Raw genomic sequence first — 225,806 nt, forward strand, 5'->3', positions numbered from 1 at the left:
GCGGAAGCAGCGCGCCCAGCAGGTCACCGGATCGCGCACGGAGTACCTGCGCTACCTCAGCAACCTCCGCAACTTCGCCCGCTCTCCCCCCCCCCACCAACCCCCTCCCCCCCCCCCCCCCCCCCCCCCCCAGGACGGGAGCACGGAGAAGTGGAGGTTGATCCACCCGTGCGGCACCAGGTCGAGCGCCGACTGCGGCAGCAGGGCACCGTAGGCCACCACGGGGCACGCGTCGGGGCGCAGCGCGGCGAGCGCCTCCTGGAACTCGGGGTCGCGCGGGTGCTCGGGCTTGAGCACGGGGACGCCGAGCTCCTCGGCACGCTGGGCGACCGGGCTGGCGACCAGCCTGCGACCGCGGCCGCTGGGGGCGTCGGGGCGGGTGACGACGCCGACGAGCTCGTGGCGGCTGTCGGCGATCGCGTCGAGCGCGGGCAGGGCGACCTCGGGGGTGCCGGCGAAGACGACGCGCATCAGAGGCCCAGTCCGTGGGTGGCGTGCGGGCTGACCCGGACGGTCGGTCGCTCGAGGCCGAACCAGTCGGACTCGCGGATCTCCTTCATCGCCGCCTTGCGGGCTGCGGTGTCGAGCTTGTCGATGAACAGGATCCCGTCGAGGTGGTCGGTCTCGTGCTGCATCGCGCGGGCGAGCAGGTCGGAGGCCACGATGCGCTGCGGCTCGCCGTACATGTCGAACCCCGTCGCGACCACCGACAGGGCGCGGATGCAGTCGTAGGTCAGCTCGGGCAGCGACAGGCACCCCTCGGCGCCGTCCTGGGTCTCCTCGGAGAGCTCCAGGGTGGGGTTGACCAGGTGGCCGACCTCGCCGTCGACGTTCCAGGTGAAGACGCGCAGGCCCACGCCGATCTGCGGTGCCGCGAGGCCGGCACCGGGCGCGGCGAGCATGGTGTCGGTGAGGTCGGTGACGAGCTGGCGGACCTCGCGGTCGAAGTCGTCGACCTCGATCGCTTGCTGGCGGAGCACGGGGTCACCGAAGAGGCGGATGGGCTGGACGGCCACGGAGCTCCCTTGGACGAGGTGGACGAGGTTGACGGTGGGGCCTGGGCAGGCGGCGTCAAGTCTAGGGACGCGTCCGTGGCCCCGTCATGGCGGCCGGGTCTGCGCCGCCTCAGACCGTGAGCGGATCGACCTGCACCCGGACGGGGTCGAGCTTGCGGGCCGAGCGGATCCGCTGGAGGTCGCCCAGCGAGCGCGAGAGCGCCTCGCCGCTCCCCCGAGGGACCCGGAGCAGCACGCGGTGCTCGTGGTCCACCGGGACGGGGCCCAGCACCTCGGCGCCGTCGGGGAGGTCGAGCAGGTGGAGGACGTCGTCGAGGGCGCCGAGGTCGCCGGTCACGGTCGCCAGGCGCGCGGCCGGGGGCAGGTGGGCCTGGGAGCGCTCCTCGGCCTCGCGCCGCGCGAAGCCGGCCGGGTCCCACCGGACCAGCGCCTGGAGCGCGGGATGGGCCGGGTCACCCACGGCGACGACGTGGCCGCCGACCCGGGCCAGCGCGGCGGCGTTGAGCCAGCGGCGCAGCGCCTCCTCCGCGGCGCGCATGTCGTCGCGGGCCAGGCTCAGCCACGTGTCGAGGACGACGACGGCCGCGTAGCCCCCCTCGGCGACCGGCTCTGCCCCGACCGTCGCGACGACGAGGTCGGCGGCCGCGTCGACCCGGTCGACCACGCGCTCGCCACTGGAGGTGCGGACCGTGGTGCCGGGGAACATCCGCCCCAGCTCCTCGGCGGTGCGGGCCCCGCCCCGCACGGGGGCGCGCAGGCCGTGGCCGCCGCACGTCGGGCACGACCACGGCGCCTCGACGTGCCCGCACCAGCGGCACCGCGGCGGCACCACGGGGCCGTCGACCACCAGCGGGCCGGTGCACGCGGTGCACCGGGCCGGCGTACGACACGTGTCGCAGGCCAGCGAGGCGGCATAGCCGGCGCGCGGCGTCTGCACCAGCACCGGCCCGGCGGTCAGTCCCTGCCGGATCGCGTCGTAGGCGGCCCGCGGGATGCGCGTGCCGACGGAGCGGTCCTCGGCCGGCACCGCCTCGACCCGCACCCGGCGGCGCAGCACCTCGCGGGGCACCGCCAGCTCGTGGGCCCAGCCGCTCGCGACCAGCTGCTGCGCCTCGGGCGTACGGGCGACGCCGCCGAGCAGCGCGGCCGTGCCCTGCTGCTCGGCGCGCAGCAGGAGCACCTCGCGGGTGTGGGGGTAGGGCGCGCGGGGCTCGGCGTGCAGGTCGTCGCCGTCGTCCCACAGCGCCACCAGCCCGAGGTCGTGCACCGGGGCGAACGCGGCGGAGCGGGTGCCGACGACGACGCGCCGAGCGCCGCGGGAGACGGCGAGGAAGTCGCGGTAGCGGGCGGCCGGACCGCCGTCGGCGCTCAGGCAGACGTGGTGGCCCTCCCCCAGCAGCTCGGTGAGCGCCGCGTCGACGCGCGCGACGTCACGGCGGTCGGGCACGCAGACCAGCGCGCCCCGGCCTGCGGCGTAGGTCGCGGCGACGGCCTCGGCGATCATCGCCGGCCAGTCGTCGCCCGGGGCGGCCGACCAGACCGCGCGGGGGGCGCCGCCGGTGGCGACGTGGCTCAGGAACGCGTCGGCGTGGGGCACCTCGGCCCAGGCCGCGGGGACCGGCGGGGACGGCGCGGGCGGCGCGGGCGGGGAGGGCAGCTTCTCGGTGGCGGCGTGGCGGGGCGGCACCGCCAGGCGCAGCACGTCGGAGCGCGCGCCGGCGTACCGGTGGGCGATCGTGGCGCTGAGCTCGGCGATCTCCGGCGCCAGCACCGGCTCGGGGCTCACCACCCGGCTCAGCGGCTGGAGGATGCCCGTGTGGTCGGTGCGGCTCGCCCGCTCGACGACGTAGCCGTCGACGTCCTGGCCGGCGAAGCGGACCTTCACCCGCGCTCCGGGCACGGCCGTCTCGGCCATGGCGATCGGGACGGCGTAGTCGAAGGGGCGGTCGAGGTGGGCCAGGGCGATGTCGACGAGCACCCGCGCGACGGGATCGACGGCGGCCGGCTCCCACGCGGCGGCCTTCCGGCGCCGCGTCGCGGCCGCCTTGGCGCGAGCGTCGTCCACGGCAGCACGAAGCCCCGGGAGCATGTCTGCTTCCGGGGCTTCGCGTGAGGTCATGCGGGCGATTGTGTCAGCGGCCACCGACCGTCGTACCTGGTGGGGAAGTCTGACACCTGGAGGGGGTTGCAACGGCCTCCAGGTGTCGGAGTCCCCGCTCGAGCGGGGACTCCGACAGCGACGGCGAGCGAACGACGAACGACGCCCGCCGCGGCGTCAGACGCCCGCGGCGGCCTTCAGCTTGTCGGCGCGGTCGGTGTTCTCCCAGGTGAACTCCGGCAGCTCGCGGCCGAAGTGGCCGTAGGCGGAGGTCTCGGCGTAGATCGGGCGGAGCAGGTCGAGGTCGCGGATGATCGCGGCCGGACGCAGGTCGAAGACCTCGAGGACGGCGTCCTGGATCAACTCGTCGGACACGACGCCGGTGCCGAAGGTCTCGATGAACACGCCGACCGGGGCGGCCTTGCCGATCGCGTAGGCGACCTGGGCCTCGCACCGGCGGGCCAGCCCGGCCGCGACGACGTTCTTCGCGACCCAGCGCATGGCGTAGGCGGCGGAGCGGTCGACCTTCGAGGGGTCCTTGCCGGAGAACGCGCCGCCACCGTGGCGGGCCATCCCGCCGTAGGTGTCGACGATGATCTTGCGACCGGTCAGGCCGGCGTCACCCATCGGGCCGCCGATGACGAAGGTGCCGGTCGGGTTGACCAGCATGCGGTAGCCCTCGGAGGGCAGGTCGACGTCGGCGAGCACGGGGTCGATGACGTGCTGCTTGATCTCGGCCTCGAGCTGGGCGTGCTCGACGCCGGGGTCGTGCTGGGTGGACAGCACGACGGTGTCGACGCGCACCGGGCGGTCGTCCTCGTCGTACTCGATCGTCACCTGGGTCTTGCCGTCGGGACGCAGGTAGCCGAGCGTCCCGCTCTTGCGGACCTGCGTCAGGCGCTGGGCGAGCCGCTGCGCGATGGTGATCGGGAGCGGCATCAGCTGCGGGGTGTCGTCGCAGGCGTAGCCGAACATCAGGCCCTGGTCGCCCGCGCCGCGCTTGTCGAGCTCGTCCTCCGACGAGCCGACGCGCGACTCGTGGCCGGCGTCGACGCCGGCGGCGATGTCGGTCGACTGGGCGCCGATGGCGACCTGGACGCCGCACGTGTGGCCGTCGAAGCCCTTCTCCGAGGAGTCGTAGCCGATCTCGAGGATCGCCCTGCGGACGATGTCGGCGACCGGTGCGTAGGCACCCGTGCGCACCTCGCCGGCGACGACCACGAGTCCGGTGGTCAGCAGCGTCTCGACGGCCACCCGCAGGTTGGCCTTGTCGGGGTCGGTGGCCATGAGGTGGTCGAGCACCGAGTCGCTGATGCGGTCGGCGATCTTGTCGGGGTGCCCCTCGGTCACGGACTCGGAGGTGAACAGGCGTCCAGCCACGTTGCTCTCGATTCTTCTCTGGGTCGGTCGGATGAAACGTACCTGCTGGCCGGCAGCTGGGACGCAGGTCTCAGTCGGCGAATCGCCGGACGACCTCGTCCCAGATCACGTGGGCCAGGGCGGTCTTGGTGCCGCGGGGCACCTCGACGGCCGCGCCGTCGGAGCCGAGCACCACGGCCTCGTTGTCGGCGCTGCCGAAGACCGCGCCGCCGCTGACGTCGTTGACGACGAGCAGGTCGCAGGCCTTGCGCGCGAGCTTGGCCCGACCGAGGTCGAGCACGGAGCCGGTGGCGTCGCCGGTCTCGGCGGCGAAGCCGACGATGACGGCGTCCTCGCGGGCCCGGTCGTGGGAGATCTCGGCCAGGATGTCGGGATTCTGCTCGAGCGCGATGGCGGGCGCCGAGCCGTCGTCGGCCTTCTTGATCTTCGCCTCGCTCGTCGAGGTGGGCCGGAAGTCGGCGGGAGCCGCCGCCATCACGACCGCGTCGGCCGTGGCGGTCGCGGCGACGACCGCCTCGCGCAGCTGCGCGGTGGTCTCGACGCGTACGACGCTGGCGCCGGCCGGGTCGGCGAGGCTGACGTTGGCGCTGACCAGGGTGACGTGCGCGCCCCGCGCGGCGGCGGCCCGGGCGAGGGCGTAGCCCTGCAGGCCCGAGGACCGGTTGCCGAGGAAGCGGACCGGGTCGAGGTACTCGCGGGTGCCCCCGGCGGACACGACGACCTTGCGCCCGGCGAGGTCCTGCGGGGCGTCGGCGCCGCGGTCGAGGACCTCGCGCACGAGCTCGAAGATCGCACCGGGCTCGGGAAGGCGGCCCTTGCCGGTGTCGGCGCCGGTGAGGCGCCCCACGGCGGGCTCGATGACGACCGCTCCCCGCTGGCGCAGCGTCGCGACGTTGGCCTGGGTCGCGGGGTGCTCCCACATCTCGGTGTGCATCGCCGGGGCGAACACCACCGGGCAGCGGGCCGTGAGCAGGGTGTTGGTGAGGAGGTCGTCCGCAAGGCCGTGCGCCGCTCGCGCGAGCAGGTCGGCGGTCGCCGGAGCGACCACGACCACGTCGGCCTGCTGGCCGATGTGGACGTGGGGCACGGCGTGGACGCCGGTCCACACGTCGGTCGCGACCGGCTTGCCCGAGAGCGCGGCCCACGTGGGCGCGCCGACGAACTCCAGCGCGGAGGCCGTGGGCACGACGGTGACGTCGTGCCCCGACTCGGTGAACCGGCGCAGCAGCTCGCAGGACTTGTAGGCCGCGATCCCGCCGGAGACGCCCAGGACGACCCGTGCGGTCATCGGGAGGCTCGCGTCACTCCGTGGCGTCGCCGGCAGCGGCCTCGGCGGCAGCGGCCTCGGCGGCGGGGTCGATGTCCTCGCAGGTCAGGAGGTCGTCGTTGATCTCGCGGAGCGCGATCGACAGCGGCTTCTCCTGCACGTGGGTGTCGACGAGCGGGCCGACGTACTCCAGCAGGCCCTCGCCGAGCTGGGAGTAGTAGGCGTTGATCTGGCGGGCACGCTGGGCGCTGTAGAGCACCAGCTTGTACTTGCTGTCGGTCTTGGTGAGCAGGTCGTCGATCGAGGGGTTGGTGACGCCCTCGGCGGCGATGGTGGGAGAAGCCACGGTGTGAGTGCCTCGCTAGTCGGTGGTGGAGGGGGTGGACGGAGCGGGTCCAACCATCAAGGCTACCAACTCGTCGGCTGCGGCGTGAACTTCGTGGTTGACGATGGTGACGTCGAACTCACTCTCCGCGGCCAGCTCGGCCCGGGCGGTCTCCAGCCGGCGCTCGCGCTGGGCCTCGGTCTCGGTGCCGCGGCCGACCAGGCGGCGGACGAGCTCCTCCCACGACGGCGGCTTGAGGAACACGAACAGCGCCTCGGGCATCGTCTCGCGCACCTGGCGCGCGCCCTGCAGGTCGATCTCCAGCATCGCCGGGCGACCCGCTGCCAGCGCGGCGTCGACGGGCCCGCGGGGGGTGCCGTAGCGGGCGGCGCCGTGGACGACGGCCCACTCGAGCAGCTCGCCCCTGGCGATCATCGCGTCGAACTCCTCGTCGGAGACGAACCAGTAGTGGACGCCGTGCTCCTCACCCGGGCGCGGGGCGCGGGTGGTGGCGGAGACCGAGATCCACACCTCGGGGTGCGTGTCGCGCACCGCGGCGGCGACCGTCCCCTTGCCGACGGCCGTCGGACCGGCGAGGACGATCAGGCGCGAACGGGACGCCCGGGGGCCGGGCTGGTCGTCGGCGGGCGTCGGAGCGGGGTCGGTCACGACGCGTCGGGGCCGAACTCACGCTCGAGCGCGGCGACCTGCTTGACGCCGAGGCCCCGCACGCGTCGGCTCTCGGCGATGCCGAGGCGCTCCATCACCTGGCGGGCGCGCACCCGCCCCAGGCCGGGCACCGACTGGAGCAGCTCCACGACCCGCATCTTGCCGATGACCTCGTTGGTCTGGCCCTCGTGGAGGACGTCGACGACGGAGCCGCCGGAGTTCTTCAGCCGGTTCTTCACCTCGGCCCGCTCACGTCGGGAGGCCGCAGCCTTGTCGAGGGCTGCCTGGCGCTGCTCGGGCGTCAGAGGGGGCAAGGCCACGGAGGAGATCCTTCGGGGGTCGGGCAGGGGTCGGAAGGGGAGTTCCGGCTGGTGCGGATCAATCTAGTCACGTCGCGTCGGGTCGGGCAATCGGGCCCACGGCCCCGCCCGCTCGACGTGATGTTCCCCATGGGCGGCGCTGCGGGACACCGCGACGCTCACCCCGAGAGCGGCGTCCCGCAGACGTCGAGCGTGTGCTGCTCGACCTCGGCCATCGCCTCGACCGTCCGTGCGGAGCCGACGGCGCGGGCGGCAGCCTCGATCTCCGCCCGCGCGTCACCCGACAGTCCGGGCGGCGGGTCCTGGGCGGCGTAGGTCGAGGGGTCGACGTCGTGCTCGGCCAGGGCCCGGTCGAGCCGGTGGAGCGGCCGCAGGACCGTCGACCAGTCGTCGGCGATGCCGCGCGGCGCTCGGTCGGCGAGGTCGTCGTAGGCGTCCAGCGCCTCGAGGACGGCGCCGGGGTCGTCGGAGGACGCCACCTCGGAGAGCTCGGCCTGGTGCTCCACCACGGCCTCGCAGTAGTCCTGCTCGCGGTCGCCCGAACACCCGCCGGCGGCGAGGCACGCCACCAGCAGCGCCGGGACGAGGAGTCTCACGCCCCGAGGCCCCGCACGGCGTCGTTGCCCCGCCGGGCGGCGTCGCGCAGCGCGGCCACGTCGGGCCCGGCCCGCAGCACCTCGCGCGAGGAGCTCGGCAGCGCCCAGCGCGCCGCGGCGCCGAGGATGCGGGTCAGGTCGTCCACCGTGCCGCCCTGGGCGCCGTAGCCCGGCACCAGCAGCGGCCCGTTGATGTCGAGGTCCTCGTCGGTGTCGCCGATCGTCGCCCCGACCACGGCGCCGAAGGAGCCGACCGGCTCCGCCCCGGCGTTGGCCTCCCGCAGGTGGGCCAGCACCGTGCCCGCGACCGTCGCGTCGCCGCTGCGGGCGTGCTGCACCTCCGGGCCCTCCTTGTTGGAGGTCAGCGCGAGGACGAACACCCCGCCGCCGTGGCGCCGCCCGGCCTCGATCATGGGCGCGAGCGACCCGAACCCGAGGTAGGGGCTCGCCGTGACGGCGTCCGAGCCGAGCGGCGAGGTGGGATCGAGGTAGGCGTCGGCGTAGGCCTGGCTGGTCGAGCCGATGTCACCGCGCTTGGCGTCCATCAGCACGAGCGCCCCCGCAGCCCGCGACTCGGCCACCACCCGCTCGAGCACGGCGATGCCGCGGCTGCCGAAGCGCTCGTAGAACGCGCTCTGCGGCTTGACGACACCGACCACCGGGGCGACCGCCTCGACGACGGTGAGCGCGAAGCGCTCCAACGAGGCGACGTCGTCGTCGAGCCCCCACTGGCGCAGCAGCCCGGAGTGCGGGTCGATGCCCACGCAGAACCTCCCCCGGTCCTCGATGGCGTGGGCCAGGCGGGTGCCGAACGGGGTCATCGGGTCTCCTCGGGTCGGGCATTCGGTCGGGGCGCGGGTCGGGCTGCGAGGTCGGCGCGCAGACGGGTGACGGTCGTGGGGTCGTGGAGCAGAGCGGTGCCGACCTGCACGGCGCTCGCGCCGGCGTCGAGGTAGGCCTCGGCCGAGCGCAGGTCGTGCACGCCACCACACCCGACGACGGGCACCTCGGGCACGGCGCGGCGCACCTCCGCGACGCAGCGCAGGACGATCGGCGCGATCGCGGGCCCGCTGAGCCCGCCCGCCCGCCCGTCGAGCAGGGCGGCGGGGACGGCGTTGCCGATCACGACGGCCGTCGCGCCCGCCTCGTGGCAGGCGCGGGCGCCCTCGACGACGCGGGACACGTCGGGACGCACCTTGGCCAGGACCGGCCGGTCGGCGGGGAACTCGCGCCGCACCGCCGCGATCACGCTGGCCGCGTGGTAGGGCTCACGCACCGCGAACAGCCCGGCGCCCGCCTCGTCCGGCGCGCCGACGTTGATCTCGAGGCCGGCGACCCCGGGGGCGCGGCTGAGCCGGCGGGCGAGGTCGGCGTACTCCCCCATCGTCGCGCCGGCGATCGAGACGAGGACGGTGGCCCCGGCGCGCACCAGCCACGGCAGCTCGGTGGCGAGGAAGTGCTCGAGGCCGGGGTTGGGCAGGCCCACGGAGTTGACCAGCCCGCCCGGCACCTCGCAGACGCGCGGACCGGGGCCGCCGCTGCGGGGGTCGAGGGTGATCGAGCGGGTGACGAACGCGAGCCCGGCCAGACCGTCGGGACCGGCGTAGGCCTCGAGCTCGCGCCCGGTGCCGCCGCAGCCGGCGGCGACCATGACCGGGCCGGGGATCCCGACGACGGGGGCGGCACTCACAGGGCGTCCCACTGGACGCGGTCGCCGCGCACGACGGGACCCTCGGTGCAGGCACGGACGACGCGCTCGACGCCGTCCTCGCCGACGACGGGGAGCGGGCACCCGTGGCACAGCCCGGTGCCGCAGGGCGTCGGCGCCTCCACGGCGACCTGGCTCCAGGCGCCCGCACGCTCGGCGGCTGCCGCGGCGCTGCGGAGGACGTCGTGGGGGCCGGCGGCGTAGACGACGTCGGCGTCGCTGCGGCGGACGAGGTCGTCGACGTGGTCGGCGACCGGCCCGCGCAGGCCGACCGAGCCGTCGGCGGTGAGCACGGTGACGGACCGGGCGGACCGGCGGGCCTCGAGGGCCGACAGCAGGCGCGACTCGTCGGGGGCGGAGACCACCAGCGACACCGCGCAGCCGCGCTCGCGCAGGCGTTCGGCGAGCGGGAAGAGGGGCGCGGCGGCGTAGCCCTCCCCGACGAGCAGGCACGACACCGCGTCCTTGGGCAGCGCGAAGGGCCGCCCCAGTGGTCCGGTGATCGCGATCCGCGCGCCGACGGGCTGGGCGGCGAGCCACCGGGTGCCGCTCCCCCGGGGCTCCACGACGACGTCGAGGGTGGGGCCGAACGCGCTCGACGCGCGCACCCGGTGGATCCACAGCGCCCGCCGCGCGACGTGCCCGGCGACGCTGACGGCCACGAAGTTGCCGGCCCGGAAGCGCTCGGGCACGCCCGGCGCGGTCAGGGTCAGGTGGCGGTAGCGCCCGGCGCGCTTGGTGCCGACGACCGCGCCGTCGACATGGACGCTGGGGGGGACGCTGGGGTGGACGCGGTCCCGGTCCCTGGTCCGGTCGCTCGCCTGCCCGCCGCCCGGCACCGGCCGCGGCTCAGCCATCCGTGGCGAGACCCCGCACGATCCGGCGCGGCCACAGCGGACCCTCGTAGACGAACGCCGTGTAGGCCTGCAGCAGGTCGGCGCCGGCCGCGAGCCGACGCCGCGCGTCGTCGACGGTGGTGATGCCGCCGACCCCGATGAGGGTGAGGCCGGGGCCCACGCGCTCGCGGAGCATCCGCACGACGTCCTCGGAGCGCTGGGTCAGCGGACGCCCGCTCAGCCCGCCGGCGCCGACCTCCTGCACGCGGGCGGCGGGAGTGGCGAGGCCGTCACGGCTGATCGTGGTGTTGGTGGCGATGATGCCGTCGAGCCCGGTGGCGAGGGCGAGGTCGGCCACGGCCAGCACGTCGTCGTCGCTGAGGTCGGGCGCGATCTTCACCAGCAGCGGCACCCGGTCGTCGGGGCGCACCTCGTCGGCGCGACGGCGTACGGCGCCCAGCAGCGGCTCGAGCTTCTCCACCGCCTGGAGGTCGCGCAGGCCGGGCGTGTTGGGCGAGGACACGTTGACGACGAGGTAGTCGGCGTAGGGGGCGAGCAGGCCGGCCGACTTCTCGTAGTCGCGGGCGGCCTCCTCCTCGGGGACGACCTTGGTCTTGCCGATGTTGACGCCGAGGACGGTCGAGCCGCCCTCCGCGCGCCAGGCCGCCAGCCGCCGGGCCACGACCTCCGCGCCGTCGTTGTTGAACCCCATCCGGTTGACGATCGCCCGGTCGTCGGTGAGCCGGAGGAGCCGTGGCGCGGGGTTGCCGGGCTGTGCCTCACCGGTGACGGTGCCGATCTCGACGTGGCCGAAGCCGAGCGCGGCGAGCCCGTCGATCCCGACGGCGTTCTTGTCGAAGCCGGCGGCCAGGCCGAGGGGATGGGGGAAGCTCAGGCCGAGGGCCTGCACGGGCGCGGACGGGACGCGGAGGGCCCGGGCCGTCACGGGCGTCGCCGCCCGGATCGCCCGGAACGCGGCGTGGTGCGCCCGCTCGGGGTCGATCCGGGTCAGGCCCCGCTCGAAGACGATGTCGTAGGCCCCCACGGTCAGGCGTTCCGCTCGGCGCTCAGCGCCGCCCAGTCCTGCAGCGACCGCACCCCGATGTCGCCGCGCCGCATCGCCTCCAGGCCCTGCACCGCGGCGCCGAGGCCCTGGATGGTGGTGATGCACGGGATGTCGGTGATGACGGCGGCCGTGCGGATGTCGTAGCCGTCGGCGCGCGGCGAGCCGCCGCTGGTGGCGCCGTGGGGCGTGTTGATCACCAGGTCGACCTCACGGTCGCGGATCAGTCCCACGATCGTGCGCTCCCCGCCGGGGCCCTCGCCCTCGGACTGCTTGCGGACCACGGTGGCCTGGACGCCGTTGCGCCGCAGCACCTCGGCCGTGCCGGCGGTGGCGAGGATCTCGAAGCCCATGTCGGCGATCTGCTTGACCGGGAAGATCATGTGCCGCTTGTCGCGGTTGGCGACCGACACGAAGACCTTCCCCGACAGCGGCAGCGACCCGTAGGCGGCGGCCTGCGCCTTGGCGAAGGCAGTGCCGAAGAAGGCGTCGAAGCCCATCACCTCGCCGGTCGAGCGCATCTCGGGGCCGAGGAGCGCGTCGACCGTGCGGCCGTCGGCGGTCTTGAAGCGGTCGAAGGGCATGACCGCCTCCTTGACCGCGATCGGCGACCCGTCGGGCAGGTGGCCGCCGTCGCCCTCGGCCGGCAGCACCCCGGCCGCGCGGAGGTCGGCGATCGACTCCCCCAGCATCACCCGGGCGGCGGCCTTCGCCAGCGGCGTGGCGGTGGCCTTGGAGACGAACGGCACGGTGCGCGAGGCACGGGGGTTGGCCTCCAGGACGTAGAGCACGTCGGAGGCCAGGGCGAACTGGATGTTGAGCAGCCCGCGCACCCCCAGCCCGCGCGCGATGGCGTCCGTGGAGCGGCGGATGCGCTCGACCTCCTCGCGTCCGAGCGTGATCGGCGGCAGCGCGCACGACGAGTCGCCGGAGTGGATGCCGGCCTCCTCGATGTGCTCCATGACCCCGCCCAGGAAGAGCTCGTCGCCGTCGAAGATCGCGTCGACGTCGATCTCCACCGCGTCGTCGAGGAACCGGTCGACCAGCACCGGCTGGCGCTCGTTGATCAGCCCGTTGGCGACGTACTTCGCCAGGTAGGCCTCCAGCGCGGCGTCGTCGTAGACGATCTCCATGCCGCGCCCGCCGAGGACGTACGACGGCCGCACCAGGACGGGGTAGCCGATCTCGTGGGCGATGCGGTGGGCCTGGGGGTAGGACGTCGCGGTGCCGTGCTTGGGCGCCGGCAGGCCGGCGTCGGCGAGCACCCGGCCGAACGCGCCGCGCTCCTCGGCGAGGTGGATCGCCTCCGGCGTGGTGCCGACGATCGGCACGCCGGCGTCGGCGAGGCCCTGCGCCAGGCCGAGCGGAGTCTGGCCGCCCAGCTGGCACACCACGCCGGCGACCGGGCCCGCCAGCTGCTCGGCGTGGACGATCTCGAGGACGTCCTCCAGCGTGAGCGGCTCGAAGTAGAGCCGGTCGGAGGTGTCGTAGTCGGTGCTCACCGTCTCGGGGTTGCAGTTGACCATGATCGTCTCGTAGCCGGCCTCTGCCAGCGCGAGGGAGGCGTGGACGCAGCTGTAGTCGAACTCGATGCCCTGGCCGATCCGGTTGGGACCCGAGCCGAGGATGATCACCGCCTCCTTGCCCTCCGTGCGGGGCCGCACCTCGGTCTCCTCGTCGTAGGACGAGTAGTGGTAGGGCGTGCGCGCGGCGAACTCGGCGGCGCAGGTGTCCACGGTCTTGAACACGGGCCGGATGCCGAGCGCATGGCGTACGCCGCGCACGACGTCGGCGCTGAGGCCGCGGATCTTGCCGACCTGCTCGTCGGAGAAGCCGTGGCGCTTGGCGAGGCGGAGCAGGCCGGGGGTCAGCTCGGTGGCCTCGATGAGCTCCACCGCGACCTCGTTGATCAGCGCGAGCTGGTCGACGAACCACGGGTCGATGGCGGTGGCCTCGAAGATCTCCTCGGCCGTCGCGCCGGCGCGGATCGCGTCCATCACCTTCTTGAGCCGACCGTCGTGCGGGACCCTGATCTCCTCGAGCAGCGCCGCCTTGTCGAGCTCGACGAACTCCTTGTGCCAGTCGAACGGCGCGTGGCTGCTCTCCAGCGACCGCAGCGCCTTCTGCAGCGCCTCGGTGAAGTTGCGCCCGATGGCCATCGCCTCGCCGACCGACTTCATGTGGGTGGTCAGCGTCGGGTCGGCCTCGGGGAACTTCTCGAAGGCGAAGCGCGGCACCTTGACCACGACGTAGTCGAGCGTGGGCTCGAAGGACGCGGGGGTCTCCTGGGTGATGTCGTTGCGGATCTCGTCGAGGGTGTAGCCGATGGCGACCTTGGCCGCGATCTTGGCGATGGGGAAGCCGGTGGCCTTGGACGCCAGCGCGGAGGACCGCGAGACCCGGGGGTTCATCTCGATGACGATCAGCCGGCCGTCCGCCGGATTGACGGCGTACTGGATGTTGCAGCCGCCGGTGTCGACGCCGACGGCGCGGATGATGCCGATCGCGAGGTCGCGCATCGCCTGGTACTCACGGTCGGTGAGCGTCATCGCCGGCGCGACGGTGATCGAGTCGCCGGTGTGGACCCCCATCGGGTCGAGGTTCTCGATGGAGCAGACGATGACGCTGTTGTCGGCGCCGTCGCGCATCACCTCGAGCTCGTACTCCTTCCAGCCGAGGATCGACTCCTCGAGGAGCACCTCGGTGGTCGGGCTGGCCGCCAGTCCGGCCCCGCCGATGCGGCGCAGGTCGGCCTCGTCGTACGCCATGCCGGAGCCGGTGCCGCCCATGGTGAACGACGGGCGGACCACCATGGGGTAGCCCAGGTCGTCGGCGGCGGCGAGCAGGTCGTCGATCGAGTGGCAGATGACGCTGCGCGCCGACTCGCCGCCGAGCTGCTCGACGATCTTCTTGAACTGCTGGCGGTTCTCCCCGCGCTCGATCGCCTCGATCGAGGCGCCGATCAGCTCCACGCCGTACTTCTCCAGCACGCCGGCCTTGTCGAGGGCCATCGCGCAGTTGAGCGCGGTCTGCCCGCCGAGGGTGGCCAGCAGGGCGTCGGGACGCTCCTTGGCGATCACCTTCTCGACGTAGTCGGGGGTGATCGGCTCGACGTAGGTCGCGTCGGCGAACTCCGGGTCGGTCATGATCGTGGCCGGGTTGGAGTTGACCAGGATGACCCGCAGGCCCTCCTCGCGCAGCACGCGGCAGGCCTGGGTGCCGGAGTAGTCGAACTCCGCCGCCTGGCCGATGATGATCGGCCCGGAGCCGATGACCAGGACGCTCTCGATGTCCGTGCGCTTGGGCATGTCAGGCGTCCTTCCGCTGGGGCCGCTGGGAGCTGACGTCGGCCATCAGGTCGCAGAACCGGTCGAAGAGGTAGGCGGCGTCGTGCGGGCCCGCGGCCGCCTCGGGGTGGTACTGCACGGAGAAGCTGACGAGCCGGCCGTCGGCGTCGCGCAGCTCGAGCCCCTCGACGACGTCGTCGTTGAGGCACACGTGGCTGACCGACGCCTCGCCGAACTCGGTCGTCGTCGAGCCCTCGAGCGGTGCGTCGACCGCGAAGCCGTGGTTGTGGGCGGTGACCTCCACCTTGCCGGTGGTGCGGTCCATCACCGGCTGGTTGATGCCGCGGTGGCCGTACTTCAGCTTGTAGGTGCCGAAGCCGAGCGCGCGGCCGAAGAGCTGGTTGCCGAAGCAGATGCCGAAGTAGGGCACGCCGGCGCGCAGCGCGTCCTGCAGCAGCCGGACCTGGCCGGTGGTGGCGGCCGGGTCACCGGGACCGTTGGAGAAGAAGAGCCCGTCGGGGGCGACGGCGAGGACGTCGTCGATGCCGGCGGTGGCCGGCAGCACGTGCACCTCGATGCCGCGCTCGCTCATCATCCGCGGGGTGTTGGCCTTGATCCCGAGGTCGACGGCGGCGACCGTGAAGCGCTTCTCGCCCACCGCGGGGACGACGTAGGGCTCCGCGGTGGTGACGGCCTCACTGAGGTTGGCGCCGCTCATCTGCGCCGACTCCCGCACCCGGTCGAGCAGGCGCTGCGGGTCGGTCTCTGTCGTCGAGATGCCCACGCGCATCGCGCCCCGCTCGCGCAGGTGGCGGGTCAGCGCGCGGGTGTCGACGCCGCTGATGCCCACCACGCCCTGTGCGCGCAGGTCGTCGTCCAGGGTGCGCACGCTGCGCCAGCTGCTCGGCACCCGGGCGGGGTCGCGCACGACGTAGCCGGCGACCCAGATGCGCGAGGACTCGACGTCCTCGTCGTTCATGCCGGTGTTGCCGACGTGCGGGGCCGTCATCACGACGACCTGGCGGTGGTAGCTGGGGTCGGTCAGCGTCTCCTGGTAGCCGGACATGCCGGTGGAGAAGACCGCCTCGCCGAAGGTCTCGCCCTCGGCTCCGAACGACTCACCGCGAAAGGTGCGCCCGTCCTCGAGGACCAAGAGCGCTGGGGCAGGCAGAGCCATGCCGTACCTCCTTCTCCGCCTCACGGGACGGATCGTTAAAGGATGTTCGAGCCGTCGCCGACCCTACCAGCGAGATCACGTGCCTGCGGCATCGTGCCGGCCTGTCGAGACACCGTGTGCGGGCCAGTCCGACGGCGGGTCGGGAGGCCGGTCGGGAGGCGGGCCGGACCCACCTGATGACCAAGGTCTCACCACGACGGGCCGGTCGGCCCCACGAGCAGGGGCGCCGGGCTGCCACGCTGTGGCCATGCGCATCGTCGAGATCGACCAGGCCGTCCGCGAGGTGCGGGAGCACTGTGCCCCGCTCGGGAGTCCGCGGGTGGTGACCAGCGGCAACCACGCCACTCCGGTCACCCTCCTCGGCCCGCTGCTGGCGGAGCTGCCGCAGGCCCGCCTCCACGCCCTCAACGCCCAGCCCGACGTCCCGATCCACGACGGCGTGGTGCCCGAGACGACGTTCGTGGGGCCCGGTTTCCGCCGGCACCCTCGGCTGGCCTACGTGCCGTGCCGGCTCTCGATGGTCCCGCGACTCTTCCACGGCCCGCTCGCGCCCGACGTGGTCGTGGTGCACACGACCACGCCCCGCGACGGCCAGGTCTCGCTGGGGCTGGAGGTCAACGTGCTCCCGGCCGCGATCGAGGCGGCCCGCGAGCGCGGCGCCCTGGTCGTCGCCCAGCTCAACCCCCGGATGCCGTGGACCTTCGGCGACGCCGTCGTGTCGGTGGGCGACCTCGACCTCGGCGTCGAGGTCGACGTCGCCCTGACGACCCACGTGGCCCGCCCACCGAGCGAGGACGCCCGCCTGATCGGGTCGCTGGTGGCCGCCGAGATCGGCGACGGCGCGACCCTGCAGGCCGGCATCGGCGAGGTGCCGGACGCCACGATCGCCGGAGTGCTCGAGCGCCGCGGCCTCAAGGTGTGGACCGAGATGTTCAGCGACGGCGTCCTGGTGCTGGAGGAGGCAGGAGCGCTCGACACCGCCACCCCCGTGCGCACGTCGTTCGTGTTCGGCAGCAGCGAGCTGTACGCGTGGGTGGACGACAACCCGCGGGTGCTGATGCTGCGCACCGAGACGACCAACTCCCCCGCCGTCATCGCCCAGCAGCCGGCGATGACGTCGATCAACACCGCTCTGCAGGTCGACCTGTTCGACCAGGCCAACGCCTCGCGGATCGGGGCGCGGATCCACAGCGGGTTCGGCGGCCAGACCGACTTCACGGTGGGGGCCAGCCACTCGCCGGGCGGGCGGGCGTTCATGGCGCTGCGCAGCTGGCACCCGCGCGCGGACGTGTCGACGATCGTGCCGCTCGTCGACGAGCCGGTCACCTCGCTCCAGCACGGGGCGGTGGTCACCGAGCAGGGCGTGGCGTGGATGTGGGGGCGCAGCGAGCGCGAGCAGGCGCGCAACCTCATCGAGCACGCCGCCCACCCGAGCGTGCGCGACGACCTCTGGGAGGAAGCGAGGGCGCTCGGCCTGGCCTGACGGGCGGCGCGCCCTCCCACCTCCAAACGTCATGGGAGTCCCCGGTCCCGACCGGGCGTCCTCATGACGTCGGCCGGCGGATCAGGCGTACGTCAGGAGACGAGCACGCAAAACACGTGCCCCGCGGGGCTGGCGTAGGCCCGCAGCGGCTCCTCCTCGTCGTCGGTGCGGTCCAGGCGCGGCTCACCTCCGAGCTCGAGCACCAGGTCGTGCACGGCGTCCAGGGCCGACACCGACGGCACGGTCGTGTCGAGGTGCGACACCGCCGGATGTCCCGGCTCGGGCCAGCGGCTCGGCGGGAGGGCGTCGACCTGCTGGATCGCCAGGGCGCGGTGTCCGTCGGGGTGGGTGAGCACCACCCAGTCGGCGTCGTCGTCCGACCCGTCGTCCGGGGGCTCGTCGCCGGCTCGGTAGGCCAGGCCGAGCAGGCCGCGCCAGAACTCCGACTCCTGGCGAACGTCGACCGCGTCGAGGACGGTGTGCAGCAGGTGCGGCACGACGGGTGGGAAGTCGCTCATCAGTAGAGCCCCTTGTCGTAGTTGGCCGGGCGGTAGTAGTCCTCGAGCTCGGCGAGCCCCTGGCCGGCGACCGGCTCGAGCTCGTGGGCGATGACCGCGCGCGGCGGCACCTGCTCGGGGTCCCACGTGCCGGGCTCCCACAGCTGCGCACGCCGGAACGCCTTGGAGCAGTGGAAGAAGACAGTCTCGATCTCCACGACCATCGCCAGCACCGGGCGGCGACCCCGCACCGCGAGGGCGTCGAAGAACGGCGCGTCGGACACCAGGCGCGCGCGACCGTTGATGCGCAGCGTGTCGCCGCGCCCGGGCACGACGAACACCAGGCCGACGTGGGGGTTGGCCAGCACGTTGCGGTAGCCGTCGACGCGTCGGTTGCCCGGACGCTCGGCGATCGCGATGGTCGCGTCGTCCACGACGTGCACGAGCGTGCCGGCCGGGTCGCCCTTCGGGCTGGCGTCGCAGCGTCCGTCGGCGTCGGCGGTGGCGAGCACGCAGAACGGCGACGCCGCGAGCCAGGCGCGGTCGATGTCGCTCAGCCGTGCGCGCTCCTTGGTGCGCGCGCGCTCCCCCGGTCGTCCCACCAGGTCTTCGAGCTGATCGGGCGTGGTCACGGCGGGCCAGGCGGCCTCGTCCTCGGTCGTCGACGTGCGCATGACGCCGACGCTACTCGCCCGCGGTGGCAGGATGACCGACATGACGGCGTGGATCCAGGTCTTCCTCGACACGCCCGCGAGCGCGTTCGACGAGACCGTGCGGTTCTGGTCCGCCGTGACCGGGTGGACGCCGTCCGAGCGGCGCGGGGAGGACGGCCAGTTCCTCACCCTGGTGCCTGCGTCGGGTGCGGCGTACGTCAGGGTGCAGGCCGTCGACGCCCCGGCGGGCGTGCACCTCGACCTCGACTCGTCCGACCGGTCGGCGGCCGTGGCCCGCGCGACCTCGCTGGGCGCGACGCCGGCCTGGACCTACCACGACGTGGAGGTGATGCGCTCCCCCGGCGGCCTCGCGTTCTGCCACACGCTCGTGGACGGCGAGCCGCGACTGGTGCGCGACGGCGCCACGATCCTCGACCAGGTGTGCCTCGACGTGCCCTCCCGCCAGTGGGACGCCGAGATCGCCTTCTGGGCCGACCTCACCGGGCGCGGTCCGCAGCAGGGGCCGTCGCCCGCGTTCGTCCGACTGGTCGAGTACGGCATGCTCCGCCTGCTGCTGCAGCGCCTCGACGAGCCCGACGGGACGGTGCGCGCCCACGTCGACCTCGCGACCGCCGACCGCACGGCTGACGTGGCGCAGCACGTGCGGCTCGGCGCCCGGCTCGAGGCCGTCCGCGACCACTGGACCGTGCTCACCGCGCCGGGCGGGCAGGTCTACTGCCTCACCGACCGCGACCCGGCCACCGGCCGCGCCGGCTGAGGGCGCGGCTCAGACCAGGGCCCCGTCACGCACGGTGACCCGGCCGCCGTAGACCGTATGCACGACCCGCGAGGTGAGGCTGCGGCCGTGCCACGGGTTGTTGCGCGAGAGCGACGCCGAGCTGTCGCGGTCGACGGTGACCTGCGCGTCGGGGTCGACGAGCACGACGTGCGCCGGCGATCCCGCGGCGAGCGGCCTGCCCTGGTCGGCGAGCCCCGCGATCCGCGCCGGCGTCGCCGACATGACCCGCGCGATGTCGCTCCACGACAGCTCGGGCAGCGCGGTGCGTACGACGGCGAGCGCGGTCTCGATGCCGGTCATGCCGAAGGCGGCGTCGACGAACGCGTGCTCCTTGTCGTGGCGGGCGTGCGGCGCGTGGTCGGTGGCGACGGCGTCGATCGTGCCGTCGGCCAGCGCCTCGCGGAGCGCGTCGACGTCCTCCTGCGGGCGCAGGGGCGGGTTGACCTTGAACGTCGGGTCGTAGCCGGTGAGCAGGTCGGTGGTCAGCAGCAGGTGGTGGGGCGTGACCTCGGCGGTGACGTCGATGCCCTGGGCCTTGGCCCACCGGAGCACCTCGACCGAACCGGCGGTCGAGACGTGTGCGACGTGCACGCGCGAGCCGGTGTGGCGGGCGAGCATCACGTCGCGGGCGACGATGACCTCCTCGGCGATCCCCGGCCAGCCGGGCAGCCCGAGGCGACCGGAGAGCTCGCCCTCGTGGCAGCAGGCGGCCGGCCCGGCGAGGGTCGGGTCCTGGGAGTGCTGCGACACCACGCCGCCGAACGCCTTGACGTACTCCAGCGCCCGGCGCATCACCCGCGCGTCGTGGACGCACTTCCCGTCGTCGGAGAAGACCGCCACCGCCGCCCTCGACCGGTGCATCAGCCCGAGCTCGGCCAGCTCCTCGCCGCCCAGTCCGCGGGTCACCGCCCCGACGGGCTGCACGTGCACGAGCCCGGCCTCGCGGCCCAGCTCCCACACCCGGGTGGCCGCCTCGGCGGTGTCGGTCACGGGCGAGGTGTTGGCCATCGCCAGCACGGCCGTGTAGCCGCCCAGCGCCGCGGCCCGGGAGCCGGTCAGGATCGTCTCGGCGTCCTCGCGCCCGGGCTCGCGCAGGTGCGTGTGCAGGTCGACGAGCCCGGGCAGGGCGACCAGGCCGTCGGCGTCGATGGTCTCGGCGCCCGCCGGCGGCTCGTCGACCAGCCGCCCCGCGTCGTCGACGTACAGGTCCGCGGCCGCCTCGCCGAGCAGCGAGGCCCCCTTGATCACCAGCGACATCAGGCGTTCCCTCCCCGGGTCGCCCCGGCCAGCAGGTGGTAGAGCACGGCCATCCGGATCGCGAGCCCGCTGGAGACCTGCTCCAGCACCACCGACTGGGCCGCGTCGGCGGCGTCGGCGGCGATCTCGAGGCCGCGGTTCATCGGGCCCGGGTGGCAGATCGGCACGTCGGGCTTGAGCAGCGCGAGCCGGTCGCGGGTGAGCCCGTAGCCGACGGTGTACTCGCGCGGGCTCGGGAAGAACGCGCCCGACATCCGCTCGCGCTGGACCCGCAGCATCATCACGGCGTCGGCGTCGGGAAGCACCGCGTCGAGGTCGTACGACGTCTCGAAGCCCGCCGCGGCCGACCACGCGGCGATCCCGCTCGGCATCAGCGTGGGCGGCGCCACGACCGTGACGCGCGCCCCGAGCCTGGTCAGGCACTGGACGTTGGAGCGGAAGACGCGGCTGTGGGTCAGGTCGCCGACGATCGCGACGTGCCGGCCCTCGAGCGAGCCGAGGTGGCGCCGCAGCGTGTAGGCGTCGAGCAGCGCCTGGGTGGGGTGCTCGTGCATGCCGTCGCCGGCGTTGACGACGGCCGCGTCGACCCACTGGCTGACCTGGAGCGCGGCGCCGCTGGCGGGGTGGCGGATCACCAGGCCGTCCACGCCCATCGCGCAGACGGTCAGCACGGTGTCGCGCAGGCTCTCGCCCTTCGACGTGCTCGAGCCCTTGGCGCTGACGTTGATGACGTCGGCGGAGAGCCACTTGCCGGCGATCTCGAACGACGACCGGGTGCGGGTCGAGTCCTCGAAGAACATGTTGACGACGGTGCGACCGCGCAGGGCGGGCAGCTTCTTGACGTCGCGGGTCTGCACGTCGTGCATGTCGGCGGCCGTCTCGAACAGCTGGAGGATCTCGTCGGTCGTCAGGTCGTCGATGGAGAGCAGGTGCTTCACGAGATCGTCACCTCGTCGGCGCCGTCGACCTCGGCCAGCCGCACGCTGACGCGCTCGGCGAGGGCGCTGGGCAGGTTCTTGCCGACGTGGTCGGCGCGGATCGGCAGCTCGCGGTGGCCGCGGTCGACCAGCACGGCGAGGCGTACGGCGCCGGGCCGGCCGAGGTCGGCGAGCGCGTCGAGCGCCGCCCGGATGGTGCGCCCGGAGAACAGCACGTCGTCGACCAGGACGACGACCTTCCCGTCGATGCCACCGGGGGGCAGGGCCGTCTTGTGGGCCCGCCGGGTGGGCTGGGAGCGCAGGTCGTCGCGATACATCGTCACGTCGAGCTCGCCCACCGCGACCGGTGCGCCCTCGACCGCGGCGATCCTCTCGGCGATGCGTCGCGCGAGGGGCACGCCGCGGGTGTGCAGGCCGAGCAGCACCAGGTCGGTGGCGCCCTTGTTGCGCTCGAGCAGCTCGTGCGAGATCCGCGTCAGCGCCCGGGAGATGTCGTGGGCGTCGAGGACGGTGCGCTCGGTGCGGTCCGCGCTCCCGGTCGGTGCGGTCGCGTCGGGGACGGCGTCTGTCGCGGTCTCGTCGGTGGCAGGCATCTGCGCGCCGGACCTCCTTCTCCGCCTCACGGGACGGCTCGTTAAAGGATGTCGATCGGGAGCGACCCTAGCAGTCGGGCCCGCCAGGAGCGCCGGAGTAGTACGCTCGCATGGCAGCGGTACTCTCCGCGCACGCAGGTCAGGAACTTCATATGGGCATCGGCTACGCCACCGCATATCGCGCCGGGATCACTCCCTGGGAGAAGGCGAGCCGCGAGGACCAGCCCACCCTCCTGCACCTCCTCGATCACGAGGAGACCCTTCGCCCCGACCGGCTCCGTCGCGCGATCGACCTCGGCTGCGGCCGCGGCGCCAACACCAAGCTCCTCGTCGACCGCGGCTGGGACGCCATGGGGATCGACTTCGTCCGCCAGGCCGTCGACGTCGCCGTGCGCCGCAACGGCCTCGACGACGCCCGGTTCGTCATCGGCGACGTGCGCCACCTGGTGCACTCCGGCGTGGGCAACCGGTTCGACCTGTTCCTCGACGTCGGGTGCTTCCAGAGCCTCGACGACGCCGGCCGCACCCTCATGGCCGGCGGTGTCACCGAGCTCGCCGAGCCCGACGCCACCATCCTGATGCGTACGGGCGGCCCGCGGGCGTGGCCCATCCGCGCGCGCAACGCCGTGCGTCACGACATCGAGCGCGCCTACCGCGGCTGGGACGTGACGGCCGTGTCGGGCATCGGCTCGACCGACGCCGCAGCTCCCGCCCGCGCGCCCGGCGGGCGTCGCGGCGAGTGGTTCCGCCTCACCCGCGCCTGATCCTGTCCGGGGCCCAACTGGCTGCTGTCGGAGTCCCCGCTCGAGCGGGGAGTCTGACACTTGGAGGCCTTTGCAACCGCCTCCAGGTGTCGAAGTCCCCGCTCGAGCGGGGACTTCGACGACGACACGGGACGGCCAGGGACGGGGCCCGCGGGAGCTCAGCGCTCCAGGATGGCGACGACCCCCTGGCCGCCGGCGGCGCAGATCGAGATCAGCGCCCGGCCCGAGCCCTTCTGGGCGAGCAGCTTCGCGGCGACGGGGAGGATCCGGCCGCCGGTGGCGGCGAAGGGGTGGGCCGCGGCGAGCGAGGAGCCGTTGACGTTGAGCCGGTCGTGGTCGATGGCGCCGAGCGGGGCGTCGAGGCCGAGCCGCTCGGTGCAGAACACCGGGTCCTCCCAGGCCGCGAGCGTCGCCAGGACCTGCGAGGCGAACGCCTCGTGGATCTCGTAGTAGTCGAAGTCCTGCAGCGTGAGCCCGTTGCGCGCGAGCATCCGCGGCACGGCGTACGCCGGAGCCATCAGCAGGCCCTCGTGCCCGTTGACGTAGTCGACGGCCGCGGTCTCGGCGTCGACGAGGTGCGCGAGCACCGGCAGGCCGCGCTCCTGCGCCCACTCGTCGCTGGAGAGCAGCACCGCGGACGCACCGTCGGACAGCGGGGTGCTGTTGCCGGCGGTCATCGTGGCCGCTGCGCCCTTGCCGAAGACAGGCGTGAGCGCCGCGAGCCGCTCCACCGACGTGTCGGGGCGCAGGTTGTTGTCGCGCTCGACCCCGCGGAACGGCGTCACGAGGTCGTCGTGGAAGCCCTCGTCGTACGAGCGGGCGAGGTGGTGGTGCGAGCGCGCGGCGAGCTCGTCCTGGGCCTCGCGGGTGATGCGCCACTCGAGGGCGGTCAGCGCCGCGTGCTCGCCCATCGAGAGGCCGGTGCGGGTCTCGCCGTTCTGCGGGATGTCGAGTCCGATGTCACCGGGGCGGATCGCGGCGAGGGCCGTGAGCCGGCTGGCGGCGTCCTTGGCCGCGCTGACCCGCAGCAGCTTGCGGCGGAGCCTGTCGCTGATCGCGACCGGGGCGTCCGAGGTGGTGTCGGTGCCGCCCGCGACCCCGGCGTCGACGACGCCGAGGGCGATCTTGGTGGCCACCTGGATCGCGGCCTGCAGCCCGGTGCCGCAGGCCTGCTGGATGTCGATGGCCGGGGTCTCGGGCGCGAGGCGGGAGCCGAGGACGCACTCGCGGGTCAGGTTGAAGTCGCGCGAGTGCTTGAGCACGGCGCCGGCGACGACCTCGCCGAGCCGCTCGCCCCGCAGGTCGAACCGGTCGACCAGGCCGTCGATCGCCGCGGTGAGCATCTCCTGGTTGGAGACCCCGGCGTAGACGGTGTGGGAGCGCGCGAACGGGATGCGGTTGCCGCCGACGACGGCGACGGGGCGGGTGGTGGGCTGCATGTTCCTATCCTTGCCGCAGCGCCGGCTCCCGCCAACGGCGGGAGGGCCACGCCACCCGAAGCGGACTCCGAGCCGCGCCCGTCCCGTCCCCCACCCCGCGAAGAGGCAGGCTCCCACCATGCGTGACCGCTACCAGGGCTTCGTGTCCTCCCCGATCGGCAAGCAGCTGGTCAAGGTCCTCGGCCTGCCCGACCCGACCCCGCTCCAGCGCTGGTCCGAGGGTGCGCCCCTGGTCGACGGGCTCGTGATCCTCGGCGGTGCGGGCCGCCTGGCCGAGACCCTCCCCACCACGCTCGACGGGCTCGGCATCGCCTCGGCGACGACCCTCGAGGACGACGCCCGCGCCAAGGCGCTCGTGTTCGACGCCACCGGCATCACCGACACCACCGCCCTGGTCGCGCTGCAGGAGTTCTTCACCCCGCTCATGCGGCGCCTCGAGCCGTGCCCGCGGGTCGTGGTCCTCGGGACGCCGCCCGAGCAGCGCACCGGCTCCGAGCGCGTGGCCCAGCGCGCGCTCGAGGGGTTCACCCGCTCGCTCGGCAAGGAGATCGGGCGCGGTGGCACCGTGCAGCTCGTCTACGTCGCCCCGGCCGCCGACGGCGCGATCGCCTCGACCCTGGCGTTCCTGCTCTCCCCCAGGTCGGCCTACGTCTCCGGCCAGGTGGTGCGCGTCGGCAGCCACGGCGCCGCGACCACCACCGTGCCGGCCACCGACCCGGAGCGCCCGCTGGCCGGCAAGGTCGCCCTCGTGACCGGGGCCAGCCGCGGCATCGGTGAGGAGATCGCGCGCGTCCTGCACCGCGACGGTGCGCGGGTCGTCGGCGTCGACGTGCCGCAGGCGGCCAGCGAGCTGCAGACCCTGATGGCCGAGCTCGACGGCGACCACCTGGTGCTCGACATCACCGTCAAGGACGCGCCGCAGCGCATCGCCCACCACCTGCGCGAGCACCACGGCGGCGTCGACGTGGTCGTGCACAACGCGGGCATCACCCGCGACCGGAGGCTCGCCAACATGGACGCCGAGCGCTGGAGCAGCGTCATCGCCGTCAACCTCACCGCGCCCGAGCGGATCACCCGCGAGCTGCTCGACTCGGGGGTCCTCCACGCCGGGGGCCGGATCGTCGGCGTCGCGTCGACGTCGGGCATCGCCGGCAACGTCGGGCAGACCAACTACGCCACGTCGAAGGCGGGCGTGATCGGCCTCGTCGACAGCCTGCGCGACGAGCTCGAGGACGGCACCACCGTCAACGCCGTCGCCCCCGGCTTCATCGTCACGCAGATGACCGCGGCGGTGCCGTTGCTGACCCGCGAGGTCGGCCAGCGCCTCAACGCCATGGCGCAGGGCGGCCTGCCGGTCGACGTCGCCGAGACGGTCGCGTGGCTCGCCGGCCCCGCGTCGGCGGCGGTCAACGGCAACGTCGTGCGGGTGTGCGGCCAGATGATGCTGGGGGCGTGATGGCGGGCGACTCGGTCGCCGCGCTGGTGCGCGCCGCGCTCCCGGCGGTGCCGCTCGTCAACCAGCTGCCCGGCATCCGCAAGGGCGACCCCGCGGACTTCACCGGGCTGGCTCGCAGCCGCGGGCGGGTCGTCGTCGTGCGTGCCAGCGTCGACGCGTACGCCGCCGTGTGCGGCTTCCCCCGCCGCGACGTCGTACCCGTCACCTACCCGCACCTCCTGGCGTTCCCGCTGCACGTGGCGATCATGACCGACCGGGCGTTCCCCTACCCCGCGATCGGGATGGTGCACGTGGCGAACAGCATCACCGCGCGCCGTGAGGTCGCGGCGGGCGAGCGCCTCGACGTCACCACGGCGGTGGGCCGGCCGCGACCGCACGCGAGGGGCGTGCTGCTCGACTTCACCACCACGGTCTCCGGCGACGACGGCACCGCGTGGGAGTCCACCTCCACCTACCTCCGCCGCGGGGCGTCCGTCCCCGGCGAGCCCGCACCCGGCCTGCAGGTCCCGGACCCGCCCAGCGGAGGCGTCGAGTGGCGGCTGCCCGCCGGCCTCGGGCGCACGTACGCCGGGGTGTCAGGCGACGCCAACCCGATCCACCTGCACGCCCTGCCGGCGCGGGCACTGGGGTTCCCGCGCCAGATCGCCCACGGCATGTGGACGCTGGCCCGGTCGGTGGCCGCGATCGAGAACCGGCTCCCGGCGGCCGTGACGGTCGAGGCTGCGTTCAAGAAGCCGGTGCTGCTGCCGGGCACCGTGGCCTACGCCGCGCGCCACGACGACGACAGGTGGACGTTCGCGATAACCGACCCGACCGACGGGTCCCCGCACCTGCTCGGCCGGACCTCCCCCGCCTGACGGTTCATCAAGGTATGCAGGGCAACCCGCACTTCCCGGCCTCAATTGATCGAGGGAAGTGCCGGTTCAGCGACATACCTTGATGAACCATCAGCGACGGCGCGCCGCACCGCGGCCCGCTACGCCCGGTCGTCGCGCAGCCGGATCAGGCCCTCCTGGGCGACGGTCGCGACGAGCTCACCCGTCCGCGAGAACACCCGCGCCAGGGCGAGCCCGCGCGCTCCCCCGGCGAACGGCGCGAACTGGTCGTAGAGCCACCAGTCGTCGGCGCGGAAGGGACGGTGGAACCAGATCGTGTGGTCGAGCGAGGCGGGCTGGAGGCGGGGCGAGCCGATGTGGATGCCGTGCGGGACCAGGGTCGCGCCGAGCAGCGTCAGGTCGCTGGCGTAGGTGAACGCCGCCTGCTGCGTCGTGACGTCGTCGCCGAGGTCGCCGTCGACCTTGATCCAGAGCCGGGCGCGGGCCGGCTGGTCCGGGTCCTCGGGGATCCCCATCCCCGTCATGCCGACGTGGCGGATGTCGAGCGCCGCCCACTCGCGCTCCCACTGCCCGACGGCGCCGGGCGACAGGCCGCGTGCGAGCTCCGACAGCGGCATCCCCTGCTCCGGGGTCGGCACCTCGGGCATCCGGTCCTGGTGCTCGAGGCCGGGCTCGACCACCTGGAAGTCGGCGGTCATGTAGTAGATCGCCCGCCCGTGCTGGCGCGCCGAGACGCGCCGGGTGACGAACGAGCGGCCGTCGCGGATGCGCTCGACGTCGTAGACGATCGGCACCGTGGTGTCGCCGGGGCGCAGGAAGTAGGAGTGCATCGAGTGCATCACGAAGGTGCTCTCGACGCTGCGGGTGGCGGCCACGACGGCCTGGGCCGCGACCTGGCCGCCGAACACCCGCTGCCGCTCGGTGTCGGCCTGGGCACCCCGGTAGAGGTCCACCTCGAGCTGCTCGAGGTCGAGGAGCGCGGTGAGCTCCGCGGCGCTGCCGGCCATCAGCGGCCGTCCCAGCCGGGGTCGTCGTCGCGCGAGCCGGAGTCGTCCTTGGGGTCGCCGTCGAGGTTGGCCAGGAACGCCTCGAACGCGCTGCCGATCTCCTCGCCGGTGGGCAGCGGGCCGTCGCCGGCCAGCAGGGACGACCCGCTCGCCTCGGCCTCGCGGAAGGAGTCGTACTGCTGCTCCAGGCCACGCACCACCTCGCCGACCTCGTCGTGGCTGGCGAGGTAGCGGTCGACCTCGGTCATGGTGATCTCGGCGGCCTCGCGGAGCTCGGTGAGGTCGATGGTGAGGTGGCCGCCGATCTCGAGGTGCTCGAGCAGCACGAGCGCCGCCTGGGGGTACTCCATCTGGGCGAGGTAGTGCGGGATGTGCGCGACGAAGCCGAGCGCGTCGACGCCCCACTCCCCCAGCCGGATCTCCAGCAGCGCCTGCGCGCTGGCCGGGACCCGCAGCTCGCCCTGCCACGGGCTCTCGCCCGGGACGAGGTCGGGGCGGTTGGCGTGCGGCGTGATGGCGATCGGCCGGGTGTGCGGCACCGCCATCGGCACGGCGCCCATGCTGACCACCCGCGAGACGCCGAAGCGCTCCACGACCTCCCGCACGGCGCGCGCGAAGCCCTCCCACCGGATGTCGGGCTCGGGGCCGGCGAGCAGCAGGAACGGCGTGCCGCCGGTGTCGCGCATCGCGCGGACCACCAGCCGGGGCGCCTCGTAGTCGGTGTAGTGGTCGCGGATGAACGTCACGGGCGGGCGGCGCGCGCGGTAGTCGTGCAGCGAGTCGACGTCGAAGGTCGCCACGACCTTGCCCTCCGTCAGCCCGGCGAGGTGGCGCGCGGCGAGCTCGGCGGACTTGCCGGCGTCGAGGAATCCGGTGAGGACGACGACGAGCGTGAGGTCGCCGGCGTCGGCCGGCATCGACAGCTCGGCGTCGTCGACGATGTGCACGAGTCGTTCGGCCATGAGCAGGAGCCTAGTGAGTGCGACCTCGTGACCCGACACACACCCGCCGATGATGGGCAGGCGTTGTTACCCAAGGGTAACGTGGTCTCACCCTGTCCACTGAGAGCCTGGGAGTAGCCAGTGTCCCGACCACAGCGTGAGGTCGTCTTCATCGACGGCGTACGCACCCCGTTCGGCAAGGCCAAGGGCCAGTACGCCGAGACGCGGGCCGACGACCTCGTCATCAAGTGCATCCGCGAGCTGATGCGCCGCAACCCGTCGCTGCCGCCCGAGCGCGTCGACGAGGTGGCCGTCGCCGCCACCACCCAGATCGGCGACCAGGGCCTGACCATCGGGCGCACCGCCGCCCTCCTCGCCGGACTGCCGCAGAGCGTGCCCGGCTACTCCATCGACCGCATGTGCGCGGGCGCGATGACCGCCGTCACCAACACCGCGTCCGGCATCGCGTTCGGTGCCTACGACGTCGCGATCGCCGGCGGCGTGGAGCACATGGGCCGCCACCCCATGGGCGAGGGCGTCGACCCCAACCCGCGCATCCTCTCGGAGCGGATCGTCGACCCCGACGCGCTCGTGATGGGCAAGACCGCCGAGAACCTGCACGACCGCTACCCCACGATCACCAGGCAGCGCGTCGACGAGTACGCCGTGCGCAGCCAGCAGAAGACCAAGGCCGCCTACGACGCCGGCAAGATCCAGCCCGACCTGGTGCCGGTCGCGACCCGCTCCGCCGAGGCGGGCTGGGGCCTGGCCACGCTCGACGAGCCGATGCGGCCCGAGACGACCATGGAGTCGCTCGCCGGGCTCAAGACCCCCTTCCGCTCCCACGGCAACGTGACCGCGGGCAACGCCGCCGGCATCAACGACGGCGCCACCGCCGCGCTGCTCGCCGACGAGGAGACCGCGCGCGAGCTCGGCCTCCCGGTGAAGATGCGCCTGGTCACCTACGCCTTCGTCGGCGTCGAGCCCGAGGTGATGGGCGCCGGCCCGATCCCGGCGACCGAGAAGGCGCTCAGGCTCGCCGGTCTCACCATCGACGACATCGACGCGTTCGAGGTCAACGAGGCGTTCGCCGTGCAGGTGCTCGCGTTCCTCGAGCACTACGGCATCGCCGACGACGACCCGCGGGTCAACCCCTACGGCGGCGCGATCGCGATGGGCCACCCGCTGGCCTCCTCCGGCGTACGCCTGATGAACCAGCTGGCGCGCCAGTTCGAGGAGCGTCCCGAGGTCCGCTACGGCCTCACGACCATGTGCATCGGCATCGGCATGGGCGGCACCGTGATCTGGGAGAACCCGCACTGGACCGGCGCCGGCTCCAGCAGCTCCGACTCGACGGGAGAGACCAAGTGAGCGCGCACGACACCAGCATCTACGAGCGCGCGCAGGCGATCGTCTCCGACGCCGAGCGCGTGACCCGCGCCCACCTGCGCACGGTGGCGCTGCCGGGCGTGACCTTCGGGCTGATCACCCTCGACAACGGCGAGGACCACACCAAGCCCAACACGTTCGGCCCGGCCTCGCTGCTCGCCCTCAACGAGGCGATCGACGCGGCACTCGCCGACGAGGCGATCGACGCGATCGCGGTGACGGGCAAGCCGTTCATCCTGGCGGCCGGCGCCGACCTCACCGCCATCCAGGGCGGCGGCCCCGACGCCGTGCGAACCGTCGGCGAGCTCGGCCACGCGGTGTTCCGCAAGCTGCAGGACGGCGGCAAGCCGTCGTTCGGCCTCGTCAACGGCCTCGCCCTCGGCGGCGGCCTCGAGGTGGCCCTGCACTGCACCTACCGCACCGTCATGGACTCCGCGCCGGCCCTCGGCCTGCCCGAGGTCATGCTCGGCCTGGTCCCCGGCTGGGGCGGCGCCTGGCTGGTGCCCAACCTGGTCGGCGCCGACAAGGCAGTGACGCTGATCATCGAGAACCCGCTCAACCAGGGCAAGACGCTGGGCGGCAAGGCGGCCTACGACTTCGGGCTGGCCGACGCGGTCTTCGGTGGTGCCGACTTCCTGGAGCAGTCGCTGCTGTGGGCCGCGTCCGTCGTACGTGGCGAGACCGTCGTCGAGCGCCCGGAGATCGACCGGGGCGAGGCCTGGGACGCCGCGATCGAGCGCGCCCGGGGCATCGTCGCGGCCAAGACCGGCGGCGCGTCCCCTGCCGCCGCGAAGGCCGTCGAGCTCATCGCCGCGGCGCGCGACAGCGACCGCGACACCGGCTTCGCGGCCGAGGACGACGCCCTCGAGGAGCTGTCGAGGACCGCCGAGCTGCTCGCCTCGCTCTACTCGTTCGACCTCGTGCAGAAGCGCGCCAAGCGGCCTGCCGGGGCGCCCGACCGGTCGCTCGCCCGTCCGGTGACGAAGGTCGGCATCGTCGGCGCCGGCCTGATGGCCAGCCAGCTCGCGCTGCTGTTCGTCCGTCGCCTGCAGGTGCCGGTCGTGCTGACCGACCTCGACCAGGAGCGTGCCGACAAGGGCGTGGCCTACGTCCACGCCGAGATCGACAAGCTCCTCGCCAAGGGCCGGATCAACCAGGACAAGGCCAACCGCCACAAGGCGCTGGTCACGGGTGAGACCGACAAGCAGGTCGCCTTCGGGGACGCCGACTTCGTCATCGAGGCCGTCTTCGAGGAGATGGCGATCAAGAAGACGGTCTTCGCCGACGTCGAGAAGGTCGTCTCGCCCGAGTGCGTGCTGGCGACCAACACCTCCTCGCTGTCGATCACCGAGATGGCGGCCGACCTCCAGCACCCCGAGCGGGTCGTGGGCTTCCACTTCTTCAACCCGGTCGCGGTCATGCCGCTGCTGGAGATCGTCAAGGGCGACGCCACCGACGACGCGACGCTGGGGACTGCGTTCGCGACCGGCAAGGCGCTGAAGAAGACCTCGATCCTGGTCAAGGACAGCCCGTCGTTCATCGTCAACCGCCTCCTCGGCCGCTTCCTGGGCGAGGTCGCCAAGGCGGTCGACGCCGGCACCCCGATCGAGACCGCGGACGCCGCGTTCGCCGGCATCGCCCCGATGCCGCCGTTCATGCTGCTCGGCCTCGTCGGCCCGGCGATCGCGCTGCACAACAACGAGACCCTGGCCGGAGCGTTCCCCGACCGCTTCTACGTCTCGCCGCTCCTGGAGCGGGTCGTGGCGGAGAAGAAGACCTCGTTCTACCTGCCCGACCTCTCCATCGACCCGGAGATCAAGGCCCTGCAGGAGCAGCCGGCGTCCCCGGTCGAGCTGACCAAGGAGGAGCTGCGCGTGGCGGCCCTCTCCGGGCTCGCCGAGGAGGCGCGCCTGATGCTCGACGAGGGCGTCGTCGCGGCCCCGCAGGACATCGACCTGGCGATGATCACCGGCGCCGGGTTCTCCTTCTGGAACGGCGGGCTCACCTTCATGCTCGACGTCCAGGGCATCTCGGAGAAGGTGACCGGCAAGCGGTTCCACTGAGCGGCACACGCCGAGCACGCCGAGCACGCCGAGTCGGCGCGTCCTGACGCCCCTGACACGTCGAGTCGGCGCGTCCCGACGCCCCTGACATGTCGAGTCGGCGCGTCCTGACCATTGCGAGGTCAGGATGCGCCGACTCGACGTCATTTCGGGGCCATGTTGCGCCGACTCGGCGCCATTTCGGGGTCAGGACGAGCCGACTCGGCGCCATTTCGGGGCCATGTTGCGCCGACTCGTGCCTGGGTGGGTCAGCCGCCGGAGGGTGTGTCGGACGGCCGGGCGTGCTTGTCGTACTCCCCGCGGCCGAGCCGGGAGTGGGTGCGGCCGTACGCGAAGTAGACGACGAGGCCGATCGCCATCCACACCACGAACCGGACCCAGGTGTCGCCCTTGAGGTTGAGCATCAGGTAGCCGCACAGCAGCACCGAGACGCTCGCGACCAGCGGGGCGGCGGGCGTCCGGAAGCCGCGCGGGAGGTCGGGACGCTGGCGGCGCAGCACCACGACCCCCGCGCTGACCAGCACGAACGCGAACAGCGTGCCGATGTTGACCATCTCGACGAGGGTGGCGAGGTCGACGAACCCGCCCAGGCAGGCCACGGCGACGCCGGTGATGGCGGTGAAGATGTAGGGCGTCCCGAACCTCGGGTGGACCCGCGCCAGGCGTCGGGGTAGGAGACCGTCGCGCGCCATGGCGAACCCCACGCGCGTCTGGCCGAGCATCAGGATCATCACGACCACGATCAGGCCGATGCAGGCGCCGATCGCGATGAGCCGCCCCATCCATTCCATGCCGACCGCGTCGAACGCCGTCGCCAGCGGGGCGGCGTCGTTCTCGTCGATGTCGCGGTAGTTCTGCATGCCGGTGACGACCAGGCTGACGGCCATGTAGAGCACCGTGACGATCGCCAGCGACCCGAGGATGCCGCGCGGGATGTCGCGCTGGGGGTTGCGCGTCTCCTCGGCGGTCGTCGCGACGATGTCGAAGCCGATGAACGCGAAGAAGACCGTGGCCGCGGCGGCGATGACGCCGGCCACGCCGTACACCGCCGGGTCGATGCCGAGGACGGTGCTGATGAGGGAGGAGTCCATGAAGCCGGCGTCGCCCGCGGGTGCCGGCTCCGAGGGCGGGATGAACGGCGAGTAGTTGGCGGTGTCGATGTGGCTGATGCCGAAGACGATGACGGCCGCGACGACCAGCAGCTTGATGGCGACGACGACCTGGTTGAGCACGCTGGAGAACTTGATGCCGGCGATCAGCACGACCGTCACGAGCAGCGAGATGATGATCGCCGGGAGGTCCATGGTGCCGCCGGCGGCCGAGCCCAGCGAGGCCGGCACCTCCAGGAACGTGCCGTCGAACACCTCCTGGAAGTAGCCGGAGAAGCTGGTCGCGAGCGCCGCCGACCCGATGGTGAACTCCAGCACGAGGTCCCAGCCGATGATCCAGGCGATCAGCTCGCCGAACGTGGCGTAGGAGAACGTGTACGCGCTCCCCGCGACGGGCACCGTCGAGGCGAACTCGGCGTAGCAGAGGGCGGCGAGCGCGCAGGCCAGGCCCGCGATCGCGAAGGCCAGGGTGATCGCCGGGCCGGCGTTGGTCTTGGCCACGGTGCCGGTGATGACGAAGATGCCGGCGCCGATGATGACCCCGACACCGAACACCATCAGGTCGAGGACGCCGAGGTTCTTCTTCAGCCGGTGCTCGGGCTCGTCGGTCTCGGCGATCGACTGCTCGACTGACTTCGTCCGGAAGACGCTCATCACAGCAACCTAGGACCGCCCGGCCCCGACCGTCGACCCCTCCGCCGAGCCTCCCGTCGGCAGGGACACCCGGGTGCTGTTCAGGCGGTGTGGTCGACCTCGACGACGGTGAGCCCCCGGTCGAGGGCAGTGACGTCCTCGACGATCGAGCGGGCGAGGGTCTGAGCGTCGAGCCCGATGCGGGCGAGGATGGCGTCGCGCTTGGCGTGGTCGAGGAACTCCTGCGGGATGCCGTGGAGGCGGAACGGCGTACGCACGCCCGCGTCGGTGAGCGCCTGGAGCAGCGCGGTGCCACACCCGCCGACGCGGCCGTTGTCCTCGACGCTCACCACGAGGCGGTGCTCGCGGGCGAGTTCGATCAGAGCGGGGTCGACCGGCTTCACCCAGCGGGGGTCCACCACCGTGACCCCGATCCCCTGGGCGGTCAGTCGCGACGCCACGTCGACGGCGGTCGTGGCCATCGACCCGACGGCCACGATCAGCACGTCGCGCTCACCCGAGCGCACGAGCACGTCGGCGCCGCCGGCGCGGCCGATGGCGGGGACGTCCTCCGGCGGCGGGCCCTTGGGGAAGCGCACCACCGTCGGGGCGTCGTCGACCTGGACCGCCTCGTCGAGCAGCTCGCCCAGCCGCGTGACGTCGCGCGGTGCCGCCAGCCGCAGGCCCGGGACGACCTGGAGGATCGACATGTCCCACATGCCGTTGTGGCTGGCCCCGTCGTCGCCGGTGACGCCCGAGCGGTCGAGCACGAACGTGACGCCGCAGCGGTGCAGGGCGACGTCCATCAGCACCTGGTCGAAGGCGCGGTTGAGGAAGGTCGCGTAGACGGCGAAGACGGGGTGCAGGCCACCCATCGCCAGGCCGGCGGCCGACGTGACGGCGTGCTGCTCGGCGATGCCGACGTCGAACGTGCGCTCGGGGTACTTCTCGGCGAACACGTCGAGGCCGACGGGGTGCATCATGGCCGCGGTGATCGCCACCACGTCCTCGCGGCGGGCGCCGAGGTCGACGATGGCCTCGGAGAAGTGGTCGGTCCAGATCTTGCCCTTGGGCTTCTCCGCACCGGTCTGCACGTCGAACGGGCCGGGCGCGTGGAACTGGTCGGCCTCGTGGCGCAGCGCCGGGTCGTAGCCCTGGCCCTTGCGGGTCAGGGCGTGGACGATCACGGGGCCGTCGAAGCGCTTGGCGCTGGCCAGCGCCTGCTCCATCGCGGTCCGGTCGTGTCCGTCGACGGGGCCGACGTACTTCAGGCCGAGGTCCTCGAAGAGGCCCTGCGGGGCGATCGCGTCCTTCATCCCCTTCTTGACGGCGTGGAGGGCGTCGTAGGCCGCGTGGCCGACGCCGGGCACGGCGTTGAGCCGCTTCTTCACCAGGTCGAGGACCTGCTCGTAGCGGGGGTTGGTGCGCAGCGAGGTCAGCGCGGTGGCGAGCCCGCCGATGGTCGGCGTGTAGGAGCGCTCGTTGTCGTTGACGACGATCACCAGGCGGCTCTTCTTCGCGATGGCGATGTTGTTGAGGGCCTCCCACGCCATGCCGCCGGTCAGCGCGCCGTCGCCGATGACGGCGACGACGTGGCGCTCGTCACCGCGGATCGCGTAGGCCTTGGCGAGCCCGTCGGCGTAGGACAGGGCGGTCGAGGCGTGCGAGTTCTCGACGATGTCGTGCTCGGACTCGGCCTGGCTCGGGTAGCCGCTGAGGCCGCCCTCCTTGCGCAGGGTGTCGAAGTCGGTGTGGCGCCCGGTGACGAGCTTGTGCACGTACGACTGGTGGCCGGTGTCGAAGACGACGCGGTCGTGGGGAGAGTCGAAGACGCGGTGGATCGCGAGCGTCAGCTCGACCACACCGAGGTTGGGGCCCAGGTGACCCGAGTTGGTCGCGACCGTGCGGATCATCACGTCGCGGATCTCGGCCGCGAGCTCGTCGAGCTGCTCCGCGGTGAGGCCGCGGAGGTCGCGCGGGGAGGCGATCGAGTCGAGGAGAGCCATGGGGCAGGAGTCTATTTCATGGACGGTCGATGACTGCTACCGACGGCTCGTGCAGGCTGCCCAGCCAGACGCGTCCGTCGTGCTCCCGCACCCCGGTCACCATGTGGAAGCCGGGGCCGTCGCCGGGCCGCTCGAGGTAGAGGTCGTGCACCAGCCGCCCGGTGTCGTCGTAGGCCTGCACCCGGATCGTCTGCGCCGGCCTGGGCTGGAGCCTCTCGGGGATCCGCGTGATCGCCCGACGCAGTAGGAGCGGCGCGGACCCCAGGCGCTCGACAAGGCCGTCGACCGGGCTCGCGACGGCCACCCAGATGAGCCCGTCGCTCCCCCGGCTGATGTTGTCGGGGTAGCCCGGGAGGTCGGTGACGAGGTGGTCGCGCTCCCCCGCCCTCGGCCCGGCCAGCCACAGGCGTACGACGGTGCGCCCGCGGCACTCGGCGACCGCGACGTAGGACTCGTCGGCTGCCAGCGCCACGCCGTTGGAGAACGCCAACCCGGTGAGCACCACCTCGACGGAGCCGTCGGGGTCGCGGCGCACCAGCCGGCCGGTGCGGGTGTCCTGGACGAAGTCGTCCTTCCACCGCTCGACGCCGAAGTGCAGCGAGGAGTCGCTGAACCAGATGGTGCCGTCGGCCGCGACGGCCGCGTTGTTGCAGAACATCATCGCCCGGCCCTCGACCCGGTCGACCAGCACCTCCACGGCGCCGGTCCCGAGTGACACCCGCAGCACACCGCGGCGCGCGTCGCACACCACGAGGTCGCCGTCGGGCAGCAGCTCGAGCCCGAGCGGGCGGCCACCTGTGTCGGCGACCCGCCGGGTGCTGCCGGTGGCCGGGTCGAGCGCCCAGATCACGCCGTCCTCGGTGCCGGTGAGGACGGTGCCGTCCATGGTGACGACCACGTCCTCGGCACCCATCGACGGGACGGGGTGCACGGTCAGGCTGGGGCGGCTCATGGGGTCATCGTGGCGTAGACGTCGCTGCCGAGGAAGGCCGGAACGATGTCGATCGCGGCCGAGGTCAGGTCGAGCCCGCGCGCGACCTCGGGGGCGACGAAGATGATCCGGCGGCCCTCGCGGCAGTCGATGTCGGCGTCGGTCAGGTCGGTGGCGGCGACGAACACCTGCATCACGTCCCAGGTGCCGTAGGCCTCCCGGTGGTCGACGACGAACTCGCGGAAGAGCCGCAGCCCGCCGGGCGGAAGGCGTACGCCGGTCTCCTCCTCCAGCTCGCGGTGGGCAGCGGGCTCGAAGTCCTCCCCGGGCTCGACGTGGCCTCCGGCGAGTCCCCACTTCTCGGGGTCGATGCGCGGGTGCTCGTCGCGCTCCTGCAGCAGGATCCAACCCCTGCGGTCGACCAGGATGACGCCGGCGAAGCGGCGCGGGTCGGGGCCGGGGTCGAAGGGGTGGTCGTCGATCCACCGACCGAGGGACGGCTCGACGAGCCGGGTGGACGGGACGAGGTCGAGGTCGGCCAACCGAGCCGGCGCGACGAACACCATCTGCCGGCCCTCGTGGCACTCCAGGTCGCGGTCGCCGAGCGTCGTACGGGCCACGAAGGCGTGGAACCGGAAGGTCCCGCGGTCGGTGGCGAGCTCGAACCGGCCGAGGTCGGTGAGCTCATCGGGCGCCGCCGCGACGCCCGTCTCCTCGGCGAGCTCGCGCGCGGCTCCGACCACGGGCTCCTCACCCTCCTCGAGACCGCCACCGGGAAAGCACCACATGTCGGGCCAGACCGGGGCGTGCTCGTCGCGCTCCTGCATCAGCACGCGCCCGCGCGGATCGACCAGCGTCACCTGCACGAAGTCGGTCCGGATCGCGCTCGCGCGCCACTGGCGCACCAGATCGAGGGTCAGCTCCGTCGCGCGGTGGAGCGGCCGGCCGGCGAGGTCGTCGAGGTCGACGAAGTCCATCTGCCGGCCCTCGCCGCACGCGACGTGCTCGTCGGCGGCCCTCGTCCGCACCGCGAAGAGCTCGAACTCGTCGTCGCCGCCGCACCCGTCGCCGTGGAAGCGTCGTACCCCCAACGACTCGAGGTCGTCGGCCGCGACGACCAGTCCGGTCTCCTCCGCGAGCTCGCGGACGGCCGCCGCCGCGAAGTCCTCGCCGTCCTCGAGGTCGCCGCCGGGATAGCCCCAACGCCCCGGCTCGTGGACGGCGTCGTGCCCGCGCTCCTGCACCAGGACCCGCCCGTGTGGGTCGACGACGGCCACCGCGGCGAATCGATGCATCCGCCGACCCTAGCCAGCCCTCACATCCGCACCCGGTAGCGACGCCCGCGGAGCGCGTCCTCGACGAGGCCCACCTCGCGGCGTACGCCGAGGAGGCGGGCGTCCTCGAGCTGGAAGGTCTGCACGGCCGCGAGGACGACCGCCTCGTCGGCCACGTCCTTGAGGTCGCCGCGGATCTCGCTCAGCCCCCGGCGCGTGGCGAGCTGCTGGGCCTCGACGTGCAGCACGGCGAAGCGGGCGAGCACGACGACGTGGCGGCGCAGGCCGGAGAAGCGGCGGTAGTCGGGTGGACAGATGTCGAGCAACCAGCTGGCGGCGGTCGCCTCCCAGTCGGGGGCGTCGGGAGGACGGACCTGCCGGGGCCAGCCGGGCGGGGCCACGCCGGGGTGGCCCGACGGCGGCGTGGGCCGTTGGCGGGGCTGCGGCGCAGGGAACACACCGGCATCCTATCGAACAGGTGTTCGATCCTACCGACCACCGCCGAGCGCCCGCTCCACCTCCCCGAGCTCCGGGTCGCGCAGGCCGACCAGGTCGAGGCGCCACCACGCGTCCGGGTAGACCAGCCGCCCCGTCATCCACGGTTCGTGGCCCGCGAGCAGCAGGACCTGGCAGGCCGGCTCGGGGATGCGGAACGAGGGCCGCTCGAGGCCGTGTGTCGAGGCCGGGCTCCAGCCGCGGTTGCCGTAGTAGCCGGGCGCACCCTCGAGGAACACCAGTGGCGCGCCGAGACGCTCGGCCACCGGGGGGACCTCGGCGAGCAGCCGGCTCCCAATGCCCCTGCCCTGGCGCTCGGGAGCGACCGCCAGCGGGCTGAGCACCAGCACGTCCACCAGCCGCTCGCGGGCGTCGAGCCAGGCCCGGGACAGCGCGACGCACCCGACGATCTCGTCGTCGGCGACGGCGACCAGCTCGACCGCCATGTCCTCCTCGACACCGCGCAGCCGCGCCATCACGTCGTTGATGGCCACCCCGTGCTCACCGAACGCGGCCTCCACGATCCTCTCGACCGCGGGGGTGTCCACGTCGCCGGCCTCGCGCACCTCGACCGTGCCGCCGAGCGCCCTGCCGTCGCTCACGGCGTCACGCCGCGAGGAACGACCAGCGCACCTGGCGCTCGGCATTGTCGACGTTGAGGTCCACCAGGCAGATGCTCTGCCAGGTGCCGAGGGCGAGCGTCCCGCCGAGCACCGGCACGGTGCAGTGGGGCGGGACGATCGCGGGCATGACGTGGGAGCGCCCGTGGCCGGCAGAGCCGTGGCGGTGCCGCCACCGGTCGTCGGCGGGGAGCAGGTCGCCGAGCGCGGCCAGCAGGTCGTCGTCGGAGCCGGCGCCGGTCTCGATGACCGCGACCCCCGCGGTCGCGTGCGGGACGAAGACCTGGAGGAGCCCGTCGCCGCGCCCCGACACGAAGTCGGCCGCGTCCCGGGTCAGGTCGAGCACGACCTCGTCGCCACCGGTGCGATAGCTGCGCACCTCACTGTCCATCGCGCAACGCCTCCTCGATCCGCTCGACCTTGGCCGTCAGCTGGCCGTCGTAGCCGGGGCGGATGTCGGCCTTCAGCACGAGCCCGACCCGCGGGGACACCTCGGCGACGACGTCGACGGCTCGCTTGACCACCGCCATCACCTCGTCCCACTCCCCCTCGATGTTGGTGAACATGGCGTTGGTCTCGTGCGGCAGGCCGGACTCGCGTACGACGCGCACTGCGGCGGCGACCGCGTCCGTGACCGAGCCGGTCGGGTCGCTGGTCATGGGTGACAGTGAGAAGGCGACGATCATGTCGCCCACGCTAGGCCACTCCCGGCCTCCCCCGGCCCGCTGACCACCGCATCGTGACATCGTGGCGGATCCGAGCCACCTGGTGACTCGGATCCGCCACGGTGTGCGGCCGGAGCCGCGGTCAGGCGTTGGTGCCGGCGCCCGGCAGCCCACCCTGCGGGTCGGGCGTGCCGCCGCGACAGCTCACCCCGAACTCCGGGGCGGTGTGCCCGTCGCCGTACTCCTCGAGGAACAGCCCCAGCCGGCGGTCGTCGGCGCCGTCCAGGTGCAGCTGGGCGCCCCAGACCGTCACCACGACGGGCGAGGGGAGGTCCTCGCGCGGCGACATGATCCCGTTGGCGGGCAGCTGCTCGGCGAGCAGCGCACGGTCGGAGTCGGACAGGTCCGGGTCGTGGGTGATCCACACGGTGCCGTGCTCGAGGTCGTGCACCGCGTTCTCCTCGCGCACCGGCTCGTCGTAGACGCCGCAGTCCAGCCAGATCGGCGCGTGTGGCCCGCCCGCGGGCGGGTCCTGCGGATAGTCGACGTCGCCCTCCGTGTGGGTCCCGTCGGTGATCTCCCACGTCTCGACCAGGGTGAGGTCGAGGGCGCGCTGCGCGCGCTCGTCGCCCCGGATCGCCCGATCGACGAGGGGTGCCACGAGCGCGGCGCCCAGCACCAGGGCCGACGCGACGCTCGCCAGCACGAGCGGCAGGTTGCGGTGCGGCTGCTGGGCGGCGGGCGGGTACGCCGCCGCAGGCGCGGGCCGTGCGTCCGGCGCGTCGGTCCCCTGGACGGACCCGGGCGCACCCGTGGGACCGGACAGGTGAGGGTCGTCCACGTCGTCGGGCCGGTCGGTCACGACAGGGCCGCGCGCACGGCCTCGGCGCGCTCGTCGTACGCGTCCTGCGGGATGTCGGGCAGCATGTCGGCCCAGACCGGCAGGTTGGAGCCGCGGAGCTCGAGGACGCCGAGGGGCCGGGCCATCACGTTGACCGCGAGGTGCCCGCTGCCGTTCTCCCACTTGGTGAGGTGCACGTTGCCGACGCCGTCGAGCGCGGACACCGCGGCGTAGGTGCGGCCGATGAGCCGGCCGAGCTCGGCGTGGCCGTCGTCGTCCAAGTCGTCGATGAGCACGTGCTGGCGGGCGACGATGTTGGCCACGAAGGGCAGGCTGGTGCCGCCCGGGCGGATCACGGCGAGCCGATCACCGGTGTGCAGGACCTGGGCGGGCACGGTGAGGGCCCGGCAGGTGCGGCAGTCCGCGGCGTCGCGGGACCGATCGGGCTCGGGGACGACCCGCTCCCCCATCGCCTTCGGGGTCAGGCCGTCGCGCTCGAAGGGGAAGACCTCCCAGTCGGCCATGCCGCCGAGCGGCGGCCGGCCGGCCGCGTCCAGGTGGTCCTGGACGCGGCCGCGCCACACGTCTGCCGGGTCGGCAGCGCGGTCGTTCATCCGCGCAGCAGGTTGCGCAGGACGTACTGCATGATCCCGCCGTTGCGGTAGTAGTTGGCCTCGCCCGGGGTGTCGATGCGGACGACGGCCTCGAACTCGCTGGCCTCACCGTGCGCCTGGTCGGTGCCGGGGGCCGGCTCGACCTTGACGGTGACCGTCCTGGGCGTGGTGCCGTCGTTGAGCTCGGTGATGCCGGAGATCGAGATGATCTCGGCACCGGTGAGGCCGAGGTCGTCGGCGGTCTTGCCCTCGGGGAACTGCAGCGGGATGACGCCCATGCCGATGAGGTTGGAGCGGTGGATGCGCTCGTAGGACTCGGCGATGACGGCCTTCACCCCCAGCAGCGCAGTGCCCTTGGCGGCCCAGTCGCGCGAGGAGCCCGAGCCGTACTCCTTGCCGGCCAGGACGACCAGCGGGACGCCGGCCTCCTGGTAGCTCTGGCTGGCCTCGTAGACGCTGGTGACCTCGCCGTCCTTGGTGAAGTCCTTGGTGACGCCACCCTCGGTGCCGGGCGCGATCTGGTTGCGCAGCCGGATGTTGGCGAAGGTGCCGCGGATCATCACCTCGTGGTTGCCCCGCCGCGAGCCGTAGGAGTTGAAGTCGCGCTGCTCCACGCCGTGCTCGGCGAGGTAGGCGCCCGCCGGGCTGTCCTTCTTGATGGCGCCGGCCGGGCTGATGTGGTCGGTCGTGACCGAGTCGCCCAGCTTGAGCAGCACCCGCGCGCCGACGATGTCCTGCACCGGCTCGGGCTCCCGCGGCATGCCGTCGAAGTAGGGAGGACGGCGCACGTAGGTGGAGTCCTCGTCCCACTCGAAGGTGTTGCCCTCCGGGGTGGACAGCGACTGCCAGCGCTCGTCGCCCTTGAACACGTCGGCGTAGGACGAGCCGAACATGTCGGAGGTGATCGCCTGGGCGATCGTCTCCTCGACCTCCTGCGGGCTCGGCCAGATGTCCTTGAGGAACACGTCGTTGCCGTCGGTGTCCTGGCCCAGCGGGTCGTCGAACAGGTCGACGTCCATCGAGCCGGCGAGGGCGTACGCCACCACGAGCGGCGGCGACGCGAGGTAGTTCATCTTCACGTCCGGGTTGATCCGGCCCTCGAAGTTGCGGTTGCCCGAGAGCACCGAGACGACCGCGAGGTCGGCCTCGTTGACCGCGGCGGAGACCTCGGGGATCAGCGGCCCGGAGTTGCCGATGCAGGTGGTGCAGCCGTAGCCGACGAGGTTGAACCCGAGCTTGTCGAGGTAGGGCGTGAGGCCGGCGCGCTCGTAGTAGTCGGAGACGACCTTGGAGCCCGGCGCGAGCGTGGTCTTGACCCACGGCTTGCGCGAGAGGCCCTTCTCGACGGCCTTCTTGGCGAGCAGCGCGGCGCCGATCATCACGCTCGGGTTGGAGGTGTTGGTGCACGAGGTGATCGCGGCGATCACGACGGCGCCGTGGTCGATCTCGAACTCCTGGCCGTCGAGCGAGACACGCGTCGGGCTGCTCGCGCGGCCCTCGGCCTTGCTGGGGTGGACGGGCGCGCCGTTGCCGCCGCTGTGGCTCGGGGCGTCGGAGGCCGGGAACGACTCCTCCACGGCCTCGTCGTAGCCGCTCGCCTCGGCCGCGTCGTCGGGGTCGTTGTCACCCTCGTCGACGTAGTCCTTCAGCGCGCCGCGGAACGACTCCTTGGCGGCGGTGACCTCGACGCGGTCCTGGGGACGCTTCGGACCGGCGAGCGAGGGCACCACGGTCGAGACGTCGAGCTCGAGGCGCTCGCTGAAGCGCGGCTCCGCGCTCGGGTCGTGCCACAGGCCCTGCTCCTTGGCGTACGCCTCGACGAGCGCGAGCTGCTCCTCGGAGCGGCCGGTCATCCGCAGGTAGTCGACGGTCTGGTCGTCGATCGGGAAGACGGCGATGGTCGAGCCGAACTCGGGGCTCATGTTGCCGATCGTGGCGCGGTTGGCCAGCGGCAGCGCGGAGACGCCCTCGCCGTAGAACTCGACGAACTTGCCGACGACGCCGTGCTCGCGCAGCATCTCGGTGATCGTCAGCACGAGGTCGGTGGCGGTCGAGCCCTCGGGGAGCTCGCCGGAGAGCTTGAAGCCCACGACGCGCGGGATCAGCATGGAGACCGGCTGGCCGAGCATCGCGGCCTCGGCCTCGATGCCGCCGACGCCCCAGCCCACCACGCCGATGCCGTTGACCATCGTGGTGTGCGAGTCGGTGCCGACGCAGGTGTCGGGGTAGGCCACGCCGTCGCGCACCATGACCACGCGGGCGAGGTGCTCGATGTTGACCTGGTGGACGATGCCGGTGCCGGGCGGGACGACCTTGAAGTCGTCGAAGGCCCCCTGGCCCCAGCGCAGGAACTGGTAGCGCTCGCGGTTGCGCTCGTACTCGATCTCGACGTTGCGCTGGAAGGCGTCGGCCGAGCCGAAGACGTCGGCGATCACCGAGTGGTCGATGACCATCTCTGCGGGGGCGAGCGGGTTGATCCTGGTGGCGTCGCCGCCGAGCTCGGCCATCGCCTCGCGCATCGTGGCGAGGTCGACGACGCAGGGCACGCCGGTGAAGTCCTGCATGATCACGCGAGCGGGCGTGAACTGGATCTCCTGGTCGGGCGCCGCGCTGGCATCCCAGCCGGCGATCGCCTTGATGTGGTCGGCCGTGATGTCGGCGCCGTCCTCGGTGCGGAGCAGGTTCTCCAGCAGCACCTTGAGCGAGAAGGGCAGGCTCTCGACGTCGAGGCCCTCGCCCTTGACCGCATCGAGGCGGTAGATCTCGTAGGACTGTCCGTCCACGTCCAGGGTGCCCTTGGCACCGAAGCTGTCCTGACTGGCCATCAGCCGTCTCCTCGGGAGTTCGCGGGTTCGCGTCCATCTTGCCGTCGCACCCTGGGGCGCGGGAAGTCAGGCGACCCTTAGTACCGGTCAAACTATCTCGATATCAAGATACACGAGGTCGAGGAGAGTGCCAACCGGGTACGCCCGCGTGTCGCGGCGCTCGGGCTACAGTCCGCCGGTGCCCACCCTCGTCCACCTCAACGGCCCCTCCGGCGTCGGCAAGACGACCCTGGCGCACGACCTCGCCGCCGCGCGACCCGGCACCCTCGTGTGCGACATCGACGAGCTCCGGTCGTGGGTCTCGGGCTGGGGGGACGACTTCGTCGGCACCGGGGAGGCGGTGCGCTCCTCCGCGCTGGCGCTGCTGACGGCCTACCTGCGCACGGGCCGCGACGTCGTGCTCCCCCAGCTCATCGTCACCCCCGCCCAGGCCGAGCGCTTCGAGGCGGCCGCGGCCGAGGCGGGAGCGGCGTACGTCGGCGTGGTGCTCGACGTGGCACCGGACGTCCTGCTGGCGCGGCTCCGCGGGCGTCCGCGGACCGCGGTCAACGTGGTGGTCTCGCGGATCATCGAGGAGGGCGGCGGCGACGAGCTCGTGCTGGAGGGTCGGCGCCAGCTGCTCGCCCTGGCCCAGGAGCACGGATGGGCGGTCGTGGACGCGACCGAGCGCGAGCCGGCGCTGGCGGAGCTCGCCGCGCTCCTGCAAGGTTGACCGCTCAGTCGATGCCGGCCATCTGGTCGAGGCGCTGGAGCAGGTCGTGGGCGGCGAGCTCGACCGCCTTGTGCCGCCACTCGGCCGCGCGGTAGACGCAGGCGATCAGCCCGGACCGGTGCACGCGCCGCAGGTCGCCGTAGACGAAGGCGTAGCGCGCCTTCGTCCCGTCGTTCGCACCATCCGTGAGGCCGAGGTGCCAGGCGCTGTAGTCATCCCACGAGTGCCGCTCGAGGTAGGCGTTCTCCGCCTCCGCGTCGGGCTGCACCTGCCCCCAGTCGCTGTCGAGGACGTACTGCCGGCCGTCGATGAGGCGGCGCGCGTGGGTGACGGCGGCCGGGTTGACGTCGTAGCTGGCCATGCGACCAGCCTCGCGCCGCACCGCGGACGTGGCAAGCACGCTCAGCGGCGCCGCGGCTCCAGCAGCGCCACGCATTCGACGTGGTGCGTCATCGGGAAGAGGTCGAAGGCCCGGATCGCGGTGAGCTCGTAGTCGTGCTCGGCGAAGATGGCGACGTCGCGGCCGAGCGCGGCCGGGTCGCAGGCGATGTACGCCACCGCACGGGGGTGCCGGTCGACGACCTGCTCGACGACCGCCCGCTTGGCACCCTCGCGGGGCGGGTCGAGCACGACGAGGTCGAACGGCTCGTCGAGCCCGTCGCGCAGCACGCGGTCGGTCGGGCCGCACTCGACGGCGGTAGCAGTGAGGGCCGACAGGTTGGCCTTGGCGTGGCGGCAGGCGGTGCGGTCGGCCTCCACGGCCACCACGCGGGCGCCGGTGGCCTCGCCGACGAACCGGGCGAACAGCCCGACCCCGGCGTAGAGGTCGAGCGCGCGCTCCCCCGGCGCCGGCTGCAACAGGTCGAGCACCGTCTCGACCAGGACGCCGGGGGCCGCGGGGTGGACCTGCCAGAAGCCGTCGGCGGCGACGGAGAACGGGTGGGTGGTGCTCCCCACGGTCACGTCGTGCGACGCCACGTCGGCCTCGGGCTCACCCGGCGACCACTCGCCGTGCGGCCCCGGCTCGGCGCCGGGACGCGGACGCGCGTCCTCGGCAGCGATCAGGCAGTCGTCGACGGCGACCAGGCGGTGCGACCGGTGTGCGCGCATCGCCGGGCGGCCGTCCGGGAGCACGGCGTAGCGCTGCCGGGTGCGCCAGCGCAGCCCGTCGTCGGCGCGACCGGGTACGGGGACCGCCTCGACGGTCAGTCCGGCGACCAGCCCGGAGTCGGGGTCGAGCCGGCCGAGCCGTACGAGCTGCTCGCGGACGACGGCGGTCTTGAGGTCGCGCTGGGCGGGCAGCGCGACGTGCTGGAAGTCGCAGCCGCCGCAGAGGCCCGGCCCGGCGTAGGGGCACGGCGGCTCGACACGGTCCGGGGACGGCTGGTCGACGCGCACCGCGTCGCCGCGCCAGAAGCGGTCGCCGTCGGTGCCCTCGGTGATCTCGACGAGCACCCGCTCGCCGGGAAGCGCGTGGCGTACGAACACCACCCGCGACTCGGGCTCGGGGAGGCGGGCGACGCAGTGGCCGCCGTGGGCGACCGGCCCGACCTCGACCTCGAAGCGCTCCCCCACCCGCGAGCGGCCCCGGGCGCGGCGGGGGCGGTTGGTGCGGCTCACGACTCGTCCTCCTGCCGACCGGGATCGCGCCGGCCCACGCGGCCCCGGCGCAGGTCACCGGCGTGCACGCGTACCTCGTCGCGGCGCCGCTCCTCGGCCACCTGCGACGAGCGCAGCTGGTAGGGCACGGAGATGACCATGACGCCCGGCGTGAACAGCAGGCGGCCCTTGAGCCGCAGCGCGGTCTGGTTGTGGAGCAGCTGCTCCCACCAGCGGCCGACGACGTACTCGGGGATGTAGACCGCGACCACGCCGCGCGGGCTCGCCCGGCGGATCTCCTGGGTGTACTCCACGATCGGGCGCACGACCTCGCGGTAGGGCGAGTACAGCACCTTGAGCGGGATGTCGAGGTTGCGGTCGTCCCACTCCTCCAGCAGCTTGCTGGTGGCGCGGGGGTCGACGCCGACGTAGATCGCCTCGAGGACGTTGGGCCGGGTGGCGCGCGCGAAGGCGAGGGCCCGCAGCGTCGGCTTGTGCAGCTTGGACGCGAGCACGATGGCGTGGACCCGGGTCGGCATCACCTTGTCCTGCTCGTCGGCCGCCAGCTCCAGCTCCACCCGTGCGTAGTGGCGCCCGATCGCCTTCATGAGCAGGAAGAAGAAGCCCATCGCGAGGATCGTGATCCACGCGCCTGCCAGGAACTTGGTCACCAGCACGATCACCAGGACCACCGCGGTCATGCCGAGCCCGAACGTGTTGATCGCGCGCGAGCGGATCATCCGGCGCCGCTCGGCCGGGTCGCGCTCGGTGCGCAGGTGCCGCGACCAGTGCCGGATCATCCCGAGCTGGCTGAGGTTGAAGGAGACGAACACCCCGACGATGTAGAGCTGGATGAGCTTGGTGGTCTCGGCGTCGAAGATCCAGATCAGCAGGATCGACATCGCCGCGAGGAACACGATGCCGTTGCTGTAGGCGAGTCGGTCACCGCGCGAGCCCAGCGAGCGCGGCGCGAGTCCGTCCTGGGCGAGGATCGAGCCGAGCACGGGGAAGCCGTTGAAGGCGGTGTTGGCGGCCAGCACCAGGATGATGCCGGTGACCGTGAGCACGAAGTAGAAGCCCGGCGAGAAGTGGTCGAAGACGCCCGCGGCGATCTGGGCGATCACGGGGTGCTGGTCGTAGCCTGCGGGCAGGGCGTCGCCCGACGCCGTACGCAGCCGGTCGAGCTCGTGCGGGTCGACGTAGCGGATCGCCATCTGCTTGGCGAGCACGATGACGCTCATCATCATCGTGATCGCGATCAGCGCGAGCAGCAGCAGCGTGGTGGCCGCGTTGCTGCTCTTGGGCTTGCGGAACGCCGGCACACCGTTGCTGATCGCCTCGACCCCCGTCAGGGCCGCACAGCCCGACGAGAACGCCCGGGCCAGCAGGAACATCAGCCCGATCTGGGTCAACGGCTCCTCCCAGCCCGGCTGGGGCTGGATGACGAGGTCGGCGCTCTCCGCCTGCGGCAGGTCGCCGGCCACCAGGCGGAGCAGCCCGTAGGCGCACATGCCCAGGATCGCGACCATGAACAGGTAGGTGGGCACGGCGAAGAACGCGCCGGACTCGCGCACGCCACGCAGGTTCATCGCCGTCAGCAGCACGACGGCCACCACACCCACGGTCGCCTCGTGTCCGATGAAGACCGGGATCGCGCCGGCGGCGTACTGCGAGGCCGACGAGATCGACACCGCGACGGTGAGCACGTAGTCCACCAGCAGCGCGCTCGCCACGGTGACGCCGGCGTTGCGGCCGAGGTTGACGGTGGCGACCTCGTAGTCGCCGCCGCCGGACGGGTAGGCGTGCACCGTCTGCCGGTAGCTCGCCACCACCGTGAGCATCACCAGCGCGACGGCGAGGCCGATCTTCCACGACCAGACGTACGTCGACGCGCCGGCCACGGCCAGCATGATGAACACCTCGTCGGGCGCGTAGGCGACCGAGGACAGGGCGTCGCTGGCGAACACCGGCAACGCGATCCGCTTGGGGAGCAGGGTCTCGCCCAGCTGGCTGCTGCGCAGCTTGCGGCCCAGCAGGATCCGCTTGGACACATCCCCGACACTCACGGCGGCAGCCTAGACCCGCAGCGGACCGGGCCCCGGCTGGGATACGGTTCCGGCGTGCACGTCGTGATCATGGGTTGTGGCCGCGTCGGGTCGACGCTCGCCCGCAGCCTCGAGGACCGCAACCACACCGTGTCCATCATCGACAGCGAGCCCGACGCGTTCCGGCGACTCGGCCCCGAGTTCAACGGCGACAAGATCACCGGCTACGGCTTCGACCAGCAGGTGCTGGAGAAGGCGGGCATCCGCCGCGCCGACGCGTTCGCAGCGGTCTCCAGCGGCGACAACTCCAACATCATCGCCGCGCGGGTCGCCCGCGAGACGTTCGGCCTGCAGCAGGTCGTCGCCCGCATCTACGACCCTGGTCGCGCCGAGGTCTACCAGCGCCTCGGCATCACGACGGTGGCCACGGTGAAGTGGACGGCCGACCAGGTCCTGCGGCGCATCCTGCCCGCCGGTGCCGAGCCAGACTTCCGCGACCCGTCCGGCACGATCCGCGTCGACCACGTGCCGGTCCCCGACCCCTGGGTCGGCAACCGGACCGTCGAGTTCCAGATGCAGTCGCTCAGCCGGATCGCCTGGATCGACCGCCTCGGCGAGGGCATGCTGCCGACGCGCGAGACGGTGCTGCAGGAGGGCGACATGCTCCACCTGGTCATCCGCGAGGAGAACGCCGCCCACGCCTACGCCGTGCTCGAGTCCGGCCCCGAAGACGACTGACCCACCCCACGACACCCCGAGCCAGGAGCACTGCACATGCGCGTCGCCATCGCCGGAGCCGGAGCCGTGGGGCGATCGATCGCCCGGGAGCTGATCGAGAACGGCCACCAGATCCTCCTCATCGACAAGAGCCCGTCAGCGATCCGGCCCGAGCGCGTGCCGGACGCCGAGTGGCTGCTCGCCGACTCGTGCGAGCTGTCCTCGCTGACCGAGGCCCAGCTCGGCAAGTGCGACGTGGTCATCGCGGCCACCGGCGACGACAAGGCCAACCTGGTCACCTCGCTCCTGGCCAAGACCGAGTTCGGGGTGCCCCGCACGGTGGGTCGGGTCAACCACCCCAACAACGAGTGGCTCTTCACCGAGGCGTGGGGTGTCGACGTCAACGTCTCGACGCCGCGCATCATGTCCGCGCTGGTCGAGGAGGCCGTCTCCATCGGCGACTTGGTGCGGCTCTTCACCTTCCGCCAGGGCAACGCCAACCTCGTCGAGCTCACCCTGTCGGCCGACTCGCCCTACGTCGGCACGCCTGCCGGCCTGGTGCCGTTCCCCGACAACTGCGCGCTCGTCACGATCCTGCGCGACGGCCAGGTCTACCCGCCCGAGGCCGAGCAGCCGCTGGAGTCCGGCGACGAGCTCCTCTTCGTGGTGCCGGCCGAGGTCGAGGCCGAGCTCGAGCAGCTGCTCTCCCCCAGCCACCACCGCTGATCCGAGCTCGTGCGTCGGCTCAGGTGGGCTCAGGTGGGCTCAGGTGGGCGAGGCCTCCGGCGCGACGGGCGTGCGGTTGCGCGAGAGCAGCCAGATCATCGACCCGAGCGCGGCGAGCTGCAGCGGCCAGCCGAGCGCGATCTTGAGCACGCCGAGGGCCGCCACGGCGGCGTCGGCGTCGATCGAGCCGGAGCTGCCAGCGAGCCAGATGGGTGCCTGGATCGCGACCCGGAGGATGCACGGCGCGACCAGCAGCCACGTCAAGCGGCTGCACAGCTTCACGATCTGCTTGTCGGAGTGCCAGGCCGTCGGGTCGCCGGTGATGCTGCCGACCATGAAGCCGACCAGCGGCCAGCCGATCAGGCACGTGAAGGCGAGCACCACGGCGTACCCGCCGTTGTAGAGCAGGCCCGGCAGGAAGTAGGCGAGCGCCTGCTCCTGCTCCGAGCCTCCCGACTGCGCGGCGCGGTGGACGAAGAACCACCCGATGCCGATGCCGACGAGCGCGTTGACGACGAACTGCACCGTCGAGCGCTGCACCAGCCGCACGACCAGCAGCACGAGAGCCGCCCCGACGCTGACCGACAGCGCGAGCCGCAGGTCCTTCATGGTGAGCCAGGTGACGGTGAACAGGATCGTCGGCAGCGCGGCCTCGACCATCCCGCGCCGGCCGCCGAGCGCCTTGGCGAGCTGGCTGCGGACCACCGCCTCGACCGTGTCGGTGGCGACGGTGCTGCCGGTGCTCGCGGTGCTCCCCGTGCTCGCGGGGTGGCTGGGCTCGGTCACGGGCGCAGCTCGTAGCGCGGGTTGAACATGATCGGTACGCCGCCCTGCCGGCCGATGCAGCCGGCGACGCTCAGCGAGCGTCCCGGGTCGACGCCGGTGATGCGGCGACGGCCGAGCCACACGACGGTGATCACGCCGGAGCCGTCGTCGAGCTCGGCCTCGAGGGCCGGGACGCCGCCTCGCGGGCGCAGGGTCACGGTGCGGAGCACGCCGTTGACCACGACGGGCTCACGCTCGGGCGCGTCCGCGATGGCCAGCGCCTCGTCGTTGGTGTGCGACTCCCGCAGCTCGCGCTGGCGGGCCTCCGAGCTGTCGGCCCACCGTGACAGCGCGTGGCGCAGCCGGCCCTTCTCGCCCACCGCTCACCTGACCCGGCGGGCGTCGTCGGGCAGCTTCACGGGCAGCGGCTCACCCACGGGCATCGCCTGCTCCCCTCGGCGTACGACGACCTGCGCGAGGGCGTCCTCCCACTCGGGCGCCGCGTCGGGGTCGACGGCCGGTCGGCCGAGGAACGAGGCGCGCAGCATCCAGCGGTCGCCGTTGATCCCGACGATGCGCGACGGCTGGGTCGCGGTCGTCCCGTCGGGGCGCTTGACGGGCATCTGGCACACCAGCTCGGTGCCCCAGCGGCCCTCACGCTCGGTGGCCTGGCCGCCTCGGCGGACCATGTCCGCGGCGATCTGCGGGCGCACCTCCGACCACAGGTCGCCGTTGCGGGGGGCGGCGAACGGCTGGAACTCGCACGCGCCGTCCGAGCCGGCGAGCATCACCGCACGCACCTGGCCGCTCTTCTCGTCGACCTGCAGCCGCAGCTCTAGCTCGGCGATGGCCGGCACGAGTACGGAGCCGAGGTCGGCGCGCTCGATGCCGTCGCCCTCGACCTGCGAGGCGTCGAAGGGGCCTCCGGTCGGCGCCTCCCGGGCACCGGTGGCAGCGGTGTCGTCGGTCGCGTCTGCGGTCTCCGAGGACGGGTCGGCCTTACGGCGGAACTTCACGTCAGCACTCCTTCGATCAGCGCTCCTTCGAACGGGCCTCGGCTCATCGACGTGAACCGGTACCTGTAGAACCGTAGCCCCCGGCGCCCCGGACCGACTCCGGCAGCACCCCCACCTCGACGAACCGCGCTCGCTCGAAGCGCTGGATGACGAGCTGGGCGATCCGGTCGCCGCGGGCCAGGCTCACCGGCTCACCGGGGTCGTGGTTGACGAGGAGCACCTTGATCTCGCCGCGGTATCCGGCGTCGATCGTGCCGGGCGTGTTGACGATGGACAGTCCGTGCCGGTGCGCCAGGCCCGAGCGGGGGTGCACCAGGGCGACGAAGCCGTCCGGCAGCGCGATCGAGATCCCGGTCGGCACGAGTGCCCGCTCGCCGGGCGCGAGGGTGAGGTCGACGGTCGTGTGCAGGTCGGCCCCGGCGTCCCCCGGGTGGGCGTACGACGGCAGCGGGAGGTCGGGGTCGAGGCGGACGACCGCGACGTCCAGGTCGGGCTCCAGGTCGGGCGCGGGACGAGGGGTCGGGTCGTGGTCGGGCACGAGAAGTGAATCTATAGGCTCTGCGCCGTGGACTACGCCGAACGCCTCACCGTTCCGCTGCGCTGGTGGGTGCAGGGCACGATGCTCGTGGCCTCGCTGTGGCTGGCCGTCCTCGCCGCCACCCCCGAGGCCATCGCCTGGACGATCACGGCCGTCGCGATGCTGCTGCTGGTCGCCCTGCTGGGGGCCTACGGCCGGCCCCGGGTCTCGGTCGACAGCACGACCTTCCGGGCGGGCCGGGCACACATCCCGCTCGAGCTCATCGGCGACGTCACGCCGCTCGACGCCGAGGGCGTACGCCGTCAGGCGGGCGTCGACGCGGACGCGCGGGCCTACCTGTTGCTGCGTCCCTACATCAAGCGCGGCGTGCGCGTGGACATCGCGGATCCCTCCGACCCGACCCCCTACTGGCTGGTCAGCACTCGTCGCCCCGAAGAGCTCGTCTCAGCCCTCGAGGCGGGGCGGGTGCGCCGATCTGCTGGGTAGGGTGACCACATGGCCTCCTCTTCCTCCTCGGACAACAGCAAGCTCTACTCCGCGTTCTCCCTCGTCGCCGCCATCGCCGCGGCGGCGGTGGCCAAGAAGGCCCTCAACACCTCGTGGCGCGCGGCCACCGGCAAGAACCCGCCCGCCAACCCCGCCGACCCCGACGTCAGCGTCGGCGAGGCCGTCCTGTGGGCGGCCGTCAGCGGCACGCTGATCGGCGTCGCGCGCATGTTCGCGGCCCGCCGCACCGCGCAGTACTACGCCAAGTCGACCGGCCACCTCCCCCCGCAGCTCAAGAAGGACGGCCAGGACGCCGACAGGGCCCCCGTCCCCGAGTCCTGAGCCACCACCGGGCCGCCCCGCGCCCGTAGGTAGGCATCCCGAGGTCGTCGCGCCCCGCCCGCCCGCAGGGCACCCCACGCCCGCCCTGGGCCGACCGGGCCCTCTCCGCCCGGGCACACCCACGGTCTACGCGTGCTGCACCCACCGTCGCCACTGGCCAGTGAGTCGCTCAGCGACTCAATGTCTCTGCCACCCCCGCCGACCCCGGCCTTTGGCCAGTGAGTCTCCCAGCGACTCACTGGCCAGTGGCCAGCACCGAGGGCGGGGGTCGGCCGGCAGCGCGCCCGGCTGGCCGCTGGGCGTCCACAGAGCGGCCTGGGACGGTGTGAGGGGCTCGCTTGTGGACGGATGGCGCCGGGTGTCGGCGGTGCGCGGTTCGCTCCTCGTACGACGACACGCGATCGCAGAGGAGGACGGCGGATGGGCCACACCGCGACGGCACCCGGGCCACCCGGGGCCCCGATCGAGCTGACTGAGGACGGGCAGGACTGGCTGCTGCTGATGGGGCCGGTCGAGGGGGACGTGCCGGGGCTGGTGCGACGCATCAGGCGGATCCTCGACGTGTCCCAGCGCGGGCTGGCCGAGGTGCTGGGGGTGTCCCAGTCGATGGTCGCCCGCTGGGAGACCGCGCGTACGAGCCCGCGCGCGAACGTCCTGCAGCAGCTGCTGCGGCTCGCCGGCATCGGGGTCGCGCTCCGCGACGAGTGGACCGGCGAACCCGTGGAGCCGATGCGTGAGGACGGCGCGCGCACCCGCGGTGGGAGCCGCTATCCCGCACACGTGGACCTCCGGGTCACCGGGTGGTGGGTGCCACGCGCGCTGAGGACGATGACGAGCGTCGAGTACGCCCGGAGCCGCGACCTGTCGCGCCGGTTCGGCGTGCCCTCGGTCCGCTACCGCGTCGCTCGGTGGATGAGGGCGATCGAGCGCAGGCACCACGGGACGCCCGCGGACCATCCGTCCTTCCGGCAGCTCGTGGCCGAGGCCGAGCACCTCGAGGAGGAGCGTCAGGCGCGCCGCGAGCGCGCCCTGCGAGCCCGGCGCCTCGCAGCCTGAGCAGCCGTCGGGCCGCCGTACGTGCCGCCGGACCGCCGTCACCCGCCGCGCACGACACAGCGCCCGGCCCCCTCGCGAGGACCAGGCGCTGTCGAGTCAGGTGGTGCCGGTCAGATGCAGTCGCGGCAGATGAGCTTCTTCTCATCAGCGAGCTGGGACCGGTGGTGCACCAGGAAGCAGCTCATGCACGTGAACTCGTCGTCCTGTCGAGGCATGACCTCGACCGCGAGCTCCTCGTGCGAGAGATCGGCTCCCGGCAGCTCGAAGGACTCGGCCGCCTCGGTCTCGTCCTCATCGACCTTGCCCGAGTTCTTGTCGTGGCGTCGGGCCTTGAGCTCCTCGATGCTCTCCTCGCTCTGGTCCTCCTCGGACTTGCGCGGTGCGTCGTAGTCGGTGGCCATCGAAATCTCTCCCCAATGCTGTGGACTCGTACCCGACCGGATTGCGGCGGGTCGTCCGAAGGTTTTGTGCGCGTCGTCGGCGCCAGATTGTGCACCATGGACAGGCCCCGTGGTGAGCCGGTCCGGAACGTGTCGCCTGAACAGTGGGCAAGGTCTGGGTATTCCCGCGCTCGCCCCACCTCGTCAGGTGTACCTCGGACCCCCTCAGGGTCCCCGTGGACGGGCCAGGAAGCGGCTCGCGGACGGGCCTGGACGCGCCCGGACGCCCGTCCCGCGCCGCCGTCAGGCGAGGAAGCCGGCCTCGGTGATCGCCGCCACGAAGTCGTCCCACCCGTCGGCGGGCGCGCCCACGACGACGCGGCGCGCGGCGTGCTCCTCGACGTCGAAGGTCCCTTCGAGGAGCGCGAAGCGACCGCCCGCCTCACGCAGCACGAGCCCGCCGGCCGACCAGTCCCACGGCTGGGGCCCCGCCTCGACGTACCCGTCGCCGCTGCCGTCCGCCACGTGGCACAGGTCGAGCGCGCACGAGCCCATCCGGCGGATGTCGCGCACCTCCGGCAGCAGCGCGGCGACACAGCGGGCCTGGTGCTCGCGCACCCGGCGCTCGTAGCCGAAGCCGGTCAGCACCAGCCGCTCGGCCAGCGGCGGCGAGGGGCGTACGCCGATGGGGCGGCCGTCGCGCGTGGCGCCCTGGCCGACGGCGGCGGCGTACTCGACGTCGGTCGGGATGGTCACCACGGCTCCGGCGACGACCTCGCCGTCGACCTCCGCGGCCACCGAGACGGCGCAGTCGGGCAGGCCGTAGAGGTAGTTGACGGTGCCGTCGATCGGGTCGAGGACCCACCGCACGCCGGAGGATCCGGACCGGTCGTCCCCCTCCTCGCCCAGGACGGCGTCGTCGGGCCGCTGGGCGGCGAGGCGCGAGCGCAGCAGCGTCTCGACCGCACGGTCGGCCTCGGTGACCACGTCGACGGCGCTGGTCTTGGTGTCGGCGACGTCGATCCCGCCCAGCCGCATCTCACGGGCCAGGGCGGCCCCCTCGTGGGCGAGCGTGCGGGCCAGGTCGCGCAGCTCCACGGGCGTGACGGTCACGAGTCGGCACCGCAGAGGGCCGGGCGGGGTCCGCGCGCGTTGGGGCAGCAGCCCGCCCCGCAGATGTCGGGACCGGCGGGCATCGAGCCGATGGCGGGCCGCTCGGGACGCTCCCCGCGCTCGGTCGCCGCCCGCTCCAGCAGGAGGTCGCGGACCATCGCCACGAACCGCGGGTCGGTGCCGGCCGTCGCGGCGCGGACCGCCCGCATGCCCAGGCGCTCGGCCGTCGCCATCGCCTCGGTGTCGAGGTCGTAGATGACCTCCATGTGGTCGGACACGAAGCCGATCGGCACCATCACGACCTGGCTCACGCCGTCGCTGGCCAGCCCCTCGAGGTGGTCGTTGACGTCCGGCTCGAGCCACGGCGTCGCAGGCGACCCCGAGCGCGAGCAGTAGACGAGGTCGTGGCGGTGGGAGCGGCCCGTGGCCGCCTTCACCCGGTCGGCCACCTCGTCGACGACGCTGCGGTGCTGCTTGACGTAGGCGCCGCGCGGCTGGGCGTGGGCCTCCGGCGGGGCTCCGCTCGTCTCGGCCATCTCCGTGGGGATGGAGTGGGTGACGAAGACCAGGTGTGCCTCCTCGCCGTTGGTGGGCAGGTCGGCCAGGGCCGCCAGGCACGCGTCGACGACCGGCTCCACGAAGCCGGGGTGGTTGTAGTACTGCCGCAGCTTGTCGAGCCGGGGCGCGCCCTCGGTCTGCTCGACCGCGTCCCACAGGTTCTCGCGGTACTGCCGGCACGACGACCACGACGAGTACGCCGAGGTGGCGAAGACCGCGGCGCGCTGCACGCCGTCGGCGGCCATCCGGGCGAGGGTGTCGGCCAGGTAGGGCTCCCAGTTGCGGTTGCCGAAGTAGACCGGCAGGTCGATCCCCTGGTCGGCGAAGTCCTTCTCCAGCGCCGCGATGAGCGCGCGGTTCTGGTCGTTGATGGGGCTCTTGCCGCCGAACAGGAAGTAGTGCTCCCCCACCTGCTCGAGACGCTCGCGGGGGATGCCCCGGCCACGGGTGACGTTCTCCAGGAACGGCACCACGTCCTCCGGCCTCTCCGGGCCCCCGAAGGAGAGGACCAGCAGGGCGTCGTACGGCTTCACGTCGGGGCGACCCGCAGGATTCATGGTGCCAGCGTAGAGCGGCCTACCATGCGCGTGATGCTCGACTCCTACGGCCGGGTGCTGGCGCGCCCGGGTGCGCTGGCGTTCAGCAGCGCCGCCCTCGTCGCCCGGCTGCCGATCGCCATGGTCGGACTGGGCATCGTGCTCCTCGTCGAGCAGCGCACCGGCTCCTACGGCCTGGCCGGCACGGTGTCGGCCGTCTTCGTGCTCGCCGAGGCGGCGTTCGCGGTGCTGCACGGCCGGTGGGTCGACCACTACGGCCAGTCCCGCGTGCTGCCGCTGGCCATCTCGGTGTTCGCCGCCGGACTCGCCCTGATGATGCTCGCGGTCGAGCAGGACTGGCCCCGGATCTGGACCTACGTCTTCGCCGCAGTCGCCGGGGCCGCGCTCCCCCAGGTCGGCGCGAGCGTGCGCACGCGCTGGTCGCACCTGCTCGACGACCCCCGCGAGAAGCAGACCGCCTTCGCCCTCGAGGCGGTGCTCGACGAGGTGGTCTTCGTCGTGGGCCCCGTGCTGGTCACCCTGCTCGCCACGAACTGGCACCCGGTCGCCGGACTCACGGCGGCGATCGTCAGCGGGCTCGTCGGCACGTACGCCTTCGCGGCCCAGCGACGCACCGAGCCGCCCCCCGGCCGCACGACGCCGACAGAGGTCCGGGCGCCGATGCCGTGGCGCCTGGTGCTGCCGCTCGCGCTCGTCTGCCTGACGCTCGGCGCGCTGTTCGGGGCCGCCGAGGTCACCACCGTCGCCTTCGCCGAGGAGCACGGCAAGCGCTGGGTGGCCGGCTGGCTCCTGGCGGTGTGGTCCCTCGGCAGCCTGGTCGCCGGGCTGGTCACCGGCGCGGTCGCCTGGCGCAGCGGTCCCGAGGTGCGGTTGCGCTGGGGCTCGGCCGCCATGGCCCTGGCGATGGCACCGCTGATGTTCGTCGACTCGATCCCGCTCATGGCGGTCGTGCTGCTCGTCGGGGGGCTGGCGATCGCCCCGACCATGATCAGCGCGATGACGATGGTCGAGCAGGGCGTCCCGTCCGGACGTCTCACCGAGGGGATGGCGATCCTGCACACCGGGATCGTCGCGGGGGTGGCCCCGGGCGCGAGCATCGCCGGGTTCGTCGTGGACCACAGCGGCGCCTCGGCGGCGTACGCCGTCGCCCTGGCCGGCGGCCTGCTGGGGGCGCTCGCGGCGCAGACCGCACGTGGCGGACGCCAGGCGGACCGGGCCCCTAGTCTGCGGGCATGAGCCCCGCCCTGCACGGCCACCTCTGGCGCAACTGGTCCGGTCTCGAGGAGGCGGTCCCCCGCCACGTCGAGACGCCGCGCTCGGTCGACGACGTGGTCGACGTCGTGTGCCGTGCCCGCGAGGCCGGGACGACGGTCAAGATGACCGGCACCGGGCACAGCTTCACCGCGATCGCCGCCCCGGAGCACACCCTGCTGCGACCGGACGGGCTCCGTGGGATCGTCGCGGTCGACCGCCAGGCGATGACGGTCACCGCCCTGGCGGGCACGCCGCTGAAGGACCTCAACCTCGCACTCGAGCGCCTCGGGCTGTCCCTGCACAACATGGGGGACATCGCCGAGCAGACGCTCGCCGGCGCCACCTCGACCGGCACGCACGGCACGGGCGGCACCGCTGCCGGGCTGGCTGCCCAGGTCGCCGGCCTGGAGCTCGTCACCGGCACCGGCGAGGTGGTCCGCGCCACCGCCACCGAGAACGCCGACGTGCTCGACCTGGCCCGGGTCGGCCTCGGCGCGCTCGGCATCCTCACCACCCTGACCTTCCACGTCGAGCCGCTCTTCGTCGTGGAGGCCCACGAGCAGCCGATGGACTGGGACGGGGCGCTGTCGTCGTACGACGAGATGGTGGCCGCCGCGCACCACGTCGACATGTACTGGTTCCCCCACACCGACCGGATGCTGGTCAAGCAGAACGTGCGCACCGACCTCGACCCCGGCGAGCATCAGCCGCCGTCCGCGCTCGCCGCGTGGTGGGAGGACGAGCTCGTCTCCAACACGGCGTTCGGCGCGCTGTGCCGGGTGGGCTCGCGGGCCCCGGCCGTGGTCCCCCGGATCAACCGCTTCGCCGGCCGCGCCCTGTCCGAGCGCCGCTACACCGACGTCGCCCACCGCGTCTTCGTGAGCCCGCGACGGGTGCGCTTCCGGGAGATGGAGTACGCCGTGCCGCGCGAGGTCGGGCTCGACGTGCTGCGCGAGTGCCGGCGGATCGTCGAGGCGAGCGACTGGCGGATCGCCTTCCCCGTCGAGGTCCGGACGGCGCCCGCCGACGATGTCGCGCTGTCGACCGCGCACGGTCGCGACACCCTCTACCTCGCCTTCCACGTGCCGGCCGACACCGACCACACGGCCTACTTCGGCGGGCTCGAGCCGGTGCTGCGCGAGGCCGGCGGGCGGCCGCACTGGGGCAAGGTGCACACCCGCACCGACGCCGACCTGGCGCCGGCCTACGACCGGTTCGACGACTTCCTGGCGCTGCGCGACCGGCTCGACCCCGACCGGGTCTTCGCCAACGCCCACCTGCGCCGGGTGCTCGGCGACTGACCCGGCGACTGACCCGCGGGACGGGTCACACGCTGGCGGGTCCCTTCGGCAGCGGCGCCTGCCAGCCCCGCACGAGGGCGAGCAGCCGCCAGACCAGGCACGTGGCGAACCCCGCGGCCGCCACCACCAGCAGGGGCAGGTCGGTGCGGTCGAGCAGGACCGCCACGACCGCCCCGGCGAGGGCCGGGGTGGCGTAGAGGACGCCCTCGAAGATGACCGGGACGGTGCCCGCGAGGACGTCGCGGATCATCCCGCCGCCGATGCCGGTCACCATGCCCATCAGCGCGGCGGCGACCGGGTCGAGCCCGTAGTCGACCGCCTTGAGCGCGCCGGTGACGCAGAACATCGACAGGCCGACGGCGTCGAAGACCGTGACCACCCGCTCGAGCCGCCCCACCGTGGGGTGGAACGTGAAGGTGAGGAACCCCGCGACGACCGGGACGACCAGGTAGCGCCAGTCGGCCAGCGCTGCCGGCGGGGTGTCCCCGATCATCACGTCGCGGATGATGCCCCCGCCCAGCCCGGTGACCCCGCCCAGGACGAGCGCCGCGAACAGGTCGAGGTTGCGGCGCACGGCGACCAGCGCGCCCGCGACGGCGAAGAAGAAGATCCCGATGAGGTCGAGCGCGACGATCGTCGTCGCGAAGTCCGTAACGGGCACCACTCCAGCCTAGGGCGCGCCGCGGAGGTGCCCGCTCCGGCGCGCTGCGCTGGCGTAGGCTCGAGCGCACGGATGCCACCCGCACCCGCGACCATCCCCCGACCACCAGCCAGGCAGGAGCCCGCCGTCGATGGCCAAGCTGACGTTCACCGGACGCAGCAGGGACCGCAAGCGCCTGCTGCTGGTGGACGAGTCGGGCCAGGAGCACACCCTGGCGATCGACGCCCGGCTCCGCCGCGCGCTCGCCGGCGCCCACGACAGCAACGGCCAGTTGGAGATCCCGATGGAATCAAGCCTCCGTCCACGCGACATCCAGACGCGCATCCGAGCCGGTGAGTCACCGGAGGCGGTCGCCCACGCGGCGGGCACCTCGGTGGAGAAGATCATGCCGTTCGCCGCGCCGGTGATGGCCGAGCGCGCCCACGTCGCCGAGCGCGCCCAGCTCGCGTCCGTACGCCGCCGCGCCAGCGAGTCGGGTGCCCGGACGCTGGGCGAGGCGGTGAGCGCGCACCTGCGCTCGCACAACGTCGACCCGGCCACCATCGAGTGGGACGCCTGGCGCCGCGAGGACGGCCGGTGGACCCTCACGGCCCTCTACGAGGTGGCCGGCCGCGTCGGCACCGCCACCTTCTCCCACGACCCGCGCGGCAGCTTCGTCACCATCGACGACGACGACGCCCGCTGGCTCGTCGGCGACGCCGCCCCCGCCGCCACCAGCTCGCCGGCCGCCGACGACCTCACCGCCGCGCGCCAGCGTCGCCTCAGCGCGGTGGACGGCGACGTGCCCCTGGGCGACGACGCGATCGAGATGGTCACCGGCGAGGAGGCCTCCCCCGAGGAGACCACCATGGAGCTCGCCGACCCCGGCCTGGGCGCCGACCGGCCCGTCACGGCCCACCGCGACGAGCACGAGACCCCGAGCGGTGGCGCCGCTCGCACGCCGGACGCGACCGAGCAGCAGTCCGACCGGCAAGACCCGCAGTCCGACCCGCAGTCGGACGTGGCCACGGGCGAGCCCCGGTCCAAGCCGACCCGCAAGCGCGGTCGGGCGTCGGTGCCGAGCTGGGACGAGATCATGTTCGGCGGCGGCAAGGGCGACTGAGGGTCGCGCCCGGTCCACGCGCCGGTCAGCGACCGTCAGCCGGTCGCGACGGGCCGGTCGGGGTCGGTGATCCAGCCGCTCCAGCTCCCCGGGTAGAGCGCCGCGCGGATGCCCACCAGTTCCATCGCGAGCAGGTCGTGCGCCGCGGTGACGCCGGAGCCGCAGTAGGCCGCGACGGACGCGGCCGTGTCGGCGCCGACACGGGCGTACGCCTCGCGCAGCAGCGGCGGTGGCAGGAACCGGCCGCGGTCGTCGAGGTTGGCGGTGGTCGGCACGTTGACGGCGCCGGGGATGTGACCGGCGACGGGGTCGACGGGCTCGGTGTCGCCGCGGAAGCGCTCCGGCGCCCGCGCGTCGACGAGCACCTCGACGTCGAGCACCTGATCGGGCCCCACGACGGGCGTCTGTGGCACCGCCGCGACCGTGAAGTCGCCCGGCGCGACGTCCACCGGCCCCGTCTCGGCGGGATGGCCGTCCTCGAGCCAGGCGGTCCACCCGCCGTCGAGCACCCGCACGTCGCGGTGCCCGTGGTGGCGCAGCAGCCACCACGCCCGCGCGGCCGCCCGCCCCTGCCAGTCGTCGTACACGACGACCGGGCGGTCCCCGCGCACGCCCGCGCGCCGCATGGCCGCCTCGAACCGTGCCGGGTCGGGCAGCGGGTGGCGGCCCCCGGCGCCCGGCGGATCGGCGAGGTCGACGTCGAGGTCGACGTAGACCGCTCCCAGGACGTGCCCGGCCTCGTGCAGCCCGCGTCCCGGTGGCCCGCCCTGGAGGTAGCGCACGTCGAGGACGGTGACCTGCTCGGGGTCGGAGGCGCGCTCGGCGGCGAGCTCGTCGGGGCTGACCAGCGGCCCGCGGGAGAAGTCGTCCATGCGCGGCACGGTAGCCGCCCTTCCGGGTCGGCACTGTGACAGGATTCCCCGGACATGGCTGAACTGCACTTCTTCACGGGCACGATGGACTCCGGCAAGTCGACGCTGGCGCTCCAGACCAACCACAACCACGCCGCCCGCGGACGCGTCGGCCGGATCTTCACGACCCACGACCGGTCCGGGCAGGCGGTGGTCTCCAGCCGGCTCGGGCTCACCCACGACGCGCTCGAGGTCGACGCCGGCTTCGACTTCTGGGCCTACGTCGTCGACACCCTGACCCGCGGGGGCCGCATCGACTACCTCGTGTGCGACGAGGCGCAGTTCTACTCCGCCGCGCAGATCGACCAGCTCGCGAAGGTCGTCGACGAGCTGCAGATCGACGTGTTCGCCTTCGGGATCCTCACCGACTTCCGCTCCCAGCTCTTCCCGGGCAGCGCGCGCCTGGTCGAGCTCGCCGACCGGATGAACGTCCTCCAGGTCGAGGCGCTGTGCTGGTGCGGCAAGCGCGCCACCCACAACGCCCGCACCGAGAACGGCGCGATGGTCGTCGAGGGCGACGTCGTCGTCGTGGGCGACGTGGACAGCGTCGACGAGCCGCCCGCCGACGTGGCCTACGAGGTGCTGTGCCGCCAGCACCACCGCCGACGGCTCACGGCGGCGCGCGCCAAGGCGGTCTCGCTGGCGCCGGAGCCGCTGCCGTTCGGCTGACCCGCGCCGCGGACCGGTCCTACCGGCGTCAGTCGACGAGGATCGGGATCAGCATCTCGGCCGAGGTGAGCGACCCGTGCAACCCGACCAGGGTGTCCTCGTAGGCGAAGTCGCGCGACGACATCACCGCGGTGCCGCCGTGGCAGGCGACCATCACGTCGCCCAGCCGTGGCAGCACGCCCGGGGCGACCGGGCCGAACCACCCCAGTCGGACGGCCTCGTCGCGGGTCACGACGCTCGCCCGCTCCCCCAGCACCTCGCGCCAGGTCGCGACCACGTCGGGGACGGCGCCGGCCGCGCAGTAGAGGTGGCGGAACCTGGCCTCGCCGCCGAGCAGCGCCACCCCGTCGCGCATGCCGGCGACCTCGTCGACGTCGACCCGCGCGTCGCGCGGGCTGTCGACCATGCCGTGGTCGGCGACCACCACGAGCCGGGTCGCGGGCGGCAGCGCCTCGCGCAGCTGCTCGGCCTCGGCGTCGACCATCGCGAGCTGCTGCAGCCACTGGGTCGAGGCGACGCCGAACTTGTGGCCCGTCCAGTCGAGGTCGGAGTCGTAGACGTAGGTCAGCGACGGCTGGTCGGCGGAGGCGGCCACGGCCGCGGCGATCCGCTCGCCGACGCGGTCTGCCCCGACGTACGCCGTCCCTCGCTGCGAGGCCACGGTGAGGCCGGAGCCCTCGAAGTCGCGCTTGTTGACCGAGGTGACGCTCACCCCGGCGTGCGCGAGGCGGCCGAGCGCGGTGGGGTGCGGCTGCCACTCGACCGGGTCGACGCCCTTGTCCCACCACAGGTGGTTGAGCAGCCGGTCGGTGCCCGGGATGCGCGCGGTGAACCCGACCAGCCCGTGCGCGCCCGGCACCAGCCCGGTGCCCAGCGAGGTGAGGGACGTCGCGGTGGTCGAGGGCACGCCGGCCGTGCCGGTGGCCGCACCGTCGAGGAGCGACGACAGGTAGGGGGCTGAGTGGGCGTAGCGGGCGAGCAGCTCGGCGCCCATCCCGTCGACGAGGAAGACGACGTAGGACGGTGCCAGCGGGAGCTCGAACCCGACGGGGTGACCGTCGAGCTCGACCCCGAGGGCGCGGGCCACCGAGGGCACCACGTCGGCGAGCGAGCGGTCACCGTAGGCCGGCGCCGTGAATCCGGCCGGCGCCTGGTCGGCCGTCACCGGTGGGTGCTCATCCGCGGGTGCGGGACGACAGCGCCTCGGCGAACGCCAGCAGGCCGGCCACGGCGTCGGCGCCCTCGGCGGCCGCCGACACCCGCAGGGTGTAGTCGTCGCCGGCGAGCGTGCCGGTGTAGCCGTGGTCGGCGTCGCAGCTCGGGTCGGAGCAGGCGGCCGGCTCGAGGTCGAGGCGACCCACGCCGCCCCAGCCGATGGTCAGCACGGCCTCGGCGGGCGGTGCGACGCCCTTGGTCGGGTTGGCGACCATCCGCGTCACGACGACGGTGCGGATCGAGGTGAGGGTGACCGCCTCGGTGGTCGTCGACGTGTAGGGCTCGGGCAGCAGGTCGTCGCCCGGGTGCTCGTCGGTGTGCGCGATCACCAGGCGGGTGGGCGTGAGCAGGAGCGCCGTCAGGTGGCGACGCACCTCCTCGTGGTCGAACGTCGTCTCGTGGTGGACGAAGTAGGAAAGGACCTCCTCGCCGCCGGCCGCGGAGAAGACGCCGTCGGCGACGACCTCGGGGTAGTAGCCGGTGCGGTGGATCGCCTTGCGGAGGTCGTGGGAGACGTCCGCGTCACGGGTCGAGCGGGGCATGGTGGCAGTCTGTCACGCCTGGCTCAGTCGGTCAGGGTGTCCCCAGCCATCGTGCTCAGCCGTCGGACGAACCAGTCGGAGCGCGGGTCCTTGACCGGCTCGACCCGGACCGTGGCGCCGAGCACGGTCGCGCCCTTGGCGCCTGCCAGCACGAGGGGCAGCTGCAGCGCCCGGACCTGCGGCAGGTCGTGCTGGAGCTGGGCCACCTGCCGCACCAGGCGCTCGATCTCGGCCACGTCGACGCTCTCGCCGCCGCGGTAGCCGAAGAGGAGCGGGGAGGCCTTGATGTCGCGCACCATGTCCTGGGCGTCGTGGTCGGCGAGCGGCGGGATCCGGTAGGCCCGATCCCCCAGCAGCTCCGTGAGCGCGCCGCCGATGCCGAAGGACAGCACCGGGCCGAAGAGCGGGTCCTCCATCGTCGCGATGGTGACCGGCACCCCGGGCGGGGCGTTGCGCTGCACCACGAAGCCGGCCCGGTCGGGGTCGGTGATGACGTGGCTCAGCGAGCGCCACGCCTGCGCCATCTCCGCGGGCGTGTCGATGTTGCGCCACACGTGTGCCAGGTCGGGCCGGTCGCGCAGGTGGTCGGCGGTCGCCTTCAGCACCACGTCCCACCCCAGCGCCTCCCCCGCCGTGGTCGCCTCGTCGAGCGACGCGACGGCATAGGTGTCCCAGAGGTCGATGCCGTAGGCGGCCAGGAGCCGCTTCTGCTCCTGGTAGTCGAGGTCGCGGCCCTCGGGGTGGCGCATCAGGACCTCGTTGACGAGGTGGCGGGCCGCGTCCGCGTCGTGGGCGACCGGCGCGAGGGCCGGCGCCTGCGGCACCCGCAGCCACACGGCGTACTCGACGACGTGCGCGAGCGCGCGCACGGCGGCCTCGACCGCGGGGTACGACGGCACCGACCCGCGACCCGCGCTGGAGCCGGCCACGTCGGGCACCCGCAGCAGCTCCGGGACGCCCTCGGTGCCGAGGAAGGTCGACACGATCGGCTTGTCGGACTGCTCGCCGACGGCGGCGAGCACGTTGGCGACGTCCTCGCGGGCGCCCGCGACGTTGAGCGGCGGGATGAAGATCGCGACGACGGCGTCGACGTCGGGGTCGTCGATGGCGGCGTCGAGGGCGTCCTCGAAGTCCTCGGCGGTCGCGTCGGCACCGAGCGCCTCCTGGCGGTTGACGACCAGCCCGACGGAGTTGGCGGCGTCGGCGGCGAGCAGGCCGAGCGCGTCGGAGTTGCCCACGACGGCGACCCGGCGACCGCGCGGCAAGGGCTGGTGGGCGAGCAGCTGGGCGACGTCGAACATCTCCTCGAGCGACTCGACCTGGATGATCCCGGCCTGGCGGAACATCGCGTCGACCGCCTGGCCCGGGGCGCCGATCCGGCGCACGGCGTGGCCCATGGGCACGCCCTGGGAGCTGCGCCCCGAGCGGACCGCGACGATCGGCTTGCGGCGACTCACCCGCCGGGCGATGCGGGAGAACTTGCGCGGGTTGCCGATCGACTCGAGGTAGAGCAGCACCACCTCGGTGGCGTCGTCCTCCTCCCAGTACTGCAGGAGGTCGTTGCCCGACACGTCGGCGCGGTTGCCGGCGCTGACGAAGGTGGTGAGTCCCAGACCACGGTTCTGCACCTTCTCCAGGATCGCGGTGCCGAGCGCGCCCGACTGGCAGAAGAACCCGGCACGGCCGCGGGGCGGCATCACCGACGACAGCGAGGCGTTGAGCTGGACGTCGGGGTGGGTGTTGATGATGCCGAGGGCGTTGGGCCCGATCAGGCGCAGGCCGTAGGAGCGGGACAGCCCGACCAGGCGGCGCTGCCGCATGCGGCCCTCCTCGCCGGTCTCGGCGAAGCCCGAGGAGATGACCACCAGCCCGTGGACGCCCTTGGCGGCGCAGTCGAGCACGACGTCCTGGACCGCCTCGGCGGGCACCGCGACGATCGCCACGTCGACGTCGCCGGGGATGTCGCCCACCGACTTCCACGCCGGCATCCCCGACACCGAGTCGGCGCTGGGGTTGACCACGTGGATCCGGCCGGTGAAGTTGCCAAGCACGAGGTGGCGCACCAGGGCCCGGCCGATGGTGTCCTGGCGTCGGCTGGCGCCGATGATGGCGACCGACCGCGGCGAGAAGAAGCGCTCGATCGAGGCGTACTCGGCCCGGTGCTCGCGCTGCTCCATCACGCCGAGCGCGGTGTCGGTCGGGTCGATCCGGAACACCATCTCCATCACGCCCTCCTCGAAGGCGCTCTTCACCTGGTAGCCGGCGTCGCGGAACGTGTGGATCATCGCCTGGTTGTCGGGCAGGACCTCGGCGACGAACTCCTCGACGCCGCGCTCTCGGCCGGCCTGGGCGAGGTGCTCGAGGAGGAGCTGGCCGATGCCGCGACCCTGGTGGGCGTCCTCGACGAGGAAGGCCACCTCGGCGTAGCCGGGGCGGATCGTGTCGTAGCGGCCGACCGCGATCATCTGGCCGGCCACGAGCAGGATCAGCGCGACCCGGTCGCGGTGGTCGACGCGGGTGAACCGGTCGAGGTCGCGCTCGGACAGCTCGGGCATCGGCGAGAAGAAGCGGTAGTACTTCGACTGGTCCGAGACTCGGCTGTAGAACTCGACGAGCAGCTCGCGGTCCTCGGGCTGGATCGGCCGGATGTGGGCCGTGCGCCCGTCGCGGAGCAGGACGTCGGCCTCCCAGTGCCGGGGCGCGGGCGTCGTACGCGGCTCGGGTGCTGCGGCGTCCGTGTCGGTCACGGTGGCAATCTATCGGGACTCCGCCCCCGCCCCACGGCGAGTGGGCGCGTCCTGGCCGCAATTTCCCGTCGAGGCGGCGCATCCTGACCGCAAAGCACCGCCGAGTCGGCGCATCCTGACCCCAAACCACCGCCGAGTCGGCGCATCCTGACCGGCGGTCGGCGAGGACGCGCCGACTCGACCCCGTATGCGCGCGAGGACACGCCGACTCGACCCGTATGCGCGCCAGGACGCGCCGACTCGACCCCGTGCGTGAACCGGCGCGCCGCCGTCGGCGTGCCCTCGGTCGTCGGCGGCAGGGCAGCGGGGACAATGACCGCCATGGCACGACGCACGAAGCAGCAGCCCCTGCCGGACGACTTCGAGGAGCACATCCTCGACACCGACATCCGCGACGAGATGCAGACGTCGTTCCTGGAGTACGCCTACTCGGTCATCTACTCCCGGGCGCTGCCCGACGCGCGCGACGGCCTCAAGCCGGTGCAGCGGCGCATTCTCTACACGATGGACGAGATGTCGTTGCGCCCCGACCGCGGGCACGTCAAGAGCGCCCGCGTCGTCGGCGAGGTCATGGGCCGTCTCCACCCCCACGGCGACGGGGCGATCTACGACGCGCTGGTGCGGATGGCGCAGCCCTGGTCGATGCGCCTGCGCACCGTCGACGGCCACGGCAACTTCGGCTCCCCCGACGACTCCCCCGCCGCGATGCGCTACACCGAGTGCCGGATGGCGCCGGCCGCGGTGGCGATGACGGCCTCGATCGACGAGGACACGGTCGACTTCAAGCCCAACTACGACTCACGCGAGATGGAGCCGGTCGTGCTGCCGGCGGCCATCCCCCACCTGCTGGTCAACGGCTCGGCCGGCATCGCGGTCGGCATGGCCACCAACATCGCCCCGCACAACCTGATCGAGGTGGTGCAGGCGCTCAAGCACCTCGTCACCCACCCGAAGGCCCCCCTCGACGACCTCATGCGGTTCATCCCCGGTCCCGACCTGCCGACCGGCGGCAAGATCGTCGGCCTCGACGGCATCCGCGACGCGTACGAGTCGGGCCGCGGCACCTTCAAGATGCGGGCCACCGCGCGCATCGAGTCGGTGACGCCGCGTCGCAAGGGCATCGTCGTCACCGAGCTCCCCTACGGCGTGGGCACCGAGCGCGTGATGGAGCAGATCAAGAAGCTCGTGATGGCCAAGAAGCTGCAGGGCATCGCCGACATCAAGGACCTCAGCGACCGCGAGCACGGCCTGCGGCTGGTGATCGAGATCAAGAACGGCTTCGTGCCCGAGGCGATCCTCGAGCAGCTCTACCGACAGACCGCGCTGGAGGACTCCTTCGGCATCAACGCCGTGGCGCTCGTCGACGGCCAGCCCCGCACCCTCGGGCTCAAGGAGATGCTCGACGTCTTCCTCGGCCACCGCTTCGACGTCGTCCGCCGCCGCTCGACCTTCCGCCGCGCCAAGGCCGCCGACCGGCTCCACCTCGTCGACGGCCTCCTCATCGCGATCCTCGACATCGACGAGGTCATCCAGGTGATCCGCGGCTCCGACAACGCGGCCGCCGCCAAGGAGCGGCTCATCGAGATCTTCGAGCTCTCCGAGGTCCAGGCCGACTACATCCTCGACATGCCGCTGCGCCGCCTGACCAGGTTCAGCAGGCTGGAGCTGGAGAAGGAGAAGAGCGAGCTCGAGCGCACGATCGAGTACCTCGACGCGATCCTGGCCGACGAGAAGCTGCTGCGGAAGGTGGTCTCCGACGAGCTCACCGAGGTGGCCAAGGAGCACGGCACCCCCCGGCGTACGGTGCTGCTCGGCGCGGCCCCCGCCGTCACGGCGGCCACCGACGTCGAGGTCAGCGACGACCCGTGCTTCGTGCTGCTCTCCTCCACCGGCCTGCTGGCGCGCACCAAGGACGCCGCCCTGCCGGGGCGCGGCGGTGGCCGCACCAACCACGACGTCACCGTCTCTGCGGTGCGCACCACCAAGCGCGGCGAGGTGGGGGTGCTCACCAACAAGGGCCGCCTGGTCCGGCTCTCGGTGCTCGACCTGGGCAACGCCGAGCTCCCGTCGACCGCCAACGACCCCAACCTCCAGGGCACCCTGTCGCTGAGCGAGCTCGTGGCCCTCGAGCCCGGCGAGCGGCCGCTGGCCCTCACCTCGCTCGCCACCGACGGCCCGGGCCTGGCGCTCGGCACCCGCGACGGCGTGGTCAAGCGGGTCAACCCCGAGGTCCTCAACCGCGACGAGTGGGAGGTCATCGGGCTCAAGGACGGCGACGAGGTGGTCGGCGCGGTCGAGCTCACCACCGGCGAGGAGGAGCTCTGCTTCATCTCCACCGACGCCCAGCTGCTCCACTTCCCGGCGTCCGTGGTCCGGCCCCAGGGCCGGTCCGGCGGCGGCATGGCAGGCATCAAGCTGGGCGCCGGCCAGCACGTCGCGTTCTTCGGCGCCTTCGACCCCGCCGACGCGGTCGTCGTGACCGCGTCCGGGTCGTCCACGGCCCTGCCCGGCACCGAGGCGGGCTCGGTGAAGGTCACGCCGTTCACCGAGTATCCCGGCAAGGGGCGCGCCACCGGCGGCGTGCGCAGCCACCGCTTCCTCAAGGGCGAGGACACGCTGGTCACGGCGTGGGCCGGCCCCGGCCCGGCCCGTGCGGCGGCGTCGAGCGGCGCGCCGGTCGAGCTGCCCGACGCCGACGGCCGGCGCGACGGCTCGGGCGTTCCCGCGTCCCAGCCGATCGCCGCGGTGGCCTCCCCCGTGGCCGCCCAGGTGGCGTCCCGCGCCTCGGCGCACCCAGCGGCAGACGCGGACGCCGGTGACGCGCCCGCCCCTGTGGAAGGCTGAGCCGCATGTCCGCCCGTGCCCGCACCTCAGGACGACTCGTCACGACGGTCGCCGCCCTCGTCCTCGCCCTCCCCGCCCTGGCCGCCTGCTCCGGCGACGACGGAGGCGGCGGCGGTGCCGACGACGGTCCCACCCCCGAGGAGGCCCTCGCCGGGGCCGCGACCACCCTCGCCGAGACCAGCGGTGTCGACCTGACCCTGTCGACGCCGACCCTGCCCGACGGCGTCTCGGGCATCACCCGCGCGGTCGGCACCATCACCGACGCGCCCGCCTTCGACGGCTCGATCACCGTCGTGTTCGCCGGCCAGACCGTCGACGTTCCGGTCATCGCGGTCGGCAAGACCGTCCACGCCCAGCTGCCGTTCACCCCGGGCTGGAACGTGGTCAACCCCAAGGAGTACGGCGCGCCCAACCCGGCCAACCTGATCGGCGAGAAGGGCTTCGCCGGGCTGCTCGGGCTCACCGAGTCGCTCGAGGCCGGAGACAGCGTGCGCGGCGGCGCCGACAACTCCGAGATCCTCACCACCTACACCGGCACCGTGCCCGGCACGGCGATGAAGGCGATCATCCCGTCCTCCTCCGGCGACACCTTCGACGTCGAGTGGCAGGTCACCGACGAGGGCGAGCTGCGCAAGGCCACCCTCACCGGTGTCTTCTACCCGCGCGCCGAGCCGATGACCTACACCGTCGACTTCGCCGACTACGGGATCGACAAGGACATCACCGCCCCGTGAGCCGGACCGCGGGCGCGGCCGGACGGCAGCCCGGCGACGGGGCCCCGCGCGGCTCCCGGCTGCTGCTCGCCCTGGCGGCCGTCGCCGTGGCGTTCGCCGCCGCCGACACCTACGTCGTCGTCCTCGCGCTGCCCGACATGATGACCGGCGTCGGCGTGCCGATCGACCAGCTCCAGCGCGCCGCACCGATCGTCAGCGGGTTCCTCCTGGGCTACGTCGCGATGCTCCCGCTGATCGGCCGCATCGCCGACCTGCGCGGACGCGTACCTGTGCTGGTGATGGCCCTCGTGCTCTTCGCGCTCGGGTCGCTCATCACCACGGCCGCCTACGACATGCCCAGCATCGTGGCCGGCCGGTTCCTGCAGGGCGTCGGCGGCGGCGGGCTCGTGCCGGCGACGCTTGCCCTGGTCGCCGACCTCTACCCCGTCGAGCGCCGCGGCGTCCCCCTCGGCGTGGTCTCGGCCGTGCAGGAGATCGGCTCGGTCCTCGGCCCGCTCTTCGGCGCCGCGGTGCTCGCGTTCGCCGACTGGCGCGCGATCTTCGCGATCAACCTCGCCGTCGGCCTGGTGCTCGCCGTCGCGATCCGCTCGCTGGCGCCGCGTGCGACCACCACGGGCGGCACCGGCGACACGGACGGCTCGGCCGGTACGACCGGTACGCCCGGCCGGCGCCGGCTGCCGGACCTCGTCGGTCTGCTGCTCGTGGCGGCCGCCCTCGCCGGCGCCGCCGTGGTGTTCGTGCGGCCCGCGTCGTTGATGCGCGACCTCACCTGGGGCCGGCTCTTCGTGCCGTTCGCCGGTGACGGCCGGTGGCTCACCCCGATCGGCGCCGTCACCGTCGTCGCGCTCGTGCTGCTGGTGGCGTGGTGCTGGCTCGCGCGACGACCGCTGCTCGACCTGCGCGGCTGGGTCCGGGTGCTGGTGGACGCCGACCTCGTCGGCGCCCTGCTGCTCGCGGGCGCGCTGGGCGGCGTCATCCTCGCCTTCGCCACCGCCGACCCCAAGGTCGAGGTGTTCTCGCCGCAGGGGCGCTGGTACCTCCTCGGCGCCGCCCTGGCCGCCGTCGCCCTCGCGTGGCACCTGCGCCGCGCCGCGCAGCCGCTCGTGCCCCGCGGCGCGCTGCGGCGTACGCCGGCGTGGGGGGCGCTGCTCGTCAGCTTCTTCGTCGGCGCCGCGCTGATCGCCGCCCTCATCGACATCCCGCTCTTCGCGCGCACCACCGTCTACCCCGACGACCAGCTGCCGGCCGCGCTGGTGCTGGTGCGCTTCCTGCTGGCGCTCCCCGTCGGGGCGGTCGTCGGCGGCTACCTGATCCGCGTCGTCTCCCCCGGCCCGGTCACCGCGGCCGGGATGGTGCTCGCCGCGACGGGCTTCGTGCTGATGACCCGGTGGGGACTCACCACGATCGAGGAGCCGATCGCCAACCTGGCCCTGGTGACGGGCGGGCTCGGCTTCGGCCTGGCCCTCGCCCCGATCAACGCCGCGCTGCTCGCGTCGACCGACGACGACGCCCACGGCGTCGCCAGCGCCTTCGTGGTGGTCGCCCGGATGGTGGGGATGCTCGTGGGCATCTCCGCGCTGACCACCATCGGACTGCGCCGCTACTACTCCGAGCAGCTCGCCGTGCCCCCGGTGCAGGAGGTCTGCGACGGCAAGAGCCGGTGCCCCGAGTTCTCCGACCTGCTCCGCGTGGCCGGCATCGCCCAGGAGCACGCGGTCTTCTGGGGAGCGGCCGGCTGCGCGGTCGTCGCCGCGGTGCTCGCGCTGGTGGTGTTCCGCGACGTGCGCCCCGGCCGGCTCGCGACGCGGGACGTGCTCCCGACCGGCGGCTGAGGCGCGCTAACCTGCCGGGCGTGAGCGACTTCGACGACCTCCTGCAGGCCAACCGTGCCTTCGCGGACACCTTCGACCTCGGCGGCTTCGACGGCAAGGCCCATGCCGGCATCGCGCTGGTGACGTGCATGGACTCGCGCATCGACCCGCTGGGCATGCTCGGGCTGCGGCACGGCGACGCCAAGATCTTCCGCAACCCGGGCGCCCGGGTGACCCCCCAGGCCCTCGAGGCGCTCGTCCTCGGCGTGCACCTGCTCAACGTGCAGCGGATCCTCGTCGTCCCGCACACCCGCTGCGCCATGGCGTCGGCCACCGAGCAGGAGCTGCGCGCCACGATCGGCGAGTCCGCCGGCGTCGACGCCAGCTGGGCGTCGTTCGACGTCGTCACCGACCAGCTCGACCAGCTGCGCCAGGACGTCGCCAAGGTGCGTACGCACCCGCTGATCGGCGAGCGCGCCAAGGTCGGCGGCTTCCTCTACGACGTCGACACCGGCCTGCTGGACGAGCAGGTCTGAGCGCCCGGCCCTCCGGGACGCCGGTTCGTACGCGGTCCGCTCAGTCTCCCGCGGACGACGGCCGGCCCGGCCGGAGGTCGGCCTGCATCGCCGCGATGCGCTGGTCCGTGCGGTCGATGCGGTAGGCGTCGAGTGTGCCGTGCCGCACCCCGAGCCGGATGATCCAGTAGAGCACCGCGGCCGGGAACGTCCACAGGATCACCAGGACGATCACTTCGGAGATGCTCGCGTCAGGCACGCGCGCAGCCTAGTCCCATCCGGCGTGCTGCGTGTCGGACAGGACAAACCCGCGCCCCGGTGGTCGGGCCAGCCGCGCACGCGGCCGCCGGCCGCACGTCGTCCTGTCCGACACGCCGGGGTACGCCCCGGGGGCCGGCAGGGCGTGGGCGGGCGCGGGGCGGGCCGTCAGGCGTCCAGGGACTCCATGTCGACCTCGTAGGCGCCCTGCACGATGAACTCCTTGCGCGGGGCGACGTCGGAGCCCATGAGCAGGTCGAAGACCTTGCTGGCCTCGTCGACGTCGTCGATGGTCAGCTTGCGCAGCGTGCGGTGGCGGGGGTCCATGGTGGTCTCGGCCAGCTGGTCGGCGTCCATCTCGCCGAGGCCCTTGTAGCGCTGGATGGGGTCCTTCCAGCGCACGTTCTTCTTCTTCAGCTCCGCGAGCCTGCGCTGGAGCTCGTCGTCGGAGTAGGTGTAGATGTACTTCTCCATCCCCTTCTTGGGGTTGGACAGCTCGATGCGGTGCAGCGGTGGCACGGCCGAGAACAGCCGCCCGTCGCGCACCAGGTCGGGCATGTACTTGAAGAACAGCGTCGCGAGCAGGCAGCGGATGTGGGCGCCGTCGGAGTCGGCGTCGGCCATCAGGATGATCCGGCCGTAGCGCGCCGCCTCGAGGTCGAACGTACGGCCCGAGCCGGCGCCGACGACCTGGATGATCGAGGCGCACTCGGCGTTCTTGAGCATGTCGCCGACGCTGGCCTTCTGCACGTTGAGGATCTTGCCGCGGATCGGCAGCAGCGCCTGGAACTCGCTGCTCCGCGCGGCCTTGGCCGTGCCCATCGCCGAGTCGCCCTCGACGATGAAGAGCTCGGTGCGCTCGGTGTCGGAGCTGCGGCAGTCGAAGAGCTTGGCAGGGAGCGCCGAGGACTCCAGGGCGTTCTTGCGGCGCTGGTTCTCCTTGTGCTGCCGCGCGGCCAGGCGGGTCTTCGAGGCGCCGGCGACCTTCTCCATCAGGAGCTTGGCCTGGGCCCTCTCGGCCCGCTTGGTGGAGGTCAGGAACGCCTTGAGCTCGCCGGCCACCACCTTGCGGACGACGCCGCGAGCCGCCGGGGTGCCGAGGATCTCCTTGGTCTGGCCCTCGAACTGCGGCTCGGCGAGGCGCACGGTGACGACGGCCGTCAGCCCCTCGAGGACGTCGTCCTTGATCACGTCCGCGTCCGCGGCCTTGAGGACCTTCGCGGCGCGCATCGCGTCGTTGAACGTCTTGGTCAGCGCCGACTCGAAGCCGCTGACGTGGGTGCCGCCCTTGGGCGTGGCGATGACGTTGACGAAGGAGCGGACCTCGGTGTCGTAGGCGGTGTCCCAGCGCACCGCGACGTCGACGAACAGCTCGCGCTCGATCTCCTGGGGCGTCATGTGCCCCTTGTCGTCGAGCAGCGGCACCGTCTCGGTGAAGGTGTCCGTGCCCTGCAGGCGCAGGATGTCGGTGACCGGCTCGCCGTGGGAGAGGAAGTCCACGAACTCGGCGATGCCGCCGTCGTGGCGGAACTTCTCCTCGACCATCTCCGAGGAGCGCTGGTCGCGGATGACGAGCTCGAGGCCCGGCACGATGTACGACGTCTGGCGCGCGCGGCCGACCAGGCCCTCCATCTCGAAGCGGGCGTCCTTGGTGAAGATCTGCCGGTCGGGCCAGAAGCGGATGCGGGTGCCGGTGCGGCCCTTGGCGACCCGCTTGCCCTTGCGGGTCAGCCCGGACTGCGGGGTGAACGGCGCGTCGGGGCCCTCGCCGTCGAAGACGCCCGGCACACCGCGCTGGAACGACAGTCCCTGCTGGGAGGGCGAGCGGTCGACGTCGATGTCCATCCGCGAGGACAGCGCGTTGGCCACCGACAGCCCGACGCCGTGCAGGCCGCCGGTCGCGACGTAGGACCCGCCGCCGAACTTGCCGCCGGCGTGCAGCTTGGTCGCCACGACCTCGACGCCCGACAGGCCCGTCTTGGGCTCCTTGTCGGTCGGGATGCCGCGCCCGTCGTCGTAGACCTCGACCGACCCGTCGTCGTGCAGGGTCACCTCGACGTGGTGGGCGACGCCGGCCAGCGCCTCGTCCACGCCGTTGTCGATGATCTCCCAGAGGCAGTGCATCAGCCCGCGCGTGTCGGTCGAGCCGATGTACATGCCCGGTCGCTTGCGGACCGCGTCGAGTCCCTCGAGGACGAGGAGGTGCGCGGCGTTGTAGGTGTTGTCTGCCGGTGCTGCCACAAGGGAAGAACCTACCCGCGACACGCCGGACGCCGACGGAGGCACGCCTGCCCCGCCACGCGCATGCTCGGGTCTAGCGTGGGGCACCTCACAGGCGTCGCCTCGGCGACGAACGGTCCACTGTCGGGGACATCACCACCGGGAAGGGGCACGGCGTGGTTGACTTGAAGCGTCCAGGGCCCGGGGGGCCGGCGGGGAATCTTTGCCCCACTGGTTACGTTGGGCCTGACACCGATGAACAGAAACGAGGCTGACGTGACCACTGCCACCGCACCCACCCAAGCCGTCCTCACGGCCGGTGACCGCTGCGACCGCTGCGGTGCCCAGGCCTACCTCCGTGTGGAGCTCCAGACCGGCGGCGAGCTGCTCTTCTGCGCCCACCACGCCCGCGAGCACGGCGAGAAGCTCCGCGAGATCGCGGCCAACGTGCACGACGAGACGCACAGGCTCGACTCCCCCGCCGCGGGCAGCGAGGCCTGAGCTCGACCCACCCCCGACCACCGACTCCCAGCACGGCCCCGGACACGCTCTCCGGGGCCGTTCTGCGTGTCGGGACGGTTCCGCCCACCAGGGCGGGCGGGTGTCTGGGAGTCTGTGCCGCGTGAGCTCCACCGAGATCCTCGTCGCCCTCGTGATCGCCGTCGGCATCGCCGGCATCATCGTGCCCGTCCTGCCCGGGTCGATCCTCGTGCTGGGCGCCGTCCTCGTCTGGACGCTCGACATCGGTACGACGACGGCATGGGCCGTCTTCGCCGTGTGCGCGGTGGTCCTGGCCGTCGGGGCGGTGGTGAAGTACCTCGTGCCGGGTCGCAGCCTCAAGGCCTCGGGTGTGCCCAACCGCACGCTCCTGGTCGGCGCCCTGCTCGCCTTCATCGGGTTCTTCGTCGTCCCCGTGGTCGGCGTCTTCCTCGGCTTCGTCCTGGGCATCTACGTCGCCGAGCGCGCCCGCGTCGGGGCCGCCGCGGCCGGGCCGTCGACCCGGTCGGCGCTCCGCGCCGTCGGCGTCTCGATCCTCATCGAGCTCGCGGCGGCAGCCGTCGCGGCGCTCGCATGGGTCGTCGGCGTCGCGGTCACCTGAGCGGCGGGGACCGGCCTCAGGCCGCCAGGCCCGGCGCGAGCGGCAGGCTCCAGCGACGCTGCCTGGGCGCCCAGTCACGCACGGGGCGCGCCCCGGCCTGGTCGATCATCTTGACCGAGACCCGCACCGACGGCGACCGGTCGAGGCAGTCGCGGCTCACGACCGCGCGGAACACGTCCTGGCCCCACTTGGGACGCGCTCGGTAGTCGCACCGGACCTGGCCGTCGCTGCCTCGCCAGCCCTCGGCCGCGGTGAGGATGTAGTCGGTGCCGTCGCCCAGTCCGCTGCTGAGGACGTACTCGGGCCCCTTGCGGTCCCGGTCGGTGTCGAAGTAGACCGAGACCCCGGCCATGCTCGAGCGCATCAGCTCGGCGAACCGCACCTTGACGACCACGGCCTTGTCCCCGTGGCGGGCCTCGAGCCCGTAGATGTCGGTGAGTGAGCCCTTGGCGTCCGCAGGGTCGTCGACGGCGTAGAACTCCGCGTGCGCGGGCGCGGCGACGAGGACGGTCAGCGCCAGGACGTGGACGGCCAGGAGAGCGATCCGAGTTCTCATGCGTCGAGTGTGACACCGCGCACCCGTGCCGCGTCGACCGACTTCCGAGGGCTGGACTCCCCCGCGGTGGCACGATGGCCGCATGACCGGAGCGGGCGGCGCCGACACACGTCGTGGCGCCACGGTCCGCGCGCTCGTCGTCTGGCTCCTGGTCGGCCCGGCCCTCGCGGCGTGCGCCGCGGGCGCCCCGCCAGCGGACCCGAGCGAGCGGCCCGCGCGGACGTCGGCGGCGACGCCCGCCGCCCCGGAGCCGGACCGCACCGACGACGGGGCCGACGACGGGGCAGAGGAGGGGGGAGAGGAGGGGGGAGAGGAGGGGGCCGGACGCGGGCGCCCCGCCCCCGTGCGGATCGCCGTGGCGGGCGACATCCACTTCGAGGGCGCCCTCGCCGAGCGCCTGCGCCGCCCGGCGGAGGCCCTGGCGCCGGCCGCCCGCGTCCTGGCCGAGGCCGACGTCGCCATCGTCAACCTGGAGACGTCCGTGGGGGACGGCGGCAGGCCTGAGCCCGGCAAGCGGTTCACCTTCTCCGCCGGCCCGCGGGCCCTCGCCGCGCTGGCGGCCGCCGGGATCGACGTCGCCAGCATGGCCAACAACCACGCGCTGGACTTCGGGCGGGACCGGCTCCCCTCGACGCTGCGCGCGGCCCGACGCGCGGCAGCCGCCGACCCGCCGCTCCGGGTGGTCGGCATCGGGGCCGACGCCGACGAGGCGCACCGCGCCGCTCGCACCGTGGTGGGCGGCACGGTGGTCGCCACCCTCGCGGCGTCCGCCGCCGACCAGGACCCGACCGCCGACCCCACCGGCCACTGGGCCGCCCGCCCGGGCCGCTCCGGCGTCGCCGACGCCACCGACCCTCGGCGACTGCTGCGCGAGGTCCGGCGCGCCGACCGGGCCGCCGACGTGGTCGTGGCCTACCTCCACTGGGGCGTGCAGGGCGAGCGTTGCCCGTCTCCCGACCAGCGGCGCCTGGCCCGCGCCGTGGTCGCGGCGGGCGCGGACGTGGTGGTCGGCAGCCACGCCCACGAGGTGCAGGGCGACGGCCGCCTCGGGGCGGGCTACGTCGCCTACGGGCTCGGCAACTTCGCGTGGTACTCCCCCGGCCCGACGGGCGTCCTCACCCTCACCGTCCGGCCCCCGCGCGAGCGTACCGGCCGGGCCCGGGTCACGGCGTCACGGTGGTGGCCCGCGACGATCGGTCCTGACGGGCTGGCCGCAGCCGACGCCGGCCCCGCGGCGGCCGCGTCACACGCCAGACGCGCGGCGCTGCGTTCGTGCGCCGGCCTGGCACCGCCCCGGGCCCGCTAGCGCGGCGCCAGCCACGCGAGCACCACCCGACCGACCCGCTCGAGCTGCGCGGGCGACACGACGCCGGGCACGTCGCCGGCGGAGTGGTAGCCGGCGTAGGGGGTCGATCCCAGCCGGGCGGCCGGGAGCCCGTCGCGCACGAACGACCAGTGGTCGCTGCTGCGCTGCTCGGCGTCGGCGAGCGTCGGCACGCCGGCGCGCCGGGCCGCGGCCAGCAGCGACCGCTGCACCGGGTCCGTGGCGCCGGCCGACCCGATCGGCACCCGGTCGCCCACGCCGACCCGGTCCAGCGAGACCATCGCCCGCAGTGCGCGCCGCTCGGCGGGCGTCATCGCGGCGACGTAGCGTCGTGACCCGTAGTGGTGGTCGTCGTCGGAGGGGCCGCGGGGCTCCTCGGCACCGAACGCGACCAGCACCACCGGCAGCCGCGTACGCCGGCCAGCCACGGCCTCCGCCACGGCGAGCAGGACACCCACGCCGGAGGCGTTGTCCTCGGCGCCGGGCGCCTGCGGCACCGTGTCGAGGTGGGCGCCCACCACGAGGTGCGGGGCGGCGGGGTCCATCCCCGGTGGCCGGGCGACGACGTTGACCGAGGAGCCGCCCGCCACCGGGACGCCCCACGAGACGCCGGCCGGCACCTCGATGCGCTGGCGGGTGACGTCGTAGCCCAGCCGGCGCATCTCGCCGCCCACCCAGCGGGCGGCGCGGGCGTACGACGCACCGGTCGCCTCCCGCGGTCCGATCCGTCCGGCCAGCCGACGCACCGCACCGACGGCCGTCGCCCGGTCGAGGTCGTCCGGGGAGACGGCGACGGGCTCGGGTCGGGCGTCGATCGTGGTCTCGGCAGATGTCGGCGGGTCGACGGGCCGGTCGGTGGCGGCCGCCCCGCTGCCCTCGCCGGGGCCGGGCTCCGGGGAGCCGACCTCGTCGCCGGCCGAGCAGCCCGCGGCCAGCACGAGGGCCGCGAGGACGGCGGCCAGCGCCCCTCGCCCACGACCCGTGCCCGGCTCCATGGGTCCACCCTGCCAGCACCCGCCCACCCCGGCCTGCCGTGCGCTCAACGCAGGCGGGCCGCGAGGTAGGCCGCGATCATCAGCTGGAGCTCGGCGAGGAGCGGGTCGCGGGCCGGGTCGCCGGCGGGGTGGCGGGCGAGGGCGTGCCGCACGGTCTCGATGCAGAGCCCCAGCACCTCGCGCAGCTCCGGGTCGGGCGTGGTGACCCCTGCACCGCGGAGGGCGCGGGCGAACTCGTCGACCAGCTGCTCGCGCACGACGTGGGCGGGCGAGTCGACGCGCTCGGGACTGACCTCCTCGGTGAGGCGGTAGTAGCCGGGATGCTTCAGCTGGAGGGCGGCCGCGCGTCGGAGCAGCTCGCCGAGCACGGGTCCGAGGTCGTCGAGGGACGCCATCTGGGCCACCGCGTCGGCGTACGCCCGGGTGGCCGACTCGAGGTAGCGCGCGGCGAGGGCGCCCACGATCGCGTCGAGGTCGGGGAAGAACCGGTAGAGCGCGCCCACCGACAGGCCGGCGCGCGCCGCGATCCGGGTGGTGCTGGACAGGGCCACCCCGCGCTCGCCGACCTCCTCGTCGGCCGCCCGCAGGATGCGGTCGACGGTCTCCCGGGAGCGGTGCTGCTGGGGGTCGCGCCGGGCGCGGGTCACTGCGTGGTGATGACGCCCGACGAGGCGCGCGTGCAGGTCACCGACGCGCGGGCGGCCAACCACGCCCCGCGCAGGCACTGGCCGAGCGCGCGGTGCCCGGCCGCGTTGGGGTGCCACGACTCCTGGCAGGTCTGGTAGTAGTCGGAGCAGGTGTCGGTGACCCGCTTGATGTCGAGCTTGTCGTAGGGCCCGAAGCTCTGCACGTGCACCCCGCTCGGGCCGTCCATCACCCGCAGGGGCGTCGCGAGGGAGTTGCCGGGGCTGCCCGGTGCCTCGCACAGCCGCGCCCCGTCGAAGGCGCGCTGCACGTTGAGGTAGGTGATCTTCGCGGCGGGTCGCTCGGCCCGCAACGTGGCGGCGACGCCGCCGACGAGGCTGCCGAGGTTCTGGCTGAACCGGTGGGCGGGAGCCAGCGAGTCGATGTCCGCGGGGCATCCCGCGGCGTAGCGCTCGTCCACCAGGGCGCGGTACTTGTCGCGGGTGTCGCTGCGCCCGTCCTCGGTGCGGTACTGCTCGGCGTACGCCGGCGGGAGCGGGTTGGTGTAGTCCTGCAGCACGACCCGGTGGTCGCCGTCGGCGTCCACCTCGTCGAGCACGTCGAGCACCTGGCGCACGGCCGCGGTGGTCTCGGCGCGCGCCGCGGCGAGCTGGGCCGCGGTCGCGAAGTCGGCGTCGCTGCACGCGCGCTCGTTGAGCTCCTCCCCGGTCACCCAGTTGATGAAGTGGATCCACACCTCCCACCAGCCGGTGTAGCCGTCGGCGACGAAGCGGCCCGCGCACTCCGCGGCGACGCCGCCGAAGGTGAACTGGCTGTTGTTGGACCCCAGTCCCAGGAGCACGAGGTCGATGTCGCCGGTCTGCGCGACCGTCCGCAGCTGCGCGATCTGGGCGGCGACCGTACGTCCCGCTGGGCGCGCGCTCGACGCCGCGGCCATGTCGGCGGGCTGCGCCCCCGAGCACGCGAGGTTGACCCGGCGCGAGATGCCCGGCAGGTCGGCGACCTGGATGGACGCGTTGGCCGAGCGGTGGCAGAAGTAGGGGTTGCTGTTCGGCGACGCCCACCCGGGGAAGCCCTGCGCCACGCCGTTCTGGTCGGTCACCGCGACGTAGCCGCCCGCCCCCTCACCGCTGATGAAGCTGTCGCCCATCGCCACCGCGGTCGGCGGCAGCGGGTCGGCCGAGGCCGACGGCGCGAGCGCCAGCGTGCCGGCGGCGGTCGCCGCGGCCAGGAGCAGCGCCCCGGCGAGCGAGGTCAGCGTACGAGCACCACGTCCGAGCATGGGGGCCTCCCGAGAGGAACGCGAAAGGGGATTCGCGTTCTCGATCGTGCGCCCGTCCACGGCTCCCGTCAAGGGTGGCCGCGGGTGGGTCCTCAGCCGATGCCGAGGACGTTGGCCATCGTGGTGACGCCGGCGACGATGATCACGATGCCGATGATGTCGAAGACGATGCCCGAGCGCACCATCCGGGTGATCGGGACCAGCCCGGTGCCGTAGACGATCGCGTTGGGCGGCGTCGACACGGGCAGCATGAACCCGTAGGACGCGCCGAAGACCGCGGCGAGCGCCGGGATCGACGGGTTGACGTCGGCGGCGAGCGCGAGCTGGATCGCGATCGGCGCCACCACGCCCACGCTGGCGGTGTTGCTCGTCGTCTCGCTGATGACGACCGCGATGACGGTCGACAGGAGCGTGATCGACAGCAACGAGCTGACCCCGAGCAGGTCGCTCAGCCCGGTGCCCATCGACTCCGCCAGGCCCGTCGATCCCAGCAGGCCGCCGAGTGCGATGCCGGAGCCGAAGAGCACGATGGTGCCCCAGTCGATGCGCGACGCGTCGTTCCAGGTGATGGTGAACTGCCGCCGCGGCCAGTCGACGGGCAGCAGGAAGAGCAGGCTGGCGCCGAGGATGGCGACCGCCCCCTCCTGCAGGTGCGCCGACACGGACTCGTAGAACGAGCCCTCGCCGCCGGTCAGGAGCGCCACGAAGCCGGGCAGGATCCAGAGCGTCACCGTGACCGCGAACGCGATGAGCGTGTTGCGCCCGCCCCGGCCCATGCGGCCGAGGTTGGCGCGCTGCTCGCGAATGAACTGCTCGGCACCCTCGATCCGCTTGGTCTCGGGCTTGTTGAGCCGCAGCAGCACGATGCAGAGCGCGACGAACATCAGCGCCACGATGGGGAAGGCGAGCAGCATCCAGGTGAAGAACGGGATCTCCTCGCCGGTCTCCTGGGTGATCAGCTCGCGACCGATGAGGTTGGGCGGGCTGCCGACCGGCGTCAGCAGGCCGCCGACGCTGGCGCCGTAGGCCACCATCAGCAGCAGCGCGGTCGAGAACCGCAGCCGGCGTACGTCGTCGGGGTCGGCGTCCTCGTCGGACTGCGCCGACACGCGCCCGGCCAGGAAGCCGATGATCCCCATCGCGATCGGCATCAGCATCGCGGCGCTGGCGGTGTTGGACACGAACGCGCTCAGGCCCGCGCTGATCAGGCCGAAGGCGACCACGACCCGCACCGTGGAGGAGGCGACACCGGGGATGCTCAGCACCCCGTAGGCGAACCGCTGGTCCAGGCCGTGCTTGCGCATCGCCTCGGCCAGCACGAAGCCACCGATGAAGACGAAGATCGTGGAGTTGCCGAAGAGGGCGAAGACGTCCTCGGCCGGGGCGACGCCCAGCAGGACGCACGCCGCCATCGCGAGCATCGCGGTGACCGGGATCGGGATCGCCTCGGTCATCCACCACACGATCACCAGGCTGAGGATCCCGGCGAGCTTCTGGGCCGGCTCGTCGAGGCCGGAGCAGATCAGGTAGACCACGACGGCGACGACCGGGCCGATGGCCAGGCCCGACGTGCGCCGCAGCCGCTCGAAGCGCTGCTCGGCCGGGCTGAGCGTCTCCTCGACCTCGTCGAGGGTGCGGTACGTCGCGGGGCGGGCGTGGTCGGACACGGCGGGCTCCTCAGGTCGGAAGGCCCAGACGCTAGCCATCGCCGACGGGCCCGTCCACACCCCAACCGGTCGCCCCCGCGGACGCGACGACGGCCCGGATCCGCGGGGATCCGGGCCGTCGTCGTCAGGTCGTCCAGACGACCGGTGGTCGATCAGTCCAGGTAGTCGCGCAGCACCTGCGAGCGGCTGGGGTGACGCAGCTTGGACATCGTCTTCGACTCGATCTGGCGGATCCGCTCGCGGGTCACGCCGTAGACCTTGCCGATCTCGTCGAGCGTCTTGGGCTGGCCGTCGGTGAGGCCGAACCGCATCGACACGACACCCGCCTCGCGCTCGGAGAGCGTGTCGAGGACGGCGTGCAGCTGCTCCTGCAGGAGCGTGAACGACACCGCGTCGGCCGGGACGATCGCCTCGGAGTCCTCGATCAGGTCACCGAACTCCGAGTCGCCGTCCTCGCCGAGCGGCGTGTGCAGCGAGATCGGCTCGCGGCCGTACTTCTGGACCTCGATGACCTTCTCGGGGGTCATGTCGAGCTCCTTGGCCAGCTCCTCCGGAGTGGGCTCGCGGCCCAGGTCCTGGAGCATCTGGCGCTGGACGCGGGCGAGCTTGTTGATGACCTCGACCATGTGCACCGGGATGCGGATGGTGCGGGCCTGGTCGGCCATCGCGCGGGTGATCGCCTGGCGGATCCACCACGTCGCGTAGGTCGAGAACTTGTAGCCCTTGGTGTAGTCGAACTTCTCGACCGCACGGATCAGGCCGAGGTTGCCCTCCTGGATGAGGTCGAGGAAGAGCATGCCGCGACCGGTGTAGCGCTTGGCGAGCGAGACGACCAGGCGGAGGTTGGCCTCGAGCAGGTGGTTCTTCGCCCGGCGACCGTCCTCGGCGATCCACTCGTACTCCTCGAGCATCTTCGGGCTGATCCGGCCGCCCTTGGCGAGCTTCTCCTCCGAGAACAGCCCGGCCTCGATGCGCTTGGCGAGCTCGACCTCCATCTCGGCGTTGAGCAGCGGGACCTTGCCGATCTGCTTGAGGTAGTCCTTGACCGGGTCGGCGGTGGCGCCGGCCACCATGACCTGCTGCTCCGGCTCGTCGGTCTCGTCCGCCGCGGAGACCGTGAAGGCCTGCTTCTCGTCCTCCTTGATGGTCGGGTCGGCGACGACGTCCTTCTCGAACTGGTCGTCGGGGATGTCCGGGAGCACCTTCTTGCCGTCCGGTCCGACCACGACGGGCTCGACGGCACCGAGGTCGACGACCTCGTCGGCCGGGGCCGCGGCGGCCTTCTTGGCCGCACCCTTCTTGGCCGGGGCGGCGCTCTTGGCGGCGCTCTTCGGCGCGGCCTTCTTCGCCGCCGCGCTCTTGGCGGGCGCCTTCTTGGCCGCCGACGAGGTGGCGGCACGCTTGCTGGTCGCGGCGACCGCGCGAGTGCCCTCCGCGTCGATCTGGACCGAGATCCCGAGACCGCTGAGATGCACCAGCAGCGCCTTCAGGTGCCGAGGCTCGACCCCGGCCTCCTCACTGGCTCGCCGGACGTCCTCGGGGGACACGGTGCCCGCTGGGGTGGCACCGGCCAGGAGTGCGGCGATGGAGGGGTGCGTGAGCACCTCGGCGGGGAGCAACTTGCGTGCGTGTGAGGACACGAACACCTCTCGTCAAACAGCTTCGGGGCGCGGCGAGGCCCGGTGACGTCAAGAGCCGCGCCGTAATTGTGCCACGGCCCTCCTGAGGACCAACCACCGGTCGCACCACCGCGCGTGTCGGCGCCCGGCTGCGCTCAGCCGGAGACCTTCGGGGCGGACTTCGCGGCCGCCTTCGCGGCCTTCTTGTGGTCGCGCACCTTCTGCAGCGACTCGGCGTCGACGACGTCCGCGACCGAGCGGTGGCCGTCGAGCGCGTAGTCGCCGACGGCGGCCTCCCAGCCCTCGGGGCGCACTCCCAGCTGCTTGGCCAGCAGTGCGACGAAGATCTGCGCCTTCTGCTTGCCGAAGCCCGGCAGCGCCATCACGCGCTTGAGCAGGTCCTTGCCGTCCGCGGCCTCGGTCCACAGTCGCGAGGCGTCCCCGCCGTAGGTCTCCTCCACGATGCGGGCCAGCTCCTGGAGCCGGGCCGCCATCGAGCCCGGGAAGCGGTGGATGGCCGGCGGCGTCGCGGCCATCGCCGCGAACTCCTCCGGGTCGGCGGCCGCGATCGCCTCGGGGTCCACGCTGCCGAAGCGGTCGAGCACCTTCGCCGGGCCGCGGAACGCGTGCTCCATGGGGTACTGCTGATCGAGCATCATGCCCACGAGCAGCGCGAACGCGGAGTCGTCGAGAACCTTGTCGGCGGCGGGGTCGCCGGTGATCTGGAAGCCCATGGGGCGATTGTGCCCGACGTCGTGACCGCCTCGCGCGGGCTACGTGGCCTTGACCGCCAGGACGGGGCACGGGGCGTCGAGCAGGACGCGCTGGGCGTTGCTGCCGAGGATGAGCTTGCCCACGGGCGAGCGGCGGCGCAGGCCGATGACGAGCAGCTCGGCGCCGTTGGCCTCGGCGATGCTGATCAGGTCCTCGGCCGGCTCGAAGCCGCGCACCAGCTGGCGGACCTCGTGCTCGACGCCGCTGTCCTGGAGCTGCTTCTCGATCCCGGTGAGCTCGTCCTCGGCGGCGCGGGCGGCCGACCCGTCGAAGTCCTGGCCACCCCGGTGGGAGTTCACCACCACGAGCTTGCTGCCGCGCAGCTTCGCCTCGTTGATCCCGGCGGCGAGGGCGGCCTCGCCCTCCGGCTTGGGGACGTATCCGACGACGACGGTGCCCATGGTGTCTCTCCTCTTCTCGTGGCCACAGCGCCTCGCCGTTGGCCTGGTGGCACCGTAACGGAAACCACAGGTCTTACGCAGCCTGTGGAGGGGTGGGTCGCGAACCGCTCACTGGGGCACGCTGGGCGCGTGCCCCCGCCCCCTCCCGCGACAGGCCCCGCGACCCCTCCGGCGAGCCCGGTACGCATGCCGGTCGGTCCCCGGGTCGGCACACCGCCCGCGGCCCAGCCGCCCGTGCTGGCGGCGGTGCACGCCCCGGTCGAGCGGTGGACCCACGACGTCCTGCGCGCCGCCACCCTCGAGCTCGTCGAGGGTGAGACCCGACGCCGGTTCCCGCCCGCGATCCACGCCGGCGTCCCGGGGCGCTCGGCCCGCCACGTCGAGGACCCTCCGGTCGCCGACGCCGGGGCGCGCGCCGACGTCGTCCTCGCCCTGCTGCGCACCGCGACGTCGCTGGCCCCCCGGCCGCTGCTGTGGCTGACCCGTCCCGGCGAGCTCTCGCCGCACGACGACGACCTGCGCTGGCTCGGTCCCGCCGCGTGGGCCGCGCGGGCCCTGGGCCTGCCGGTGGGCCTGGTGGTGGTGACCCGGCGCGGGTGGTTCGACCCGGTGAGCGACGTGCGCCGCGAGTGGCGTCGCCTGCGCCCGCGCCCCGGCGCCCGCTGAGCACCCACTCCCCCGTGCTGCGCGCGAGGTCGGTCCCGGGTCAGTCCCAGGTGTGCACGGGCTCGTTGCTGTGCATTCGGTCGCGGTAGTCGAGCAGGGTCGCCCGCAGCGCGTCGAAGCGGTCGGGGCCCCCGCGGGCGCGCACCCGGTCGACGAACCAGCCCGCGCCGCTCGCCTCGGTCTGGCAGCGCTGCTCGATGATGCCGAGGTAGCGGTCGCTCTCCTCGGTGGGCACGCCCCACGACTCGAGGCCCGCGCGCGCCATCGGCAGCAGCCGGCGCAGCATGAGCTCCGTGGCGCGGACCTGTCCCAGGCCCGGCCAGTAGACCTGCGCGTCGACGCCCATCTGGGCCGCGACGTGGAAGTTCTCCTCGGCCGCGGAGAAGGACATCTGCGACCACAGCGGGCGCTCGCTCTCGACGAGGTAGCGCACCAGGCCGAACCACAGCGCCGCGTTGGCGATGGTGTCGGCGACCGTCGGCCCGGCGGCGAGCAGCCGGTTCTCGACGCGGAGGTGCGGCATGCCCAGCGAGATGTCGTAGACGGGACGGTTCCAGCGGTAGACGGTGCCGTTGTGGAGCTTGAGCTCGTGGAGGGCGGGCGTGCCGCCCGACTCGAGCACCTCGAGCGGGTCCTCCTCGTCGGTGACGGGCAGCAGCGCCGGGAAGTAGCGGACGTTCTCCTCGAAGAGGTCGAACACCGAGGTGATCCACCGCTCGCCGAACCACACCCGCGGCCGCACCCCCTGCGCCTTGAGCTCCTCGCTGCGGGTGTCGGTCGCCTGCTCGAACAGCGGGATGCGCGTCTCGCGCCACAGCTCCTTGCCGAGGAGGTAGGGAGAGTTGGCCGACACCGCGAGCTGCACGCCGGCGATCGCCTGGGCGGCGTTCCAGTAGGCGGCGAACTGGTCGGGTGAGGTCTGCACGTGGAACTGGGTGCTGGTGCACGCCGCCTCGGGCACGATCGAGTCGGCCGTCGTGGTGAGCCGCTCCCTGCCGGAGATGCTGATCGTGATGTCCTCGCCACGCGCGGCGAGGATCTGCTCGGACAGGAGCTTGTAGCGCGGGTTGGAGCTGAGTGACGAGACGGTCATGTGGCCCTCGGCGAGCGTCGGGAGGATGCCGATCATCACCTGCTGGGCGCCCACCTCGGCGCCCTTCTCCTCGGCGTCGTTGAGGGAGCGGCGCAGGCTCGCCTCGAACTCCGAGAGCCCGCCCTCGCGCAGCTTGGCCGGTGCCACGTTGATCTCGATGTTGAACTGGCCGAGCTCGGTCTGGAAGTCGGGGTCGGCGATGGCCTCGAGGACCTCGGCGTTCTTCAGCGCCGGGTCGCCCACCTCGTCGATGAGGTTGAGCTCCATCTCGAGACCCGTCATCGGGTCGTCGGTGTCGAACGCCGACTCGCGGAGCATCCGCGCGAACACGTCGAGGTTGCGACGCACCTTCTCGCGGTGCCGCGTCCGGTCGGCCCGGCTGAACTCCTGCTGCGCGACCTCTTCACCCATGGCGGCACCCTAACCACGCGGCTGCCCGGTGGACACCGTCCCGAGGGCTGGGCTCACGCCGCCGGGTCGCCGCTCGCGCCGAGCGACGGGCGCAGGGCCGCCCAGGCGTCGGGCGGCGTGGCCGCCTCGAGGAGCTGGGCCACCAGCCCGGCGAGGGAGTGCGCCTCCTCGACCTCGCGGCACCGGTCGACCGCGCACCACGCGAGGGCGCCGTCGCCGGAGAGCCACGCGGCGAACGCCAGCACCGCGGCGGGGCCCGCGACGTGCGACGTCGGCAGCCGTCGCACCGCGTCGGACCACAGCTCCACCGCCGGGCGGGCCGTCGACCGGTCGAGCCACACCCACGCCTCATCGCGGCGGGCACCGACGCGGACGCTCGCCGCCACAGAGGCGAGCTCCGCGGCCGACAGCGTGGTGTCGGCACGGACGTGACGACGCACCAGGCCGCCGAGGGCGCCCTCGGGCAGCGGCACCGCCCCCCGGAGGTGCGTGTCGGTGCGGCGAGCCGCGGCGGGGTCGGGGGCGAGCGTGGCGCGGAGGGCGTCGCGGCTGGCGTGGGTGACCCGGCCCTCGAAGACCGACCGGGCCGTGAACGGGTGCTCGGAGCGGGCGAACGGCACGCCCTGGTAGGCGGCGAGCGGGGCGCCCGGCAGCACGGCGTACCAGTGGTCGTCGTGGACGCGCAGCACCTCGCGCACGCCGATGCCGGCGGCGGTGAACTCGTCGTGGAGCGACCAGGCAGCCTCGTCGGCGACGGTCGTGTCGTCGTCGTAGACCACGGCGACGACCTCGCGGACGTCGTTGAGCCGGGCGGCACGCAGGAGCGCCTCCACGACGTCGTCGACGTCGTCGGGGTCGTGCGGCAGGTCGACGCGGGCGTGCATCCCGCCCGGGCCGACGCTCACCACCACCGCGGAGCGCTGGGGCACGAAGCCGAGCGCGAGGGGCACGAAGGCGACGATGTCCTCGGGGGTGCGCGCGCGCATGGGGGCGGCGCCCGGGGCGAGGGCTGACGGAGGGACGGGCTCGAGGGGTTCCATGCCGAGGACGCTTCCCGCCGGCACCGACCGTCCACGCCCTCCGGCGCGCGGCGCTGTGGACGACGGCGGATCCGGCGGACCTGTGGACGACTGGCGGCCAGCCCTCGTGCCGTTCGGGAGGAGGGGGCGGCGGTGACGGGGACGCCGACCGGGATGCGGGAGGATGGCGGCGTGACGCAGTCCTCCGCCTCGGGCCGCACCGGCTGATGCGCGGCACCGCGTCGATCCTGCACCTCGACCTGGACGCGTTCTTCGCCGCGGTCGAGCAGCGCGACAAGCCCTCGCTGCGCGGCAAGCCCGTCGTCGTCGGCGGCACCGGCGGGCGGGGCGTGGTGTCCACCGCGTCCTACGAGGCTCGCAGGTACGGCGTGGGGTCGGCGATGTCCACGCGCGAGGCCAGGGCCCGGTGCCCCCACGCCGCGTTCCTCAGCGGGCGCTTCCACGCCTACCGCGACACCAGCCGACGGGTGATGCAGGTGCTGCGGGAGCTGTCCCCGCTGGTCGAGCCGCTGTCGCTGGACGAGGCCTTCGTCGACCTCGCGGCCGCCGACCTCCCCGACCTCGAGGTCGCCACCGTCACCGAGGCCGGCGCCGAGCTGCGGCGGCGCGTGCAGGAGGTGACGGGCGGGCTGACGGCGACGGTGGGCATCGCATCGTCGAAGTTCCTCGCCAAGGTGGCCAGCGAGCTCGACAAGCCCGACGGCATGACCGTGGTCCCGCCCGGCACCGAGCTCGACCTGCTCCGCCCGATGCGGGTCAAGGTCATCCCGGGCGTCGGGCCGGCCACGGCCGAGCGGCTGCGCCGCGCGGGCATCCACACCGTCGCAGAGCTCGAGGCGGTGACCGAGGACGAGCTCGTCCGGCTGCTCGGGCAGGCCCAGGGCCACGGCCTGTGGCAGCTCGCCCGGGCCCAGGACTCGCGGCCGGTGGTCGCCGAGCGGGAGGCCAAGTCGATCAGCGTGGAGAGCACCTACGACTCCGACCTCACCGACCGCCGGCTGATGGAGGGACTGCTGACCCGGCAGGCCCGCGAGGTGGGCGCTCGCATGCGCAAGAGCGGCTACAGCGGGCGCACCGTGACGATCAAGGCACGGCTGCACGACTTCACCACGCTCAGCCGGTCGAGCACCCTCCCCAGCCCGACCGACGACGCCGGCACCATCGCCCGGGTGGCCCGCGCGCTGCTGGCCGACCTCGACACGACCGGCGGCGTGCGCCTGCTCGGCGTCGGCGTGTCCGGTCTCGCCGACTGGGTGCAGGAGGACCTCTTCGGGGAGGCCGAGGAGGAGGACGAGGCCGAGGTCGTGCTGCCCGAGCCGCCGCGGCGCACGTGGCCCCCCGGCGCGGACGTGGTGCACGACGAGATGGGCGCCGGGTGGGTGTGGGGCTCCGGCGCCGGGGTGGTGACCGTCCGCTTCGAGACCGCCGACACTCCCCCGGGGCCGGTGCGCAGCTTCCGGGTCGACGACCCGGCGCTGCGTCGCCTCGAGCCGCCGCCCGAGGACTGAGTCCGCCGGCCGAGCGGCTCGCCGTCCTGACACGCCCAGCCCGTCGAGTCGGCCCGTCCTGACATACCCAGCGCGTCGAGTCGAGGGTCAGGACGCGCCGACTCGACCCTGTTCGGCGGTCAGGACGCGCCCACTCGACCCTGTTCGGCGGTCAGGACGCGCGGTCCTCGCCTACGACACCGCGACTCCGGCCGTCGCCAGCGCCCCCGCCGCCGAGCTCCACCTGGTGCTCGACGGCCGCATCACCCAGCTGCGGATCATCTTCGACCGGCTTCCGTTCGCCCTGGCGCGCGGCGACGTCGTCCGGCCGCCGGCCCCGTGAGCCCCCTCACACGACGCGGACCAGCACCTCGTCGCCGGGGCGCAGCTGGGCGCACCCGTCGAGGTCGTCGTCGTCGACCGTCGCGACGACCGGGTAGCCCCCGGTCGTGGGGTGGTCGGCCAGGAACACCACGGGCTGGCCCGACGGCGGCAGCTGCACCGACCCGAGCACGATGCCCTCGCTCGCGACCTCGCCCGCCCGCCGGGCCAGCCGCGGCCCCGTGAGCCGGAGGCCGACGCGGTCGCTGTCGGCGGCGACCGCGTACGTCGCCCCGTCGAGGTGGGCCCATCCGCGCGCGTCGAGCCAGTCGGCCCGCGGCCCGCGCCGCAGGCGCAGCACCGGCTCGCGCGGGCGTACGACGACCGCGGGCGGCGGCAGCGGCAGCCGCCCGGGGGTCCCCAGTGCGAGCACGTCGCCGGCGGCGAGCCGGGGCGGACCGATCCAGGCGAGGGTGTCGGTGGACCGCGACCCGAGCACCGCGTCGACCACGAGACCGCCGGAGAAGGCGACGTAGGACCGGACGCCCGTCGTGGCCGGTCCCACGGTGACCAGCGCACCCTCCGGCGCCGTGACCGCCGCGCCGTGCTCTACCGCCCTGCCCCCGACCCGCACGGCGCACGTCGCGCCGGTGACCGCCAGGGTCACCGCGCGCAGCGGCCGCAGCACCACCCCGCCCACCGTCGTCTCGACGACCGCGTCATCGGGAAGCCCGCCGACCAGGCGCCGGGCCAGCGCCGCGGCGCCGCGGTCCAGCGCGCCCGCTCGGGGGACGCCGAGGTGGGCCCACCCACACCTCCCCCGGTCCTGCAGCGTGGACAGCGGGCCGGGATCGACGACCTCGACGCCGCTCACCCGACGGCCTCGAACCGCACGCGGGTGCCCGGGGCCAGGAGCGCCGGCGGATCGCGTCGGACGTCCCACAGCGCGGCGTCGGTCGTGCCGATGAGCAGCCAGCCGCCGGGCGATGCCGCGGGATAGACCCCGCACCAGGCGTCGGCGAGGCCGACCGCGCCGGCGGGCACTCGGGCCCGCGGCGACTCCAGCCGCGGCACGGCGCGCTCGGCGGGCAGCCCGGCGAGGTAGGCGAAGCCCGGCGCGAAGCCGCAGAAGGCCGCCGTCAGCTCGAGCGAGGTGTGGAGGTCCACCACCTCGGCGCTCGTGCAGCCCCAGTGCTCCGCCACGCGGGCGAGGTCGGGACCGTCGTAGCGCACCGGCACCCGCACGAGCGGGCCCTCGTCCGCGGACCCGTCGCTCGACCACGCGGGCAGCACCTCGCGCACCGCCTGCGGGTCGACACCGTCGAGCAGCACGGTCGCGGCGGCCGGGACGACCTCGTCGACCCGCAGCCCCGAGCGCCGCACCCAGGTGGCGAGAGCGGCGGCGGCCACCGCGTCCCGCACCTCGACCAGGCAGGCGCGGGCGCCGACGTCGATGACCCTCACGGCGGCCATTGTGCACCGGGGCGCCGCGCTCCCGGGCCTGTTCCCGCCGCCGGCCGACGGGCCGGAACGCGGCTGGAACGCGGCTGGAACGCGGCTGGAACGCTGGGGCATCATGGAGACGGATCCCGGTGCGCTGGGCGCACACAGGTGAGGGGCTCCCGGTGGTATGAGCACCAGGAGCCCCTCAATGTGATCGGGGTGGTGACGTCCGATCCACCGAACCGGCCTCCCGGCCCCCACAGTCCCCGCCACCGGGCCTGCGCGGCGAGCAAGTCGCCGTCTGGAGCTGTTCGTCCGATCCGATCCCCGACCCCGCCGGAGCGGTGTCGGTAGGCAGAGTTCTACGTGGTGCGGCGGGCGTCCCGCAAGGCTTTCGAGCGACAAACCCGCGGTCCCACAGGGTTGCCCACAGAAGTCATCCCGTGATCCACATCACAGCCCCTCTCCTCCACAGGGACGGGCTCAGCCTGTGGACGGCCAACAGGTGGCGACGGACAGGCCCGCCAGCTCGAGCGAACGCCGGACGGCCGCCGCGGTCCGCACCGCCCCCGGCGAGTCGCCGTGGACGCAGACCGAGTGCACCGTGGCGGCGAGCTCGACGGCGCGCATCGCCACCTGGTCGGGATCGCTCACCAGCGCGCCCGGCCGGTCGCGCGCGAGCAGCCCGCCGTCGGCGGTGTAGCCGCGGTCGGGGAAGCCCTCGTGCCGCACCCCGCGGCCGCGGCGCTGCGCCATCGCCAGCAGGAGCGAGCCGGGCATCCCGAGCACCGGCAGCCCGCCCGAGCCGTCCAGCACGGCGGCCGCCTGCTCCGCGTCGCGGGCGACCCGGTGGTAGAGCGCGCCGTGCGGCTTGAGGTAGGACACGGCTGTCCCCTCGGCCGCCGCGAGCTCGGTCAGGACGCCCACCTGCTCGGCCACCTGCTCGCGCAGCACGTCGCCGGCCACGTCCAGCTCCACGCGGCCGAAGCCCGCGCGGTCGGCGTACGACACCTGGGCGCCGACCGCCACGCCCCGCCGGACCGCACCCGCGCACACCGCCCGCATCGTGGCGCGGGTGCCGGCGTGGAAGCCGCACGCGACGTTGGCGCTGGTGACCAGGGCGAGCAGCCCTTCGTCGTCGGTGACCTCCTCGCCGAGGTCGGCGTTGAGGTCCACCGCGAAGGGGTCGACGGCGTGAGGGTCGACCGCGTGGGAGTCGTCGGGGGCCGGCATGGGCCCCAGTCTCCCCGGACGACCCCTGAGAAGTCCCTGAGAGTTGGTGGATCGTGCAACTCGAGTGGGTACTGACTCGTCAAGCCAGATGAAGGCACCGGATCCGGTGGGGAATCCCGCGACGGACACAGGCGTTGGATCAGATGTGCGACACGGGGTGGTCGCACGGGAGCAGGAGGACGAGATGAGCACCGCACAGGCCAACCGCACGACCACCACTCGTGAGATCGAGGGCCGCGACAGCGTGGGCCTCTACCTCGACGAGATCGCTCGCACCCCGCTCCTCGACGCCGAGACCGAGGTCGAGCTGTCCAAGACCATCGAGGCCGGCCTGCTGGCCCAGCACCTCCTCGACACCGGCCGGGTCGGTCGCCGCAAGGGCGGCGCCCCGATGAGCGCCAACGAGGCCGAGCTCGAGTGGCTCGCCGAGCAGGGTCGGCTCGCCGTCGACCGGTTCATCGAGGCCAACCTGCGCCTGGTGGTGTCCATCGCGCGCAAGTACGGCCGCTCGCAGATGCCGATGCTCGACCTGATCCAGGAGGGCAACACCGGCCTGATCCGCGCGGTCGAGAAGTTCGACTACACCAAGGGCTACAAGTTCTCGACCTACGCCACGTGGTGGGTGCGCCAGGCGATCACCCGCGGCATCGCCCAGCAGGCGCGCGTCGTACGCCTGCCCGTGCACGTCGTCGAGGAGCTCAACCAGGTCGGCAGCGCCCGCCGCACCCTCGAGCGCCAGCTGGGCCGCGACCCGGAGCCCCACGAGATCGCCACCGAGCTCGGCATGGACCTCGACCGGGTCCTCGACCTGATGAGCTGGGGACGCGACCACGTGTCGCTCGACACGCCGGTCGACGAGGACGGCGACACGTCGCTGGGTGACCTGATGGCTCAGGAGACCGCGCCCGGTCCCGACCTCAACGTCCTCGACGCGGAGGCCCGCCAGCGGCTCGACGACCTCGTCGGGATCCTCGACGAGCGTTCCGCCGACATCGTCCGCGCGCGCTACGGGCTCGCCGACGGGCGCCAGCACAAGCTGGCCGACATCGGTGCCCGCCACGGCATCTCCGCCGAGCGGGTCCGCCAGCTCGAGCGCGAGGCGCTGCAGAAGCTGCGCCGCGCCGGCGACCCGGACCTCGCTGCCTGACCCGGACCGGCAGCCTCAGTACGCCGCGGACTCCAGGTCCGCGCTCGCGGCCCGTGCCCGCTCGACCACGTCGGCGGGGACGGGCCGTCGTGCTGCCACCCGCGCCTGCCACAGCTGCACCGCCACGACCCGGGCCGCGGCCTCCTCCACGCGGCTGCGCGAGACCAGCCCGGAGTCGATGGCGTCGGCGACGATGCCGTGGGTGGTGGCGGTGTCGACCGGCATCAGGAGCAGGTCGGCGCCCGCCTGGAGGGCCTGCAGGGCCGGGGTCGGCCTGCCACCGACGGCGCCCATGCCGAGCGAGTCGGTGATGGCGACGCCCTCGAAGCCGAGGTCCTCGCGCAGCAGGTCGTAGACCTCCGGCGCCATGCTGGCCGGCACCCCGGGAGCGATGGCGGTCAGGTCGAGGTGGCTGAGCATGACCGCCGGCGCCTGCTGCCGGAACGCCGACTCGAACGGCGGCAGGTCCTGCGCCGCCAGCTCGGCGCGGGTCGAGTCGAGCACGGGGAGCGTGTCGTGGCTGTCGCTCGTGGCGCCGCCGTGGCCCGGGAAGTGCTTGACGGTCGACACGACGCCCGCGTCGTCGTAGCCCTTGATCGCCGCGCCCACCGCCTGGGACGCCAGCCGGGGGTCGGTCGAGGGAGACCGGGCGCCGATCGTGGGGTCGGCGGCTCCGATCGTGACATCGGCGACGGGGGCGAAGACCCAGGTGAAGCCGAGGTCGCGCAGCTCGAGGCCGGTGGCGAAGGCCGCGGCCCGGGTGACCCGGCGCCCGAGGCGGGCGTCGGCGGCGATGGCGAGGCCGGCGGTCTGGAAGTGCGGGAACTCGGTCGCGATGCCGCGCAGGTGCGACACGTAGCCGCCCTCCTGGTCGACGCCGATGACGGGCGGGTGGTCGCGGCCGTCGGCCGCGACGGCGTCGACGATCGCCGACGTCATCGCCAGCACCTGGTCACGGTCGCTCACGTTGGCGCCGGTCACGGAGACGCCCGCGAGGTGCAGCTCGCGCACCATCCGGGCCGGCTCCTGGGGGTCGGTGCCGTGGAAGCGGCCCACGATCACCCCGCCGGCGAGCTGCTCGGAGCTCCACGAGCCGACCAGCTCGCGGGCCTGCTCGAGCTCACCCGTCGTCGGGCCCCAGCTCGTGGGGGCGTCGGGGTCCTCGGACTCCTCCGCCTCGGGGGCGGCCTGCCCGGAGTCGTCGGTCGTGGAGGGCGACGACGAGGACGTCGACGGATCCGCGTCGTCACTCGTCGAGGTGAGACCGGCGCACCCGCCCAGGAGCAGGACGCTCGTCGCGATCACGGCCAGGCGGGGTCGGAGCGGGGACACCCCGCGGAGGTTACCGGCCGGACCCGCGTCAGCCGGAAACGCGGGCGCGCTCCGCCAGCTCGGTGTGGATCGCCTCGACCTGTCGGCGCAGGTCGTCCAGCGAGCCGGTGTTGTCGACCACGTGGGTGGCGATCGCGAGCCGCTGCTCCCGCGTCGCCTGCGCGGCGATGCGGGCCTCGGCGTCCTCCCGCGTCCAGCCCCGGTCGCCCGTCATCCGCTCGACCTGCAGCTCGGCGGGCGCGTCGACGACCACGACCGCGTCGAACGATCCGGCCCGCCCCACCTCGGCGAGCAGGGGGATGTCGTGCACGACGACCGAGTCCGCGGGTGCGGCGGCCTCGAGCTCCGCGCTGCGCCGGTGCACCAGCGGGTGGATGATCGCCTCGAGTCGCCGGCGCGCGTCGGGGTCGGCGAAGACGAGCGCGCCCATGGCGGGCCGGTCGAGCTCGCCCTCCGGGGTCAGCAGCTCGGGCCCGAACTCCTCGACCACCGCCTCCAGCCCGGGCGTGCCCCGAGCCACCACCTCGCGGGCGATCAGGTCGGCGTCGACGACGACCGCCCCCAGCTCGGCGAGGATCGCCGACACGGTGCTCTTGCCCGAGGCGATGCCTCCCGTCAGGCCGACACGCACGGTCACAGGTCCTCCCCCACGACGACGGATCAGGAGGCCGTGGCGCGCTCGACGGCCTGCTCCGCCGCGGCCAGCAGCACGCAGGTCGCCACCGCCTCCATCGCGGCGGTGACCTCCTCGAGCGGCGGCATCGTGGGCGCCAGCCGGATGTTGGTGTCGTCCGGGTCCTGCTTGTAGGGGAACGACGACCCGGCCGGGGTCAGCGCGATGCCGGCGTCCTTGGCGAGCGCCACCACCCGGCTCGCGGTGCCGGGCACCACGTCGAGGTTGACGAAGTAGCCGCCGGCCGGGGCGTTCCAGGTCGCCACTCCGCGACCGCCGAGGCGCTCGGAGAGCACCCGGTCGACCTCGGCGAACTTGGGCGCGATGATCGCGCGGTGCCTGGCCATGTGGTCGCGCACGCCCTGCGGCGAGCCGAAGAACTCGGCGTGGCGAAGGTGGTTGACCTTGTCGGGGCCGATCGACCCGGTGCCGAGGTGCTGGAGGTACCAGCGGACGTTGTCGGTCGACGCGGCGAGGAACGCCACCCCCGCACCGGCGAAGGTGATCTTCGACGTGGAGGCGAACATGACCGGCCGGTCGGGGTGGTCGGCGGCCGCGGCGAGGCTCAGGATGTCGGCAGTCTCGGTCTCGTCGTCGCCGAGGTGGTGCAGCGCGTAGGCGTTGTCCCAGAAGATCTTGAAGTCGGGGGCCGCGGTCGGCATGGCCGCCAGCCGCTCGGCGACCTCGACGCTGCAGACGGCGCCCGTCGGGTTGGCGTACGTCGGCACGACCCACATGCCCTTGACGCTCGGGTCGTCGGCGACCAGCGCCGCGATGGCGTCGACGTCGGGACCGTCGTCGTTCATCGGCACCGTCAGCATCTCGATGCCGAGGCTCTCCAGCAGCGTGAAGTGGCGGTCGTAGCCCGGCACCGGGCACACGAACCTGACCTGGTCCTCCTTGCTCCACGGGCGCTTGGAGTCGACGGCGCCGAAGAGCATCATCCAGACCAGGCAGTCGCGCATCATCGACAGGCTGGAGTTGCCGCCCGCGACGACCTGGTCGACCTCGACGCCCAGCAGCTCGGCGAACATCTCGCGCAGCTCGCGCAGGCCCTCGAGGCCGCCGTAGTTGCGCACGTCGACCCCGTTGGCGTCGCGGGCCTCGCTCGGGAGCCGCAGCAGGTCGTCGGCGAGGTCGAGCTGCTCGGCCGACGGCTTGCCGCGCGTGAGGTCCAGCTTGAGGCCCCGCGCCTTCAGGTCCTCGTAGGCCGCCCGCTGCTCCTCGAGCAGGCTGGCGAGGTCGGCGGCGGACATGTCGGCCAGCGGAGTCGCGTTCACCCCCCAAGGTTACCGAGCCGCGACGCGCGCCGGGCCGGTCCTACCCACGGAGCGGGATGCCCCGGCGACCGTTCGTGCGGACCCCACGGCGGGATCTCGCCGGGCACGCGCGGGATCGAGCCACGGGCTCGCCCGTTGGGTCCGGCCGACCGGCCCCGGATGCGGGCCGCGCGATCAGGCGGGCGTGCGGAACGTACGCCGGTACTCCTGGGGGCTGACGCCGCGGGCGCGGCCGAAGTGGTGACGCAGGGTGGCGGCGTTGCCGAAGCCCACCTCGGCGGCCACCCAGTCGACCGAGTGGTCGGTCTGCTCGAGCAGCTCCTGGGCGGCCCGCACCCGCTCGCCGAGGATCCAGCTGTAGGGCGTGGTGCCGGTCTCGTCCTTGAAGCGCCTGGCGAAGGTGCGCCCCGACATGTGCATCTGCCGCGCCAGCGTCTCGACGTCCAGGTCGTCGGCGAGGTGGGCGCTGATCCACGCCAGCAGGGGCGCCAGTGCCTCCGACTCGCACACCGGCACCGGGCGGGCGATGAACTGCGCCTGCCCGCCGTCGCGGTGCGGGGGCACCACCATGCGCCGGGCGGTGGTGGCCGCCACCCTCGCGCCGAAGTGCTGGCGCATCACGTGGAGCGCGGCGTCGAGACCGGCCGCCGAGCCGGCACCGGTCACGATCGGCCCGTCCTGCACGTAGAGGACATTGCCGTCGATGCTTGCCTCGGGGTGGCGGGCGGCGAGCTCGTCGACATAGCGCCAGTGCGTGGTCGCGCGCCGCCCGTCGAGCAGGCCGGCCTCGCCGAGGATGAACGCGGCGGCGCAGTGGGCGAACACCTGCGCGCCCCGGTCGTACGCGCCCCGCACCAGCTCGACGACCTCCGGCGACGGCTCGAGGTAGCCGCGCTTGGGGATCAGGCACACCAGGTCGGCATCGGCGGCGTCGTCGAGGGAGTGCTCGACGTGCAGGTCGTATCCCGTCGCGCCCCGCACCCGCCCGGGCCGTGGCGTGGTGACGACGAAGTCGAAGACGGGGTTGTCGTCCTGGGGGTGGTAGGGCTCGCCCCACACCTCGCACATCGAGCCGAGGCCGAACGGCTCGGCGCCGTCCTGCACCACGGCTGCGACCTTCCTCATGCCGCCAGCCTGCTCCCCCGGTGGCAGGAAATCAACCAGCATCGCGATTCCTGCCACGGCGACAGGCTCGCGCGAGCGGGGCTCGTTCCGGCGAGACGAAATCACCTTTTGCTTGACGTCACGCAAAAGTCGGCTCTAGCGTGACACAGGTCACAGGGCGCGACGCCCTGCGGCGCCCCGAACTCGGTTGTGGGAAGGCCCGCCATGCACCAGCGGTCTCGTCAGCTCGTCGTCTCGTTGCTCGCCCTGGTGACCGGCCTGGCGCTGGCCCTCGGCCTCACCGCCCCGGTCATGGCCGCGGTGCCCGACCCGGTCGCGCCAGCGGCCGCCGTCGAGCGCCAGAAGGACTCCCCCGGCCCCGGCACGGGGGCGAAGGAGCCGGGCGCCCGCACGCCGGCGGCGGCGAAGGCGACGAGGGCGGCGGGCGCTGCCGCTCCCGACCTGACGAAGTTCCAGAAGGTCGTCCTCGGCCAGGGCACCGGCCTCGGCGAGGTCATGGAGCTGACCGTCGCGCCGGACGGTCGGGTCTTCTTCATCACCCGCGCCGGCGACATCTCGATGTACGACCCGGCCGACGGCAGCATCGAGATCATCATGAACAATCCCAGCCTCGGGGTGTGGAGCGGCCTCGAGGACGGCGGGCTGGGCATCACGCTCGACCCCGCCTTCGCCGACAACGGCTGGGTCTACGTCTACTACGCCCCGCTGCCCGCCTCGCTCACCGCCAACCGGCTCTCCCGGCTGACGGTCGAGACCGACGACGACGGCGAGACGTTCATCGACAAGTCGTCGGAGAAGGTCATCCTCGAGGTCGGCACCCAGCGCAACGTGTGCTGCCACTCGGCCGGCTCGCTGCAGTTCGGCGACGGCGGCGTGCTCCACCTCGCGACCGGTGACAACACCTCCTCCTCCGACAACGACGGCTACTCCCCCCACGACGAACGTCCCGGGCGCTCCGACTACGACGCGCAGAAGTCCTCGGCCAACACCAACGACCTGCGCGGCAAGATCCTGCGGGTCGTCCCCCGCGACGACGACGCGGGCGACGTCGACCCGACCCCCGGTGACGGCGTCTCCTACGACATCCCCGACGGCAACCTGTTCGGCGAGGGCGGCACCTACCCGTCCGCGCTCTACCCCGACGCCGACCCGGCCCGCACCCGCCCCGAGATCTACGTGATGGGCCTGCGCAACCCCTACCGCCTCGGCGTCGACCCCGACACCGACGCGCTCTACTGGGGCGAGGTCGGTCCGGACTCGCGGGTCAACAGCCCCAACCGCGGCCCGCGCCACTTCGAGGAGTTCAACCGCACCGAGGTCGCGATGAACGGCGGCTGGCCCTACTGTGGCGGCGAGGTCGGTCCCGACCTGACCAAGATGGACTTCGGCGGCGCGTACGTCGACTGGGACTTCGTGTCCAACCGCTACCGCACCAACCCCGACGGCAGCCCCAAGCGCTTCCCCTGCGACGACCCCGACGCGATGACGGGCGTCAACGACTCGCCCAACAGCACCGGCCTGCAGACCCTGCCCCCGATGACCGACGCGTGGATCCCCTACTCCGACGTGGGTCCCTACAAGTACGCCGCCGTCCAGGGCGCCACCCCGACGGGCGGCCAGGTCTACCGGCAGTCGCAGAACACCGCGGCCAAGGACACCGCCTTCCCTGCCGACTACGAGGGCTCCTACTTCATGTCGGAGATGAGCCGCGGCTGGATCAAGGAGGTCCGGATGGACGCCGCGGGCAACATCACCGCCATCAACGACTTCATGGACGGGTTTGTCGCCCCCGGTGACCTCGAGTTCGGCCCCGACGGCTCGATGTACGTCCTCGAGTACGGCACCGGCTTCTTCTCCGGCTCCCCCCAGACCAAGCTCGTCCGCATCGACTACGCCATCAACGGCTCCGCCCCGGTGGCGCGCGCCGGCGCCGACGTGACCGAGGGGCCGGCGCCGCTGGCCGTCCAGTTCACCAGCGCGGGCACGAGCGACCCCGACGGCGACGCCGTCACCTACGCCTGGGACCTCGACGGGGACGGCGACACCGACTCCACCGACGCCTCCCCCTCCCGCACCTACGACACCCCCGGCGACTACACGGTGCTGCTCACCGTGACCGACTCGACCGGCAAGTCCGCCACGTCGCAGGTCGTGATCAACGTCGGCAACACCGCGCCGAAGGTGACGATCGAGCTGCCCGCCGACGGCGGGTTCTACGCCTCCGGCGACGACATCCCGTTCGTCGTCGACGTGCAGGACGCCGAGGAGACGGTCGACTGCAGCGAGGTCGTGGTGCAGGAGGGCCTCGGCCACGACATCCACGTCCACCCCAACCTGTCGGTCACCGGCTGCGAGGGCACGATCCGCACGGCCGCCTCGGGCGACCACGGCCCGGACGCCAACACCTACGGCGTCCTCATCGCCACCTACCGCGACGGCGGCGCCAACGACGGCGCCAACGCGCCGCTGCAGGGCAGCGACACGGTCATCCTCCAGCCCAAGCTGCGCCAGGCCGAGCACGCGACCAACCGTCAGGGCGTCGGCTACACCGGCTACGACGACAAGTCCGGCACCCGACCCGGCGGCGGCGGCCTGATCACGGGCATGGGCAACGGCGACTGGGTGATGTTCGACCCGATGAGCCTGGTCAACATGACCGACGTGTCGATCCGCTACTCCGGCGGACCGCAGGCCGGCGCCACCATCGCGGTGCGTGCGGGCGCGGCCAACGGTCCCGTCGTGGCCACCGTGCCGCTCGCCGGGGGCACCGAGGGCCAGTACTTCTACAAGACCGTCAGCGCGCGCATCACCGCCCGAGACGCCGACCCCGGCGGGCGTCCGCTCTACTTCGTCTACTCCGGCAACGGCGAGATGAACTTCGACGAGTTCTCCGTCGCCGGCAAGGGCGTCGCGGGCAACACCTCCCCCGTCATCGCCTCCGCCACCGCGACGCCCGCCGACGGACTCGCGCCGCTTGAGGTGGAGTTCGCGGCCGAGGCCAGCGACCCCGACGGCGACGCCATCACCTACGCATGGGACTTCGGCGTCGAGGGCACCGACGACGACACCGCCGCCACGCCCACCGCGTCGTGGACCTACCCCGAGACCGGCACCTACACCGCGACCCTGACCGTCGAGGACGCGACCGGCAAGTCCACCAGCCGTGCCGTCGAGGTCATCGTGCGGCAGCCCTGCGCCAGTGCGCCCACCGCGGACGACGGCTACGAGCTGCTCTTCGACGGCACCGACGCGTCGGCATGGAAGCAGGCCGGTCCCGGCGGCTTCACCGTGGAGGACTGCGCGCTCACCAGCCGCGGCGGCCTCGGCCTGTTCTGGTACTCCGAGCGCACCTTCGACGACTACGTGCTCAAGGTGCAGTTCAAGCTGTCCGACGACGGTGACAACTCCGGCGTCTTCACCCGCTTCCCCGACCCGGGCACCGACCCGTGGGTGGCCGTCGACGAGGGGCACGAGATCCAGATCAAGGAGGGCCAGCCGGGCGACGAGCCGCAGAAGACCGGCTCGGTCTACAACTTCGACCGCGAGGACGCGCGCAACGCCAAGCCGGTCGGCGAGTGGAACGACTACGAGATCCGGGTCGAGGGCCAGACCTACACGATGACGCTCAATGGCCAGGTGGTGAACGAGTACACCTCCGACGGCTCGCGCGGCACCGAGGGCTACGTCGGCCTGCAGAACCACGGCGACGCCGACGAGGTGAGCTTCCGCAACATCCAGATCCGGGAGCTCGACGTCGACGAGCCGTTCGTCAACACGCTCACCGCGGAGCCCGTGCGCGGCGGCGCCCCGCTCGAGGTCGACTTCACCGCCGAGGCCGTCGACCGCCAGGGCGACGCGATCACCTACGAGTGGGACTTCGGCGACGGCTCCGACCCGGTCACCGGCGCGGGCGAGGTCTCGCACACCTACACCGAGGGCGGCACCTTCACCGCCGAGGTGACCCCCGTCGACGCCGACGGCACCCGCGGCCTGACCCGCACCACCGAGGAGATCACCGTCCTGGTCGACCCGGTCGCCACGGCGACCGCGACCCCGCGCTGCGGCGTGCTCCCCCTCGAGGTCGACTTCGACGCCTCCGCCACCGACCCGCAGGACCAGTCCGTCACCTGGCGCTGGGACTTCGGCGTCGCCGGCACCGACGACGACACCTCCACGGAGCAGTCGCCCACCTACACCTACACCGAAGCCGGGGAGTACACCGCGACGGTCACCGCCACCGACCCCGACGGCAACACCGGCACGAGCTCGGTGCGCATCGAGGTGCTCGCCGACGGCGAGTGCCGCCCGGTGGCCGACCTGTCCGAGCTGTTCAACAACGACGGCATCTCCACCGACGCCAACCCCGGCGACGGCAACTTCGACGGTGGCGGCTGGACCTTCGCCGCCGAGCTCCTCCCGCCGGCCGTGCAGGAGAACGGCGGACCGGTGCGGCTCAACGGCGTCGACTACGACTTCGGCAGCCCCGCCGACGGGAGGCTCAACAACGTCGAGGCCGACGGCCAGGTCATTCCCCTGCCCACCGGCACCTACGACCAGCTCAGCGTCCTGGCCACCGCCCACAACGGCGACGTGCAGAAGGACGCCACCCTCGCCTACAACGACGGCACGACCGTCCAGGTGCCGCTGCGGTTCACCGACTGGGCGGTGGCGCCCAAGTTCGGCGAGGAGATCGCCATCGACATGCCCTACCGCCACAACGGGGGCGGCGACACCTCGCCGCGGGTCATGATCTTCACCCAGCCGATCCCGCTCGCGGCCGGCAAGCAGCCCGACACCCTGACCCTGCCGGTCGACCCGAAGCTCCACGTCTTCGCGGTCTCCGGCATGCGGTCGGAGGAGCCGGCGCCGCCGTGCGAGCAGCCCGAGCGCTCCGACGAGTTCAACGACACCGAGCTGCTCGACAACTGCCACTGGACGGTGCGCCGGCCCGACGAGACGGCGTACGACGTCTCCGACGGCGCGCTGCACCTGACGGCGCGACCGGGCGAGTACAACGACACCCCCAACATCATCACCCAGGCCGCACCCGAGGGCCCGTGGACCGCGACGACCAAGCTCACCTGGGACCCGCTCGACGCCGGCCAGCAGGCCGGGCTGGTGGTCGCCGGCAGCGGCGGCTCCGGCTTCGCGAAGCTGACCTTCGTCGACAAGGGCAGCGACCGGGAGTGGATCGAGTTCCTGCGCTCGTCGAGCCCGAGCAACAGCGACTTCGACTTCAGCGGCAACTGGAACACCGGCGGCGGCAGCTTCGACGGGCCGTTCCTGCCCACGAGCTTCCCCACCACGTTCTGGCTGCGCTTCACCTCCGACGGCGCCCAGCTGCGCGGGTGGTACTCCACCGACGGCGAGCAGTTCACCGAGGTCGGCGACCCGCGCGCCCTGGCCGGGATCAGCAACCCCCGCGTCGGCGTGATGGCACTCACCGGAGGCGCGGCGGGCGGCCCCGTCGCGGACTTCGACTTCTTCCGCTGGTCGGGCGTCCAGGAGGGCGAGGACCCGACCGTGACCGCCACGGCCGAGCCGACCTCCGGCACCGCGCCGCTCGACGTCGACTTCCGCGCCGAGGGCACCGACCCGGAGGGTGGGGACCTCACCTACACCTGGGACTTCGGCGTGGCCGGCACCCAGGACGACACGGCCACGGGCGCGGACGCGAGCTGGACCTACACCGATCCCGGCACCTACACGGCGACCGTGACGGTCACCGACCCCGACGGCCAGACGGGTGAGGACACCGTCGAGGTGGTGGTCGAGGAGCCGGCCGGCGGCGACGTCTTCGTCGTCGACGCGGTCGACACGGCCACCGACAACCAGTGGGTCGCCGAGCAGACCGGCACGTCGACGGTCACCGTCGAGGTGGGCGACACCGTCGAGTGGCAGTTCGACCGGGCCACGATGGGCCACGACCTGACCTCGCGTGACACCGCCGACACGTGGTCCCCGCCCCTCCAGGAGTACCGCGACGCCAACGGCGCGCCGGTGCGCTACACCTTCACCCGCCCGGGCACCTACGAGTACTGGTGCAGCATCCACGGCGCCACCATGCGCGGCACGGTGGTCGTGGAGGAGCCCGCCGAGGACAACGAACCTCCGACGGCCGAGCCGTTCGTCTCGCCGCGCACCGGGCCCGCCCCGCTCTACGTCCACTTCGAGGCCCGCGCCAGCGACGCCGACGGCGACGCCCTGACCTACCTGTGGGACTTCGGCCAGAGCGACCAGCCGTCCGACCAGTCGACGCAGTCGCACGCCCACGTGACGTACGCCGACCCCGGCAGGTACGTCGCGACCCTGACCGTCAGCGACGGCAAGGGCGGGACCTACGAGGAGGAGTTCGAGATCTCGGTCACCGGGGAGGCGCCGCGCGTCAGCGTCTCGGCCACTCCCACGAGCGGCCGTGCTCCGCTGCCCGTCGCGTTCACCATCAACGCGATCGACGACCAGGGAGGTCCGCTGACCTACACATGGGACTGGGGGGACGGGACGACGTACACCGGCCCCAAGCCGCCGCTCAACCACGTCTACACGGCTTCCGGCATCTACACCGCCACGTTGACCGTGACCGACCCCGACGGCAACGAGGGCAGCGACAGCGTCGAGATCAGCGTCGACGCGCTGCCGGACGTCGAGGCGAGCGCCACACCCGCGAGGGGCAGCGCCCCGCTGGAGGTCGACTTCTCCACGGCGGTCACCACGGGCGGTGAGCTCACCGCCTTCGCCGACGGCACCACGACCTACCCCGAGCTGTCCGGCACCGCCTCGATGGTCCGCTCGCGGGACACCACGGTGACCACGCTGGACGTCACCGGGCTCAAGCCCTCGGCCGCCCACATGGTGCACGTGCACGAGCAGTCGTGCGCGGACGGCAACGGCGGGGCGCACTTCCGCTTCGACACCGATCTCCCCTTCAGCGAGGACAACGAGATCTGGCTGCCGTTCACCAGCGATGCGGAGGGAGCCAGCGGCGAGGTGGTGGTGACCAGCGACCAGCGTGCCGACTCCGACGCCGTCGCCATCGTGATCCACGACCCGGACAACCCGGCCAAGCGGATCGGCTGCGTCGACCTCGACCCGAGCACCGCCGGGCTCACCTACGCGTGGGACTTCGGTGACGGCGCGAAGGCCGAGGGGCCCGACCCGACGCACACCTATGCCACGCCGGGCACCTACCGGGCCGCGGTGACGGTGGGCAGCGCGGCCGGGACCGACACGGTCACCGACACGGTCGAGATCGTCGTCACCGGCGATGGCCCGCCCCCTCCGGGCGACACCACTCCGCCGGACACCACCATCACCAGCGGTCCGAAGGGCCACGGCCGCCGGCGCGCGGCGACGTTCACCTTCGTCTCCTCCGAGCCCGGCAGCAGGTTCGAGTGCAGCCTGGACGGCGGGGCCTGGGCGGCGTGCTCCTCACCAAGGACGTTCGCCAAGCTCGCCCAGGGCGAGCACGAGCTGAGGGTGCGCGCCGTCGACGCGGCGGGCAACACCGACGCCACCCCGGCGGTCCGCACCTGGACGGTCGACCGCGGCAAGCCCAAGGTCACGGTGGTCTCGGGGAACACCCCGACCCGTGACCGGACGCCGACCGTCCGCGTGCGGATCAGCGACCGCCACGACCGGATCCGGGCGAGCGACGTGACGGTGCGCTTCGGCGGCCGGACCGCGGCGGACGTGCGGGTGACCCGCAAGGGCCTCCTCGTCGCCACGTCCAAGACCCTCGCCCCCGGACGCCATCGGGTCGTGCTGGTGGTCAGTGACGAGGCGGGCAACAAGCGCGTGCTCCGCTGGTGGCTGCGGGTGCTCCGCTGACCCAGTGCCTGACCAGCATCACCTCGCAGCGGCACCCGCCGGTCCCCCGACGGGTGCGGCTCCCCGTCGTACGTCGACCTGGTGCTGGCGCTGCTCGCCGACTCTGGGGCTTCGTCCCCGACGACGTCCACCTCGTGGTGAGCCCGACCACCATGTTCTGCGTGCCCACCCACCTGCAGCGCCTCTTCGCCCACTGGGACCGCGTCGGCGTGCCGGACCTCTCGTCGTTCCGGCTCGTCGCCCACGCCGGCGCGCCGTGCCCCGCGCCGATCAAGCGCCGCCTGGTCGAGCTCTTCCCCGACGGCGCGACGTGGGAGTTCGACGGGTCGACGGAGGGCCAGGCCAGCGCGTGCCCCTCGGAGGAGTGGCCCGAGGGCCCGCCTTCACCGTCGGCGACGTCGGGCGCCTCGACGCCGACGGCTACCTCCACCTCGACGGCCGGCGCCGAGCCCGAACTGTTTCTGCGACCTCACTACGTGCCCACTTCGATGCGCAATAGCTGCGGGGCCGTCGAGCGTGGCTAGGCGAGGAACGGCGCCACCAGTCGGCGGAACCGCTCGGCGCCGTTGCGCCATGGGAAGTGGCCTGCACCTGGTTGGACGACGAAGTCGGCGTTCGCGAACAGTCTGGCGACCTGCTCGGCCAGCGCGGGTGGAACTCCGACGTCTAGGCCTCCGGCAAGCACAAGCACGGGCGCGTCGAGCCGTGACAGGGCGTCGCGCGTCGATGTTGCGTCGAAGGCACCGTCCGCACCGAAGGCCTGGATGAGCCGCGGATCGCGTCGCGCGTCCATCCGAGCGACGTACGCGCGGGTCGCGTCGTCCCAGCATCCGTGGCTGAACGGCTCTAGCAGTCCAAGTTGCTCAGCCGTTGCGGTGCCGACCCACGCCGCCTCGAGCGCCCCCATCGCGTCGGCGAACCACGGCTCTTCCGAGCGGAGGCGCGCTACCGTGCGCCGCGCATCATTCGGCACCTCGAGGTCCAGGCCGCGTACGGATGGCGCCACCAAGACGAGTCGGCACACTCGACCGGGGTTTCTTTCGGCATAGCGATACACGACATTGGCGCCGGCGGAGTGCCCGAGCAGCTCGATGCGCCCTTCACCGAGGTGCTCTCGGAGCGCCTCGAGATCGTCGGCAAGCCGGTCGCAGCGACACGCTGACGGGTCGTCGGCCCCGCCCGATGAGCCGGTGCCCCGTGGATCAAGCAGGGCAAGTGCGCGGTCGGCGTGCAGTCCGCCGAGGTCGCCGAGGTAGTCGGAGTCGAGCATCGGCCCGCCGGGCACGCAGATCAAGGGCGGACGGGACGGCGAGGTGGAGCCGAGCAGGCGGAATGTCAGGCGTGCGCCGTCGCGAGCGAAGAAGGAGTGCAAGGTGAGGTCCATAAGGACTGCCTTTCGAAGTACTGGACAGTGGTAATCGGACTCACCTCCTCTGGTCGTTCGCGGGCCTGAGACCCTACATCTGCTGAGCCCCCGATGGAACAGTTGTTGCATCAACGGGTCGCGCGAGCCCGAAGACTTGGATCTGCCGAGATGAGTGCGCCTACCGCGCGGACAGGTTGTGCTACGCCAACACACGCTGGGCGAAAGTGCGGACGTCGATTCCACGAAGGTCTAGTTCGTCGAAGACCATGCCCGTCGTCACCATCTGGTTCTCAAGACCTGCCCACACGACGTCAACATGGTATTCGCCCCACACGACGGCGACTCCGACCTGGCCGACCTGCAGTTCCTCGATGCCGTGGCCCACGCGAGGTGCGTACTCGACGTAGACGCTGCGGCGCATTGCCTGAGTGTAGACCGCCAAGACATCCGGATCTGCCGCGATCAGCTCGTCCGCTCATGCCGAGATCCGGATGGCACGGGCGAGGCTGTCAGCCCTGGCTGAGTTCCCGCTCAAGAGCCGCCACGTGCTCCCTGAGTTCGAGGTGACGCTGCTCAATCTTCTGCCGGTCTGCCGAAGTCAGACGTCGGAACTGGACATCCATCACCGCCCAGGCTTGCACTTCCGAGAACGCGTACTGGCCTACCAGCGCTTGGTTGGCGGCCTCAGGGTCCGAGGCGTTCAGCACGGTGTCGAGCACCGCGTGCGCATCGCTTGCAGCGGTGGCGATCGCCTCGTAGATGTGCAAGTGCCGAAGCGCGTCCTGGAGTTCGACCTCTGGGTTGCGATCCGGATCCTGACTCGTCATGGGATCAACCTGCCACGGACTGAGTTGATCTACCGCTACGTTCTGAACGTCCGCATCTGCCGCGACCAGTGCACTCATCTGCCGATGATCGGACGTTGGAGGGCAGCGAACTGTTTGCTACCTGGTTGGCTCAGACGATGTCCGTAACCGGCTCGCGCCGACGCGATTCGACAATTCTCCCTACGGGAAATCACTCCAAGTAGGTGAGCGTCCGCACGCGGTGGTACCCCGGCTGCACAGCACGGCTCAGGTCTTCGGCGGTGACCACGACACCGGTATGTGTGGCCGCCATCGCGTATCCGACGAACCCTCTCGCTCCCTCGTCGTCGTCACCCGCGGCATCGAGGTTGACCCAAGCCGAGTCGAACATCGGACGCAACTCCGAGGGCACGGACTCCTTCTCGTGCTCTTCCACGTACATGAACTCGTCAGCGTCGAAGAGAACCACGCCGTCGCGAGCGCAACCAAACCGCTCATGTGCCTGGATGTTCGAGCGCGTGACCGCCGCAGCGCCTCCGAGCGACGAGAGCGCGGCCAGCACTCGTGGGCTGGGATCGGCGTATCCAGTGTGCTCGAACGCGACAACACCACCCTCAACCTCGGCCAACGCATACCCGGAGTAGTCCACATCCTCCAGGTCCGGATAGGGCTCTCCGTTTGGTTCGGCTTCCGCGCCGAGAAGTCGAAGCACGTCCGCACGCGTGCCACCGCGGACGAGCAGCACGGTCAGCGACTCGCCGTCGATGCCCGCTTCCTCGAACATCGCCTCATAGTGGGAGGGGTCGTGATCCATGCAGGGAGGCTAGCGCCGCCACGCCAGGCGGCGGTGGTTCAGCGATGCCGTGAGCCGTGCCAAACGTCCGGATCTGCCGCGACCAGGGCACTCATCTGCCGATGAGCGGACGTATGGAACCGACTCGGGCAACATGGCGTCCGATGTCCGTGCGCGCTCTGTTGACCGTTCCGATAGGCGTTGCTCTCGCGTCGGGACTGTTGAGCGCCTGCGAGAGCGTCGGCAGCAGTGGTGATGACGGCGACTGCCTGAGCCACTACGACACTGTCGCCAATGCCTCGACCTGGCAAGGCTTGAAGGACGCGATGCTGGTTTACGACGAACGAGGTCGCGTCGCATCGGTCAGGACTCAAGCCAAAGGGGACGACGTGGGTGCAGGTGACGAAGATGCTGTGCGTGTCGTAGACCTGCTCAACCACAACGGCCGACGACTAGTTCAAGTCGACGTTTGGCGTACCGACGATGGTGCTTGGCGTGCTGGCGTCTGGAATCAGTGCATCGACTGACCGCGACTCCCGTCCGTAGTCAACGCACCCATCTGCCGCGTTGAGGGAAGACCGCAGGTGCCGATGAGCGGGAACCCCGACACCTCCAGTCGAGGCGTGAGTCCCGGGACCCGGCCCGGCTCGAACGGGCTGCCACCCCCACCATGCGACGGGCAGGACGCACCCTTACCGGGTAGATGCGCCTTGGGCGGGCTCCAGGTGAGCGTAGGGGTAACGGGCGTGGTCCCGCGAGGCAGTTCTGACCATCCGGATCTGCCGCGATCAGGTCGTCTTCTGCGCGCCGTCGGCGGCCGGCGCTGCCGGGGCGAAGCCTTCGGCGGCGAGCCAGGCTCGGGCGCGTCCCCGCCGCCGTTCCGCGGAGTACACATACCAGCGATCTTGAAGGTCGGGCCAGCGTGTCAGCTCGTCCTTGAAACGGCGGAACACGCCCCGACCCTCCAACGTCCGCGCCAAGCGGTCGACGAGGTCTGGTTCGGCGACCCCGGCGACGAACAGTTCCATGTCGCGGTACCCGGCGCGCGAGCCCTCGCTGACGACCCACAGCCAGCGTTCGCCGTCGTCGAGATCCTCATCCTTCCCCTCCTCCTCGCTCTCGATCCCGTACTCGAACACCGCCTCGGGCCACACCTCACCGGTGTGAAGATCGATGCGGCCGCCCGCGACCGCGTCACCCTCGAGCACATCGACGAGTTGGTCGAGATCGACCGGCAAGCTCCTCAACAACGGGGCCGGCCCAGCGCCCAGTCTCGCCAACAACGCAGCAACCAGATCCTCGTCGCCCTCCCAGTCCCTCTCGCGCAGATCGGTCACGCACCGCTCAGCCAGCTCGCGCGCTGCCTCGATGTTCTGAGCTAGCGCCGCGAGCAGCCCATCACCGATCAACTGGAGCGCGTGACTTGGCCACGGACCCGCGCGGAGGAGCGACACCAGCGCCTCTCCATCCGCTGTGAACACGGCAACGCGAAACTCTCGTAGCCGCTTTCGCTGGGACATGTCGGCATTCTTCCCATCGCTGCCATCCCGCGCACTACTCGCGGCATGTACGGACGTTCATGGGCAACGGTGAAGCGTGCTCAAACGTCCCATGCCCGTGATGCAATTGCGAATGGCCGCTGCGAGTCTCTTGATCCTCGCGCTCGGTGCCGCCTGTGGCGGCGATGAAAGCGCCGTTGTCGCCTCAACTTCCAACGGGAACGGTCCAGTCGTTGCGCACCCTGCCGAGGAAGACGGTTCCGGCGCCAGTGCCCAGATCGAAGGCCCACTATCTATGTCGAGCGGGTGCCTACTGGTCGGCGGGTATCCGGTGGTCTGGCCTTACGGCACGACGTGGGATGCGGACGCCCAAGCAGTCCGCTTGTCCGATGGTCAAGTAGTCGCCTTGGGCGATCGGGTTAGCGGAGGCGGCGGATACCCGCACTTGCCCGACCTTGGAACCGAGTTTGCCGAGCCACTGACGGACTGCCCGACGAACGAGTACGAGGAAGTCGCGATGTTCAATGCCGGGGATCAGATCACCGTCACCAAGTGATCTATGTTCTCACCAGCCAGCTGCAGACCCTTCGACGACCGGGGCGCATGCCACGCTCGCTCATCGGCAGATCCGCGCTCTGAACGCGGCACACCTGGCCGTCACTCGGCGCAAGGCGGACACTCGGATCGAGATGTTGCGGACGTGCGGCTCATGCGAACACGGACTACGGTGCTGAGGATGAGACTGCGTCACGTGACGATCGATTGCGCGGACCCCTACGAGCTGGCAACGTTCTGGAGCCGATTGATCGACTGGCCGATCTCCGACATCGATGAAGCCGGCGACGACGAGGTGCTAGTCGAAGCGCCGGGCCAAGTGCCGGGTCTCCTGTTCGTCCGTGTACCCGAGCCGCGATCGGCCAAGAACCGGGTTCACCTCGACTGGGCGCCCGACCGGCGCTCCCGCGACGAGGAGGTCGAGCGGGCGGTCAGCCTCGGCGCCACGATCCACGAGGATCACAGGGGTCCAGAGGATCGCGGCTGGGTGACCCTGCGTGACCCCGAGGGCAACGAGTTCTGTATCGAACCACAATGAACTCAGGCGGCGCCCCAGACCGTGGGCACGGACATCGGCGTGTGCGGTCGTCAGCTCGCTGAGGCCATGAACGCGGCCAGGATGTAGTTGGGGTGGCGGTCGAGGTTGTTGCGAGCTCGGTCGTAGCGCATGGTCGTGCGCGGGTCGGCATGGCGAGCAGCGATCTGGACGTCGCGTAGGTCGACGCCGGCGTCGAGCATCGTGGTCACGAACGTGTGGCGCAGCATGTGTGGGTGCATGCGGGCGGTCGTGACGTTGGCCGACCTGGCGAGTGCTCGCAGGCGGCGGGTGGCTGCATGCCGGTCCATCCGTCGGCCGTAGCGGTTGAGCAGGATCGGGCCGACCGTTCGTTCGGCGATCGCCTGGTCGACGGCACGGCCGACAGCGGGAGGAAGCGGCACCAGGGCGGTCTTGTCGCCCTTTCCGTGCACGGTGACCGCGAGCTTCGCCAAGCGCTTGGACGTTCGAGCCGGTCGCCTCGAACACGCGTAGGCCGAGCAGTCCGAGCATCGCGACGAGTGCAAAGTCGTTGGGGTTGGCGGAGTCGCGGCCGGCGGTGAGGATGGCTTCGAACTGCAGGTGGCTGAGCCCGAGTGTCGGCGACTCGAGTGGGACGTGTGGGCGTCGGACGTACTCGGCGGGTGAGTGCTCAAGGATCTGGTCGATGACACAGGTTCGGTAGAACGTGGCCAGCACGGATAGACGCCGCGACACCGTCGATGGTCGCACGTGGCGGACTTCTTGCAGCCAGCGCAGGTAGAGCTCGACATGTGCTCGCTGCGCTTGCAGCCTGAGGTCCTTCTCCAGGCACCAGCGCAGGTAGGTGTTGAGGTCGGATGCGATGTGGGCGCGGCTCTGCCCCTTGTAGCGGGCCAGGTGTGCGGCGACAGCAAGGCGCAGCATCGGGTCGTCGGCGTCGGTCAGGGCGGGGAGAGTGTTGGTGTCCATCGGTCCACGACGCCTCGCCTCGGAAGGTTCGTCAACGCGCGCATGGTTCCCTCGCTCAGCTTCCTCGAGCCAGTCGGGATCCGCACATGCCGAGATGAGTGCCAGATCCGGACGTCGGGACACGCGGCACTGGTGGCTTCTGCCGGTCTGCCGCGATGAGGGCGCAGGACTACCAGCGTCCTGGCCGCCTCGATCGCGGTCCGCGGGCGCCGATCACCCGGCGCGGCACGCTCGAAGAGCTCGAGCACACGTTCAGCGCCTCACGCGGCGAAGCTCACCACCTCGCGCAGCTCGTCCCCAGTGAGGTCGATGCGCCCGTCCGGATCCAGACCCATCGTCTCGTTCCTGTCGTCGTTCGCCGTCAGCCGGCATCCTCCAGCACGAGCCCGGAGCCCGTCACCTGTCGGCGTCGGTGCCGAAGCCGGGCGTCCTCGCCCTGGTGGCCTGGTCCTCGAGCTCCTGGAAGAAGGTGATCTCGAGTCCTGCGGGCGCGTTGAGCCGCGAGTTGAGGGAACGCCACGGCGTCTCGCGAGGGCTGGCGAGGAGCTCGGCGCCGGCAGCGGTGGCGGCGTCGGTCGTGGCGGCCGCGTCGTCGACCTCGAAGGCCACCCGCAGGGACGCCCCGGGGCGCCCTTCGTTCTCCACCTCGTCGATCACGCGCTTGTGGGTCGGGTTGGCGATCTCGAGGGTGGCGCGTCCGGCGTCGAGGATGGCGACGAGGTCGTCGCCCCCGTTGGCGAACGCGGCGACCTCCTCCATCCCGAGGACGTCACGGTAGAAGTGGAGTGCCTGCTCGTAGTCAGCGGCCTCGACGACCAGCCGCAGCTGCCTGACGTTCCTGTCGGTGTCGGTGTCCATGCTCCACAGGATCGGCCCTGACACCGGTGTCAGGTGCAAGCCGGGTCGCGCCGGGTCGCGTCGGGTCGCACGACCGACAGCTCGGCCCGCAGCCCGTCCAGCACGCGCTGGGCACGGTCGAGCTCGCGACGCTCGTCCTCGATGCGCTGCTGCTCCTCGCGCAGCCTCTCCTCGAGGAAGCCCGTGCGCTGCGAGACAGGTACGTCGAGGCACGGGAGGATCTCGGCGATGATGCGGGTGCCGAGACCGGCCGCGAGCATCTCCTGGATGCGGATGACGCGGTCGACGTCCTCGGGGGCGAACAGGCGCTGGCCCGAGCGGTCGCGGGTCGGGCGCACCAGCCCGCGGGCCTCGTAGTAGCGGATGGACCGCACGCTGACCCCGGTCAGGTGGGAGAGTCGGCCGATCTTCACCGGCACAGGATCCCACGGCCCGGAGGGCCCCGGCTGCGTGCCGCCGGCGAGCGGACCGACCGGCCCGATCAGGCGGCCCAGACCGCGCCGACCCGGTCGACCAGGTCGCGCGACTGGCGCAGCCCCGCCTCCGCGGCGACGGCGCGCTTGGCCGGGTCGAGCAGGTTGCGGCCGAAGGCCGCCAGCGCCTCGGCGTCGGGGGTCACGACCGACCACGCCCGGGGCGCGACGCGCTCGACTTGCGCCCGGATCGACATCTTCCGGCTGACCGAGCGCGGCAGCGGCGCGAGCACGACGAGCCGCTCGGCGCCCGCGGCCACGTCGACGTTGGCGGTCGAGCGCATGCCGCCGTCCATGTAGGTGCGCCCGTCGATCTCGACCGGCGGCCACACCGTCGGCACGGCGCAGCTCGCCGCGACCGCCGCGACGAGGTCGGCCCCGGAGTCGGCCGTGAAGACGGTGAACTCCCCGCTGGTGGTGTCGACGGCGGTGATCCGCAGGTCGCGCTCGGGCCACGCCCGGACGGGCAGGCGCGAGCGGATCACGGCCTCGCGATCGACGCTGCCCGGCGCGTGCGAGGCCAGGGCCACCCGGCCGACGCGCGCCAGCTTGTCGCGTCCGCTGCCGGGCAGGACGTAGGGCGGGACGAGCTTGAGCGCCGCGATGCGCGACAGCCGTCCGCCGAGCTCGGCGTCGGCGGGCTCGAGCTGGGTGGCGTAGAGCTCCTCGAGGGACGGCCCGCCGGTCACCTGGGCACCGACCACGGAGCCGGCCGAGGTGCCCACCACGACGTCCGCGCCGGTGAGGTCGACGCCCTCGCGGGCGAGTCCGGTGAGGATGCCGAGCTCCCACGCGATGCCGGTGATCCCCCCACCGCCGAGCACCAGCGCCGACGTGCCACGACCAGTCATGTCGCCAGTTCTATCGGACCGACCCTGACGGGCGGCCCGACGACACGGGCACCACGGCCGCCGCGGCACCACGAACGACGACGGCCCGCCGGGAGTCCCGGCGGGCCGTCGTGGTGCTGCGTGGTGGTGCGTGTCGATCAGCGGATCAGTTGGAACCGCCGGTCAGCTTCTCGCGGAGCGCCTGCAGCGCCTCGTCCGAGGCGAGCGACCCGCCGGTCTCCTCACCGGGCTCGGCCGCGGTGTCGCCACCGGAGGAGTACGAGGTGGCCTCGCCGGCCTCGGCCTCGGCGACCTTGGCGTCGGCCTGCTGCTTGACGTGCTGCTCCCAGCGGGCGTGCGCCTTGGCGTACTGGTCCTCCCAGATCGCACGCTGCTCGTCGAAGCCCTCGAGCCACTCGCCCGTCTCGGGGTCGAAGCCCTCGGGGTAGACGTAGTTGCCCTGCTCGTCGTAGGTGGCGGTCATGCCGTAGAGCGTGGGGTCGAACTCCTCCACGTCGGAGGCGGCAGCGGTCTCGTTGGCCTGCTTGAGCGACAGCGAGATCCGGCGACGCTCGAGGTCGATGTCGATGATCTTGACCATGACGTCGTCGTTGACCTGCACGACCTGCTCGGGGATCTCCACGTGGCGCTCGGCCAGCTCGGAGATGTGCACCAGGCCCTCGATGCCCTCCTCGACGCGGACGAACGAGCCGAAGGGCACCAGCTTGGTGACCTTGCCCGGCACGATCTGGCCGATCTGGTGGGTGCGGGCAAAGTGCTGCCACGGGTCCTCCTGCGTCGCCTTCAGCGACAGGGAGACACGCTCGCGGTCCATGTCGACGTCGAGGACCTCGACGGTGACCTCGTCGCCCACGGCGACGACCTCGGACGGGTGGTCGATGTGCTTCCACGACAGCTCGGAGACGTGGACGAGGCCGTCGACGCCGCCGAGGTCCACGAATGCACCGAAGTTGACGATCGAGGAGACGACACCCTTGCGGATCTGACCCTTCTGGAGCTGGGTCAGGAAGCCGTGGCGGACCTCGGACTGGGTCTGCTCGAGCCAGGCGCGACGCGACAGGACCACGTTGTTGCGGTTCTTGTCGAGCTCGATGATCTTCGCCTCGAGCGTCTGGCCGACGTAGGGCTGCAGGTCGCGCACGCGACGCATCTCCACCAGCGACGCCGGGAGGAAGCCGCGCAGGCCGATGTCGAGGATGAGGCCACCCTTGACGACCTCGATGACGGTGCCCTCGACGACGCCGTCCTCCTCCTTGACCTGCTCGATGGTGCCCCAGGCACGCTCGTACTGAGCACGCTTCTTGGACAGGATCAGGCGGCCTTCCTTGTCCTCCTTCTGGAGGACCAGGGCCTCGACCTTGTCACCGACGCTGACGACCTCGTTGGGGTCGACGTCGTGCTTGATCGACAGCTCGCGCGAGGGGATGACGCCCTCGGTCTTGTAGCCGATGTCAAGGAGGACCTCGTCGCGGTCCACCTTGACGATGGTGCCGTCGACGATGTCACCGTCGTTGAAGTACTTGATGGTCGCGTCGATCGCCGCGAGGAAGTCCTCTTCGGACCCGATGTCGTTGATCGCCACCTGGGGGGCGTCGTAGTCCGGAAGAGTGGAGAGGGTGCTCGTCATGTGGAAGGAGGTTCCCTTGGATGGATGGAGTCGTGCGGACGCGTGCAGCGGTCCGTTTCACTGGTCTCCGACGGTGACAGATCACACGCGGTGACACGGCGAGCCCGAGTTCGCTCGGTATGGAAGCCGGGCAGACGACTGACGCAACACCCAAGCCTACGCGTGCGCGCACCATCGCGTCCAACCGGCGCCGCACGCTCAGCCCACGCTCAGCGACCGCTGCCGCCCGCGGGCGCCGCAGCCCCGCCCGACGCTCAGGTGCCGAAGGGCCAGGCGTGCAGGTCGCCGGTCGCCGCGACGGCCCGGAGCAGGGTCGCCGACCGGGCCGCCACGGGGTTCTCCTCCTCCCGCGCGGCGAGGTCGACCAGGGCCCACAGGTCCGCGGCGCGGGCGCCCTCGAGGGCGGCCTCGCGCTCGCCCCCGCGCAGTGACGTCCACGCGGTGAGGACCCCGTCGACGTAGTCCGGGTGCCGGTCGAACCGCAGCAGGTTGCCCAGGTCGGTCCACGGGTGTCCGGCGTGGGCGTGCTCCCAGTCCAGCACACCGGTCACCTCCAGCGTGTGCGGGTCGACCAGCAGGTTCTTGGGGTTGAGGTCGCTGTGGACCAGACACGAGCGCCGCACCGTGTCGAGCAGCTCCTGGGCGGGCCACGCCACGTCCCCCAGCGCCGCGCGCTCCTCCTCGGGCCAGTGCGCCAGCCGCGACTCGACCCACTCGAGCAGGCCGATGTCGGGGAAGCGGCCCAGGCCGAGGTCGGGGTCGGCGAAGGGCCCCGGCCGCAGCATCGGCATCCCGGCCAGCGCTCCCGCGACCGCGCCCGTGCGGGTGCCCAGCCGGCGCAGCGCCTCGGCGTCACCGGCGGCGGTGAGTCGCTCGACGACGAGGTCGCCGCGCTCCCCCGGCAGCCACGAGGTCACCAGCAGCCCGGGACGGCCCGCGGCCGGGTCGGCCCGCCGCACCTCGAGCACCTCGGGCACCGGCAGCAGGCCGCGCACCAGCTGCAGGGCCGCCTGGTCCACCTCCGGCGCGGCCGCGCCGCGCGGGTCGTCCGGAGGATAGAGGCGTACGACGGCGCGCTCCCCGCCGGCCTCGCCGAGGAAGGTCCGCCCCGAGTGACCGCCGGCCAGGGGTGCGAGGGACGCGTCGAAGGCACTCATCGCCCCGCATCGTGCCACGCGCCGTCCGGGCCACCGGCGGGCGGGAAGTACGCTCCGGGACGTGGAGGATCACCTGCCCCAGTCCGTGCGTGTCGAGCGGCGGTCGGTCTCCGAGCAGGAGTCGCGTCGCGCCAACGGTCCCGACTGGGACCGCTATGCCGACGAGTACCAGGCCACCCACGGCGCGTTCCTCGGCGACGCGGGCTTCGTCTGGGGGCCCGAGGGCCACACCGAGGACGAGCTGCGGGTCCTGGGCGACGTCGAGGGCCTCGACGTCCTCGAGGTCGGCAGCGGCGCCGGACAGTGCTCGCGCTGGGTGCGCCTGCACGGCGGCCGCGGCTTCGGCCTCGACCTGTCGCACCGCCAGCTGCAGCACTCGCTGCGCCTCGACGAGGAGACCGGCGTCGCGGTCCCGTCCGTGCGCGGCACCGCCACGGCCCTCCCCTTCACCGACCACAGCTTCGACGTCGTCTTCTGCTCCTTCGGCGCCCTGCAGTTCGTCAGCGAGATCGACGTCGCGGTCGCCGAGGTGGCGCGGGTGCTGCGCCCGGGCGGGCGCTTCGCGTACTCCGTCACCCACCCCACGCGCTGGATGTTCCCCGACGACCCGGGCGAGGCGGGCCTCACCGCGACCCAGTCCTACTGGGACCGCACCCCCTACGTCGAGGTCGACGACGCCACCGGGGTGGTGTCCTACGTCGAGCACCACCGCACGATCGGCGACTGGGTGCGGCTGCTGGCGGCCCACGACTTCAGGCTGGTCGACCTCGTCGAGCCCGAGTGGCCCGAGGACCACGACCGCGTCTGGGGCGGCTGGTCACGCGTCCGCGGGCTGCTGACGCCGGGCACGGCGATCTACGTGGCGCACCTGCCGGGCTGAGCGGCTCCCCCGAGCCCTGGCCCGGCTCGCCAGGAGCGACGCCGGGTTGACGTGCGACCACCACCGGCGGCGCCTGCCCGCCTCCGCCACGAGGCGGCGCCGCACCACCTGGCAGGCGTCCCAGAACTCCCTGCCGTCCTCGGCGGGCGGGGCCGCCGGGGCGAAGACGGCCGCGTCGGCCCGCCGCGCGAGGTCGGGAGCGACGTCGAGCTGCCGGGCCTGCGCCAGGCGGCTCCACACCTCCGGCACCGGGGTGCCGCGGTCGCGGGCCGCGTCGAGCACCTCCTGCCATCCTCCGACGTAGAGCGCCGACCACGACGGCGTACGCCGACGGCGCGCGCGGCGCAGCACCTTGACCAGCGGCACCAGCAGCAGACCGAGGAGGCCCGCACCCAGCACCACCGCGGCACCGGCCGCGGCGACCTGCCAGCCGGGCGTCCGCTCGACGGGGACCGGCGGCGGGTCGATCTCGCCGTCCGTCCCCCGCGCCGCCTGGTCGAGCTGGCGCTCGACGAACTGCGCGGGGTCGATGGCCGGCGGCGGCGCCACGGTCGGGTCCTGGACCACCCGCGTGGACAGGTAGCGCTCGAGGTCGAGGGGGCGCCAGGTGCCGTCCGCGAACTGCAGCTCCACCCACGTCGTCAGGTCGCCGTAGTCGACCAGGCCCCGCCGGTCAGGCTCGGCCCCCGTCACCACCCGGGCGGCCACGCCGAGGCGGGAGGCACCGAGGGCCATGAGCGCGCTGTACTGGAACGGCGTGCCGCTCATCCGCTGCGAGCCCAGCATCCGCCGCCCGAGCATGTCGGGCGACTGGTCGAACTCCTCCGCCACCCGCACCGTGCCCTGGGTCCGCAGGTAGCGGGCCAGCAGCAGCACCCGCTCCAGCGGCAGCAGGTCGTCGCGGGCGAACGGGCGCAGGTAGGGGTCGAGGAACGCGCCCGCGCGCTGCCGCTGCTCGTCGGTGGGCTCACGCGTCGCGTCGCGGCGGGTGAAGTCGACCTCGCCGAGCACCGACTCGAAGCGGTACTCGTCGCGCACGTCGACCCCGCCGAGCACGAGCGCGCTGGCCGTGGCCTGGTTGTAGCGCACGTCGCCGACGTCGGTCCGGCCCGGGTTGAAGGCGAAGTCGATGCTGGTCAGCTCGCCGAGCATCGGCAGCCAGTCGCTGGAGTAGCCCGGCCGGAACCGCACCCGCACGACCTCCGTCGCGCCGGGGTGCAGGGCGGAGACGTCGGACCCGATCCGCTTGAACGTGCCGTAGCCGTCCGAGCCCGGGGAGCTGTCGGCGGGCACCCAGGCCGTCCCGGTGTAGAGGTCGAGCGCGGCCAGCCGAAGGCGGCGGCCCTCGGGCACGCCCCTGGCCCGGAACAGGCGGATGTCCTGGGTCCGGGCGGCGGGGAGCACCCGGGTGTCGGCGACGAAGGGGGTGTCGTTGCGGCCCCGGAGCAGCACGCGATCGGGGTCGTCGGCGTCCGGCACGACGAGCGCGGCCAGGCCCGACACCAGCACCACCGTCAGCACCGCTGACACCGCGGACGCGCCGGACCCGCGGGCGCCGTGCGCCGACGACTCGCTCCGCCGCGCGCGCACGGCCGCCCAGCCGAGCAGCACCACCCCGATGAGGACGGCCCGCGGCACCAGCAGGGTCGGTGCCAGCACGCCGAGCGGGATGGTCGCGGCGAGCGCGGCCAGCAGCGGGACCACCGGTGCCAGCGGGCGCGTCGAGGCGACGGCGAGCCAGGCCGCCGGGAGTGCGGCGAGGAAGCCGACGAGGAACGGCACCAGCATCACCTGGCCGGTCGCCTCCACGGGCGGGACCGTGCTGACGAGCGTCGTGGGGGCGTGGACGGAGTCGACGATCACCCGGCTGGCCGTGCGCAGCGTCGGCACCAGCCACGGCCCGGGCTCGCGCAGCGCCGCCCACGCCGCGACCGGGACGGCTGCCGCGAGCGCGACGAGGGAGTACCACCACCCGCCCTCGTGCACCCGGCGGGTCACCAGGGCGAGCCCGGCGAGCAGCACCACCGGCACCAGCCCGGCCACCAGGTAGCTGCGGTCGGCGAAGGTGTCGTCGAGGATCGAGAGGATCGTCGCGCAGACGACCACGACGACGAGCGCGTCGGCGACGCCACCTTGCCGGGTCCTCACCGGATCCCCCGGGCCAGGAGCGCGCGGAGGCCGGCGAGGTCGGGCACCACGAGCTCACGCAGGGCACCGCTGTCGCGCGCGGACGCCTCGGTGGCACTGTCGGCGCGTACGACGAGCCAGTCCGCGCCGCGGCCGAAGCGGGCGGCCGCGGCGTCGACGTCGACGAGGCCGCGGGCGGCACCGGTGACCTGGACAACGAGGCCACTGCCGACTCCTGCCTCCGCCGCCTCCGCGGCGCAGGCCACGTGGTCGTCGCCGTCGTGGAGCGCGAAGCGGCACGCGACGTCGGTCATGGCGACCGGGTGGCGGCTGCGGGCCAGGTGCGGCCCGCACCGCAGGTAGGTGTCGAGGTCGTCACGCACCGCGCGCAGTGCGATCGAGGTCGCCGCCGACACCGCCAGCTCGAAGTCGTGCTCGCGCGGGTAGGAGGCGCGTGAGGCATCGACGAGCACCGTCACGTGACCGCGCCGCGTCTCGTGGAACTGCCGCACGAGCAGCTGCCCGGCCTTGGCCGAGGAGCGCCAGTGCACGTGGCGCAGGTCGTCGCCCACGGCGTACTCGCGCAGCGCGTGGAAGGCCAGGTCGCTCATCGACAGCTGCCGGCTGGTCGCCCCGTCGAGGTCGCTGGTCATGCCGCCGGCGAAGACGGCGAGGTCGCACACCTGCGGGGACACGAGCAGGTCGAGCTCGGCGCCGAGCCGGTGGCTGCGGGTCATCAGGCCCACGGGGTCGGTCTTCTGGTAGGTCACCGGGCCGACGGTGTGCACGCCGCGGGGCAGGGCGGGGACCTCGACCACCTCCTGGTGTCGCGCGAAGGGCCGCAGGAACGGCAGCCGCAGCCGCACGGCGGCCGGTCCCAGTGGCACCACCACGCGCGGGAAGAGCATCGGGGCCGCTCCCGCCTCGACCTCGAGGACGGCGACGGGGGGCGGCGCCCCGACGACGGTGCGGTGCTGCCTGAGCGAGAGGGTGCCCGACAGCGCGCCGGGCAGCACCTGCCACACCAGCGCCACCAGGAGCAGGCCGAACGCGGCGACGGCGAGCTGGGTGAACTCGTGCCAGCTGAGCCACACGGCGAGGCCCGTCGCGACCACGGCGGTCGCCAGCACGCCGCGACCGAGCGGCGTCAGCAGGCGGGGCGGGCGAGCGAGCCGCGGCATCCGCCGCGCGGGCGCCCGGCGGGCGCCGGCCCGCTTGCTCACGCGCGGTCGCGCGGGGCGGGCACCTGCGCGAGCAGGTCGTCGATGACCGCGGCGGAGGTGGTGCCGCCGTAGACCGCCCCCGGCGCCATCAGGAGCCGGTGCCCGAGCACCGGGTGCGCCAGCGTGGCGACGTCCTCCGGGACCACGTGGCCCCGCCGCTCGGCCAGCGCCCAGGCCTTGGCGGCACGGATCCAGGCCAGGCAGCCGCGCGTGGACAGCCCCACGCGTACCTCGGGCACCTCGCGGGAGGCCTCGGCGAGGCGGCGTACGTAGCTGATGATCGCCGGGTCGACGTGGACGAGGTCGGCGAGTCGGCCCATCCGCTCGATGTCGCCGACCGTGACGACCGGGACGAGGTCGGCGGCCCGGTCACGGATGCGTGACTCGGCCAGCAGCGCCTCGGTGGACGCCGCGTCGGGGTGTCCGATGCTGGTGCGCATCAGGAAGCGGTCGAGCTGGGCCTCGGGGAGCTCGTAGGTGCCCGCCTGCTCGATCGGGTTCTGGGTGGCGATCACCATGAACGGGCGCCCGACCTGGTGGGTCGTGCCGTCGACGGTGACCTGTCCCTCCTCCATCACCTCGAGGAGCGCCGACTGCGTCTTGGGCGACGCCCGGTTGATCTCGTCGGCCAGGACCAGGCTGTGGAAGAGGGGGCCGGGGTGGAAGGAGAACTCGCCGTGCGCCTGGTCGTAGACCGTCACGCCGGTGACGTCGGAGGGCAGCAGGTCGGGGGTGAACTGGATCCGCGCGAACGAACAGTCCAGCGACCTCGCCAGCGCGCGGGCGAGCATCGTCTTGCCGGTGCCGGGGAGGTCCTCCAGCAGCAGGTGCCCTCCCGAGACCAGGCAGGCCAGCGAGAGGCGTACGACATGCGGCTTGCCGAGCACGGCCGTCTCGACGTTGCGCTGGACCCGCTCGAACGTGTCGGCGTACCACCCGACGTCGTCGGGTCCGACCGTGGTGAGCTCGGACATTGCCTCGGGGCGTCCCGGCCCCGGCTCAGGCGGTCTTGTCGCGGCGTCCGCGCAGCATCAGGAACCCGCCGGCCAGGAGCGCGATCGCCCCGCCGATGAACCCGACCAGCGGCAGCGTGGTGGTCAGCAGGCCGAGCAGCTGGCCGTTGTCCTTCGCCTCGGCGACGTTCTTCTCGACCTGCTCGTCGGTGAAGGCGAGCTGCATGTCGAGCAGCGTCGAGCCGTCCTCGAGCTCGCGCACCTCGTGCTGGGTCTGGTTGATGATCGAGCCGGTCGTCGGATCGATCCACAGGTACTTGTCCTGGGAGTAGACGCCCTCGATGCCGTCGACGACCTCCGCGGGCTGGTCCTCGATCAGCACGTGGTACTTGTACGTCTCGAGGCCCTCGATCGTCTCCGTGCCGTCGTAGGTGGCGTCGACCGCCTCGCCCAACATGCCGTCCCAGTAGGTGTAGTCCTTCTTCTGGGCGTCGAAGGGCCACTTGTTGACGAGGCCCGACTTCTCCTCGGAGCTCGGCGGCACGTACTTCGGGTCGTTGACCGCCTGGGCGGTGTTGCGGTTGGTGGCGAACACGTCGCTGCTGGCACTGACGAGCCGGTCGTCGGACTCGTCGACGCACTGGGGCGTGTCGCCGTCGTCGATCACCAGGCAGGTGGTGCTGACGAAGACCACGACGTCGTCGCTCGAGAGCTCGGCGTCGGCCTTCGTCACGCTGGCTGCCTTGACCTGGAGCGACTCGACCTCGCTCGTGGCGGGGTTGAGCTTGTCGGCCGTGCCGGACAGGTTGGTCAACGTGTCCGTGTCGAGCGGCGTCTTCTGGACGGCCGTGCCGCCCCAGAGCACCACGGTCAGCGCAGCGACGAGCAGGAACGAACCAAGACCGAGCAAGACGCCGGCAATGACCTTGCGCACGGGTACCCCCATAGATCAGTGAAGTCGCCGAAGGCTACCAGCAAGTAGATCCCTCGGGTAGGGAATCGTGACCACCCCTGCCGAGCGTGTTCCGGGGGGCCTCGAGGGGGCCGTGACTGGCATAGTCACGCCCGTGTCCCACGACGACGTCGCCCGCGAGAGCGAGCACCTCCGCCGGCTCTACGCGCACCGCTTCGACCAGGACGCGGCCCAGCGCACGGCGCTCTGGCGCACCCTGTGCCGCTCCTACTTCCAGCGCTGGGTGCCGTCCGACGCGGTGGTGCTCGACCTGGCCGCCGGGCACTGCGAGTTCGCCAACAACATCGTGGCCGCGCGCCGGATCGCGGTCGACCTCAACCCGGCGGTGCACGAGCACGCCGACGAGGGCGTCGAGGCCCACGTCGCCAGCTCCACCGACCTGCACATGCTCGCCGACGCCACCGTCGACCGCGTGTTCGTGAGCAACTTCTTCGAGCACATCACCCGCGACGACATCCTCGCCACGCTCGCGGAGGTGCGACGCGTGCTGCGGCCGACCGGCAAGCTGCTGGTCCTGCAGCCCAACATCCGCTACTGCGCCCGCGACTACTGGATGTTCTTCGACCACGTCACGCCGGTCGACGACCGTGCCCTGGCCGAGGCGTTCGCCTCCACCGGCTTCCGCGTCGAGCTCAACCACCCGCGGTTCCTGCCCTACACGACCAAGAGCCGGCTCCCCTCGACCGACCGCCTGGTGCGGCTCTACCTCAGGTCGCCCTGGGCCTGGCGGGTGCTGGGCGGCCAGGCGTTCATGGTCGCCGTGCCGGACTGAACGGACAACCGACGGACGCGGGCCTCAGATGATCCCGTCGGCCATCGCCTGGCGCACCCACGGGACCACGACGTCGAGCATCTCGTCGAGGGACGTGGTGGCCTCGAAGCCCAGCACCTCGCGCGCCTTCGACACGTCGGGGACGCGTCGCTGCACGTCGTGCTCGAACGCGGGGTCGTGCTCGAGCGTGAGGGGGCGGTCGCCGTTGACCTTGGCCCAGATGATCGCGGCGAGCTCGCGGACGGTCGTGGACTCGGCCGTGGACAGGTTGAAGTCGTCGTTGCGGGCGGCCGGCGACTCCATCGCCTCGACGATGCCGCGCGCCAGGTCGGCGCCGTAGGTGTAGTGGCGCACCTGCTCGCCGTCGCCCAGCACGTGCAGCGGGTCCTGGCCCTTGAGCACCTTCTGGATCAGGTCGGGGACGACGTGGCTCATCGCGAGCTTGACGTTGCCGCTGGGGATCTCGACGTCCCCGAGCGCCCGCCCCTCCCCCACGCCCACGCAGTTGAAGGGCCGCACGATCGTGAACGGCAGGCCGTACTGGTCCCACGCGGCCCGAGCGAAGTACTCCACGGCGAGCTTCTGGAAGCCATAGGACGACAACGGCGGTGGGATCCTCCGCTCGTCACCCTCCACCGACGGCCAGTGCGTCGTGGACTCGAAGACCATCGACGACGACAGGTAGGTGACCTTCTCCAGGCCCCCCGTCGCGCGGGCCTTGATCGCGGCGTCGCAGGTGGCCGCGATGATCCGCTCGTTGGCGGCGAGCAGGTCGTAGGGGTAGGCGTGGAAGTACGAGATGCCGCCGATCAGTGCGGCACCCGCGACCAGGTGCTCGCACCCGTCCAGCAGCCGCTCCATCAGCGCCACGTCGCGCACGTCTCCCTCGACGAAGGTGTAGCGCGGGTGGTCGTCATAGGACTTCGTCACCGGGCCGTACTTGGAGTAGTTGTCCACCCCGACCACCTCGTGCCCGCGCGCGAGCAGCTCCTCGACGACGTAGCCGCCGATGAAGCCGGCCGAGCCGGTGACCAGGACGCGACTCATGGGTGGACCTCCTGCTGGTTCCTGAGGGCGATGGCCGCCGAGCGTCGACGGACCTCCTCGAGCGAGAGCTCCGGGCCGAAGGCGAACCGGTACCACCGGAGGTACTTCGGGATCCACGCCCTCAGCTCGAAGCGTGAGTGCCCGACGGTGCGGTCGAGCCAGATGGTGGGCAGCTCGGCCACCGGCCGGCGCAGCCGCCGGGCCTTCGCCGTGAGCTCCAGGCCGATCTCGAACCCGGTCCGGCTGTCGATGCCGACCTCGCGCACGAACGCGGTGTCGTAGGCCTTGAAGCTGTTGGTGGCGTCGTCGGTGCCGACGCGGGCGAGCATCCCGAGCGAGCGCCCGGCCGCGTGGGAGAGGGCCGACTTGAGCAGAGGGCCCCCGACCTGCTGGCCGCCCGGGGCGTAGCGGGACGCAGCGGCCACGACGACGCCGCGCTCGACCAGCCGGGCCAGCGGGTCGATCAGCCGCGGGTCGTCCGAGCCGTCGGCCATCGTCACCACGACCACCGGGTGCGCCGCGTTGTCGATGCCGAAGCGGATCGCGTTGGCCGGGCCGCGACCGTAGGTGCTCACGAGCGTGCGGACGCGGGGGTCGCCGCCGACGTGGTCGGCGACCGCCGCCACGGTGCAGTCGTCGGGGAAGTCCACGACCACCAGCACCTCGAAGTCGAGCGTGATCGCGTCGACGATGCGGTCGAGCACGGGGCGGATCGCCTCGTCCTCCTGGTAGGCGGGGATCACCACCGACACGCTGGTCGCGCTCACGTGAGCGACCCCTCGCCGCGCAGGTTCCACACGTCGACGACCTCGCACGCGATCGGGAGGTCGCGGTAGGCCTCGTGGGGGGCGCCGATGACGACGAGGTCGGCCGCGGCCAGGACCTCGTCGAGCGGGAGGAGCTCCGGGTCGTCACGGACGAAGGGGTCGCTCGTGAGCACGCGTCCGGCGCGGAACCGCAGCACGCGCTTGAGCCGGTAGGACAGGCTGGAGCGCCGGTCGTCGCTCTCGGCCTTGAACGCCATGCCCAGGATCGCGACCGTCATCGTGGAGAGGTCGTGGCTGGCCTCGATCCGCTTGACGATGTAGTCGGGCAGGCCCTCGTTGACGAGCATGGCCGAGTGCCCCAGCGGGAACGACCCGCCCGTCACCGACGCCAGCTGCATCGTGTCCTTGAACAGGCACGGCCCGGCGGCCAGGCCGGGTCCGGGCAGGTCCGCGGCCCGCGGGTAGTCCTGCGTCATCGCGTCGCGGATCCGCGCGAAGTCGAGGCCGAGGTCGTTGGCCATCATGAAGTACTGGTTGGCCGCGGCGAACTTGATGTAGCGCCACGAGTTGGTGAACAGCTTGGCCAGCTCGGCCTCCTCGGGCTCGAGCTCGACGATGCGGTCGGTGAGCCGGCGGAACAGGTCGCCGGCGCGCTTCACCGCTCCGGGCGTACGGGCCGAGACGATCTGCGGGAGCTCGAAGAGCTCGGTCATCGCTCGCCCTTCGGCGATCCGCTCGGGGCAGAACGCCAGGTCGACCCCGCTGTGGCCGGCGAGCAGCTGCTCGACGCGTCGGGTGACCCCGGGGAACACCGTGCTCCGCAGCACCAGCAGCTGACCCGCCCGCAGCTGGCCGAGCAGGTCGCCCACCGCGCGCGGGACGGCCTCCGGGTCGGGACTGAGGTACTGGTCGACGGGCGTGCCCACCACGACGATCACGACCTCGGCGCGCGAGACCAGGGACAGGTCGTTGCGGGCGATCAGCGCGCCGCTGGCGAGCGCCTCCGCGAGGGGGCCCTCGACCCCCGGCTCGAGGAACGGCGCGACGCCGTCGCTGATCGACGCGACGGCGGCGTCGTTGATGTCGTGGATGGCCACGCGGAGGCCGCGCGAGGCGAAGGCGACCGCGAGCGGGAAGCCGACGTGCCCGGCACCGCCCACGATGCAGACGTCGATGTCAAAGGCCCCCACACCGTCTCCTCGTCCTAGGCAACGGGCTCAACCTACCGCTCCGTGTGCCCCGCGGTCGTTGAAGGAGGACAACTCGCAGCGCTCGTAGATGACGTCCTTGCTGCGGGCAGATCTTGTGACATGATCCCCACCCGTGGAGGACCGATGAAGCACCGTGGCTGGGCGTCTCAGCCCTCCCTCGCAAGGCATCCGGGCTCGGTCGTTGTGGTCGGGCTACTGCTCATCGCGGGACAGCTTGGCTTGCGCGCGTGGGCAGTCTTCCCGAGCTTCTTCTACGCCGATGACTACGTCCTGCTGGCCGACGCCAGGGACCGCGGGTCGTCAGGCGCCGGATACTACTTGGAGGACTTCAACAGCAACCTGATCCCAGGGGTGAGGCTGCTCGCGGTGGCGGTCGAGCAGGCAGGCACCCTCGAGTGGCCCCTCGCTGCCTCCATCGCGTTGCTGCTCCAGGCCGCAGCCAGCCTCTCCGCGCTGGCGATGCTGCTCAACCTGCACGGTCGGCGGTGGGGCATCCTGCCGCCGCTGCTGCTCTACCTGTTCTCCGCGGTCACAGTGCCCTCATACATGTGGTGGATCGCCGCGCTGTGCCAGCTCCCGTTGCAGATCTGCTTCTTCCTCGCCGTGCTGGCATGGGTCAACTACCTGCGCCGGCGTTCCCTCCCCTGGCTGGTCGCCTGCGTGACGCTCGTGGTGGTTGGCCTCGCCTTCTACACCAAGTCAGCACTTATCGCACCGGTGCTCGCCTTCATCGCTCTCGGCTACTTCGCCAGCGGTTCGAGGATTGCGCGCGTGCGCGGGGCCATTGCGGCCTACTGGCCCGCCCTGGTCGTCTTTACGGTTCTGCTGGGTAGCTATACCGCCTACTACCGCGCGACCGTACCCCAGCCGTTCGCGGATGAGGAGGGTGCGCAGATGGGCCAGGTGCTCTCGTCGATGCTGGGCACCAGCCTGCCCACCTCGCTGGTCGGCGGGCCCTGGAGGTGGTGGGACACCACTCCGCCGGTCGTGCTCGCGCAGCCACCCATCTGGGCCATTAGCCTCAGCAGCATCGCCCTTGTCGCCGTGGCCTGCTATGGCTTCCTGCGGCGCACCCGCACGCTCCGCGCCTGGGCCATGCTGACGGCCTACGCCGTGGCGCTGGCCGTCCTGCTCGGCGCCAGCCGCGGCCAGATCTACGGAGCGCTGTCCGGCCTCGAGTTTCGTTACCTGACCGACGTGGCATGTGCGGCGACACTCGCCATCGGACTGGCGTTCATGCCGCTCCGTGGCGCTGTGGAGACCACGGAGGTACGCGCCGAGCCCTTGCTCGTGTGGCGCGCGCCGTGGTGGCTCACGACCGCTACCTGCATCGCAGTGACGACGGGGGGCGTGGTCAGCACGGTCGGCTATGTCGGCTTCTGGCACCACGACAACGCCTCCGCGCACTTCATCGAGCGCGTGCGCGGCGATGTGGGGCGGCTCGGTCCGATCGACTTGGTTCCCCAGACCTTGCCGGACACAGTGATGCCCGCGTACACCTCCCCCATGAACCAGAGTCCAGACTTCGTCGACCTGCTCGACCTGCCGGTGACCTTTCCCCAGAGCAGCGACAGGTTGGGCATGATCGACGATGATGGATCGGTGCACGGCATGATCGTCGGGCCGGGACCGAGGACGGCTCCCGGGCCGTCCGCGGGCTGCGGGTGGCGCGTGGGCGAGGGTGGTCGCTCGCTCCGCCTAGACGGGGCCGCCGGTTCCCAGATCGCCCCTAACTGGATGCGCATCGGCTACCTGGCGAGCCAGGCCTCGATCGCGGAGGTCACCGTCAACGGGATCACACGCCAGGAGTCAGTGCGACAGGGGCTCAACAACCTCTACCTGCAAGTCACAGGAGATCCCCGCACGGTCCGCATCGACGGACTCGAGCCGGGCACGACTCTCTGCGTCGACACCGTCGAGGTCGGCCCGCAGGTGCTGGGACCGGCCTGGTGAGCACGGTGGAACTCCGGCACGAGTTCCCGGTGCTCGACACGTGGCGAGCAGTCGGCGCGCTCGCCGTCCTGACGACCCACACCACCTTCCAGACCGGGACCTACCTCGGTCATGGGATCTGGGGAACCCTTCTTGCCCGACTCGACGTCGGCGTGGCGATCTTCTTCGTCCTGTCGGGTTTCCTGTTGTCCCGACCCTGGTTCGCGAGGGCGGCCCTCGACATGCCTGCGCCCGACGCGCGCATCTACTTCCTCAAGCGCTTCCTGCGCGTCTATCCCGTCTACGTCGTGGCGGTCGTGCTCGCTCTCGCCCTTCTGGAGGACAACGAGGCCACGGGTCGGACCACGTGGGCTTCGAACCTGCTGGTTGCCGACACCTACGTCCACGACCGACTGCCGCACGGGCTCACCCACATGTGGAGCATCACGTCAGAGGTCGCGTTCTACCTCGTCCTCCCCCTCCTGATGATGCTCTGCCTCGGCGTACGACGCCCCAGGATCCACCGGCGCCGAGTTCATCTCACGCTGCTCGCCATGGTCGTGACGGCGGCCCTGTGGCAGACGGTCCTCGTCGAGGCGCTCGACGTCCGGACCGACGGGGCCCCCGGGCTCTGGCTGCCGGGCTACCTGACGTGGTTCGCGGCCGGGATCTGGCTGGCGCTGGTCCACGTGGACCTTCACTCGGGACGATCAGGTCGCGTCGGCGATCAGGTGGCACGCCTGGGCAGCCTGCCCGGGACGTGCTGGATGATGGTCGTCGGGCTCATGCTGGTCGCGGCGACTCCCATCGCGGGTCCTGTGATGTTCGTCGCCGGCACGCCAGCACAGACGCTGGCCAAGAACCTCATCTACACCGCAGTCGGCGTCCTTGTCGTCTTGTCGGGCGTGCTGGCCAGCACGGACGGCGGCTACAGCAGGCTCCTCTCCTCGCGCCCGCTCCGGCATCTCGGCCACATCTCGTACTCGGTCTTCTGCATCCACCTGGTCGTGCTGGCCCTCGTGTTCGAGCTCACGGCATACGACGTGTTCAGCGGCGACGGTCTCCAGGTCTGGGCGCTGACGCTGGTCGTCACGCTCGTCGTCTCGGAGGTCCTCTACCGCTTCGTCGAGAGCCCCTTCATGCGCCTGGCGGCGAGGCGCAGGGGCGGTGACCCGTCGAGCGCGGCCAAGGCACAGACGCCCGAGAGGGCCACGACGCAGCAGAGCTGAGGCCAGGCGAGGTCGCCGGCCCATCCCTCGCTCGCCCCCCAGGGTCGGACGACGTAAGCCATCCCCGACGCCGCCAGCGGAGCTGTCACCACGAGCAGCGCGACCTCGGACGGGAGCCGCCTGCCCGTCACGGCCAGCAGGACACCGAACGTCGCCGCCGCCACGCCGGGCCAGCCGGCGAGGAAACCCGACACGACGGCGACCATCGGCAGCGAGACGGCCGTCCCCCAGCGGCGCCCTTGCACCGGTCGATTCTGGCGTGCGCCGGCCCGAGACGGTGCCGCGGCGACGAGCAGGAGGAGCAGGAGCGTCACCAGGCCGAGCCCGAGTGAAGCCCGGTAAGCCGTGTCAGGGACGAAACGGATCCGTAGGGTGCCTGCCCCCGGGGCATCCCAGCCCTGGCGCCACCCGTCAAACGTCACAGGCCGCGCCAGTTGGCCGTCCCATGCGCCGTCCCAGCCCACGTTGGCGTTCTCTCGTGTTGCCACGACCTCGCCGCCGTCGACCTCCACGGACCGGGAGGCATCGTCCGCCACTGACGTCCGAGCCGGGGTCACCAGCTGTGGGTCCACCCCACCGAGCACCAGCGAGTCCGGAGCGAACGTCGACGAGGACTGCATCTCGATCTCATTGCGGCCAGCGAGCAGGTCGACCTCTCCCGGCCCGCACAGCTCGGCCGAGGTTGCCTCCCCGGCGGCGAGCGAGCGCGGCTCGATTGCCACGCGCGTGCGATACGTGCGGTTGTTGATGCGCAGGCTCGGCCCGGTGCCGCACCTGGAGTCGCGTGCTGTGGCGGGTAGTCGCAGGGGAAGGTAGGAGAGCCCATCGAGCCGGAGCTCGGTGATCCCCACCGGCACGGGAGTCGCCGCACCGTCGAATGCCAGGTCGGTCGCGGCCTCGGCCTCGCCGACCTCGAGCGTCAGCTCCGTGGTACGGATGGCGGGGAAGCGTGCCCGCCCAGACTCGAGCTCCACGGTCCGCGAGCCACCCGGCCAGGTGATCTTCAGGGACTCCGGCTCACGAGCTGCGACCTCGCGCGCGACATCCAGCGCGACACCCGTGATGCGCTGCTCGCCCAGCCACCTCAGCCGCAGTTGTGGCCTCACATCGTCATGGCCGGCGATCCACGTCGTCCCTTCGTCCCCGTCGATGGCGGCAAGCACGCCCGCCCGAACGTCCCGGACACCGGTGCTGGACCCCGTTATGCCGACCGGCTGGTCCTGCAACAGGAGGTCGTCCAGCTCAGGACCAGCGATCGGGGATACCTCGATCCGTGCGCCGTGGGAGATCGCGTTCGGCAGAGTGACGACGCGCGAGAAGCCCCGCGGCTCCTCCTCGTCCGACGCCTTCTGGGGGGAGCAGCGGACGTCCCTGTCCACGGTGGCGCACCCGGTCCGGGCGTCTACCAGCCTTCGCAGCACGACAGCGTCCGGGTTGCTCCACGCCGACGGCAGCGAAGGGACGACGAGATCGCGCGTCACGTCGATCCCGAGGTCCACCTCGGCGAGCACGGTCTGGTGGAACGGGCGTTCGGAGATGTCGTCGACTCGCAGATGAGAGACACGACCGGGAACGGCCACCGTCACTGTCTCTCCAGCGGCGATCCGCAACGTTCCGCTGGACCAGTCCCCGGCCGAGACGGCCAGCACCTCGTCGCTCCTGTCACCCACGGTGATGGTGACCTTGCCCAGCTCGCGTGCGGTGTCGAGGTCGACTCGCCACCACGCAGGGGCCTCGGTGCGCCCCGACCGCCAAGCGGACCCGGTGAAGCCGTCGAGGGCGGCGTACGGCATGTCCGCCGGCTCGATGGCGCCGCCGGCGTCGACATCGGACTGGGAGACCGAAGCCGTGACCCCCTTGATGCCCGACACTGCAGAACGGGTCTTCCACGACGCCGAGTCCTCGAGCTCGTAGTCCGGGAAGCGCGCGACGCTACGACGAGCATCGTCCGCTTCCAGGACCTGGGAGGTGGCATCGTGGATGCGGCCGAAGGATCGCTCGACGCTCCTCAGACCGTCCGTAAGGATGATCGGTCCACCCTGTTGGTCGTCTCCGACGTCCGTGGCGAGCCGCACAGGGGCGTCGGAGACCACGCCGAGGTCTGCGAGGTCGACCAGGTCCTCGGGGCCCCCGACCACGGTGACAGGCCGGCTCGGCGCGACGACTGCGAAGGTGGACGGGTCGGAAACCTCATAGACCTCGACGGCAGCAAACCTAGTCTGCCAGCCCCCGTTGATGACGGCCTTGCCGATCTCTCCGTCTATCTCGGCGTCGCCCCCGACCTCCGGGCCGAAGGACGCCACCCGTGTCACGCCAGGGCTGGAGTCGAGCGTCTGGTGGACCAGCACGGGATCCGGGATGTCGGATGACCGGACCAGGTCGTTGCGGACGACGAGGTGGCTCACGCCTGCTCGACTGAGGTAGCGAGTCAGGCCCACACTGCCGTTCCCCTCGTTGAAGCGCTTCTCTACTTCGTCGAGCATGCGGATGTTGCCGGTGGGTGCCAGCGGGACGGCGTTGCGTATGGCCCAAGGGGCGCCGGCAAGGGCCTGGAGCGGTTCGTCACGCGGAGTTCCCCAGACGTACGTGCCGAACGACGAGCCCGGCACCAGAAGCGCCACACCCGAGTCCTGGCTCTCCTCGAGGAACGTCGCGGCGTCGGTCCAGTACTGCGGGATCTCGCCGAAGCCGCCCGACGGTGTAAGGCGCCCCAGAGTCACGGGCATCGACGCTCCGACTACGGCCATGACAAGGGTGCCGGCGAGGATGCGTCGGTTCGCGGACGTCGATACGTCGGGTTCTGCGGATCGGGTGCGCCGTCGTCGCGCACGAAGCTCGTCGACGACATATGCCAGCCCTATGACCAGGGGCAGCCGGATCACCGGATCGAACTTGTGGACGTTGCGGAGGGGGGCGAGCGAGCCGTCGAGCCAGTCGTTCATCGGCTGGGCAAACCATCCCTGGACGGCGCCGAGGTGGCCCATCGTGACAAGGACGAGTCCGACGGCCAGCCCTGACCACAGGAAAGCCTTGTGCCGGTTGCGTCGAAGCGCCAGACCCGCGACGCCGGCCACCATGAGGACCACCGAGTTGAGCACGAGGTACGGCTGCGTGATCAGGTCGTTGCCGGCTCGGGACCCCTCGTCGATGAACGGGACCCAGTTGGAGGTTCCCCGCAGTGCGTCGAAGACCGTGGTCGGGAAGGTGGTGATCGGCGCAGACTCGATGTAGTCGAGGAACGGCGGGCTGTAGGCACCCAGCAGGAAGAGCGGAACCAGCCACCAGACCGTGCCCAGGAGCGTGGCGATCGGCCACCACACCAAGAGCTGGGTGCGTCGCGGTCCACGCTCACGCGTCAGGAGCCACACCGCGCTGAGGGGAACCACGGCAAAGGTCGCAGCGGCATTGACGCCACCCACCATCGCGACGGCCAGACCAGCGAGGGCTGCCGCGCGCCGCGGCGAGCCCCGGGTCGCACCGACAACCAACGGGATGAGGACCCAGGGCGCGATCGCGCTGGGCCACCCTTCGATGGAGCTCGGCCCCAGCACGGTGAGCATCCGGGGTGACAGCGCGTAGGCCAGGCCCGCAGTGATCGCAGCCAGGTCGGAGCGGACGTTGAGAGTCTTGGCCAGGAGCGCAGCCCCGACCATCGCCACGCACATGACCAGGCCGACCCACAGACGCTGGGTCACCCAGCCGGGAAGGCCGAGCACGTCCCCCAGGAGGAAGAACGGGCCCATGGGCCACAGGTACCCGTAGGCCTGGTTCTGGAGCTGCCCGAACGCTCCCTGCGCATCCCACAGGTGGGCTGCCCGAGCCAGGAACTCGGCAGGGGCAAGCGCGAGATCCAGCTTGGTGTCGGCGACTAGGAGACCGGCCGACTGAGTCATCGCCAGGCCGATGAGCACCACGCAGGCAGCGGCGAGCCGCATCCCGAAGGGGGACTGGGCACGTGGGAACCCGTCCTGGGCGTTCACCTCCTCCTCAGCACGAGCACGAGGTTCCACGTCACCACCTCTCGCAGTCCGGGCACCCGCAGGAGCCAGCGGCTCCACCACGGGTTGTAGCGCGGGAGCACGTGCACGACGTCGGCCCCCTGCTGGCTGTGTGCCCACCGCAGTCCGTCGGCGACAGAGACCGCGAACAGCGACTCGCCGAATTGGTTCTTCGGCTCGTGGCCGTGACGGCGCGCGTAGCGGCGCCGGGCCAGCCGTCCGCCCAGGTAGTGCCACGGTGCCGTCTCGTGCCCGCCCCACGGGCCCCACCAGGTGGTGTAGCTGATGAAGACCAGCCCGCCCGGCCGGGTGACCCGCACCATCTCCTCCGCCATCCGCCACGGCTGCTCGACGTGCTCGAGCACGTTGGAGGAGTAGCACACGTCCACGGACGCGTCGCGGAACGGGAGCTGCATGCCGCTGCCGAGGACGGTGCGCGCGTCGATCTCACCCGTCCCGGCCAGCTCGCCGGCGTCCGCATCGAGGGCGACGTAGGAGGCCCCCGCCGACTCGAACGCCTGCCGGAAGTAGCCCGGCCCTCCCCCGACGTCGAGCATCAGCTGGCCGTGCAGGTCGTGGTACTGCGAGACCTGGAGGGCGGAGTCACGGGCCAGCGCGGTGTAGAACCGCGCCGGGTCGGACTGCTCGTGCCGGAACTCCCGGAACAGGTGCAGCGACCGGGAGAGGTCGGCGCGCCACGGCGGGTTCCTCGTCAGCACCCGCAGACCTTAGCCGACAAGTGACTCGGCGGTAGGGTTCGGCCCGATGACCGACCACGACGAGCTCGCGGGCCGCCATGTGGCCTTCCTCAGCTGGCGCGACACCCGCAACCCCGAGGGCGGCGGCGCCGAGCGCTACCTCGAGAAGATGGCGCACGGGCTGGTCGCGCGCGGCGCCGACGTCACCATCTTCTGCGCCGCCCACGCCGCGGCTCCGCCCGAGGAGGTCGTCGACGGCGTCCGCTTCGTCCGGCGCGGGTCCAAGCTCAGCGTCTACGCCGAGGGCTTCCGCGCGCTCGCCCGGGGCCGGCTCGGGCCGGTCGACCTCGTGGTCGACGTGCAGAACGGCCTGCCGTTCTTCACCCGGGCCGCCACCCGCGCACCCGTCGTCGTGCTCGTGCACCACGTGCACCGCGAGCAGTGGCCGGTCGTCTACCCGGGCCTCGTCGGCAAGGTGGGCTGGGCCATCGAGCACCGGCTCGCACCGTGGCTCTACCGCTCTAGCCAGTACGTCGCGGTGTCCCGGGCCACACGCGACGAGCTGGCCACCCTCGGCGTGGACCGCCGACGCATCGCCGTCGTGCACAACGGCACCGACCCCGTCGTCGGCTCCGGGACGGGCACGTCGGCGCACCCCATGGTCGCGGTCGTCGGCCGGCTGGTCCCGCACAAGCAGGTGGAGCACGCGATCGACGCCGCCCTCACGCTGCGCGAGCGGTACCCCGACCTGCGCCTGCACGTCGTGGGCGGCGGGTGGTGGGAGGCCGAGCTGCACCGCTACGCGTCCGAGCGTGGCGCGAGCGACACGATCGTCTTCGAGGGGCACGTCGACGAGCGGCGCAAGCACGAGATCTACGAGCAGGCGTGGACACTGGCCCTCCCCTCGCTGAAGGAGGGGTGGGGGCTCGTCGTCGGCGAGGCCGGCATGCACCGCACACCCACCGTGGCCTACCGCTCAGCAGGCGGCACGCGCGAGTCGATCGCCCACGACCGCTCGGGGGTGCTGGTGGACCGGCAGCAGGACTTCGTCGAGGCCCTGGGGGCGCTGCTCGGCGACCCGGCGCTGCGGGCCCGCCTGGGCGACGGGGCGCTCGAGATGAGTCACCGGTTCACGTGGGAGCACGCGCAGGAGTCGTTCGCCCACGTCGTGGCGGCCGTGCTGCGTGGCGAGAGGGTCGACGCCCAGGACCCCGACGCCGAGTGAGCGGGACCGAGGCCGCTCAGCGCGACGTCACTCGCTGGTGACCCCGTAGCTGAACTCGGGCGAGTTGATCGTCCCCGGGGACTGCTCGGGCGCGCTGGTCTGGTTGGTGACCACGCCCATCAGGGTGGCAACGGCGAGCCCGCCGCCCACGATGCAGCTGACGATGGGTGCGACGATTGATCCCATGTGCGTGTGATCCTCCCTAGGCGATGCCAGCAAGGTACCAGCCGGTAGCCCCTACTGCGCAACTATCCGTCCGGCCCGTCGCCGGCGCCACACGGCCAGGAACAGCGCGAGGACCGGCAGGCCGCACCAGCCTCCCCACGCCAGCGCCATCACCACCGTCCACGCGGTCGGCACGCCCGAGGGCGGCCGTCCGGGACCGACGTCGACGAGGGTGAGGTCGTCGAGCTCGCCGACCTCCTCGCCGGCCACCTCGGGCACCTCGACGCCCGGCAGCCGCTCCACCACGACGTACCGGACCCCGGCCTCGCGCAGTCGCGCGGCGCGCTGACCGGGATCGGGCGCGGCCAGGGCGCGGCGCACGTCGGCGGCGCTCGGGTCCTCCCCCGCGAGTGCCCGCCCGTCGACGACGAGACGGTCCTCGACGACGACACGGCCCGGCAGGTAGCGGCCGAGAGGGGCCAGCACGGGGCGGGCGTCGTTGTTCCACGCCGGTGCCCGATAGCTCTGGAACGGCAGCAGGGCGACGGTGCCCTCGGGCAGCGCGCGCAACTCGTCGACGAGCGCGTCGTAGGACGCGGGGTAGTCGACCGCGCTCACCCTCCCCGACAGGCCGAGAGCCGCGTCCGGCATGAGGGCGACGGGCACCAGCACGCACGCCAGCGCGATCATCGCGCGGGAGAGCGCGTCCGGCAGCAGCCGCACCAGCGCCTCCGCCCCCCGCCCGGCCAGCACCGCGGTCAACGGCGCCGCGAGTGCCAGCAGCCGCGAGCCGTCGCGCAGCACGCCCGCTCCGGGCACGGTGCTCGCCAGCCAGCCCGTGACCCCCGGCAGCGCCCACGCCGCCAGGGTGAGGCCCAGGCCCACGGCCCAGCACCACACCAGCGCCCGGCGCGGTCCCTGCGGCACCTCCGACCAGCCGCGGCGGACGCCGAGGACGGCAAGCGCCACGAGCACGAGGGCCATCGCCACCGCCAGCGGACCCGTGCGCGAGTCGGGGACCACCGCGGCGTTCCAGATCCCGCCGAGCGAGAGGAACGTCAGCGGCGCGGGCAGCATCCCCTCACCGCTCGGCGCGAAGACGTCCGCCCCCGCGGCGCTCGACGTGGCGCTGCCGGCGTGGAGCAGGCCCGAGACGACCCACGGAAGGTTGGCCAGCACGACGAGTCCCGCGAGCGCCAGCCATCGGTCGCGCCGGCGGCGGGCGGCGGAGACGCAGGCGGCGAACGCCGTGACGAGCCCCGTCGACGCGCTCAGGCTGCCCAGCAGGAGCAGCACGGGGAGCCGGGCGGGCATGACGCCCGACCTGCGCCACGCCGTGCCGGCGAGCAGGACCCACGGCAGCACGCCGTAGCCCACCAGAACCGGCCAGTGGCCGATCGCCAGCCGCTCGACCACGAACGGGTTCCACACCGCCACCGACACCGCCACGAGGCGTGCCACGACCCCCGGCCCGACCAGGGCCGCCGCACCGGTGCCCGCGGCCACGAGCGGCAGCAGCAGCACGAGCTTCTGCAGGAGCATCCCGCCCAGCACCTCGTCGAGGACCGCCACCACCGCGTCGGACGGGACCGCCCGCGGCAGGGCGGTGCCGAGGCCCAGCGCGTCCGCGCCCAGACGCAGGTCGGGCACCCACACCATGTCGTAGCTCAGGACGTACCCCGGGCCGAGCGCGCCGCCCAGCAGCAGCACGGCTAGCGCGGTGGCCCAGGCCGCCGGCCACAGCAGCGAGCGGGTGCGCGCCGTCGCCCGATCGCCCCGTGCTCCCACGGTGGGACACCTTAGGGTGTGCCGCATGCCCACACGAGCGCGCGACCGGTCCGACGCGGTCGCCGGTCCCCGCGGCAGGCTCGAGCGCCTGCTGGGCGGCAGCGGGCAGATCGCCGTGGCGATGCTGCTGATGAACCTCGCGACCTACGGCTTCACCATGACGGCGGCGCGGATCATCGGGCCGGTCCCCTACGGCGCGTTCTTCGCGCTGATGAACCTCGTGATGATCATCAGCGTCGTCATGCTCGGCCTCCAGGCGACCGCGGCCCGCCGGATCAGCTCGGATCCCGCCCACGTCGGGCAGATCGAGCGCGAGATCCTCCGGGTCTCGCTGCGGGCGTCCCTCCTCCTCGGCGCCGTCCTCCTCATGGGGGCGCCACTCCTCAACACGCTGCTCGACCTCGACAGCCTGCCGACAGCGGTGCTGGCCGCCTTCGCCGCGGTGCCGATGACGATGACCGGCGCCCAGGCGGGGATCCTCCAGGGTGAGCGGCGCTGGCGCGAGCTGGCCGTGCTCTACGTGCTCTCGGGGGTGCCGCGGCTCCTCGTCGGGGTCGTGCTGATCCTCTGGCAGCCGACCGAGTTCATGGCCTTCCTCGGCGTCACGATCGGCTTCTACGCACCATTCCTCTATGGGCTCGCCGTGCTGCGCCACGGGCGCGTGTCCGGCGAGACCCACGAGCGCCACGGGTTCGGGCCGATCATCAAGGAGGCGGTCGTCAACTCGCAGGCCCTCTTCGCCTACTTCGCGCTCACCAACGTCGACATGCTGGTCGGGCGCTCGGTCCTCGACTCGCACGACTCCGGGCTGTACGCCGCCGGCCTGATCGTCTCGCGGGCGGTGATGTTCCTGCCGCAGTTCGTCGTGGTCGTCGCGTTCCCCTCGATGTCGACGAGCCGCAACCGCTCGCGCGCCCTGGCCGGCAGTCTGCTGCTCGTCGGCGGCCTCGGCGGCGCGTGCGTGCTGGCCACCGCCGTGCTCCCCGACCTCGTGCTGGTCTTCGCCGGCGGCGGCGACTACGAGGAGGTGCGGAGCCTGCTGTGGGTGTTCGCGCTGCTGGGCACGTGCATGGCCGTGCTCCAGCTGCTGGTCTACTCGGTGCTCGCCCGCCAGGGCACGATGTCGATGGTGCTGATCTGGGTCGCGTTCGGCGTCGTGGTCGCCGTCGCGTCGACGCTGGTCTCGACCGTCGGCGAGCTGCTCGCGCTCGTGCTGAGCGTCGACGTGATGCTGCTGGTGGTGCTGCTGGCGATCAGCGCGGTCACGCTGCGCGGGCGGTCCCCCGCTCAGTGAGCGGCGTCGTGCCAGCTGCGCCCGGTGCCGATCGACACGTCGAGGGGCACGGCCAGGTCGGCGGCGCCGCCCATCTCGGCGCGGACGACCTCCGCCAGCGCGTCGCCCTCCCCCGGCGCCACCTCCAGGACGAGCTCGTCGTGGACCTGGAGCAGCATCCGTGAGCGCAGCCCGTGCTCGGCCAGGGCGCGCTCGACGCCGAGCATCGCGACCTTCACCAGGTCGGCAGCCGAGCCCTGGATGGGGGCGTTGAGCGCCATCCGCTCCGCGGTCTCGCGGCGCTGGCGGTTGTCGCTGGTGAGGTCGGGCAGGTAGCGACGACGCCCCATGATCGTCTCGGTGAAGCCCGAGCGGCGCGCCTCGTCGACGACGCCGGTCAGGTAGTCGCGGACCCCGCCGAACGTCTCGAAGTACTCGTCCATCAGGGCCTTGGCCTCCGAGGTGGAGATCCGCAGCTGCTGGGACAGTCCGAACGCCGACAGGCCGTAGGCGAGCCCGTAGTTCATCGCCTTGATCTTGGCGCGCTGCTCGACGGTGACGTCCTCGGCCGCGACACCGAAGACCCGGGCCGCGGTGATGGAGTGGAAGTCCTGGCCGGAGCGGAACGCCTCGATGAGCAGGGCGTCCTCGGACAGGTGCGCCATGATGCGCATCTCCACCTGGCTGTAGTCGGCCGTCAGCAGGGCCTCGCCGTCCTTGCCTACGACGAAGCCCTCACGGATGCGCCGGCCCGCCTCGGTGCGGATCGGGATGTTCTGCAGGTTGGGGTCGGTGCTGGAGAGCCGACCCGTGGCCGCGATGATCTGGTTGTAGGTCGTGTGGATCCGCCCGTCGGGGGCCACCGACTTGAGCAGGCCCTCCACCGTCTGGCGCAGCCGGATCACGTCGCGGTGGCGCAGCAGGTGCTGGAGGAAGGGGTGCTCGGTCTTCTCGAACAGCTGCTGCAGCGCGTCGGCGTCGGTGGTGTAGCCGGTCTTGGTGCGCTTGGTCTTGGGCATGTCGAGCTCGTCGAACAGCACCACCTGCAGCTGCTTGGGCGAGCCGAGGTTGATCTCCTTGCCGATCACGTCGTAGGCGTCCTGGGCCGCGGCGCGCACCTGGTCGCCGAACTCCGACTCGAGTCCCTCGAGGTAGTCGACGTCGACGGCGATGCCCACCTGCTCCATCCGCGCGAGCGTGCCGATCAGCGGCAGCTCGACCTCGTGCAGCAGGCGGGTGCCGCCGTGCTCCTCGACCGCGTCGTCGAGCGCGTCGGCGAGGTCGAGGACGGCCCGGGCGGTCAGCATGGCCGTGTCGCTGGCCGTCGTGTCGTCCATCGCGTCGAAGCTCAGCTGGTCGGCGTCGACGGTGTCCTGGCGCAGCTCGCGCTTGAGGTAGCGCAGGGTGAGGTCGGCGAGGTCGTAGGAGCGCTGGTCGGGCTGGACGAGGTAGGCCGCGAGGGCGGTGTCGACCTCGAGGCCGGCGAGCTCCCAGCCCCGGGCGGCCAGCGCGAGGCTCGGGCCCTTCGCGTCGTGGACGGCCTTGGGGCGCGAGGGGTCGGCGAGCCAGGCTGCGACAGCGGCGTCGTCGTCGGTGTCGATGTCGGTCACGTCGATCCAAGCCGCCTGGCCCTCGCGCGTCGCCACGGCGAGGGAGACCACGTCGCCGGTGCCGGCGCGCCAGCTGCCCTGGACGGACAGCCCGACCCGGGTGCCCTCGGGGGCGTGCTCGGCGAGCCACGCGGCCGCCTCGCCCGTGCCGAGACGACGGCCGTCGAGCTCGAAGCCCGACTCGGCCTCGACGGCGTCGTCGGGGGCGGGGTCGATGGTGTCGAGCAGCCGGGCGCGCAGCTCCCCGCGGAACTCGAGCTCGTCGAGCAGCTCGAGGCCGGCGGTGCGGTCCCACGGCTGCCGGACCAGCCCGTCGGGGCGTACGGGCAGGGTGAGGTCGCGGACCAGGGCGTTGAGCCGGCGGTTGCGGATGACGTCGCCGAGGTGGGCGCGCAACGACTCGCCCTTCTTGCCGGTGATCTCGTCGGCGCGGGCGATCACGTTGTCCAGGCCGTCGAACTGGTTGATCCACTTGGCGGCGTAGCCCTGGCCGACTCCCGGCACGCCGGGCAGGTTGTCGGAGGTCTCGCCGACGATCGCCGCCAGCTCGGGGTAGCGCTCGGGCGGGACGCCGTACTTCTCCTGCACCGCTGCCGGCGTCAGCCGGGCCAGCTCGCTGACCCCTCGCATCGTGTAGAGCACGGTCGAGTCGTCGGTGACGAGCTGGATGGAGTCGCGGTCGCCGGTCATGATCAGCACCTCCATGCCCTCGGCGAGGCCCTGCGTGGCGAGCGTGGCGATGATGTCGTCGGCCTCGTAGCCGTCCATCGACAGGTGCTGGATGCGCAGCGCGTCGAGCACCCGGCGGATCAACGGCAGCTGGCTGCCGAACTCGTCGGGGGTCTTGTTGCGCTTGGCCTTGTAGTCGCTGTACTCCTCGAGCCGGAAGGTCTGGCGCGACTTGTCGAACGCCACGGCGACGTGGGTCGGCCGCTCGTCGCGGAGCACGTTGACCAGCATCGAGGTGAACCCGTAGACCGCGTTGGTGTGCTGTCCGGACGCGGTCGCGAAGTTCTCCACCGGGAGGGCGAAGAACGCGCGGTAGGCCAGGGAGTGGCCGTCCAGCAGGAGGAGGCGGGGGCGGGTCGTCTCGCTCGTCTCGGGCACCCGCCGACTCTAGCCGCCGCCGACGACAGCGGGCCCCGAGCCCCGGCACCGCACGGGCCCGCGGCTCGGCCACAATGGCGCCATGAGCGAGACATCCCCCACGCCCCCCGAGTCCCTGGCCGACCTCAGCATCGACGAGCTCATCGCGTTCCTCCCCCAGGGCAACGGGCGGCTCAACGACAAGATGGGGGTGCAGCTGGTCGAGGTCTCCGCCGAGCGGGTCGTGGCCACCATGCCCGTGGAGGGCAACACCCAGCCGTTCGGCCTCCTCCACGGGGGCGCGTCGGTCGTGCTGGCCGAGACGCTGGGCTCGATCGGGTCGGCCATCCACGCCTACCCGGCCAAGATCGCCGTCGGCGTCGACATCAACGCCACGCACCACCGCTCCGCCACCGAGGGCCTGGTCACCGGCGTCGCGACCCCGATCCACCTCGGCCGGTCGTCGACGAGCTACGAGGTCGTGATCACCGACGAGCAGGGCCGCCGGGTGTGCACCTCGCGCATCACCTGCGCGCTGCTCGACGCCCCCCAGGGCTGAGCGGGCCGTCGGGCTCAGCCGGGGACGCGCTCGCGGCGCACCCGGCGAGCGGCCAGCACCCGGTCGATGCGCTGGCGGCTCGACGCGGCGGGGCTCGCCTGGCGCCCCTGCGGCAGCCGTGCGCGCAGGGCGCCGGTGGTGGCCGCGCGGAGCGTGGCCTGCGGCGCGAGCGAGAGGCGGGCCATGAAGCGGTTGGCGTCTCGCGCCTCGGCGGCGGCGGCCGTCTGCACGTGGCTGATGCCGTGCTCCTCGGCGAAGCGGCAGGCCGCCTCCATGAGTGCACTGCCCACTCCCCTGCGCCGGAACTGCGCGAACACGTGCGGCGAGACCGCCAGCACGGCCGGCTCGAGGTTGAGCGGGGTGAAGGTGGCGGCCTCGAGGTAGACGGCCCCGGCCACCTCGCCGTCGATCTCCGCGACGACGACACACCGCTCGTCGCTCGCGCAGGCCGTCGAGACGATGCTCGTCACGTCGGCGAGCTGCTCGTCGGGACGGCCCTTGCGGAGGATGTCGCACCACAGCTCGCGCAGCGACGGCGCGTCGGAGGGATCGGCCGCTCGCACGACCACCGCAGTCCTGCTCATGTCGACTCCCAAGGATCAGCTCGATGTGACCGCTTCCCCCGTGCCCTGCCGCATCCGGCTCGGGCAGTGCCGCAGACCCTACGCCGTCGCGAGGGCTCTGTCAGGAGGGCCCCCACAAGGGTCTGCGGACAAGCGTCATCGGATCGTTGCCGACGCACCTGCCAAAGCCATCTTCCGGTCCGGTCCTTGTGGTCTAGGCTCCGCCGCATGCGCACTCGCACCCTTCACCGATCCCTGACCCTGGTCCCCGCTCTGGCCCTGGCCCTCACGCTCAGCGCGTGCGGCGACGACGCCAGCGACGACTCCACCGACGCCGGCAACGACACCAGCAGCGAGAGCAGCCTCGACACGGTGTCCTCGGGCACCCTCACGGTCTGCTCCGACGTGCCCTACCCGCCGTTCGAGGACTTCGACGACACGTCCGACTCCGGTTTCAAGGGCTTCGACATCGACATCGTGCAGGAGATCGCCGACGGCCTCGACCTCGAGCTCGCGGTCAAGGACTCCTCCTTCGACGCCCTCCAGAGCGGTCAGGCGCTCAACGCGGCCCAGTGCGACCTCGCCGCCAGCGCGATGACCATCACCGACGAGCGCAAGGCCGCCCTCGACTTCTCCGACGGCTACTACGACTCCCAGCAGTCCCTCCTCGTCGCCGACGACTCCGACATCGCCTCGATCGACGACCTCGACGGCGTGAAGATCGGCGTCCAGCAGGGCACCACCGGCAAGGCCTACGCCGAGGAGAACGCGAGCGGCGCGGAGATCGTGTCGTTCCCCAGCGACGCCGAGATGTTCCAGGCGATCAAGGCCGGCCAGGTCGAGGCGCTGCTGCAGGACCTCCCGGTCAACATCAACCACCAGGAGTCGGGCGGCTTCAAGGTCGTCGAGACCTACTCGACCGACGAGTCCTACGGCCTCGCCATGAAGAAGGGCAACACCGCCCTCGTGGACGCGGTCAACGAGCAGCTCGGTGAGATGCGCGACGACGGCACCTACGACGAGATCTACAACACCTACTTCGCCACCGAGTGATCGGCACGTGGCTCTGAAGCGTTCGACGAAGCGCATCCTCAGCAGGGCGGTCCTCTACGCCGTCCTGCTGGGAGTGCTCCTCCTGGTGGGGTTCAGTGCCGACTGGGCCACCATCCGCGCCAACTTCTTCGCCCCGGCCGGCATCGGCAACCCGTTCAAGGGCGACTGGGGCACCTGGCCCGACCTCATCACGATCGGCGTCAAGAACTCCCTGATCTACACGGCCGTCGCCTTCGCGGCGGGCCTGGTGATCGGGGTCGTGCTCGCGCTCATGCGGCTGTCCCCCGTGGCGGCCTACCGCTGGCTCGCCACCGCCTACATCGAGTTCTTCCGCGGCCTGCCGGTGCTGCTCGTCGTCCTGGTGATGGCGTTCGGCATCCCGATCGCGTTCAACGGGTGGACCCCGCCCGGCGGCACCGTCGGTGCCGGCGTGGTCGGCCTGATCCTGGTCGCCGCCGCCTACATGGCCGAGACCATCCGCGCCGGCATCCAGGCCGTGCCGAAGGGCCAGACCGAGGCCGCTCGCTCGCTCGGCATGAGCGCCGGGCGCACCACGGCCACGGTGGTCCTGCCGCAGGCGTTCCGGATCGTGATCCCGCCGCTCACCAACGAGTTCGTGCTCCTCATCAAGGACACCGCGCTGCTCTTCGTCATCGGCTTCGCTGCCAGCCAGCGCGAGCTCACCACGATCGCGCGCGACTTCATGGCGTCCAGCGCCACGGCCGGGACCGCGACGAGCCTGATCCAGGCCTCGATCCTCTACCTCCTGATCACCCTGCCGCTCACCCGACTGGTGTCGTGGCTCGAGCGCAAGCAGCAGAAGGCCCGGTGACCATGACCGAGAGCGTCCAGGCGGCTCCCGCCATCCAGATCCGCGACCTGCACAAGTCGTTCGGGTCCAACGAGGTGCTCAAGGGCATCGACTTCCACGTCGACGACGGCGAGGTGGTCTGCGTGATCGGGCCCTCGGGCTCGGGCAAGTCGACCCTGTTGCGTTGCGTCAACCGGCTCGAGGAGCCCGACAGCGGCCAGATCTTCGTCGAGGGCATCGACATCACCGATCCGGAGACCGATCTCGACGCCATGCGCTCGCGCATCGGGATGGTGTTCCAGCAGTTCAACCTCTTCCCCCACATGAACGTGCTGCGCAACCTCACCGTCGCGCAGCAGAAGGTGAAGGGTCGTTCCAAGAAGGAGGCGATCGAGGTCGCCCGCGCCAACCTCGACAAGGTCGGGCTCAGCGGTCGCGAGAACGTCTATCCCGCCCACCTCTCGGGCGGGCAGCAGCAGCGCGTGGCCATCGCCCGGGCGCTGTCGATGGACCCCGACATGATGCTCTTCGACGAGCCCACCTCGGCGCTCGACCCCGAGCTGGTCGGCGACGTGCTCGAGGTGATGAAGACGCTCGCCTCCGAGGGCATGACGATGATGGTCGTGACCCACGAGATGGGCTTCGCCCGCGAGGTCGGCGACAAGCTGGTCTTCATGGATGACGGCGTCATCGTGGAGGAGGGCGACCCGCGCGAGGTGCTCGCCCACCCGCAGCACGAGCGGACCCAGGCCTTCTTGTCGAAGGTGCTCTGACGCTCCTCCGACGCCTCCCTCGACGACTCCCGCCCGGAGGCGCCACCACCTACGACGCAGGGCCCAGCCGGATCGGCTGGGCCCTGTGTCGTACGTGGTGGGTGACTCAGATGTCTCCGCCGAGGTAGGCGGCCTTGACGGCGTCGTCGCCGGCGAGGTCCCTGCCCTTGCCCGAGCGGACGATCTCGCCCGTCTCGAGGATGTGGGCGTCGTCGGCCGCCTTGAGCGCCTGGGCGGCGTTCTGCTCCACGAGCAGCACCGTGGTGCCCTGAGCGTTGATCTCCTTGATGATCGCGAAGATCTGCGCGATGAGCTTGGGCGCCAGGCCCATCGACGGCTCGTCGAGCAGGAGCAGCCGCGGCCGCGCCATGAGGGCACGCCCGATGGCGAGCATCTGCTGCTCGCCGCCCGACATCGTGCCGGCGGACTGGTTGATCCGCTCGGCCAGGCGCGGGAACAGCGCGAGCACTCGGTCGACGTCGTCCTGATAGGCCTGGGTCTTGCGGTCGTTGCGCACGAAGGCGCCCATCTCCAGGTTCTCGCGCACGGTCATGCCCACGAAGCAGCGACGTCCCTCCGGGGACTGGCTGATCCCCAGCTTGACCCGGTCGTAGGGGGCGTCGTGGGTGATGTCCTTGCCGTCGAACTTCACCGACCCGGTCCGCACCTTGCGGATGCCGGAGAGGGTCTTGAGCGTCGTCGTCTTCCCGGCGCCATTGGCGCCGATCAGGGTCGTGACGCTGCCCTCGGGCACGCTGAAGCTGATGTCACGGATGGCCTCGATGTGCCCGTAGTTGACACACAGCCCCTCCACCTCAAGAAGCATCTTCTTCCTCCACTCCGAGGTAGGCGGCGATGACCGCAGGGTTGTCGCGGATCTCCGCCGGGGCGCCCTCGGCGATCAACTTGCCGAACTCGAGCACGACGATCCGGTCGGTGACGCCCATGACCAGACGCATGTCGTGCTCGATGAGCAGCACGGTGAAGCCCCGGTCGCGCACCTTGCGGATCAGGTCCATCAGGGTGCGCTTCTCCTGCGGGTTGAAGCCGGCCGCCGGCTCGTCGAGGCAGATCAGCTTGGGCTGGGTCGCCATCGCGCGGGCGATCTCGAGACGGCGCTGGTCGCCGTAGGACAGGTTGGCGGCCAGCTCGTCGGCCTGCCGGGCCAGTCCCATGAACCGCAGCAGCTCCATCGCCCGGTCGTGGCCGGCCGCCTCCTCGCGGCGGTGCTTGGGCAGCCGGAAGAGGGCGCTGACGATGCCCGTGGTGTGCTGGGCGTCGGCACCCACGAGCACGTTCTCCAGCGCGGTCATGGCCGGGAAGAGTCGGATGTTCTGGAACGTCCGGGCGATCCCGGCCTGGGTGATCTGGAAGCGCTTCTTGCCCGCCAGCGACTCGCCCTGGAAGCGGATCGTCCCGGAGGTGGGCTTGTAGACGCCGGTGATGGCGTTGAAGCAGGTGGTCTTGCCGGCCCCGTTGGGGCCGATGAGGCCGAGGATCTCGCCCTCCTTGATGTCGAAGCTCACGTCGTCGAGCGCCGTGAGGCCGCCGAACCTGAGCGTCAGGTGGTCCACTTCGAGGATGCGTGCGTCAGACACGTGCCCCCTCCTCTCCTTCGGTGCCTTCTTCGAGCTCGTCGAGCTCGTGCTCCAGCTGCTTGGCACGCACGGTCCGCTTCGGCGGGAACAGGCCCTCGGGTCGCAGGACCGCGAGCAGGACCAGTGCCAGGCCGAAGACGAGCACGCGGAAGTCGTCGAACTCGCGGAACCGCTGGGGCAGGTAGGCCACCAGCGCGGCGCCGACGAGGACGCCCCAGCGGTTGCCCTGTCCACCGACCACGACGGCGGCCAGGAACAGGATCGAGAAGAGCAGCAGGAACGAGGCGGGGTTGATGAAGCTCTGTCGACTCGCGTAGAGCGAACCGGCCAGTCCGCCGATGAAGGCACCCGTGGCGAAGGCCAGCAGCTTGAACCGGAAGGTCGGCACGCCCATCAGCTCGGCGGCGTCCTCGTCCTCGCGGGTGGCCTCCCAGGCGCGGCCGACGCGGCTGTTCTTGATGAGGTAGTCGGCGAACAGGACGACGATGACGACCGTCAGGCCCATCCAGTAGTAGGGGATCTGGTCGAGCACGCCGAACACCAGGAACTTGGTGGTGTCCTGGGTGTCGAGCAGCACGGTGCCGTCGCCCCAGTAGAGGTGCGGGACCTCGAACAGGCCCTCGGTGCCGCCCAGGCTCGGCGGGCGGGCGATGTTGCTGATGCCCTTCGCGTCGCCCAGCCACTCGGTGTTGACCGCGACGAGGCGGATGATCTCGCCGAAGCCGAGGGTCACGATGGCGAGGTAGTCACCCCGCACCCGCAGCGTCGGCGCCCCCAGCATGACGCCGGAGATGGTGGTGGCCACGACGGCCGCGGGGATGGCCAGCAGCAGCGGCCAGTGGGCGTGGTACGACGTCAGGATGGCCGCGGTGTAGGCGCCGATCGCGTAGAACCCGACGTAGCCGAGGTCGAGCAGCCCGGCGTAGCCGACGACGATGTTGAGACCTAGCGCGACCAGCATGTACATGGTGACGATGAAGAGCACGCCGCCGAAGTCGACCCCGGGCGTGGTGATGAACGGGGGCTCCAGGAGCGGGAGCGCGTAGGCGAAGAGTGCGAGGAGGACCCAGAGCACGATCTTGACCGGCTTGGGCATCCGCGAGAGGGAGTCCTTGAGCTTGCTCATGCGCGGGCCTTTCCGAGCGACTCACCCAACAGGCCCGTGGGCCGGACGAGGAGGATGACCACCAGCAGGACGAAGGCGACGACGTGGCGCCACTCGGTGCCGAGGAGCGCAGCGCCCCAGTTCTCGGCGACGCCCAGCACCAGCCCGCCCAACAGAGCGCCGCGCAGGTTGCCGATGCCACCGAGGACGGCGGCGGTGAACGCCTTGACGCCGAGCAGGAAGCCCATGTCGAACTTCGTCGTCTCGATCTTGAGCATGTAGAGGAACGCCGCGACGCCGGCCATCAGGCCGCCGATGAGGAACGTCATCTGGATGGTGCGCGTCGGGTTGACGCCCATCATCGACGCCGTCTCGGCGTCCTGGGCCGTGGCCCGGATGCCCTTGCCCAGCTTGGAGCGGCGCACGAACTGGTCCACGACGACCATCATCCCGACGGCGGAGCAGATCACCAGGATGTCGATGCTCGACACGTTCACGCCCCCGATCTCCCAGCGGGGCGCGTTGACGACGTCGGCGATGCTGTTGTTGATGCGGGCCTTGCCGACGTACGCCGAGAGGTCGTCGTCGAGCCCGAACCAGCCGGCGACCCGGTCGCGCAGGCCCATCAGCTCGGCGAGCACGAAGCTCGCGCCGATGGCCGAGATGAGCGCGATCAGGCGGGGGGCGTTGCGCTTGATCAGCGGGCGGTAGGCCACCCGTTCGAGGATCAGCGCGATGGCGGCGGACATCAGCATCGCCGCCACCAAGGAGGCCAACAGGATCAGCACGAGCTGCACACCGCTCGCGTCCGCTCCCCCCAGCGCCATGACGGTCCACAGCATGGCGAAGGTGCCGTACATGAACACCTCGGAGTGCGCGAAGTTGATCAGCTGCAGCACGCCGTAGACCATCGTGTAGCCCAGGGCGATCAGCGCGTAGATGGCGCCGAACGCGAGCCCGGACACGGTGAGCCCGGGCAGGTTGTTGAAGAAGAACTCGAAGTTCACGCAAGGCCTCCTGGCCGCAGTATCCAGCGCGTCGGATCGTGGACGTCGGCGCGGCCGGGGACGTCGTCCCCGGCCGCGCCTGTCGTGCGTACGATCTAGCGGTCGATCACTTGATCTCGCCCTCGGGGACGATCTCGCCGCCGTCCACCGTGTAGGCGTAGACGTGGACGTCCGCGGGCTCACCGGTCTCGTCGAACTTGAGCTGCTTGGTGATGCCGGCCTCGTCGTAGCTGTTGACGAACTCGAGCATCGCCTGGCGGTCGGTGACGCCGTCCTTGATGCCGTCGAGGAAGATCGTCGCGGCGTCGTAGGCCTCGGCGGCGTAGGTGCCGGGAGCCTCGCCGAACTCGTCCTCGTAGGCGGAGGCGAAGTCGGCCACGGCCGGGTCGGTGTCGGGGATGCAGGGGCAGGTGATGATCGTGCCCTCGGCAGAGCCACCGGCGTCGAGGAAGGCCGGGTCCTTCACGCCGTCCGCCACGACGAACGTGCCGTCGAAGCCGCCGTCGCGGAGCTGCCCGATGAGGATGGTCGCCTCGGCGTAGTAGCCACCGAAGAAGACGGCGTCGGCGCCGGAGTCGACGACCTTGCTGACGGTGGCGGAGAAGTCGGTGTCACCGGTCTGGATGGTGTCGGTGCCGGCCACGGCGTCGGCGCCGAGGTCCTTCTCGACGATGCCGGCCAGGCCTGCGCCGTACTCCGTGGCGTCGTCGATGATGTAGGACTTCTTGGCCTTGAGGGTGTCCTTGATGTAGGCCGCGGCGGCCGGACCCTGGGTGGCGTCGTTGCCGAGGGCGCGGTGGAAGGTGTCCCACCCGTTCTCGGACAGCGCCGGGTTGGTGGCCGACGGGCTGACGGTCGCGACGCCGGCCTCGGCGAAGATCGGGCCGGCGGCCGCGGACTCGCCGGAGAAGGCGGGACCGACGACACCGATGATCGACTCGTCGCCGGCGACCTCGGTGGCCAGGGACGGGGCCTCGTCGGGCGAGCCCTGCGAGTCGTAGTTGACCAGCTCGACCTCGCACTCGGCCTCGTCGTTGTACTGGTCGACGGCGAGCTCGGCACCCTGGATGATCGGCTTGCCGAGACCGGACGCGGGGCCCGTCTCCGGGCCGAAGAACGCCAGCTTCAGGTCGCAGGCGGCCTCGCTGCTGCCGCCGCCGCTGCCGCCCCCTCCGGCGCTCTCGCCGTCGTCCTCGGTCGTGCCGCACGCGGTCAGTACCAAACCGGCGACTGCCGCTGCAGCGACGGCCTGCCAGGACTTGGATGAGCGGATCATGGACCCCTCCGTAGTTCTCGGTGGACTGCCCACCTCGGCAGCCTCGTGGCGGGAACCTAACACTCGCGATGTGGCCCAGGACACGATTGCAGCCGCCGAGTTGCGGGCCGTTGCCGTTTCGTGACCAAGCGGTCCGTACCGGGGAGCGGACGCGAGCGCAGTGCCCCTCGACCATCTTGAGGAACGCTTGACAAACGCTCCGTCAGGCGGGATCCGCGGCCGCGCCGCCCTCGTCCGCCAGCCCGGCCACGCCGTGCTCCACGACCCCGTCGGCGACCTGCCTCATCGACAGCCGCAGGTCCATGGCGGTCTTCTGGATCCAGCGGAACGCCTCGGGCTCGGTCAGCCCCAGCTGCGCCTGCAGCACGCCCTTGGCACGGTCGACCGACTTGCGCGTGGCGAGCGACTCCTGGAGGTCGGAGACCTCGCGCTCGAGGACGGCGATCTCGGCGAAGCGGCTCACCGCCATCTCGATCGCCGGCACCAGGTCGCTGCGCTGGAAGGGCTTGACGAGGTAGGCCATCGCCCCGGCGTCGCGCGCGCGCGCCACCAGGTCGCGCTGGGCGAACGCGGTGAGGATGACCACCGGGGCGATCCGCTCCCCCGCGATCAGCTCGGCGGCGGCGATGCCGTCGAGGACCGGCATCTTGACGTCGAGGATCACCAGGTCGGGCCGGAGGTCGCGGGCCAGCTCGACGGCCCGCCGGCCGTCACCGGCCTGCCCGACCACGTCGTAGCCCTCCTCGGCGAGCATCTCGGCCAGGTCCATCCGGATCAGCGCCTCGTCCTCGGCGATCACGACCCGGCGCACGTCGTCCGCGTCGGGGCTGGCGAGGGGTCGTCCGGCGTCGGGCTGCGTCACGACGCCAAGGCTAGTTCGGATAGGGTTCCGACGCCGACTCGGCCCCGGTAGCCCAACGGCAGAGGCGATGCTCTCAAACAGCATTCAGTGTGAGTTCGAATCTCACCCGGGGCACCCGCGACCTGGCGCCCCGCTGTCGGTGCCGCGGTCCACGATGGCGTCCGTGTACGGAGTCAGCGAGCGGACCCGGGCGCTTGCCCTGCTGTCGGCCGGGGCCACGGTGAGCGCCGTCAGCCGCGCGACGGGGGTGGCCCGGTCGACGATCCGATCGTGGGCGCACGGTCCGCCCACGCTCGGGCCCGGCTGTGCCGTCTGCTGGGGCGCGGCACCCTCGCCGGGGGCCGACTACGCGGCCCTGCTCGGCTTCTACCTCGGCGACGGCTGCGTCTCGCGGCACGGCAGCCACACCACCCTCCGCATCTCCTGCGACGCCACCCTCGCCGGCATCGTGGCAGACGTGGCGGGCCTGATGCGTTCGCTGCACCCGGGCGCGGTCTGCACCGTCGATGCTCCGGGCACGAGCGTCGTCCAGAGCAGCTGGAAGCACTGGCCGTGCCTGCTCCCCCAGCACGGCCCGGGCCGCAAGCACGAGCGACCCATCGTGCTCGAGGCGTGGCAGGAGGAGGTGGTGGCGGCGCACCCTGACCACTTCCTGCGCGGTCTCTTCCACTCCGACGGGTGCCGGGTGGTCAACCGCGCCACGCGCACCGTCGACGGCGTCACGCGCCGCCACGACTATCCGAGGTGGCAGTTCGTCAACGCCTCCGACGACATCCTCGGCCTGTGCACGTGGGCGCTCGACCTGGCCGGCGTCGCGTGGCGCCGGTCGGCGCCGCGGGTCGTGTCGGTCTCCCGCCGGGAGGCCGTCGCCCGGCTCGACGACCTGATCGGGCCCAAGCGCTGATCAGCCGGGACGGCGGTAGGCCGGGGCCACCCCGTGGATGGCGTCGCCCATCCGGTGGATGCGCAGCGCGTTGGTCGAGCCGGGGATGCCGGGCGGGGCGCCCGCGATGATCACCACGAGGTCGCCCTCCTTGACCCGGCCGATGGCGAGGAGGGCCTCGTCGACCTGGCGCACCATCTCGTCGGTGTGCTCGACCTGGGCGCCCTGGAAGGTCTCGACGCCCCAGGTGAGCGCGAGCTGCGAGCGCGTGCGGGCCCGAGGGGTGAAGGCGAGGATCGGGATCGGCCCGCGATAGCGGGAGAGACGCTTGGCCGAGTCTCCACTGGTCGTGAACGCCACGACGTACTTGGCGTGCACGGCCTCGGCGACCTCGGCGGCCGCCTTGGCGATGATGCCCCCGCGGGTGTGCGGCTGCCACGTGACTGCCGCCATGTGGCTCAGCCCGTGGTCCTCGGTGGACTCCACGATGCGCGCCATCGTGCGCACGGCGACGATCGGGTACTCCCCCACGCTGGTCTCTCCGGACAGCATGACCGCGTCGGCACCGTCGAGGACGGCGTTGGCCACGTCGCTGGCCTCGGCGCGCGTCGGCGCCGGCGAGCTGATCATCGACTCCAGCATCTGCGTGGCGACGATGACGGGCTTGGCGTTGCGCCGCGCCTTGTCGATGATGCGCTTCTGGTGGATCGGCACGTCCTCGAGCGGGCACTCCACGCCGAGGTCGCCGCGCGCGACCATGATGCCGTCGAAGGCGTCGACGATCTCGTCGATGTTGTCGAGGGCCTGGGGCTTCTCGATCTTGGCGATGACGGGGACGTGGATGTTCTCCTCGCGCATCACCGCGCGCACGTCCTCGGCGTCCCCGGCGTGGCGCACGAAGCTCAGCGCCACGAAGTCCACCCCGAGCTTGAGGGCCCACCGCAGGTCCTCGGTGTCCTTAGCCGACAGCGCCGGCACCGACACCGCGACGCCCGGCAGGTTGATGCCCTTGTTGTTGGACACCCTGCCCGGCACGACGACCTCGGTGACGACGTCGGTGTCGTCGACGGAGACGACCCTGAGCCGCACCTTGCCGTCGTCGATGAGCAGCGGGTCGCCGGGCTTCACGTCGCGCGGCAGGCCCTTGTAGGTCGTGCCGCAGATCTCCGCGGTGCCCTCCACGTCACGGGTGGTGATGGTGAAGGTCGCGCTGCGCTTGAGCCTGACCGGACCGGCGGCGAACGTCTCGAGGCGGATCTTGGGTCCCTGCAGGTCGGCGAAGATGCCGATCGCGTGGCCGGTGTCGTCGGAGGCCTGCCGGACCAGCCGGTAGACGGCCTCGTGGTCGGCGTACGCGCCGTGGCTCATGTTGAGCCGGGCGACGTCCATGCCGGCATCGACGAGTGATCGGATCCCCTCGGGGGTGTTCACCGCGGGGCCGAGGGTGCAGACGATCTTTGCTCTACGCACGTACCTCACCCTATCGGAGATTGGATCGTTCCAAGCCCCTCCGCGCCTGCCGGCGGAGGTCTCGCCTCCCGGCGACGCGTCGAGTGCCGGCCCCGTGGCGGCTCGCGCGGGGCCCGGCACTCGACCCGGTTCAGACGACGAGCGGGCGCTCGTGCGGCTTGATCGGGGCGGGCAGCGTCGTCGAGCCGGTGAGGTGGGCGTCCACCGCAGCGGCCGCGCTGCGGCCCTCCGCGATGGCCCAGACGATGAGCGACTGGCCGCGGCCCACGTCGCCGGCGACGTAGACGCCCGGCACGGAGGCGGCGTACGACGCGTCTCGCCGGACGTTGCCCCGCTCGTCGAGGTCGACCCCGAGCTGGTCGATCAGGCCCGGCCCCTCGGGACGGGCGCGCTCGGGACCGGTGAAGCCCATGGCCAGCAGCACCAGCCGCGCCGGGATCTCCCGCTCGGTGCCCTCGACGGGCTGGAACGACCCGTCGACCTCGACCAGGCGCAGGGCGGCCACGTGGCCGTCCTCGTCGCCGACGAACTCCTGCGTCGACACGGCGTAGACCCGCTCGCCGCCCTCCTCGTGGGCCGAGGAGACGCGGAAGGTCATCGGGTAGGTCGGCCACGGCTGTCCGGTGGGCCGGTCCTCGCCGGGCTGCGGCATGATCTCGAGCTGGGTGATCGACCGGGCACCCTGGCGGATCGAGGTGCCGAGGCAGTCGGCGCCGGTGTCGCCGCCGCCGATGATGACGACGTCCTTGCCGGTGGCCACGATCTGGTCGGAGCCGTCGGCGGTCGGGGCCTCGCCGAGCGCGACGCGGTTGGCCTGGGGCAGGAACTCCATGGCCTGGTGGATGCCGGCGAGCTCGCGTCCCGGGACGGGCAGGTCGCGTGCGGCGGTGGCGCCCATCGCGAGCACGACCGCGTCGTAGCGCTCGAGCAGCTTGTCGCCGGTGAGGTCTCCCCCGACGTCGACCCCGGGCCGGAAGACGGTGCCCTCGCGGCGCATCTGGTCGAGGCGCCGGTCGAGGTGCTTCTTCTCCATCTTGAACTCGGGGATGCCGTAGCGCAGCAGGCCGCCGATCTTGTCGGCCCGCTCGTAGACGGCGACGGTGTGTCCGGCCCGGGTGAGCTGCTGGGCGGCGGCCAGCCCGGCGGGGCCGGAGCCGATCACCGCGACGGTCTTGCCCGAGAGCCACTCCGGCGGTTGGGGACGGACGTAGCCCGAGCCCCACGCGCGGTCGATGATCGAGACCTCGACGTTCTTGATCGTCACCGGGTCCTGGTTGATGCCCAGGACGCACGCGGTCTCGCACGGGGCCGGGCACAGCCGCCCGGTGAACTCGGGGAAGTTGTTGGTCGCGTGGAGGCGGTCCATCGCGCCGTCCCAGTCGTCGCGCCAGACCAGGTCGTTCCACTCCGGGATGATGTTGCCCAGCGGGCAGCCCTGGTGGCAGAACGGGATGCCGCAGTCCATGCAGCGCCCGGCCTGGGTGTTGATGATCGGCAGCAGCGCGCGCCCGATGCCGTCGGGGTAGACCTCGTCCCAGTCGTGGACGCGCTCGGCGACCTCGCGCCGGGAGGCGACCTCGCGGCCGTACTTCAAGAAGCCCTTGGGGTCAGCCATGCTGGTTCACCTTCTTCGCGTGCGGGCGGGCGGTGGAGGCGGTGCGTCGGGCGGGGTGCCCGCTCGCCGGGGCAGCCGGGTCAGCCATGGAGCACCTCCATGATGCGCGCGGCCGCCTCGTCCTCGTCGAGGCCCTCCTCGAGGGCCTCCTCGCGGGCCTCGAGCACGCGCTTGAAGTCGCTGGGCATCACCTCGGTGAAGCGGGCCAGCGAGGCGTCCCAGTCGGCCAGCAGCGCGGCGGCGACGGCCGAGCCGGTCTCCTCGGCGTGCTGCTCGACGAGCGCCTTGAGCTCGTCGGCGGCCTTGCCGGTGACGGGCGACAGCTCGACCAGCTCGGGGTTGACCCGCCCCTCGTCGAGGTCGAGCACGAACGCGTAGCCGCCCGACATGCCGGCGGCGAAGTTGCGCCCCGTGGGCCCGAGGACGACGACGACACCGCCGGTCATGTACTCGCAGCCGTGGTCGCCCACCCCCTCGACGACGGCGGCGGCGCCGGAGTTGCGCACGCAGAACCGCTCGCCCACGCGACCGCTGAGGAAGATCTGGCCAGACGTGGCGCCGTAGCCGATCGTGTTGCCGGCGATGATCTGCTCGGCCGCCTCGAACCTCGCGGCCCGGTCGGGCCGCACGACCAGGCGGCCACCCGAGAGCCCCTTGCCGACGTAGTCGTTGGCGTCGCCCTCGAGCCGCAGCGTGACGCCGCGGGGCACGAACGCGCCGAACGACTGCCCGGCCGAGCCGGTCAGCGTGATGTCGATGGTGCCGTCGGGCAGGCCGGCGCCGCGGTGGCGCTTGGTGACCTCGTGCCCGAGCATCGTGCCGACGGTGCGGTTGACGTTGCGGATCCGCACCTGCGCGCGCACCGGCTCCCCGTGCTCCAGCGCCGGTGCGGCGATGGCGATGAGCTCGTTGTCGAGCGCCTTGTCGAGACCGTGGTCCTGCGTCCTGGTGTTGCGCAGGTCCTGGTGCTCGAACTGGCCGTACTCGCCGTGGGCGGAGGCCTGGTGGAGGATGGGCGTGAGGTCGAGCCCGGAGGCCTTCCAGTGCTCGACCGCCTCGACCACGTCGAGCGAGCCGACCTGGCCGATCGCCTCGTCGAGGCTGCGGAAGCCGAGCTCGGCGAGCAGCTCGCGCACCTCCTGCGCGATGAACTCGAAGAAGTTGACGACGTACTCGGCCTTGCCGCTGTAGCGCTCGCGCAGCACCGGGTTCTGGGTCGCGACGCCCACCGGGCACGTGTCGAGGTGGCAGACCCGCATCATGATGCAGCCGCTGACGACCAGCGGGGCGGTGGCGAAGCCGTACTCCTCGGCCCCGAGCAGGGCCGCCACGACGACGTCGCGCCCGGTCTTGAGCTGGCCGTCGGCCTGCACCACGATCCGGTCGCGCAGGCCGTTGAGCAGCAGCGTCTGCTGGGTCTCGGCCAGGCCCAGCTCCCAGGGACCGCCCGCGTGCTTGAGCGAGGTCAGCGGCGAGGCGCCGGTGCCGCCGTCGTGGCCGGAGACCAGGACGACGTCGGCGTGCGCCTTCGACACCCCCGCCGCGACGGTCCCGATGCCCACCTCGGACACCAGCTTGACGTGGACGCGCGCCGACGGGTTGGCGTTCTTGAGGTCGTGGATCAGCTGGGCGAGGTCCTCGATGGAGTAGATGTCGTGGTGCGGCGGCGGGCTGATCAGGCCCACGCCCGGCGTGGAGTGCCGGGTCTTGGCGACCCACGGGTAGACCTTGTGACCGGGCAGCTGGCCGCCCTCGCCGGGCTTGGCGCCCTGGGCCATCTTGATCTGGATGTCGTCGGCGTTGGTGAGGTACTCCGACGTGACGCCGAAGCGGCCCGAGGCGACCTGCTTGATCGCCGAGCGGCGCTCCGGGTCGTAGAGCCGGTCGGGGTCCTCGCCGCCCTCACCGGTGTTGGACTTGCCGCCCAGCCGGTTCATCGCGATGGCGAGGGTCTCGTGCGCCTCCTGGCTGATCGAGCCGTAGGACATCGCGCCGGTCGAGAAGCGCTTGACGATCTCGGAGACGGGCTCGACCTCGTCGATGTCGATCGGGTCGCGGACGCCGTCCTTGAAGGTGAACAGCCCGCGCAGCGTCATCAGCCGCTCCGACTGGTTGTTCACCCGGTCGGTGTACTGCTTGAAGATGTCGTAGCTGCCGGTGCGGGTGGCGTGCTGCAGCCGGAAGACCGTCTCGGGGTCGAACAGGTGCGGCTCGCCGTCGCGGCGCCACTGGTACTCACCGCCGGTCGCGAGCTCGCGGTGCGTCGGGGAGATGCCGCCACGCGGGTACGCCGTCGCGTGCCGGCGGGCCACCTCCTCGGCGATCGTGTCGAGCTCGATGCCGCCCAGCTTGGACGTCGTGCCGGTGAAGTAGCGGTCGATGACGGCCTGCGACAGACCGACCGACTCGAAGATCTTCGCCCCGGTGTAGGAGGCGACGGTGGAGACGCCCATCTTGGACATCACCTTGAGCACGCCCTTGCCGAGGGCCTTGATCAGGTTGGCGACGGCCTTCTCCGGGTCGACCTTGACGTAGTAGGCCTCGCGGGCGAGGTCCTCGACCGACTCCATGGCCAGGTAGGGGTTGACGGCGGCCGCGCCGTAGCCGACGAGGAGGGCCACGTGGTGGACCTCGCGGACGTCGCCGGCCTCCACGAGCAGGCCCACCTGCGTGCGGGTCTTCTCGCGGACCAGGTGGTGGTGGACCGCGCCGGTGAGCAGCAGCGACGGGATCGGCGCCAGCTCGGCGGTGGCGTGGCGGTCGGAGAGCACGATGATGCGCGCGCCGGCGGCGATGGCGGTCGACACCTCGGCGCAGAGCTCGTCGAGCCTGGCCTCGAGCGCCGCTCCCCCGCCCTCGACGGGGTAGAGGCCGCGTACGACGTGCACCTGGAACCCCGGCATGTCGCCGTTGCGGTTGATGTGGCGGATCTTGGCCAGGTCGTCGTTGGAGAACACCGGGAACGGCAGCACGATCTGGCGGCACGACGCCGGGCTCGGGTCGAGCAGGTTGGCCTCGGGGCCGATGGAGCCGCTCAGCGAGGTGACGAGCTCCTCGCGGATCGCGTCGAGCGGCGGGTTGGTCACCTGGGCGAACAGCTGGGAGAAGTAGTCGAAGAGCAGGCGCGGCTTGTCGCTCAGCGCCGCGATGGGGGTGTCGGTGCCCATCGAGCCCAGCGCCTCGCCGCCCGTGTTGGCCATCGGGGTCAGCAGGATGCGCAGCTCCTCCTCGGTGTAGCCGAAGATCTGCTGGCGGCGGGTGACCGAGGCGTGGGTGTGCACGATGTGCTCGAGGTCGTCGATGTCGTCGAGGTGGATCTGGCCCGCGTGCAGCCACTCGTCGTAGGGCTGCTCGGCGGCGAGCTGGCCCTTGATCTCCTCGTCCTCGATGATGCGGTGCTCCTCGGTGTCGACGAGGAACATCCGGCCCGGCTGCAGCCGGCCCTTGCGGACGACGGTGGCGGGGTCGAGGTCGAGCACGCCGACCTCGGAGGCCAGCACGACCAGGCCGTCGTCGGTGACCCAGTAGCGCGACGGGCGCAGCCCGTTGCGGTCGAGGACCGCGCCGATCTGGGTGCCGTCGGTGAACACGACGCACGCCGGCCCGTCCCAGGGCTCCATGAGCATCGAGTGGAACTCGTAGAACGCCCGGCGCCGGGCGTCCATCTCGCGGTGGTTCTCCCAGGCCTCGGGGATCATCATCAGCACGGCGTGCGGCAGCGAGCGCCCCGCGAGGTGCAGCAGCTCGAGGACCTCGTCGAACGACGCGGAGTCCGACGCCCCGGGGGTGCAGATCGGGAACAGCCGCTCGAGGTCGCCGGGGATCAGGTCGCTCTCGAGCAGGGCCTCACGCGCCCGCATCCAGTTGCGGTTGCCCATCACGGTGTTGATCTCGCCGTTGTGGGCGATGAACCGGAACGGGTGGGCCAGCGGCCAGCTCGGAAACGTGTTGGTGGAGAAGCGGGAGTGCACCACGGCCATCGCCGAGGCGACCCGCTCGTCGGTCAGGTCGGGGAAGACCCGGTCGAGCTGGTCGGTGGTGAGCATCCCCTTGTAGGCGAGGGTGCGCGAGGAGAGGGACGGGAAGTAGACGTCGGTCTCGGACTCGGCGCGCTTGCGCAGGCAGAACGCGAGGCGCTCGAGCGCCATGCCGCTCACCCGGGCGCCGCGGCCGGCGACGAACAGCTGGGCGAAGCGCGGCATCACGCTGCGCGCCGTGGCACCGAGGGTGGAGTCGTCGACGGGGACCTCGCGCCAGCCGAGGACGGCGAGCCCCTCCTCGTCGGCGATCTCCTCGATCCGCTTGCGGGTGCCGGCCACCGCCTCGTCGTCACCGGGCAGGAAGGCGGTGCCGACGGCGTACGCCCTGGCGGGCGGGAGCTCGAAGTCGACCACCTCGCGGAGGAACGCGTCGGGCACCTGGAGCAGGATCCCGGCGCCGTCGCCGGAGTTGACCTCGGCGCCCGCGGCCCCGCGGTGGTCGAGGTTGCGCAGCGCGGTGAGGGCCTTCACCACGATGTCGTGGCTTGGCTCGCCGGTGAGCGTCGCGACCATGGCGACGCCGCAGGCGTCCTTCTCGTGGCGAGGGTCGTAGAGACCCTGGCTCGGCGGGAATGCGTGCATAGGGGCATTCTCCCGTCGTCGTCTCCGCTCGCCGCGGACCAGGTGCTGCGGTGGACCCACGGCAGGCGAGGGGGTGGAAGTTACCGCTGGGGACGACGTTGGCCCGAGCAACCGAAACCTACCACCGGCGCCGCCCGCCGGGACGCGCCGTGTCAGGCCGTGGGACCGGCGGGCCGCTCGCCGCGGGTGCCGTCCACCGGCTCCGGCGTCTCGGGCCCGGGGTCGTCGTGGCTGGCGTCCTCGTGGTCGGCGTCGTCCGGCTCTCGGGTGCGGACGGACTCCTCCCGCCCGGGGTGGCGTCTCGCCGACCACACGAACCACGCCGCGGCGAGCACGAACAGCACGATCGAGGTCCACACGTTGAGCCGGAGGCCGAGGACGTCGTCCATCTGGACGTCGTCGATGCGCATGTTCTCGATCCAGCCGCGGCCGAGCGTGTAGAGCATGACGTAGAGCGCCACGACGCGGCCGTGGCCGAGGCGGAAGCGTCGGTCGGCCCACACGAGCAGCGCGAACGCGGCGAGGTTCCACAGGCACTCGTAGAGGAAGGTGGGGTGGAAGGTCGCCTGGTCGAGGTACTGGCTCGGCCGGTGCGCGACGTCGATCTCGAGACCCCACGGCAGGTCGGTGGGCCGGCCGTAGAGCTCCTGGTTGAACCAGTTGCCCCAGCGCCCCACCGCCTGGGCGACGAGGACGCCGGGCGCCATCGCGTCGAGCAGCGGCAGCACCTTGATCCCCCGCAGCCGGGCACCGATCCACACGCCGACGGCACCCAGGGCGATCGCGCCCCACACCCCGAGCCCGCCACGCCACACGTACAGCGCGGTGATCGGGTTGCGGCCCTCGCCGAAGTAGAGCTCCCAGTCGGTCAGCACGTGGTAGAGCCGGCCACCGACCAGGCCGAACGGGACCGCCCAGATGGCGAGGTCGCTGACCTCGCCGGGGCGCCCGCCGCGGGCCACCCAGCGTCGCTCACCGATCCAGATCGCGAGCACGATGCCGAGGATGATGCTCAGCGCGTAGCCGCGGATCGGGACGGGACCGAGGTTCCACACGCCGTCGGCGGGACTCGGGATGGACATCAGGGTCACCAACGGCGATCCGACGAGGGTGGGCACGGTGAGCATGGGCAGCATCATCCCTCGTCGAGCAGCATGGTGACGTCACCGGCCAGCTGTGCCTGCGAGACGTCGTGGTCCCACATGACGGGCGCCTGGTCGTCGGCGTCGACGGCGTAGACGCGCGTGCCGTGGGTGACGTCGTAGCCGCCGCTCGGGAGCCTCTCGCCCTTCTCGATGCCCACGGCGAGGCTGCGGCCCACCTCGACGATGTCGTCGAGGTCGCCGGTGAGCCCGATGATGCTGGGGTCGAACGCGCTGACGTAGGCCTCGGTCGCCTGCTCGTCGTCGCGCTTCGGGTCGGTGGTCACGAAGACCACGTCGAGGCGCTCCTTCTGCTCGTCGTCGAGGCGGGCGAGGGTGCCCGCGAGGGTGGCCATCACCTGCCCGCAGATGTCGGGGCACGCGCTGTAGCCGAAGAACACGAGGGTGAGGTCCTTGTCGGTGTCCTCGGCCAGGCTGAAGGGCCTGCCGTCGGTGTCGACGAGCGGGGTCGAGGAGACCTCGAACGGCGGGTCGAGCACCGTGCCGGTCAGCTCGGCCGGACCGGCCTCGGCGCCCCCGCACGCGGTGGCGAGGAGCAGGACGGGCAGGGCGAGCAGGGTCCTAGCGCGCACGTCGTACGCCCTCCGCGAGGTCGGCGGTCAACGTGCGCAGGGCCTCGAGCCCGGCAGCCGGGTCGTCCGGGTGGTCGAGCAGGCAGCGGACGAACGCGGAGCCCACGATGACACCGTCGGCGTAGCGCGCCACGTCGGCGGCCTGGTCGCCGTTGCTGACGCCGATGCCGACCGCGACGGGGACGTCGCCGGCGGCGCGGACCCGGGCCACGAGCGGTCCTGCGAGGTCGGAGGTCGCCGCGCGCGTCCCGGTGACGCCCATGACGGCGGCGGCGTAGACGAAGCCGCGGCTCGCGGCGGCGGTCATCGCGATGCGCTCGTCGGTCGAGCTGGGCGCCACGAGGAACACCTTGTCGAGGCCGTGCTCGTCGGCCGCGGCGACCCACCGCGGGCCGTGGTCGGGGGTGATGTCGGGGGTGATCAGGCCGGCACCGCCGGCGGCGGCCAGATCGGCGGCGAAGCGCTCCACGCCGTAGCGCTCGACCGGGTTCCAGTAGGTCATCACGAGGGTGGGCACGCCGGTCGCGGCGACCGCCTCGACGACCCGCATCACGTCGGAGGTGCGGACGCCGCCGTCGAGGGCCGCCTGGGCCGCCGCCTGGATCGTGGGGCCGTCCATGACGGGGTCGCTGTAGGGCAGGCCTATCTCGATCGCGTCGCAGCCGGCCTCGACCATGACCTGCATCGCCTCGATGGAGCCGTCGACGCTCGGATAGCCGGCGGGCAGGTAGCCGATCAGCGCGGCGCGCTGCTCGGCCCTCGCGCGCTCGAAGGCCGTGCTGGTCGACGTCACTGCTGCTCCTCCGCGTCGAGCTCGGCCCCCGCCTCGGCCTCGGCCTCGACCCGGTCGAGGTCGGCATCGGGGCCCAGATCGGCGTCGCCGAGACCGAACCACTCGATGGCCGTGCCCATGTCCTTGTCGCCGCGTCCGCTCAGGTTGATGATGACGGTCGCGTCGGGGCCCTTCTCCCGGCCGAGCCGCTTGGCCACCTCGAGCGCGCCCGCGATGGCGTGCGCCGACTCGATGGCCGGGATGATCCCCTCAGTGCGGCTCAGCAGCGCCATCGCGTCCATCGCCTCGGCGTCGGTGACCGGCGTGTACGACGCCCGCCCGGCCGCGGCCAGCCACGAGTGCTGCGGACCGACGCCGGGGTAGTCGAGCCCGGCCGAGATGGAGTGCGACTCGACCGTCTGGCCGTCCTCGTCCTGCAGGACGTAGGTGCGGGCCCCGTGGAGCACGCCCGCCTCGCCGGCGTGGATCGTCGCCGCGTGGCGACCGGTCTCGACGCCGTCACCGCCGGGCTCGAAGCCGTGGATCTCCACGCCCTCGTCCTCCAGGAACGCGGTGAACAGGCCGATGGCGTTGGAGCCGCCGCCGACGCAGGCCGCGACGGCGTCCGGCAGGACGCCGTACTGCTCGAGGCACTGGGCGCGGGCCTCGTCGCCGATGCCGCGGCAGAAGTCGCGGACCATGCTCGGGAACGGGTGCGGGCCGGCGGCGGTGCCGAACAGGTAGGCCGTGTGGTCGACGCTGGCGACCCAGTCGCGCAGCGCCTCGTTGATCGCGTCCTTGAGCGTCGCGCTGCCCGACTCGACCGGCACCACGGTGGCGCCGAGGAGCTGCATGCGGGCGACGTTGAGCGCCTGGCGTCGGGTGTCGACGGCGCCCATGTAGACGGTGCAGTCGAGGTCGAACCAGGCGGCCGCGGTCGCGCTGGCGACGCCGTGCTGCCCGGCGCCGGTCTCGGCGATCACGCGCGTCTTGCCCATCCGCCGCGTGAGCAGCGCCTGGCCGAGCACGTTGCGGATCTTGTGGGCGCCCGTGTGGTTGAGGTCCTCGCGCTTGAGCAGCACCCGCGCCCCGGCGAGCTCGGAGAGCCGCTCGGCGTGGTAGAGACGGCTGGGCGTGCCGGCGTAGTCGCGCAGCACCCGCTCGAAGTCGGCGACGAAGGACGCGTCGGCCATGGCGTCCTGCCAGGCCTCGGTGAGCTCGTCCAGGGCGGCGACGAGGGCCTCGGGCATGAAGCGCCCGCCCCACGTCTCGCCGAAGTAGCCGCGCTCGTCGGCCTCGAACCTGCCGGGCCCGGGCGCGCGTCCACCTGCCTGCCCATTCGTCTGCACGCTCACGGTGTGCCCACTCCTGTCATCGTGCGTACGGCAGCCTCGGGGTCGCCGTCCTTGACCAGCGCCTCGCCGACCAGCACCACGTCCGCGCCCTCCGCGACGAAGCGCTGCACGTCGGCGAGACCGGTGATGCCGCTCTCGGCGACGCTGACGCGGTCGTCGGGGATCTGCGGGACGAGGCGGCCGAAGACGTCGGGGTCGACGTCGAGGGTCTTGAGGTTGCGGCTGTTGACGCCGATGAGCTCGGCGCCGAGGTCGACGGCGCGGGCCGTCTCGTCCTCGTCGTGCACCTCGACCAGCACGTGGAGGCCGAGCTCGGTGGCCTCGGCGTGGAGCCGGCGCAGGGCGTCGTCGTCGAGGGCGGCGACGATCAGCAGGGCCAGGTCGGCGCCGGCCGCCCGGGCCTCGACGAGCTGGTAGGACTCGACGATGAAGTCCTTGCGCAGGATCGGGGTGTCGACGGCCGCGCGCACGGCGCGGAGGTCGGCCAGGCTGCCGCCGAAGCGGCGCTCCTCGGTGAGCACCGAGATGGCCGCGGCCCCGCCCCGGGCGTACGCACGGGCCAGCGACGCGGGGTCGGGGATGTCGGCGAGAGCGCCCTTGCTGGGACTGCGGCGCTTGACCTCGGCGATCACGCTCGACCCCGCTGCCCGGAAGTGGGGCATCGGGTCGCGCGGCGCGGGGGCGTCGGCGAGGCGGGCACGCAGCTCGCGGAGCGGGAGCGCGGCCTCGCGGCGTGCGAGGTCGTCGCGGGCCCCCGCGATGATCTCGTCGAGCACGGATGCGGTCGCTGGCATGCCGTCAGCCTCTCACCCGGGCCCAGCCGCGACCGGGCCGGTGCCCAGTGGACGGACCGGCCGGACGGCGGCGCTGCGGGGTCAGTGGTCGGAGGCGTTGAAGCCGAGCCTGGACAGCACGAGGAACAGCGGGAAGGCGACGAGCGCGACGGCCACGCCGATCCAGAAGAGCGTCATCTGGGCGGGCTGCTGCAGCAGCGCGATGCTGCCCAGGACGAATCCGAGCATCGCGACCCCCACGGCGATCCATGCAGCGGGGGTGTTGCCGTGGCCTGCAGCCATCGTGGGTGCTCCTTCGTCGACTCGTGCGGTTGCGGGAGGAAGTCTAGGCGGTGCCTCAGGCGGTGGGGTCGCGGCCCTCGTCGAGGGCCTTCCAGATGTCGATGTTGTCGGTCGGACGGCCCGTCGCGTCCGTGTCGCCGGACGTCGGCGCGCCGGTCGGTGCGTCGTACCGCGTGCCCATCTCGGGCCAGCTGCGCACCAGCCGCAGGGCGAGGACGGCCGACGCCAGGACGAGGAGCCCGGCGAGGCACGCCAGCCAGAACCAGCCGGTCAGCGCGGTGTCGTCCAGCGTCGCGCCCGTGCGGCGGCGTACCTGCTCGACGAGATGGTCGGGCAGCGTGAACGGCGCCCACACGACGGTGGCGGCGTAGCCGAGCGCGGCCAGCACCCCCAGCGCTGCGATGGTCCGGCGGAACCGACCGCGGGTGACCAGCAGGACGCCCCAGCAGGCAAGCACGACGAAGGCGAGCGCCGTGCCGAGCGGCGAGGAGGCGACCTCACCCGGGTCCATCGTCGCGACACCGGGCGTGGTCTCGGCACCCGTGCCGTCCACCCACGGCTTGCTCGCCGCCCAGGCCGCCAGCGCGGCGGAGGCGACACCGAGGAGGACGACGGGACCGAAGGTGCGACGCGCGCTCGCGCGCCGCTCGGGCTGCTCGGGCTGCTCTGGCTGCTCAGCCATCGACCCGGTGCACCAGGTCGGCGTCGAAGCAGGTGCGGTCTCCGGTGTGGCACGCGGCCCCGACCTGGTCGACCACGAAGAGGAGGGTGTCGCCGTCGCAGTCGAGGCGGACCTCCTTGACCCACTGCACGTGCCCGGAGGTGTCGCCCTTGACCCAGTACTCGCGTCGCGAGCGCGACCAGTAGGTCGCCCGGCCGGTGTCGATCGTGCGGGCGAGCGCCTCGTCGTCGGCCCAGGCGAGCATCAGCACCTCGCCGGTGCCCTGCTGCTGCACGACGACGGGGACCAGGCCCTCCGCCGTGTGGCGCAGTCGGGCGGAGATCGCCGGGTCGAGGCCGGTGTCGGGGGTGCTCACGGATCCATGGTCTCAGCCTCGCGGGCGGACCACGTCTGCGCACACCGCCGGGTCACCGGGCCGGGCGCCGGCAGGTCGCGGTCGTCCCAACGCGCGATGGCCTGGACGTCGCGCGTGGTGGACACGAGGAACGCCTCGCTCGCCGCCGCCCGGACCTCGGCCAGCCGCGCGTCGACCTCGCGCGCCCCGCACCACTCGATGACCAGCTCGCGGGTGATGCCGGCCAGGCAGCCGGCGGCGAGCGTCGGGGTGCGCAGCTCGCCGTCGAGGACGTAGAACACGTTGGACCCGGTGCCCTCGCACAGGTCGCCGGCGGTGTTGGCGAACACGGCCTCGGTGCCGCCGTGGCGCTGCGCGTGGGCCAGGGCGATCACGTTCTCGGCGTACGACGTGGTCTTGAGGCCGGCGGTCGCGCCGTTCTCGTTGCGCGTCCACGGCACGGTGACGACGGTCGTCTCGGGCGCGGCGTGCGGGATCGGGCTGTAGGCGACCACGAGCGTGGCCGGCCCCTCGCCGCGTCCCGACCCCATCGGCTGCGGCCCCGCCGTCCAGGTGATGCGCAGCCGGCCGAGGGGGTCGGCCTCCGCGCCGTCGAGCACCGCCGCCACCCCGCGGCGTACGTCGTCGAGGTCGGGCGCGGGCAGCCCGAGGCCGGCGGCGCTGCGCTCGAGCCGTGCGAGGTGCCGGGTCAGCGCGAACGGTGCGCCGTGCAGCGTCTTGACCGCCTCGAACACCCCGTCGCCGACGGTGAACCCGTGGTCGGTGACCGCGACGGCCCCCTGGGTCGGGTCGGCCAGCAGGTCACCGTCGATCCACGCGCGCATGGCGTCACTCTAGGGCGCCGGAGCAGGTGTCCGGACACTCGGACCTGGGGGTCGGTTTTGTGGCCTCGTCGGGCATGGGCTACTGTTCCACTCGCACTCAGGGCCGGTGAAACGGCCACGGGATGCAGGCGGACATAGCTCAGTTGGTAGAGCGCAACCTTGCCAAGGTTGAGGTCGCGAGTTCGAGTCTCGTTGTCCGCTCGGAAGGTCTCCCCCGTACATTTCGGAACCTCCACGGTGGGTTGGCCGAGAGGCGAGGCAACGGACTGCAAATCCGTCTACACGGGTTCAAATCCCGTACCCACCTCGCAGTCACAACTCAAGACCCGGGCGATTGGCGCAGCGGTAGCGCGCTTCCTTGACACGGAAGAGGTCACTGGTTCAAACCCAGTATCGCCCACCAGAGAACATGCAGGTCAGAGGTCGGTTTCCGTCAGGAAGCCGGCCTCTCGTGCAACATACGTGCAACAAGGCCGACGCTGACCGGGCGCACTTGCAGCACCAGATGCGGGTTGTTGGGCAGTTCAGCCGCAGCGCCGGTCCTACCGGCAACGGCGTTTCAATCCTCAGGATTGGCTGGCCGGGATCTTCCGGTTCCGGAGATCGCTGAGAACCGGGCGGAACGCCTCAGGCGCAGCAGCGATGTAAGAGTCGTGATCGGTGATGGTGGCCATTATGTTCCTTCTCCTTAGGCAGGCGCCCTGGCATCGGGTGAAGGTCGCAGCATGACCGAGCATCGAAGCTCGACGAGCGTTGCGGATAGTCACGCGACGTCATCGGCATCCCGACGAGGCCCTGTGGGTGGAGCATCCGACTTGGCACGGTGAGCGTGCCCGGTTGGGGGTGCCACGGGCAACGTTTTTTGGGACGCGAACGTCCAATCTGGCGCGATGACCGCGCGGGCCTGTCGAGACACGTATGCACTCGTTTCGACTTCGGAGACCGCCCGACCGCAGAACGCGTCAGTCTCGTCCTTCGCGAACGTCGATGCCTTCTTCGGCGAACGCCTTGAAGTCGAGCATGTGCTGCCTCGTTTGCTTGATGAAGCTGCGCCGCATGAGCGGCGCGATCAGTCGCATGGGGCCGGAGAACCGGTACTCGTTCGCGCTCACCCAGCCAGTGGTGCCGGGCGAGGACTCGGACAGGGTCTCCTGTGCGGCGCTCCACATTCCCTCGGCGACGATCTCGCGGTCGAAGTGGACGACCTTGTCGTCGGGGATGTCGCGGAGGTCGGTCGGCTCACGACGCGTAATGGTCTCGGTGCACTCCATGGTGCCCTTGCCTTGCCCGAAGACCACCCGCGACTCGGTCCCCACGTGACCGTCCACGCCGGTCAACGGCTCGTGCGACACGAGTCCCTTTAGCCACTTCGGTCGGTTGGCCGGGTCGGTGAGCAGCTCGACCACGTGTTGGCGTGGCAACGCGATCTCGATCGAGGTAGTGAACTTCATGCGAGCCACGACGACCTTTCGTTGTGAACCGTTGTCTGCAGGTTAGCGAGCGCTTCTACGTCTCAGCGATGTAGGAACCGGAACCGTTCCATGCCCGAGTGCTGCTGGTGACCACCGCCTCCAACATCGTCATGATCCTCAGCCCGACGGCGGTCAACGGCACCAGGCTCCGACGCCGAATGTCCGGATCTGTCGCGATGAGTGCGTCCCGCAGACGGATCCGTGTGCGGCTCAGGGCGCCCCACGTGCGCCGGCCGTGCCGGAAGTAGCGGGTCCGCCCCGCCCGGCACGCGGGCGAGCAGCACTGCGGGACGCGCCTGGGCTGGTGGGAGGTTGTCGAACGTCTCCCAGGCGACGAGGACCATTCGGCCGATCCGCTCGGCGCGCTCGAGGACGACCACGAACTGGGGTGCTCCCCAGTCGTTCACTACGAGAGTGACGTCGCGCAGGTCGAGGGCGGCGTCGATGAAGTCGGCCAGGATCCGCGCCTGTCCTCCTTGCGAGAGGGTCGGCGTCCGCGCGCATCGGCAGTCGGTGGGCGCCGAGCGGAACGGTTGGTAGGACGCTCGGACGCCGAGGAGCAGCGGGACGACCTTGCGCCACTGCAGGTGGTTCATCGGGAAGCCGTGGGTGAGCACGAGGACGGGACCGCCGCCGCCGGTGTCGACGTACTCGATGGGTCCGTCCGGCGTGTCGACCCGGCGTGTCGTGGTCCTTGGCAGTTCCTTGGATCTCTCTTCCTCTGGAATGGTCGTTCTAGCGGGATCGTTCTAGGTTCGACTCACCCGGACGCAGGGATGCGGATGCCCTCCCAGGCGAGCCGTCTGCCTCGCTCCGGGTCAGCCTCCAGGCGCGAAGGGTCGTCGAAGACCAGCGTGCTGCGAAGCTCCACCGTGTACTGCGGCCACGGCGCCGACGGCCTGCCGTCGCGCGCGAACGCCAGCCAGTGGTCCTGCACCTCGTCTTGCACGGCGAGGAAGCCGCGCCGTCCGCCCGGCAGCGTCAGCAGCCGCACGGGCCAGCTGGACACGCCACCGAACACCGCCAGCAGCTCGATGCCGTGGATCGCCCCCAGCCCCGTAGCCCGCAACAGCTGCGGAGCGAAGTCGAACCGGTAGCAGAACGTCGGCGCGACGCCGCTGTGCCCTTGGAGCACTTCAAGCATCGGCCGCCATAGCACGAAGTCGGTGCTGACCTGGAGTGCGACCGCTCGCTGAGGGTAGCCGGGATAGGCGGCAACGACCCGCTCGTAGTCCGCCCCGCACCGGCCCAGTGCGGCCCGCAGCACCGACGGGCTCGTCGGCACGGTCAGGTCGAACTGGAACAGCGTGCACTCATCTCGATTGCTGCCGATGATCAGTGGCACCCGGTGCCCGTCCCCGGCCGCCAGCGCGTCCAGCGGGTTGACCGGCAGAAACTCCCCGTCGACGACCGGCGAAACCGCATACGTGCCTGGGTTGGCGTGCAGGGCCCCCTGCAGCGCTTGGTGCCCGGCGTCGAGCAGGGCCTTGACCGGCGCGGTGGCCAGCGCCTGCCTAGCGGTCTCCCGGCCCACACCGAGACACCCGATGAACCGCCGGGCGAACCGCTGGGCCTCCACGTCACCGATGGCCGCCCAGTCGGCCGCGGTGCTCTGCGCGATCGCCCGGTGAAATAGCCCCTCGGCCGACGGGGTCACCATCAGCGTGAGCACCGCGTCGCCGCCCGACGATTCGCCGAAGACGGTGACATTGTCCGGGTCGCCGCCGAACGCGGCGATGTTGCGCCGCACCCACCGCAGGGCAGCCACTTGGTCGCGCAGCCCCAGGTTGGCGTCGAAGCCGAACTCGCTGAAGTCGAAGTACCCGAGCGCGCCGAGCCTGTAGTTGATCGACACCACGACCACGTCGCCGCGCGCCGCCAGCGACTCGCCGGTGTACCGCGCGCCGGTGTCGAAGACATAGCTGCCCCCGTGGATGTACACCAGCACCGGCCGGGGCCGCGATGACGGCTCCAGCGGCGCGGTCACGTTCAGCGTTAGGCAGTCCTCGCCGGTCGGCCGCAGTCCTACCATCGGGTTGCGCCGCTGCGCCGCAGCGCTGCCGAAGCGCGTGGCGTCGCGCACTCCCGTCCACGGCCGTACCGGCTGGGGAGCGCGAAGCCGCAGCTCCCCGACCGGCGCTGCGGCGTACGGGATGCCGCGCCATTGCCGCGCGCGCTTGCCGACCCGGCCGCGGACGATGCCGTCCGCCGTCTCGACGTCAGTCACGCCGGTACCCGGCCGCTCGCGACCTGGTGGGCGCGACCGACCGGACCAGCGCGTTCGGTCAGGTCTTGGCCGTTCTGCGGCAGAGTTTGTGCGCTGATGAGGGCGAGTGTCGCGTCGAGAAGCGCGGAGGTCAGGGCGGGGAGCTGATCTGGGGATTCGGACAGCAGGAACAGCCAGGCGAAGACGGGGCCGACCAGCAAGGCGTTGAGGGTCGCTAAGTCGGGACGCGTGGTGAGTTCGCCGCGTGCGGTCGCGCGGTCCAGGACCTCCGCAAGGGTCTGGCGCTGGGCTCCGAGGTACTTCGCGTCGAACCGGTCCTGCAGTGCGGGGTCGGCGTGAATATCGGCCAGCAGACCTGGAATCGTCCCCGGCGGCGGCGTGGCCATGCTGTCAGCGATTTCGGCGAGCACGGCGGCTAGGTCGGCGCGCAGCGATCCGCGATCAGGTGCAGCGGCCAGGAACCGATTCGGCATGAGAACGTCAAAGATCATTTCCTGCTTCGTGGCATGGCGCCGGTAGATCGCAGCCTTGCCCACGGCGGCTCGCGCCGCCACCTCGGTCACCGTGAGCCGCGTGTATCCCACCTCGGTCAGCAGCTCTCGAACGGCGCAGGCGACGGCCTCGTCGACGCGACTGTCTCGGGGGCGCCCCCCTTGGTTGCGGGCTTGCTTCTCAACGGACATGGATGCAGGATACGAAACTAGGAGTTCCGATACAACCAGTTCCATAAACGTTTGGCCTATTGCGTCCCAAAGGGGCCGTCCGCGGTAGTGGCATGGCTTCACGCCGACAGTGCTGGTCGCCACCGACGACCGGTGCGCGCTGGCGGCGACGCCATCGCCGGGCCCTACCCGACCGGGTGGGCCCACCGCTCGAGAGGAATGACCGATGCGAATCCCGAAAGCAGCCCACACCGCACAGCCCTGGCGGATCCACGAGTTCACTCACGACTTCAAGATCGAGGACGTGTGGTCCTTCCGCGCGCCCGGCGCTGGGCCCGACGACTTCTTGGTGATGCTCAATGCGCTCAGGACGGCATACGACAACCGCAAGGATCCTGCTCCGGTTCGTTTCCTGTTCGCGGTGCGCTGGAAGCTGGGTGCCCTGCTCGGCTGGGACGCCCCTCGGGCCGGCCTGGGTGGTCGGGTCGTCTCGCTGCGGGACCGCCTCCCACACGACCTCGCGCAGACCGCGACCCATGCCGCCCCCTGCACCGACCCGTTCACCGAGGTCTACCAGCTCGACAACGAAGCGGCCCGCGAACTGGCCAACAAAACCGTCCACGACATCATGCATCTGGGCTGGGTGCCATCCGGTGACGGCGCATACGAACTGCGCATGGCGGCCCTGGTCAAACCCAACGGACTGTTCGGACGGCTCTACATGGCCGCCATCGCTCCATTCCGTTACCTCATCGTCTACCCGGCACTGACTCGCCAATGGGAACGTGCCTGGCTTGACCTCGGCCGCCCACACCGACACGCCGTACAGACCGCAGGCAGAGAAGCCGGCAACGCGGATTCCTAGCACGAAGCGAGCGCACGACGCAGGCTATGTCGACGTGCCGTCGCCCCAATCCTGCAACAGCATCGGTCGGACTGCTGCACGGACAGGTGACAGGGTTGGGACACGCCCCGCGTGACGGTCCCGCACTGGTCACGCTCGCGTCAGAGCCACGCTCGGATCGCGGTTCGCGCTCGTGGGAGGGTGTGCTCATGACCGACGGAGCGGCGCAGGGCCCCGAGATCATGCTGGAGACGGATCGCCTGCTGGTCCGGCCGTGGCGGGTTTCCGAAGCCGCCGCTCAGCGTCAGATGTGGGCCGAACGTGATCCACGAGTGCCGCCCCATCGCCGCATCGACGCCAACGGGCGCCCCACGGTCGCAGACTTCGAACAGGCGATTCGCTTGCGGGTGGTCGTAGCCGCGACGGTAGCGTCGATGACGCACGTCGCGAATGGGCGGACTCGTTGTCGAGTTCAGGATCCAGTGCTCCCCAGCTCAGCAAGCTCCTGGGGCGAGAGCCGCAGACCGCCGGCGGCTACGTTCTCCTCTAGGTGCGCGACGCTGGCGGTGCCGGGGATGACCAACATGTGGGGTCCTTGCTGAAGCGCCCAGGCGAGGCGGACCTGTTGGGTGGTCGCTCCGCGCGCCCGGGCGGCGGCTTGAACGGCAGCGTTCGCCTCCGTGGTCGCCCCCTGCTCACGGGCCGTTCCGGCGATCGTGAAGAACGGGACGAACGCGATGTCGCGCTCGCCGCAAACGCGTACGACTTCATCATGCTGGCGCCGATAGTCGAGACCATAACTGTTCTGCAGACACACAACGGGGGCGATCGTCTGTGCCTCATCGACGTGGTCAAGGGTGGCCGCGGATAGGCCGAGGTGCCTGATCAGACCCTCGGCCCTCATCTCCGCGAGCGCGCCGAATTCGTCCGCCAAGGTGCCATGGCCAGGGCCGGTCAGCCTGAGGTTGACGACGTCGAGATGGTCGCGTCCAAGACGGCGCAGGTTTTCCTCCACCTGCGACCGCAACGCCGACGGCGTCCGGGCCCACCCCTCTTCGCCGGGTCCAACCTTGGTAGCTATCACCAAGTCATTCGGATATGGCCACAACGCTTCCCGAATCAGGTCAGTCGCCCATCTGGGAGATCCCGTTCCTACGCCAAGAGTTCCACCGGGTGAGACGTAGAACGCTGCAGTATCGAGATGATTGATCCCGAGCTCGATCGCGCGACGCAACAGTGCGACAGCCCGCGATCGATCGCGGTGAACGGTGATCCGCATGGTGCCGAAGCCCATCCTCCGCACCATCAGATCGCCCCCCAGCGACCAGGACCCGGCCGAGGAGACGCCGTCTTCGACAGTCAGCATTTTGTGTGACTGCTGATGACGCATTACCGAGCGCCGTCATAGGGGTGGCACCGCGTGGGCGAGCCGGCAGACCCATCAACGCCGCATGTGACGTGTCGAGCGAGGTGCACGGATTCGGCTTCGTTCACTTACATAGCTCCCGTTGTTTGCTGGATACCTGGTCACCACTCGAGCCAAGTCGAGTCGCGCCCTATCGGGACACAAGTCGATTCGGGCCGTCGTCGCGTCGCCCGGACGCGGGCTCATGCGGGGGTAACAGAGGCAGAGTCTCCGGCAGGACAGGGGCCTTGCGGCAAGCCCCCCACTGTGCTAGATGATAGTTGGAGGGGAGTTCGCATTTGGTGCTGTGGTGCTCCGCGGTTGGGATCTGCCGAGGCGCCCTGCGACGTCCGACGCCATGCTCGTCACCGACAGGCGTACGTCGTCGCCGCCAGCCCAGCCGTTCGTGTTCGAGTTCTCTGCTCGCGTCAGCACGCTCCCCCGGCTTCCGACTCACCCGCGTCCGAACCAAAGCGGATCGCCGCCAAGGCCGGTGTCGCGGCGACACCGCCGAGGCGCTGACCGCCCCGGGCGCACCGGTTGTCCCGCATCCGACACCCCACCGGGACAACCGGCCACCGATCAGCCAACACTCAGACCGCTGCATCTGCAGAGGTTCGCTTACGGGATCCCGGAAAGCGACTGGACGGACGTTCAGCGTGTCAACGGTCCGTGAACGGCAGCCGCCGCGGAGCGTGACCAGTACGGGATCGGCAATCGAAACGCTTCGACCTATACCAGTGAGTCGTCGTACGCGGCTGTAAGAGTGCCACCAGCGCTTCCGGTGTTCACTACGCCGACGGGTTCGATGAGCACGGCGTGGACCTCGCCGTCAGCGATTGGGCAGTGCTCAACGCCGCGCGGAACGACGAACATCTGGCCAGGACGAAGAGTGACGTCGCCATCGCGCAGTTGGATGGTCAACTCGCCGTCGATCACGAGAAACAGCTCGTCAGTGTCGTCATGGGTATGCCACACGAACTCGCCCTTGAGCTTGACGACCTTGACCTCGTAGTCGTTCAACCGCGCCACCACCTTCGGCGACCAATGCTCGGAGAACGACAAGAACTTCCCAGCGAGGTCTATGGGTACGTTGGTCATGGGCAAGTGTGACACACCAGGTCGGTCAGGCTCGGTCCGTAAGCGGATGGTGAACTGGCTTGCTTGGCGCCAGGCCGAGAGGTCCTTCGTCGCCAGGTTCGACAGGGCTTCGGCCATGACCTTGTCGCGGTTCTTGGGCGCGTGTTGGTAGCGCCGTGCTGCTTGATCTCGCGACGTCGGTCAGTGAGCCAGCCCTCGGCATCCTCAGCCGTCTCGAAGGTGACCCGCGCCTTGTGGCGAAGTGTGTCGGGGCCGAGGTAGGAGGCCTGCCACCGTCCAGATGGGAGCTTCCGGATGGCTCCGAAACCGCGCCTGCGGGCCATCCCTGGATCCCCCTCGCGTGCAAATTCGAACCCAGTATCGCCCACCAGCACCGCACGAGAGGCCGGCTCAGCCCTTGCCGCCCGGCACCACGAGCGTCGAGCGCGAGACCGCCGGCCGTACGAGGTCGGTGCCCGCGAAGCGGACGACCACGGGCCTGGTGCCCGGCGCGACGTCGCGGACGACGACGCGGGCCGTCCCTGCGACCAGCTCGCCCTCGACGGTGCGGCGGCCGATGGTGACGGTGATCGCGCCGGACGGCTTGGGTGCTCCCACGGCCCTGACGCGCAGGTCGACGACCACGCGGCCCCGCTTGACCTCCGGGCGGACCCGCAGGGTGGGCACGGCCCTGACGGGGGAAGCCACGGTGAGGGTCTCGGTCGTGGCCCGGAAGTGGCGGCGCGTCATCGTGACCTCGACCGCCAGCGCGTGACCGACGTCGCCCTTGCGGACGGTGTACGTGGCCTTCGTCGCCTTGGCGATGCGTCGCCCGTCGCGGAGCCAGCGGTAGGTGGCGGACGCGTCGCCCGGCTTGGCGCGACCGGGCTCCACGACGAGCCGGCGCCCCACCTGGGCCCTGCCCGTCACCCGGGATGGGCTGAGCAGCGTGACCGGCTTGGCCTGGACGGCCGCGGTCGCCGGTGCGTTCGACCTGGACTTGCGGTAGCCGTTCGCGCTCGCCGTGACGCGTGCGCTGATCTGCTGCCCGATCTGGTCACGGGTGAGGGTCAGGGTGTTGCCGGTGGCGTCGGCGAGGGGCTTGCCGTCGGCGTACCACTGGGTCGTGGACTTCTTCGGCTGCGGGGACCACGTCGACGGGGTGAGCGTGAGGGTCGAGCCGACCTGGGGCTCGCCCTGGATCGTCGGCAGCTGGGTGCGTGCGAAGGTGCCGGGTGCGACCGGAGGGGTCGCCAGGGCCGCGGCGCCGGGGGTGTAGCCGTCCAGCTGCGCCGTCACCTCGGCGGTCAGGGTCTTGCCCTTGACGTCGGGCGTGGGCACGTAGGCGGACCCGGTGGCTCCGGGGATGGCCGCTCCGTCGGCCAGCCAGCGGAAGGTGATGCTCGAGGGCGCGGGCGTCCAGGATCCGACGGCCACCTCGAGCGGCGAGCCGACCATGGCCGACCCGGCGATCGTGGGGGGCGAGGTGGGCTGCACCACGCGGTCGTTGAAGTGGATGAACCCGCTCGGCCAGCCGCCGCCGGTCTTGGTGATGCGGCGCCAGTAGAAGTCGCCGCCCCAGTAGTCCTCGGAGACGATGATCTCGGTGTCGGAGATGACCTGCTCCACGATGGCGACGTGCCCGTTCCCGCCGGCCGGCGTGACGTGCGGCCGATACCAGGCGACGGAGCCGACGGTGGGCGTCTGGTCGGTGATGGCGGCCATCGCGACGCCCCAGTTCGACGCGTTGCCGTTGCCCTCCCACGGGCGGACGTCGGGCATGCCCGACTGGATGAGCCGGTAGGCCACGTAGTTCGTGCAGTTGTGCCCGGCGTACATGCGCCAGTACTGCTTCGAGGAGACCTGTCGGTAGCCACCGTCGCCGTACCCCGCGGCCGCGCACCCCTGGTAGCCCGAGCACAGGTAGGTGGAGGACGCGAGGGTGATCCGACCCGCGGTGGTCGGCACGACCAGGGCGAGCAGGACGAGCAACCCGGTGAGGAGCTTGGCCGTCCCGAGCGCCCGTCCGACGACGTTCCGGACGGTCGTCAGGCGTGCTCGAACCGGGTGTGACTCGTGAGACTCGTGTGACGTTTGGGGCACAAGCGACGATCGTATGGGTCAAATGTCAAGCGCGCCACGCCGATGGGTGAACATCAAACGTGTAATTCGTCGCTCCAGCGGGAATCGACCGCCTCCCGGGGCGGACTTGGTGGGGAAGTCTGACACCTGGAGGCCGTTGCAACCCCCTCCAGGTGTCGGAGTCCCCGCTCGAGCGGGGACTCCGACGGGCGCGAGCGACCTGACCACGCCCCCACCTCAGAACCCGTAGCCGAACTCCTCGATCGTCCGGCGGAAGCGGGCGGCCACGATGTCGGCGTCGCCGGGGCCGTAGAGCTCGCGGTAGTGGGGCCCGCTCCCCTGCTTGGCGTGGGGCAGGTCGAGCTCGATGCCGAGGCGCGACGACAGGTCCGCCACCGCGGCGGGCAGCTCCTCGTAGCGGTAGACCCGGTCGACGACGACCCGCCCACCGAGCCGGTAGAGCCGCTCGTTGAGGGCGAGGCGCTCCATCCGCTTCGGGGTGCGGACGAACTCGGCGAAGGTCTTGGTGAACGACGGCTTGCGCGCGCTGTAGCGGTAGGACGAGGCGACCACGTCGAACGGGTTGCGCTCCACCGCGAAGGTGAAGTAGTCGTCCCACGTCTCGCGCCCGATCACCGCGATGACCCGGCGCGCGCCCATGTGGGCGTACGAGCTGGGCTCGGTGTCGTCGTTCTGCGGGCCCACTCCCCCAGCGGCGGCGCGCAGCTCCTCGTCCTCGGGGCTGATCCGGGTGACGATGTCGTCGGGGCCGCAGTGGCGCGACAGCGCGATCTCGAGGCTGGTGCCGGCGGTCTTGCGGGTCTTGACGAACACGAAGCGGTGTCGGTGCGAGGCGATCACGGCTCAGTCGTCCTCGTCGGCCAGTTCCTCGCCGTGGGTGCCCGGGCGCGGCGCCCACGGCAGCTCCTTGGCCGGGCGTACGACGATGAGCCGGTCGCCGCGCGCGAGCAGGGACACCACGGGGTCGAAGTAGCGGTAGACCTTCTCGTCGCGGATCACCGCGATGACCTGGTCGGGCAGCCGCTGGGGCTGCTTGCCGACCTCGGCGACGAGCAGGTCGCGCTCGGCGACCTCCAGGCCCTCGCCGTAGGTCATCAGGTCCTCCATCACCGAGCCGAGCATCGGCGACATCGACGACAGGCCGAGCAGCCGCCCGACCGCGTCGGAGGAGGTGATGACCGAGTTGGCCCCCGACTGGCGCATCAGCGGGACGTTCTCCTGCTCGCGCACCGACGCCACGATCCAGGCGTCGGGGTTGATCTGACGGACGGTGAGGGTGACGAGCACGTTGGAGTCGTCGCGGTCGGTGGTGATGATGACGTGGGTCGCCTTCTCCACCCCCGCCTGGCGCAGCACCCCGCGCCGCGTGGCGTCGCCGACGATGGCCACGAGCCGGTCGCGGTTGGCCTCCTCGACGGGCACGGGCTCGGGGTCGACGACCACGATCGACCTGCGGTCGTAGCCGTTGCTGACGAGGGTGTCGATCGCGCTGCGGCCCTTGGTGCCGTAGCCGACGACGACGACGTGCTGGTCCATCTTCTTGTTCCTCCACCGGGAGACCCGGAACATCTCGCGTCCCTGCGAGGCGAGGACCTCGAGGGTGGTGCCGATCAGCAGCACCAGGAAGGCGATGCGGGCCGGCGTGATCACCAGCGCGTTGACCAGCCGGGCCTGCTCCGACTCCGGTGCGATGTCGCCGTAGCCGGTCGTGCTGAGCGTGACGGTCGTGTAGTAGAACGCGTCGAGCAGGGTCAGGTCGCGGCCGGGGTGCGCGTTGTCGCGGTAGCCCTCGCGGTCGAGGTAGACGAGCAGGACGGTGCCGAACAGGATCGCGGCCGCCATCAGGATCCGGCGGCCGAGCTCCCACCAGGGAGACCGTTCGGTCTCCGGGAGGGAGACCCGGCCGACGCCGGGCTCCACGCTGTCAGCAGACACGGTCAGGAGTCTCGCACGCTCCTCCGCTCCCGCAGCCGCTGCACCATCTCGAGCCGCGCGCGCGTCGTGCTCTTCTGCGGGTAGACGGTGTCGAACGCCGCGTTGACCGCCGCCCCTATGAGCACGGATAGGGCCAGCAGGTAGAGCCACAGCAGCACGGCGATCGGCGCCGCCAGCGGCCCGTAGATCGACCGCGACTCCGCCGCGGTGACGGTGAGCACCCAGCGCAGCGTGTAGGACCCGGCGATCCAGCAGAACAGCGCGAAGACGGCGCCGGGCAGGTTGAAGCTCCAGTTGGTCCGCACCGGGACCGACACGTGGTAGAGCGTGGCGAGGAAGCAGATGCACACCGCGAGCACGACGGGCCAGTAGAGGCTGTTGACGAAGTCGAGGCGCTCGGGCACCACCCGGTCGACCAGGCTCGGGCCGGCGACGACGAGCGGGATGCTCACCGCGCCGGTCACCATCGCGAGGACGTAGAGCACGAACGACAGCGCGCGGGTGGCGACGATCCCCCGGTGCCCGCCGAGGCCGTGCATGATCGTGATGGTGTCGACGAAGACGTTGAGCGCGCGCGAGCCCGACCAGAGCGCCAGGATGAACCCGATCGAGATCACGTCGTAGCGCCCGCCGTCGAGGACCTGGTCGATCGTCGGGCGGATGATCGTGTTGACGGCCCTCTCGGTCAGGCCCTGCCGCGACATCTCGAGGACGGCATTGCGCACGTCCTCCACCTGGGTGTCGGTGAACCGCTCGCTGACGAAGCCGACCGCGCCGGCGAGGGCGAAGATCAGCGGCGGCACCGACAGCACCGCGAAGAACGCCGCCTCCGCGGCCAGGCCGGTGACGCGGTGCCGCAGGCACGACCCGACGCTCGTGACGATGATGCGCCAGGCCTGCTCCCGCCACCGGCGGAGGAGGACCTCGACGCGGCGCGGGGCAGGGGTGTCCTCCCGCGCCTCGACCATACGGCCACGCTATCGAGCCGGCACGCTCGGTCACCGGACCCACGCGGCGGTTCCGCGTGCGACGTGACCGACCCCTCGTGGAGGGAGGAGCGGGGCCCTACCGTGGCGCCATGAGCGAGCGCCCCATCGTCGACCTCCGGACCGCGACCAACCAGGCGCCGCCCCTCGTCGGGCACAACGTGGTCACCTCCGACGTCGCCCTCACCGACGCGCTGGCCCGACACGGCGCCCCCGGGCTGGTCGACGAGCTCGCCCCGCTGGGCGCCGAGGCGGGCACCGCCGAGGCGCGCGAGCACGGCATGCTCGCCAACCGCCACCACCCCGAGCTCGTGCCGTACGACCGCTGGGGCAACCGCATCGACGAGGTCGCGTTCCACCCCTCGTGGCACTGGCTGATGGAGCGCGCCGTCGGCCACGGCCTGCAGGCCGCGCCGTGGGAGCAGCAGGAGGCCGGCGACCCGCACGCCCACCTGCGGCGCGCGGCCGGGTTCTACGCGTGGTCCCAGACCGAGCCGGGGCACGGGTGCCCGATCTCGATGACGTACGCCGCTGTGCCGGCGCTGCGGGTCGACGAGGCGGTCGCGAAGGAGTGGACGCCGCTGCTCGCCTCCCGCTCCTACGACCCGGGCGTGCGCAGCCGGTCGGCCAAGGCCGGCGCGCTCGCCGGGATGGGCATGACGGAGAAGCAGGGCGGCTCCGACGTGCGGGCCAACCAGACCCGCGCGACCCCGACCGCCGACGACGGTTGGTACCGCCTCGACGGCCACAAGTGGTTCACCTCCGCGCCGATGAACGACGTCTTCCTCGTCCTCGCCCAGGCCGGGGGCGGCCTCACCTGCTTCGTCGTGCCGCGCGTGCTGGACGACGGCACCCGCAACCGGATCGACGTCGTGCGGCTCAAGGACAAGCTCGGCAACCGGTCCAACGCCTCCAGCGAGCTCGAGCTCACCGGCACGCTGGCCCGGCGCCTGGGCGACGAGGGCCGCGGGGTGCGGACCATCATCGAGATGGTGGCGGCGACCCGGCTGGACTGCGTGCTGGGCTCGGCGGCGCTGATGCGCCACGCCCTGGCCGAGGCGTCCTGGCACGTCGCGCACCGCTTCGCGTTCGGCAGGCTGCTCGCCGACGCGCCGCTCATGCAGAACGTCGTGGCCGACCTCGCCGTCGAGTCGGAGGCGGCGACCGCCCTCGCGATGCGCCTCGCCGCGGCCGTCGACCGGCCCGGCGACCCGCACGAGGTGGCGCTGCGCCGCATCGCGCTCCCGCTGGCCAAGTTCTGGGTGTGCAAGCGCACCCCGGCGATGGTCGCCGAGGCGCTCGAGTGCCTCGGCGGCAACGGCTACGTCGAGGACTCGGGCCTCCCGCTGATGTTCCGGGAGTCGCCGCTCAACTCGGTCTGGGAGGGCTCGGGCAACGTCAACGCGCTCGACGTGCTCCGTGCCCTCGGCCGCGAGCCCGAGGTGCTCCACGCCTGGATCACGGAGGTCGGTGCGGCGCGCGGGGGCGACAGCCGGCTCGACCGGGCGGTCGACGACACCCTCGCCCTCCTTGGCGAGGCTGCCGGTGTCGAGGCGGGCGCGCGGCGGTTGGCCGGCCGGATGGCCGCGTGCCTCCAGGGCTCCCTCCTGGTGCGCTTCGCGCCGGGCGAGGTGGCCGACGCCTTCTGCGGCAGCCGCTTCGGCACGTCGTACGGTGGGACGTTCGGGATGCTGGAGAGCGGATCCCTCCGCGCCGTTGTCGAGCGGGCGACCCCGATGCTGTGACAGGCTCGTCGCGCGCACCGTCAGGACCAGCCCGACGGTGCGCCTAGCCGGGTCCGCGCTGTGGGAGCGCGGGCATGCCGGGAGGGGGAGGCCATGTCGGCCAAGGGCAGCACGTTGTTCACCGTCGGGACCCTGCTGCGCCACGCGCAGGACGCCGGCGCCGCCGTGCGACTGCTCGTCCAGGGCACGTGGCTCGAGGGCCGCATCGTCGGCGCCGACGGGCTCGGGGTGGTGCTCGACGACGGCAACGCCCAGCAGGTGCTGGTCCGTCTCGACGCGATCGTGGCGGTCAGCTTCTCCCGCACCGACATCGACGACCCCGACGGCAAGGACGGCCAGGACGCGCGGTCGCACGGGCGACGGCGCCGCGACCCGATCGAGGCGGGTCCGGTCGGCGGCTGACCTCGCCACCCCGCGGGTGCTCCTCAGCCCAGCGCCGCGCCGACCACCTGACGGGCCTCCTCCTGCACCTGCGCGAGGTGCTCGGGCCCCCGGAACGACTCGGCGTAGATCTTGTAGACGTCCTCGGTGCCGCTGGGCCGCGCCGCGAACCAGGCCGACTCGGTCGTCACCTTGAGCCCGCCGATCTTCGCCCCGTTGCCGGGCGCCTCGGTGAGCTTGCCGGTGATCGGCTCGCCCGCGAGCTCGGTCGCGGCCACGTCGTCGGGGGTCAGGGCGGCCAGCCGGGCCTTCTGCTCGCGGTCGGCCGGTGCGTCGATGCGCGCGTACGCCGGGTCGCCGTGGCGCTCGACCAGCTCGGCGTAGTGCTGGCTGGGCGTGCGACCGGTCGCGCCGAGGATCTCGCTCGCCAGCAGCGCGAGCACGATGCCGTCCTTGTCGGTGGTCCAGGTGGAGCCGTCACGCCGCAGGAACGACGCCCCCGCGGACTCCTCTCCCCCGAACCCGAACGACCCGTCCATCAGCCCGGGCACGAACCACTTGAAGCCGACGGGCACCTCGACCAGCGGCGCGCCGATCGACGCAGCGACCCGGTCGATCATCGAGCTCGAGACCAGCGTCTTGCCGATCCGGGCGCCGTCGGGCCAGCCGGGACGCGCCCCGCCGAAGAGGTGGGCGATGGCGACCGCGAGGAAGTGGTTGGGGTTCATCAGGCCCGCGTCGGGGGTCACGATGCCGTGCCGGTCGGCGTCGGCGTCGTTGCCCGTGGCGATGGCGTACTCGTCCTTGCGGCCCACCAGCGAGGCCATCGCGTAGGGCGAGGAGCAGTCCATCCGGATCTTGCCGTCCCAGTCGAGCGTCATGAAGCGCCAGGTCGGGTCGACGAGCGGGTTGACCACCGTCAGGTCGAGCCGGTGCCGCTCCGCGATCTCGCCCCAGTAGGCCACGCTCGCCCCGCCGAGCGGGTCGGCGCCGATGCGCACGCCGGCGTCCCGGATCACGTCGAGGTCGAGGACGGTCGGCAGGTCGTCGACGTAGGTGCCCAGGAAGTCGTAGGACCCGGCGGCGGCGCGGGCCTTGGCGAACGACACGCGGCGCACGCCCGCGACGTTGCCGCGGATCAGCTCGTTGGCCCGCGCGGCGATGACGCTCGTGGCGTCGGTGTCGGCCGGGCCGCCGTGGGGCGGGTTGTACTTGAATCCACCGTCCTGGGGCGGGTTGTGCGAGGGGGTGACCACGATGCCGTCGGCGAGCCCCGCACCGGTCGTACGCCCCCGGTTGGCGCGGATGATCGCGTGGCTGACCGCCGGGGTCGGGGTGAAGCCGTCGCGGTCGTCGACCAGCACGGTGACGTCGTTGGCGACCAGCACCTCCAGCGCCGTGGCCCACGCCGGCTCGGACAGCGCGTGGGTGTCGCGCCCGATGAACAGCGGGCCGTCGTAGCCCTGCTCGCGCCGGTAGTCGCAGATGGCCTGCGTGGTCGCGGCGATGTGCATCTCGTTGAACGAGGTGGCGAGCGAGGTGCCGCGGTGCCCGCTGGTGCCGAAGGCGACCTGCTGCGACACCTCGTCCGGGTCGGGCTCGAGGTCGAAGTAGGCCGTCACGAGGTGGGAGACGTCCACCAGGTCCTCGGTGCGGGCGGGCTGTCCGGCTCTCTCGTGGGTGGCCATGGCCCCATCTTGTCGGGTTTCGCGGTGGGTTCGGCAAGACCCACCCGAGAATGTGCCGTGTCGGCTGTCGATCCGGACGGGGGCCGTCCGTCAGAGTGGTGAGGCCGCAGCCGCGGCCCACGACACGAAGGAGCCACCGGCGATGAGCCGATACCTGATCCTGCTGCCCGCCCCCGAGGCGGCGTGGGACGACCTGCCGCCCGAGGAGCACGAGATGGGGCACCGCTCGCACGGCGAGTTCCAGCGCGACCTCGAGGCCGAGGGCCACATCCTCGTCACCGGCGGCCCGCTCGAGCCGTCCGTGCAGGCGACGTCCATGCGCCCCGACGGGGCCGGGGGCGCGCTGGTCACCGACGGGCCGTTCAGCGAGACCACCGAGCAGGTGGTCGGCTTCTACCTCGTCGACTCCACCGACGAGACGGCACTGCGCGCGACGTGCGAGCGGTTCGCCGCCCGCGGCGAGCACATCGAGTTCCGCCGGATGGCGGAGTGAAGGGGACCGACATGAGCCGCTACGTGCTGTTCATCGCCTACGAGTCCTCGGAGTGGGACGCCGCGAGTGCGGAGGTCCGCGAGTCCTACTACCGCGACCACGAGGCGTTCTCCGCCTTCGTCGCCGAGCACGGCACCGAGCACGCCTCGGGTGCCCTCGCCGACGCCGAGCGGGCGACGACGGTGCGACACCGCGGCGGCACCCGCGACGGCGAGATCGTGGTGACCGAGGGCCCGTTCGCGGAGACCGCCGAGCAGCTGGGCGGCTACTACGACGTGGAGCTGCCCAACCTCGACCACGCCGTCCGGGCTGCGGCGCTGCTGCCCGCCACGTACTCGGTCGAGATCCGACCCACCATCTCCATCGGCTGAGCGCCGTGACACGACGACGAGAGGACGAGCGATGAAGTACCTGGTGCTGTTGATGGACGACGGCGACGAGTTGCCCTGGGACGAGCAGACGGACGAGGAGAAGGCCGCCACCATGGCGAAGTTCGGCGAGTTCGATGCGGCCTGCGCGGCGCGCGACGGCGTGGAGATCCTCGCCGGCGAGGCGCTCGCCGGCCCGGAGTCGGCGACCACGGTCCGCCCGCGGGGCGGGCGGCTGCAGGTGAGCGAGGGCCCCTTCGCCGAGGCGGTCGAGGCGATGGGCGGCTTCTACCTGGTCGAGGCGCCCGACCTCGACGTGCTCCTCGAGGTGCTCCCGGCCCTGCCCGCCTACGACCTGCACGTGCAGCCCGCGGTGGACATGGGCTGAGCGCCCCCGATGACCCTCCCCCAGGACGCCCTCGCCGAGGTCGTGCGCGAGGAGTGGGGCCGCCTGGTGGCCCTGCTCCTCGCGCAGTTCCGGCGCCTCGACCTCGTCGAGGACGCGCTGGGCGACGCCGTCGAGGCGGCCAGCCGCACCTGGCCGCTCGACGGGGTGCCCGCCAGCCCGCCCGCCTGGCTGATGACGGCCGCGCGCCGCCGGGTGCTCGACCGGCTGCGCACCGAGGACGTGGCCCGGCGCAAGGAGCAGCTGCTGCTCGTCGACGCCGAGCACCACCAGCAAGGAGCCCGCACGATGGCCGACGCCGGCAGCCTGGTCGAGGACGACGTGCTGCGCCTGGTGCTGATGTGCGCCCACCCGGCGCTGGCGCCGGAGGCGGCCAGCGCCCTCAGCCTCCGGCTGGTGCTGGGCGTTCCGACCGCCGACATCGCGCGGCTCTTCCTCGTGCCGGAGCCGACGATGGCCGCGCGGATCACCCGGGCCAAGAAGCGCATCGTGGGGGCCGGCATCCCCTTCGGGGTCCCCGACGCCTCCGTGCTGCCCGACCGGATGGACATGGTCGCCCAGACGGCCTACCTCGCCTTCACCGCCGGCTACGCCCCCGGCACGGGCCCCGACCTGCTGCGCGCCGACCAGTCCGGCGAGGCGATCAGGCTGGTGCGCGTGGTGCTCGGCCTGCGCCCCGGCGAGCCCGCGCTCGTCGCGCTGCTCGCGCTGATGCTGCTGCAGCACTCGCGGCGCGACGCCCGGTTGCGCGACGGGCGGCTGGTGCTGCTCGCCGACCAGGAGCGCGACCGCTGGCACCACGACGACATCGCCGAGGCGACACGGCTGCTCGCCCACCCCGTCCTGACCGGCCCGCTGACCGCGCTCGCCGCGTCCTACGTCCTGCAGGCACGCATCGCCGCCGAGCACGCCACCGCGCCGAGCACCGAGGACACCCGCTGGGACCGCGTCGTCGGCCTCTACGACCTGCTGCTGCGGGTGGCGCCGTCGCCCTCGGCCCGGCTGGCGCGAGCGGTCGCGGTCGCCGAGCAGCACGGGCCGGCCGCCGGACTCGAGGCGCTGGAGGGCCTGGAGATCCCCGCCAGCCACCGTCCGGCGGCCGTGCGCGCCGAGCTGCTCTCCCGCGCCGGCGACACCGACGCGGCGCGGGCGGCGTACGACCAGGCCATCGCCGCCTGCCGCAACGAGGTCGAGCTGGCGTTCCTGGTGGCCCAGCGCGACGCGCTCTAGTCCTCCGGGACCGGCTGCTGCTTGGCCAGGACGGTGAGTCCCTCCTCGACGACGAACCCGCGAGCGCGGTCGGCGTCGTGGTCGACGCCGATGTGCACGCCGGGAGGCACGACGACGCCCTTGTCGAGGATCGCGTTGCGCACGACCGCTCCCTCGCCGACCCACACCCCGTCCATCAGCACCGAGTCGGACACCTCCGCGCCGTCCTTGACCCACGCGGCCGGCGAGAGCACCGACCGGTTGACCCGGCCGCCGCTGATCACCACGCCCGGCGACAGGATCGAGTTGAAGGTCGACACCTGGGCGCCGCTCGCGCCCTCGACCAGCTTGGCCGGCGGGTGCGGGCCGTAGCTGGTGTAGATCGGCCACGCGGTGTTGTAGAGGTTGAAGACGGGCAGCGGCGAGACCAGGTCCATGTGCGCGTCGTAGTAGGAGCGCATCGTCCCGACGTCGCGCCAGTAGCCGCGGTCGCGGTCGGTCGCGCCGGGGACCTCGTTGTCCTTGTAGTCGTAGACGGCCGACTCCGACTTGTCGACGAACCACGGCACGATGTCGCCGCCCATGTCGTGCTTGGACTCGTCGCGATCGGCGTCGCGGGTCACGGCGTCGCGCAGCGCGTCGGCGTCGAAGACGTAGTTGCCCATGCTGGCCAGCACCTCGTCGGGCGCGTCGGGGAGGCCGACGGGGTCGGTCGGCTTCTCGAGGAACGCGCGGATCCGCGACGGGCTGGCCGGGTCGACGTCGATCACGCCGAACTGGTCGGCCAGGCCGATCGGCTGACGGATCGCGGCGACGGTGCAGCCGGCGCCGGACTCGACGTGGTCGGCGACCATCTGGGCGAAGTCCATGCGGTAGACGTGGTCGGCGCCCACCACGACCACGATGTCGGGCCGCTCGTCGGTGAGCAGGTTGAGCGACTGGAAGATCGCGTCGGCGCTGCCGAGGTACCACCGCTTGCCGACGCGCTGCTGCGCGGGCACCGGGGTGACGTAGTTGCCCAGCAGGTTGGACATCCGCCAGGTCGTGGTGACGTGCCGGTCGAGGCTGTGCGACTTGTACTGCGTCAGCACGACGACCTTGAGGTAGCCGGAGTTGACGACGTTGGACAGCGCGAAGTCGATCAGCCGGTAGATGCCGCCGAACGGCACCGCGGGCTTGGCCCGGTCGGCCGTCAGCGGCATCAGGCGCTTGCCCTCACCCCCGGCCAGCACGACGGCGAGCACCTTCTTGCGCGGGGGCGTGATGGCCATGCCCCGAAACTAGCCGTCCGGTGGGGACGCGGTCGACCACCCCCGGGGACTACCTTCACCTCATGCGCATCGACGTCCTCAGCAAGGAGTACCCACCGGAGGTCTACGGCGGCGCCGGGGTGCACGTCGCCGAGCTGGTCCGCGCCCTGCGGGTGCTGCCCGACGTGGACGCCCGGGTGCGCTGCTTCGGCGCCCCCCGCTCCGAGGCCGGCACCACGGCGTACGCCGAGCCCGACTCGCTCGCCGGGGCCAACCCGGCGATCCGCACGCTCGGCGTCGACCTCGCGATGGTCGACGACTGCGACGGCGCCGACCTGGTCCACTCCCACACCTGGTACGCCAACATGGCCGGCCACCTCGCCGGGCTGATGCACGGCATCCCCCACGTCGTCAGCGCCCACTCGCTCGAGCCGATGCGGCCGTGGAAGGCCGAGCAGCTCGGCGGCGGCTACGCGCTGTCGAGCTGGGTCGAGCAGACGGCGTACGAGGGCGCTGCGGCCATCGTCGCGGTCAGCGCGGCGATGCGCGACGACGTGCTGCGCAGCTATCCGGCCGTCGACCCCGCCCAGGTGCACGTCGTGCACAACGGCATCGACACCACCGAGTGGGCGCCGCTCGACGACCCCGACCGGGTGCGCGAGCTGGGCGTCGACCCCGACCGGCCGAGCGTCGTCTTCGTCGGCCGGATCACCCGGCAGAAGGGCCTGCCGCTGTTCCTGCGGGCGGCCGCTGCGCTGCCCCCCGAGGTCCAGCTGGTGCTGTGCGCGGGCGCGCCCGACACCCCGGAGATCGAGGCCGAGGTGCGGGTCCTGGTCGAGGACCTCGCCGCCACCCGCTCGGGCGTCGTGTGGATCCCCGAGATGCTCCCCCGCACCGACGTCGTGGCGCTGCTGACCGCGGCGACCGTGTTCGCCTGCCCGTCGATCTACGAGCCGCTCGGCATCGTCAACCTCGAGGCGATGGCCTGCGAGACCGCCGTCGTCGCCACCGCGACGGGCGGCATCCCCGAGGTCGTGGTCGACGGCGAGACCGGGTGGCTGGTGCCGATCGAGCAGGCCACCGACGGCACGGGCACCCCCCTCGACCCCGAGCGCTACGTCGCCGACCTCGCCGCCGCGCTCACCGATGCCGTCAGCGACCCCGACCGCGCCCGCGCCTTCGGCGTCGCCGGCCGGCGGCGCGCCGAGGAGCACTTCAGCTGGGGCTCCATCGCCGCCCGCACGCTCGAGCTCTACCGCTCCCTGATCTGACGGCAGTCGAGTCGGCGCATCCTGACCACGAGATCGAGTCGAGTCGGCGCATCCTGAACACGAGATCGAGTCGAGTCGGCGCACCCTGACCGCGACGTCGCGGCGAGTCGGCGCATCCTGACCGTCGTCCGCTCAACCTGACATGTCGTGGGCGTTAGGACGAGCCGACTCGACCCCGCCAGAGCGTCACAACGAGCCGACTCGATCCCGCCTGAGCGTCACAACGAGCCGACTCGACCCCGCCAGAGCGTCACAACGAGCCCACTCGACCCCGCCTGAGCGTCACGACGAGCCCACTCGTCAGCCGAGGACGAGGCCCGGGTAGAGCGGGTGCTTGTCGAGCATCTCGGCCGACCGCTTGGTGACGCGGTCGGCGACGCCGTCGCCGAGCACGTACGACGCCTTGCTGGGCCCGCCGGCCTTGGTGGTGCCTGCCCGGGTGTTGGCCAGCACGTCGACGATGAGCTCGGCCACGGTGTCGAACTCCTCGTGGCCGAAGCCGCGGGTCGTCAGGGCGGGGGTGCCGAGCCGGACGCCGGAGGTGTACCAGGCGCCGTTGGGGTCGGCGGGCACCGAGTTGCGGTTGGTCACGACGCCGGCCTCCAGGAGCGCGGACTCCGCCTGGCGGCCGGTGAGGCCGAACGACGACACGTCGAGTAGGACGAGGTGGTTGTCGGTGCCGCCGGTGACGAGGGTGGCGCCGCGGGTGAGGAAGCCCTCGGCCAGCGACTTGGCGTTGTCGGCGATGCGCTGCGCGTAGTCCTGGAACGCGTTGGTGCGGGCCTCCGCGAACGCGACGGCCTTGGCCGCCATCACGTGCGCCAGCGGGCCGCCGAGCACCATCGGGCAGCCACGGTCGACGTCGGCGGCGAACTCCTCCTGCGCCAGCACCATGCCGCCGCGCGGGCCGCGCAGCGACTTGTGCGTCGTGGTGGTGGTGATGTGGGCGTAGGGGACGGGGTCCTCCTCGCCAGTGAACACCTTGCCGGCCACCAGACCGGCGAAGTGGGCCATGTCGACCATCAGCACGGCGCCGACCTCGTCGGCGATCTCGCGCATCCGGGCGAAGTTGACCCGGCGCGGGTAGGCGGAGTAGCCGGCGACGAGCACCAGCGGCTTGAACTCGCGCGCCTTGGCCGCGACCGCGTCGTAGTCGAGCAGCCCCGTCTCCGGGTCGGTGCCGTACTGCTGCTGGTGGAACATCTTGCCGCTGATGTTGGGCCGGAAGCCGTGCGTGAGGTGGCCGCCGGCGTCGAGCGACATGCCGAGCAGGCGCTGGTTGCCGAACTCGTGGCGCAGCCGCTCCCAGTCGGCCTCGCTGAGCTCGTTGACGTTCTTGGCCTGCATCTTCTCCAGGTAGGGCGACTCCACCTTGTTGGCCAGGATCGACCAGAACGCGACGAGGTTGGCGTCGATGCCGGAGTGCGGCTGCACGTAGGCGTAGGGCGCCCCGAACAGCTCGCGGGCGTGCTCGGCGGCCAGCGACTCGACGGTGTCGACGTTCTGGCAGCCGGCGTAGAAGCGGTGGCCGACGGTGCCCTCGGCGTACTTGTCGCTGAACCAGGTGCCCATCGTCAGCAGCACGGCGGGCGAGGCGTAGTTCTCCGAGGCGATCAGCTTGAGGGAGGCCCGCTGGTCGGCGAGCTCCTGCCGGGTGGCCTCCGCGATGCGGGGTTCGACCGAGGCGATGACCTCGAGGGCCTGGGAGTACGCACTGCTGATCAGGGAGTCCGTCATGGCGACAGCCTAGAGCCCGACCGGGCCCGGACCGCCCGCCACCCGCGCGCGCTGGACACCGCGGCACGGGAACCCCGGCGACGGGTGGCGCGTTGGACCCGCATGGCCCTCCCCTCTCCGTCCGACCAGGCCGAGCGGCTCGTCCGGCTCGGCGTCCACGACCTCTCCGGGACCGTCCCCGACCGGCTGCGGGAGGTGGCCGCCGGCGCGCCCTCCGGCGCGCTCCTGGTGACGTCGGCGCCGGCCTCGGCGCTGGCCCCGCTGCTGCGGCGCGGGGACCTGGCCGGCTTCGTCGTCGAGGACATGACCGACGTGGACGCGTTCGCCCCCGTCGAGGAGGTGCCACCGATGCCCTACGTCGCGATCGGTCTCGACCGGGGCGAGGCGTTCCTCGGCCGCACCCCCGCCGAGTCGGTGCCCGAGATCGTCGCCGCGGGCCGCTCGCCCCTCACCCTGGCCGAAGGCCTCCACTGGGTGCTGCAGGAGCCCGAGGTGCTGGAGCGCAACGCCTGCTTCATGGCGCCCGGCTCGCGACTGCGTCGCGCCAACGGGACGTACGACGCCCGCACCCCCGCGCTGTGGATCAGCAACGGCACCGGCCGCGACGGCGCCCAGCGCCGCGGCGCCACCAAGCTGGGCTGGTGCTGGTGGGGCAACCACCACACCTGGCTCGGCGTCGCCTCATGCGCGAGCCGCGGCTGAGGACTGGACCACCGGTGTTACCTGGGTCGCACTCCAGCCTCGCGGGGGCGTGACGACCCGAGGCGCGTCTCACATCGTGGCGCTTGGTCTCGCGATACGAGATTCCGCCTTGTGGAACATCTGTCCAAGCCCTGAGACTTCTTGACATGGTCACCGCCTGCACCCACGCACACCTTGTGGTCCGACGTCATGTCGACCTCATGCGCGTGGGCAGCGCGACCTGTTGGCATCGCTGAACGCCGCCCAGCACATCCCCCTCCGCGCTCACCGTCGCGCGCGGCACCATCAGCGAACAGGACTCTCCTGACATGCCCGACCTCCGGTTCACGCCCCAGGCCGCCCAGCGCACCGAGATCCCGCGCCCCAAGCGCGCCGAGGGCCAGTGGGCGCTCGGCTACACCGAGCCGCTCAACAAGAACGAGCAGTCCAAGAAGGACGACGACCCGCTCAACGTGCGCGATCGCATCCTCCACACCTACTCGCGCCGCGGCTTCGACTCGATCGACCCCGCCGACCTGCGCGGCCGCTTCCGGTGGATGGGCCTCTACACGCAGCGCGCTCCCGGCTTCGACGGCGGCAAGACCGCCCAGCTCGAGGAGGAGGAGCTCGACGACCGCTACTTCATGATGCGCGTGCGCACCGACGGCGCGGTCCTCGACGCGGCCGCCCTGCGGGCACTCGGCGAGGTGTCGACGGCCTACGCCCGCAACACCGCCGACATCACCGACCGCAACAACATCCAGTACCACTGGATCGAGATCGAGGACGTCCCGGCGATCTGGGAGCGGCTCGAGGCCGTCGGGCTCAGCACGCTGGAGGCGTGCGGCGACAGCCCGCGACCGTTCCTCGGCTCCCCCGTCGCCGGCATCGCGAAGGACGAGATCATCGACGGCAGCGAGGCGCTGGCCGAGATCAAGCGCCGCGCGCTCGACAACCCGGAGTTCTCCAACCTGCCCCGCAAGTTCAAGACCGCGCTGACCGGGCACCCCAGCCACGACGTCGCCCCCGAGGTCAACGACGTGTCGTTCGTGGGCACCGTCCACCCCGAGCACGGCCCCGGCTTCGACCTCTGGGTCGGCGGCGGCCTGTCCACCAATCCCATGCTCGCGCACAAGCTCGGCGTGTGGATCCCCCTCGACGAGGTCGCCGACGCGTGGGAGGGCGTGGCCGGGATCTTCCGCGACTACGGCTACCGCCGGCTGCGCTCCAAGGCCCGCCTCAAGTTCCTCCTCGCCGACTGGGGCAAGGACAAGTTCCGCGAGGTGCTGGAGAACGAGTACCTCCACCGCGCGCTCGTCGACAACCCCTCCCCCGATGCTCCCGTCACCCAGGGCGACCACATCGGCATCCACGAGCAGAAGGACGGGCGCTACTACATCGGCGCCGCGCCGGTGGTGGGCCGCATCGACGGCACCACCCTCACCGCGCTCTCCGAGGTGGTCGAGCGCCACGGCGCCCGCGGCGCCCGGCTCACCGCCTACCAGAAGCTGGTGGTGATCGGTGTGGCCGCCGAGGACACCGAGGCGTTCGCCGACGACCTGGAGCGGATCGGCCTCACCGCGCGCCCGAGCAACTGGCGCCGCTCCACGATGGCCTGCACCGGCATCGAGTTCTGCAAGCTCGCCATCGTCGACACCAAGGAGCGCGCCCGCCGCCTGGTCACCGAGCTCGAGAAGCGCTTCCCCGACCTCGACACCGCCATCTCGGTCAACGTCAACGGCTGCCCCAACGCCTGCGCGCGCACCCAGATCGCCGACATCGGCCTCAAGGGCCAGCTCGTCATGGACACCGACGGCCGCCAGGTCGAGGGCTTCCAGGTGCACCTCGGCGGTGCCCTCGGGCTCAACCCCGCGATGGGTCGCAAGCTGCGCGCCCACAAGGTCACCAGCGCCGGCCTCGACGACTACGTCTCCGCCGTCGTGTCGGCCTACCTGCGCGACCGCACCGACGGCGAGCGCTTCGCCACCTGGGTCGCCCGCGCCGACGAGGTGCTGCTGCGCGGGGAGCCGGTGGCGTCCTGATGTCCGAGCGAGCCGTGCCCTTCCACTGCCCCTACTGCGGGGACGAGAACCTGTTCCCCCGCGAGGGCGCAGGTGCCTGGGAGTGCCGCTCGTGCCTGCGCAGCTTCACCGTGCAGATGACCGGGATGATCCCGCACCCCGGCACCGACGGAGGCGCGCCGTGAGCCTCTCGACCCGCGCCGCCCGCGCGTTCAAGGGCACCCACACCGAGGGGCGTACGCCCGAGGAGCTGCGCGAGCTCGTCTCCCACGTCGGCGCCGAGCTCGAGCTCGCCCCCGCCGAGGTGATCATCGAGTGGGCCGTGGCGACGTTCGGCGAGCGGTTCGCCATCACCTCCTCGATGGGCGACGCCGTGCTGGCACACCTCGCCTCCACGGTGGCTCCCGGCATCGACGTGGTCTTCCTCGACACCGGCTACCACTTCCCAGAGACCATCGGCACCCGCGACGCCGTCGAGGCCACGCTGCCGGTCAACCTGCTGACCATCACGCCGGTCCAGAGCGTCGCCGAGCAGGACGCCGCGCACGCCACGGACCTCTACCGCACCGACCCCGACCTGTGCTGCGCGCTGCGCAAGGTCGCGCCACTCAACGAGGCCCTGTCGCGCTACGACGCCTGGGCCACCGGCCTGCGCCGCGCCGAGACCCACAACCGGGTCATCGCGCCCGTCGTCGGCTGGGACGCCCGCAAGGGCAAGGTCAAGGTCTCCCCCCTGGCCCGCTGGAGCGACGAGCAGGTGGACCGCTACGTCCTCGACCACGGCGTCCTGGTCAACCCGCTCGTCCACGACGGCTACCCGAGCATCGGCTGCCGGCCCTGCACGCGCCGCGTCGCCCCCGGCGACGACCCGCGCAGCGGGCGGTGGGCCGGCACCGGCAAGACCGAGTGCGGGATCCACGCATGACGTCACCCACGACCCTCGAGACCATCTCCCGCTCGACGCAGCGCGACAACGTCGTCCCGCCGCAGCACCACACCCTGATGCACCGCTCCACTCACGAACGGAGGCACGCCTGATGGCTGCTCCTGCTCTGGTTGCCCTGGCCCACGGAAGCCGGGACCCGCGTTCGGCCGCGACGATCAAGGCGCTCATCGCCGAGGTCAAGGCGATGCGACCCGACCTCAAGATCGAGACGGCGTTCCTCGACCTCTCCAAGCCGAGCTTCGACACGGTCGTCGACCGGCTGGTGAAGGCGGGCCACGACGAGATCGTCGTCGTCCCGCTGCTGCTCACCGAGGCCTACCACGCCAAGGTGGACGTGCCCGAGGCCATCGCCGCCGCGATGGCCCGCCACGACGGGGTCCGGATCCAGGCCAGCCGCATCCTCGGCATGGAGGCCGCCTTCCTCGAGGTGCTCGACCTGCGCCTGCGCGATGCGCTCAAGGCCGCCCGGGTGCGCGAGCTCGACGCGCTGGTGCTGACGGCGGCCGGGTCGTCCGACCCGCTCGCCAACCAGGCGGTCGCCCGCATCGCCCGCACCTGGGGCGCGCGTCACCGGCTCCCGGTCACCGCGGCCTTCGCCTCGGCCGCTCCCCCGGCCGCCGGCGAGGCGGTGCGTGCGTTCCGTGCCGAGGGCAAGCGCCACGTCGCCGTCGCGTCGTTCTTCCTCGCTCCCGGCAGGCTGCCCGACCGGGCCACCGAGCTGGCCGTCGAGGCCGGTGCCGTGGCGGTCTCCGACCCGCTCGGGGCGCACCCGGCGGTCGCCCGCGCGATCCTCGCCCGCTACGCCGTGGGCGCCGTGGAGCTCGTCCCCGTCTGATCCGGCACGACGTCGTCGCGGTCGGTCGCTCGGGCGACCGGTCACCCGAGGTCAGGTGAGGTGCTTGAGCGCCTCGCGCCGCGACAGCCCGCTCAGCCGGTCGGCGTGGTCCTGCACGAAGGTGCGGACCCACGCCGGGTCGGTGCGCGCATGCTGTCGCAGCGCCCACCCCACCGCCTTGCGGACGAAGAACTCGCGCCCGTACGTCGTGTCATCGAGGTTGGCGACGAGCACCCGCTCCAGCAGGTCGGTGTCGGTCTGCTCGCCGTGGCGCAGCTGCGCCAGCACGGCCGTACGCCGCACCCACAGGCTGTCGGGGTCGACCGACCAGCGCTCGACGACCGGCGTGGCCGCACCCCGGTGGTCGAGCAGCACCTGGCCGACGGGCTGCGAGGCGATCTCGTCGACGACGTCCCACCAGGAGCCGAGCCGGACGAGGTGCTCGAGCAGGGGCAGCAGGTCGGGGTCGAGCCACGCGCGGTAGGCCGGGTCGCGCAGCAGCGCGACCGCGGCGTACCACTCCTCGCGGTGCTCGACGTCCTCGAACAGCTCGAGCACCGCGGCCTCCCACTGCGCCCGGTCGACGAAGCGGTGCTCGACCAGCAGGGGCCGCAGCAGGGCCCTGAGCTCCGGCGCCGTCAGGCCGGCGAACGGCAGCGCGGACTTCATGTAGGCCCGCTGCTGGGCCGCGCGCACCGGGTCGCCGGCCACGGCGAGGGCCGCCCGCACCGCACCGACGTACGTCATGGGCTAGCCGACGAGCCGCTCGCGAAGGTGGGCGAGCTGTCGCGCCGGGTCGGCGGTGAGGCCTCCGTGCACCGGGCCCGGCTGCAGCACCGTGCTCCGCGGCGCCTTGAGGAACCCGAAGCGCTGCCCCAGCGACTGCCGGGCCGCCTCGCCGGCGCGCTCGTCGCCGCGGCACACCCGGTCGGCGAAGGTGAGGGCCTCGCACACGTGGTCGACGTCGATGCCGGGGTGGAGGGCGCGGAGCCGATCGGCGTCGACCGACCACGAGGCGTCGAGGTAGTCGGCGGCCTGGCAGTGCAGCACGACGCCGACGTTGACGAACTCCTCGCGCTCCGGGCGGGGCACGCACCGCAGCACGACGTACTGGTAGGCCATCCGGCGAGCGGTCATCGTGCGACCTCCGGCAGCCACTGGCGGGTGCCCAGGCGGGCGAGGAGGAACTCGACGTACGCCTCGCGCAGCGCACCGGGCGTCTCCGCGCCGGGCACCGGCTCCAGCCACACGTCGGGGACCGCGGCCAGCACGTCGACGAAGGCGTCCCGGTCGAGCCGGGCGGCGATCTCCTCGTCGAGCTCGCGCGCCCGGCCGGCGCAGGTCTCGAACACGTGGCCGGCGGCGTCCCACGGCTGCGCGGCGAACCGCGCCGGGTCGGTGACGCCCGAGCGCCAGCCGTGGTGGAAGTAGAGCGAGGCGCCGTGGTCGATCACCCAGAGGTCGCCGTGCCACAGCAGCAGGTTGGGGTTGCGCCACGAGCGGTCGACGTTGGCGGTGAAGGCGTCGAGCCACAGCACCCGCGCCCCCTCGTCGTCCGCCGTGCCGACCTGGCCGTCGACGCCGAACGAGCCGGGCAGGAAGTCGATGCCGAGGTTGGGCCCGACGCTGGCGTTGAGCAGGTCCTGGACCTCCTCGTCGGCCTCGTAGCGCGCGAGCTCGGGGTCGAGGTCCAGCACGACCAGCCGCGGGGTGCGCAGGCCGAGGCGGGTGGCCAGGCCGCTGACGATGACCTCGGCGACGAGCACCTTCGCGCCCTGGCCGGCGCCGCGGAACTTGCACACGTAGGTGCCGAGGTCGTCGCCCTCCACGACGCCGGGAAGGCTGCCGCCCTCGCGCAGCGGGGTGACGTAGCGGGTGACCTGGACCGTCGGGAGGGGGCCGGTGACTGCGGTGCTCGTCACCGGACCGGTGCCTCCTCGGCGAGCCGCCGGATCTCGGCCGCGACGTCGAAGCGGGCGGCCGGCCAGTGCAGGTCGAGGCCGCGCAGGGTGTCGAGGAGGATGTGGGCGATCGCCAGGTTGCGATACCACTTCTTGTCCGACGGCACGACGTACCACGGCGCGGCGTCCGTGCCCGTGCGCTCGAGGGCGATCTCGTAGGCCTGGCGGTAGGCCGACCACATCGTCCGCTCGTCGAGGTCGCTCGTGTCGTACTTCCAGTGCTTGTCGGGGTTGGCCAGCCGCGCCGCGAGGCGGTTGTTCTGCTCGGCGGCGCTGATGTGGAGCATGCACTTGACGACCGAGACGCCCTCGTCGGTCAGCCGGGCCTCGAAGTCGTTGATCGCGCCGTAGCGGCGCTCGATCTCGGCGGGGTCGGCGAAGGAGCGGACGCGGCCGATGAGGACGTCCTCGTAGTGGGAGCGGTCGAAGACCCCGATGTAGCCGGCCTCCGGCAGCCCCTTCTCGATGCGCCAAAGGAAGTCGTGCGCGAGCTCCTCCTCCGTGGGCGCCTTGAAGCTGGTGATGCGGATGCCCTGGGGGTCGACCAGGCCGATGGTGTGGCGCAGCACGCCGCCCTTGCCGCTGGTGTCCATGCCCTGGAGCACCAGCAGGATGCGCCGCTGGGAGCCGGCGGTGCGCTCGGCCCACAGCCGCTCCTGGAGGTCGGCCAGCTCGACCTGCATGTCGGCGAGCGCGGACCTGCCGTCGGTCTTGGTGCCGTCGAAGCCGGGCGTGGCGTCGGTCGCGATCGTCGTGAGGTCGACGGGTCCGCCCGGCAGGCGGAGCGCGTCGGCGATGGCGGGTCTCATGGGGTCATCATGGCCCACCGGCGCCCGTACGACGGCGTACGCGTCAGTGCGCCATCGCGTCGGGATCCACGACCGGCGGCAGCACCGACCAGGGGAAGTCGATCCAGCGCTCGGTGACCCGCCACGAGTAGTCGGGTCGGATGACCGACTGGGGCTTCTCGTAGATGACGACCGTGCGCACCTCGGCGACGTGTCCCTCGCAGAACGCGTGGACGAGCTCCAGCGTGCGCCCGGTGTCGGCGACGTCGTCGGCCACCAGCACCTTCAGGCCCGACAGGTCGACGGCCGCCGGGGTCGGGGGGAGCATGATCGGGACGTCGAGGCGCTGGTCGACGCCGGTGTAGAACTCCACGTTGACCACGGAGATGTTCTTCACCGCCAGCGCGTATCCGAGCCCCATGCCGAGGGCGAGTCCGCCCCGGGCGATCGCGAGGATCATGTCGGGATGGAACCCCGAGTCGGCCACCTCCTGGGCCAGCTCGCGCGTCGCCGTGCCGAACAGGTCGTAGGTCAGGACCTCGCGCTCGCTCACGGCACCATCCCACCAGAGGCGGTCGCCCGTGGGAGAGGCGGGCCCGCAGCCCGGCCCCGGGTCAGAAGTCGGGGTGGGGCTCGTCGACCTCGGCTGCCCCGGCCAGCGCCTCGCGGACGACGGAGAACGCGAGGCCGGCGGGGTAGCCCTTGCGAGCGAGGAGGCCGGCCAGGCGGCGGGTGGCGACCTGGGGGTCGAGCCCTGCCATCGAGCGCAGCTTCTTGTCGACGAGCGCCCGGGCGGCGATGCGCTGGTCGTCCTCGTCGATCTGCTCGAGCGCGGCCTTGGCGTCGTCGTCGCCGACGCCCTTGCGCCGCAGCTCCTGGGCCAGGGCGCGTGGGGCGAGGCCGCGACTGCGGTGCCGGCTCTCCACCCACTGCCGGGCGTAGGCGGCGTCGTCGATCAGCCCGACCTCGGTGAAGCGGTCGAGCAGGCCGGCGGCGAGGTCGTCGGGCACGCCCCGCTTGGCCAGCTTGTCGGCCAGCTCCTGGCGCGAGCGCGCCTGCCCGGTGAGGGTGTCGAGGAGGATCCTGCGGGCCACCGCCTCGGGGTCGGCCTCGACCTCCGCGGCGGCAGCCTCCTCGCGGGCGAGCCTGGCCGCCTCGCGCTCCTCCCAGGTGCGGGTGCGTCCGCGACCACCCGAGCGACGGCCACCTCGACCCCCACCTCGATCGCTGCCGCGCCCAGCGCGATCGCCTCGGGCAGGGCGATCGGTGCCGGGCTCCGGGGTCTCGGCGCCGGTCCCGGTGGGCGTGGGTGGGACCTTCCCCACCCACGCCTCCACGCCGAGGCCGACGTCGCCGACCCACGACGGGGCCGGCCGGGTCTCCGGCCCGACCGCACCCGACGAGGGTCCGGATGCGGAGCCGGGCGCCCGGTCAGAAGTCATTGACCCCGATGGGCTCGTCGCTCAGGTCGTCGGCGGGCTTGTCGACGGCGGGAGAGACGCCCAGCTTCTCGAGGATGAGCTTCTCGATCTCGTTGGCGAGGTCGGGGTTGTCCTTGAGGAAGTTGCGCGAGTTCTCCTTGCCCTGGCCGAGCTGGTCGCCCTCGTAGGTGTACCAGGCGCCGGCCTTGCGGATGATGCCCGCCTCGACGCCAACGTCGATGAGACCGCCCTCGCGGCTGATGCCCTTGCCGTACATGATGTCGAACTCGGCCTGCTTGAACGGCGGGGCCACCTTGTTCTTGACGACCTTGACGCGGGTGCGGTTGCCGACCATGTCGGTGCCGTCCTTGAGCGTCTCGATGCGACGCACGTCGAGGCGCACCGAGGAGTAGAACTTCAGCGCGCGACCACCGGTCGTGGTCTCCGGCGAGCCGAACATCACGCCGATCTTCTCGCGCAGCTGGTTGATGAAGATGGCCGTGGTGCCGGAGTTGTTGAGGGCACCGGTCATCTTGCGCAGCGCCTGGCTCATCAGGCGGGCCTGGAGGCCGACGTGGCTGTCGCCCATCTCACCCTCGATCTCGGCGCGGGGCACGAGCGCGGCCACGGAGTCGATGACGATCAGCGACAGCGCGCCGGAGCGGACCAGCATGTCGGCGATCTCGAGGGCCTGCTCACCCGAGTCGGGCTGCGAGACCAGGAGCGCGTCGGTGTCGACGCCGAGCGCCTTCGCGTAGTCGGGGTCGAGCGCGTGCTCGGCGTCGATGAAGGCGACGATGCCGCCGGCCGCCTGCGCGCTGGCCACCGCGTGGAGGGCGACCGTCGTCTTTCCGGAGGACTCCGGACCGTAGATCTCCACGACGCGCCCGCGCGGCAGGCCGCCCAGGCCGAGTGCGACGTCGAGGGCGATCGACCCCGTGGGGATCACCTCGAGCGGGGCACGCGTCTCGTCGCCCAGTCGCATGACCGAGCCCTTGCCGAACTGCTTCTCCACCTGAGCGAGCGCGGCATCCAGGGCCTTCTCGCGGTCTGCACCAGCCATTGCAGTGTCCCGTCTTGTCGTCGTGTCGTGAGAGGTACGTCTGCGACGCTAGGGCGAGCCACCGACAGTCCCTGATCAGGACGGTCGAACGCTGTGGACAACCTCGCCCCTCGTCATACCTGTGGAAGCACAGTAGCCCGAACAGGTGTTCGATGTCGGCTCCGGGTGCGGCGTGTCGCGCCCGGTTCGTGAGTGGGCGGGGCGGGGTCGGGAGCAGGTCAGGCGTGGCGGTGGGTGAGGGTGCCCGCGACCAGCACCGCGCCCGCCAGCAGCGCGGCGAACATCGCGAGCACCGGATAGCCGAGCGAGCCGACGATGACGCCGGCGAGCGCGCCTCCCCCGGCGGCGGTGAGCGACATCGCCATGTCGGAGGTGCCCTGCACGTCGGTGCGCGCCTCGATGGGCGTGCGGTCGGCGATCACCGTCGACGCCGCGACGGTCGCGCACGACCAGCCGACGCCGAGCAGGAACAGCCCCGCGAAGATCTGCCACGACGTGCCCTGCGGCGACAGGCCGCACAGCGCGAGCGAGACCAGCAGCACGACTCCCCCGGCGACCAGGACCGCGGCGCGGCCGTAGCGGTCGGCGGCCCAGCCTACGAGCGGCGAGAAGGCGAACATGCCGAGCACGTGCACCGAGATCACGAAGCCGATGACCTCGAGGTGCGCACCGCCGTGCTCCATGTGGAGCGGCGTCATGATCATCACGGTGACCATGGCGGCGTGGGCGCAGGCCATCGCCACCACCGCGGCGCCGACCGCCGGCACGTCGCGTACGACGACGACGAACCGACGCCACGACCGCCCGCGCGGCTCGCGGTCGTCGGGCGCGGCGCCGGCCTCCTGCTGCGCGAGCAGCAACGGGTCGGGGCGCAGCCGCCACCAGACCCACCCCGCCGCGAGCACGAGGACGACGGCACCGATGGCGAAGCCGCCGGTCAGCTCGGGCACGCCGATCGACCGGGCGACGCTCGCGCCCACGCCGGTGAGGTTGGGCCCGGCGACGGCGCCGATCGTGGTGGCCCACACCACGACCGACAGCGCTCGGGCGCGGTGCTCCTCAGTGGCGAGGTCGGTGGCGGCGTAGCGCGAGCCGTTGTTGACCGCCGTCGTGGCGCCGAGCAGCACCGCGCCGAGCAGCAGCACCGCCATCGAGTCGACGACGCCGGCGACGACCGCCAGCACCGCGCCCGCCGCGCCCGCGAGGTAGCCGAGGACGAGCCCGACGCGTCGTCCGCGGCGTCGCATCACCCGCGCCAGGGAGTAGGCCGCCGCAGCCGTGCCGAGGACCTGGAAGGTCTGCGCGAGGCCGGCCATCGTCTCGCTGCCGGAGATGTCACGAGCCAGCAGGGAGGCCGTCGCCACGCCGATGGTCACGCCGACGGCGCCGACGGCCTGCGAGACGACGAGGGTGCGCACCGTGCGCCGCTGCACGTCGGCCACGGAGAGGCCAGCCTCCAGCCGGGTGGTCACCGCTCGCTGTCCGGGAGCTCGAGGTGGCGGCGCACCGCGGACCAGACCTGCTTGGGAGGGATGCCGGCGTCGAGCGCCTCGCGCGTCGTGCGCCCGTCGAGTTCGCGCACGACTGTGAGCTCGGCCCAGGTGCGCGAGTAGTCACGCCCGAGGACCTGGTCGAGCCGCGCCCAGAGCTCCGTGTGCCTCATGGGGACACCCCATCACGGACCGCCGACACCTCGAGCCACGACTCCGACCGCTTGCCCGAGATCTCGCCGCGCACCTCGACCTCGGCCCAGCCGGCACCGAGGACGACGGCGCGCAGGGCGTCGGCGCGCCAGTAGGTGAAGTGGCGCCGGTGGCGGATCGACCCGTGCGTCGACCACCCCTCACCGTCACCCTCCTTGAGGGAGATCCGCAGCAGCCCGCCGGGCCGGGTGACCTCGGCGAGGCGCCCGAGCACTGTCGGCAGGTCCGCCCGGGCGACGTGGAGCAGCGAGGCGTTGGACCACACGGCGTCGTAGGGGCCCTCCGGCGAGGTGAGGTCGTCGACGAGGGGGTCGAGGAGGTCCGCCTGCCATCCTCGCTGGCGCAGGAGGTCGACGAAGCCCTGCGAGACGTCCGTACGCCGCACCCGCAGGCCGAGCTCCTCGATCAGCCGGGCGTCGCGACCCCCGCCGGACCCGATCTCCAGCACCCGGGCGCCCGGGCCCAGCCGGTCGACGAAGTCCTCGATGTCGGCACGGACCGAGGCCGGCACGACCGGCGACGCGTCGGCGTACGCCGCGGCGTCGAGGTCGTAGGCCCGGACCGTCTCGTTCACCCGAGCCCGGCCCCCACGTCGTGCAGGTGGTGCACGACGTCGTGCAGGTGGTAGGTGCCGAGGGAGGCGACGGTGAAGCGGTCGCCGTTGGAGCGCAGCCCGGGGCGGTCCGCGGCCGCGCCCGTCACACCGGCGTAGAGGTCGGCCACGTCTCCCGCCGCGCGCACCAGCTCGGCGGACACGACGGCCGGCTCCTGACCGGCGTAGTCGCTCTCGACGGCGGTGGTGTCCTGGTCCCAGTTGGCGAAGGTCGGCTCGTCCTCGGTCAGCATCAGCCGCAGCCGCTCGGCGAACAGCACGTGCACGTCGCGGACGTGGCAGCCGTACTCGAGGACCGACCACACGTCGGCGGCGGGCCGCCGGCGCGCGTCGCCGCGGGCGAGCGCCCGGGCCCACTCCGCGGCGCTCGCGCGCACCAGGTCGGGGAGGTCGGCCAGCCCCTGCGCTGCCGGGTCGAACCCGCACTCCGGGCACGACCGCTCCAGGACCCAGGTCCAGTCCTTGGTGTCGGGCGTGATGCTCATGCGTGCCATCCAACCAGCCGCCGGACGGGGGACAATGGCCGGAATGGACATCCGTCGCGCACTTCCCGCCGACCTTCCCGCCGTCGCGGCGATCTACGCCCGCGAGGCGCGCGAGGGCCATGCCACCTTCGACCTCGAGCCCCGGCCGATGGAGCTGTGGGAGGAGCGGCTGGCCGCCTCCGGGCCGCGCGACCACTTCCTGGTCGCCGAGCACGAGGGCGCCGTCGCCGGCTACGCCACCTCGTCGCCGTTCCGGCCCAAGCCGGCCTACTCCCACACCCGCGAGACCACGGTCTACGTCGCGCCCGGGCACCAGGGCCGCGGCGTGGGCCGGCGGCTGTACGACGCCCTGCTGGCGCGGCTCACCGACGACGGCGTGCACCTCGTCGTCGCCGCCGTCGCCCTGCCGAACGACGCGAGCCTCGCGCTGCACCGCGCGTGCGGCTTCGAGGAGGTGGGCGTGATGCGCGAGGTGGGCCGCAAGCACGACCGCTGGATCGACGTGGCGTGGATGCAGAGGGTGGTGGGCTGACCAGCGGTCAGCCCAGGCCGAGGCGCTGGGCGGACACCTCGCGCATCTCGACCTTGCGCACCTTGCCGGTCACCGTCATCGGGAACTCCTCGACGACCATCACGTAGCGCGGCACCTTGTAGTGGGCGAGCCTGCCGTCGGCGAACGCACGCACCGCGTCGACGTCCAGCGGATCGGCGCCCGGCCGCATCCGCACCCACGCGCAGAGCTCCTCGCCGTACTTCTCGTCCGGCACCCCGACGACCTGGACGTCCTCGATGTCGGGGTGGGTGTAGAGGAACTCCTCGACCTCACGCGGGTAGATGTTCTCCCCGCCGCGGATGACCATGTCCTTGATCCGCCCGGTGATCTGGACGTAGCCGTCCTCGGCCATGACGCCGAGGTCGCCGGTGTGCATCCACCCGTCGGCGTCGACGGCCTCGGCGGTCCTCTCCGGGTCGTCCCAGTAGCCCAGCATCACCGAGTAGCCGCGCGTGCAGAACTCGCCCGCCTCGCCGCGCGGGAGCGTCGCGCCCGTGACGGGATCGGCGATCTTCACCTCCAGGTGCGGACAGACCCGCCCGACCGTGCCGACCTTGTGCTCGAAGGAGTCGTCGGTGCGGGTCTGCATCGAGACCGGCGACGTCTCCGTCATCCCGTAGGCGATCGTCATCTCCTCGATCCCCGCCGCGATCAGCTTCTTCATCATCTCCGCGGGGCACGGCGAGCCGGCCATGATCCCGGTGCGCACCGAGGAGAGGTCGTAGGACCCGATGTCGGGCAGCGCCCACTCGGCGATGAACATCGTGGGCACCCCGTAGAGCGACGTGCAGGCCTCCGCGGCGACGGCCCCCAGCGTCAGCGCCGGGTCGAACCCGGGGGCCGGGATGACCATCGTCGCGCCGTGCGAGGAGCAGGCGAGGTTGCCCATCACCATGCCGAAGCAGTGGTAGAAGGGCACCGGGATGCACACCCGGTCGCGCTCGGTGTAGCGGCAGACCTCACCGACGAGGTAGCCGTTGTTGAGGATGTTGCGGTGGCTGAGGGTGGCGCCCTTGGGGAAGCCGGTCGTGCCCGAGGTGTACTGGATGTTGATCGGGTCCTCGGGCGACAGGGCGGCCGCGCGCTCGGCGAGGGCGTCGTCGGAGACGGTGTTGCCGTCGGCCAGCAGGGCCGCCCAGCTCTGCTCGTCGTCGAGGTAGACCGCCCGCTCCAGGGTCGGGGTGCCGGCGGCGGTCTCGGCCACCATCGCGCGGTAGTCGCTGGTCTTGAACGACGACGCGGCGACGAGCAGCCGCATGCCCGACTGGCGGGCCACGTAGGAGAACTCGTGGGTGCGGTAGGCGGGGTTGACGTTGACCAGGATCGCGCCGACCTTCGCCGTGGCGAACTGCACGAGGGTCCACTCGGCGCTGTTGGGCCCCCAGATGCCGACCCGGTCGCCCTTCTCGATCCCGGCGCCGATGAGCCCGCGGGCGACGGCGTCGACGTCGGCCTGGAGCTGCGCCCACGTCCACCGGCGGCCCGTCGCGCACTCGACCAGCGCCTCGCGGTGGGCGTATGACGCCACCGTGCGCGCGAGGTTGTCGCCGATCGTCTCCTCCAGCAGGGCCGGCGTGGTCTCGCCGCGGGCGTAGGCGTCCATCGTCCGAACCTAGCCCGCCGGAGCGCCTCAGGTCAGCAGCAGCTTGTCGAGCCGGCGGCGCACGACGAGCAGCCCGACGATGCCCATCGCGACGAGGTAGACCACGGAGACGGCCGACTCCCAGGTCACCACGCCCGTGGTCAGCTCGCGGCACAGCACGACGCCGCGGTAGAGCGGGGTGGCCTCCACGACCCAGCGGAGCACACCGTCGCCGAACGCCTCGATTGGGAAGAACGTCGCCGAGAAGAGGAACAGCGGCATCTGCGCGAGCTGGATCTTGTCGAAGTCCTGCCATGACGTCATCCACGTCGTCAGGGCCATGCACACGGCCGAGAACGCGAACGCGATCAGGATCGCGGCCGGCAGGGCGAGGACGGCCCACCAGGTGTCGGTCAGGCCCATCAGCGCCATCACGACGAGGAACGCGGCGGAGTAGACCGAGCCGCGCATCAGGCCCCACGTGATCTCGCCGCGCGCGATGTCGCCGGTGGAGAGCGGCGTGGCGAGCATCTGGTCGTAGAGCTTCTCGTAGCGCAGCTTGAAGAACACGTTGTAGGTCGAGTCGAGCAGCGCGCCGTTGAACGCCGACGTGGCGAGCATGGCGGGTGCGACGAACTCGGCGTAGGGGATCGCCTCGCCGTGGAACTCGAAGGTGTCGATGAGCTTGCCGACGCCGATGCCGATGGAGAAGAGGTAGAAGACGGGCTCGAGGAAGCCGGTGATGAAGAGCTTCCACGCGTCCTTGTAGACGACGTAGTTGCGCAGCACCAGCACCTTGGTGGCGGCTGCGGGGGTGAGCGGGGCGGGGATCGGGTCGACGAGTGCCATCTCAGACCTCCAGCCGACGGTCGAGGTGGCGCACGGCGAGGAACCAGCCGACGACGGTGAGCGAGACCAGGACCACGACGTGCACGGCGACGAGCGACCAGTCGACCTGGCCCACGCAGAACATCCGCGACAGCGAGACGCCGTGCCACAGCGGGGTCAGCCGGGCGAGCCACTCGAGCACCGGGCCGAGGTTGCTGATCGGGAAGAACGCCCCGGAGAACAGCGTCAGCGGGATCACGCCGAGGCGGAACAGCAGGCCGAACCCCTCCTCCGACCGCAGCCGCGCGCTGTAGGCGAAGACCAGGGTGGCGAAGGCGCAGCCGACCAGCACCTGCGACACCCACGCGAGGATCGGCCCCCACCACGTGGTGAAGACGCCGAACGGCGCGAGGACGAGCATGAAGACCGCGCAGGCCGAGGCGACCCGGAACACCACGAACGCGACGAAGGCGTTGACCAGGTCGCGCACGGCGAGCGGCGTGGCCAGCTGGGCGTAGAAGGTCTTGTGCCACTTGATGGCCCCCATGACGGGGTACGTCGACTCGTTGACCGCGATCGTCATGGCGTGCGAGGCGACGAGGCCGGGGACGACGAAGGCGAGGTAGGACGTCGCGCCGTCGAGCCGGTCGGGGTCGGCCTCGATGAAGCCACCGAGCAGCACGCCCATCGCGACGACGTAGAGCAGCGGGGTGAGGAAGCTGCTCACCACTCCCCCGCGCCAGGTGCGCTTGAGGACGGTGAGCCAGTAGTCGTACTGGCGGGCCATGCCCTCCCACGCCGACAGGGCGCCCGTCGGCGCCGGTCGGGCGGTGGTCACGGCGGCGCCGTCGGGGGCCGTGTGCGGTGTCGTCACGTCAGTCCGCCAGGCTCCGGCCGGTGAGGCGCAGGAAGACGTCCTCCAGGGTGGAGCGGCGCACCAGCGTCGCGATGGGGTGCAGGCCGCGGTCGATGACGGCCGCGACGACGTCCTCGCCGTGGTCGCTGTAGACGAGCAGCCGGTCGGGCAGCACCTCGACGCGCTCGCCGAGGTCCTCGATCTTCTCCGCGAGGGCCTCGTGCTCGCCGACCCCGAAGCGGAGCTCGGCCACCTCGCGGGTCGAGTGGGCGTCGATGAGCTCGCGCGGCGACCCCTCGGCCGCGATGCGCCCCTTGTCCATCACGACCAGGCGGTCGCACAGCTGCTCTGCCTCGTCCATGTAGTGGGTGGTGATGACGAGGGTGACGCCGGCCTGCTTGAGCCGGAAGAGCTGGTCCCACAGGACGTGACGCGCCTGCGGGTCGAGGCCGGTGGTCGGCTCGTCGAGCAGCAGCAGGTCGGGCCGGTTGATGAGGCTGCGGGCGATGGTGAGCCGGCGCTTCATGCCGCCCGAGAGGTTCTCGACCTTCGCCTTGGCCTTGTCGGTGATCTGCGCGAACTCGAGCAGCTCGTTGGCCCGCTCGCGGCAGGTGGCCCGGTCGATGCCGAAGTAGCGGCCGTAGATGTAGAGGTTGTCGAAGACGTTGAGCTCGTTGTCGAGCGTGTCCTCCTGCGGGCAGACGCCGAGCCGCCCGCGGATGGCCGGGCCGTCGGTGGCGGGGTCCATGCCGAGGATCCGCAGCTCGCCGCCGCTCACCGGGCTGACCGAGGCGATCATCCGCATCGTGCTCGACTTGCCCGCGCCGTTGGGGCCGAGGAATCCGAACGCCTCGCCCCGGCGCACCTCCACGTCGATGCCCTTGACGGCTTCGAAGTCACCGAAGGACTTGCGCAGTCCCCGCGCCGAGATCATCGCTTCTGTCACAGGGGTCGACCCTAGAACAGCACGGGCCCGCCCGACCAACCCGTCACCCACAGGTCGCGCCTCCGGGCCCGCTGCTCGACGCCTGCCGCGGCCGCGTCGGGGTGCGCCGAACGCCGCACGGCGCGCCCGGCCGGACCTAGGGTGGGGCCGTGGACGAGGCATGCGTCGAGCCCGTGTCGCCGGAGGCTCCGGCCCTGGCGGGCACCGTGATGATGAGCCAGCAGTGGCGCGACCTCACCTTCCTCCACTGGGCGCTCGACCCCGCCGACGTGGCCCGCCGGATGCCGCCCGGGGTCCGGCCCGACACGTTCCGGGGGCGGACCTACGTCGGGCTCGTCCCGTTCCGCCTGGTCGACGCCGGGGCGGGGCGGGGTCCGGCGGTCCCGTGGCTGGGCACCTTCCTGGAGACCAACGTGCGCCTCTACTCCGTCGACCGCACCGGGCGGCGCGGCGTCGTCTTCCTCGCCCTCGCCGCCGAGCGGGCCGCGGTGGTGCTCGGGGCCCGCTCCGCCCTGGGCCTGCCCTACCGCTGGGCGCGGATGCGCCACCACCGCGACGGCGACGTGCACACCTACGACGCGCGCCTGCGCGGGGCCGGTGCGCGGCCGGCCAGCCACGTCGTCGTACGTGCCGGAGCGCAGCGCGCGCCCACCGACCTCGACCACTTCCTCACCGCCAGGTGGGGACTCCACACGCGGTGGTGGGGACGCACCCTCCACGTCCCCAACCGGCACGAGCCGTGGCCGCTGCACGACGCCGAGGTGCTCGCTCTCGACGACGAGCTGATGGCGTCGCTGGGGCTCCCGGGCCTCGCCTCGCGCCCGCCCGACCACGTGGCCTTCAGTCCCGGCGTGCACGCGGACTTCGCGCTACCGGGCGACGCGGCCCGCCCGCGTCCGCGCTGACGCCTCTTGGCAGGCCGGGCGGGCCGGCGGAAAGATGTGGGACACCGATGTCGAAGCGCGTCGCGCCCGTTCGACGTACGTGCGAGAACACACCGACCCGCACACAGGAGGAGCGATCACGATGCCGCGTTTCATGGGATTCGTCAGGATGGAGGAGAACATCGACATGCCGCCGCAGTCGTTGTTCGACGCGATGGACGTCTTCATCGGCGAGCGGGCCGCCAACGGCTCGTTCCTCGACGGGGGCGGGCTCTACGGCACGGAGGACGCCGTCAACTTCGTCGTCCGCTCGGGCGAGGTGACCCGCGTCGACGGGCCCTACGCCGAGGGCAAGGAGGTGGTCGGCGGCTGGTCGCTGATGGAGTACGCCAGCCTCGAGGAGGCCGTCGCCGACCAGCGCCTCTTCGCCGAGCTGCACGCCAAGCACTGGCCGGACGCCACCGTCGTGGCCACCCTGCGCCAGGTGTCGGAGGGCCCTGAGGCCCCCGGCGACTGAGTCGGGACCGCACTACGCTGGCCGCGTGCCGGCAGGGACGACGTACGACGACCCCTCGGGGCCCCCGGGGCCGGAAGGGGTCGTGATCGCCACGTGGCGGGCCGAGTCGGCCCGCCTCGTCGGCGCCCTCACCCGGATGACGCGCGACGTCGACCTCGCCGAGGACCTCGCGCAGGACGCGCTCGTGGCCGCGCTGGAGCAGTGGCCGGTGTCCGGCGTCCCGGACAACCCGTCGGCGTGGCTGATGACGACGGCGAAGCGCCGCGGCGTCGACCACTTCCGGCGTGCCGACACGCTGCGGCGCAAGGTCGCCGAGCTCGAGCACGCGCGGGGCGGGGAGGAGGCACAGGTGCCCGACCTCGACGACCAGGTCGACCACATCGAGGACGACGTCCTGCGGCTGGTCTTCCTCTCCTGCCACCCCTCGTTGACGCCCGAGTCGCGTGCCGCCCTCACCCTGCGCCTGGTGGGCGGGCTCACCACGGCCGAGATCGCCCGCGGCTTCCTCACCAGCGAGTCGACGCTGGGCCAGCGGATCTCGCGCGCCAAGCGGACGCTCGCCGAGGCCGGCGCCGAGCTCGAGCTGCCCACCGGCGCCGAGCGGACGGCGCGACTCGACGACGTGATGGCCGTGGTCTACCTGATCTTCAACGAGGGCTACACCGCCACCGCCGGCAGCGACTGGATGCGCCCCGACCTGGCGGCCGAGGCCACCCGGCTGGCCCGGATGCTCGCCGACCTCGCCCCCGACGAGCCCGAGGTGCTGGGCCTCCAGGCGCTGCTGGAGCTGCAGGGGTCGCGCACGGCCGCCCGCCTCTCCCCCGACGGCACGCCCGTGCTGCTCGACGACCAGGACCGCACGCAGTGGGACCAGCTGATGGTGCGGCGCGGGCTCGCCGCCCTGCGCGCCGCCTCCCGCCTGGCCGCCGGCGGCGCGCCGGTCGGCCGCTACTTCCTGCAGGCCTCCATCGCCGCCGAGCACGCGAGCGCCGCGCGGGCCGAGGACACCGACTGGACCAGGATCGCGGCGTTGTACGACGTCCTGGCACAGGCGGCGCCCGGACCGGTCGTCGAGGTCAACCGGGCCGTCGCCCACGGACGGGCCCACGGCCCCGCGGCCGGGCTGGCGGTGCTGGCCGCCGTCGACCCGTCGGCGCTGGGCGCCTCACCGCTCCTGCCGAGCGTGCGGGGCGACCTGCTCGAGCTGGCCGGGCGGCACGCCGAGGCGGCCGAGGCGTTCACCCGGGCGGCCTCGCTGACCCGCAACGAGGGTGAGCGCCGGGTGCTGCTGCGGCGGGCCGCGGGCAACGAGGCACGCTCCGCCGAGTGACCCCGGCCCGGCGAGGGCGTTCCGCTGGAGCGCCCACCGGGACATGATGGGACGACCCGGCGTTCGGACGATCGGGCGTTCGGACGATCGGGCGTTCGGACGATCGGGCGTTCGGACGATCCGGGTGGGAGGCGCCATGACGAGCGACGCACCGGTCTCCCGACGCGCGCGCCGACGAGGCCGAGGCCGGTTCGTCCTCGCCGACCTCGCGCGGCTGCTGGCCACCTGGCTGGTCTCCACCCTCCTCCTGTGGCTGGCTGACGCGCTGCTCCCCGACCTCGAGGCCTCCTCACTCGGGAGCCTGGCGGCGGTCGCGGCGGTCAGCGGTGTCGTCGGCTCGCTGGTGCGTCCGCTGCTGGTGGAGGTCGGCGTCCGCCTCGGCTGGCTGACGGTGCTCCCGCTGGCCTTCTGCGCCCAGGGGGTGGTGCTGCACGTCGCGATCCTCCTCGTCCCGGGGATCACCGCGACCTGGCCGGCCGCCTTCTGGGCGAGCTGGGTGTCCGCCGCCGGCGCGACGATCGCGGCCTACGTCCTGACCGCCGGCACCGACGAGTCGCTCACCACCGCCCTCGCCCGTCGGGGCCGGCCGGTGCGGCCGACCGACCCGGAGGTCGACGGCCTGGTCGTCGTCCAGCTCGACGGGGTGCCGTTCCCGGTGCTGCGCTGGGCCGTCCAGGCCGGCGGGGTGCCGACGATCCGCCGGTGGGTGACCACGGGCGCCTACCAGCTCCGCGAGTGGACCCCCCAGCTGCCGTGCACCACCCCGGCCAGCCAGCTCGGCCTGCTGCACGGCACCGTCGCCGGCATCCCGGGCTTCCGGTGGTACGACCGCGAGCTCGGCCGCGTCCTGGTCGCCAACCACCCCGGCGACGCGCGCATCATCGAGGAGCGCGCGAGCGACGGCCGCGGCCTGCTCTGCGAGGACGGCGTCTCGATCTCCAACCTCTTCTCCGGCGACGCGGACAACGCGCTGCTGACGATGAGCCGGGCCAGCCCCCGGGTCGGCTCGGCCCAGACCAGGAGGGCGTTGGCGTGGTTCATGCTCACCCCCACGGGCTTCTCCCGGAGCCTCACCCGCACGCTCGGCCAGGTGGCGAAGGAGCGCTGGCAGGCGCGCGCCCAGGTGCGGCACGACCTGGTGCCCCGCGTCCCCAGGAGCTGGACCTTCGCGCTGCTCCGGTCCGTCACCAACGGCCTGCTGCGCGACCTCAACACCGCGCTGATCGCCGAGGAGATGCAGGCGGGGCGCAAGGTGATCTACGTCGACTACGTCGACTACGACGAGGTCGCGCACCACGCCGGTCTCTTCCGGCACGAGTCCCTGGACGCCCTCGAGGGCCTCGACCGGGTGCTGGGCAACCTGGAGCTGCTCGCCGCGCACGCCGCCCGCCGCTACCGCCTGGTCGTCGTCTCCGACCACGGCCAGGCCCAGGGCCAGCCGTTCGCCGACCGCCACGGCGTGGACCTGCCGACCCTCTGCACCCGGCTGATGGGCGAGGACGTCCACGACTTCGAGGAGACCGACGAGGGCTGGGGCAGGGCCCACGCGCTGGTGCAGGACATCGGTGAGGAGGGCGTCGCGGGCCGGCTCACGGCTCCGGCCCGACGCCGGGTCGAGAGGGAGGGCGAGGACCGCGACGGCAGCCGTGCTCCGGACCGCCCGACCACCCGGCCCGTGGTCCTGGGCTCGGGCAACCTGGGACTGTTCTACGTGCCGGGCCCGACCCGTCAGAGCCTGGACGCGCTCACGGCTCGCTGGCCGCGCCTGCTCCCCGGACTGAGCGAGCACCCGGGCGTGGGGTTCATCGCCGGGATCGACGACCACGGGGTCCCCTGGGCCCACGGCGACGGCGGCCGGGTCGACCTGGCCTCGGGCGCCGTCACCGGCACCGACCCGTTGGCCCGGTTCGGCGAGCACGCCCGGCGGGTGCTGCTGCGGGCGGTGCTCGACCCGCGGGCCCCCGACCTCTACGTCAACAGCTCGGTGGACGACCACACCCTCGACATCGCGGCGTTCGAGGAGCTGGTCGGTGCGCACGGCGGCCTGGGCGGATGGCAGGACAGTGCGGTCCTGCTCGCGCCGCAGGACCTCGCCGCCTCCGTGCCGGAGCGCGTCGAGGGCGCCGAGCAGCTCCACCAGGTCCTCCTGGGGTTCCTCCGGCAGTCCGGCCAGCGCCTCGAGTCCGGGCCGCCGCACCCGGCCGTACCCGGCGGCGAAGGCGTACTTGGCGGGGAAGTCTGACACCTGGAGGGGGTTGCAACGGCCTCCAGGTGTCGGAGTCCCCGCTCGAGCGGGGACTCCGACAGCGCCCGGCTCCGACAGCGCCCGGCTCCGACAGCGCCCGGCTCCGACAGCGCCCGGCTCCGACAGCGCCCGGCTCCGGCAGCGCCCGGCTCCGGCAGCGCCCGACCCGCCCCGGACCCGACCCGACGAGCGAGACGTACGCCCGGGTCAGGTGTCGCCCGCGGGGGACCAGGTCTCCCCGTGCTCGACGGTGATCACCCGGCAGTCCGGCGCCGTGGCCGCGACCTCGGCCTCGAAGGCGGCGAGGGGGCGTTCGAACCAGTCGCCGAAGGTCGTCATCAGCGGGGCGTGCAGGGTGCCCCAGTGCACCGGCAGGGCGTAGCGCGCCCCGGTCGCGGCGCACGCCCGCGCCGCCTGCGCCGGTCCCATGTGGTTGGCCGACAGCCGCGGGCCCCACCCGCCGATCGGCACGATCGCCACGTCCACCCGCTCGGCGCCGGCCAGCGCGGGCAGGTCGGCCATCCCGTCGTACCAGGCGGTGTCCCCCGCCACCCACAGCGTGGTCGCGTCCGAGCGCACCAGGTGCCCGTGCGCCTGGTTGGGACGGTGCGGCATCGGGCGGCCGTGGTGGACGGCGGGCACCAGCCGCACCCGGACGGGGCCGACGTCGGTCCAGTCCTCCGCGCCCTGGCCGAGCAGGCCCTTGCCTCGCAGCCAGGCCGCGTTGCGGCTGCCGGTCAGGACGGGCACTCCCGCCACCATCCGCAGCGACCGGACCTCGGCGTGGTCGAGGTGCAGGTGGGAGAGCAGCACCGCGTCGGGGTCCGCCCACTGCTCGCGACTCGGCGGCACGGCCCTGCGGCGGAGCACGTTGTTGTGGGTGCGCAGCAGGGGGTCGGTCAGCAGCCGGCAGCCCGCGAGGTCGATCACCACCGTCGAGTGGCCCAACCACGTGAGCCTCAGCCGGTCGCCGGACGCGCGCACCTCATCGAGACTAGCCCTCGCCCGGCGGGCCCGCGTACGACGTCATGGGACTCAGCCGTCCGAACCGCGGATCCTCATGACGTCCCGCGTCGTTCGGCGACCAGCGCGACCCGACCTGCCACACGCCCGCGAGCCGCGGCCGGTCAGTCGACGACGTCGCCCGAACGGTCACCTGCCGCGTCGAGTGCAGCGGTCCCGGCCGTGTTGTGGGCGATGCCGACGAGCAGTCGGAGCGTCTCCTCCAGCCAACCGAACGTGACGTAGATCGACACCACGGCGACGAAGGCCCACAGGACCAGCACCGGCGCGGCGTCCGACCCGAGGTTGAGGACGGCGCCCAGGACCGCCATCGCGATGAACAGGATCTTGGCGGTCCCGATCGCGTTGGCGAGGCGCTTCGCGGGCAGCACGTAGGCGTGGCCGGCGTACGGCTCGGCATCGATTCGTGGCGTGGTGGTGTCCCCCATGGCAGCACCGTAGGGGAAGCAAGACGCACGGGCGGACGGAATCGCCGCCACCGACCCGACGGCCGCCGGGGGCGTACGCCCGAGCAGGGCGCCGCGGCCCGCTCGGGCTCGCGACGCCCCCACGTCGGGGCCCAGCGGCGTCATAGCGCGACGAGGCCGGGACCGTGCCGTGGTGACGCGATCCGTGCGGCGCCCTCAGCGCGCCGGACGGGTCGAGGTGCCCACGGTCCGCCCGGCCGTGACGAGGGTGGCGACGACGGCCAGGGCGACGACACCCGCGCTCAGCGCGAGGTAGGCCGGGAGGTCGACGACGGGGACTCCCCAGCCGACGAGCCCGACGCTCGTGCCGAGCACGGCGGGCAGGACGGACACGGTGCCGATGACCCACGCCGCCAGCCCGGTGAGCACCGACTCGGCGCCGGTCATCGCGAGCAGCTGCCGCGGCGTCGCGCCGGTGCGGTGCAGCAGGCGGAACTCCCCGCCGCGGCCGGCCGTGAGCAGCACCAGGGCGTTGAGCGAGCCGAGCCCCACGAAGAGGAGCAGCATCAGGGTGAGGAGCGTCGAGAGGCGCTGGGCGCCCGCGTCGGCACTGGCGGCCGTGGCCACGTGGCGTGCGGTCGGCACGACCTCGACACCGTCGACGCGCACGGCCGCGTCCGCGGACACCAGCGCCAGGTCGGTCGTCGCGTCCACGCCGAGCCCGGCCGGCGTGGCCGGACCGACGATGTGGGGTCCAAGCCCGAGCCCGCGGTCGTACACCGCCACCACGCGCAGGTCCGTCTCGCGACCGTCCGACCGGACCCGGAGCGTGTCGCCCACGCCGGTGCTCGTCTCGAACGAGCTGTCGGAGCTGACGGCCACGGTGCCCGGCTCGGCCAGGTCGGCGAGGTCCCCGCTCACGACGCCGGGGTCCAGCACGGCGCGCTCGACGTCCGGCGGCACGACCAGCAGCCGGGTCGCCTCCCAGGCGAGCGCCTCGGGTCCTTCGTCGTCGACGCGGACCTCGGCCGGGGCGCCCGCGAGGGGGACGACGCCCGTGACGCCGGGGGCGCCGGCGAGGCGCGCGAGCCGGTCGGCGTCCAGGCCCCGGTCGGACGTCGCCACCATGCTGGTGCCGATGGCGTCCCCGAGCTGCCGGGTCGCGGCCTCCTGAAGGGCTCGGTCGACCGTGGTCTGCGTGGTGCCGACCGCCACGACGAGCGCCAGCGGGACGACCACGGCGGTGAGGCGGCGCGAGAATCCGTGCAGGTTGCCGACGGCCAGTCGGGTGCTGGCGCTGCCGCGACCGCCCGACACGGCCGCGGCGCGGCCGAAGGTCCACTCGACCAGCAGCGGGCCGGCCAGCGCGGCGGCACCGATCAGCAGGAACGCCGAGCTGGCGGCGAGGGCGCCGCCCATGGCGCCGGGCAGCACGGCCGGCGTCAGCGCGGCGGACAGCCCTCCGACGGCGGTCACGACCGCGGCGACCCGGCGCACCGGGCCGACCCGGCGCGAGTCCGCCGCGCTGTCGCGTACGGCCGTGGTGGGCGCCGTGCGCAGGGTCTCGCGTGCGGCGAGCCGTCCGGCCAGCAGCGCGGTCGGGACGACGACGAGGACGGCCGCGAGGACGGGGAGCGGCGAGAGGCTCGAGGTGTACCCGGCGTCGACGAGTCCCGCGTCCCGCAGCGCCTGGTCCAGCCAGCGGGCGAGGAACATCCCGGGGACCGCGCCGAGCGGCGCGGCGACCGCGCTGAGCAGCAGCAGCTCGGTGGACACCTGGCGGCGCACCTGGCCGCGGGTGGCGCCGACGACGCGCAGCAGGGCGAACTCGTGTCGCCGTCTGCGCAGCGCCAGGGTCGTCGTGGCGGCGACGACGAGGACGACGAGGACGAGCGCGGTGCCGGCGAACGACGTGCCGAGGGCGACCAGCATGCCGCCCTCGGGGCCGGGCAGCCGCAGCCCCGACTCGATGAGCACTCCGGTGACGGTCACGAGGGCCGACGCGAGCCCGACGACCAGTCCGGTCCCGATCGAGCCGGGCAGGTCGGCGCGGGCGCCCGAGGCGGCCAGCCGCAGCGCGCTCATCGGCTCGTCTCCAGCACGCGGGCGTTGACCTGCTCGGCACTCGGCGCGACGAGCGCGTCGACGACCAGGCCGTCGGCCAGCACGAGGACCTGCTCGGCGCTCGCCGCCACCCGGCTGTCGTGGGTGACGACCACGACGGTCTGCTCGAGGTCGCGCGCCGTGCTGCTCAGCAGCTCCAGCACGGCCGCGCCGGTCGCCGAGTCCAGCGCTCCGGTCGGCTCGTCGGCGAAGACGACGGTCGGGCGGGTGATCAGGGCGCGGGCGATCGCCACGCGCTGGGCCTGGCCTCCAGAGAGCTCGCCGGGCCGGCGCTCGAGCAGCCGCCCGAGGTCGGTGCGGGCGAGGAGGTGGTCGGTCCACGCCGGGTCGGGCCGGCGGCCCGCGAGCAGGAGGGGCAGCTCGAGGTTGTCCCGTACGCTCAGGTGGCCGACCAGGTTGTAGGACTGGAAGACGAAGCCGACGTGCTCGCGGCGGAACCGGGTCAGCGCGTCGTCCGACAGGGTGCTGATGTCGTGCCCGCCGACGACGACGCTCCCGCTCGTGGGGCGGTCGAGCCCGGCGGCGCAGTTGAGCAGCGTCGACTTGCCGGAGCCCGACTGGCCGACGATCGCGGTGAGCGATCCCGCCTTCAGCGTGAGGGAGATGCCGCGGAGGGCCGGGGTCGGTTCGGGACCGCTGTCGTAGCTCTTGTGCAGGTCGTGCAGCTCGATCGCGGTCCCCGTGCGTGGGGGTGTCGTGACGGTCATGGCGGTGCTCCATCGGTGCGGTGGGTGGTGACCACCACGCTAGGAACAACACCGCGCGGCCACGAGCCGCGCAGGATGCAACTTCCGGGCTTGCACCTTTGGGTGCAAGCCTCAGCCGTCGACCTCGACCACACCGTTCTGATAGGCCCACACGACCGCCTGCAGCCGCGACTTCACGCCCAGCTTGGGCAGCATCCGGGCGAGGTGCGACTTCACCGTCGAGGTCTCCACCACCAGCGTGCGGGCGACCTCGTCGTTCGACATCCCCTGCGCCAGGAGCAGCAGGATGTCGAGCTCGCGCGGGGTCAGCAGGTCGGTGGCACGGGCGGCGACGACCGGCTGGGTGCGTCGCCGGGTGACCATCTCGGCCACGACCCGTCGGGTGAGGCTGTTGTCGAGCGTGCCGTGCCCGCCGGCGACCGCGCGGACGGCGTCGACGACGGTCTCCGGCTCGGCGTCCTTGAGCAGGAACCCCGAGGCGCCCGCCTCGAGCGCACCGAACAGGTAGTCGTCGACGTCGAACGTCGTGATGACCAGCACCGGGATCGGGTCGGCCACGTCCGGGCCGCACAGCTCGGCCGTCGCGGTGATGCCGTCGGTCCCAGGCATCCGGAGGTCCATGCAGACCACGTCGGCGGCGAGGGACCGCGCGGCGTCGACGGCCGCCCGGCCGTCGGCCACCGCGGCCACCACCTCGAGGTCGGGCTCGGCGCCGATCATCGTCGTCAGCCCGGCGCGTACGAGCGGCTGGTCGTCGGCGACCACCACGCGGATCACGGCGTCGCTCACCGGTCCTCCTCCTCGCGCGGCACGGTCAGGGTGACCACGAAGCCGCCGTCGGGCGTCGGGCCGGTGACGAGGTCGGACCCGGTGAGCTCGGCCCGCTCGCGCATCCCGAGGATGCCGAACCCCCCACCACCACCGGGCAGCGGCGCCGAGGAGGGCGCGACGTTGCGGACGGTGAGGACGAGCGCGGCCGGGGCGCGGGCGTCGACGACGACCTCGCACGCGGCGGCCGGCGCGTGGCGCGCCGCGTTGGCCAGCGCCTCCTGCACCGTGCGGTGCGCCGCCAGCTGGGCCAGCGGCCCGACGTCCAGCTCGGCGAGGCGGTCCGTCGCCGCGCCCAGCACGGTGAGGGTGACGTCGCGACCGGCGGCGCGCGCGTCGCGCACCAGGCGCACCACGCCGTCCAGGGTCTCCGGCTCCACCTCCCGCGCGCCCTCGCCGGTGCCGCCGTCGTCGTCGCGCAGCAGCGCCACGAGCTGGCGCAGGTCCTTGAGCATCGCCGTGCTCTGCTGCCGGACCTGGCGCACCGCCACCTTGGCCCCGGCCGGGTCGGTGTCGATCTGCCGGTCGAGCGCGGCGGTCATCACCGCGATGCCCGAGAGGTGGTGCGCCGCGATGTCGTGCAGCTCGCGCGCCATCGCCGTGCGTTGCCGGGCGACCGCGGCCTGGGTGAGCGCGGCCTGCTCGCCCGCTTGGGCCCGGGCCTGCGCGGCGCGGGCCACGACGGCGTCGCGGCGCGCGACGACGACCGCCCCGACCACCGCGGCGAGCGCCACCGTCCCCGCGCCCTGCGCCACCGCCAGACCCACCGATCCCGTCGTGAGTCCCTCGTCGCGGCTCGCGCGCACGACCTCCCCGAGGGCGAGCAGGATGCCCGCTCCCGCCAGCACCGGCACGGCCCGCCCCCACGCGGTCGTGAGCACCACGGCGTACGCCGCCACGAGCGCCGCGACCGTGGTGACGCCGGTAGCCACCCCCAGCCCCGCGGCTGCCGCCAGCGGCACGATCGCGGAGACCGCGAGGAGCGCCACCGCCGCCGACGTACGCCGTTGGACCAGGCCCCGGAGCAGCACGGCGGCCTGGGCGGTGATGGCGACCAGCCCCACGACGAGGGTGGCGAGCGTCGGTGCCGACTGCCCGTCCAGCGCGCGGGGCGACGAGGCCCCCACCACCCCGACACCGGCGAGGAGGACCAGCGCCACGGCCCACGCACCGACCACCGTCACGGGACGGAGCTGACTTGCCACAGCGGCGAGCCTACCCAGTGCGGCACCCCCCGGACCGGACCGCCCTCCTCGCCCCGTCCGCCCGGGTAGTGAGGGACGGAACGGGTGGTCCGGGGGCCGATTTCCGACCAGACCGTCCCTCACTACCCCGAAACGGGACGAGGCGGGCGGCCGCCGGAGACAACGGAGTCCTGAGCCCCCATGGGCCCAGGACTCCGTCGGTTCTGGTGTCGGCCGGGTGCCGGCCGGGTGGGTCAGGCCTGCTGGCCGAGCGCGAACTGGATGTTGCCCTCCTCGTCCACGCCTCCGTCCAGCACCTTGTCGGCGAGGAACTCCGACGCCGGCCCGTCGACGTAGATCGTGGCTCGGTCCTGCTCGACGACCAAGTCGTCGGCCTCCGCGTGGTCGGCAGGGCTCACGGACAGGGACTGCCCGTCCGCCTCGGTGGCGATGCGGAGCGCGGAGATCTCCGGCACCTCCTCGGCGAGCCTCTTGACGATGTCGGTCACGTTCTCGGTGAGAGCAAGCACGGGCTCTCCTTCCGTAGGGAGAATGTGTCTGCTCCACCCTTGCTCGCACGTGCCGGTCAGGCAAACCGGCAGGTCACGAGGCGCTGTCGAGCACCCGCCGCACCACGCGCCGCCGCAGGGTGGGCGAGGCCACCACCTCGTAGCCGGCCTCGAGGAAGACCTGCACCAGGCCCACCGAGGCCTCGTCCCAGATCACGGTCTTTCCCGCCGGGGGGTCGATCGGGTAGCCCTCCAGGACGCGGGCGCCGGCCTGCTCGCCGTACGCCACGGTGGCAGCGGCGAGCTCGTAGGTCAGTCCCGCACGTCGCCAGCCCTTGCGCACGACGAAGCAGGTGACCGACCAGACCCCCTCGAGGTCGGGGTCCATCCGCATCCAGGCCTGCTTGCGGCTCCACAGCCGGGGGTAGTTCTCCCGCGGCTCCACCGCCACCCACCCGGCCGGCTCGCCGTCGACGTACCCGATCAGCCCGGACGTCGGACCGGCGGTGCCGCAGGCGGTCTGCTCGACCAGCGCGGTGTCCCTCTGCTCCTGGGTGGTGTCGCGCCAGATCCAGCCCGGCACCTTCATGGCCTGGCAACGGCACTTGTGAGCTCCCCCGGTGGCGAACACCGCCTCGACGTCCTCAGCCGTCGCGCGGTTGGCCGGGAGCCAGGTGAAGTCGGGCATGGGCCGACCCTACGACCGGCCGGGCCCGTGCGCGGGACGGATCGGAGACAGGGCGGGCGCCGGCGACGAGACCCTAGGGGAGCGCCTCGACGCGGATCCGGTCGACCAGGAGCACCGCAGGGAGCTCCGGGGCGTCGGTGTCGTGGCCGGGCCAGTCGCCCCCGATCGCCAGGTTGACGAGGAGGAAGAAGGCATGGTCGAACGGCCAGGGGCCGGGGACGTCGGCCGGCGCCACCCGGTGGTGCTCCCGGCCGTCGAGGCGCCACGTGATCCCGGACCGGTCCCAGACGACGGCGTAGTCGTGGAAGTCCTCGGACAGGTCCGTGCCTGCGTCCATCGCCGAGCCGATGCCCCCGCCGATCCCGCTGAAGCCCGGGCCGTGGACCGTGCCGTGCGCGCGCCCGGGATCGGCTCCGACGTGCTCCATGACGTCGATCTCGCCACACCCGGGCCAGCCGACCTCGTCGATGTCGGTGCCCAGCATCCAGAAGGCGGGCCACGTGCCGCGGCCACCCGGCACCTTGATGCGCGCCTCGACCCGGCCGTACGTCGTGGCGAAGCCGGTGCGCGTCGTCAGGCGCGCCGAGGTGACCGTGCCGTCGGGCTCGCGTCGCGCCGTGATCGCGAGGTGTCCGGCGCCGTCGAGGGCGGCGTTGGCCACGTCGTCGGTGTAGACCTGTCGCTGCCGATCACCCCAGCCTCCGCCGCCGAGGTCGTGGGTCCACACCCGCGGGTCGGGCCGCTGCCCCGCTGCCCCCGCGAAGTCCTGGACCCACATCGGCCCAGTATGGCGGTCCCGGCGCCCTCACGGGCCGGGGCGGAGCGGCGCGCAACGGCTGCGGCTTCACCCGGACGTCGAGCACTCCAGCTCCGCGATCCGCACCCGGAGACACCGCTCCGCCGTACGCCAGAGGGTGGCGGAGTGCGCGTGGCGGTGCTGGACGGCGGTGCCGGGTCGCGCCCGGTCGCGGCAGGCCTCCTGCTCCTCGGCCCGCGCCGCGAACGAGTCGGCAGCGACGGCCAGCTCACGGACCACCGTGGCCGTCTCGTCGAGAAGAACTGCCGTCATGGCCCCACTCTGCGCGCGTGGACGCCGCACGCGCGGCTGTCGGCGCGAACATCCACCATTTGGTGGGGGCGACGCCGGACGGCCGCGCACCGCCTTCGGGGCGGGTCCGGTGTCGGACCCCGGTGCAAGACTGCAGGCATGACCGCCCTCGACCGTTTCAGCGCGCCCACGCGCGCGTGGTTCGAGGCGTCGTTCGCGAGCCCGACCCCGGCGCAGGAGGGCGCGTGGGACGCCATCGCCGCCGGCAAGCACGCGCTCGTCGTCGCCCCGACCGGCAGCGGCAAGACGCTGAGTGCGTTCCTCCACGCCATCGACCGGCTGCTCAGCACGGAGCGCCCCGACGACAAGACCCGGCGCACCCGCGTCCTCTACATCTCCCCGCTCAAGGCGCTCGGCGTCGACGTCGAGCGCAACCTCCGCGCTCCCCTGACCGGCATCCGCCACACCGCCGAGCGGCTCGAGACCACGGTCCCCGACCTCACGGTCGGCCTGCGCTCCGGCGACACCAGCCCCGCCGAGCGGCGCAAGCTCGGCACCACCCCGCCCGACATCCTGATCACCACGCCCGAGTCGCTGTTCCTGATGCTCACCAGCCAGGCGCGCGAGACGCTGCGTGGCGTCGACACGGTGATCATCGACGAGGTCCACGCCGTCGCCGGCACCAAGCGCGGCGCCCACCTCGGCATCAGCCTCGAGCGCCTCGACGCCCTGCTCGACCGGCCCGCTCAGCGCATCGGCCTCAGCGCGACGGTGCGTCCCCTGGAGGAGGTGGCGCGGTTCCTCGGCGGCACCCAGCCCGTCGAGATCGTCGCCCCGCCGAGCACCAAGGAGTGGGACCTGCGGGTCGTCGTGCCGGTCGAGGACATGACGATGCCCGAGGAGTACGACGAGGAGTCGGGCGACCCGGGTCGCTCGAGCAGCATCTGGCCGCACGTCGAGGAGCACGTCGTCGACCTCGTCGAGCAGCACCGCTCCACGATCGTCTTCGCCAACTCGCGCCGCCTCGCCGAGCGGCTCACCGCGCGGCTCAACGAGATCGCCACCGACCGCGCCGAGCGGGCCGCCGCAGGAGTCGGGGAGGCCGACGGCCGGGAGGCTCCCGGCCACGGACCGCCGGCCCAGGTCATGGCCCAGTCGGGGCAGAGCAGCGGCGCCGGCACGATCATCGCCAAGGCCCACCACGGCTCGGTCTCCAAGGAGCAGCGCGCCGTCATCGAGGACGACCTCAAGCGCGGGCGGCTGCCCTGCGTGGTCGCCACCAGCAGCCTCGAGCTCGGCATCGACATGGGATCGGTCGACCTCGTCGTCCAGATCGAGTCCCCGCCGAGCGTCGCCAGCGCGCTCCAGCGCGTCGGTCGCGCCGGCCACCAGGTCGGCGAGGTCAGCCGCGGCGTGCTGTTCCCCAAGCACCGCGGCGACCTCGCGCAGACCGCCGTGTCGGTCGAGCGGATGCGCTCGGGCGCCATCGAGCGGATGGCGGTGCCGACCAACCCCCTCGACGTCCTCGCCCAGCAGGTCGTCGCCGCCCTCGCGATGGAGGAGTGGCACGTCGACGAGCTGTTCGCCCTCGTCACCCGCTCCGCCTCCTACACCCAGCTCCCCCGCTCGGCGTTCGACGCCACCCTCGACCTGCTGAGCGGGCGCTACCCCAGCGAGGAGTTCGCCGAGCTGCGCCCCCGCATCGTGTGGGACCGGGTGACCGACAAGCTCAGCGGACGCCCCGGCGCCCAGCGGCTCGCCGTCACCAGCGGCGGCACCATCCCCGACCGCGGGCTGTTCGGCGTCTTCCTCGTCGGCGAGAAGGCCAGCCGGGTCGGCGAGCTCGACGAGGAGATGGTCTACGAGTCGCGCGTGGGCGACGTCTTCGCCCTCGGCGCCACCAGCTGGCGCATCGAGGACATCACCCACGACCGCGTGCTCGTGACGCCGGCGCCCGGCATCCCGGGCCGCCTGCCGTTCTGGAAGGGCGACGCCCTCGGCCGCCCCGCCGAGCTCGGCGCGGCCGTCGGCGCGTTCACCCGCGAGCTGGCCGCCAAGCCGGCGGCCGCGGCGATCGCGAGTGTCCGCGAACGGGGCCTCGACGTCAACGCGGCCACCAACCTCGTCACCTACCTCGGCGAGCAGCGCGAGGCCACGCAGGTCGTGCCCAACGACGCCCAGATCGTGGTCGAGCGGTTCCGCGACGAGCTCGGCGACTGGCGCCTGGTCGTCCACTCCCCCTACGGCACCCCGGTCCACGCCCCCTGGGCGCTGGCCATCAACGCCCGGCTGCGTGAGCGCTTCGACATCGACGGCCAGGCGGTCGCCTCCGACGACGGCATCGTCATCCGCATCCCCGACACCGACGCCGAGCCGCCCACCGGCGAGGTCATCGTCTTCGAGCCCGAGGAGATCGAGCAGCTCGTCACCCAGGAGGTCGGCGGGTCGGCGCTGTTCGCCAGCCGCTTCCGCGAGTGCGCCGCCCGCGCCCTGCTGCTCCCCCGCCGCGACCCGGGACGGCGCAGCCCCCTGTGGCAGCAGCGCCAGCGCAGCGCCCAGCTCCTCGAGGTCGCGAGCCGCTACCCCGCGTTCCCCATCGTGCTGGAGGCCGTGCGCGAGTGCCTGCAGGACGTCTACGACCTGCCCGCCCTGGTCACGCTGCTGGGTCGCGTGCAGCGGCGCGAGGTCACCGTCCTCGACGTCGCGACCACCCAGCCCAGCCCGTTCGCCCGCAGCCTGCTCTTCGGCTACGTCGCGCAGTTCGTCTACGAGGGCGACTCCCCCATCGCCGAGCGCCGCGCCGCCGCGCTGTCCCTCGACCAGGGTCTGCTGGCCGAGCTGCTCGGCCGGGCCGAGCTGCGCGAGCTGCTCGACCCGGAGGTGCTGACCGAGGTCGAGTCCGAGCTCCAGTGGCTCGCCCCCGACCGTCGCGCCCGCGACGCCGAGGCCGTCGCCGACCTGCTGCGCCTGGTCGGGCCGCTGTCGACCGACGAGATCCGGGCGAGGTCGGTCGACGGCGCCGACGTCGAGGCGTGGCTGGCCTCCCTCGACCGCCGGGTCGCGCTGGTCCGGATGGCCGGGGAGGACCGGTGGACCGCGATCGAGGACATCGGCCGGCTGCGCGACGGCCTCGGCGTGCCCGTCCCCGTCGGCACCCCCGAGGCGTTCCTCCAGCTGCCCGACGACCCGCTCGGCGACCTCGTCTCGCGCTACGCCCGCAGCCACGGCCCGTTCACCACCGCCGAGGTCGCCACCCGGCTCGGGCTGGGCGAGGCGGTCGCGCGACAGACCCTCCAGCGGCTCGCGCACCGCGGGCGGGTGCTCGACGGCGAGTTCCGGCCCTCGGGATCGGGCACCGAGTGGTGCGACGCCGAGGTGCTGCGCAAGCTGCGTCGCCGCTCGCTCGCCCGCCTGCGCCAGGAGATCGAGCCGGTCGGCCACGACGCGGTCGCCCGCTTCCTGCCCGCGTGGCAGCGGGTGGGCGGCTCGCTGCGCGGGGTCGACGGGGTCGTCGCCGCCATCGACCAGCTGGCCGGCTGTCCCGTCCCCGCCAGCGCCCTCGAGCCGCTGGTCCTCGCGGCCCGCGTCCGCGACTACGAGCCGTCGATGCTCGACGAGCTCACCGCCTCCGGAGAGGTCA

At 72.4% G+C, this 225,806-nt stretch carries 207 protein-coding genes, 4 tRNA genes and 4 pseudogenes (1 of these 215 running past the window's edge); 66 read left to right on the forward strand and 149 right to left on the reverse strand.

What is annotated here, in order from left to right; translation table 11 throughout:
- Positions 1-123 precede the first annotated feature (123 nt).
- From AC3X7Z_RS11605 to carA, 15 genes and pseudogenes are all read right to left on the reverse strand, one after another.
- A pseudogene (locus tag AC3X7Z_RS11605) lies at positions 124-471 on the reverse strand (methionyl-tRNA formyltransferase); the annotation flags it as partial.
- Positions 471-1,016, reverse strand: a complete 546-nt coding sequence (gene def, locus AC3X7Z_RS11610) for a peptide deformylase (protein WP_489976015.1) — start codon at positions 1,014-1,016, stop codon at positions 471-473. The gene def and the pseudogene AC3X7Z_RS11605, both read right to left, overlap by 1 nt.
- A 109-nt stretch (positions 1,017-1,125) precedes the next feature.
- Positions 1,126-3,135, reverse strand: a complete 2,010-nt coding sequence (locus AC3X7Z_RS11615) for a primosomal protein N' (protein ID WP_489976016.1) — start codon at positions 3,133-3,135, stop codon at positions 1,126-1,128.
- A 156-nt stretch (positions 3,136-3,291) separates the two neighbouring features.
- A complete protein-coding gene (metK, locus tag AC3X7Z_RS11620; RefSeq protein ID WP_186342120.1) occupies positions 3,292-4,494 on the reverse strand; it encodes a methionine adenosyltransferase in 1,203 nt (400 codons plus the stop codon).
- 70 nt (positions 4,495-4,564) lie between these two features.
- Positions 4,565-5,782 (reverse strand): bifunctional phosphopantothenoylcysteine decarboxylase/phosphopantothenate--cysteine ligase CoaBC, encoded by a 1,218-nt coding sequence (gene coaBC / locus AC3X7Z_RS11625; RefSeq protein ID WP_489976017.1) that lies wholly within the window; start codon positions 5,780-5,782, stop codon positions 4,565-4,567.
- 13 nt (positions 5,783-5,795) lie between these two features.
- Complete coding sequence (rpoZ, locus tag AC3X7Z_RS11630) at positions 5,796-6,107, reverse strand: DNA-directed RNA polymerase subunit omega (protein WP_172261153.1); 312 nt, start codon at positions 6,105-6,107, stop codon at positions 5,796-5,798.
- Positions 6,108-6,122: 15 nt separating this feature from the next.
- Entirely contained in the window at positions 6,123-6,755 is a 633-nt protein-coding gene (gene gmk / locus AC3X7Z_RS11635) for a guanylate kinase (protein WP_186342118.1), read from the reverse strand.
- Positions 6,752-7,075: an integration host factor, actinobacterial type gene (gene mihF / locus AC3X7Z_RS11640; protein WP_186342117.1), complete on the reverse strand. Its 324-nt coding sequence runs from the start codon at positions 7,073-7,075 to the stop codon at positions 6,752-6,754. The genes gmk and mihF overlap by 4 nt, the downstream gene beginning before the upstream one ends.
- A 158-nt stretch (positions 7,076-7,233) precedes the next feature.
- Positions 7,234-7,671, reverse strand: a complete 438-nt coding sequence (locus AC3X7Z_RS11645) for a hypothetical protein (RefSeq protein WP_489976018.1) — start codon at positions 7,669-7,671, stop codon at positions 7,234-7,236.
- Positions 7,668-8,492, reverse strand: coding sequence for an orotidine-5'-phosphate decarboxylase (gene pyrF / locus AC3X7Z_RS11650; protein WP_489976019.1), 825 nt, complete (start codon positions 8,490-8,492; stop codon positions 7,668-7,670). Before pyrF ends, AC3X7Z_RS11645 begins: the two co-directional genes overlap by 4 nt.
- The gene (locus tag AC3X7Z_RS11655) at positions 8,489-9,361 is read right to left on the reverse strand and encodes a tRNA-dihydrouridine synthase (RefSeq protein ID WP_489976020.1); all 873 of its coding nucleotides are present in this window, start codon (positions 9,359-9,361) and stop codon (positions 8,489-8,491) included. Before AC3X7Z_RS11655 ends, pyrF begins: the two co-directional genes overlap by 4 nt.
- Positions 9,358-10,236: an iron-sulfur cluster-binding protein gene (locus AC3X7Z_RS11660; RefSeq protein WP_489976021.1), complete on the reverse strand. Its 879-nt coding sequence runs from the start codon at positions 10,234-10,236 to the stop codon at positions 9,358-9,360. Before AC3X7Z_RS11660 ends, AC3X7Z_RS11655 begins: the two co-directional genes overlap by 4 nt.
- Positions 10,229-11,260 (reverse strand): quinone-dependent dihydroorotate dehydrogenase, encoded by a 1,032-nt coding sequence (locus AC3X7Z_RS11665; RefSeq protein WP_489976022.1) that lies wholly within the window; start codon positions 11,258-11,260, stop codon positions 10,229-10,231. Before AC3X7Z_RS11665 ends, AC3X7Z_RS11660 begins: the two co-directional genes overlap by 8 nt.
- A 2-nt stretch (positions 11,261-11,262) precedes the next feature.
- A complete protein-coding gene (gene carB, locus AC3X7Z_RS11670) occupies positions 11,263-14,586 on the reverse strand; it encodes a carbamoyl-phosphate synthase large subunit (RefSeq protein WP_186342111.1) in 3,324 nt (1,107 codons plus the stop codon).
- Position 14,587: 1 nt separating this feature from the next.
- Positions 14,588-15,742 (reverse strand): glutamine-hydrolyzing carbamoyl-phosphate synthase small subunit, encoded by a 1,155-nt coding sequence (gene carA, locus AC3X7Z_RS11675; protein WP_186342110.1) that lies wholly within the window; start codon positions 15,740-15,742, stop codon positions 14,588-14,590.
- 247 nt (positions 15,743-15,989) lie between these two features.
- On the opposite strand from carA, the gene AC3X7Z_RS11680 reads away from it, so the two are divergent.
- A complete protein-coding gene (locus tag AC3X7Z_RS11680) occupies positions 15,990-17,225 on the forward strand; it encodes an acetyl-CoA hydrolase/transferase family protein (protein ID WP_489976023.1) in 1,236 nt (411 codons plus the stop codon).
- Between the two features lie 92 nt (positions 17,226-17,317).
- Here the strand turns inward: AC3X7Z_RS11680 and AC3X7Z_RS11685 are convergent, their stop codons facing one another.
- Both AC3X7Z_RS11685 and AC3X7Z_RS11690 read right to left on the reverse strand, forming a co-directional pair.
- Positions 17,318-17,743, reverse strand: a complete 426-nt coding sequence (locus AC3X7Z_RS11685) for a VOC family protein (protein ID WP_186342108.1) — start codon at positions 17,741-17,743, stop codon at positions 17,318-17,320.
- Positions 17,743-18,396 (reverse strand): MSMEG_1061 family FMN-dependent PPOX-type flavoprotein, encoded by a 654-nt coding sequence (locus AC3X7Z_RS11690; protein WP_186342107.1) that lies wholly within the window; start codon positions 18,394-18,396, stop codon positions 17,743-17,745. Before AC3X7Z_RS11690 ends, AC3X7Z_RS11685 begins: the two co-directional genes overlap by 1 nt.
- A 40-nt stretch (positions 18,397-18,436) precedes the next feature.
- On the opposite strand from AC3X7Z_RS11690, the gene AC3X7Z_RS11695 reads away from it, so the two are divergent.
- Positions 18,437-19,153: a VOC family protein gene (locus tag AC3X7Z_RS11695; protein WP_186342106.1), complete on the forward strand. Its 717-nt coding sequence runs from the start codon at positions 18,437-18,439 to the stop codon at positions 19,151-19,153.
- Positions 19,154-19,162: 9 nt separating this feature from the next.
- Here AC3X7Z_RS11695 and AC3X7Z_RS11700 read toward each other — a convergent pair whose 3' ends face one another.
- Genes AC3X7Z_RS11700 through pyrR form a run of 3 tightly spaced genes read right to left on the reverse strand, consistent with a single transcriptional unit; the run spans position 19,163 to position 21,962 of the window.
- Entirely contained in the window at positions 19,163-20,431 is a 1,269-nt protein-coding gene (locus AC3X7Z_RS11700) for a dihydroorotase (RefSeq protein ID WP_489976024.1), read from the reverse strand.
- Positions 20,431-21,369, reverse strand: a complete 939-nt coding sequence (locus AC3X7Z_RS11705; protein ID WP_489976025.1) for an aspartate carbamoyltransferase catalytic subunit — start codon at positions 21,367-21,369, stop codon at positions 20,431-20,433. The genes AC3X7Z_RS11700 and AC3X7Z_RS11705 overlap by 1 nt, the downstream gene beginning before the upstream one ends.
- Positions 21,366-21,962: a bifunctional pyr operon transcriptional regulator/uracil phosphoribosyltransferase PyrR gene (gene pyrR, locus AC3X7Z_RS11710; protein WP_489976026.1), complete on the reverse strand. Its 597-nt coding sequence runs from the start codon at positions 21,960-21,962 to the stop codon at positions 21,366-21,368. Before pyrR ends, AC3X7Z_RS11705 begins: the two co-directional genes overlap by 4 nt.
- Before the next feature lie 110 nt (positions 21,963-22,072).
- Between pyrR and AC3X7Z_RS11715 the strand changes: the two genes are divergently transcribed.
- The gene (locus AC3X7Z_RS11715; protein ID WP_489976027.1) at positions 22,073-22,726 is read left to right on the forward strand and encodes a class I SAM-dependent methyltransferase; all 654 of its coding nucleotides are present in this window, start codon (positions 22,073-22,075) and stop codon (positions 22,724-22,726) included.
- Between the two features lie 158 nt (positions 22,727-22,884).
- Here AC3X7Z_RS11715 and AC3X7Z_RS11720 read toward each other — a convergent pair whose 3' ends face one another.
- Positions 22,885-24,165 carry an acetyl-CoA C-acetyltransferase gene (locus AC3X7Z_RS11720; protein WP_489976028.1) on the reverse strand — a complete coding sequence of 427 codons (1,281 nt, stop codon included), beginning with the start codon at positions 24,163-24,165 and terminating at the stop codon, positions 22,885-22,887.
- 118 nt (positions 24,166-24,283) lie between these two features.
- Between AC3X7Z_RS11720 and AC3X7Z_RS11725 the strand changes: the two genes are divergently transcribed.
- The gene (locus tag AC3X7Z_RS11725) at positions 24,284-25,621 is read left to right on the forward strand and encodes a 3-oxoacyl-ACP reductase (RefSeq protein ID WP_489976029.1); all 1,338 of its coding nucleotides are present in this window, start codon (positions 24,284-24,286) and stop codon (positions 25,619-25,621) included.
- Positions 25,621-26,478: a MaoC/PaaZ C-terminal domain-containing protein gene (locus AC3X7Z_RS11730; protein WP_489976241.1), complete on the forward strand. Its 858-nt coding sequence runs from the start codon at positions 25,621-25,623 to the stop codon at positions 26,476-26,478. The genes AC3X7Z_RS11725 and AC3X7Z_RS11730 overlap by 1 nt, the downstream gene beginning before the upstream one ends.
- 119 nt (positions 26,479-26,597) lie before the next feature.
- Here AC3X7Z_RS11730 and AC3X7Z_RS11735 read toward each other — a convergent pair whose 3' ends face one another.
- Complete coding sequence (locus tag AC3X7Z_RS11735) at positions 26,598-27,464, reverse strand: acyl-CoA thioesterase (RefSeq protein WP_186342099.1); 867 nt, start codon at positions 27,462-27,464, stop codon at positions 26,598-26,600.
- Complete coding sequence (locus AC3X7Z_RS11740; protein ID WP_186342098.1) at positions 27,464-28,426, reverse strand: PAC2 family protein; 963 nt, start codon at positions 28,424-28,426, stop codon at positions 27,464-27,466. The genes AC3X7Z_RS11735 and AC3X7Z_RS11740 overlap by 1 nt, the downstream gene beginning before the upstream one ends.
- 120 nt (positions 28,427-28,546) lie before the next feature.
- Between AC3X7Z_RS11740 and AC3X7Z_RS11745 the strand changes: the two genes are divergently transcribed.
- The gene (locus tag AC3X7Z_RS11745) at positions 28,547-29,776 is read left to right on the forward strand and encodes a thiolase family protein (protein WP_489976030.1); all 1,230 of its coding nucleotides are present in this window, start codon (positions 28,547-28,549) and stop codon (positions 29,774-29,776) included.
- Entirely contained in the window at positions 29,773-31,857 is a 2,085-nt protein-coding gene (locus tag AC3X7Z_RS11750) for a 3-hydroxyacyl-CoA dehydrogenase NAD-binding domain-containing protein (protein WP_489976031.1), read from the forward strand. The genes AC3X7Z_RS11745 and AC3X7Z_RS11750 overlap by 4 nt, the downstream gene beginning before the upstream one ends.
- A 248-nt stretch (positions 31,858-32,105) precedes the next feature.
- On the opposite strand, the gene AC3X7Z_RS11755 is transcribed toward AC3X7Z_RS11750, so the two are convergent.
- The 11 genes from AC3X7Z_RS11755 to AC3X7Z_RS11805 form a co-directional block, all read right to left on the reverse strand.
- Positions 32,106-33,620 carry an amino acid permease gene (locus AC3X7Z_RS11755; RefSeq protein ID WP_489976032.1) on the reverse strand — a complete coding sequence of 505 codons (1,515 nt, stop codon included), beginning with the start codon at positions 33,618-33,620 and terminating at the stop codon, positions 32,106-32,108.
- Positions 33,621-33,700: 80 nt separating this feature from the next.
- On the reverse strand, positions 33,701-35,605 hold the full coding sequence (gene dxs / locus AC3X7Z_RS11760; RefSeq protein ID WP_489976033.1) for a 1-deoxy-D-xylulose-5-phosphate synthase: 1,905 nt from the start codon (positions 35,603-35,605) through the stop codon (positions 33,701-33,703).
- Between the two features lie 16 nt (positions 35,606-35,621).
- Entirely contained in the window at positions 35,622-36,557 is a 936-nt protein-coding gene (locus AC3X7Z_RS11765; RefSeq protein WP_489976034.1) for an SMP-30/gluconolactonase/LRE family protein, read from the reverse strand.
- A complete protein-coding gene (locus tag AC3X7Z_RS11770) occupies positions 36,554-37,831 on the reverse strand; it encodes an NUDIX domain-containing protein (RefSeq protein WP_489976035.1) in 1,278 nt (425 codons plus the stop codon). Before AC3X7Z_RS11770 ends, AC3X7Z_RS11765 begins: the two co-directional genes overlap by 4 nt.
- A gap of 20 nt (positions 37,832-37,851) precedes the next feature.
- Positions 37,852-38,268 (reverse strand): hypothetical protein, encoded by a 417-nt coding sequence (locus tag AC3X7Z_RS11775; protein WP_186342092.1) that lies wholly within the window; start codon positions 38,266-38,268, stop codon positions 37,852-37,854.
- A 30-nt stretch (positions 38,269-38,298) separates the two neighbouring features.
- Positions 38,299-38,907, reverse strand: coding sequence for a GNAT family N-acetyltransferase (locus AC3X7Z_RS11780; protein WP_206054570.1), 609 nt, complete (start codon positions 38,905-38,907; stop codon positions 38,299-38,301).
- Between the two features lie 4 nt (positions 38,908-38,911).
- Positions 38,912-39,316 carry a YjbQ family protein gene (locus AC3X7Z_RS11785; RefSeq protein WP_489976036.1) on the reverse strand — a complete coding sequence of 135 codons (405 nt, stop codon included), beginning with the start codon at positions 39,314-39,316 and terminating at the stop codon, positions 38,912-38,914.
- A complete protein-coding gene (locus AC3X7Z_RS11790; protein WP_489976037.1) occupies positions 39,306-39,611 on the reverse strand; it encodes a thiamine-binding protein in 306 nt (101 codons plus the stop codon). Before AC3X7Z_RS11790 ends, AC3X7Z_RS11785 begins: the two co-directional genes overlap by 11 nt.
- Before the next feature lie 121 nt (positions 39,612-39,732).
- Positions 39,733-40,452, reverse strand: a complete 720-nt coding sequence (locus AC3X7Z_RS11795; RefSeq protein ID WP_186342088.1) for a thioredoxin-like domain-containing protein — start codon at positions 40,450-40,452, stop codon at positions 39,733-39,735.
- Complete coding sequence (locus AC3X7Z_RS11800) at positions 40,449-41,045, reverse strand: hypothetical protein (protein WP_489976038.1); 597 nt, start codon at positions 41,043-41,045, stop codon at positions 40,449-40,451. Before AC3X7Z_RS11800 ends, AC3X7Z_RS11795 begins: the two co-directional genes overlap by 4 nt.
- Positions 41,042-43,870, reverse strand: a complete 2,829-nt coding sequence (locus AC3X7Z_RS11805; protein ID WP_186342086.1) for an aconitate hydratase — start codon at positions 43,868-43,870, stop codon at positions 41,042-41,044. The genes AC3X7Z_RS11800 and AC3X7Z_RS11805 overlap by 4 nt, the downstream gene beginning before the upstream one ends.
- Before the next feature lie 178 nt (positions 43,871-44,048).
- Between AC3X7Z_RS11805 and AC3X7Z_RS11810 the strand changes: the two genes are divergently transcribed.
- Positions 44,049-44,582, forward strand: a complete 534-nt coding sequence (locus tag AC3X7Z_RS11810; protein ID WP_489976039.1) for an AAA family ATPase — start codon at positions 44,049-44,051, stop codon at positions 44,580-44,582.
- Between the two features lie 4 nt (positions 44,583-44,586).
- On the opposite strand, the gene AC3X7Z_RS11815 is transcribed toward AC3X7Z_RS11810, so the two are convergent.
- Genes AC3X7Z_RS11815 through AC3X7Z_RS11825 form a run of 3 tightly spaced genes read right to left on the reverse strand, consistent with a single transcriptional unit; the run spans position 44,587 to position 48,247 of the window.
- Complete coding sequence (locus AC3X7Z_RS11815; protein ID WP_186342084.1) at positions 44,587-44,943, reverse strand: hypothetical protein; 357 nt, start codon at positions 44,941-44,943, stop codon at positions 44,587-44,589.
- A 41-nt stretch (positions 44,944-44,984) separates the two neighbouring features.
- Positions 44,985-46,202 carry a class I SAM-dependent RNA methyltransferase gene (locus AC3X7Z_RS11820; protein WP_489976040.1) on the reverse strand — a complete coding sequence of 406 codons (1,218 nt, stop codon included), beginning with the start codon at positions 46,200-46,202 and terminating at the stop codon, positions 44,985-44,987.
- Positions 46,199-48,247 (reverse strand): APC family permease, encoded by a 2,049-nt coding sequence (locus AC3X7Z_RS11825; RefSeq protein ID WP_186342079.1) that lies wholly within the window; start codon positions 48,245-48,247, stop codon positions 46,199-46,201. The genes AC3X7Z_RS11820 and AC3X7Z_RS11825 overlap by 4 nt, the downstream gene beginning before the upstream one ends.
- A gap of 54 nt (positions 48,248-48,301) precedes the next feature.
- Between AC3X7Z_RS11825 and AC3X7Z_RS11830 the strand changes: the two genes are divergently transcribed.
- Positions 48,302-48,964, forward strand: a complete 663-nt coding sequence (locus AC3X7Z_RS11830; protein WP_186342078.1) for a potassium channel family protein — start codon at positions 48,302-48,304, stop codon at positions 48,962-48,964.
- A 36-nt stretch (positions 48,965-49,000) separates the two neighbouring features.
- Positions 49,001-49,669 carry a potassium channel family protein gene (locus AC3X7Z_RS11835; protein WP_489976041.1) on the forward strand — a complete coding sequence of 223 codons (669 nt, stop codon included), beginning with the start codon at positions 49,001-49,003 and terminating at the stop codon, positions 49,667-49,669.
- A 39-nt stretch (positions 49,670-49,708) separates the two neighbouring features.
- Here AC3X7Z_RS11835 and AC3X7Z_RS11840 read toward each other — a convergent pair whose 3' ends face one another.
- Genes AC3X7Z_RS11840 through dut form a run of 4 tightly spaced genes read right to left on the reverse strand, consistent with a single transcriptional unit; the run spans position 49,709 to position 51,949 of the window.
- Entirely contained in the window at positions 49,709-50,455 is a 747-nt protein-coding gene (locus AC3X7Z_RS11840; protein WP_489976042.1) for a DUF3159 domain-containing protein, read from the reverse strand.
- Positions 50,452-50,814 carry an OB-fold nucleic acid binding domain-containing protein gene (locus AC3X7Z_RS11845; RefSeq protein ID WP_186342076.1) on the reverse strand — a complete coding sequence of 121 codons (363 nt, stop codon included), beginning with the start codon at positions 50,812-50,814 and terminating at the stop codon, positions 50,452-50,454. Before AC3X7Z_RS11845 ends, AC3X7Z_RS11840 begins: the two co-directional genes overlap by 4 nt.
- Positions 50,815-50,817: 3 nt before the next feature.
- Complete coding sequence (locus AC3X7Z_RS11850; RefSeq protein ID WP_489976043.1) at positions 50,818-51,450, reverse strand: DUF3710 domain-containing protein; 633 nt, start codon at positions 51,448-51,450, stop codon at positions 50,818-50,820.
- Between the two features lie 43 nt (positions 51,451-51,493).
- The gene (gene dut / locus AC3X7Z_RS11855; protein WP_186342317.1) at positions 51,494-51,949 is read right to left on the reverse strand and encodes a dUTP diphosphatase; all 456 of its coding nucleotides are present in this window, start codon (positions 51,947-51,949) and stop codon (positions 51,494-51,496) included.
- A 66-nt stretch (positions 51,950-52,015) separates the two neighbouring features.
- Here dut and AC3X7Z_RS11860 point away from each other — a divergent pair, with 66 nt between their 5' ends.
- The 3 genes from AC3X7Z_RS11860 (at position 52,016) to AC3X7Z_RS11870 (ending at position 53,872) form a co-directional block, all read left to right on the forward strand.
- Entirely contained in the window at positions 52,016-52,474 is a 459-nt protein-coding gene (locus AC3X7Z_RS11860) for a DUF3093 domain-containing protein (RefSeq protein WP_489976044.1), read from the forward strand.
- 9 nt (positions 52,475-52,483) lie between these two features.
- Entirely contained in the window at positions 52,484-52,816 is a 333-nt protein-coding gene (locus AC3X7Z_RS11865) for a DUF4235 domain-containing protein (RefSeq protein ID WP_186342073.1), read from the forward strand.
- A gap of 420 nt (positions 52,817-53,236) precedes the next feature.
- Positions 53,237-53,872, forward strand: coding sequence for a helix-turn-helix domain-containing protein (locus tag AC3X7Z_RS11870; protein WP_186342072.1), 636 nt, complete (start codon positions 53,237-53,239; stop codon positions 53,870-53,872).
- Between the two features lie 110 nt (positions 53,873-53,982).
- On the opposite strand, the gene AC3X7Z_RS11875 is transcribed toward AC3X7Z_RS11870, so the two are convergent.
- The 3 genes from AC3X7Z_RS11875 to AC3X7Z_RS11885 all read right to left on the reverse strand — a co-directional run bounded on the left by AC3X7Z_RS11875 (position 53,983) and on the right by AC3X7Z_RS11885 (position 56,480).
- Positions 53,983-54,273: a DUF4193 domain-containing protein gene (locus AC3X7Z_RS11875; protein ID WP_056600397.1), complete on the reverse strand. Its 291-nt coding sequence runs from the start codon at positions 54,271-54,273 to the stop codon at positions 53,983-53,985.
- A 282-nt stretch (positions 54,274-54,555) separates the two neighbouring features.
- On the reverse strand, positions 54,556-55,365 hold the full coding sequence (locus tag AC3X7Z_RS11880) for an inositol monophosphatase family protein (RefSeq protein ID WP_489976045.1): 810 nt from the start codon (positions 55,363-55,365) through the stop codon (positions 54,556-54,558).
- A complete protein-coding gene (locus AC3X7Z_RS11885; RefSeq protein ID WP_489976046.1) occupies positions 55,362-56,480 on the reverse strand; it encodes a ferrochelatase in 1,119 nt (372 codons plus the stop codon). Before AC3X7Z_RS11885 ends, AC3X7Z_RS11880 begins: the two co-directional genes overlap by 4 nt.
- A gap of 33 nt (positions 56,481-56,513) precedes the next feature.
- Between AC3X7Z_RS11885 and AC3X7Z_RS11890 the strand changes: the two genes are divergently transcribed.
- Together AC3X7Z_RS11890 and AC3X7Z_RS11895 are read left to right on the forward strand one after the other, a co-directional pair.
- On the forward strand, positions 56,514-57,716 hold the full coding sequence (locus AC3X7Z_RS11890; protein ID WP_489976047.1) for an MFS transporter: 1,203 nt from the start codon (positions 56,514-56,516) through the stop codon (positions 57,714-57,716).
- Complete coding sequence (locus AC3X7Z_RS11895) at positions 57,713-59,035, forward strand: D-arabinono-1,4-lactone oxidase (RefSeq protein ID WP_489976048.1); 1,323 nt, start codon at positions 57,713-57,715, stop codon at positions 59,033-59,035. The genes AC3X7Z_RS11890 and AC3X7Z_RS11895 overlap by 4 nt, the downstream gene beginning before the upstream one ends.
- 25 nt (positions 59,036-59,060) lie before the next feature.
- On the opposite strand, the gene AC3X7Z_RS11900 is transcribed toward AC3X7Z_RS11895, so the two are convergent.
- On the reverse strand, positions 59,061-59,696 hold the full coding sequence (locus AC3X7Z_RS11900) for a trimeric intracellular cation channel family protein (RefSeq protein ID WP_186342068.1): 636 nt from the start codon (positions 59,694-59,696) through the stop codon (positions 59,061-59,063).
- Between the two features lie 130 nt (positions 59,697-59,826).
- Between AC3X7Z_RS11900 and sepH the strand changes: the two genes are divergently transcribed.
- The gene (gene sepH, locus AC3X7Z_RS11905) at positions 59,827-60,798 is read left to right on the forward strand and encodes a septation protein SepH (protein WP_489976049.1); all 972 of its coding nucleotides are present in this window, start codon (positions 59,827-59,829) and stop codon (positions 60,796-60,798) included.
- A 35-nt stretch (positions 60,799-60,833) separates the two neighbouring features.
- Here the strand turns inward: sepH and AC3X7Z_RS11910 are convergent, their stop codons facing one another.
- Complete coding sequence (locus AC3X7Z_RS11910; RefSeq protein WP_489976050.1) at positions 60,834-61,670, reverse strand: sulfurtransferase; 837 nt, start codon at positions 61,668-61,670, stop codon at positions 60,834-60,836.
- 54 nt (positions 61,671-61,724) lie between these two features.
- Between AC3X7Z_RS11910 and AC3X7Z_RS11915 the strand changes: the two genes are divergently transcribed.
- Positions 61,725-62,378: a thymidine kinase gene (locus tag AC3X7Z_RS11915; protein ID WP_186342065.1), complete on the forward strand. Its 654-nt coding sequence runs from the start codon at positions 61,725-61,727 to the stop codon at positions 62,376-62,378.
- Positions 62,379-62,406: 28 nt separating this feature from the next.
- Here AC3X7Z_RS11915 and AC3X7Z_RS11920 read toward each other — a convergent pair whose 3' ends face one another.
- From AC3X7Z_RS11920 to AC3X7Z_RS11930, 3 genes are read right to left on the reverse strand one after another with little or no spacing between them, the layout of a single operon-like run.
- Positions 62,407-63,543 carry an alkaline phosphatase family protein gene (locus AC3X7Z_RS11920; protein ID WP_489976051.1) on the reverse strand — a complete coding sequence of 379 codons (1,137 nt, stop codon included), beginning with the start codon at positions 63,541-63,543 and terminating at the stop codon, positions 62,407-62,409.
- 10 nt (positions 63,544-63,553) lie between these two features.
- On the reverse strand, positions 63,554-64,135 hold the full coding sequence (locus AC3X7Z_RS11925) for a DUF5998 family protein (RefSeq protein ID WP_186342063.1): 582 nt from the start codon (positions 64,133-64,135) through the stop codon (positions 63,554-63,556).
- Between the two features lie 23 nt (positions 64,136-64,158).
- Positions 64,159-66,882, reverse strand: a complete 2,724-nt coding sequence (locus tag AC3X7Z_RS11930; RefSeq protein WP_186342062.1) for a bifunctional acetate--CoA ligase family protein/GNAT family N-acetyltransferase — start codon at positions 66,880-66,882, stop codon at positions 64,159-64,161.
- Between the two features lie 321 nt (positions 66,883-67,203).
- Between AC3X7Z_RS11930 and AC3X7Z_RS11935 the strand changes: the two genes are divergently transcribed.
- The 4 genes from AC3X7Z_RS11935 to AC3X7Z_RS11950 are packed head-to-tail and all read left to right on the forward strand — an operon-like array spanning position 67,204 to position 72,807.
- On the forward strand, positions 67,204-69,726 hold the full coding sequence (locus AC3X7Z_RS11935) for a DNA gyrase/topoisomerase IV subunit A (RefSeq protein WP_489976052.1): 2,523 nt from the start codon (positions 67,204-67,206) through the stop codon (positions 69,724-69,726).
- Between the two features lie 5 nt (positions 69,727-69,731).
- The gene (locus AC3X7Z_RS11940) at positions 69,732-70,460 is read left to right on the forward strand and encodes an LppX_LprAFG lipoprotein (RefSeq protein WP_489976053.1); all 729 of its coding nucleotides are present in this window, start codon (positions 69,732-69,734) and stop codon (positions 70,458-70,460) included.
- On the forward strand, positions 70,457-72,292 hold the full coding sequence (locus AC3X7Z_RS11945) for an MFS transporter (protein WP_489976054.1): 1,836 nt from the start codon (positions 70,457-70,459) through the stop codon (positions 72,290-72,292). The genes AC3X7Z_RS11940 and AC3X7Z_RS11945 overlap by 4 nt, the downstream gene beginning before the upstream one ends.
- Positions 72,293-72,312: 20 nt before the next feature.
- Positions 72,313-72,807, forward strand: a complete 495-nt coding sequence (locus AC3X7Z_RS11950; protein ID WP_489976055.1) for a beta-class carbonic anhydrase — start codon at positions 72,313-72,315, stop codon at positions 72,805-72,807.
- Positions 72,808-72,847: 40 nt separating this feature from the next.
- On the opposite strand, the gene AC3X7Z_RS11955 is transcribed toward AC3X7Z_RS11950, so the two are convergent.
- Together AC3X7Z_RS11955 and AC3X7Z_RS11960 are read right to left on the reverse strand one after the other, a co-directional pair.
- The gene (locus AC3X7Z_RS11955) at positions 72,848-73,045 is read right to left on the reverse strand and encodes a hypothetical protein (protein WP_186342058.1); all 198 of its coding nucleotides are present in this window, start codon (positions 73,043-73,045) and stop codon (positions 72,848-72,850) included.
- Positions 73,046-73,212: 167 nt separating this feature from the next.
- Positions 73,213-75,285, reverse strand: coding sequence for a DNA gyrase/topoisomerase IV subunit B (locus AC3X7Z_RS11960; RefSeq protein WP_489976056.1), 2,073 nt, complete (start codon positions 75,283-75,285; stop codon positions 73,213-73,215).
- 234 nt (positions 75,286-75,519) lie between these two features.
- On the opposite strand from AC3X7Z_RS11960, the gene AC3X7Z_RS11965 reads away from it, so the two are divergent.
- Both AC3X7Z_RS11965 and AC3X7Z_RS11970 read left to right on the forward strand, forming a co-directional pair.
- The gene (locus AC3X7Z_RS11965; protein WP_186342056.1) at positions 75,520-75,765 is read left to right on the forward strand and encodes a DUF7455 domain-containing protein; all 246 of its coding nucleotides are present in this window, start codon (positions 75,520-75,522) and stop codon (positions 75,763-75,765) included.
- A gap of 121 nt (positions 75,766-75,886) precedes the next feature.
- Positions 75,887-76,363, forward strand: a complete 477-nt coding sequence (locus tag AC3X7Z_RS11970) for a DUF456 family protein (RefSeq protein WP_186342055.1) — start codon at positions 75,887-75,889, stop codon at positions 76,361-76,363.
- Positions 76,364-76,379: 16 nt separating this feature from the next.
- On the opposite strand, the gene AC3X7Z_RS11975 is transcribed toward AC3X7Z_RS11970, so the two are convergent.
- On the reverse strand, positions 76,380-76,919 hold the full coding sequence (locus AC3X7Z_RS11975; RefSeq protein WP_186342054.1) for a hypothetical protein: 540 nt from the start codon (positions 76,917-76,919) through the stop codon (positions 76,380-76,382).
- Between the two features lie 82 nt (positions 76,920-77,001).
- Between AC3X7Z_RS11975 and AC3X7Z_RS11980 the strand changes: the two genes are divergently transcribed.
- Positions 77,002-78,225: a CapA family protein gene (locus AC3X7Z_RS11980; protein WP_489976057.1), complete on the forward strand. Its 1,224-nt coding sequence runs from the start codon at positions 77,002-77,004 to the stop codon at positions 78,223-78,225.
- On the opposite strand, the gene AC3X7Z_RS11985 is transcribed toward AC3X7Z_RS11980, so the two are convergent.
- The 7 genes and pseudogenes from AC3X7Z_RS11985 to AC3X7Z_RS12015 form a co-directional block, all read right to left on the reverse strand.
- The gene (locus tag AC3X7Z_RS11985) at positions 78,222-79,238 is read right to left on the reverse strand and encodes a M28 family metallopeptidase (RefSeq protein WP_489976058.1); all 1,017 of its coding nucleotides are present in this window, start codon (positions 79,236-79,238) and stop codon (positions 78,222-78,224) included. The two genes, AC3X7Z_RS11980 and AC3X7Z_RS11985, sit on opposite strands and share 4 nt — an antisense overlap.
- A 44-nt stretch (positions 79,239-79,282) precedes the next feature.
- On the reverse strand, positions 79,283-79,885 hold the full coding sequence (locus AC3X7Z_RS11990) for a TetR/AcrR family transcriptional regulator (protein WP_489976059.1): 603 nt from the start codon (positions 79,883-79,885) through the stop codon (positions 79,283-79,285).
- Complete coding sequence (locus tag AC3X7Z_RS11995; RefSeq protein WP_489976060.1) at positions 79,882-81,165, reverse strand: SGNH/GDSL hydrolase family protein; 1,284 nt, start codon at positions 81,163-81,165, stop codon at positions 79,882-79,884. The genes AC3X7Z_RS11990 and AC3X7Z_RS11995 overlap by 4 nt, the downstream gene beginning before the upstream one ends.
- Before the next feature lie 92 nt (positions 81,166-81,257).
- On the reverse strand, positions 81,258-82,832 hold the full coding sequence (locus AC3X7Z_RS12000; protein WP_489976061.1) for an SLC13 family permease: 1,575 nt from the start codon (positions 82,830-82,832) through the stop codon (positions 81,258-81,260).
- A gap of 152 nt (positions 82,833-82,984) precedes the next feature.
- A pseudogene (locus AC3X7Z_RS12005) lies at positions 82,985-83,965 on the reverse strand (RNA polymerase sigma factor); the annotation flags it as partial.
- A gap of 641 nt (positions 83,966-84,606) precedes the next feature.
- Complete coding sequence (locus tag AC3X7Z_RS12010; RefSeq protein WP_186342048.1) at positions 84,607-85,185, reverse strand: HhH-GPD-type base excision DNA repair protein; 579 nt, start codon at positions 85,183-85,185, stop codon at positions 84,607-84,609.
- Positions 85,186-85,224: 39 nt separating this feature from the next.
- A complete protein-coding gene (locus tag AC3X7Z_RS12015; protein WP_489976062.1) occupies positions 85,225-85,626 on the reverse strand; it encodes a universal stress protein in 402 nt (133 codons plus the stop codon).
- A gap of 186 nt (positions 85,627-85,812) precedes the next feature.
- Here AC3X7Z_RS12015 and AC3X7Z_RS12020 point away from each other — a divergent pair, with 186 nt between their 5' ends.
- Positions 85,813-86,292 (forward strand): hypothetical protein, encoded by a 480-nt coding sequence (locus AC3X7Z_RS12020; protein WP_489976063.1) that lies wholly within the window; start codon positions 85,813-85,815, stop codon positions 86,290-86,292.
- Positions 86,293-86,332: 40 nt separating this feature from the next.
- Here the strand turns inward: AC3X7Z_RS12020 and AC3X7Z_RS12025 are convergent, their stop codons facing one another.
- Together AC3X7Z_RS12025 and AC3X7Z_RS12030 are read right to left on the reverse strand one after the other, a co-directional pair.
- On the reverse strand, positions 86,333-87,796 hold the full coding sequence (locus tag AC3X7Z_RS12025) for a glutamate-cysteine ligase family protein (RefSeq protein WP_186342045.1): 1,464 nt from the start codon (positions 87,794-87,796) through the stop codon (positions 86,333-86,335).
- Positions 87,797-87,849: 53 nt separating this feature from the next.
- On the reverse strand, positions 87,850-88,836 hold the full coding sequence (locus AC3X7Z_RS12030; RefSeq protein ID WP_489976064.1) for a DUF4192 domain-containing protein: 987 nt from the start codon (positions 88,834-88,836) through the stop codon (positions 87,850-87,852).
- Between the two features lie 206 nt (positions 88,837-89,042).
- Between AC3X7Z_RS12030 and AC3X7Z_RS12035 the strand changes: the two genes are divergently transcribed.
- Positions 89,043-90,344, forward strand: a complete 1,302-nt coding sequence (locus AC3X7Z_RS12035; protein WP_489976065.1) for a DNA polymerase IV — start codon at positions 89,043-89,045, stop codon at positions 90,342-90,344.
- Positions 90,345-90,672: 328 nt separating this feature from the next.
- Here the strand turns inward: AC3X7Z_RS12035 and AC3X7Z_RS12040 are convergent, their stop codons facing one another.
- The 3 genes from AC3X7Z_RS12040 to AC3X7Z_RS12050 form a co-directional block, all read right to left on the reverse strand.
- Entirely contained in the window at positions 90,673-91,518 is an 846-nt protein-coding gene (locus AC3X7Z_RS12040) for a 5-oxoprolinase subunit C family protein (RefSeq protein WP_186342042.1), read from the reverse strand.
- Entirely contained in the window at positions 91,515-92,108 is a 594-nt protein-coding gene (locus AC3X7Z_RS12045) for a 5-oxoprolinase subunit B family protein (RefSeq protein ID WP_489976066.1), read from the reverse strand. Before AC3X7Z_RS12045 ends, AC3X7Z_RS12040 begins: the two co-directional genes overlap by 4 nt.
- 462 nt (positions 92,109-92,570) lie before the next feature.
- Positions 92,571-93,320, reverse strand: coding sequence for a 5-oxoprolinase subunit PxpA (locus tag AC3X7Z_RS12050; protein ID WP_489976067.1), 750 nt, complete (start codon positions 93,318-93,320; stop codon positions 92,571-92,573).
- Positions 93,321-93,504: 184 nt separating this feature from the next.
- On the opposite strand from AC3X7Z_RS12050, the gene AC3X7Z_RS12055 reads away from it, so the two are divergent.
- Positions 93,505-94,467, forward strand: a complete 963-nt coding sequence (locus AC3X7Z_RS12055; RefSeq protein WP_186342039.1) for a sigma-70 family RNA polymerase sigma factor — start codon at positions 93,505-93,507, stop codon at positions 94,465-94,467.
- A gap of 15 nt (positions 94,468-94,482) precedes the next feature.
- Here AC3X7Z_RS12055 and AC3X7Z_RS12060 read toward each other — a convergent pair whose 3' ends face one another.
- The 4 genes from AC3X7Z_RS12060 to AC3X7Z_RS12075 all read right to left on the reverse strand — a co-directional run bounded on the left by AC3X7Z_RS12060 (position 94,483) and on the right by AC3X7Z_RS12075 (position 98,877).
- Positions 94,483-95,799 carry a glycoside hydrolase family 3 protein gene (locus AC3X7Z_RS12060; RefSeq protein WP_489976068.1) on the reverse strand — a complete coding sequence of 439 codons (1,317 nt, stop codon included), beginning with the start codon at positions 95,797-95,799 and terminating at the stop codon, positions 94,483-94,485.
- 28 nt (positions 95,800-95,827) lie between these two features.
- Positions 95,828-96,430 carry a dephospho-CoA kinase gene (gene coaE, locus AC3X7Z_RS12065; RefSeq protein WP_489976242.1) on the reverse strand — a complete coding sequence of 201 codons (603 nt, stop codon included), beginning with the start codon at positions 96,428-96,430 and terminating at the stop codon, positions 95,828-95,830.
- Positions 96,431-96,459: 29 nt separating this feature from the next.
- Positions 96,460-97,728: an aspartate aminotransferase type Ic gene (locus AC3X7Z_RS12070; protein WP_489976243.1), complete on the reverse strand. Its 1,269-nt coding sequence runs from the start codon at positions 97,726-97,728 to the stop codon at positions 96,460-96,462.
- Positions 97,729-97,926: 198 nt separating this feature from the next.
- Positions 97,927-98,877 carry a GlxA family transcriptional regulator gene (locus tag AC3X7Z_RS12075; protein ID WP_489976069.1) on the reverse strand — a complete coding sequence of 317 codons (951 nt, stop codon included), beginning with the start codon at positions 98,875-98,877 and terminating at the stop codon, positions 97,927-97,929.
- 204 nt (positions 98,878-99,081) lie between these two features.
- Here AC3X7Z_RS12075 and AC3X7Z_RS12080 point away from each other — a divergent pair, with 204 nt between their 5' ends.
- A complete protein-coding gene (locus AC3X7Z_RS12080) occupies positions 99,082-106,704 on the forward strand; it encodes a PKD domain-containing protein (RefSeq protein WP_489976070.1) in 7,623 nt (2,540 codons plus the stop codon).
- Between the two features lie 161 nt (positions 106,705-106,865).
- Positions 106,866-107,228, forward strand: a complete 363-nt coding sequence (locus AC3X7Z_RS12085) for a hypothetical protein (RefSeq protein WP_489976071.1) — start codon at positions 106,866-106,868, stop codon at positions 107,226-107,228.
- Here the strand turns inward: AC3X7Z_RS12085 and AC3X7Z_RS12090 are convergent.
- The 4 genes from AC3X7Z_RS12090 to AC3X7Z_RS12105 form a co-directional block, all read right to left on the reverse strand.
- On the reverse strand, positions 107,225-108,088 hold the full coding sequence (locus tag AC3X7Z_RS12090; RefSeq protein WP_489976072.1) for an alpha/beta fold hydrolase: 864 nt from the start codon (positions 108,086-108,088) through the stop codon (positions 107,225-107,227). The genes AC3X7Z_RS12085 and AC3X7Z_RS12090 overlap by 4 nt on opposite strands.
- A 181-nt stretch (positions 108,089-108,269) precedes the next feature.
- Positions 108,270-108,491, reverse strand: coding sequence for a hypothetical protein (locus AC3X7Z_RS12095; protein WP_489976073.1), 222 nt, complete (start codon positions 108,489-108,491; stop codon positions 108,270-108,272).
- 88 nt (positions 108,492-108,579) lie between these two features.
- Positions 108,580-108,975 carry a DNA gyrase subunit A gene (locus AC3X7Z_RS12100; RefSeq protein WP_489976074.1) on the reverse strand — a complete coding sequence of 132 codons (396 nt, stop codon included), beginning with the start codon at positions 108,973-108,975 and terminating at the stop codon, positions 108,580-108,582.
- 112 nt (positions 108,976-109,087) lie between these two features.
- Positions 109,088-109,690 (reverse strand): DUF6461 domain-containing protein, encoded by a 603-nt coding sequence (locus AC3X7Z_RS12105; RefSeq protein ID WP_489976075.1) that lies wholly within the window; start codon positions 109,688-109,690, stop codon positions 109,088-109,090.
- A gap of 143 nt (positions 109,691-109,833) precedes the next feature.
- Here AC3X7Z_RS12105 and AC3X7Z_RS12110 point away from each other — a divergent pair, with 143 nt between their 5' ends.
- Positions 109,834-110,196, forward strand: a complete 363-nt coding sequence (locus tag AC3X7Z_RS12110; RefSeq protein WP_489976076.1) for a hypothetical protein — start codon at positions 109,834-109,836, stop codon at positions 110,194-110,196.
- Between the two features lie 261 nt (positions 110,197-110,457).
- Here AC3X7Z_RS12110 and AC3X7Z_RS12115 read toward each other — a convergent pair whose 3' ends face one another.
- Positions 110,458-111,189, reverse strand: coding sequence for a UPF0158 family protein (locus tag AC3X7Z_RS12115; protein ID WP_489976077.1), 732 nt, complete (start codon positions 111,187-111,189; stop codon positions 110,458-110,460).
- A 76-nt stretch (positions 111,190-111,265) separates the two neighbouring features.
- Here AC3X7Z_RS12115 and AC3X7Z_RS12120 point away from each other — a divergent pair, with 76 nt between their 5' ends.
- Both AC3X7Z_RS12120 and AC3X7Z_RS12125 read left to right on the forward strand, forming a co-directional pair.
- Positions 111,266-111,724 carry a hypothetical protein gene (locus tag AC3X7Z_RS12120; RefSeq protein ID WP_489976078.1) on the forward strand — a complete coding sequence of 153 codons (459 nt, stop codon included), beginning with the start codon at positions 111,266-111,268 and terminating at the stop codon, positions 111,722-111,724.
- A 195-nt stretch (positions 111,725-111,919) separates the two neighbouring features.
- The gene (locus tag AC3X7Z_RS12125) at positions 111,920-112,261 is read left to right on the forward strand and encodes a VOC family protein (protein ID WP_489976079.1); all 342 of its coding nucleotides are present in this window, start codon (positions 111,920-111,922) and stop codon (positions 112,259-112,261) included.
- A gap of 50 nt (positions 112,262-112,311) precedes the next feature.
- On the opposite strand, the gene AC3X7Z_RS12130 is transcribed toward AC3X7Z_RS12125, so the two are convergent.
- The 7 genes and pseudogenes from AC3X7Z_RS12130 to AC3X7Z_RS12160 form a co-directional block, all read right to left on the reverse strand.
- Positions 112,312-112,713, reverse strand: coding sequence for a tyrosine-type recombinase/integrase (locus AC3X7Z_RS12130; RefSeq protein WP_489976080.1), 402 nt, complete (start codon positions 112,711-112,713; stop codon positions 112,312-112,314).
- Positions 112,714-112,984: 271 nt separating this feature from the next.
- Positions 112,985-113,209 (reverse strand): annotated as a pseudogene (locus AC3X7Z_RS12135) (hypothetical protein); the annotation flags it as partial.
- A 396-nt stretch (positions 113,210-113,605) separates the two neighbouring features.
- A complete protein-coding gene (locus AC3X7Z_RS12140; RefSeq protein WP_489976081.1) occupies positions 113,606-114,067 on the reverse strand; it encodes a VOC family protein in 462 nt (153 codons plus the stop codon).
- A 29-nt stretch (positions 114,068-114,096) separates the two neighbouring features.
- Positions 114,097-114,480: a MerR family transcriptional regulator gene (locus AC3X7Z_RS12145; RefSeq protein ID WP_186342029.1), complete on the reverse strand. Its 384-nt coding sequence runs from the start codon at positions 114,478-114,480 to the stop codon at positions 114,097-114,099.
- A 68-nt stretch (positions 114,481-114,548) separates the two neighbouring features.
- The gene (locus tag AC3X7Z_RS12150) at positions 114,549-115,391 is read right to left on the reverse strand and encodes a patatin-like phospholipase family protein (protein ID WP_489976082.1); all 843 of its coding nucleotides are present in this window, start codon (positions 115,389-115,391) and stop codon (positions 114,549-114,551) included.
- 145 nt (positions 115,392-115,536) lie between these two features.
- The gene (rpsA, locus tag AC3X7Z_RS12155) at positions 115,537-117,018 is read right to left on the reverse strand and encodes a 30S ribosomal protein S1 (protein ID WP_186342027.1); all 1,482 of its coding nucleotides are present in this window, start codon (positions 117,016-117,018) and stop codon (positions 115,537-115,539) included.
- 254 nt (positions 117,019-117,272) lie between these two features.
- A complete protein-coding gene (locus AC3X7Z_RS12160; RefSeq protein WP_489976083.1) occupies positions 117,273-118,175 on the reverse strand; it encodes a phosphotransferase family protein in 903 nt (300 codons plus the stop codon).
- A gap of 61 nt (positions 118,176-118,236) precedes the next feature.
- Between AC3X7Z_RS12160 and AC3X7Z_RS12165 the strand changes: the two genes are divergently transcribed.
- Positions 118,237-119,055 carry a class I SAM-dependent methyltransferase gene (locus tag AC3X7Z_RS12165; RefSeq protein ID WP_489976084.1) on the forward strand — a complete coding sequence of 273 codons (819 nt, stop codon included), beginning with the start codon at positions 118,237-118,239 and terminating at the stop codon, positions 119,053-119,055.
- On the opposite strand, the gene AC3X7Z_RS12170 is transcribed toward AC3X7Z_RS12165, so the two are convergent.
- From AC3X7Z_RS12170 to pgfA, 4 genes are read right to left on the reverse strand one after another with little or no spacing between them, the layout of a single operon-like run.
- Positions 118,993-121,203 carry a transglutaminase TgpA family protein gene (locus tag AC3X7Z_RS12170; protein ID WP_489976085.1) on the reverse strand — a complete coding sequence of 737 codons (2,211 nt, stop codon included), beginning with the start codon at positions 121,201-121,203 and terminating at the stop codon, positions 118,993-118,995. The genes AC3X7Z_RS12165 and AC3X7Z_RS12170 overlap by 63 nt on opposite strands.
- On the reverse strand, positions 121,200-122,405 hold the full coding sequence (locus AC3X7Z_RS12175; protein WP_489976086.1) for a DUF58 domain-containing protein: 1,206 nt from the start codon (positions 122,403-122,405) through the stop codon (positions 121,200-121,202). The genes AC3X7Z_RS12170 and AC3X7Z_RS12175 overlap by 4 nt, the downstream gene beginning before the upstream one ends.
- Positions 122,402-123,379, reverse strand: coding sequence for an AAA family ATPase (locus AC3X7Z_RS12180; protein WP_489976087.1), 978 nt, complete (start codon positions 123,377-123,379; stop codon positions 122,402-122,404). The genes AC3X7Z_RS12175 and AC3X7Z_RS12180 overlap by 4 nt, the downstream gene beginning before the upstream one ends.
- A 25-nt stretch (positions 123,380-123,404) precedes the next feature.
- A complete protein-coding gene (gene pgfA, locus AC3X7Z_RS12185; RefSeq protein ID WP_186342021.1) occupies positions 123,405-124,292 on the reverse strand; it encodes a cell envelope lipid trafficking protein PgfA in 888 nt (295 codons plus the stop codon).
- 133 nt (positions 124,293-124,425) lie between these two features.
- On the opposite strand from pgfA, the gene AC3X7Z_RS12190 reads away from it, so the two are divergent.
- The gene (locus tag AC3X7Z_RS12190) at positions 124,426-125,103 is read left to right on the forward strand and encodes a methyltransferase domain-containing protein (RefSeq protein ID WP_206054563.1); all 678 of its coding nucleotides are present in this window, start codon (positions 124,426-124,428) and stop codon (positions 125,101-125,103) included.
- Between the two features lie 24 nt (positions 125,104-125,127).
- Here the strand turns inward: AC3X7Z_RS12190 and AC3X7Z_RS12195 are convergent, their stop codons facing one another.
- Genes AC3X7Z_RS12195 through AC3X7Z_RS12205 form a run of 3 tightly spaced genes read right to left on the reverse strand, consistent with a single transcriptional unit; the run spans position 125,128 to position 128,107 of the window.
- Entirely contained in the window at positions 125,128-126,150 is a 1,023-nt protein-coding gene (locus AC3X7Z_RS12195; RefSeq protein ID WP_186342020.1) for an NAD-dependent epimerase/dehydratase family protein, read from the reverse strand.
- Positions 126,147-126,917, reverse strand: coding sequence for a glycosyltransferase family 2 protein (locus tag AC3X7Z_RS12200; protein WP_489976088.1), 771 nt, complete (start codon positions 126,915-126,917; stop codon positions 126,147-126,149). The genes AC3X7Z_RS12195 and AC3X7Z_RS12200 overlap by 4 nt, the downstream gene beginning before the upstream one ends.
- Positions 126,914-128,107, reverse strand: a complete 1,194-nt coding sequence (locus AC3X7Z_RS12205; RefSeq protein WP_489976089.1) for a nucleotide sugar dehydrogenase — start codon at positions 128,105-128,107, stop codon at positions 126,914-126,916. The genes AC3X7Z_RS12200 and AC3X7Z_RS12205 overlap by 4 nt, the downstream gene beginning before the upstream one ends.
- A gap of 120 nt (positions 128,108-128,227) precedes the next feature.
- Here AC3X7Z_RS12205 and AC3X7Z_RS12210 point away from each other — a divergent pair, with 120 nt between their 5' ends.
- Positions 128,228-130,081, forward strand: a complete 1,854-nt coding sequence (locus AC3X7Z_RS12210; protein ID WP_489976090.1) for a hypothetical protein — start codon at positions 128,228-128,230, stop codon at positions 130,079-130,081.
- Entirely contained in the window at positions 130,078-131,289 is a 1,212-nt protein-coding gene (locus tag AC3X7Z_RS12215; protein ID WP_489976091.1) for an acyltransferase family protein, read from the forward strand. Before AC3X7Z_RS12210 ends, AC3X7Z_RS12215 begins: the two co-directional genes overlap by 4 nt.
- Here AC3X7Z_RS12215 and AC3X7Z_RS12220 read toward each other — a convergent pair.
- Positions 131,175-135,269 (reverse strand): alpha-(1->3)-arabinofuranosyltransferase domain-containing protein, encoded by a 4,095-nt coding sequence (locus tag AC3X7Z_RS12220; RefSeq protein ID WP_489976092.1) that lies wholly within the window; start codon positions 135,267-135,269, stop codon positions 131,175-131,177. The two genes, AC3X7Z_RS12215 and AC3X7Z_RS12220, sit on opposite strands and share 115 nt — an antisense overlap.
- Complete coding sequence (locus tag AC3X7Z_RS12225) at positions 135,266-136,006, reverse strand: class I SAM-dependent methyltransferase (protein ID WP_489976093.1); 741 nt, start codon at positions 136,004-136,006, stop codon at positions 135,266-135,268. The genes AC3X7Z_RS12220 and AC3X7Z_RS12225 overlap by 4 nt, the downstream gene beginning before the upstream one ends.
- 46 nt (positions 136,007-136,052) lie before the next feature.
- Here AC3X7Z_RS12225 and AC3X7Z_RS12230 point away from each other — a divergent pair, with 46 nt between their 5' ends.
- Positions 136,053-137,210: a glycosyltransferase family 4 protein gene (locus AC3X7Z_RS12230; RefSeq protein WP_489976094.1), complete on the forward strand. Its 1,158-nt coding sequence runs from the start codon at positions 136,053-136,055 to the stop codon at positions 137,208-137,210.
- 27 nt (positions 137,211-137,237) lie between these two features.
- Here AC3X7Z_RS12230 and AC3X7Z_RS12235 read toward each other — a convergent pair whose 3' ends face one another.
- Positions 137,238-137,396 (reverse strand): hypothetical protein, encoded by a 159-nt coding sequence (locus AC3X7Z_RS12235; protein WP_186342013.1) that lies wholly within the window; start codon positions 137,394-137,396, stop codon positions 137,238-137,240.
- A 51-nt stretch (positions 137,397-137,447) separates the two neighbouring features.
- Positions 137,448-139,163 (reverse strand): MmpA family trehalose lipid delivery protein, encoded by a 1,716-nt coding sequence (locus AC3X7Z_RS12240; protein ID WP_489976095.1) that lies wholly within the window; start codon positions 139,161-139,163, stop codon positions 137,448-137,450.
- A 25-nt stretch (positions 139,164-139,188) separates the two neighbouring features.
- Between AC3X7Z_RS12240 and AC3X7Z_RS12245 the strand changes: the two genes are divergently transcribed.
- The gene (locus AC3X7Z_RS12245) at positions 139,189-140,457 is read left to right on the forward strand and encodes a lipopolysaccharide biosynthesis protein (RefSeq protein ID WP_186342011.1); all 1,269 of its coding nucleotides are present in this window, start codon (positions 139,189-139,191) and stop codon (positions 140,455-140,457) included.
- On the opposite strand, the gene polA is transcribed toward AC3X7Z_RS12245, so the two are convergent.
- Positions 140,451-143,153, reverse strand: coding sequence for a DNA polymerase I (gene polA, locus AC3X7Z_RS12250; RefSeq protein WP_186342010.1), 2,703 nt, complete (start codon positions 143,151-143,153; stop codon positions 140,451-140,453). The genes AC3X7Z_RS12245 and polA overlap by 7 nt on opposite strands.
- 82 nt (positions 143,154-143,235) lie before the next feature.
- Between polA and AC3X7Z_RS12255 the strand changes: the two genes are divergently transcribed.
- Positions 143,236-143,691, forward strand: coding sequence for a hotdog fold thioesterase (locus tag AC3X7Z_RS12255; protein ID WP_186342009.1), 456 nt, complete (start codon positions 143,236-143,238; stop codon positions 143,689-143,691).
- 14 nt (positions 143,692-143,705) lie between these two features.
- On the opposite strand, the gene AC3X7Z_RS12260 is transcribed toward AC3X7Z_RS12255, so the two are convergent.
- Complete coding sequence (locus AC3X7Z_RS12260; RefSeq protein WP_186342008.1) at positions 143,706-144,275, reverse strand: GNAT family N-acetyltransferase; 570 nt, start codon at positions 144,273-144,275, stop codon at positions 143,706-143,708.
- 207 nt (positions 144,276-144,482) lie between these two features.
- On the opposite strand from AC3X7Z_RS12260, the gene AC3X7Z_RS12265 reads away from it, so the two are divergent.
- The 3 genes from AC3X7Z_RS12265 to AC3X7Z_RS12275 are packed head-to-tail and all read left to right on the forward strand — an operon-like array spanning position 144,483 to position 146,891.
- Positions 144,483-145,307: an ABC transporter substrate-binding protein gene (locus tag AC3X7Z_RS12265; protein WP_489976096.1), complete on the forward strand. Its 825-nt coding sequence runs from the start codon at positions 144,483-144,485 to the stop codon at positions 145,305-145,307.
- Between the two features lie 7 nt (positions 145,308-145,314).
- Complete coding sequence (locus tag AC3X7Z_RS12270) at positions 145,315-146,139, forward strand: amino acid ABC transporter permease (protein ID WP_206054562.1); 825 nt, start codon at positions 145,315-145,317, stop codon at positions 146,137-146,139.
- A 2-nt stretch (positions 146,140-146,141) separates the two neighbouring features.
- Complete coding sequence (locus AC3X7Z_RS12275; protein ID WP_489976097.1) at positions 146,142-146,891, forward strand: amino acid ABC transporter ATP-binding protein; 750 nt, start codon at positions 146,142-146,144, stop codon at positions 146,889-146,891.
- A 106-nt stretch (positions 146,892-146,997) separates the two neighbouring features.
- On the opposite strand, the gene AC3X7Z_RS12280 is transcribed toward AC3X7Z_RS12275, so the two are convergent.
- The 6 genes from AC3X7Z_RS12280 to AC3X7Z_RS12305 form a co-directional block, all read right to left on the reverse strand.
- Entirely contained in the window at positions 146,998-147,717 is a 720-nt protein-coding gene (locus AC3X7Z_RS12280; RefSeq protein WP_186342005.1) for an ABC transporter ATP-binding protein, read from the reverse strand.
- Positions 147,707-148,489, reverse strand: a complete 783-nt coding sequence (locus AC3X7Z_RS12285; RefSeq protein ID WP_241005394.1) for an ABC transporter ATP-binding protein — start codon at positions 148,487-148,489, stop codon at positions 147,707-147,709. The genes AC3X7Z_RS12280 and AC3X7Z_RS12285 overlap by 11 nt, the downstream gene beginning before the upstream one ends.
- Entirely contained in the window at positions 148,482-149,615 is a 1,134-nt protein-coding gene (locus AC3X7Z_RS12290) for a branched-chain amino acid ABC transporter permease (protein ID WP_186342004.1), read from the reverse strand. Before AC3X7Z_RS12290 ends, AC3X7Z_RS12285 begins: the two co-directional genes overlap by 8 nt.
- Positions 149,612-150,601: a branched-chain amino acid ABC transporter permease gene (locus tag AC3X7Z_RS12295; protein ID WP_186342003.1), complete on the reverse strand. Its 990-nt coding sequence runs from the start codon at positions 150,599-150,601 to the stop codon at positions 149,612-149,614. Before AC3X7Z_RS12295 ends, AC3X7Z_RS12290 begins: the two co-directional genes overlap by 4 nt.
- A gap of 106 nt (positions 150,602-150,707) precedes the next feature.
- On the reverse strand, positions 150,708-151,877 hold the full coding sequence (locus AC3X7Z_RS12300) for a branched-chain amino acid ABC transporter substrate-binding protein (RefSeq protein ID WP_489976098.1): 1,170 nt from the start codon (positions 151,875-151,877) through the stop codon (positions 150,708-150,710).
- A 202-nt stretch (positions 151,878-152,079) separates the two neighbouring features.
- The gene (locus AC3X7Z_RS12305; protein WP_489976099.1) at positions 152,080-152,739 is read right to left on the reverse strand and encodes an ANTAR domain-containing response regulator; all 660 of its coding nucleotides are present in this window, start codon (positions 152,737-152,739) and stop codon (positions 152,080-152,082) included.
- Positions 152,740-152,780: 41 nt separating this feature from the next.
- Here AC3X7Z_RS12305 and AC3X7Z_RS12310 point away from each other — a divergent pair.
- Together AC3X7Z_RS12310 and AC3X7Z_RS12315 are read left to right on the forward strand one after the other, a co-directional pair.
- Positions 152,781-152,853 (forward strand) — tRNA-Leu (locus AC3X7Z_RS12310).
- Between the two features lie 40 nt (positions 152,854-152,893).
- Positions 152,894-153,643, forward strand: coding sequence for a helix-turn-helix domain-containing protein (locus tag AC3X7Z_RS12315; RefSeq protein WP_222129713.1), 750 nt, complete (start codon positions 152,894-152,896; stop codon positions 153,641-153,643).
- On the opposite strand, the gene pyk is transcribed toward AC3X7Z_RS12315, so the two are convergent.
- From pyk to AC3X7Z_RS12375, 12 genes are all read right to left on the reverse strand, one after another.
- Positions 153,644-155,092 carry a pyruvate kinase gene (gene pyk, locus AC3X7Z_RS12320; protein ID WP_186342000.1) on the reverse strand — a complete coding sequence of 483 codons (1,449 nt, stop codon included), beginning with the start codon at positions 155,090-155,092 and terminating at the stop codon, positions 153,644-153,646.
- Positions 155,093-155,222: 130 nt separating this feature from the next.
- Positions 155,223-156,707 carry a glutamate synthase subunit beta gene (locus tag AC3X7Z_RS12325; RefSeq protein ID WP_489976100.1) on the reverse strand — a complete coding sequence of 495 codons (1,485 nt, stop codon included), beginning with the start codon at positions 156,705-156,707 and terminating at the stop codon, positions 155,223-155,225.
- Between the two features lie 80 nt (positions 156,708-156,787).
- Positions 156,788-161,329 (reverse strand): glutamate synthase large subunit, encoded by a 4,542-nt coding sequence (gene gltB / locus AC3X7Z_RS12330; protein ID WP_489976101.1) that lies wholly within the window; start codon positions 161,327-161,329, stop codon positions 156,788-156,790.
- Positions 161,330-161,481: 152 nt separating this feature from the next.
- Positions 161,482-162,456, reverse strand: a complete 975-nt coding sequence (gene lgt, locus AC3X7Z_RS12335; RefSeq protein WP_186341997.1) for a prolipoprotein diacylglyceryl transferase — start codon at positions 162,454-162,456, stop codon at positions 161,482-161,484.
- 8 nt (positions 162,457-162,464) lie between these two features.
- Positions 162,465-163,064, reverse strand: a complete 600-nt coding sequence (locus tag AC3X7Z_RS12340) for an SCO family protein (RefSeq protein ID WP_489976102.1) — start codon at positions 163,062-163,064, stop codon at positions 162,465-162,467.
- On the reverse strand, positions 163,054-163,857 hold the full coding sequence (trpA, locus tag AC3X7Z_RS12345; protein WP_186341995.1) for a tryptophan synthase subunit alpha: 804 nt from the start codon (positions 163,855-163,857) through the stop codon (positions 163,054-163,056). Before trpA ends, AC3X7Z_RS12340 begins: the two co-directional genes overlap by 11 nt.
- Positions 163,854-165,185, reverse strand: a complete 1,332-nt coding sequence (gene trpB, locus AC3X7Z_RS12350) for a tryptophan synthase subunit beta (RefSeq protein ID WP_489976244.1) — start codon at positions 165,183-165,185, stop codon at positions 163,854-163,856. Before trpB ends, trpA begins: the two co-directional genes overlap by 4 nt.
- 2 nt (positions 165,186-165,187) lie before the next feature.
- Positions 165,188-165,985 (reverse strand): indole-3-glycerol phosphate synthase TrpC, encoded by a 798-nt coding sequence (trpC, locus tag AC3X7Z_RS12355; RefSeq protein WP_186341994.1) that lies wholly within the window; start codon positions 165,983-165,985, stop codon positions 165,188-165,190.
- A gap of 81 nt (positions 165,986-166,066) precedes the next feature.
- Entirely contained in the window at positions 166,067-166,267 is a 201-nt protein-coding gene (locus AC3X7Z_RS12360) for an HGxxPAAW family protein (protein WP_186341993.1), read from the reverse strand.
- A 55-nt stretch (positions 166,268-166,322) separates the two neighbouring features.
- The gene (locus AC3X7Z_RS12365; protein WP_489976103.1) at positions 166,323-166,949 is read right to left on the reverse strand and encodes a Trp biosynthesis-associated membrane protein; all 627 of its coding nucleotides are present in this window, start codon (positions 166,947-166,949) and stop codon (positions 166,323-166,325) included.
- Positions 166,942-167,304, reverse strand: a complete 363-nt coding sequence (gene hisI / locus AC3X7Z_RS12370; RefSeq protein WP_489976104.1) for a phosphoribosyl-AMP cyclohydrolase — start codon at positions 167,302-167,304, stop codon at positions 166,942-166,944. The genes AC3X7Z_RS12365 and hisI overlap by 8 nt, the downstream gene beginning before the upstream one ends.
- Positions 167,301-168,128: an aminotransferase class IV gene (locus AC3X7Z_RS12375; protein ID WP_489976105.1), complete on the reverse strand. Its 828-nt coding sequence runs from the start codon at positions 168,126-168,128 to the stop codon at positions 167,301-167,303. The genes hisI and AC3X7Z_RS12375 overlap by 4 nt, the downstream gene beginning before the upstream one ends.
- A 128-nt stretch (positions 168,129-168,256) precedes the next feature.
- On the opposite strand from AC3X7Z_RS12375, the gene AC3X7Z_RS12380 reads away from it, so the two are divergent.
- The 3 genes from AC3X7Z_RS12380 (at position 168,257) to AC3X7Z_RS12390 (ending at position 168,531) form a co-directional block, all read left to right on the forward strand.
- Positions 168,257-168,329 (forward strand) — tRNA-Gly (locus AC3X7Z_RS12380).
- A 35-nt stretch (positions 168,330-168,364) separates the two neighbouring features.
- Positions 168,365-168,435: transfer RNA gene (locus tag AC3X7Z_RS12385), tRNA-Cys, on the forward strand.
- 21 nt (positions 168,436-168,456) lie between these two features.
- Positions 168,457-168,531: transfer RNA gene (locus tag AC3X7Z_RS12390), tRNA-Val, on the forward strand.
- 559 nt (positions 168,532-169,090) lie between these two features.
- Here the strand turns inward: AC3X7Z_RS12390 and AC3X7Z_RS12395 are convergent.
- From AC3X7Z_RS12395 to AC3X7Z_RS12405, 3 genes are all read right to left on the reverse strand, one after another.
- A complete protein-coding gene (locus tag AC3X7Z_RS12395) occupies positions 169,091-169,579 on the reverse strand; it encodes an SRPBCC family protein (protein WP_489976106.1) in 489 nt (162 codons plus the stop codon).
- Between the two features lie 781 nt (positions 169,580-170,360).
- Positions 170,361-171,827: a carboxylesterase/lipase family protein gene (locus tag AC3X7Z_RS12400; protein WP_186341988.1), complete on the reverse strand. Its 1,467-nt coding sequence runs from the start codon at positions 171,825-171,827 to the stop codon at positions 170,361-170,363.
- The gene (locus AC3X7Z_RS12405) at positions 171,824-172,510 is read right to left on the reverse strand and encodes a TetR-like C-terminal domain-containing protein (RefSeq protein ID WP_489976107.1); all 687 of its coding nucleotides are present in this window, start codon (positions 172,508-172,510) and stop codon (positions 171,824-171,826) included. Before AC3X7Z_RS12405 ends, AC3X7Z_RS12400 begins: the two co-directional genes overlap by 4 nt.
- Before the next feature lie 205 nt (positions 172,511-172,715).
- Here AC3X7Z_RS12405 and AC3X7Z_RS12410 point away from each other — a divergent pair, with 205 nt between their 5' ends.
- Positions 172,716-173,354: a DUF2867 domain-containing protein gene (locus AC3X7Z_RS12410; protein WP_186341986.1), complete on the forward strand. Its 639-nt coding sequence runs from the start codon at positions 172,716-172,718 to the stop codon at positions 173,352-173,354.
- Positions 173,355-173,805: 451 nt separating this feature from the next.
- Here AC3X7Z_RS12410 and AC3X7Z_RS12415 read toward each other — a convergent pair whose 3' ends face one another.
- The 7 genes and pseudogenes from AC3X7Z_RS12415 to AC3X7Z_RS12445 form a co-directional block, all read right to left on the reverse strand.
- Entirely contained in the window at positions 173,806-174,699 is an 894-nt protein-coding gene (locus tag AC3X7Z_RS12415) for an aldo/keto reductase (protein WP_489976108.1), read from the reverse strand.
- Positions 174,700-175,470: 771 nt separating this feature from the next.
- Entirely contained in the window at positions 175,471-175,956 is a 486-nt protein-coding gene (locus tag AC3X7Z_RS12420) for a cupin domain-containing protein (RefSeq protein ID WP_241005393.1), read from the reverse strand.
- A 56-nt stretch (positions 175,957-176,012) separates the two neighbouring features.
- Positions 176,013-176,162 (reverse strand): annotated as a pseudogene (locus AC3X7Z_RS12425) (hypothetical protein); the annotation flags it as partial.
- Between the two features lie 67 nt (positions 176,163-176,229).
- Positions 176,230-177,810 (reverse strand): CHAP domain-containing protein, encoded by a 1,581-nt coding sequence (locus tag AC3X7Z_RS12430; protein WP_186341984.1) that lies wholly within the window; start codon positions 177,808-177,810, stop codon positions 176,230-176,232.
- Between the two features lie 327 nt (positions 177,811-178,137).
- A complete protein-coding gene (locus tag AC3X7Z_RS12435; RefSeq protein WP_489976109.1) occupies positions 178,138-178,761 on the reverse strand; it encodes a hypothetical protein in 624 nt (207 codons plus the stop codon).
- Positions 178,762-178,764: 3 nt separating this feature from the next.
- On the reverse strand, positions 178,765-179,763 hold the full coding sequence (locus AC3X7Z_RS12440) for a potassium channel family protein (RefSeq protein ID WP_186342303.1): 999 nt from the start codon (positions 179,761-179,763) through the stop codon (positions 178,765-178,767).
- Between the two features lie 95 nt (positions 179,764-179,858).
- The gene (locus tag AC3X7Z_RS12445) at positions 179,859-180,824 is read right to left on the reverse strand and encodes a YihY/virulence factor BrkB family protein (RefSeq protein WP_489976110.1); all 966 of its coding nucleotides are present in this window, start codon (positions 180,822-180,824) and stop codon (positions 179,859-179,861) included.
- Between the two features lie 110 nt (positions 180,825-180,934).
- Here AC3X7Z_RS12445 and AC3X7Z_RS12450 point away from each other — a divergent pair, with 110 nt between their 5' ends.
- Both AC3X7Z_RS12450 and AC3X7Z_RS12455 read left to right on the forward strand, forming a co-directional pair.
- Positions 180,935-182,587: an acyl-CoA dehydrogenase family protein gene (locus AC3X7Z_RS12450; protein ID WP_489976111.1), complete on the forward strand. Its 1,653-nt coding sequence runs from the start codon at positions 180,935-180,937 to the stop codon at positions 182,585-182,587.
- Between the two features lie 93 nt (positions 182,588-182,680).
- Positions 182,681-182,989 (forward strand): hypothetical protein, encoded by a 309-nt coding sequence (locus AC3X7Z_RS12455; RefSeq protein WP_186341980.1) that lies wholly within the window; start codon positions 182,681-182,683, stop codon positions 182,987-182,989.
- A gap of 23 nt (positions 182,990-183,012) precedes the next feature.
- Here the strand turns inward: AC3X7Z_RS12455 and pgm are convergent, their stop codons facing one another.
- Positions 183,013-184,656: a phosphoglucomutase (alpha-D-glucose-1,6-bisphosphate-dependent) gene (gene pgm, locus AC3X7Z_RS12460; RefSeq protein WP_186341979.1), complete on the reverse strand. Its 1,644-nt coding sequence runs from the start codon at positions 184,654-184,656 to the stop codon at positions 183,013-183,015.
- 142 nt (positions 184,657-184,798) lie between these two features.
- On the opposite strand from pgm, the gene AC3X7Z_RS12465 reads away from it, so the two are divergent.
- Genes AC3X7Z_RS12465 through AC3X7Z_RS12480 form a run of 4 tightly spaced genes read left to right on the forward strand, consistent with a single transcriptional unit; the run spans position 184,799 to position 187,153 of the window.
- A complete protein-coding gene (locus AC3X7Z_RS12465; RefSeq protein ID WP_186341978.1) occupies positions 184,799-185,149 on the forward strand; it encodes a YciI family protein in 351 nt (116 codons plus the stop codon).
- 11 nt (positions 185,150-185,160) lie between these two features.
- Complete coding sequence (locus tag AC3X7Z_RS12470) at positions 185,161-185,520, forward strand: YciI family protein (RefSeq protein ID WP_489976112.1); 360 nt, start codon at positions 185,161-185,163, stop codon at positions 185,518-185,520.
- A gap of 31 nt (positions 185,521-185,551) precedes the next feature.
- The gene (locus AC3X7Z_RS12475; RefSeq protein WP_186341976.1) at positions 185,552-185,905 is read left to right on the forward strand and encodes a YciI family protein; all 354 of its coding nucleotides are present in this window, start codon (positions 185,552-185,554) and stop codon (positions 185,903-185,905) included.
- Between the two features lie 9 nt (positions 185,906-185,914).
- Entirely contained in the window at positions 185,915-187,153 is a 1,239-nt protein-coding gene (locus tag AC3X7Z_RS12480; protein ID WP_489976113.1) for an RNA polymerase sigma factor, read from the forward strand.
- Here the strand turns inward: AC3X7Z_RS12480 and glgC are convergent.
- On the reverse strand, positions 187,150-188,397 hold the full coding sequence (gene glgC, locus AC3X7Z_RS12485; protein ID WP_489976245.1) for a glucose-1-phosphate adenylyltransferase: 1,248 nt from the start codon (positions 188,395-188,397) through the stop codon (positions 187,150-187,152). The genes AC3X7Z_RS12480 and glgC overlap by 4 nt on opposite strands.
- A gap of 68 nt (positions 188,398-188,465) precedes the next feature.
- On the opposite strand from glgC, the gene glgA reads away from it, so the two are divergent.
- On the forward strand, positions 188,466-189,653 hold the full coding sequence (gene glgA / locus AC3X7Z_RS12490) for a glycogen synthase (RefSeq protein WP_489976114.1): 1,188 nt from the start codon (positions 188,466-188,468) through the stop codon (positions 189,651-189,653).
- Positions 189,654-189,953: 300 nt separating this feature from the next.
- Here glgA and AC3X7Z_RS12495 read toward each other — a convergent pair whose 3' ends face one another.
- Complete coding sequence (locus AC3X7Z_RS12495; protein WP_489976115.1) at positions 189,954-191,390, reverse strand: glycine hydroxymethyltransferase; 1,437 nt, start codon at positions 191,388-191,390, stop codon at positions 189,954-189,956.
- Positions 191,391-191,492: 102 nt separating this feature from the next.
- On the opposite strand from AC3X7Z_RS12495, the gene AC3X7Z_RS12500 reads away from it, so the two are divergent.
- The 5 genes from AC3X7Z_RS12500 (at position 191,493) to AC3X7Z_RS12520 (ending at position 195,873) form a co-directional block, all read left to right on the forward strand.
- Entirely contained in the window at positions 191,493-192,092 is a 600-nt protein-coding gene (locus AC3X7Z_RS12500) for a DUF5701 family protein (RefSeq protein ID WP_489976116.1), read from the forward strand.
- A gap of 308 nt (positions 192,093-192,400) precedes the next feature.
- Positions 192,401-194,113 carry a nitrite/sulfite reductase gene (locus AC3X7Z_RS12505; protein WP_489976117.1) on the forward strand — a complete coding sequence of 571 codons (1,713 nt, stop codon included), beginning with the start codon at positions 192,401-192,403 and terminating at the stop codon, positions 194,111-194,113.
- Positions 194,113-194,277 (forward strand): hypothetical protein, encoded by a 165-nt coding sequence (locus AC3X7Z_RS12510; protein WP_489976118.1) that lies wholly within the window; start codon positions 194,113-194,115, stop codon positions 194,275-194,277. The genes AC3X7Z_RS12505 and AC3X7Z_RS12510 overlap by 1 nt, the downstream gene beginning before the upstream one ends.
- Entirely contained in the window at positions 194,274-195,017 is a 744-nt protein-coding gene (locus AC3X7Z_RS12515) for a phosphoadenylyl-sulfate reductase (protein WP_489976119.1), read from the forward strand. The genes AC3X7Z_RS12510 and AC3X7Z_RS12515 overlap by 4 nt, the downstream gene beginning before the upstream one ends.
- Positions 195,018-195,129: 112 nt before the next feature.
- Positions 195,130-195,873 (forward strand): sirohydrochlorin chelatase, encoded by a 744-nt coding sequence (locus AC3X7Z_RS12520; protein ID WP_489976120.1) that lies wholly within the window; start codon positions 195,130-195,132, stop codon positions 195,871-195,873.
- A 51-nt stretch (positions 195,874-195,924) separates the two neighbouring features.
- Here AC3X7Z_RS12520 and AC3X7Z_RS12525 read toward each other — a convergent pair whose 3' ends face one another.
- The 11 genes from AC3X7Z_RS12525 to AC3X7Z_RS12575 form a co-directional block, all read right to left on the reverse strand.
- Positions 195,925-196,620 carry a DNA alkylation repair protein gene (locus AC3X7Z_RS12525; protein WP_489976121.1) on the reverse strand — a complete coding sequence of 232 codons (696 nt, stop codon included), beginning with the start codon at positions 196,618-196,620 and terminating at the stop codon, positions 195,925-195,927.
- Positions 196,621-196,623: 3 nt separating this feature from the next.
- The gene (locus AC3X7Z_RS12530) at positions 196,624-197,010 is read right to left on the reverse strand and encodes a DUF3037 domain-containing protein (protein WP_186341965.1); all 387 of its coding nucleotides are present in this window, start codon (positions 197,008-197,010) and stop codon (positions 196,624-196,626) included.
- Entirely contained in the window at positions 197,007-197,795 is a 789-nt protein-coding gene (locus AC3X7Z_RS12535) for a HipA family kinase (protein WP_186341964.1), read from the reverse strand. The genes AC3X7Z_RS12530 and AC3X7Z_RS12535 overlap by 4 nt, the downstream gene beginning before the upstream one ends.
- Positions 197,792-198,643: a PPK2 family polyphosphate kinase gene (locus AC3X7Z_RS12540; RefSeq protein WP_489976122.1), complete on the reverse strand. Its 852-nt coding sequence runs from the start codon at positions 198,641-198,643 to the stop codon at positions 197,792-197,794. The genes AC3X7Z_RS12535 and AC3X7Z_RS12540 overlap by 4 nt, the downstream gene beginning before the upstream one ends.
- A 43-nt stretch (positions 198,644-198,686) precedes the next feature.
- A complete protein-coding gene (locus AC3X7Z_RS12545; protein WP_186341962.1) occupies positions 198,687-199,175 on the reverse strand; it encodes a phosphoribosyltransferase in 489 nt (162 codons plus the stop codon).
- Between the two features lie 61 nt (positions 199,176-199,236).
- Positions 199,237-200,064 (reverse strand): regulatory protein RecX, encoded by an 828-nt coding sequence (locus AC3X7Z_RS12550; protein WP_186341961.1) that lies wholly within the window; start codon positions 200,062-200,064, stop codon positions 199,237-199,239.
- On the reverse strand, positions 200,054-201,106 hold the full coding sequence (recA, locus tag AC3X7Z_RS12555; protein WP_489976123.1) for a recombinase RecA: 1,053 nt from the start codon (positions 201,104-201,106) through the stop codon (positions 200,054-200,056). The genes AC3X7Z_RS12550 and recA overlap by 11 nt, the downstream gene beginning before the upstream one ends.
- 218 nt (positions 201,107-201,324) lie before the next feature.
- Positions 201,325-202,548, reverse strand: a complete 1,224-nt coding sequence (locus tag AC3X7Z_RS12560) for an MFS transporter (RefSeq protein WP_241005391.1) — start codon at positions 202,546-202,548, stop codon at positions 201,325-201,327.
- 26 nt (positions 202,549-202,574) lie between these two features.
- Positions 202,575-202,769 (reverse strand): DUF3046 domain-containing protein, encoded by a 195-nt coding sequence (locus AC3X7Z_RS12565; RefSeq protein ID WP_186341959.1) that lies wholly within the window; start codon positions 202,767-202,769, stop codon positions 202,575-202,577.
- Positions 202,766-203,383, reverse strand: coding sequence for a class I SAM-dependent methyltransferase (locus AC3X7Z_RS12570; RefSeq protein WP_489976124.1), 618 nt, complete (start codon positions 203,381-203,383; stop codon positions 202,766-202,768). Before AC3X7Z_RS12570 ends, AC3X7Z_RS12565 begins: the two co-directional genes overlap by 4 nt.
- Complete coding sequence (locus AC3X7Z_RS12575) at positions 203,380-203,907, reverse strand: DinB family protein (RefSeq protein ID WP_489976125.1); 528 nt, start codon at positions 203,905-203,907, stop codon at positions 203,380-203,382. The genes AC3X7Z_RS12570 and AC3X7Z_RS12575 overlap by 4 nt, the downstream gene beginning before the upstream one ends.
- Positions 203,908-203,950: 43 nt before the next feature.
- Between AC3X7Z_RS12575 and AC3X7Z_RS12580 the strand changes: the two genes are divergently transcribed.
- Positions 203,951-204,439: a GNAT family N-acetyltransferase gene (locus tag AC3X7Z_RS12580; RefSeq protein WP_206054560.1), complete on the forward strand. Its 489-nt coding sequence runs from the start codon at positions 203,951-203,953 to the stop codon at positions 204,437-204,439.
- Between the two features lie 7 nt (positions 204,440-204,446).
- On the opposite strand, the gene AC3X7Z_RS12585 is transcribed toward AC3X7Z_RS12580, so the two are convergent.
- Genes AC3X7Z_RS12585 through AC3X7Z_RS12600 form a run of 4 tightly spaced genes read right to left on the reverse strand, consistent with a single transcriptional unit; the run spans position 204,447 to position 208,672 of the window.
- Positions 204,447-206,063, reverse strand: coding sequence for an AMP-binding protein (locus AC3X7Z_RS12585; protein WP_489976126.1), 1,617 nt, complete (start codon positions 206,061-206,063; stop codon positions 204,447-204,449).
- Positions 206,064-206,090: 27 nt separating this feature from the next.
- Entirely contained in the window at positions 206,091-206,891 is an 801-nt protein-coding gene (locus AC3X7Z_RS12590) for an ABC transporter permease (RefSeq protein ID WP_186341956.1), read from the reverse strand.
- 1 nt (position 206,892) lies between these two features.
- Entirely contained in the window at positions 206,893-207,744 is an 852-nt protein-coding gene (locus tag AC3X7Z_RS12595) for an ABC transporter permease (protein ID WP_241005390.1), read from the reverse strand.
- A 1-nt stretch (position 207,745) separates the two neighbouring features.
- On the reverse strand, positions 207,746-208,672 hold the full coding sequence (locus tag AC3X7Z_RS12600) for an ABC transporter ATP-binding protein (protein ID WP_489976127.1): 927 nt from the start codon (positions 208,670-208,672) through the stop codon (positions 207,746-207,748).
- Positions 208,673-208,821: 149 nt separating this feature from the next.
- Here AC3X7Z_RS12600 and AC3X7Z_RS12605 point away from each other — a divergent pair, with 149 nt between their 5' ends.
- From AC3X7Z_RS12605 to AC3X7Z_RS12620, 4 genes are all read left to right on the forward strand, one after another.
- Positions 208,822-209,577 carry a YqjF family protein gene (locus AC3X7Z_RS12605; protein ID WP_241005389.1) on the forward strand — a complete coding sequence of 252 codons (756 nt, stop codon included), beginning with the start codon at positions 208,822-208,824 and terminating at the stop codon, positions 209,575-209,577.
- Between the two features lie 133 nt (positions 209,578-209,710).
- Complete coding sequence (locus tag AC3X7Z_RS12610) at positions 209,711-210,073, forward strand: YciI family protein (protein ID WP_241005388.1); 363 nt, start codon at positions 209,711-209,713, stop codon at positions 210,071-210,073.
- Between the two features lie 25 nt (positions 210,074-210,098).
- Positions 210,099-211,403, forward strand: a complete 1,305-nt coding sequence (locus tag AC3X7Z_RS12615; protein ID WP_489976128.1) for an RNA polymerase sigma factor — start codon at positions 210,099-210,101, stop codon at positions 211,401-211,403.
- 136 nt (positions 211,404-211,539) lie between these two features.
- Positions 211,540-213,645, forward strand: a complete 2,106-nt coding sequence (locus tag AC3X7Z_RS12620; protein WP_489976129.1) for an alkaline phosphatase family protein — start codon at positions 211,540-211,542, stop codon at positions 213,643-213,645.
- Positions 213,646-213,855: 210 nt separating this feature from the next.
- On the opposite strand, the gene AC3X7Z_RS12625 is transcribed toward AC3X7Z_RS12620, so the two are convergent.
- The 10 genes from AC3X7Z_RS12625 to AC3X7Z_RS12670 all read right to left on the reverse strand — a co-directional run bounded on the left by AC3X7Z_RS12625 (position 213,856) and on the right by AC3X7Z_RS12670 (position 222,187).
- Entirely contained in the window at positions 213,856-214,632 is a 777-nt protein-coding gene (locus tag AC3X7Z_RS12625) for an MBL fold metallo-hydrolase (protein ID WP_489976130.1), read from the reverse strand.
- A gap of 143 nt (positions 214,633-214,775) precedes the next feature.
- Positions 214,776-215,099 carry a hypothetical protein gene (locus AC3X7Z_RS12630; protein ID WP_489976131.1) on the reverse strand — a complete coding sequence of 108 codons (324 nt, stop codon included), beginning with the start codon at positions 215,097-215,099 and terminating at the stop codon, positions 214,776-214,778.
- 195 nt (positions 215,100-215,294) lie between these two features.
- Complete coding sequence (locus tag AC3X7Z_RS12635; protein ID WP_489976132.1) at positions 215,295-217,163, reverse strand: FtsX-like permease family protein; 1,869 nt, start codon at positions 217,161-217,163, stop codon at positions 215,295-215,297.
- The gene (locus tag AC3X7Z_RS12640) at positions 217,160-217,909 is read right to left on the reverse strand and encodes an ABC transporter ATP-binding protein (RefSeq protein ID WP_489976133.1); all 750 of its coding nucleotides are present in this window, start codon (positions 217,907-217,909) and stop codon (positions 217,160-217,162) included. Before AC3X7Z_RS12640 ends, AC3X7Z_RS12635 begins: the two co-directional genes overlap by 4 nt.
- Before the next feature lie 111 nt (positions 217,910-218,020).
- Entirely contained in the window at positions 218,021-218,698 is a 678-nt protein-coding gene (locus AC3X7Z_RS12645; RefSeq protein WP_489976134.1) for a response regulator, read from the reverse strand.
- Positions 218,695-219,942 carry a sensor histidine kinase gene (locus AC3X7Z_RS12650; RefSeq protein ID WP_489976135.1) on the reverse strand — a complete coding sequence of 416 codons (1,248 nt, stop codon included), beginning with the start codon at positions 219,940-219,942 and terminating at the stop codon, positions 218,695-218,697. Before AC3X7Z_RS12650 ends, AC3X7Z_RS12645 begins: the two co-directional genes overlap by 4 nt.
- Positions 219,943-220,175: 233 nt before the next feature.
- On the reverse strand, positions 220,176-220,451 hold the full coding sequence (locus AC3X7Z_RS12655) for a Fe-S cluster assembly protein HesB (protein WP_489976136.1): 276 nt from the start codon (positions 220,449-220,451) through the stop codon (positions 220,176-220,178).
- Positions 220,452-220,524: 73 nt separating this feature from the next.
- On the reverse strand, positions 220,525-221,118 hold the full coding sequence (locus AC3X7Z_RS12660; protein ID WP_186341948.1) for a GNAT family N-acetyltransferase: 594 nt from the start codon (positions 221,116-221,118) through the stop codon (positions 220,525-220,527).
- A gap of 73 nt (positions 221,119-221,191) precedes the next feature.
- Positions 221,192-221,896, reverse strand: coding sequence for a glycoside hydrolase family 16 protein (locus AC3X7Z_RS12665; protein WP_489976137.1), 705 nt, complete (start codon positions 221,894-221,896; stop codon positions 221,192-221,194).
- A 66-nt stretch (positions 221,897-221,962) separates the two neighbouring features.
- Positions 221,963-222,187, reverse strand: coding sequence for a hypothetical protein (locus AC3X7Z_RS12670; protein ID WP_186341946.1), 225 nt, complete (start codon positions 222,185-222,187; stop codon positions 221,963-221,965).
- 138 nt (positions 222,188-222,325) lie between these two features.
- Here AC3X7Z_RS12670 and AC3X7Z_RS12675 point away from each other — a divergent pair, with 138 nt between their 5' ends.
- Positions 222,326-225,806: the 5' portion of an ATP-dependent helicase gene (locus AC3X7Z_RS12675; RefSeq protein ID WP_489976138.1), read on the forward strand. Its footprint extends 1,064 nt past the window's final position; the window shows 3,481 of its 4,545 coding nt (coding positions 1-3,481); its start codon is at positions 222,326-222,328; its stop codon lies off the right edge, out of view.

It is taken from the genome of Nocardioides sp. Z24_21 (assembly GCF_058134345.1).

Bases quoted from the DNA above. Each gene is read 5' to 3' on its own strand.
- AC3X7Z_RS11615 (WP_489976016.1), bottom strand. From the start codon at position 3,135: ATGACCTCACGCGAAGCCCCGGAAGCAGACATGCTCCCGGGGCTTCGT.
- coaBC (WP_489976017.1), bottom strand. From the start codon at position 5,782: ATGACCGCACGGGTCGTCCTGGGCGTCTCCGGCGGGATCGCGGCCTAC.
- pyrF (WP_489976019.1), bottom strand. From the start codon at position 8,492: ATGACCCCGTTCGGCACCCGCCTGGCCCACGCCATCGAGGACCGGGGG.
- AC3X7Z_RS11660 (WP_489976021.1), bottom strand. From the start codon at position 10,236: ATGGCTGAGCCGCGGCCGGTGCCGGGCGGCGGGCAGGCGAGCGACCGG.
- carB (WP_186342111.1), bottom strand. From the start codon at position 14,586: ATGCCCAAGCGCACGGACATCGAGAGCGTCCTGGTCATCGGCTCCGGG.
- carA (WP_186342110.1), bottom strand. From the start codon at position 15,742: ATGGCTCTGCCTGCCCCAGCGCTCTTGGTCCTCGAGGACGGGCGCACC.
- AC3X7Z_RS11680 (WP_489976023.1), top strand. From the start codon at position 15,990: ATGCGCATCGTCGAGATCGACCAGGCCGTCCGCGAGGTGCGGGAGCAC.
- AC3X7Z_RS11685 (WP_186342108.1), bottom strand. From the start codon at position 17,743: ATGAGCGACTTCCCACCCGTCGTGCCGCACCTGCTGCACACCGTCCTC.
- AC3X7Z_RS11690 (WP_186342107.1), bottom strand. From the start codon at position 18,396: ATGCGCACGTCGACGACCGAGGACGAGGCCGCCTGGCCCGCCGTGACC.
- AC3X7Z_RS11695 (WP_186342106.1), top strand. From the start codon at position 18,437: ATGACGGCGTGGATCCAGGTCTTCCTCGACACGCCCGCGAGCGCGTTC.
- AC3X7Z_RS11700 (WP_489976024.1), bottom strand. From the start codon at position 20,431: ATGTCGCTGGTGATCAAGGGGGCCTCGCTGCTCGGCGAGGCGGCCGCG.
- pyrR (WP_489976026.1), bottom strand. From the start codon at position 21,962: ATGCCTGCCACCGACGAGACCGCGACAGACGCCGTCCCCGACGCGACC.
- AC3X7Z_RS11715 (WP_489976027.1), top strand. From the start codon at position 22,073: ATGGCAGCGGTACTCTCCGCGCACGCAGGTCAGGAACTTCATATGGGC.
- AC3X7Z_RS11720 (WP_489976028.1), bottom strand. From the start codon at position 24,165: ATGCAGCCCACCACCCGCCCCGTCGCCGTCGTCGGCGGCAACCGCATC.
- AC3X7Z_RS11725 (WP_489976029.1), top strand. From the start codon at position 24,284: ATGCGTGACCGCTACCAGGGCTTCGTGTCCTCCCCGATCGGCAAGCAG.
- AC3X7Z_RS11730 (WP_489976241.1), top strand. From the start codon at position 25,621: ATGGCGGGCGACTCGGTCGCCGCGCTGGTGCGCGCCGCGCTCCCGGCG.
- AC3X7Z_RS11735 (WP_186342099.1), bottom strand. From the start codon at position 27,464: ATGGCCGGCAGCGCCGCGGAGCTCACCGCGCTCCTCGACCTCGAGCAG.
- AC3X7Z_RS11740 (WP_186342098.1), bottom strand. From the start codon at position 28,426: ATGGCCGAACGACTCGTGCACATCGTCGACGACGCCGAGCTGTCGATG.
- AC3X7Z_RS11755 (WP_489976032.1), bottom strand. From the start codon at position 33,620: ATGAGCGTCTTCCGGACGAAGTCAGTCGAGCAGTCGATCGCCGAGACC.
- dxs (WP_489976033.1), bottom strand. From the start codon at position 35,605: ATGGCTCTCCTCGACTCGATCGCCTCCCCGCGCGACCTCCGCGGCCTC.
- AC3X7Z_RS11765 (WP_489976034.1), bottom strand. From the start codon at position 36,557: ATGAGCCGCCCCAGCCTGACCGTGCACCCCGTCCCGTCGATGGGTGCC.
- AC3X7Z_RS11770 (WP_489976035.1), bottom strand. From the start codon at position 37,831: ATGCATCGATTCGCCGCGGTGGCCGTCGTCGACCCACACGGGCGGGTC.
- AC3X7Z_RS11785 (WP_489976036.1), bottom strand. From the start codon at position 39,316: ATGGACAGTGAGGTGCGCAGCTATCGCACCGGTGGCGACGAGGTCGTG.
- AC3X7Z_RS11790 (WP_489976037.1), bottom strand. From the start codon at position 39,611: ATGATCGTCGCCTTCTCACTGTCACCCATGACCAGCGACCCGACCGGC.
- AC3X7Z_RS11800 (WP_489976038.1), bottom strand. From the start codon at position 41,045: ATGAACGACCGCGCTGCCGACCCGGCAGACGTGTGGCGCGGCCGCGTC.
- AC3X7Z_RS11805 (WP_186342086.1), bottom strand. From the start codon at position 43,870: ATGGCCAGTCAGGACAGCTTCGGTGCCAAGGGCACCCTGGACGTGGAC.
- AC3X7Z_RS11815 (WP_186342084.1), bottom strand. From the start codon at position 44,943: ATGGCCAGCTACGACGTCAACCCGGCCGCCGTCACCCACGCGCGCCGC.
- AC3X7Z_RS11835 (WP_489976041.1), top strand. From the start codon at position 49,001: ATGCGCGTCGCCATCGCCGGAGCCGGAGCCGTGGGGCGATCGATCGCC.
- AC3X7Z_RS11865 (WP_186342073.1), top strand. From the start codon at position 52,484: ATGGCCTCCTCTTCCTCCTCGGACAACAGCAAGCTCTACTCCGCGTTC.
- AC3X7Z_RS11870 (WP_186342072.1), top strand. From the start codon at position 53,237: ATGGGCCACACCGCGACGGCACCCGGGCCACCCGGGGCCCCGATCGAG.
- AC3X7Z_RS11875 (WP_056600397.1), bottom strand. From the start codon at position 54,273: ATGGCCACCGACTACGACGCACCGCGCAAGTCCGAGGAGGACCAGAGC.
- AC3X7Z_RS11885 (WP_489976046.1), bottom strand. From the start codon at position 56,480: ATGAATCCTGCGGGTCGCCCCGACGTGAAGCCGTACGACGCCCTGCTG.
- AC3X7Z_RS11890 (WP_489976047.1), top strand. From the start codon at position 56,514: ATGCTCGACTCCTACGGCCGGGTGCTGGCGCGCCCGGGTGCGCTGGCG.
- AC3X7Z_RS11895 (WP_489976048.1), top strand. From the start codon at position 57,713: ATGAGCCCCGCCCTGCACGGCCACCTCTGGCGCAACTGGTCCGGTCTC.
- sepH (WP_489976049.1), top strand. From the start codon at position 59,827: ATGGCCAAGCTGACGTTCACCGGACGCAGCAGGGACCGCAAGCGCCTG.
- AC3X7Z_RS11910 (WP_489976050.1), bottom strand. From the start codon at position 61,670: ATGGACGACTTCTCCCGCGGGCCGCTGGTCAGCCCCGACGAGCTCGCC.
- AC3X7Z_RS11915 (WP_186342065.1), top strand. From the start codon at position 61,725: ATGGCTGAACTGCACTTCTTCACGGGCACGATGGACTCCGGCAAGTCG.
- AC3X7Z_RS11925 (WP_186342063.1), bottom strand. From the start codon at position 64,135: ATGCCCCGCTCGACCCGTGACGCGGACGTCTCCCACGACCTCCGCAAG.
- AC3X7Z_RS11935 (WP_489976052.1), top strand. From the start codon at position 67,204: ATGGCACGACGCACGAAGCAGCAGCCCCTGCCGGACGACTTCGAGGAG.
- AC3X7Z_RS11940 (WP_489976053.1), top strand. From the start codon at position 69,732: ATGTCCGCCCGTGCCCGCACCTCAGGACGACTCGTCACGACGGTCGCC.
- AC3X7Z_RS11965 (WP_186342056.1), top strand. From the start codon at position 75,520: ATGAACAGAAACGAGGCTGACGTGACCACTGCCACCGCACCCACCCAA.
- AC3X7Z_RS11975 (WP_186342054.1), bottom strand. From the start codon at position 76,919: ATGAGAACTCGGATCGCTCTCCTGGCCGTCCACGTCCTGGCGCTGACC.
- AC3X7Z_RS11980 (WP_489976057.1), top strand. From the start codon at position 77,002: ATGACCGGAGCGGGCGGCGCCGACACACGTCGTGGCGCCACGGTCCGC.
- AC3X7Z_RS11985 (WP_489976058.1), bottom strand. From the start codon at position 79,238: ATGGAGCCGGGCACGGGTCGTGGGCGAGGGGCGCTGGCCGCCGTCCTC.
- AC3X7Z_RS11995 (WP_489976060.1), bottom strand. From the start codon at position 81,165: ATGCTCGGACGTGGTGCTCGTACGCTGACCTCGCTCGCCGGGGCGCTG.
- AC3X7Z_RS12010 (WP_186342048.1), bottom strand. From the start codon at position 85,185: ATGGGCTTCCAGATCACCGGCGACCCCGCCGCCGACAAGGTTCTCGAC.
- AC3X7Z_RS12015 (WP_489976062.1), bottom strand. From the start codon at position 85,626: ATGGGCACCGTCGTCGTCGGATACGTCCCCAAGCCGGAGGGCGAGGCC.
- AC3X7Z_RS12020 (WP_489976063.1), top strand. From the start codon at position 85,813: ATGCCGGTCGGTCCCCGGGTCGGCACACCGCCCGCGGCCCAGCCGCCC.
- AC3X7Z_RS12025 (WP_186342045.1), bottom strand. From the start codon at position 87,796: ATGGGTGAAGAGGTCGCGCAGCAGGAGTTCAGCCGGGCCGACCGGACG.
- AC3X7Z_RS12030 (WP_489976064.1), bottom strand. From the start codon at position 88,836: ATGGAACCCCTCGAGCCCGTCCCTCCGTCAGCCCTCGCCCCGGGCGCC.
- AC3X7Z_RS12035 (WP_489976065.1), top strand. From the start codon at position 89,043: ATGCGCGGCACCGCGTCGATCCTGCACCTCGACCTGGACGCGTTCTTC.
- AC3X7Z_RS12050 (WP_489976067.1), bottom strand. From the start codon at position 93,320: ATGCCGGCCCCCGACGACTCCCACGCGGTCGACCCTCACGCCGTCGAC.
- AC3X7Z_RS12055 (WP_186342039.1), top strand. From the start codon at position 93,505: ATGAGCACCGCACAGGCCAACCGCACGACCACCACTCGTGAGATCGAG.
- AC3X7Z_RS12070 (WP_489976243.1), bottom strand. From the start codon at position 97,728: ATGTCCGCCGCCGACCTCGCCAGCCTGCTCGAGGAGCAGCGGGCGGCC.
- AC3X7Z_RS12075 (WP_489976069.1), bottom strand. From the start codon at position 98,877: ATGAGGAAGGTCGCAGCCGTGGTGCAGGACGGCGCCGAGCCGTTCGGC.
- AC3X7Z_RS12080 (WP_489976070.1), top strand. From the start codon at position 99,082: ATGCACCAGCGGTCTCGTCAGCTCGTCGTCTCGTTGCTCGCCCTGGTG.
- AC3X7Z_RS12090 (WP_489976072.1), bottom strand. From the start codon at position 108,088: ATGGACCTCACCTTGCACTCCTTCTTCGCTCGCGACGGCGCACGCCTG.
- AC3X7Z_RS12095 (WP_489976073.1), bottom strand. From the start codon at position 108,491: ATGCGCCGCAGCGTCTACGTCGAGTACGCACCTCGCGTGGGCCACGGC.
- AC3X7Z_RS12100 (WP_489976074.1), bottom strand. From the start codon at position 108,975: ATGAGTGCACTGGTCGCGGCAGATGCGGACGTTCAGAACGTAGCGGTA.
- AC3X7Z_RS12105 (WP_489976075.1), bottom strand. From the start codon at position 109,690: ATGGATCACGACCCCTCCCACTATGAGGCGATGTTCGAGGAAGCGGGC.
- AC3X7Z_RS12110 (WP_489976076.1), top strand. From the start codon at position 109,834: ATGTCCGTGCGCGCTCTGTTGACCGTTCCGATAGGCGTTGCTCTCGCG.
- AC3X7Z_RS12115 (WP_489976077.1), bottom strand. From the start codon at position 111,189: ATGTCCCAGCGAAAGCGGCTACGAGAGTTTCGCGTTGCCGTGTTCACA.
- AC3X7Z_RS12140 (WP_489976081.1), bottom strand. From the start codon at position 114,067: ATGGACACCGACACCGACAGGAACGTCAGGCAGCTGCGGCTGGTCGTC.
- AC3X7Z_RS12150 (WP_489976082.1), bottom strand. From the start codon at position 115,391: ATGACTGGTCGTGGCACGTCGGCGCTGGTGCTCGGCGGTGGGGGGATC.
- rpsA (WP_186342027.1), bottom strand. From the start codon at position 117,018: ATGACGAGCACCCTCTCCACTCTTCCGGACTACGACGCCCCCCAGGTG.
- AC3X7Z_RS12160 (WP_489976083.1), bottom strand. From the start codon at position 118,175: ATGAGTGCCTTCGACGCGTCCCTCGCACCCCTGGCCGGCGGTCACTCG.
- AC3X7Z_RS12180 (WP_489976087.1), bottom strand. From the start codon at position 123,379: ATGTCCGAGCTCACCACGGTCGGACCCGACGACGTCGGGTGGTACGCC.
- AC3X7Z_RS12195 (WP_186342020.1), bottom strand. From the start codon at position 126,150: ATGAGTCGCGTCCTGGTCACCGGCTCGGCCGGCTTCATCGGCGGCTAC.
- AC3X7Z_RS12210 (WP_489976090.1), top strand. From the start codon at position 128,228: ATGATCCCCACCCGTGGAGGACCGATGAAGCACCGTGGCTGGGCGTCT.
- AC3X7Z_RS12230 (WP_489976094.1), top strand. From the start codon at position 136,053: ATGACCGACCACGACGAGCTCGCGGGCCGCCATGTGGCCTTCCTCAGC.
- AC3X7Z_RS12235 (WP_186342013.1), bottom strand. From the start codon at position 137,396: ATGGGATCAATCGTCGCACCCATCGTCAGCTGCATCGTGGGCGGCGGG.
- AC3X7Z_RS12245 (WP_186342011.1), top strand. From the start codon at position 139,189: ATGCCCACACGAGCGCGCGACCGGTCCGACGCGGTCGCCGGTCCCCGC.
- AC3X7Z_RS12255 (WP_186342009.1), top strand. From the start codon at position 143,236: ATGAGCGAGACATCCCCCACGCCCCCCGAGTCCCTGGCCGACCTCAGC.
- AC3X7Z_RS12260 (WP_186342008.1), bottom strand. From the start codon at position 144,275: ATGAGCAGGACTGCGGTGGTCGTGCGAGCGGCCGATCCCTCCGACGCG.
- AC3X7Z_RS12265 (WP_489976096.1), top strand. From the start codon at position 144,483: ATGCGCACTCGCACCCTTCACCGATCCCTGACCCTGGTCCCCGCTCTG.
- AC3X7Z_RS12275 (WP_489976097.1), top strand. From the start codon at position 146,142: ATGACCGAGAGCGTCCAGGCGGCTCCCGCCATCCAGATCCGCGACCTG.
- AC3X7Z_RS12280 (WP_186342005.1), bottom strand. From the start codon at position 147,717: ATGCTTCTTGAGGTGGAGGGGCTGTGTGTCAACTACGGGCACATCGAG.
- AC3X7Z_RS12290 (WP_186342004.1), bottom strand. From the start codon at position 149,615: ATGAGCAAGCTCAAGGACTCCCTCTCGCGGATGCCCAAGCCGGTCAAG.
- AC3X7Z_RS12300 (WP_489976098.1), bottom strand. From the start codon at position 151,877: ATGATCCGCTCATCCAAGTCCTGGCAGGCCGTCGCTGCAGCGGCAGTC.
- AC3X7Z_RS12315 (WP_222129713.1), top strand. From the start codon at position 152,894: ATGGCGTCCGTGTACGGAGTCAGCGAGCGGACCCGGGCGCTTGCCCTG.
- AC3X7Z_RS12325 (WP_489976100.1), bottom strand. From the start codon at position 156,707: ATGGCTGACCCCAAGGGCTTCTTGAAGTACGGCCGCGAGGTCGCCTCC.
- gltB (WP_489976101.1), bottom strand. From the start codon at position 161,329: ATGCACGCATTCCCGCCGAGCCAGGGTCTCTACGACCCTCGCCACGAG.
- lgt (WP_186341997.1), bottom strand. From the start codon at position 162,456: ATGCTCACCGTGCCCACCCTCGTCGGATCGCCGTTGGTGACCCTGATG.
- trpC (WP_186341994.1), bottom strand. From the start codon at position 165,985: ATGCCAGCGACCGCATCCGTGCTCGACGAGATCATCGCGGGGGCCCGC.
- AC3X7Z_RS12360 (WP_186341993.1), bottom strand. From the start codon at position 166,267: ATGGCTGCAGGCCACGGCAACACCCCCGCTGCATGGATCGCCGTGGGG.
- AC3X7Z_RS12365 (WP_489976103.1), bottom strand. From the start codon at position 166,949: ATGGCTGAGCAGCCAGAGCAGCCCGAGCAGCCCGAGCGGCGCGCGAGC.
- AC3X7Z_RS12375 (WP_489976105.1), bottom strand. From the start codon at position 168,128: ATGCGCGCGTGGATCGACGGTGACCTGCTGGCCGACCCGACCCAGGGG.
- AC3X7Z_RS12395 (WP_489976106.1), bottom strand. From the start codon at position 169,579: ATGAAGTTCACTACCTCGATCGAGATCGCGTTGCCACGCCAACACGTG.
- AC3X7Z_RS12405 (WP_489976107.1), bottom strand. From the start codon at position 172,510: ATGTCCGTTGAGAAGCAAGCCCGCAACCAAGGGGGGCGCCCCCGAGAC.
- AC3X7Z_RS12410 (WP_186341986.1), top strand. From the start codon at position 172,716: ATGCGAATCCCGAAAGCAGCCCACACCGCACAGCCCTGGCGGATCCAC.
- AC3X7Z_RS12415 (WP_489976108.1), bottom strand. From the start codon at position 174,699: ATGCTGACTGTCGAAGACGGCGTCTCCTCGGCCGGGTCCTGGTCGCTG.
- AC3X7Z_RS12420 (WP_241005393.1), bottom strand. From the start codon at position 175,956: ATGGCCGAAGCCCTGTCGAACCTGGCGACGAAGGACCTCTCGGCCTGG.
- AC3X7Z_RS12440 (WP_186342303.1), bottom strand. From the start codon at position 179,763: ATGGCGGCCGCGATCCTGTTCGGCACCGTCCTGCTCGTCTACCTCGAC.
- AC3X7Z_RS12445 (WP_489976110.1), bottom strand. From the start codon at position 180,824: ATGGTCGAGGCGCGGGAGGACACCCCTGCCCCGCGCCGCGTCGAGGTC.
- AC3X7Z_RS12450 (WP_489976111.1), top strand. From the start codon at position 180,935: ATGAGCGAGCGCCCCATCGTCGACCTCCGGACCGCGACCAACCAGGCG.
- AC3X7Z_RS12455 (WP_186341980.1), top strand. From the start codon at position 182,681: ATGTCGGCCAAGGGCAGCACGTTGTTCACCGTCGGGACCCTGCTGCGC.
- pgm (WP_186341979.1), bottom strand. From the start codon at position 184,656: ATGGCCACCCACGAGAGAGCCGGACAGCCCGCCCGCACCGAGGACCTG.
- AC3X7Z_RS12465 (WP_186341978.1), top strand. From the start codon at position 184,799: ATGAGCCGATACCTGATCCTGCTGCCCGCCCCCGAGGCGGCGTGGGAC.
- AC3X7Z_RS12470 (WP_489976112.1), top strand. From the start codon at position 185,161: ATGAGCCGCTACGTGCTGTTCATCGCCTACGAGTCCTCGGAGTGGGAC.
- AC3X7Z_RS12475 (WP_186341976.1), top strand. From the start codon at position 185,552: ATGAAGTACCTGGTGCTGTTGATGGACGACGGCGACGAGTTGCCCTGG.
- AC3X7Z_RS12480 (WP_489976113.1), top strand. From the start codon at position 185,915: ATGACCCTCCCCCAGGACGCCCTCGCCGAGGTCGTGCGCGAGGAGTGG.
- glgA (WP_489976114.1), top strand. From the start codon at position 188,466: ATGCGCATCGACGTCCTCAGCAAGGAGTACCCACCGGAGGTCTACGGC.
- AC3X7Z_RS12495 (WP_489976115.1), bottom strand. From the start codon at position 191,390: ATGACGGACTCCCTGATCAGCAGTGCGTACTCCCAGGCCCTCGAGGTC.
- AC3X7Z_RS12500 (WP_489976116.1), top strand. From the start codon at position 191,493: ATGGCCCTCCCCTCTCCGTCCGACCAGGCCGAGCGGCTCGTCCGGCTC.
- AC3X7Z_RS12505 (WP_489976117.1), top strand. From the start codon at position 192,401: ATGCCCGACCTCCGGTTCACGCCCCAGGCCGCCCAGCGCACCGAGATC.
- AC3X7Z_RS12510 (WP_489976118.1), top strand. From the start codon at position 194,113: ATGTCCGAGCGAGCCGTGCCCTTCCACTGCCCCTACTGCGGGGACGAG.
- AC3X7Z_RS12520 (WP_489976120.1), top strand. From the start codon at position 195,130: ATGGCTGCTCCTGCTCTGGTTGCCCTGGCCCACGGAAGCCGGGACCCG.
- AC3X7Z_RS12525 (WP_489976121.1), bottom strand. From the start codon at position 196,620: ATGACGTACGTCGGTGCGGTGCGGGCGGCCCTCGCCGTGGCCGGCGAC.
- AC3X7Z_RS12530 (WP_186341965.1), bottom strand. From the start codon at position 197,010: ATGACCGCTCGCCGGATGGCCTACCAGTACGTCGTGCTGCGGTGCGTG.
- AC3X7Z_RS12540 (WP_489976122.1), bottom strand. From the start codon at position 198,643: ATGAGACCCGCCATCGCCGACGCGCTCCGCCTGCCGGGCGGACCCGTC.
- AC3X7Z_RS12550 (WP_186341961.1), bottom strand. From the start codon at position 200,064: ATGACTTCTGACCGGGCGCCCGGCTCCGCATCCGGACCCTCGTCGGGT.
- recA (WP_489976123.1), bottom strand. From the start codon at position 201,106: ATGGCTGGTGCAGACCGCGAGAAGGCCCTGGATGCCGCGCTCGCTCAG.
- AC3X7Z_RS12565 (WP_186341959.1), bottom strand. From the start codon at position 202,769: ATGAGGCACACGGAGCTCTGGGCGCGGCTCGACCAGGTCCTCGGGCGT.
- AC3X7Z_RS12575 (WP_489976125.1), bottom strand. From the start codon at position 203,907: ATGAGCATCACGCCCGACACCAAGGACTGGACCTGGGTCCTGGAGCGG.
- AC3X7Z_RS12580 (WP_206054560.1), top strand. From the start codon at position 203,951: ATGGACATCCGTCGCGCACTTCCCGCCGACCTTCCCGCCGTCGCGGCG.
- AC3X7Z_RS12585 (WP_489976126.1), bottom strand. From the start codon at position 206,063: ATGGACGCCTACGCCCGCGGCGAGACCACGCCGGCCCTGCTGGAGGAG.
- AC3X7Z_RS12590 (WP_186341956.1), bottom strand. From the start codon at position 206,891: ATGGCACTCGTCGACCCGATCCCCGCCCCGCTCACCCCCGCAGCCGCC.
- AC3X7Z_RS12610 (WP_241005388.1), top strand. From the start codon at position 209,711: ATGGGATTCGTCAGGATGGAGGAGAACATCGACATGCCGCCGCAGTCG.
- AC3X7Z_RS12620 (WP_489976129.1), top strand. From the start codon at position 211,540: ATGACGAGCGACGCACCGGTCTCCCGACGCGCGCGCCGACGAGGCCGA.
- AC3X7Z_RS12630 (WP_489976131.1), bottom strand. From the start codon at position 215,099: ATGGGGGACACCACCACGCCACGAATCGATGCCGAGCCGTACGCCGGC.
- AC3X7Z_RS12635 (WP_489976132.1), bottom strand. From the start codon at position 217,163: ATGAGCGCGCTGCGGCTGGCCGCCTCGGGCGCCCGCGCCGACCTGCCC.
- AC3X7Z_RS12640 (WP_489976133.1), bottom strand. From the start codon at position 217,909: ATGACCGTCACGACACCCCCACGCACGGGGACCGCGATCGAGCTGCAC.
- AC3X7Z_RS12660 (WP_186341948.1), bottom strand. From the start codon at position 221,118: ATGCCCGACTTCACCTGGCTCCCGGCCAACCGCGCGACGGCTGAGGAC.
- AC3X7Z_RS12665 (WP_489976137.1), bottom strand. From the start codon at position 221,896: ATGTGGGTCCAGGACTTCGCGGGGGCAGCGGGGCAGCGGCCCGACCCG.
- AC3X7Z_RS12670 (WP_186341946.1), bottom strand. From the start codon at position 222,187: ATGACGGCAGTTCTTCTCGACGAGACGGCCACGGTGGTCCGTGAGCTG.